General features: G+C 41.1%; 187 protein-coding genes, 1 tRNA gene, 1 other RNA gene and 1 pseudogene (2 of these 190 running past the window's edge). 77 read left to right on the forward strand and 113 right to left on the reverse strand.

Annotation, left to right across the window (positions count from 1 at the left end; translation table 11 throughout):
- Nucleotides 1-2,838 carry the 5' portion of a formate dehydrogenase-N subunit alpha gene (gene fdnG, locus A4G13_RS02880; protein WP_090653550.1) on the reverse strand. It extends 219 nt beyond the left edge of the window, so only the first 2,838 of its 3,057 coding nucleotides appear in the window; the start codon lies at nt 2,836-2,838; its stop codon lies beyond the left edge, outside the window.
- Between the two features lie 465 nt (nt 2,839-3,303).
- On the opposite strand from fdnG, the gene A4G13_RS02885 reads away from it, so the two are divergent.
- From A4G13_RS02885 to tpiA, 11 genes are all read left to right on the forward strand, one after another.
- On the forward strand, nt 3,304-4,320 hold the full coding sequence (locus tag A4G13_RS02885; protein ID WP_090653552.1) for a 4-hydroxythreonine-4-phosphate dehydrogenase PdxA: 1,017 nt from the start codon (nt 3,304-3,306) through the stop codon (nt 4,318-4,320).
- A 31-nt stretch (nt 4,321-4,351) separates the two neighbouring features.
- Nucleotides 4,352-5,356 carry a dihydroxyacetone kinase subunit DhaK gene (locus A4G13_RS02890; protein WP_090653554.1) on the forward strand — a complete coding sequence of 335 codons (1,005 nt, stop codon included), beginning with the start codon at nt 4,352-4,354 and terminating at the stop codon, nt 5,354-5,356.
- A gap of 1 nt (nt 5,357) precedes the next feature.
- Entirely contained in the window at nt 5,358-5,984 is a 627-nt protein-coding gene (dhaL, locus tag A4G13_RS02895) for a dihydroxyacetone kinase subunit DhaL (protein ID WP_012073316.1), read from the forward strand.
- 54 nt (nt 5,985-6,038) lie between these two features.
- Nucleotides 6,039-6,926 (forward strand): sugar phosphate isomerase/epimerase family protein, encoded by an 888-nt coding sequence (locus A4G13_RS02900; protein WP_243739739.1) that lies wholly within the window; start codon nt 6,039-6,041, stop codon nt 6,924-6,926.
- On the forward strand, nt 6,926-7,882 hold the full coding sequence (locus tag A4G13_RS02905) for a sugar-binding transcriptional regulator (protein WP_012073312.1): 957 nt from the start codon (nt 6,926-6,928) through the stop codon (nt 7,880-7,882). The genes A4G13_RS02900 and A4G13_RS02905 overlap by 1 nt, the downstream gene beginning before the upstream one ends.
- A gap of 19 nt (nt 7,883-7,901) precedes the next feature.
- Nucleotides 7,902-8,354 (forward strand): ribose 5-phosphate isomerase B, encoded by a 453-nt coding sequence (gene rpiB, locus A4G13_RS02910; RefSeq protein WP_090653558.1) that lies wholly within the window; start codon nt 7,902-7,904, stop codon nt 8,352-8,354.
- A 63-nt stretch (nt 8,355-8,417) separates the two neighbouring features.
- On the forward strand, nt 8,418-9,395 hold the full coding sequence (locus A4G13_RS02915; RefSeq protein ID WP_090653560.1) for a TRAP transporter substrate-binding protein: 978 nt from the start codon (nt 8,418-8,420) through the stop codon (nt 9,393-9,395).
- Nucleotides 9,396-9,578: 183 nt separating this feature from the next.
- On the forward strand, nt 9,579-9,977 hold the full coding sequence (locus A4G13_RS02920; protein ID WP_243739753.1) for a TRAP transporter small permease: 399 nt from the start codon (nt 9,579-9,581) through the stop codon (nt 9,975-9,977).
- Complete coding sequence (locus A4G13_RS02925) at nt 9,977-11,272, forward strand: TRAP transporter large permease (protein ID WP_090653562.1); 1,296 nt, start codon at nt 9,977-9,979, stop codon at nt 11,270-11,272. Before A4G13_RS02920 ends, A4G13_RS02925 begins: the two co-directional genes overlap by 1 nt.
- A 13-nt stretch (nt 11,273-11,285) precedes the next feature.
- Nucleotides 11,286-11,960, forward strand: coding sequence for a cyclase family protein (locus A4G13_RS02930; RefSeq protein WP_090653565.1), 675 nt, complete (start codon nt 11,286-11,288; stop codon nt 11,958-11,960).
- 10 nt (nt 11,961-11,970) lie between these two features.
- Complete coding sequence (tpiA, locus tag A4G13_RS02935; RefSeq protein ID WP_090653567.1) at nt 11,971-13,038, forward strand: triose-phosphate isomerase; 1,068 nt, start codon at nt 11,971-11,973, stop codon at nt 13,036-13,038.
- A 125-nt stretch (nt 13,039-13,163) separates the two neighbouring features.
- Here the strand turns inward: tpiA and A4G13_RS02940 are convergent, their stop codons facing one another.
- The 3 genes from A4G13_RS02940 to purE form a co-directional block, all read right to left on the reverse strand.
- Complete coding sequence (locus A4G13_RS02940; protein WP_090653569.1) at nt 13,164-14,354, reverse strand: amino acid aminotransferase; 1,191 nt, start codon at nt 14,352-14,354, stop codon at nt 13,164-13,166.
- 145 nt (nt 14,355-14,499) lie between these two features.
- On the reverse strand, nt 14,500-15,588 hold the full coding sequence (gene purK, locus A4G13_RS02945; RefSeq protein ID WP_090653571.1) for a 5-(carboxyamino)imidazole ribonucleotide synthase: 1,089 nt from the start codon (nt 15,586-15,588) through the stop codon (nt 14,500-14,502).
- Nucleotides 15,589-15,650: 62 nt separating this feature from the next.
- Entirely contained in the window at nt 15,651-16,148 is a 498-nt protein-coding gene (gene purE, locus A4G13_RS02950) for a 5-(carboxyamino)imidazole ribonucleotide mutase (protein WP_090653573.1), read from the reverse strand.
- 303 nt (nt 16,149-16,451) lie between these two features.
- On the opposite strand from purE, the gene pepN reads away from it, so the two are divergent.
- The 7 genes and pseudogenes from pepN (at nt 16,452) to A4G13_RS02985 (ending at nt 24,694) form a co-directional block, all read left to right on the forward strand.
- Entirely contained in the window at nt 16,452-19,061 is a 2,610-nt protein-coding gene (gene pepN / locus A4G13_RS02955) for an aminopeptidase N (RefSeq protein WP_090653575.1), read from the forward strand.
- Between the two features lie 96 nt (nt 19,062-19,157).
- The gene (gene pyrD, locus A4G13_RS02960; protein WP_090653577.1) at nt 19,158-20,180 is read left to right on the forward strand and encodes a quinone-dependent dihydroorotate dehydrogenase; all 1,023 of its coding nucleotides are present in this window, start codon (nt 19,158-19,160) and stop codon (nt 20,178-20,180) included.
- 113 nt (nt 20,181-20,293) lie between these two features.
- A complete protein-coding gene (gene rnm, locus A4G13_RS02965) occupies nt 20,294-21,160 on the forward strand; it encodes an RNase RNM (protein WP_090653579.1) in 867 nt (288 codons plus the stop codon).
- 111 nt (nt 21,161-21,271) lie between these two features.
- Nucleotides 21,272-21,895 carry an L-threonylcarbamoyladenylate synthase gene (locus A4G13_RS02970; protein WP_011200213.1) on the forward strand — a complete coding sequence of 208 codons (624 nt, stop codon included), beginning with the start codon at nt 21,272-21,274 and terminating at the stop codon, nt 21,893-21,895.
- Between the two features lie 412 nt (nt 21,896-22,307).
- Nucleotides 22,308-23,171: pseudogene (gene rluB, locus A4G13_RS02975) on the forward strand (23S rRNA pseudouridine(2605) synthase RluB); the annotation flags it as partial.
- 52 nt (nt 23,172-23,223) lie between these two features.
- Nucleotides 23,224-24,195 (forward strand): HTH-type transcriptional regulator CysB, encoded by a 972-nt coding sequence (gene cysB / locus A4G13_RS02980; protein WP_011200215.1) that lies wholly within the window; start codon nt 23,224-23,226, stop codon nt 24,193-24,195.
- An 82-nt stretch (nt 24,196-24,277) separates the two neighbouring features.
- Nucleotides 24,278-24,694 carry a hypothetical protein gene (locus tag A4G13_RS02985; RefSeq protein WP_243739740.1) on the forward strand — a complete coding sequence of 139 codons (417 nt, stop codon included), beginning with the start codon at nt 24,278-24,280 and terminating at the stop codon, nt 24,692-24,694.
- Nucleotides 24,695-24,706: 12 nt separating this feature from the next.
- On the opposite strand, the gene A4G13_RS02990 is transcribed toward A4G13_RS02985, so the two are convergent.
- Together A4G13_RS02990 and asnS are read right to left on the reverse strand one after the other, a co-directional pair.
- Nucleotides 24,707-24,934, reverse strand: coding sequence for a hypothetical protein (locus tag A4G13_RS02990; RefSeq protein ID WP_090653585.1), 228 nt, complete (start codon nt 24,932-24,934; stop codon nt 24,707-24,709).
- Nucleotides 24,935-25,174: 240 nt separating this feature from the next.
- Nucleotides 25,175-26,578 carry an asparagine--tRNA ligase gene (asnS, locus tag A4G13_RS02995; RefSeq protein ID WP_090653587.1) on the reverse strand — a complete coding sequence of 468 codons (1,404 nt, stop codon included), beginning with the start codon at nt 26,576-26,578 and terminating at the stop codon, nt 25,175-25,177.
- A 205-nt stretch (nt 26,579-26,783) separates the two neighbouring features.
- On the opposite strand from asnS, the gene folE reads away from it, so the two are divergent.
- The 6 genes from folE to A4G13_RS03025 all read left to right on the forward strand — a co-directional run bounded on the left by folE (nt 26,784) and on the right by A4G13_RS03025 (nt 30,637).
- Entirely contained in the window at nt 26,784-27,440 is a 657-nt protein-coding gene (folE, locus tag A4G13_RS03000) for a GTP cyclohydrolase I FolE (RefSeq protein WP_011200219.1), read from the forward strand.
- 40 nt (nt 27,441-27,480) lie between these two features.
- Nucleotides 27,481-27,933, forward strand: a complete 453-nt coding sequence (locus tag A4G13_RS03005; protein WP_090653589.1) for an ATP-binding protein — start codon at nt 27,481-27,483, stop codon at nt 27,931-27,933.
- A 169-nt stretch (nt 27,934-28,102) separates the two neighbouring features.
- Nucleotides 28,103-28,477, forward strand: coding sequence for a hypothetical protein (locus A4G13_RS03010; RefSeq protein ID WP_041639706.1), 375 nt, complete (start codon nt 28,103-28,105; stop codon nt 28,475-28,477).
- A gap of 202 nt (nt 28,478-28,679) precedes the next feature.
- Nucleotides 28,680-28,976, forward strand: a complete 297-nt coding sequence (locus A4G13_RS03015) for a YcgL domain-containing protein (protein ID WP_090653590.1) — start codon at nt 28,680-28,682, stop codon at nt 28,974-28,976.
- 68 nt (nt 28,977-29,044) lie between these two features.
- Nucleotides 29,045-29,848 (forward strand): exodeoxyribonuclease III, encoded by an 804-nt coding sequence (gene xthA / locus A4G13_RS03020; protein ID WP_011200224.1) that lies wholly within the window; start codon nt 29,045-29,047, stop codon nt 29,846-29,848.
- A 15-nt stretch (nt 29,849-29,863) separates the two neighbouring features.
- Complete coding sequence (locus A4G13_RS03025) at nt 29,864-30,637, forward strand: TIGR01619 family protein (protein WP_090653592.1); 774 nt, start codon at nt 29,864-29,866, stop codon at nt 30,635-30,637.
- A gap of 88 nt (nt 30,638-30,725) precedes the next feature.
- On the opposite strand, the gene hxpB is transcribed toward A4G13_RS03025, so the two are convergent.
- Both hxpB and A4G13_RS03035 read right to left on the reverse strand, forming a co-directional pair.
- Complete coding sequence (gene hxpB / locus A4G13_RS03030; RefSeq protein WP_090653594.1) at nt 30,726-31,391, reverse strand: hexitol phosphatase HxpB; 666 nt, start codon at nt 31,389-31,391, stop codon at nt 30,726-30,728.
- A complete protein-coding gene (locus A4G13_RS03035) occupies nt 31,391-32,260 on the reverse strand; it encodes a fructosamine kinase family protein (RefSeq protein ID WP_090653596.1) in 870 nt (289 codons plus the stop codon). The genes hxpB and A4G13_RS03035 overlap by 1 nt, the downstream gene beginning before the upstream one ends.
- A gap of 158 nt (nt 32,261-32,418) precedes the next feature.
- Between A4G13_RS03035 and grxB the strand changes: the two genes are divergently transcribed.
- The 11 genes from grxB (at nt 32,419) to rplT (ending at nt 45,399) form a co-directional block, all read left to right on the forward strand.
- A complete protein-coding gene (gene grxB / locus A4G13_RS03040; protein ID WP_090653598.1) occupies nt 32,419-33,069 on the forward strand; it encodes a glutaredoxin 2 in 651 nt (216 codons plus the stop codon).
- Nucleotides 33,070-33,251: 182 nt separating this feature from the next.
- Entirely contained in the window at nt 33,252-35,183 is a 1,932-nt protein-coding gene (thrS, locus tag A4G13_RS03045; protein WP_090653600.1) for a threonine--tRNA ligase, read from the forward strand.
- A 181-nt stretch (nt 35,184-35,364) separates the two neighbouring features.
- The gene (locus A4G13_RS03050) at nt 35,365-36,882 is read left to right on the forward strand and encodes a type I restriction-modification system subunit M (RefSeq protein ID WP_090653602.1); all 1,518 of its coding nucleotides are present in this window, start codon (nt 35,365-35,367) and stop codon (nt 36,880-36,882) included.
- Between the two features lie 204 nt (nt 36,883-37,086).
- Nucleotides 37,087-38,211 carry a restriction endonuclease subunit S gene (locus tag A4G13_RS03055; RefSeq protein ID WP_090653604.1) on the forward strand — a complete coding sequence of 375 codons (1,125 nt, stop codon included), beginning with the start codon at nt 37,087-37,089 and terminating at the stop codon, nt 38,209-38,211.
- A gap of 37 nt (nt 38,212-38,248) precedes the next feature.
- Nucleotides 38,249-39,277, forward strand: a complete 1,029-nt coding sequence (locus tag A4G13_RS03060; RefSeq protein ID WP_090653606.1) for a hypothetical protein — start codon at nt 38,249-38,251, stop codon at nt 39,275-39,277.
- Nucleotides 39,274-39,792 (forward strand): hypothetical protein, encoded by a 519-nt coding sequence (locus A4G13_RS03065; protein WP_090653608.1) that lies wholly within the window; start codon nt 39,274-39,276, stop codon nt 39,790-39,792. Before A4G13_RS03060 ends, A4G13_RS03065 begins: the two co-directional genes overlap by 4 nt.
- A gap of 17 nt (nt 39,793-39,809) precedes the next feature.
- On the forward strand, nt 39,810-43,079 hold the full coding sequence (locus A4G13_RS03070; protein WP_090653609.1) for a type I restriction endonuclease subunit R: 3,270 nt from the start codon (nt 39,810-39,812) through the stop codon (nt 43,077-43,079).
- 3 nt (nt 43,080-43,082) lie between these two features.
- The gene (locus tag A4G13_RS03075) at nt 43,083-43,808 is read left to right on the forward strand and encodes a M48 family metallopeptidase (protein WP_090653611.1); all 726 of its coding nucleotides are present in this window, start codon (nt 43,083-43,085) and stop codon (nt 43,806-43,808) included.
- A 210-nt stretch (nt 43,809-44,018) separates the two neighbouring features.
- The gene (gene infC / locus A4G13_RS03080) at nt 44,019-44,507 is read left to right on the forward strand and encodes a translation initiation factor IF-3 (RefSeq protein ID WP_041639711.1); all 489 of its coding nucleotides are present in this window, start codon (nt 44,019-44,021) and stop codon (nt 44,505-44,507) included.
- A gap of 247 nt (nt 44,508-44,754) precedes the next feature.
- Nucleotides 44,755-44,952: a 50S ribosomal protein L35 gene (rpmI, locus tag A4G13_RS03085; RefSeq protein ID WP_011200231.1), complete on the forward strand. Its 198-nt coding sequence runs from the start codon at nt 44,755-44,757 to the stop codon at nt 44,950-44,952.
- A gap of 93 nt (nt 44,953-45,045) precedes the next feature.
- Entirely contained in the window at nt 45,046-45,399 is a 354-nt protein-coding gene (rplT, locus tag A4G13_RS03090; protein ID WP_005596075.1) for a 50S ribosomal protein L20, read from the forward strand.
- A 47-nt stretch (nt 45,400-45,446) separates the two neighbouring features.
- Here rplT and A4G13_RS03095 read toward each other — a convergent pair whose 3' ends face one another.
- The 5 genes from A4G13_RS03095 to xseB all read right to left on the reverse strand — a co-directional run bounded on the left by A4G13_RS03095 (nt 45,447) and on the right by xseB (nt 50,351).
- Nucleotides 45,447-46,052 (reverse strand): hypothetical protein, encoded by a 606-nt coding sequence (locus A4G13_RS03095; RefSeq protein ID WP_090653613.1) that lies wholly within the window; start codon nt 46,050-46,052, stop codon nt 45,447-45,449.
- Between the two features lie 29 nt (nt 46,053-46,081).
- Nucleotides 46,082-47,104: a lipoate--protein ligase gene (gene lplA / locus A4G13_RS03100; protein WP_090653615.1), complete on the reverse strand. Its 1,023-nt coding sequence runs from the start codon at nt 47,102-47,104 to the stop codon at nt 46,082-46,084.
- 217 nt (nt 47,105-47,321) lie between these two features.
- Nucleotides 47,322-49,175: a 1-deoxy-D-xylulose-5-phosphate synthase gene (dxs, locus tag A4G13_RS03105; protein ID WP_090653617.1), complete on the reverse strand. Its 1,854-nt coding sequence runs from the start codon at nt 49,173-49,175 to the stop codon at nt 47,322-47,324.
- A gap of 24 nt (nt 49,176-49,199) precedes the next feature.
- Nucleotides 49,200-50,090, reverse strand: a complete 891-nt coding sequence (ispA, locus tag A4G13_RS03110; RefSeq protein ID WP_090653618.1) for a (2E,6E)-farnesyl diphosphate synthase — start codon at nt 50,088-50,090, stop codon at nt 49,200-49,202.
- 12 nt (nt 50,091-50,102) lie between these two features.
- Nucleotides 50,103-50,351 carry an exodeoxyribonuclease VII small subunit gene (gene xseB / locus A4G13_RS03115; protein WP_090653620.1) on the reverse strand — a complete coding sequence of 83 codons (249 nt, stop codon included), beginning with the start codon at nt 50,349-50,351 and terminating at the stop codon, nt 50,103-50,105.
- A gap of 271 nt (nt 50,352-50,622) precedes the next feature.
- Between xseB and thiI the strand changes: the two genes are divergently transcribed.
- Nucleotides 50,623-52,083, forward strand: a complete 1,461-nt coding sequence (gene thiI, locus A4G13_RS03120; RefSeq protein ID WP_090653622.1) for a tRNA uracil 4-sulfurtransferase ThiI — start codon at nt 50,623-50,625, stop codon at nt 52,081-52,083.
- Nucleotides 52,084-52,168: 85 nt separating this feature from the next.
- Here the strand turns inward: thiI and purR are convergent, their stop codons facing one another.
- Nucleotides 52,169-53,173 carry an HTH-type transcriptional repressor PurR gene (gene purR / locus A4G13_RS03125; protein WP_090653625.1) on the reverse strand — a complete coding sequence of 335 codons (1,005 nt, stop codon included), beginning with the start codon at nt 53,171-53,173 and terminating at the stop codon, nt 52,169-52,171.
- 337 nt (nt 53,174-53,510) lie between these two features.
- A complete protein-coding gene (gene can / locus A4G13_RS03130) occupies nt 53,511-54,215 on the reverse strand; it encodes a carbonate dehydratase (RefSeq protein WP_090653627.1) in 705 nt (234 codons plus the stop codon).
- 96 nt (nt 54,216-54,311) lie between these two features.
- On the opposite strand from can, the gene A4G13_RS03135 reads away from it, so the two are divergent.
- Nucleotides 54,312-55,238 (forward strand): ABC transporter ATP-binding protein, encoded by a 927-nt coding sequence (locus A4G13_RS03135; protein WP_090653629.1) that lies wholly within the window; start codon nt 54,312-54,314, stop codon nt 55,236-55,238.
- A 1-nt stretch (nt 55,239) separates the two neighbouring features.
- Complete coding sequence (locus A4G13_RS03140) at nt 55,240-56,007, forward strand: ABC transporter permease (protein ID WP_090653630.1); 768 nt, start codon at nt 55,240-55,242, stop codon at nt 56,005-56,007.
- A gap of 85 nt (nt 56,008-56,092) precedes the next feature.
- Here A4G13_RS03140 and ppnN read toward each other — a convergent pair whose 3' ends face one another.
- From ppnN to A4G13_RS03155, 3 genes are read right to left on the reverse strand one after another with little or no spacing between them, the layout of a single operon-like run.
- On the reverse strand, nt 56,093-57,457 hold the full coding sequence (gene ppnN, locus A4G13_RS03145; protein WP_090653632.1) for a nucleotide 5'-monophosphate nucleosidase PpnN: 1,365 nt from the start codon (nt 57,455-57,457) through the stop codon (nt 56,093-56,095).
- Between the two features lie 16 nt (nt 57,458-57,473).
- Nucleotides 57,474-58,319 (reverse strand): NADPH-dependent 7-cyano-7-deazaguanine reductase QueF, encoded by an 846-nt coding sequence (gene queF / locus A4G13_RS03150; RefSeq protein WP_090653634.1) that lies wholly within the window; start codon nt 58,317-58,319, stop codon nt 57,474-57,476.
- Nucleotides 58,320-58,345: 26 nt separating this feature from the next.
- Nucleotides 58,346-59,128: a Zn-ribbon-containing protein gene (locus tag A4G13_RS03155; protein WP_090653636.1), complete on the reverse strand. Its 783-nt coding sequence runs from the start codon at nt 59,126-59,128 to the stop codon at nt 58,346-58,348.
- Between the two features lie 79 nt (nt 59,129-59,207).
- On the opposite strand from A4G13_RS03155, the gene A4G13_RS03160 reads away from it, so the two are divergent.
- Both A4G13_RS03160 and truC read left to right on the forward strand, forming a co-directional pair.
- Nucleotides 59,208-59,522 (forward strand): YqcC family protein, encoded by a 315-nt coding sequence (locus tag A4G13_RS03160; RefSeq protein WP_041640184.1) that lies wholly within the window; start codon nt 59,208-59,210, stop codon nt 59,520-59,522.
- A 3-nt stretch (nt 59,523-59,525) separates the two neighbouring features.
- Nucleotides 59,526-60,236, forward strand: a complete 711-nt coding sequence (truC, locus tag A4G13_RS03165; RefSeq protein WP_090653637.1) for a tRNA pseudouridine(65) synthase TruC — start codon at nt 59,526-59,528, stop codon at nt 60,234-60,236.
- 169 nt (nt 60,237-60,405) lie between these two features.
- Here the strand turns inward: truC and A4G13_RS03170 are convergent, their stop codons facing one another.
- A complete protein-coding gene (locus A4G13_RS03170; RefSeq protein WP_011200248.1) occupies nt 60,406-61,410 on the reverse strand; it encodes an ornithine carbamoyltransferase in 1,005 nt (334 codons plus the stop codon).
- Between the two features lie 88 nt (nt 61,411-61,498).
- Here A4G13_RS03170 and A4G13_RS03175 point away from each other — a divergent pair, with 88 nt between their 5' ends.
- Nucleotides 61,499-61,684, forward strand: a complete 186-nt coding sequence (locus A4G13_RS03175) for a YoaH family protein (protein WP_090653638.1) — start codon at nt 61,499-61,501, stop codon at nt 61,682-61,684.
- 34 nt (nt 61,685-61,718) lie between these two features.
- On the opposite strand, the gene uspE is transcribed toward A4G13_RS03175, so the two are convergent.
- From uspE to mukF, 10 genes are all read right to left on the reverse strand, one after another.
- Nucleotides 61,719-62,654, reverse strand: coding sequence for a universal stress protein UspE (uspE, locus tag A4G13_RS03180; RefSeq protein ID WP_011200251.1), 936 nt, complete (start codon nt 62,652-62,654; stop codon nt 61,719-61,721).
- Nucleotides 62,655-62,811: 157 nt separating this feature from the next.
- Entirely contained in the window at nt 62,812-63,588 is a 777-nt protein-coding gene (locus A4G13_RS03185; RefSeq protein WP_041640185.1) for an FNR family transcription factor, read from the reverse strand.
- 297 nt (nt 63,589-63,885) lie between these two features.
- Nucleotides 63,886-64,383, reverse strand: coding sequence for a non-heme ferritin (gene ftnA, locus A4G13_RS03190; RefSeq protein ID WP_090653641.1), 498 nt, complete (start codon nt 64,381-64,383; stop codon nt 63,886-63,888).
- A 14-nt stretch (nt 64,384-64,397) separates the two neighbouring features.
- On the reverse strand, nt 64,398-64,892 hold the full coding sequence (gene ftnA, locus A4G13_RS03195) for a non-heme ferritin (protein ID WP_011200255.1): 495 nt from the start codon (nt 64,890-64,892) through the stop codon (nt 64,398-64,400).
- Between the two features lie 825 nt (nt 64,893-65,717).
- Entirely contained in the window at nt 65,718-67,136 is a 1,419-nt protein-coding gene (gene sbcB, locus A4G13_RS03200; protein WP_090653642.1) for an exodeoxyribonuclease I, read from the reverse strand.
- Between the two features lie 22 nt (nt 67,137-67,158).
- Complete coding sequence (locus A4G13_RS03205) at nt 67,159-68,013, reverse strand: EamA family transporter (RefSeq protein WP_090653644.1); 855 nt, start codon at nt 68,011-68,013, stop codon at nt 67,159-67,161.
- Between the two features lie 19 nt (nt 68,014-68,032).
- Nucleotides 68,033-68,437 (reverse strand): group I intron-associated PD-(D/E)XK endonuclease, encoded by a 405-nt coding sequence (locus A4G13_RS03210; RefSeq protein ID WP_090653646.1) that lies wholly within the window; start codon nt 68,435-68,437, stop codon nt 68,033-68,035.
- Nucleotides 68,438-68,522: 85 nt separating this feature from the next.
- On the reverse strand, nt 68,523-73,022 hold the full coding sequence (gene mukB / locus A4G13_RS03215; protein ID WP_011200259.1) for a chromosome partition protein MukB: 4,500 nt from the start codon (nt 73,020-73,022) through the stop codon (nt 68,523-68,525).
- On the reverse strand, nt 73,022-73,747 hold the full coding sequence (gene mukE / locus A4G13_RS03220) for a chromosome partition protein MukE (protein WP_090653648.1): 726 nt from the start codon (nt 73,745-73,747) through the stop codon (nt 73,022-73,024). The genes mukB and mukE overlap by 1 nt, the downstream gene beginning before the upstream one ends.
- 101 nt (nt 73,748-73,848) lie before the next feature.
- Entirely contained in the window at nt 73,849-75,186 is a 1,338-nt protein-coding gene (gene mukF / locus A4G13_RS03225; RefSeq protein ID WP_090653652.1) for a chromosome partition protein MukF, read from the reverse strand.
- Nucleotides 75,187-75,395: 209 nt separating this feature from the next.
- On the opposite strand from mukF, the gene ttcA reads away from it, so the two are divergent.
- Nucleotides 75,396-76,334: a tRNA 2-thiocytidine(32) synthetase TtcA gene (ttcA, locus tag A4G13_RS03230; RefSeq protein ID WP_011200262.1), complete on the forward strand. Its 939-nt coding sequence runs from the start codon at nt 75,396-75,398 to the stop codon at nt 76,332-76,334.
- A 45-nt stretch (nt 76,335-76,379) separates the two neighbouring features.
- Here ttcA and A4G13_RS03235 read toward each other — a convergent pair whose 3' ends face one another.
- The 5 genes from A4G13_RS03235 to A4G13_RS03255 form a co-directional block, all read right to left on the reverse strand.
- Nucleotides 76,380-76,859, reverse strand: a complete 480-nt coding sequence (locus A4G13_RS03235; protein ID WP_011200263.1) for a C40 family peptidase — start codon at nt 76,857-76,859, stop codon at nt 76,380-76,382.
- An 81-nt stretch (nt 76,860-76,940) separates the two neighbouring features.
- Entirely contained in the window at nt 76,941-77,237 is a 297-nt protein-coding gene (locus A4G13_RS03240) for an integration host factor subunit alpha (protein ID WP_011200264.1), read from the reverse strand.
- A 4-nt stretch (nt 77,238-77,241) separates the two neighbouring features.
- Nucleotides 77,242-79,629, reverse strand: a complete 2,388-nt coding sequence (pheT, locus tag A4G13_RS03245) for a phenylalanine--tRNA ligase subunit beta (protein ID WP_090653654.1) — start codon at nt 79,627-79,629, stop codon at nt 77,242-77,244.
- Nucleotides 79,630-79,648: 19 nt separating this feature from the next.
- Nucleotides 79,649-80,638 (reverse strand): phenylalanine--tRNA ligase subunit alpha, encoded by a 990-nt coding sequence (gene pheS / locus A4G13_RS03250; protein WP_090653656.1) that lies wholly within the window; start codon nt 80,636-80,638, stop codon nt 79,649-79,651.
- 271 nt (nt 80,639-80,909) lie between these two features.
- Nucleotides 80,910-81,251 (reverse strand): YegP family protein, encoded by a 342-nt coding sequence (locus A4G13_RS03255; protein WP_011200267.1) that lies wholly within the window; start codon nt 81,249-81,251, stop codon nt 80,910-80,912.
- 282 nt (nt 81,252-81,533) lie between these two features.
- On the opposite strand from A4G13_RS03255, the gene A4G13_RS03260 reads away from it, so the two are divergent.
- Both A4G13_RS03260 and A4G13_RS03265 read left to right on the forward strand, forming a co-directional pair.
- A complete protein-coding gene (locus A4G13_RS03260; protein WP_226977693.1) occupies nt 81,534-81,812 on the forward strand; it encodes a type II toxin-antitoxin system RelE/ParE family toxin in 279 nt (92 codons plus the stop codon).
- A 1-nt stretch (nt 81,813) separates the two neighbouring features.
- A complete protein-coding gene (locus A4G13_RS03265) occupies nt 81,814-82,137 on the forward strand; it encodes a HigA family addiction module antitoxin (RefSeq protein ID WP_090653658.1) in 324 nt (107 codons plus the stop codon).
- 97 nt (nt 82,138-82,234) lie between these two features.
- Here A4G13_RS03265 and cspD read toward each other — a convergent pair whose 3' ends face one another.
- Both cspD and topA read right to left on the reverse strand, forming a co-directional pair.
- Nucleotides 82,235-82,444: a cold shock domain-containing protein CspD gene (gene cspD / locus A4G13_RS03270; RefSeq protein WP_011200270.1), complete on the reverse strand. Its 210-nt coding sequence runs from the start codon at nt 82,442-82,444 to the stop codon at nt 82,235-82,237.
- Nucleotides 82,445-82,702: 258 nt separating this feature from the next.
- The gene (topA, locus tag A4G13_RS03275) at nt 82,703-85,309 is read right to left on the reverse strand and encodes a type I DNA topoisomerase (protein ID WP_090653660.1); all 2,607 of its coding nucleotides are present in this window, start codon (nt 85,307-85,309) and stop codon (nt 82,703-82,705) included.
- A gap of 287 nt (nt 85,310-85,596) precedes the next feature.
- Here topA and A4G13_RS03280 point away from each other — a divergent pair, with 287 nt between their 5' ends.
- A complete protein-coding gene (locus A4G13_RS03280; RefSeq protein WP_011200272.1) occupies nt 85,597-86,490 on the forward strand; it encodes a LysR family transcriptional regulator in 894 nt (297 codons plus the stop codon).
- A 35-nt stretch (nt 86,491-86,525) separates the two neighbouring features.
- Here A4G13_RS03280 and recD read toward each other — a convergent pair whose 3' ends face one another.
- From recD to A4G13_RS03305, 5 genes are all read right to left on the reverse strand, one after another.
- On the reverse strand, nt 86,526-88,457 hold the full coding sequence (gene recD / locus A4G13_RS03285) for an exodeoxyribonuclease V subunit alpha (protein WP_090653662.1): 1,932 nt from the start codon (nt 88,455-88,457) through the stop codon (nt 86,526-86,528).
- A gap of 11 nt (nt 88,458-88,468) precedes the next feature.
- The gene (gene recB / locus A4G13_RS03290) at nt 88,469-92,125 is read right to left on the reverse strand and encodes an exodeoxyribonuclease V subunit beta (protein ID WP_090653664.1); all 3,657 of its coding nucleotides are present in this window, start codon (nt 92,123-92,125) and stop codon (nt 88,469-88,471) included.
- 300 nt (nt 92,126-92,425) lie between these two features.
- Nucleotides 92,426-93,397, reverse strand: coding sequence for an oxidoreductase (locus tag A4G13_RS03295; RefSeq protein WP_090653665.1), 972 nt, complete (start codon nt 93,395-93,397; stop codon nt 92,426-92,428).
- Nucleotides 93,398-93,535: 138 nt separating this feature from the next.
- The gene (gene tyrA / locus A4G13_RS03300) at nt 93,536-94,666 is read right to left on the reverse strand and encodes a bifunctional chorismate mutase/prephenate dehydrogenase (protein WP_011200277.1); all 1,131 of its coding nucleotides are present in this window, start codon (nt 94,664-94,666) and stop codon (nt 93,536-93,538) included.
- Between the two features lie 124 nt (nt 94,667-94,790).
- Nucleotides 94,791-95,846 (reverse strand): 3-deoxy-7-phosphoheptulonate synthase, encoded by a 1,056-nt coding sequence (locus A4G13_RS03305; protein ID WP_090653667.1) that lies wholly within the window; start codon nt 95,844-95,846, stop codon nt 94,791-94,793.
- A 220-nt stretch (nt 95,847-96,066) separates the two neighbouring features.
- Here A4G13_RS03305 and A4G13_RS03310 point away from each other — a divergent pair, with 220 nt between their 5' ends.
- Nucleotides 96,067-97,137 (forward strand): tartrate dehydrogenase, encoded by a 1,071-nt coding sequence (locus tag A4G13_RS03310; protein ID WP_207945323.1) that lies wholly within the window; start codon nt 96,067-96,069, stop codon nt 97,135-97,137.
- 71 nt (nt 97,138-97,208) lie between these two features.
- On the opposite strand, the gene sppA is transcribed toward A4G13_RS03310, so the two are convergent.
- Complete coding sequence (sppA, locus tag A4G13_RS03315) at nt 97,209-99,101, reverse strand: signal peptide peptidase SppA (protein ID WP_090653669.1); 1,893 nt, start codon at nt 99,099-99,101, stop codon at nt 97,209-97,211.
- Between the two features lie 176 nt (nt 99,102-99,277).
- Here sppA and A4G13_RS03320 point away from each other — a divergent pair, with 176 nt between their 5' ends.
- Both A4G13_RS03320 and A4G13_RS03325 read left to right on the forward strand, forming a co-directional pair.
- Nucleotides 99,278-99,832 (forward strand): NAD(P)H nitroreductase, encoded by a 555-nt coding sequence (locus tag A4G13_RS03320; RefSeq protein WP_090653671.1) that lies wholly within the window; start codon nt 99,278-99,280, stop codon nt 99,830-99,832.
- A 250-nt stretch (nt 99,833-100,082) separates the two neighbouring features.
- Nucleotides 100,083-101,588, forward strand: a complete 1,506-nt coding sequence (locus A4G13_RS03325) for a family 20 glycosylhydrolase (protein ID WP_279535761.1) — start codon at nt 100,083-100,085, stop codon at nt 101,586-101,588.
- A 181-nt stretch (nt 101,589-101,769) separates the two neighbouring features.
- Here A4G13_RS03325 and A4G13_RS03330 read toward each other — a convergent pair whose 3' ends face one another.
- The 5 genes from A4G13_RS03330 to rplY form a co-directional block, all read right to left on the reverse strand.
- Nucleotides 101,770-102,057, reverse strand: coding sequence for a hypothetical protein (locus A4G13_RS03330; RefSeq protein ID WP_050738256.1), 288 nt, complete (start codon nt 102,055-102,057; stop codon nt 101,770-101,772).
- 1 nt (nt 102,058) lies between these two features.
- Nucleotides 102,059-103,288 carry a poly-beta-1,6-N-acetyl-D-glucosamine synthase gene (gene pgaC, locus A4G13_RS03335; RefSeq protein WP_090653675.1) on the reverse strand — a complete coding sequence of 410 codons (1,230 nt, stop codon included), beginning with the start codon at nt 103,286-103,288 and terminating at the stop codon, nt 102,059-102,061.
- Nucleotides 103,289-103,298: 10 nt separating this feature from the next.
- The gene (gene pgaB, locus A4G13_RS03340) at nt 103,299-105,086 is read right to left on the reverse strand and encodes a poly-beta-1,6-N-acetyl-D-glucosamine N-deacetylase PgaB (protein ID WP_243739741.1); all 1,788 of its coding nucleotides are present in this window, start codon (nt 105,084-105,086) and stop codon (nt 103,299-103,301) included.
- Nucleotides 105,087-105,109: 23 nt separating this feature from the next.
- Nucleotides 105,110-107,515, reverse strand: a complete 2,406-nt coding sequence (pgaA, locus tag A4G13_RS03345; RefSeq protein ID WP_090653679.1) for a poly-beta-1,6 N-acetyl-D-glucosamine export porin PgaA — start codon at nt 107,513-107,515, stop codon at nt 105,110-105,112.
- A gap of 515 nt (nt 107,516-108,030) precedes the next feature.
- Entirely contained in the window at nt 108,031-108,318 is a 288-nt protein-coding gene (gene rplY / locus A4G13_RS03350; protein WP_011200291.1) for a 50S ribosomal protein L25, read from the reverse strand.
- A gap of 245 nt (nt 108,319-108,563) precedes the next feature.
- Between rplY and A4G13_RS03355 the strand changes: the two genes are divergently transcribed.
- Nucleotides 108,564-109,175, forward strand: coding sequence for a DedA family protein (locus A4G13_RS03355; RefSeq protein WP_090653681.1), 612 nt, complete (start codon nt 108,564-108,566; stop codon nt 109,173-109,175).
- Nucleotides 109,176-109,398: 223 nt separating this feature from the next.
- On the opposite strand, the gene A4G13_RS03360 is transcribed toward A4G13_RS03355, so the two are convergent.
- The 9 genes from A4G13_RS03360 to glnS form a co-directional block, all read right to left on the reverse strand.
- Nucleotides 109,399-111,855, reverse strand: a complete 2,457-nt coding sequence (locus tag A4G13_RS03360) for a glycogen/starch/alpha-glucan phosphorylase (RefSeq protein ID WP_090653683.1) — start codon at nt 111,853-111,855, stop codon at nt 109,399-109,401.
- Between the two features lie 82 nt (nt 111,856-111,937).
- Nucleotides 111,938-113,371, reverse strand: coding sequence for a glycogen synthase GlgA (gene glgA / locus A4G13_RS03365; protein WP_090653685.1), 1,434 nt, complete (start codon nt 113,369-113,371; stop codon nt 111,938-111,940).
- A gap of 95 nt (nt 113,372-113,466) precedes the next feature.
- Nucleotides 113,467-114,771 carry a glucose-1-phosphate adenylyltransferase gene (gene glgC / locus A4G13_RS03370; RefSeq protein WP_011200296.1) on the reverse strand — a complete coding sequence of 435 codons (1,305 nt, stop codon included), beginning with the start codon at nt 114,769-114,771 and terminating at the stop codon, nt 113,467-113,469.
- A gap of 40 nt (nt 114,772-114,811) precedes the next feature.
- Complete coding sequence (gene glgX, locus A4G13_RS03375; RefSeq protein ID WP_011200297.1) at nt 114,812-116,797, reverse strand: glycogen debranching protein GlgX; 1,986 nt, start codon at nt 116,795-116,797, stop codon at nt 114,812-114,814.
- Between the two features lie 59 nt (nt 116,798-116,856).
- Nucleotides 116,857-119,046 (reverse strand): 1,4-alpha-glucan branching protein GlgB, encoded by a 2,190-nt coding sequence (gene glgB, locus A4G13_RS03380; RefSeq protein WP_090653687.1) that lies wholly within the window; start codon nt 119,044-119,046, stop codon nt 116,857-116,859.
- Between the two features lie 8 nt (nt 119,047-119,054).
- Nucleotides 119,055-121,145, reverse strand: coding sequence for a 4-alpha-glucanotransferase (gene malQ, locus A4G13_RS03385; RefSeq protein ID WP_090653689.1), 2,091 nt, complete (start codon nt 121,143-121,145; stop codon nt 119,055-119,057).
- Between the two features lie 166 nt (nt 121,146-121,311).
- Nucleotides 121,312-121,752 (reverse strand): YcgN family cysteine cluster protein, encoded by a 441-nt coding sequence (locus A4G13_RS03390; protein ID WP_090653959.1) that lies wholly within the window; start codon nt 121,750-121,752, stop codon nt 121,312-121,314.
- A gap of 98 nt (nt 121,753-121,850) precedes the next feature.
- Nucleotides 121,851-121,994 (reverse strand): hypothetical protein, encoded by a 144-nt coding sequence (locus A4G13_RS03395; RefSeq protein ID WP_011200301.1) that lies wholly within the window; start codon nt 121,992-121,994, stop codon nt 121,851-121,853.
- Nucleotides 121,994-123,658, reverse strand: coding sequence for a glutamine--tRNA ligase (glnS, locus tag A4G13_RS03400; RefSeq protein WP_090653691.1), 1,665 nt, complete (start codon nt 123,656-123,658; stop codon nt 121,994-121,996). Before glnS ends, A4G13_RS03395 begins: the two co-directional genes overlap by 1 nt.
- A gap of 264 nt (nt 123,659-123,922) precedes the next feature.
- Here glnS and A4G13_RS03405 point away from each other — a divergent pair, with 264 nt between their 5' ends.
- The 3 genes from A4G13_RS03405 (at nt 123,923) to tdeA (ending at nt 128,571) form a co-directional block, all read left to right on the forward strand.
- Complete coding sequence (locus A4G13_RS03405; RefSeq protein ID WP_090653693.1) at nt 123,923-125,107, forward strand: efflux RND transporter periplasmic adaptor subunit; 1,185 nt, start codon at nt 123,923-123,925, stop codon at nt 125,105-125,107.
- Nucleotides 125,108-125,129: 22 nt separating this feature from the next.
- Complete coding sequence (locus A4G13_RS03410) at nt 125,130-127,061, forward strand: MacB family efflux pump subunit (protein ID WP_090653695.1); 1,932 nt, start codon at nt 125,130-125,132, stop codon at nt 127,059-127,061.
- Between the two features lie 136 nt (nt 127,062-127,197).
- On the forward strand, nt 127,198-128,571 hold the full coding sequence (tdeA, locus tag A4G13_RS03415) for a toxin/drug exporter TdeA (RefSeq protein ID WP_090653697.1): 1,374 nt from the start codon (nt 127,198-127,200) through the stop codon (nt 128,569-128,571).
- Between the two features lie 97 nt (nt 128,572-128,668).
- Here the strand turns inward: tdeA and A4G13_RS03420 are convergent, their stop codons facing one another.
- From A4G13_RS03420 to A4G13_RS03435, 4 genes are all read right to left on the reverse strand, one after another.
- Nucleotides 128,669-129,229, reverse strand: coding sequence for an elongation factor P hydroxylase (locus tag A4G13_RS03420; protein ID WP_090653699.1), 561 nt, complete (start codon nt 129,227-129,229; stop codon nt 128,669-128,671).
- Nucleotides 129,230-129,428: 199 nt separating this feature from the next.
- Nucleotides 129,429-130,283 (reverse strand): protease HtpX, encoded by an 855-nt coding sequence (htpX, locus tag A4G13_RS03425; RefSeq protein ID WP_011200309.1) that lies wholly within the window; start codon nt 130,281-130,283, stop codon nt 129,429-129,431.
- Between the two features lie 151 nt (nt 130,284-130,434).
- Nucleotides 130,435-131,502 carry a DNA polymerase IV gene (dinB, locus tag A4G13_RS03430; RefSeq protein WP_090653701.1) on the reverse strand — a complete coding sequence of 356 codons (1,068 nt, stop codon included), beginning with the start codon at nt 131,500-131,502 and terminating at the stop codon, nt 130,435-130,437.
- 133 nt (nt 131,503-131,635) lie between these two features.
- Nucleotides 131,636-133,198, reverse strand: a complete 1,563-nt coding sequence (locus A4G13_RS03435; RefSeq protein ID WP_090653703.1) for a DUF2813 domain-containing protein — start codon at nt 133,196-133,198, stop codon at nt 131,636-131,638.
- Between the two features lie 91 nt (nt 133,199-133,289).
- Here A4G13_RS03435 and A4G13_RS03440 point away from each other — a divergent pair, with 91 nt between their 5' ends.
- Both A4G13_RS03440 and ssrA read left to right on the forward strand, forming a co-directional pair.
- Nucleotides 133,290-134,195: a LysO family transporter gene (locus A4G13_RS03440; RefSeq protein ID WP_090653705.1), complete on the forward strand. Its 906-nt coding sequence runs from the start codon at nt 133,290-133,292 to the stop codon at nt 134,193-134,195.
- Nucleotides 134,196-134,294: 99 nt separating this feature from the next.
- Nucleotides 134,295-134,661, forward strand: a transfer-messenger RNA (tmRNA) gene (ssrA, locus tag A4G13_RS03445).
- 211 nt (nt 134,662-134,872) lie between these two features.
- On the opposite strand, the gene A4G13_RS03450 is transcribed toward ssrA, so the two are convergent.
- The 6 genes from A4G13_RS03450 to sohB form a co-directional block, all read right to left on the reverse strand.
- Nucleotides 134,873-136,222, reverse strand: a complete 1,350-nt coding sequence (locus A4G13_RS03450; RefSeq protein ID WP_176752344.1) for a rhodanese-like domain-containing protein — start codon at nt 136,220-136,222, stop codon at nt 134,873-134,875.
- A 67-nt stretch (nt 136,223-136,289) separates the two neighbouring features.
- The gene (locus A4G13_RS03455; RefSeq protein ID WP_090653707.1) at nt 136,290-137,660 is read right to left on the reverse strand and encodes a rhodanese-like domain-containing protein; all 1,371 of its coding nucleotides are present in this window, start codon (nt 137,658-137,660) and stop codon (nt 136,290-136,292) included.
- A gap of 8 nt (nt 137,661-137,668) precedes the next feature.
- Nucleotides 137,669-138,685: a YeeE/YedE family protein gene (locus tag A4G13_RS03460; RefSeq protein ID WP_090653710.1), complete on the reverse strand. Its 1,017-nt coding sequence runs from the start codon at nt 138,683-138,685 to the stop codon at nt 137,669-137,671.
- A gap of 318 nt (nt 138,686-139,003) precedes the next feature.
- Nucleotides 139,004-139,216, reverse strand: a complete 213-nt coding sequence (gene cspE / locus A4G13_RS03465; protein WP_011200318.1) for a transcription antiterminator/RNA stability regulator CspE — start codon at nt 139,214-139,216, stop codon at nt 139,004-139,006.
- Nucleotides 139,217-139,602: 386 nt separating this feature from the next.
- Entirely contained in the window at nt 139,603-140,421 is an 819-nt protein-coding gene (locus A4G13_RS03470) for an OmpA family protein (RefSeq protein WP_090653712.1), read from the reverse strand.
- A gap of 166 nt (nt 140,422-140,587) precedes the next feature.
- Nucleotides 140,588-141,649 (reverse strand): protease SohB, encoded by a 1,062-nt coding sequence (gene sohB, locus A4G13_RS03475; protein WP_011200320.1) that lies wholly within the window; start codon nt 141,647-141,649, stop codon nt 140,588-140,590.
- Between the two features lie 441 nt (nt 141,650-142,090).
- Here sohB and trpE point away from each other — a divergent pair, with 441 nt between their 5' ends.
- The 6 genes from trpE to trpA all read left to right on the forward strand — a co-directional run bounded on the left by trpE (nt 142,091) and on the right by trpA (nt 148,834).
- Nucleotides 142,091-143,629, forward strand: coding sequence for an anthranilate synthase component I (gene trpE, locus A4G13_RS03480; protein WP_090653714.1), 1,539 nt, complete (start codon nt 142,091-142,093; stop codon nt 143,627-143,629).
- Between the two features lie 14 nt (nt 143,630-143,643).
- On the forward strand, nt 143,644-144,222 hold the full coding sequence (locus A4G13_RS03485; protein WP_011200324.1) for an aminodeoxychorismate/anthranilate synthase component II: 579 nt from the start codon (nt 143,644-143,646) through the stop codon (nt 144,220-144,222).
- Between the two features lie 43 nt (nt 144,223-144,265).
- Nucleotides 144,266-145,267, forward strand: a complete 1,002-nt coding sequence (gene trpD, locus A4G13_RS03490; protein WP_090653716.1) for an anthranilate phosphoribosyltransferase — start codon at nt 144,266-144,268, stop codon at nt 145,265-145,267.
- A gap of 12 nt (nt 145,268-145,279) precedes the next feature.
- Complete coding sequence (gene trpCF / locus A4G13_RS03495; RefSeq protein ID WP_090653718.1) at nt 145,280-146,686, forward strand: bifunctional indole-3-glycerol-phosphate synthase TrpC/phosphoribosylanthranilate isomerase TrpF; 1,407 nt, start codon at nt 145,280-145,282, stop codon at nt 146,684-146,686.
- Nucleotides 146,687-146,831: 145 nt separating this feature from the next.
- Nucleotides 146,832-148,028 carry a tryptophan synthase subunit beta gene (trpB, locus tag A4G13_RS03500; RefSeq protein ID WP_011200327.1) on the forward strand — a complete coding sequence of 399 codons (1,197 nt, stop codon included), beginning with the start codon at nt 146,832-146,834 and terminating at the stop codon, nt 148,026-148,028.
- Nucleotides 148,028-148,834, forward strand: coding sequence for a tryptophan synthase subunit alpha (gene trpA, locus A4G13_RS03505; protein ID WP_090653720.1), 807 nt, complete (start codon nt 148,028-148,030; stop codon nt 148,832-148,834). Before trpB ends, trpA begins: the two co-directional genes overlap by 1 nt.
- A 239-nt stretch (nt 148,835-149,073) precedes the next feature.
- On the opposite strand, the gene A4G13_RS03510 is transcribed toward trpA, so the two are convergent.
- From A4G13_RS03510 to A4G13_RS03520, 3 genes are all read right to left on the reverse strand, one after another.
- Entirely contained in the window at nt 149,074-149,217 is a 144-nt protein-coding gene (locus tag A4G13_RS03510) for a FeoB-associated Cys-rich membrane protein (protein WP_011200330.1), read from the reverse strand.
- Between the two features lies 1 nt (nt 149,218).
- Nucleotides 149,219-151,090 carry a ferrous iron transporter B gene (feoB, locus tag A4G13_RS03515; protein WP_090653722.1) on the reverse strand — a complete coding sequence of 624 codons (1,872 nt, stop codon included), beginning with the start codon at nt 151,088-151,090 and terminating at the stop codon, nt 149,219-149,221.
- Nucleotides 151,091-151,158: 68 nt separating this feature from the next.
- Entirely contained in the window at nt 151,159-151,419 is a 261-nt protein-coding gene (locus tag A4G13_RS03520) for a FeoA family protein (RefSeq protein WP_207945324.1), read from the reverse strand.
- 322 nt (nt 151,420-151,741) lie between these two features.
- Here A4G13_RS03520 and A4G13_RS03525 point away from each other — a divergent pair, with 322 nt between their 5' ends.
- Nucleotides 151,742-152,332, forward strand: coding sequence for an opacity family porin (locus A4G13_RS03525; RefSeq protein ID WP_041639738.1), 591 nt, complete (start codon nt 151,742-151,744; stop codon nt 152,330-152,332).
- Between the two features lie 527 nt (nt 152,333-152,859).
- Here A4G13_RS03525 and A4G13_RS03530 read toward each other — a convergent pair.
- The 9 genes from A4G13_RS03530 to A4G13_RS03570 form a co-directional block, all read right to left on the reverse strand.
- Nucleotides 152,860-153,441, reverse strand: coding sequence for a hypothetical protein (locus A4G13_RS03530; protein WP_090653726.1), 582 nt, complete (start codon nt 153,439-153,441; stop codon nt 152,860-152,862).
- Nucleotides 153,442-153,853: 412 nt separating this feature from the next.
- Nucleotides 153,854-154,021: a heme transporter CcmA gene (locus A4G13_RS03535; RefSeq protein WP_142999785.1), complete on the reverse strand. Its 168-nt coding sequence runs from the start codon at nt 154,019-154,021 to the stop codon at nt 153,854-153,856.
- 166 nt (nt 154,022-154,187) lie between these two features.
- The gene (locus tag A4G13_RS03540) at nt 154,188-154,538 is read right to left on the reverse strand and encodes a hypothetical protein (RefSeq protein WP_090653730.1); all 351 of its coding nucleotides are present in this window, start codon (nt 154,536-154,538) and stop codon (nt 154,188-154,190) included.
- Between the two features lie 3 nt (nt 154,539-154,541).
- A complete protein-coding gene (locus A4G13_RS03545; protein ID WP_142999786.1) occupies nt 154,542-155,249 on the reverse strand; it encodes a hypothetical protein in 708 nt (235 codons plus the stop codon).
- 111 nt (nt 155,250-155,360) lie between these two features.
- Nucleotides 155,361-155,753 (reverse strand): hypothetical protein, encoded by a 393-nt coding sequence (locus A4G13_RS03550; protein ID WP_142999787.1) that lies wholly within the window; start codon nt 155,751-155,753, stop codon nt 155,361-155,363.
- Between the two features lie 1,005 nt (nt 155,754-156,758).
- Nucleotides 156,759-166,553, reverse strand: coding sequence for a two-partner secretion domain-containing protein (locus A4G13_RS03555; RefSeq protein ID WP_090653736.1), 9,795 nt, complete (start codon nt 166,551-166,553; stop codon nt 156,759-156,761).
- Nucleotides 166,554-166,600: 47 nt separating this feature from the next.
- A complete protein-coding gene (locus tag A4G13_RS03560; RefSeq protein WP_090653738.1) occupies nt 166,601-167,107 on the reverse strand; it encodes a toxin-activating lysine-acyltransferase in 507 nt (168 codons plus the stop codon).
- 2 nt (nt 167,108-167,109) lie between these two features.
- Entirely contained in the window at nt 167,110-168,876 is a 1,767-nt protein-coding gene (locus tag A4G13_RS03565) for a ShlB/FhaC/HecB family hemolysin secretion/activation protein (protein WP_090653739.1), read from the reverse strand.
- A 440-nt stretch (nt 168,877-169,316) separates the two neighbouring features.
- Nucleotides 169,317-169,970, reverse strand: a complete 654-nt coding sequence (locus tag A4G13_RS03570) for a TIGR01621 family pseudouridine synthase (protein WP_090653741.1) — start codon at nt 169,968-169,970, stop codon at nt 169,317-169,319.
- 31 nt (nt 169,971-170,001) lie between these two features.
- Between A4G13_RS03570 and cls the strand changes: the two genes are divergently transcribed.
- Nucleotides 170,002-171,459 carry a cardiolipin synthase gene (gene cls / locus A4G13_RS03575; RefSeq protein WP_090653963.1) on the forward strand — a complete coding sequence of 486 codons (1,458 nt, stop codon included), beginning with the start codon at nt 170,002-170,004 and terminating at the stop codon, nt 171,457-171,459.
- 33 nt (nt 171,460-171,492) lie between these two features.
- On the forward strand, nt 171,493-172,137 hold the full coding sequence (locus A4G13_RS03580; RefSeq protein ID WP_011200346.1) for a histidine phosphatase family protein: 645 nt from the start codon (nt 171,493-171,495) through the stop codon (nt 172,135-172,137).
- An 87-nt stretch (nt 172,138-172,224) separates the two neighbouring features.
- Here A4G13_RS03580 and folC read toward each other — a convergent pair whose 3' ends face one another.
- The 4 genes from folC to dapD form a co-directional block, all read right to left on the reverse strand.
- Complete coding sequence (gene folC, locus A4G13_RS03585) at nt 172,225-173,550, reverse strand: bifunctional tetrahydrofolate synthase/dihydrofolate synthase (RefSeq protein WP_090653743.1); 1,326 nt, start codon at nt 173,548-173,550, stop codon at nt 172,225-172,227.
- Nucleotides 173,550-174,437 (reverse strand): acetyl-CoA carboxylase, carboxyltransferase subunit beta, encoded by an 888-nt coding sequence (accD, locus tag A4G13_RS03590; RefSeq protein ID WP_011200348.1) that lies wholly within the window; start codon nt 174,435-174,437, stop codon nt 173,550-173,552. The genes folC and accD overlap by 1 nt, the downstream gene beginning before the upstream one ends.
- A 106-nt stretch (nt 174,438-174,543) precedes the next feature.
- Nucleotides 174,544-175,335: a tRNA pseudouridine(38-40) synthase TruA gene (gene truA / locus A4G13_RS03595; RefSeq protein ID WP_090653745.1), complete on the reverse strand. Its 792-nt coding sequence runs from the start codon at nt 175,333-175,335 to the stop codon at nt 174,544-174,546.
- A 354-nt stretch (nt 175,336-175,689) separates the two neighbouring features.
- Nucleotides 175,690-176,517 (reverse strand): 2,3,4,5-tetrahydropyridine-2,6-dicarboxylate N-succinyltransferase, encoded by an 828-nt coding sequence (dapD, locus tag A4G13_RS03600; protein WP_090653747.1) that lies wholly within the window; start codon nt 176,515-176,517, stop codon nt 175,690-175,692.
- Between the two features lie 193 nt (nt 176,518-176,710).
- On the opposite strand from dapD, the gene A4G13_RS03605 reads away from it, so the two are divergent.
- Together A4G13_RS03605 and A4G13_RS03610 are read left to right on the forward strand one after the other, a co-directional pair.
- Nucleotides 176,711-177,916 (forward strand): MFS transporter, encoded by a 1,206-nt coding sequence (locus A4G13_RS03605; RefSeq protein WP_090653749.1) that lies wholly within the window; start codon nt 176,711-176,713, stop codon nt 177,914-177,916.
- Between the two features lie 176 nt (nt 177,917-178,092).
- Nucleotides 178,093-178,740 (forward strand): YchE family NAAT transporter, encoded by a 648-nt coding sequence (locus tag A4G13_RS03610; RefSeq protein WP_090653751.1) that lies wholly within the window; start codon nt 178,093-178,095, stop codon nt 178,738-178,740.
- A 122-nt stretch (nt 178,741-178,862) separates the two neighbouring features.
- Here the strand turns inward: A4G13_RS03610 and pgi are convergent, their stop codons facing one another.
- The 15 genes from pgi to A4G13_RS03685 form a co-directional block, all read right to left on the reverse strand.
- Nucleotides 178,863-180,512 carry a glucose-6-phosphate isomerase gene (gene pgi, locus A4G13_RS03615; RefSeq protein ID WP_090653753.1) on the reverse strand — a complete coding sequence of 550 codons (1,650 nt, stop codon included), beginning with the start codon at nt 180,510-180,512 and terminating at the stop codon, nt 178,863-178,865.
- A 102-nt stretch (nt 180,513-180,614) separates the two neighbouring features.
- Nucleotides 180,615-181,688: an alanine racemase gene (gene alr, locus A4G13_RS03620; RefSeq protein ID WP_011200356.1), complete on the reverse strand. Its 1,074-nt coding sequence runs from the start codon at nt 181,686-181,688 to the stop codon at nt 180,615-180,617.
- 34 nt (nt 181,689-181,722) lie between these two features.
- On the reverse strand, nt 181,723-183,132 hold the full coding sequence (locus A4G13_RS03625; protein WP_090653756.1) for a replicative DNA helicase: 1,410 nt from the start codon (nt 183,130-183,132) through the stop codon (nt 181,723-181,725).
- A 223-nt stretch (nt 183,133-183,355) separates the two neighbouring features.
- Entirely contained in the window at nt 183,356-184,447 is a 1,092-nt protein-coding gene (gene aroG / locus A4G13_RS03630) for a 3-deoxy-7-phosphoheptulonate synthase AroG (protein ID WP_090653758.1), read from the reverse strand.
- Nucleotides 184,448-184,612: 165 nt separating this feature from the next.
- Entirely contained in the window at nt 184,613-185,854 is a 1,242-nt protein-coding gene (lolE, locus tag A4G13_RS03635) for a lipoprotein-releasing ABC transporter permease subunit LolE (RefSeq protein WP_090653760.1), read from the reverse strand.
- A 12-nt stretch (nt 185,855-185,866) separates the two neighbouring features.
- Nucleotides 185,867-186,553 (reverse strand): lipoprotein-releasing ABC transporter ATP-binding protein LolD, encoded by a 687-nt coding sequence (lolD, locus tag A4G13_RS03640; protein WP_090653763.1) that lies wholly within the window; start codon nt 186,551-186,553, stop codon nt 185,867-185,869.
- A gap of 59 nt (nt 186,554-186,612) precedes the next feature.
- On the reverse strand, nt 186,613-187,806 hold the full coding sequence (locus A4G13_RS03645) for a lipoprotein-releasing ABC transporter permease subunit (RefSeq protein WP_090653765.1): 1,194 nt from the start codon (nt 187,804-187,806) through the stop codon (nt 186,613-186,615).
- A gap of 118 nt (nt 187,807-187,924) precedes the next feature.
- Entirely contained in the window at nt 187,925-188,866 is a 942-nt protein-coding gene (locus A4G13_RS03650) for a 2-hydroxyacid dehydrogenase (protein ID WP_090653965.1), read from the reverse strand.
- A 102-nt stretch (nt 188,867-188,968) separates the two neighbouring features.
- Nucleotides 188,969-189,823, reverse strand: coding sequence for a 3-deoxy-8-phosphooctulonate synthase (kdsA, locus tag A4G13_RS03655; protein WP_011200363.1), 855 nt, complete (start codon nt 189,821-189,823; stop codon nt 188,969-188,971).
- Nucleotides 189,824-189,847: 24 nt separating this feature from the next.
- Nucleotides 189,848-190,642, reverse strand: a complete 795-nt coding sequence (locus A4G13_RS03660; RefSeq protein WP_090653766.1) for a SirB1 family protein — start codon at nt 190,640-190,642, stop codon at nt 189,848-189,850.
- Nucleotides 190,639-191,592, reverse strand: coding sequence for a peptide chain release factor N(5)-glutamine methyltransferase (prmC, locus tag A4G13_RS03665; protein ID WP_165898017.1), 954 nt, complete (start codon nt 191,590-191,592; stop codon nt 190,639-190,641). Before prmC ends, A4G13_RS03660 begins: the two co-directional genes overlap by 4 nt.
- 166 nt (nt 191,593-191,758) lie before the next feature.
- Nucleotides 191,759-192,841 carry a peptide chain release factor 1 gene (prfA, locus tag A4G13_RS03670; protein WP_011200366.1) on the reverse strand — a complete coding sequence of 361 codons (1,083 nt, stop codon included), beginning with the start codon at nt 192,839-192,841 and terminating at the stop codon, nt 191,759-191,761.
- Between the two features lie 86 nt (nt 192,842-192,927).
- The gene (locus A4G13_RS03675; protein ID WP_090653770.1) at nt 192,928-193,392 is read right to left on the reverse strand and encodes a hypothetical protein; all 465 of its coding nucleotides are present in this window, start codon (nt 193,390-193,392) and stop codon (nt 192,928-192,930) included.
- Between the two features lie 192 nt (nt 193,393-193,584).
- Nucleotides 193,585-194,118: a 3-hydroxyacyl-[acyl-carrier-protein] dehydratase FabA gene (gene fabA / locus A4G13_RS03680; protein WP_090653772.1), complete on the reverse strand. Its 534-nt coding sequence runs from the start codon at nt 194,116-194,118 to the stop codon at nt 193,585-193,587.
- A gap of 155 nt (nt 194,119-194,273) precedes the next feature.
- The gene (locus A4G13_RS03685; RefSeq protein WP_090653774.1) at nt 194,274-196,046 is read right to left on the reverse strand and encodes an AAA family ATPase; all 1,773 of its coding nucleotides are present in this window, start codon (nt 196,044-196,046) and stop codon (nt 194,274-194,276) included.
- Nucleotides 196,047-196,206: 160 nt separating this feature from the next.
- Here A4G13_RS03685 and matP point away from each other — a divergent pair, with 160 nt between their 5' ends.
- Nucleotides 196,207-196,656 carry a macrodomain Ter protein MatP gene (matP, locus tag A4G13_RS03690; protein ID WP_041639752.1) on the forward strand — a complete coding sequence of 150 codons (450 nt, stop codon included), beginning with the start codon at nt 196,207-196,209 and terminating at the stop codon, nt 196,654-196,656.
- 94 nt (nt 196,657-196,750) lie between these two features.
- Here the strand turns inward: matP and pyk are convergent, their stop codons facing one another.
- Nucleotides 196,751-198,190 (reverse strand): pyruvate kinase, encoded by a 1,440-nt coding sequence (gene pyk / locus A4G13_RS03695; protein ID WP_090653967.1) that lies wholly within the window; start codon nt 198,188-198,190, stop codon nt 196,751-196,753.
- A gap of 207 nt (nt 198,191-198,397) precedes the next feature.
- On the opposite strand from pyk, the gene sixA reads away from it, so the two are divergent.
- Both sixA and A4G13_RS03705 read left to right on the forward strand, forming a co-directional pair.
- Entirely contained in the window at nt 198,398-198,865 is a 468-nt protein-coding gene (sixA, locus tag A4G13_RS03700; protein ID WP_090653777.1) for a phosphohistidine phosphatase SixA, read from the forward strand.
- Nucleotides 198,866-198,955: 90 nt separating this feature from the next.
- Nucleotides 198,956-199,032: transfer RNA gene (locus A4G13_RS03705), tRNA-Val, on the forward strand.
- Between the two features lie 99 nt (nt 199,033-199,131).
- Here A4G13_RS03705 and prlC read toward each other — a convergent pair.
- Nucleotides 199,132-201,171, reverse strand: coding sequence for an oligopeptidase A (gene prlC / locus A4G13_RS03710; RefSeq protein ID WP_090653779.1), 2,040 nt, complete (start codon nt 201,169-201,171; stop codon nt 199,132-199,134).
- 207 nt (nt 201,172-201,378) lie between these two features.
- Here prlC and A4G13_RS03715 point away from each other — a divergent pair, with 207 nt between their 5' ends.
- From A4G13_RS03715 to A4G13_RS03735, 5 genes are read left to right on the forward strand one after another with little or no spacing between them, the layout of a single operon-like run.
- Nucleotides 201,379-202,143: an ABC transporter ATP-binding protein gene (locus tag A4G13_RS03715; protein ID WP_090653780.1), complete on the forward strand. Its 765-nt coding sequence runs from the start codon at nt 201,379-201,381 to the stop codon at nt 202,141-202,143.
- A 9-nt stretch (nt 202,144-202,152) separates the two neighbouring features.
- Entirely contained in the window at nt 202,153-203,001 is an 849-nt protein-coding gene (locus tag A4G13_RS03720) for an iron-siderophore ABC transporter substrate-binding protein (RefSeq protein WP_090653782.1), read from the forward strand.
- Nucleotides 202,995-204,905 carry a Fe(3+)-hydroxamate ABC transporter permease FhuB gene (fhuB, locus tag A4G13_RS03725; protein ID WP_090653784.1) on the forward strand — a complete coding sequence of 637 codons (1,911 nt, stop codon included), beginning with the start codon at nt 202,995-202,997 and terminating at the stop codon, nt 204,903-204,905. Before A4G13_RS03720 ends, fhuB begins: the two co-directional genes overlap by 7 nt.
- Before the next feature lie 15 nt (nt 204,906-204,920).
- On the forward strand, nt 204,921-206,600 hold the full coding sequence (locus A4G13_RS03730; protein ID WP_090653786.1) for a multidrug ABC transporter permease/ATP-binding protein: 1,680 nt from the start codon (nt 204,921-204,923) through the stop codon (nt 206,598-206,600).
- Nucleotides 206,597-208,693, forward strand: coding sequence for a TonB-dependent siderophore receptor (locus A4G13_RS03735; protein WP_090653788.1), 2,097 nt, complete (start codon nt 206,597-206,599; stop codon nt 208,691-208,693). The genes A4G13_RS03730 and A4G13_RS03735 overlap by 4 nt, the downstream gene beginning before the upstream one ends.
- Before the next feature lie 149 nt (nt 208,694-208,842).
- Here the strand turns inward: A4G13_RS03735 and A4G13_RS03740 are convergent, their stop codons facing one another.
- The 3 genes from A4G13_RS03740 to A4G13_RS03750 all read right to left on the reverse strand — a co-directional run bounded on the left by A4G13_RS03740 (nt 208,843) and on the right by A4G13_RS03750 (nt 211,130).
- The gene (locus A4G13_RS03740) at nt 208,843-209,523 is read right to left on the reverse strand and encodes a DUF4405 domain-containing protein (RefSeq protein ID WP_090653790.1); all 681 of its coding nucleotides are present in this window, start codon (nt 209,521-209,523) and stop codon (nt 208,843-208,845) included.
- A gap of 3 nt (nt 209,524-209,526) precedes the next feature.
- Nucleotides 209,527-210,150, reverse strand: coding sequence for a flavodoxin (locus tag A4G13_RS03745; protein ID WP_090653792.1), 624 nt, complete (start codon nt 210,148-210,150; stop codon nt 209,527-209,529).
- 131 nt (nt 210,151-210,281) lie between these two features.
- Nucleotides 210,282-211,130: an aldo/keto reductase gene (locus A4G13_RS03750; RefSeq protein ID WP_090653794.1), complete on the reverse strand. Its 849-nt coding sequence runs from the start codon at nt 211,128-211,130 to the stop codon at nt 210,282-210,284.
- A gap of 276 nt (nt 211,131-211,406) precedes the next feature.
- Between A4G13_RS03750 and A4G13_RS03755 the strand changes: the two genes are divergently transcribed.
- Together A4G13_RS03755 and A4G13_RS03760 are read left to right on the forward strand one after the other, a co-directional pair.
- Nucleotides 211,407-212,303 (forward strand): LysR family transcriptional regulator, encoded by an 897-nt coding sequence (locus A4G13_RS03755; protein ID WP_090653969.1) that lies wholly within the window; start codon nt 211,407-211,409, stop codon nt 212,301-212,303.
- Between the two features lie 52 nt (nt 212,304-212,355).
- A complete protein-coding gene (locus A4G13_RS03760) occupies nt 212,356-213,729 on the forward strand; it encodes an NAD(P)H-hydrate epimerase (RefSeq protein ID WP_090653796.1) in 1,374 nt (457 codons plus the stop codon).
- Nucleotides 213,730-213,844: 115 nt separating this feature from the next.
- On the opposite strand, the gene grxD is transcribed toward A4G13_RS03760, so the two are convergent.
- The 6 genes from grxD to ompA (A4G13_RS03790) all read right to left on the reverse strand — a co-directional run bounded on the left by grxD (nt 213,845) and on the right by ompA (A4G13_RS03790) (nt 219,035).
- Entirely contained in the window at nt 213,845-214,168 is a 324-nt protein-coding gene (gene grxD / locus A4G13_RS03765; protein ID WP_090653798.1) for a Grx4 family monothiol glutaredoxin, read from the reverse strand.
- 93 nt (nt 214,169-214,261) lie between these two features.
- Nucleotides 214,262-215,071, reverse strand: coding sequence for a TPM domain-containing protein (locus A4G13_RS03770; RefSeq protein ID WP_424945108.1), 810 nt, complete (start codon nt 215,069-215,071; stop codon nt 214,262-214,264).
- Entirely contained in the window at nt 215,064-215,510 is a 447-nt protein-coding gene (locus tag A4G13_RS03775) for a TPM domain-containing protein (protein WP_090653799.1), read from the reverse strand. The genes A4G13_RS03770 and A4G13_RS03775 overlap by 8 nt, the downstream gene beginning before the upstream one ends.
- 83 nt (nt 215,511-215,593) lie before the next feature.
- Nucleotides 215,594-216,178, reverse strand: coding sequence for a LemA family protein (locus tag A4G13_RS03780; protein WP_011200391.1), 585 nt, complete (start codon nt 216,176-216,178; stop codon nt 215,594-215,596).
- A gap of 128 nt (nt 216,179-216,306) precedes the next feature.
- On the reverse strand, nt 216,307-217,383 hold the full coding sequence (gene ompA / locus A4G13_RS03785) for a porin OmpA (RefSeq protein ID WP_090653801.1): 1,077 nt from the start codon (nt 217,381-217,383) through the stop codon (nt 216,307-216,309).
- A 599-nt stretch (nt 217,384-217,982) separates the two neighbouring features.
- Nucleotides 217,983-219,035: a porin OmpA gene (gene ompA, locus A4G13_RS03790; protein ID WP_090653803.1), complete on the reverse strand. Its 1,053-nt coding sequence runs from the start codon at nt 219,033-219,035 to the stop codon at nt 217,983-217,985.
- Nucleotides 219,036-219,416: 381 nt separating this feature from the next.
- Here ompA (A4G13_RS03790) and ydiJ point away from each other — a divergent pair, with 381 nt between their 5' ends.
- Nucleotides 219,417-222,509, forward strand: a complete 3,093-nt coding sequence (ydiJ, locus tag A4G13_RS03795; RefSeq protein ID WP_090653805.1) for a D-2-hydroxyglutarate dehydrogenase YdiJ — start codon at nt 219,417-219,419, stop codon at nt 222,507-222,509.
- 90 nt (nt 222,510-222,599) lie between these two features.
- Here the strand turns inward: ydiJ and A4G13_RS03800 are convergent, their stop codons facing one another.
- The 5 genes from A4G13_RS03800 to melB all read right to left on the reverse strand — a co-directional run bounded on the left by A4G13_RS03800 (nt 222,600) and on the right by melB (nt 230,206).
- Nucleotides 222,600-223,196, reverse strand: a complete 597-nt coding sequence (locus tag A4G13_RS03800) for a DNA glycosylase (protein ID WP_011200396.1) — start codon at nt 223,194-223,196, stop codon at nt 222,600-222,602.
- A gap of 119 nt (nt 223,197-223,315) precedes the next feature.
- Nucleotides 223,316-224,743 (reverse strand): Re/Si-specific NAD(P)(+) transhydrogenase subunit beta, encoded by a 1,428-nt coding sequence (gene pntB, locus A4G13_RS03805; protein WP_090653807.1) that lies wholly within the window; start codon nt 224,741-224,743, stop codon nt 223,316-223,318.
- 10 nt (nt 224,744-224,753) lie between these two features.
- Entirely contained in the window at nt 224,754-226,286 is a 1,533-nt protein-coding gene (pntA, locus tag A4G13_RS03810) for a Re/Si-specific NAD(P)(+) transhydrogenase subunit alpha (protein WP_090653809.1), read from the reverse strand.
- A 401-nt stretch (nt 226,287-226,687) separates the two neighbouring features.
- A complete protein-coding gene (locus A4G13_RS03815; RefSeq protein WP_090653811.1) occupies nt 226,688-228,826 on the reverse strand; it encodes an alpha-galactosidase in 2,139 nt (712 codons plus the stop codon).
- A 3-nt stretch (nt 228,827-228,829) separates the two neighbouring features.
- Complete coding sequence (gene melB, locus A4G13_RS03820) at nt 228,830-230,206, reverse strand: melibiose:sodium transporter MelB (protein ID WP_090653813.1); 1,377 nt, start codon at nt 230,204-230,206, stop codon at nt 228,830-228,832.
- Between the two features lie 205 nt (nt 230,207-230,411).
- Between melB and melR the strand changes: the two genes are divergently transcribed.
- On the forward strand, nt 230,412-230,686 hold the 5' portion of the coding sequence (gene melR / locus A4G13_RS03825) for a transcriptional regulator MelR (protein WP_243739742.1). 751 nt of this gene lie beyond the right edge of the window; only the first 275 of its 1,026 coding nucleotides appear in the window; its start codon is at nt 230,412-230,414; the stop codon falls past the right edge of the window.

The raw sequence follows: 230,686 nt of genomic DNA on the forward strand, positions 1-230,686 counted from the left end.
GATGTAACCGCGTTTAGAATGCACTTTCACCACATCACCCTGTTTAATGCCTTTCTCTTGCGCCAGTTCTTCGCTGATTTCGGCAAATGCCTCGGGTTGGGTAATCATGCTTAGTTGCACTTGTGCCGTCCAGGCATGGAAATGTTCCGTCAAACTATAAGTAGTACCTACATAAGGGAATTCGTTTGATGTACCGAAATTAGGTTTATCATTTTCCATTACACGCGCCACCGGGCTGGAAATCACATTCGGGTGCAACGGATTGGTGCCGATTGGTGTTTCTATCGGCTCATAGTGTTCCGGGAACGGGCCGTCGGCCAGGCGATTTAAACAGAATAAACCGCCTAATCCGTCATTTTGCATAATAAACGGCATTATCTCGGAATTTGGCGGTGCCGTGCCGAAGTCGGCTATATCAATATAATTCCAGTTTTTGCCGTTCCATTTCACCAATTGGCGTTTCGGATCCCATGGTTTACCGGCTAAATCCGCAGAGGCGCGGTTATAAACAATGCGGCGATTCGCCGGCCATGCAAACGCCCAACCCAAGGTATTACCTAAGCCGGACGGATCGCTGTTATCGCGGTTATCCATTTGGTTGCCTTTTTCCGTCCATTGCCCCGCATAAATCCAGGCGGAACAAGCGGTTGTGCCGTCATCACGTAATTGTCCGAAGTTAGACAATAATTCGCCTTTTTTCGCAATTAAATTACCTGCGGTGTCATATAAATCGGCTAACGCATAACCGTTGTTTTGTTTGGCTAATTCCTCTGCTTTCGGCTCCAGCGGATTAACATAATCCCATGCGGTTGCTTTGAGCGGCTCTAAACCGCGTCCGCCTTCTTTTTCATACATTTCAAGTATGGCTTCGCGGATTTCCGCCAAAATATCTACGTCCGGTTTCGCTTCCGCCGGCGGTTCGGCTGCTTTATAGTGCCATTGCAACCAACGGCCGGAGTTGGCGATAGAACCGTCTTCTTCCGCGAAACAGACCGTCGGCAAGCGGAATACTTCGGTTTGAATCTCGGCAGGGTTTACATCATTGTATTCGCCGTGATTTTGCCAGAAGTTACTGGTAGTGGTTTCGGTAGGGTCGAATACTACACAGTATTTCAGCTTGCTTAACGCACTGACCACTTTGTTTTTATTCGGCAACGAAGAAACCGGATTGAAGCCCTGGCACAGAAAACCGTTAATTTGCCCTTCGTTCATCATTTCGATCATTTTTAATTGATCATAAACCTGATCATATTTAGGCAAATAGTGGAAACCCCATTCGTTTTCGGCGGTCGCGTTATCGCCATAGAAAGATTTCAGCAAGCTCACCACGAATTTAGGCGTGTTTTGCAGGAAGTTAGTTTGACCTTGTACTAAGGTTTTTGGCGTAACACGTTCCAAATATTTTTCAAGACTAACATCTTTTTCATTTGGTAGCTGCAAATAACCGGGTAAACCCACCGGGGTTAAGCCCATGTCACTGGCACCCTGCACGTTTGAGTGTCCGCGCAAGGCATTTACGCCGCCGCCCGCCATACCGATGTTACCTAAAAGTAACTGGATCATCGCCATAGCACGGATATTTTGCGCACCTACGGTATGTTGTGTCCAACCTAGGGCATATAGGAAGGTGGCAGTTTTATTAGGTGAGGCGGTTTCGGCGAGGGTTTCGCAGAATTGATTAAACGCCGCCTGTTTTACGCCGGTGATATTTTCAACGGTTTCCGCCGTATAGCGTTCGACGTGTTTTTTTAACAAATTCAGCACGCAATGCGAATGTTGCATAGTTAAATCACGCAACGGCTGGCCGCTTTCATCCGTTGCATATGCCCAGGAAGTGCGGTCGTATTGTGCGGTATTTTCATCAAATCCGGAAAATAATCCGTCGTTAAACTCGAAATCATCAGCTACGATCAACGCCGCGTTGGTGTAATGTTTTACATATTCGTGTTGAATAGCGTCATGTTCGAGTAAATAACGGATAACCCCCAGCAGGAAGGCAATATCCGAGCCGGCACGAATTTGGGCAAAGAAGTCCGAAACCGCGGCGGTACGATTAAAGCGCGGATCGACAACCATCAGTTTCGCTCCGTTTTTCTTGGCCTCAATTACCCATTTAAAGCCGACCGGATGCGCTTCCGCAGTGTTGGCGCCCATCACGATTACCAGATTGGCGTTTTTTATATCGACCCAATGATTAGTCATCGCACCGCGACCAAACGTCGCCGCCAGCGCAGGAACGGTAGGGCCGTGACAAGTCGCCGCCTGGTTATTAATTGTGACCATACCGAGCGAACGAGCCCAACGGTGGGTTAGAATACCGGTTTCGTTACTGGTGGCGGAAGAGCAGAACATCGTCGTGGTTAGCCAACGGTTAACCGTTGTATCCTGTGCATTTTTTTCTTCAAAATGCGCATCACGATCTTCTTTCATTAATTTGGCAATGCGATGAATCGCATCCTCCCAGGATAAACGCACCCATTTGTCGGAACCCGGTGCGCGATATTCGGGATATTTGAGACGGTTCGGACTATTCACGAAATCGAGAACCCCCGCACCTTTAGGACAGAGTGAACCGCGGCTGACCGGATGGTCCGGATCACCCTCCACATGAAATAATTTACCTCGTGCATTTTTTGCACCATCACCAAGGCTGTACATCAACATACCACAGCCTACAGCACAATATGTGCAGTTGTTACGGGCTACTTTTGCATGAATAAGTTTATATTCACGCGGAGCTGCTAACGCTTGGGTCGGCATAAAGCCGAGCATTGCAGCAGACGAACTCGCCATACCACCTGCACAGATCTTAAAGAACTTACGTCTAGAGACCTGCATAATCACTCCTAATAAATGTGTAGCAAACACACACATGTATCCAAATTGTAAACTTTATGTTAATCGCCATAAAGTAATGCTATTATTCGTCTTTAAAGAGAAGAAAACATCCCTAATTTACGTTAAATAAAAATTATCTTGTATTTTATTGATCTAGATTAAAAAATTTATTGCTATTTAGGAATACCTCTCATTTAGAGGTTATAAAAATGTAGTGCTCTAAGAATTATATCTAATGAGCTTTAGTTTAAGTGCAGATGTATTAGTTCGTAAATTTGTGATTATTATCACGTTTCCAATATTCATTTTTATCCCTTTTTCAATATTGAGATTTAGGTCACATTTTTTCTCTATAACTTTGATTTAGAATGTAACAAAAGAACGATACTTGTTCTTTTGTTCATGGCTTTTTAGTATTTTTATCTTTAGAAAGTGAAAAAAATTGAAATTTGGTGAGGTATTTTTATGCAAAAACCTACAGTTGCAATGGTTCTGGGGGATCCTGCCGGCGTCGGTCCCGAGCTGGTGGCTAAATTATTGGCACAAACTGAACAGAGAACAAAAGCGAATGTGTTGCTGATAGCGGATAGAGAAGAGTTACGCAAAGGGTTGAAAATTGCTCAGGCTACATTTGAATATGATGAAATATCACCGGAAAATTTACCGGATTATGCTTTCAAAAGCGGTGTTCCGGCATTAATTCATCACAAATGTTCACATCCTGTTCCATTTGAATATGGCAAGGCGACCGAGCAAAGCGGGGTGTATATTTTAGAGACATTAAAGAAAGCCGTTGACTTTGCTCAAGCAGGATATGTGCAATCTATTTGTTTTGCGCCGTTGAATAAACAGGCTATGCATAAAGGAGGATTGAAGTATCGTGATGAGTTACATTGGTTCGCAGACCAAACAAATTTTCACGAATTTGTGTGTGAACTGAATGTGGTAGACGGTATTTGGGCAGGCCGCGTTACTTCACATATTCCGTTTAAGGATATTGTGCCGAATTTATCGATAAAAAACGTCGTCGATTGTATTTGTTTATTACATAAATCCTTAACGCAAGCCGGCGTGAAACATCCGAAAATTGCAGTGCAGGCGTTGAATCCGCACGGAGGTGAAGGCGGTGTATTCGGTGACGAAGAAATTAAAATTATTACACCGGCTATCGAACTGGCGCGGAAGGAGTATGGATTTGAGCTCTACGGTCCGTTCCCGAGTGATACGACAATGCGTGAGGTTAATCGGTTAAAAATTGACGGTGTGGTTTCTATGTATCACGACCAGTTCTCCACCGCTTTAAAATTATTAGGATTTGAGCGCGGCGTCACGGTACAGGGCGGTATTCCGATTCCGATTACTACGGCAAATCACGGCACGGCATACGATTTATATGGCCAAAATGTTGCCATTCCAACCGCGTTTGAGGAAGCCTTTAATATTGCCGTACGTATGGGTAACGGGGTTCTTGAATCCAAATAAAATTTTAGAATTAAACATCAGGAGACGAGTTATGAGCAGAAAACCGAAAAAATTACTGAATAATCCGAATGATGTTCCGGCAGAACAGCTGGAAGGATTGATTTATGCCTGTGGCGATAAACTTATCAAAGTTGAAGGCTACAGCGGAGTGTACCGTAATGATATTAAAGCGGATCAGGTTGTCGTGGTGACGGGGGGCGGCAGCGGTCACGAACCGATGTTTGCCGGCTATGTCGGCAAAGGGCTGGCCGATGCGGCGGCGCTGGGGGAAATATTTGCTTCGCCGTCTCCGGACATTATTATTGAAACGACGAAAGCGGCGCAAAAAGGTCAGGGCGTACTATTCGTTTACGGTAATTATGCTGGCGATAATATGAATTTTGATATTGCCGCCGAGTTATTGGAAGAAGAAGGTATTCAGGTTAAAACCGTACGGGTTACCGATGATATTTCGGCCGCCCCCTTATCTAGAATGAGTGACCGACGTGGTGTGGCCGGTGATATGTATGTGCTTAAAATTGCCGGTGCGGCGGTAGAAGCCGGTTACGATCTTGATAAAGTACATGAAGTGACCGCTAAAGCAAATTTCAATACGCGCACAATGGGGGTGGCGTTGGGGGCTTGTTCTATTCCGCAAACGGGTAAATTTAATTTCGAATTAGCGGATGATGAGCTGGAACTTGGAATGGGTATTCATGGTGAACCCGGTGTCAGACGTCAGAAAATGGCAAGTGCGGATGAAATTAACGGAGAAATGATCGAACGTTTATGTGCCGATATTGAACTAAAAGCCGGTGATAAAGTTTGCGTTACCATTAATAACTTAGGGGCTTCGACTTATACGGAACTGCTGATTGCCAACCGGAAAGTTCATCAGGTGTTAAGCGAATGTAGTATTCAGATTCACGATACGTTAATCGGCGGTTATTGCACCTCACAGGAAATGGCGGGTTATTCCATTACCATTTTCCGTTTAGATGACGAATTACAAAAACTTTACGATATGCCTTGTGATAGTTTTGCCTGGAGAAAATGATATGAACGTAGCAGAAACAAGAGAATTATTACTCTACACCGCAGAAAAAATGGTGGATAGCGAACCGACTTTAACCGAACTGGATTTAAAAATCGGTGACGGAGACCACGGATTGGGTATGCAACGGGGCTTTGCGGCCGTCCGGGATTTGCTTAAAACCGATGCTTTCCAACCTAAAGACATCGGTGAGTTGTTTTTAACCGCCGGTACCAAAATGATGTCCAGTATGGGCGGTGCTTCCGGTGCGATTTTCGGTACCTTATTCAGAGCGGGCGGTAAAGCTATCGCCGGTCAAAATACTTTCAATGCGACTGTATTATCTCAGTTTTTAACTGCCGGTTCCGCCGGGGTATTTGCCCGCGGCGGTGCGAAACCGGGCGATAAAACGATGATGGATGCTTTGGTCGCGGCGGAAAAACAAGCCGAGCAAGAAAAAAATGCGGATTTGAAAGATGCGTTGGCCCGCGTTGCCAAAGCGGCGGAAGACGGAGCAGAAAGTACCCGTGATCAGGTTGCCGTATTCGGGCGGGCTAAAAGTCTGGGAGAACGTTCTTTGGGTTATGTTGATCCGGGCGCCGTTTCAATGTCGTTAATTTTGAAATATATGTCCGAATTTGTGAATAAATAATCGTCTCAGAAGATAGGGCGTAAATTTTTACGCCTTTCAACGGAGGAAAGTGTTATGACACAACAAAAGGCTACAAGAATGGATAAGGGTTTTAGATTAGCGGTAAATACATCGATTTTTGACGGCTATGATTTAGAAACAGCGTTAGCTTCAATAAAAAAATGTGGTTTTAATTTTTTTGAATTGGCATACAACCAAGGTTATGTAGGTAATTTAAATCAGGATTTATTTGGTGTTGAAAATGGAAATAATATTAATAAATTAAAAGAAAAATACCAATTATCCGTTTTAGCGCTTGGTTGTACCATGGATTTATCCTCGGATAATTTTCTGGAAATTTTTTCGCCAAGACTGCGTTTTGCTCAATTAATCGGAGCTAAATACATTAATGTATGTACCGCTAAGCGCGAGAATAAAGACAAAATGATATGCAATCTAAAATCATTAAGACCAATATTAGAAGAAACGGGGTGTATTCTCTGCTTAGAGAATGGTGGTGATTATAATTTTAATGCCTTTATTACGCTTGAAGAAGGTATTGAGTTATTGAATGAATTAGGAGATGACGTTTATTCCATTAATTTTGATCCGGGTAATATGGTGACCTACGATAAAAATCTGGATGTCGTCGCACAGTCAATAAAATCATTGGATTATGTACGTTATTTTCATATTAAGGATGTTTGTATTACAGGTGAAAAATTCAGATTTATTCCGGTGGAAGGCAGAGGACTGATTAATTATCAGGAAATTATTTATGGGTTAAAACAGCGGGGTATTCCTTGTAGCTTTGAAATCCCACTCAGAATATACCGTGAGCTGGATTCTACGCCGCGTAGATTTGAAAAAGCGGCGGAACTTGCCGTAATTGAAAACACATTAATTAAATCGCGAGAGTATGTTGAAACTATACCTGGAAATATCAATTTTGAGAGGGAGTAATGGTTGAATATAAAGAAGGGAGTCTACTGACGGAAATTGCCATTGCCTATTATGAGCACGAGCTTACTCAAGAAGAAATAGCCAATAAATTTAATATTTCACGTATTAAAGTCGGGCGTTTATTAAAAAAGGCAAGGCAAGAAGGCATTGTTGAGATCAACGTAAAATATCATCCTGTTTTTACCTCTCAACTGGAAGACAGATTGATTGAGCAATTCGGTATTCAACGGGCATTGATTGCAATTGATGAACAAAATGAGAGCGAACAACGTGAACAGGTCGCCACATTAGTGAGCTCTTATTTATCCAATACATTAAAAGACGGTATGACAGTTGCTGTCGGACAAGGGCGAAATGTTGCCGCTGTGGGCGAACATATCGGAATCTTCCCAGAAAAAAACTGTAAATTTATTTGCGGAATAGGCGGGGTTCAACGGTTAGGCGATCCTGTTGATGCCGATCATATTTGTCGTAATTTAGCCCGTAAATTTAACGGGGCGAACGAAACTTTATACGCTCCGGCGTATTTGGAAGATAAAGCGTTTCGCGATGTATTTATGAAAAACGGGGTAATTAAAGAGACCCTGGATCGGGCCCGTAAGGCGGATATCGCGCTGGTCGGTATCGGCGATATGAGTGAAGAAAGCTATATGGTTCAGTTAGGTTGGTTTACACCGAAAGAAATTACCGAGGCAAGAATGAACCTGGGGGTCATTGGTGATATTGCGGGATACGGTTTTTTCAATTTGCAGGGAGAACCTGTCGATACGGTAATGAATAACCGGGTGATCGGATTAAGCTTAGAAGATCTTAGAGCCATTCCCTGCGTTATCGGCATTGCTTCCGAAAGTAGTAAGGCAATGGCAATATTGGGTGCGCTAAGAACGGGGATTATTGACATTATTGCCACCAGTGCAAGCAATATAAATTCAATTTTAAATTTAATAAAGGGTTAATAGCATAGGAGAAATAATTATGAAAATTGCTATCGGATGTGATGATGCCGCATATAACTTAAAGATTGAGTTAATCAAATATCTGGAAACATTAGGTATTGAATGCGATGACTTTGGCGCCGGTGCGGGCGATTTGACATTGTATCCGGATGTCGCCGAGAAAGTAGCTTTGGCGGTTTCCGAAGGCAAATATGATCGTGGAATTCTTACCTGCGGAACCGGTATCGGCATGTGCATTACGGCAAATAAAGTTCCGGGGGTAAGAGCGGCGGTTTGTCATGACGTTTTTTCTGCCGAACGTTCAAGAAAAAGTAATGATGCGCAAATTATCTGTTTCGGTGAGCGTGTGATTGGCGTGGAATTAGCAAAATCACTACTTAAAGTGTGGTTGGAATGTGATTTTGCAGGCGGTGGCTCAACACCAAAATTAGCAAAAATTAAAGAAATTGATGCTAAATATAATAAACGTTAGTAGTGAATAAACTAAAAGTATTATTCCTATTTATCCACAATGAAAATGAGTGAAGGTGTAATTATGAAAAAATTAACTGTTATTTCAGCAACCGTATTACTTGCTATGTTCTCTGCGTCTACCTTTGCCGCGGGAGAACATACGTTGGCGCTTAGTCACTATGGTTCGCCGAGCGATACCGTGACAAAAGCAACTGCGTTGATGGCTAAAAGAGCCAATGAACTGTCTAATGGACGTATCACGATTAAATTACATCCCAATAGTGAATTGGGCGCTTCCGATACTCAAATCGACGGTACCAGAATAGGGACGATTGATATTGTTGTAGTAGGAAACCCGTATTACACCACCTTTAATGAAGAACTCAATTTATTGGATTTACCATTCCTATTTAAAGACGAAGCTCATGTTGAAAAAGTATTAAATGGGGAAGTCGGGGAACATCTGTTGAAATCATTGGAAAGTGCAAACTTGAAAGGGTTGGCATTCTATGAGATTGGATTTAGAGATATCACTAACAGCAAAAAACAAATTAAAACCGTTGCGAATTTATCCGGTCTGAAGTTAAGAACCACTCCTAATCCCGCACATATCGCGGCTTTTAAAGAATGGGGTGCAAATCCGACGCCAATGCCGTTTAACGAAGTTTATTTTTCTCTGAAAACCGGCGTTATTGATGGACAGGAAAATCCGGTTCATCATATTTACAACAATAACTTACAGGAAGTTCAGAAATATCTGTCTTTAACTCATCATGCTTATACCGCGGCACCAATGTCAATGAATTTGGATCGCTTTAATTCTTTAGATAAAGAAGATCAGGATATTTTGTTGCAAGCGGCAAAAGAGGGCGCCGAGTTAGAGAAACAACTGAATGTGGAAGAAAATAAGGTTTATTTGGAGAAACTAAAACAGCAAGGTATGGACGTTGAGGAAGATCCGGATACAGCCTCTTTCCAAGCCGGTGCTAAAAAAGCCTGGGATGATTATGCCAAGAAATTTGGTGATCAAATGATTAATAAAGTGACTGCCACTAAATAAGCAAATATAAAAAAGTTGGGATTATGTCCGTATCAAGTGTTATGTACGCATAATCCCAACACATATGGAAATACACTTATTTAGTCTGATTAGGAGGCTGATATCATGCTGGAACAATATGAGAAATTTATCAATAAAACCTTTTTATCATTAGGATGTCTTTTTTTTCTTGTGTTAGTTGCGATGACGTTTGTACAGGTTATTACGAGATATGTGATTAACATTTCGTTTCCTTGGGCGGAAGAGTTTTTGAGATTTTGCTATACCTGTATGATTTTATTCGGAATTTTGACGACAACCCAGATTCAGGTTCCTATGGTTAGAATCATGATTTTTGAGCGATTTAAATACGGCTGGTTATTATCCTCCGCTCTATACATTGTGATGTTAATTTGTTTATTTTTATTAGTTAAAGGCGGTTTAAAAGTTTATTCCATGAATTTGAATAGCTATTATTCGGCGTTTAAGATCTCAAAGTCTTGGGTATATATACCGTTTCTTATTTGTTTATCATTAGAGATGGTGCGAATTGTCATTGCGTTCGTTTCTTTAGCTAAAACTAGAAAAGTGAGGGAATTATAATGTCATTCATCGTATTGCTTGGAGTAATGTTTATCCTTACGGTGCTCGGTTTACCATTGTTTTATAGTATTATCTTCGCATCTATTGTGACATTATTCACTTTCTTACCTAATATCCCCGTGACGATCGTAGCACAGCAAGTAATGCAAGGACTTGATACTAACGCTTTGCAGGCGCTCGCATTTTTCTTTTTAGCTGGAGAATTGATGAGTGTCGGCGGGATCACCTCACGTATTATCCGTTTCGTCACCTCATTAATCGGTCGCTGGAAAGGTTCGCTGGCCTATATCAATATCTTTTCCAGTTTATTTTTTGGTTCTATCAGCGGATCCGCAGTTGCCTCTACGGCGGCTATTGGCAGTTCTTTGATTCCCGCAATGAAGAAGACCGGTTATCCGGCGGATTTCTCTGCCGCACTGACACAATCCGCTTCCATTATCGGACCGATTATTCCGCCAAGCGTACCTATGATTGTTTTCGCGGCTTTAGCCGGTGCGGGCGTATCCGTAGGAAAAATGTTCATGTCCGGCATTATTCCGGGTATCATGATTGCGCTTGTACTGATCCTGGTTACTTTTATATTAAGTAAAATTTATAAATACGGTAATCAGGCAACCGCATTCAGCTGGAAAGAAGTGAAAGATAGCGGAAAAGATGCCGTATGGGCAATATTTTGTCCGGTTATTATTTTATACGGTATTATTTCGGGCGTTTTCACTGCAACGGAAGCGGGGGCGGTTTCTGTTGTTTATGCCTATCTGGTCGGTACATTCGTATATAAAGAATTAAGTATTGAACTATTGAAAAAAGCGTTGATTTCTTCACTCAAAGGAACCATTACGGTTATGCTGATTGTCGGAGCATCTTCAATCTTTGCTTGGTTAATTGCTCGTTTACAAATCAGCCATCAGGTAGCCCATTGGGTGTCTTCCGTTTGCGATAGCCCTCTTCAGGCTCTGATATTGATTAATGCCATTGTGTTGTTCATCGGAATGATTATGGATCCGACGGCGGCATTGACAATTTTAGTACCGGTATTTATGCCGATCGTTAATCAGTTTGGTATCGCACCGATTCACTTCGGTTTGGTAATCATCCTGAATCTGATGATAGGCTTGGTTACACCGCCGGTGGGCTATTTGATTTTCCTCTCGGCCAACATTGCGGAATGTGAACCGATGAAAGTGCTTAAATCAAGTTTACCGTACCTATTCTCTTTATTCGCATTATTATTACTGCTAATTCTCGTACCTGAGTTTAGTACGTATTTACCGAATTTATTGTTTCCACAATAAGGAGATCTGAATTATGAATAAATGGATTGATTTATCCATGCCGATTTCCACCGACCATGTACGCTGGAAAAGTGCGGTCGAAAAAAAGGGTAATTTTGATGAAGGTGATTTATTCGAAGCCACTCAGCTTCAGGTATCCTGCCACGCGTTTACACATATGGATGCGCTTAGCCATATTAAAAAAGACGCCTACAATATTCTGGATATTCCAATTGAAACCTATATCGGCGAGTTTCATGTGTTGGATTTGGCGGAGGTTATTACCGACAATTTCGCTATTACGCCGGAAGTGTTGGAACATTGTTGGCCGCAAGCGGAAAATGTGAAAAAAGTGATTTTTAAAACCTGTTGGGATACCCATTACAGCTATAATTCGAGAGAATTCTGGGGAAACTCGCCTTATATTACCTTTGAAGGCGCCGCTTATTTAGCGGATAAAAATCTGGAAATCATTGCCTTTGATTTCCCGCAGGATTATCCGATTCGCGGTTGGCTTACCGGTACAATGGAGAAACCGTTAACCAAACATGTGACTCATCATCATCTGTTAATGAAAGGAGTAACGCTGGTGGAATATATTTGCAATACAAAAAGTATTACCTCAGCGGTAATTGATGCTTTGATGATTCCGATTGCAATAAAAAATACCGATGGCGCACCTTGCCGTGTGTTAATTAAAAATAAATAAGGATTTGATAATGACAGCAAAGAAAATTTATTTCGGTACCAATCTGAAAATGTATAAGGGGAATGCCGAGGTCGTGCAGTATCTCTCCGAATTATCTGATTTTGCCACTACCTTTAAATCGGAATATGACATTCAATTGTTTGTAATTCCGTCTTATACCACATTAAAAGATGCCGTGGAATTAGTGAAATCAAAAACGGGTCGGCCTAAAATTAAAATCGGCGCCCAGAATATGAATCCGAATGACAACGGGCAGTTTACCGGTGAGATTTCACCGTTAATGCTTAAAGAATTGGGAATCGAACTGGTGATGATTGGGCATTCTGAACGTCGTCATGTGATGAAGGAAACCGATCAGGAAGAAAATGAGAAAGTGCTTGCGTCTTTGAAGCATAATTTCATTACGCTATTATGTATCGGTGAAACGCTGGAGCAAAAAAATTACAACATCTCTGATGAAGTATTGCGAACTCAGCTAAAAATAGGATTACAGGGTGTTACCGCCGAACAATTATCTAAGCTGTGGATTGCTTATGAGCCGGTGTGGGCGATTGGTACGGAAGGAATTCCAGCAAGTGCCGAATACGCCGATGAAAAACATGCCGTTATTAAACAATGTCTGTTTGAACTTTTTGCTGAAGAAAGTAAAAAAATACCGGTACTGTATGGCGGTAGCGTCAATCCTGAAAACGCCAACGGTTTGATTGTTAAACCGCATATTGACGGCTTGTTTGTCGGGCGCAGTGCGTGGAATGCGCCGAATTTCCATGCATTAATTACCGATGCGTTGAATACGCTTTCTGGTGATAAAACGGAAGTTCCGCTAACCAATGAATTTACGGAAACCGCAGTACAACTTATTGAACAACTGGGCGGAAAAGCTAATATTAGCGCCTTAACTCATTGCGCCACCCGTATTCGCGTAGTGTTAAAAAATGACGGTAAAATGAACAAATCGGCCATTGAAAAGATTGATGGCGTTAAAGGTTTATTTTCCATTACTAATCAGTACCAAATTATTCTTGGAGCAGAAATTGTCAAACAAGTTCATGATGAAATGAAAAAACTGTTAATATAGGACAATATAAATTGTAGTAGTAACGATGATTAAACATTTTAAATAAACAAAAAATCAACAGCATAAAAAGTGCGGTCAAAAATTTCAAAATTTTGACCGCACTTTGAAAAATAAAATTTATAGAATTAAAGTACTTTTACAATGCTTTCGGCAAGGTAACGGATATTGGCTTCAGTGATTCCCGCCACATTGATTCTGCCGGAACGAACGGCGTAAATAGCGAATTCTTCTTTCAAACGGTCAACCTGTTCGGCGGTTAATCCGCTGAATGAGAACATTCCTTTTTGATCAATGATGTAGCTGAAATCTTCCTGTGCGCCGAATTCTTTAAGTAATTCAACCAGTTGCTTACGCATTTGTTTGATGCGATCACGCATACCCGTTAATTCGTCTTCCCATTCTTTGCGCAGTTCCGGATTTGCCAATACGGTTGCAACTGTACGGGCGCCATGAGCGGACGGGTTAGAATACAGCGTACGGATAATTGATTTTATCTGTGTTAAAGCTACCGCCGCCACATCCGCATTATCCGCAACTAATGTAAAGGCACCGACACGTTCGCTGTATAAACCGAAATTTTTAGAGAACGAGCTGGCAACTAATAATTCTCGATGGGTTTCTGCGAAAGTACGTAAACCGACGGCATCTTCTTCCAAACCGTTTGCCAGACCTTGGTAAGCAAAGTCGAATAGCGGTAACCAGCCGTTTTTCGCTGACATCTCGGCTAATGCTTTCCATTGTTCCGGTGTCGGGTCAATACCGGTCGGGTTGTGACAGCAGCCGTGCAATAACACCACATCACCCGGGTTGGCATTGTTTAAATCAGCCAGTAAATTATCCCAGTCTAAGGCTTTAGTTTCAGGGTTGTACCAACGATATTCGCGAATAGTTACGCCGACGGCATTAAAAATCGCATTATGATTCGGCCAGGTCGGTTTGCTGATCCATACGTTTTGTGCTTTAGTTTGGCGACGCACAAATTCTGCGGCAATACGCAATGCGCCGGTTCCGCCTAAGGTTTGCACCGTGCAGGCGCGGTTTGATGCGATAATTTCCGAATCTTTACCGAATAACAATTCTTTTGCATAAGCGTTATATTCCGCAACACCGTCTATAGGCAGGTAGTTTTTATCTTTTTCGTTTTCAAATAACTGACCTTCCGCTTTTTTTACTGCGGTCATAATAGGCGTTACACCGTCCGCATCTTTATAAACGCCAATACCTAAATTGATTTTATTTTTTCTGGTTTCCGCTTTGAAGGCTTCACCTAAACCTAAAATCGGGTCGGCAGGTGCCGGAGTGATATTTTTAAACATAGGGCTTTCCTTAGAAATGTTGTGCTGTGATATGAGTTTTTCTTTTATACTCACAAGGATTGTAATTTGCAACCCTTGTTTTAAAAAATTTTATGTTTAAGGTAATTTTTTAGACAATATATTAAAAAATTGTTCAAAAATTGAATTATTTTAATTTATTTATTGCCCAATTTAAACCGGATTGATAATCGTCCGGCAGTTCGCCGGCTAATTTTTCAAGCTGTGTGATAATCACGTTTTTATCCGGATGAGAAATATTGATATGACCGACTTTCCGTCCTGCGCGAACTTCCTTGCCGTACCAGTGGAGCTGGCTGAACGGCGTATCAAGCCATAATTTATTATGATCCGTACCGATTAAATTAACCATTACACTTGGGGCAAAGGTGGTTAATTTGGGCGTAGGCAAATCTAACAGTGCGCGTAAATGTAATTCAAACTGGCTTACGGAGCAACCCAGTTGGGTCCAGTGACCGCTGTTATGAACACGGGGCGCCAGTTCATTAATCAACAGTTTGTCGCCCACCACAAAACATTCCATAGCCATAACGCCTACATAATCCAGTTTTGCCATTATTTTGCTTAACATGGCTTCCGCCTGAACCTGTTGCCGAGCTTGTTGAGGGAATGTTTCATCAGTTACACTGTAACGCAAGATGCCGTCTTGTTGAAGATTATGGGTTACGGGATAAAAACGGGTGTCGCCGTTTCTGAAACGGGCGCCGACCAGAGAAATTTCATAATCGAAGGGAATGAATTTTTCGGCAATAACCTCATTGAGCAACTCATCAGTGATTAGCGTTTTATTTTCTTCCGTAATAATCCATTGACCGCGCCCGTCATAACCGCCCATACGGCGTTTAACCACCACTTTTTTACCTACGTTTGTGAAAATATCCGCCCATTGTTGGTGGTTTTCGACCAAACACCATGGTGAGGTCGGTAATGCCAGTTCATCCAGTAAAGATTTTTGGGTTAAACGATCCGCAGTTTTAACAAATACGTTTTTATTCACAAATTTATGATGATTGCCCAGCATGGTTGTAAGCGGGGTTTCTTCCCAGCGCTCAATTTCAGCGGTGATAATGCTGTCTTTCGGTAAATCGAAAACGGACGCATTAAACGCAAGCGGTTGAACGTTAATATCTAAAGGAGCGCCGGCATAGCGAAGCATACGTCCTAATTGACCGTTTCCAAGTACGTAAACGGTCGGATATAAAGCACTTTTTTGCATGATAAAAAACCTAAAAAAATGACCGCACTTTTCCGTCTTTGAAAAGTGCGGTCAAAAAAGCATTAATTTCGTGGATCCGGATTGTTTAACACCGCATTGGTTTGCTGTTCGCGGAATTTTTGCAGACGAGCGGCCAATTCACTGTCCCATGCGGCTAAAATCTGCGCCGCAAGTAAGCCTGCATTGGCAGCGCCGGCAGGACCGATAGCTAATGTCCCTACGGGAATCCCTTTCGGCATTTGCACGATAGAATAGAGACTGTCAACACCGCTTAACATTGAGCTTTTAACCGGCACGCCTAAAACAGGTACTAAGGTTTTAGCCGCAATCATGCCCGGTAAATGGGCGGCGCCGCCTGCACCGGCAATAATCACTTTATATCCTTTAGCTTGCGCATTTTCGGCAAAGCTGAAAAGTTTATCCGGCGTGCGATGTGCGGAAACAATTTCAACATGATAAGGCACATTGAGTTGATCAAGCATACCGGTCGCTTCCTGCATGGTCGACCAATCGCTTTTCGAACCCATAACAATTGCAATTTGAGCATGTGTATTTGACATAAATCAGGATTTCCATATAAAAAACAGAGAATAATAACGGCGCTAGAATAGCATATCGCACTCATTTCAGGCAAACGTTTGCGATAGGTTTTTGCTGAAAATAATTAACAGATTGAACTGCTGAACTTCAGCACAAAAAATCGAAAAAACCTTTGCAAGTTCGGTCGGAAAATTATACCCTAACTAGCGCTTGTGAACCTTTCAAAAATATTTGCGTTGTCACTACAAATCACCTCGTCCGTAAATATTTTTGAAACGTCCATAAGCCCTACATTTTAGCTCAAAATAAATGGATATAATTTTATGCACGCTAAAGCAAAATATAGAAAAGATTACAAAAAACCTGACTTTACGGTCACAGATATTCATCTGGACTTTCAATTAGATCCTCAAAAAACCGTCGTTACCGCCCATAGCCAATATCAACGCTTAAATCCGGCTGCGACGGTATTACGTCTGGACGGACATAGTTTCCAATTTGCTTCGATTAAGGTTAACGGTAAAGATTTTACCGCCTATCAGCAGGACGGCGAGAGCTTAACCCTTGATTTGAGCGGCATTGATGCCGAACGCTTTGAACTTGAAGTAATCACTCGTTTAGTGCCGGCAAAAAATACTTCATTGCAAGGTCTGTATCAATCCGGTGAAGGAATTTGCACTCAATGTGAAGCGGAGGGGTTCCGACAAATTACTTATATGCTGGATCGTCCCGACGTATTGGCGCGCTACACCACAAAAATTACGGCGGATAAAAGCAAGTATCCTTATCTTTTATCAAACGGTAATCGCATTGCAGGCGGGGATTTGGAAGACGGTCGTCATTGGGTTGAATGGAATGACCCGTTCCCGAAACCAAGTTATCTGTTTGCGTTGGTTGCAGGGGATTTTGATTTATTGGAAGACAGTTTTACAACCAAAAGCGGTAGAGAAGTAAAACTGGAACTTTTTGTTGACCGCGGTAATCTTAACCGGGCATCCTGGGCTATGGAAAGCCTGAAAAAAGCCATGAAATGGGATGAAGAACGCTTTGATTTAGAATACGATCTTGATATTTACATGATTGTCGCCGTTGATTTCTTCAATATGGGCGCAATGGAAAATAAAGGTCTGAACGTTTTCAATAGCAAATATGTGTTAGCCAACCCGGAAACCGCGACGGATGAAGATTATCTGAATATCGAATCGGTGATCGGACATGAATATTTTCATAACTGGACCGGTAACAGAGTGACTTGTCGGGATTGGTTTCAGTTAAGTTTGAAAGAAGGTTTGACCGTTTTCCGTGATCAGGAATTTTCATCGGATGTGGGATCGCGGGCAGTCAACCGGATTAAAAACGTGAAATTTTTGCGTACCGCTCAATTTGCCGAAGATGCAAGCCCGATGTCGCACCCGATTCGTCCTGAAAAAGTATTGGAAATGAATAATTTCTATACGATGACCGTATATGAAAAAGGTGCGGAAGTGATCCGAATGATGCACACGCTGCTGGGCGAAAAAAAATTCCAGCAGGGGATGAAGCTTTACATTGCGGAAAATGACGGCAAAGCGGCGACTTGTGAGGATTTTGTTGCGGCGATGGAACAGGCTTCTGGTGTCGATTTAACTCAATTCCGCCGTTGGTACAGCCAATCGGGTACACCGGAATTGACGGTAACCGACAGCTATGACGAGAAAAAACGCAGCTATAAACTTTATGTCTCGCAAATGACGGCGCCGACTGCGGATCAAATGGATAAAGTTAATTTACATATTCCGCTAAAAATTGCTTTATATGATATGAACGGCATGCCTTTTAGTCTTATTAAAGACGATGAAGCGGTTAACGATGTACTAGATATTCTGCTGGAAGATCAAGTCTTCGAATTCCATAATATTACAACCAAGCCAGTACCTGCATTATTATGTGATTTTTCCGCTCCGGTAAAACTGGATTATGATTACAGTACTGCGCAGTTGATCGCTTTATTAAAATTCGCCCATAACGAATTTGTCCGTTGGGATGCGATGCAAATGCTATTCGCACAAGAGTTACGTCGTAACTTATCTGCTTATCAACAAGGCGAACAATTAACTTTTTCTGCGGAAATTTTAAGCGCGTTACAACAGGTTTTAGAAAATTATCAAAGCAATGTGGAATTAACCACCTTAATTCTGACTTTACCGAAAGAAACCGAATTTGCGGAATTATTTAAAACCATTGACCCTGAAGGTATTGCCGTCGTATGTGATTTTATGCAGCACGCCATTGCGGAGGGATTACAGGATTTATGGTTGAAAACCTATCATCAGATTAACTTGGAAGAATATTGCATCGATATGCGAGATATTGCATTGCGCGGCTTGCGAAATCTTTGTTTACAATATTTAGCTTTTACGGATTACGGTAACGCATTGGTCAATAAACATTATCTTTATGCCGATAACATGACGGATAAGCTGGCGGCATTAGCGGCGGCGACCAAAGCGCAATTAACCTGTCGCGATAAAGTGATGAAAGATTTCGAAGAAAAATGGCAACATGACGGATTAGTGATGGATAAATGGTTTAATCTGCAAGCCACACGTCCGGACGGTAACGTATTAACGTTGGTTAAGCAATTAATGGATCATCCGAGTTTCAATTTCAATAATCCGAATCGTTTACGTGCTTTAGTCGGTAGTTTTGAAAGCCAAAATCCGCGGGCATTTCATGCGGTGGACGGTTCCGGTTATCGTTTCTTAACGGATGTATTACTGCGCTTAAATGAAAGCAATCCGCAGGTTGCAGCCCGTTTGGTTGAACCGCTTGTTCGTTTTTCTCGTTACGACAGCCAGCGCCAGACATTAATGAAGCGCGCCTTAGAGCGTTTACGTGAAGTGGAAAATCTGTCTAACGACTTATTTGAAAAGATCGAAAAAGCGCTTCAATAATCCGGCAAAAGTGCGGTAGAATCTACCGCACTTTTTGTTTAATTAACAATTCCATAAACCTTTACATTTATTAAATCAATCCGGCGAGATGAAAATATGTTATATCCCTTAATCCGTAAAGGCATTTTTGCTTTAGAACCTGAAAACGCCCATGATCTTGCTATTAAAATGCTGCATTTGGCGGGCAACCCAATCCTCAATAAATTGTTGAAAGCGCTGCTTGCCTGTCCGCCTGGCAATGAAAAAACGGTAATGGGAATCAAATTTAAAAATCCTATCGGGTTAGCCGCCGGGGCTGATAAAAACGGTGATGCCATTGACGGTTTCGGTGCCATGGGATTTGGTTTTATCGAAGTGGGAACGGTAACGCCGCTTGCTCAGGACGGCAATGCGAAGCCGCGTCAATTTCGTATCGTAGAAGCGGAGGGCATTGTTAACCGTAACGGCTTTAATAACTACGGCGTGGATTATTTAGTTGAAAACGTTAAAAAAGCAAAATTTGACGGCGTAATCGGCATTAATATAGGTAAAAATAAAGTTACCCCTGTGGAACGCGGCAAAGACGATTATATTTTTTGCCTGAATAAAGCTTACAATTATGCCGGTTATATTACCGTAAATATTTCTTCGCCGAATACGCCGGGTTTGCGCCAATTGCAGTACGGCGATGCGTTGGATGATCTGCTGAAATCCATAAAAGAACGTCAGGCTTATTTAGCGCAGGTTTATAATAAATATGTGCCTATTGCGGTGAAAATTGCACCGGATCAAACGGAAGAAGAATTGGTGCAAATCGCAGATACGTTACGTCGTCACAAGATGGACGGTGTGATAGCGACTAATACCACTATTTCCCGCGATACGGTGGCGGGCATGAAGAACGCCGATCAAACCGGCGGTTTAAGCGGCAAACCGTTGCAGCATAAAAGCACGGAAATTATCCGCCGATTACAGCAAGAATTAAAAGGTGAGATTCCGATTATTGGTAGCGGCGGTATTGACGGCGTACAAAACGCACAGGAAAAAATTGTCGCCGGCGCGGAATTATTACAGGTTTATTCGGGGTTGATTTATCATGGACCCGGATTAGTAAAAGCCTTGGTTGAGGCGATTCGATAATATGTTTTTTAAAGCAAAAGTGCGGTAAAAAATACCGCACTTTTGTATTCCGGTGAAGTATTTTTTATCTGCCGCTTTTCGGCGGATTAAGTATAACCGTTTAGGAAAGTAAAATGACTGATAAGATTTATGATTTACATTGCCATAGCACGGCGTCGGACGGCATTTTATCGCCGAGCGAGATTGTTCAACGAGCGCACGAACAGGGCGTACAGTCGCTGGCACTAACGGATCATGACACAATTTCCGGCTTAACCGAAGCCCGTCGGCAGGCTGAGCTGTTAGGTATGGAATTTATTAACGGCGTTGAAATTTCAACCTCCTGGGAAAATAAAGTTATTCATATTGTCGGGCTGAATTTTGATGAAAATTCCCCGGAAATGACCGCACTTTTAGCAAGGCAGGCGCAACTGCGGTTAAATCGCGCTTTGACTATCGGCGAGAAACTGGCAAAAGCAGGTGTCGCCAATGCTTTTGAAGGCGCAAGTGCGTTAGCAAAAGGGGAAGTAACCCGCGCCCATTATGCGCGTTATCTGGTTCAAATCGGTAAAGTGGCGAATGAAAATCAAGCCTTTAAACGTTATCTTTCGCAAGGAAAATCCTGCTATGTGAAAGCCGAATGGTGCGATATTCCCGCTGCAATCAGTATTATCAAACAAGCGGGCGGTATTCCGATTATCGCCCATCCGTTGCGCTATACTATGACGGCGCGCTGGATAAAGCGCTTAATTGCCGATTTTAAGAACTGGGGCGGTGAAGGTATTGAGGTTTCGGGTTGCGGACAAACGGCAGATCAGCGTCAATTAATTGCCCGTTGGGCAAATGAATTTGAATTATTGGCTTCCGTCGGCTCGGATTTTCATTTCCCATGTGGCTGGGTTGAACTGGGAAAATCCTTGTGGTTACCGGAAAATGTCACACCGGTTTGGTCGCAATTTGGCGATAATCCGAAGTATTTGCAAAACACCTGCAAGTCATAGTACAAATCGTTATAACATATCTAAAAACTGCGGTATAATCTGCGAGTTTTATAGGAGATAAAAAGGTCTTCTGTTATTTCCCGCATTTCATTTATTGAAGGGCAGCGTATTATGAGCCAATTTTTTTATATTCATCCGGAAAATCCACAAGTCCGATTAATTAATCAGGCCGTTGATATTTTACGCAACGGCGGCGTTATTGTTTATCCTACCGATTCGGGTTACGCTTTAGGCTGCATGATTGGTGATAAACGCGCTATGGATCGAATCGTGCAAATTCGTCATTTGCCGGAAGGGCATAATTTTACGTTGGTATGCAGCGATTTGTCGGAACTTTCAACTTATTCGTTAGTGACAAACACCGCTTACCGCCTGATAAAAAATAATACGCCGGGGCGTTATACTTTTATTTTAACGGCGACAAAAGAATTACCCCGCCGTTTAATGACCTCAAAACGCAAAACTATCGGTATCCGTGTGCCCGACAATCAAATTGCGTTAGATTTGTTACGCACCTTAGGCGAGCCGATTTTATCCTGTTCATTAATGTTACCGAACGAGGAGCATATTACCCAATCGGATCCGGAAGAAATCCGCGACCGTTTGGAACACCAAGTGGATCTGATTATTCACGGCGGTTATTTAGGTCAGGAACCGACAACCGTGGTTGATTTAACCGAAGAAACGCCGGTTATTTTACGTGAAGGCAGTGGACCCTTAGATCCGTTTATTTAAGGTTTGTTTATAAAAAATAAACAGACCTAAACTTTGTCGGTGATATTAAACCGGCTATTAGACGCTTGTGAAAGCGACAAGGAAACTTATGAAATTTCAAACAGAAAAATTGCAAAATAGAAACTTCCGCCAAAAACCATCGGAAAACCGACCGCAGTTTGAACGTGGTGGTCGTCCGGAACGTAAAGAAAGAGGCACTCCCGAATCCCGTTTCCGTGCTGATGACAGCCGTCAGGCTTCATCATTTAAGAATGATCGCCGGGACGAACGTCGCAATGCGCGTGGCGATGAACGCCGTTCTTCTTTTTCCGGCGACGAATCGTCAAACCACCGTAACGAACGCAAACCGTCGGAACGTAAGCCTTTACCAATGCGTAAACCGAAACCCGCTCATCCGGTAGAAAAGAAAGCGACGGTTGAAGGAGAAAAACTGCAGAAAGTTTTAGCCCGTGCGGGGCAGGGTTCCCGCCGTGAAATCGAAAGTATTATTGAACAAGGGCGGGTTAGTGTGGACGGCAAAATTGCCACATTAGGCGATCGCGTAACCGTGCACGACGGGTTAAAAATCCGTATTGACGGTCATCTTGTGAATTTGACCGCCGCACAACGGGAAGTTTGCCGCGTATTAATGTATTACAAACCCGAAGGCGAATTATGTACCCGCCATGATCCGGAAGGACGCGCTACCGTATTTGACCGTTTGCCCCGTTTAACCGGTTCCCGCTGGATTGCGGTGGGCAGATTGGATATTAATACCTCCGGACTTTTATTGTTTACAACAGACGGTGAATTAGCAAATCGCTTAATGCACCCAAGCCAAGAAGTCGAACGCGAATATTCCGTACGGGTATTCGGTCAGGTGGATGATGCCATGATTCATCGTCTGCGTAAAGGCGTGCAGCTGGAAGACGGTCCGGCAAATTTCAAAGCGATTAAAGCGGTCGGCGGTACGGGTTTAAACCAATGGTTTGACGTGACATTGATGGAAGGACGTAATCGAGAAGTCCGCCGTTTATGGGAAAGCCAGGGTATTCAGGTCAGTCGTTTGATTCGAATACGTTACGGTAATATTCAGCTGATGAAAACTTTACCTCGTGGCGGTTGGGAAGAAATGGACTTAGCTAAGGTGAATTATCTTCGTGAATTAGTGGGTTTACCGCCGGAAACGGAAACTAAATTAGATGTGACTAACCCTAGACGTCGTGCAAAAACCGGACAAATTCGTAAAGCGGTAAAACGTTATTCGGAAATGAATAAACGTTATAAAAAATCGTAAAAACCGACCGCACTTTTAACTGTAAAAGTGCCGCATAAAAAGGGAATGGTTTATGAAAATTCAACAACTTCGTTATATTGTCGAAATCGTTAATCAGAATTTAAATGTGACCGAAGCTGCAAATGCGCTTTATACTTCACAGCCGGGGATCAGTAAACAAGTGCGTTTGCTGGAAGATGAGTTAGGACTAGAAATTTTTGAGCGAAATGGTAAACATATCAAAACCGTTACGCCGGCGGGTAAAAAAATTGTTGCGATTGCTCGCGAGTTATTGGTAAAAACACAGGCCATTAAAGCGGTTGCCAACGAATTTACTCAACCTAATCACGGTGTTTTACGCATAGCGACCAGTAATACGCAAGCACGTTATATGCTGCCTGCCGTTATTGAGCGCTTTTCTAAACAATATCCTAATGTAAGTTTGCATGTGCACCAGGGTTCGCCGAATCAGTTATATGATGCGCTGCTGTCCAGCGAAGTGGATTTGGCTATTACCACGGAAGCGCAATATCTATTTGACGATGTGGTGTTATTACCTTGCTATATGTGGAACCGTTCTATCATTGTGAAAGCGGATCATCCTTTAGCGAAGTTGAGTCATGTCACCATTGAGGATTTGGGTAAATATCCTTTGATTACTTACACTTTCGGTTTTACCGGAGTATCCGATTTGGATCAGGCGTTTAACAGTGCGGGTATTTTGCCGAATATCGTATTTACCGCTACAGATGCGGATGTAATTAAAACCTATGTGCGTCTCGGTTTGGGCGTGGGGATTATTGCTTCCATGGCGCATACCGATGCGGACACGGATTTGATTCGAATTGACGCAAGCCATCTGTTTAAATCCAGTATGACTCAAATTGCGTTTAAACACAGCACCTTCTTACGCAATTATATGTATGATTTTATTAATTATTTTTCACCTCACCTAACAAGAGCAAAAGTGGAAAAAGCAGAGCGGGCACGTGATAATACTGCCGTGCAGAAATTATTTGAAGGCATTGATTTGGAAGTCAGATAAGTAAAAACTCGCTTTATTTAAACCGCACTTTTAAAAACCGATAAAAGTGCGGTTGTTTTTTATGAATTTTCAGGAAGGTAAAATGAATAAAATTATAAAATTTTCAGTTGTGCTGATTATTCTTTTATTCCTAGGATTTTGGTTTTATACCATTTATATGACCAAACTGACCGGCTGTTCCATGAAATCGGGCGACGGCTTTTTCCAGGACAGATTAATTTGTGATAATCAGGAAATCGTCCCCACCGGCTATTTAAGTTCCACCTTGCTGGAACCTAAATTAATCGCCCGTGGCGTTACCATTTATCAGGAAAACGGCAAAGCCTGTTATACCGATGAGCAGAAATTTTATATTTATAATATTGAAGATAAAACGACACAGGTACTTAATTTAGAAGAATTTATAAAAATTAATGCGGTAAGTTTTAAACTACCGGCGGAATTCTATACCTTACCGGCAGATTATTTAAAAGACTATGCCAATAATTGTGCTAAATAACCTGATTTGGCACTAAAATTCTTTAAATCTGCATTGATGGGATTGTTGGGTATTTATTTGCAGCATTTTAACGGTAATAAAAACACCCCAGAGACAAATGGTGCCGATTAATGAAATGCAAACTAGTTGAAAACCGGTAACTTCGTTAATAAATAGTAAAATACCTAAAATAATCGGTGTACAGAAAAAGCCGATTAATAATTTTTCCCAGGTATTTGAAAACGGATATGACGATTTCATAAACAACCCTCAATTTCTATAAATGTAAGGTTATTTTGATTCAATGAAAAAATATTTGCCGTGAAAAAGATCACATTTTCTTATTTTGATAGGAAAAATTCTTAATTTATTCGCGTGAATTGCTTGGGATTGTGCGGGTGATTAAGGAGGGCTGGTAAACCAATCGACATAACAATATAAGAAAGAAGTAAGAGAAAGGCGAACCTAACAGTCCGCCTTTATTTTTCTATTTATTTTAACTTAGAAGTTTGCGTTGCGCGGTGTGCGAGGGAACGGGATTACTTCACGAATATTTTGTAAACCGGTTACGTAGACAATCAAACGTTCAAAACCTAAACCAAAACCTGAATGCGGCACGGTACCATATTTGCGCAAATCGCGATACCACCAGTAATCTTCCGGGTTTAATCCCATTTCCGCCATACGGGCGTCTAATACGTCCAAACGTTCTTCACGTTGTGAACCACCGATGATTTCACCGATTCCCGGTGCCAATACGTCCATTGCCGCAACGGTTTTGCCGTCTTCGTTTAACCGCATATAGAAGGCTTTAATATCTTTCGGATAGTTTTTAACCACAACCGGTGATTTGAAATGTTCTTCCGCTAAATAGCGTTCGTGTTCCGATGAAAGGTCGATTCCCCAAGAAACCGGGAATTCGAATTTTTTGCCGGATTTTAACAGCACATCGATAGCATCGGTATAGTCAATTTGTGCAAAATCAGAAGCAACAAAACGTTCCAGACGATTAATCACATCTTTATCAATATGTTTTTCAAAGAATTTTAAATCGTCCATGCGTTCTTTTAATACGGCATTGAACACATATTTCAACATATCTTCGGCAAGTTTTGCGTTATCCGCCAAGGTTGCGAATGCCACTTCGGGTTCGACCATCCAGAATTCCGCAAGGTGGCGGGTTGTGTTTGAGTTTTCCGCACGGAAAGTCGGACCGAAAGTATAAACTTTGCTTAATGCACAGGCATAAGTTTCACCGTTTAATTGACCGGATACCGTTAAGAAGGATTCTTTACCGAAAAAATCTTGTGAAAAATCCACCGCACCTTTGTCATCGCGTGGCAGGTTTTCAAGATCTAAAGTAGAAACACGGAACATTTCGCCCGCCCCCTCGGTGTCTGAAGCGGTAATCAGCGGGGTGGCAACCCAGTAGAAACCCTGTTCATTGAAGAAACGGTGAATAGCCTGAGCTAAACAATGGCGAACGCGAGCCACCGCACCGATAATATTTGTACGAGGTCGCAGATGAGCCACTTCACGTAAATATTCGATACTGTGACGTTTTGCCGCCATCGGATAAGTATCCGGATCTTCTACCCAACCTACAACTTCAACTGTTTCCGCCTGCAATTCAACCGCCTGGCCTTCCGCCGGCGATTTACTTACCGTACCGGTTACAATAACCGAGCAACCGGTCGTTAAACGCAATACTTCGGATTCATAATTGACTATGTCGTTATTGATAATGGCTTGGATTGGATCGAAACATGAGCCGTCGTAAACGGCTAAGAAAGAAAGACCTGCTTTAGAGTCACGACGTGTACGCACCCAACCGCGGACAGTCACTTTTTCACCGATAGCTGTTTTTCCTTGCAGCACCTCGGCAACAGATACAATTTTTGTCATTTTTACCTCAAAATTTATTTGAATTTATTCTTAAACGGAAATGCCGGTTAGTTTACCTTAAGTTGAATAAATTACCAAAAAGTAAATTGTGCCTGATTTATCTTTTATTTATTTGCGCAAACGTTTCGGGACTGTGCGCGGATACTGTTTTTTATTGTTTCAGACTTTGATAGAATAGCGCACATTATTTTATCAGGAGTAATAAATGAGTAGGATTTCAGCAGAGGCGGAAAAAGTCCGCCATGCATTAATAGAAAAAGGGATTGAAACCCCGATGATTGCATTGACGAAAAGTAAAAACGAACGTCGTATCGGTATTGAGAACCGTATGCGAGAAGTTATGCAATTAATCGGCTTGGATTTGACGGACGACAGCCTGGAAGAAACGCCGGTTCGGTTGGCTAAAATGTTTATTGATGAGATTTTCAGCGGGCTGGATTATACAAATTTTCCGAAAATTACTAATATCGAAAATCGCATGAAGGTCAGCGAAATGGTGTTGGTAAATGATGTTACTTTAACCAGCACCTGCGAGCATCATTTCGTAACTATTGACGGTTTGGTTTCAGTAGCTTATTACCCGAAAAAATGGGTTATCGGGTTATCGAAAATTAATCGGGTAGTGCAGTTTTTCGCCCAGCGTCCGCAGGTTCAGGAACGTTTGACCGAGCAAATTTTATTGGCTTTTCAAACTATTTTAGAAACGGAAGATGTTGCCGTTTATATGAAAGCAACGCATTTTTGTGTGAAATGCCGTGGCATTAAAGATACCAATAGCTACACGGTTACTTCTGCTTTTGGCGGTGTATTTCTTGAAGATCGCGAAACCCGCAAAGAATTTTTAAGCTTAATCAATAAATAATCTTCAGGCGCAGAATTAAGTATTCTGCGTTTCTCTTTTTATGCACAAACTCATTATTATCCGCGGTCATTCGGGTTCAGGCAAAACCACATTTGCCCTAAAGAAGATTGCCGAATTCAAACGACAATACCCGGTAGGGCATGTTTTTCATATTGAAAATGATCACTATTTAATTGAAAACGATAAATATATTTGGACTGAACAACGTTTCCGGCAAGCCAGGCTGCAAGCGCAAAGAACGATTTATCGGGCATTTAGGTTTTGTCGAAAACACAATGCGCCGGATTGCTTGATAGTGATTAGTAATGTTGGGGTGAATAAACAGGAAATTCAATGTTTTGTTCATCAGGCAGAGAAACAGAATATGCAGGTGGAAATTTATCGATTGCGGCATTTTTACCCTAATACTCACCATGTTCCGGAAGATACGGTGATGAGCATGTACCGTCATTTATGCGCCAACCCGATTGAAGGCGAGATTATCATTGATTGAAAGTGCGGTCGGTTTTTTATGATTTTTTAGATTGAGATAAATTTATCGCAAAGATTTGTAAAGAAATGTAAGTTGTATTTACTTCTGCAATCGGTTTGCTCTACACTTTTTTCTCGAAAGTGAGAGGCAAGAGGTTCTCTTGCTATTATTTGTTTATCTAGGAGCAAAAATGAAAAAATTAGCATTAGCCGCATTAATTTTAGGTTCAAGTTTAGCGTTAACCGCTTGTGATCAAGCTAAAGAACAAGCTTCACAAACAACAGAAACCGTGACTGAAACGGCTAAAGATGTGAAAGACAACGCTGTTGAAAAAGCCGGCGAAGTAAAAGACAATGCGGTAGAAAAAGCAAATGAAGTTAAAGATGCGGCTGCCGAAAAAATGGATGCCGCAGTAGATGCAACTAAAGAAAAAGTTGCAGCTGCTAAAGAAGCGGTCGCGGATAAAGCGGAAGAAGTAAAAAATGCCGTATCCGATAAAGCAGCTGAAATGAAAGAAGCCGTATCTGATAAAGCAAACGAAGTAAAAGACGCGGCAGAGAAATAAGCATACCGCCAATTAAGTCTCAATTTATTTTATAAAATCCTGATTGAATTCATTCCAGTCAGGATTTTTCTTTATATAGATAATTCAACAAAATCCGATTTAATTTAGAAGTTTTACCCCAACTAACGCAATTAACTGTTAAACTATGCATTCCGTTTTATTTAGCTATCATATAAATTCAAAATATCACAAGGGAAACATTATGCTATGCGCCATTTATAAAAGTAAAAAGAAAGAAGGAATGTACTTATATGTAGCCAAACGTGATTATTTTGATGAAGTGCCGGAAACTTTAAAAATGGCGTTCGGTACGCCGAATTTTGTTATGCTGTTTAATTTATTGGGCGAAAAAAAATTGGTGCGGGCGGAAAATCAAGAAGTGCTGAAACATATTCAGCAGCAAGGTTTTTATTTGCAAATGCCGCCTAAACAAGAAAGTTTATTTGAACAATTTAAGGCGGAACAAAAGGCAAAACAAACAAAAATAAAACGGCATTAAAAGTGCGGTAGAATTTTGTCAATTTTTTATCAACTCCGGTTGGAATGTATTTTATAAATAGGAATAATATGAAAATAATTTCTTTTAATATTAATGGATTAAGAGCCCGCCCTCATCAATTGGATAAAATTGTCGAGCAGTATCAACCGGATATTATCGGTTTGCAGGAAATTAAAGTCGCCGATGAAATGTTCCCTCATGAGCTGGTGGATCATCTCGGTTATCATGTTTATCATCACGGACAAAAAGGGCATTATGGTGTAGCATTATTGTGTAAACAAGCACCGAAAGCGGTACACAAAGGATTTTCTACCGATACGGAAGATGCGCAAAAGCGTTTGATTATGGCGGATTTTGAGACTGCTTTTGGCGCGTTAACTGTGGTAAACGGTTATTTCCCGCAAGGCGAGAGCCGCGATCATGAAACGAAATTTCCGGCTAAAGAAAAATTTTATGCGGATTTATTGAATTACGTTAAAAACGAGCATAATCCGGAAAGTAATATTATTATCATGGGCGATATGAACATCAGTCCGACGGATTTAGATATCGGTATCGGCGAAGACAGCCGCAAACGTTGGTTAAGAACCGGCAAATGCTCATTTTTACCGGAAGAGAGAGAGTGGTACCAGCGTTTATATGAATGCGGATTAGAAGATACCTTTCGTAAATTGAATCCTTGGACGAATGACAAATTCTCCTGGTTCGATTATCGCTCCAAAGGATTTGCTGAAAACCGCGGATTGCGTATCGACCATATTTTAGCCAATTCAAAATTAGCGGAACGCTGCGTAGATACGGGAATTGCGTTGGATATTCGGGCGATGGAAAAACCTTCCGATCACGCACCTATTTGGGCAACATTTAAATAGTCATAAGGATAACCCATGGATCAAAACTGGCAAACTTATCGGACTTTAGTGAACGATCATATTGCGATTTTTTCTGCGAATTTAGCGATTTTTGAACAATTTTCATCAGAAGCGGCAAAATTATCTAAAGTCGTTCAATTTTCTATCGGCTATTGTGCCGATGAAAACGGTTTGCCTCAGGCGGAAGAACATCAATTATTGTTTAGAAATATTTTGCGTGCTTTAACAAATTTATCCGCTCTTTCCGATACTCTTTATGCCGGACATATCGTGAGTAATGGAAAAGCAAAATTATATTTTTATACTAATGATACCGATGCATTTATCCAAGTTCTGAATGGTCTTGGCTATACGGATGATTTGGATATTCAGGATGATCCGAATTGGGATATTTATTTCGATTTTTTATTGCCGTCGCCGTTGGAAAGTAAAATGAATGCCACGGAAGAAATTCTTGATCTGCTGGTGCGAAACGGACGGGATCTAGAGGATATTTTCTTAGTGGAGCATACCTTTTATTTTGAAGATAAAGAGAATTTGCTTGAATTTATTGAAAGTGCCGAGTTAGATGATGTGTCTTTTAATGCTTTAAAATACACGGATGAGCCGGTTCCGGTAAATGATGAAGAAATGCTGTATATGGCAAAAATTGAGCAGGAACTTACCTTGAACAACAATGAAATCTTTATGCTGGTTGAAAAGTTTGAACATTTAGCCCATCAGTATTTCGGTGAGTATGTCGGCTGGGAATGTGATGAGCTGGAGCCAAACAGAGGTCAGTTGAATTAAGGACTAAAAGTGCGGAGAAAAAAACGGGAATTTTACTAAAGTTCAACGAATTAAGGGAAGATAATGATCTTCCCTTAATTTTTCAGTATTAGATAGAATCCAGCTTGCCGATTACGGTTTCATCAATTTCCCGTAGAGTAGCTAATTTTATATCGGCAAGTGCCCAACGAGGGTCATCCGAACCAAGCACGCCGGGAACAACAATGCATTTCATCGATGCGGCTTTGACAGAAACCATGCCGACTACCGAATCTTCAATGCCGATACATTCTGTCGCTTCGACACCCAGCATTTCCGCCGCATGCAACCAAACGGCGGGATGCGGTTTGTTGTGGCTTAATTCTGTTGCGGAAGACAGATAGCTAAAATATTGATCGATGCCGCAACTTTGTGTGATTTCTTCCAATAATATTCTTGGCGAAGCGGAAGCGACGGCGAGCTTATAACCAAGTGCGGTCAATTTTTGTAAAGTTTCCTGCACTCCGTCAATAAGCGGTTTTTGCGCTAAAATCAAACTGATTGCATGCTCATTTAAGCGTTGCGCCATTTCCGCTACCGGCACCGGCGAACTCTGATATTTTTCATAAACGGCTTTGACGATACCTAATGAAGGAATTCCCGTTAAAGCAAGCATATCATCATAGGTGACGGGAATGCCTTCGGCGTTAAATACATCAATTCCCGCTTGTTTCCATACAGGCTCGGAGTCAATTAACACTCCGTCCATATCAAAAATGATCGCTTTAATGGTCATTATTCTTCCTCAGACATCAAATAATTTAATAATTTTTGCGTTAATGTAATGTAATGCCCTTTAAATCTATGGCTGAAATTAATCAGATAATAGAGTTGATAGAGCGGTTTACGTTGCTGATAACCCTTATCTAACGGATAAGTACGGTTATAATTATCGTAAAATTCTTGAGGGAACGGCTCAAACAGTTCGGTAAAGGCAAGATCGCATTCACGGTCTCCCCAATAGCAGGCAGGGTCGTAGGTGGTAACTTTACCTTTTACCAAACCACAGTTTTCAATCCATAAGTTACCATGTAACAAAGACGGTTTCGGTTTATGTTTCACCAATTTGCCGGCGGCCATGTCAATAATGGACTGAATATCGCCTAACTCAATACCTTTTTCTTTACAAATCTGTAGTTGCCAGCCGATACGCTGTTCGGCAAAAAAGGTTGCCCAATTGAGTTTCCATTCGTTAGGTTGATAAACCGGACCTAGCCAAGTATCGAAATCCAAACCGAATTTTTCAGAACTGTGTTGAGCGTGAAGTTGGGCAAGTTTGACACCAAATTCCCCCATAGTTTCAGCGGTAATCGGCTCCAGCGGCAAGGCTTCCAGAAGCAGAAAACTGTGGTTTTGCGAACAACCTACGCCGTAGACTTGTGGTACGGGAATGGTATTCGTACGTGCAAGCAATTGGAGTTGATCCGCTTCTGCTCGAAACATTGAACGATAAGATTTTTCATCCAATTTAACGAAAACAGGCTGAATGCCGTCATTAATCAACCAAGCTTCATGCACTTCACCGCTATGAATTTTTTCTTTATCTTTGATGTTGTAATAGGCACCAAATTGGTCTGCTAAGACTTGAGAAACTGATTTCCACATACTTGCCCCCTAAATTTAACGACATTTAAGATTATCTTCATAATAGAGATAAACAGGCAAAGAATCTGTGATATAGGTCAAAGAATTTAAAGTTGTTGAAATAAAAAACAAAAATGATATAACTCTATAACAATCAAATTATCAGTCAGGAGAACGTTATGAAGCTATATGTATATGAACATTGCCCGTTTTGTGTGCGTGCGAGAATGATATTCGGGCTTAAGAATTTACCTTTTGAGCCGGAAGTTTTATCAAATGATGACGAAGCAACGCCAACCTCGTTAGTCGGTAAAAAAGTGGTTCCTATTTTAGTGAAAGATGACGGCACGGCGATGCCGGAAAGTCTGGATATCGTAAAATATGTAGATGAAAATTTTGGCGATAAATTGCTGACGGAACAAATCCGCCCCGAATTGGAAGTGCAATTGAAACAAATCGGTAGCTACTATAATCATTTGTTATTGCCGCGCTTTGTTAAACTGGGTTTGGCGGAATATAACACGCAAAGCGCATTGAATTATTTTATTCAAAAAAAGACTAAAAGTATCGGTGATTTTGCAGAAAATCTGGCAAATACCCCGCAATATCTTGACAAATTAAACCGGGATTTAACTTTATTGGACAATTTGATTCTGGCGCAGGATAAAGTAAACGGTGAGCAGCTTTCTGTTGAAGATATTATCTTATTCCCGATGCTGCGTAATTTAACTTGTGTGAAAGGCGTGATTTTTCCAACCCGCGTTAAAAATTATGTGGATTGTATGGCGAAAATGAGCAAGATTGATCTTTTTTACGGGAATGCAGTTTAATTAGTTGCCGGTTAGCAACGGACTCTCACATTACAACTTTCAAAAAATCGTGCTAAAATAACCGCACTTTTACTGTACATGGTAGGTACAAAGCAAAAGTGCGGTGCATTTTCGCACCTTTTTTATTTATTCATAAGCACAAGTCATCTTTCGTATGGATGACCACTGTATAAGGATTTAACATGCCAATTATTACTTTACCCGACGGTTCACAACGTCAATTCGATAATCCCGTATCCGTTCTGGAAGTCGCTCAATCAATCGGTGCAGGCCTGGCCAAAGCCACTATTGCCGGCCGTGTCAACGGCGAACGCCGTGATGCCTGCGATATGATTACTGAAGACAGCACACTTGAAATCATCACTGCAAAAGACGAAGACGGTCTGGAAATTATCCGCCATTCCTGCGCGCACTTGCTTGGTCACGCGATTAAACAACTTTTCCCCGATGTAAAAATGGCTATCGGTCCGACTATCGATAACGGTTTTTATTATGACGTGGATTTAGAGCACTCATTAAGCCAGGAAGATTTGGATGCCTTGGAAAAACGCATGCTGGAACTGGCGAAAACGAATTACGACGTAGTGAAACGACGTGTAAGCTGGCAGGAAGCTCGCGATACTTTTGAAAAACGCGGCGAGCCGTACAAAATGGCGATTTTAGACGAAAATATTGCGAAAGACGATCACCCGGCGTTGTATCATCATGAAGAATATATCGATATGTGTCGCGGTCCGCACGTACCAAATATGCGTTTCTGCCATCATTTCAAACTGCAAAAAGTGGCAGGCGCATACTGGCGCGGCGACAGCAAAAATAAAATGTTGCAACGCGTTTACGGTACCGCTTGGGCGGATAAAAAACAATTAAACGAATATTTAACCCGTTTGGAAGAAGCGGCAAAACGCGACCACCGCAAAATCGGTAAGGCTCTAGATCTTTACCACATGCAGGAAGAAGCGCCGGGTATGGTATTCTGGCACAATGACGGCTGGACGATTTTCCGTGAATTGGAAACCTTTGTGCGCACCAAATTAAAAGAATACGATTATCAGGAAGTTAAAGGTCCGTTTATGATGGACCGCGTGCTTTGGGAAAAAACCGGTCACTGGCAAAATTACGGCGATTTGATGTTCACCACGCAATCTGAAAACCGCGAATACGCCATTAAACCGATGAACTGTCCGGGCCACGTACAAATTTTCAATCAAGGCTTAAAATCATACCGTGATTTACCGATTCGTATGGCGGAATTCGGTTCCTGCCACCGTAACGAACCGTCCGGTTCTCTGCACGGTTTAATGCGCGTACGCGGTTTTACTCAGGATGACGCCCATATTTTCTGTACCGAAGACCAAATCGAAAGTGAAGTGACTTCATGTATCCGCATGGTTTACGATATTTACAGTACTTTCGGCTTCACTAATATTGCGGTGAAACTTTCTACCCGTCCGGAAAACCGTATCGGTGACGATGCGATGTGGGACCGTGCGGAACAGGGCTTAGCCAACGCATTGGCCCACAACGGTTTGCAATATGAAATACAGGAAGGTGAAGGTGCGTTCTACGGTCCGAAAATCGAGTTTGCATTGCGCGACTGTTTAGACCGTGAATGGCAATGCGGTACGGTACAGTTAGACTTCGCCTTACCGGGTCGCTTAAACGCCTCTTACGTAGCGGAAGATAACGACCGCCGTACACCGGTAATGATTCACCGCGCAATTTTAGGTTCGATTGAACGTTTCATCGGTATCATCACCGAAGAATACGCCGGTTTCTTCCCAAGCTGGCTGGCGCCGGTGCAGGCAGTAGTGATGAATATCACCGACAGCCAGGCGGAATACGTACAAAAAGTTACAAAAACCTTATCCGATGCCGGTTTACGCGTGAAATCGGATTTACGTAACGAAAAAGTAGGCTTCAAAGTCCGCGAACATACTTTACGCCGCGTACCTTATATGCTGGTTTGCGGTGACAAAGAAATCAGTGAGGGTAAAGTTTCGGTACGTACCCGCAGAGGTGCGGATTTAGGCACTTACAGAGTAGAGGAATTTGTAGAAATTCTGAAAAATCAAGTAAGATCAAGAGAATTGAAATTGCTTGGTGAAGAGTAGTTAATCGCTTTGAAATAAATTGAATTTATATATACGCTCAAATTTCGGTTTGAGCGTATTTTTTTATATAATCACCTTTATTTCAACCATTTTACTGATGTCAGTAAAACAGTTCATACTAAATATTCAAACCATATCGAGCATATTCTCGATATGGTCGAAATATATACAAGGATAACCAATGACCACTCAAATTAACCAAGACGATATTAATAAAGCCCTTTGGTCTGCTTGCGATACATTCCGCGGCACAATCAGTGCCGATACCTACAAAGATTTCATCTTAACGATGCTGTTTTTAAAGTACATTTCTGATGTATGGCAGGATCACTACAACGCTTATCAAACCGAATATGGCAATGAGCCCGAGTTAATTGCAGAGATGATGAAGCAAGAGCGTTTTGTATTACCCCCGCAAGCGAATTTCTATCACCTATATGAAAGACGTTTTGAAGCGGGTAATGGCGAGCGAATCGATCAGGCATTACACGCCATCGAAGAAGCGAACGGTACCAAGCTGAAAGACGCGGGTAAAAGCGTGTTCCAAGACATTTCTTTTAACACCGATAAATTGGGTGAAGAAAAGCAAAAAAATACTATTTTGCGTGAGCTATTAGAAGATTTTGCCAAACCTGAACTTGACCTAAAACCAAGCCGAGTAGGAACGTTGGATATTATCGGTAATGCCTACGAATTTCTGATTAAAAACTTTGCCGCAAGTGGCGGGCAAAAAGCCGGCGAATTTTATACCCCGCCCGAAGTATCGGATTTAATCGCCGAACTGTTAGAACCCAAAGCGGGCGATAGTATTTGCGACCCTGCTTGCGGTTCCGCTTCATTATTGATGAAGTGCGGTCGCAAAGTGGTGCAAAATTATCAAAGTAAAAATTATGCCCTATACGGACAGGAGGCGATTGGTTCTACTTGGTCATTGGCGAAAATGAATATGTTTTTGCACGGCGAAGATAATCATAAAATCGAATGGGGTGATACGATCCGCAATCCGAAATTATTGGATAACAACGGACAACTGATTAAGTTTGATGTTGTCACCGCCAACCCGCCGTTTTCATTGGATAAATGGGGCTATGATGATGTGAAGCAAGATCGCTTCCAACGCTTTGCACGCGGATTACCGCCGAAAACCAAAGGGGACTATGCTTTTATCTCGCATATGATCGAAACCCTAAAAGAGCACACCGGGCGAATGGGCGTGGTGGTTCCGCACGGGGTATTATTCCGTGGCGCGGCGGAAGGCAAAATCCGTCAAAAATTGATTGAAGAAAATCTGCTAGATGCAGTAATCGGCTTACCTGAAAAACTGTTCTACGGCACAGGTATCCCCGCAGCCATTTTAGTCTTCCGCAAAGATAAAAGCGATGATTCGGTATTATTTATCGACGCAAGCCGAGAGTTTAAAGCAGGCAAAAACCAAAATACCCTAACCCCTGAAAATATTGACAAAATCGCCCAAACCTACCGCACCCGACAAGCGGTCGAAAAATATGCGTATCTTGCAAATTTAGCTGAAATTCAGGAAAACGACTTCAACCTAAATATCCCACGCTATGTAGATACCTTTGAAGCCGAGCAACCCATCGACTTAAATGCCGTGCGTGCCGAACGAGTGCAACTACAGCAACAACTGGCGGAATTAGAAACCAAAATGGCAGGTTATTTGAAAGAGTTAGGGTATTGATAACTGTATAAACACACAACAAGTTCCCGACGTCGGGAACTTGTTTAATGACGAATATCCTATATAAATATACAACATATGTCTGGCGTCGAGCATATGTTCATAAAATAATCTAAACGTAGGGCGGGATTTATCCCGCCGACCAAGCAATAAATAACAAGCGGTTAAATTAACCAAAAATTTTGCAAATTAGGAAATAAGAATATGAGTAAGTTGCTGAGTGGGTGGAAATTTGAACTATTGGATAATTTAGCTATTAGAGGAAGTGGGCATACACCTAGCAAAAGCGTAAAAGAGTATTGGAATGGAGGTATAAAATGGATATCTTTGGCTGACAGTTCAAAATTAGATAAAGGTCTCATTTTTGAAACTGATAAAAAAATTTCAGAGCTAGGTATAAAAAATTCATCTGCCGTTTTACATAGCGAAGGAACTGTTGTTTTATCAAGAGACGCCGGAGTTGGTAAAAGTGCAATAATGGCTGAAAGTATGGCTGTTAGCCAACATTTTATAACTTGGACTTGTGATGATATTAAGTTAAATAATTGGTTTTTATATTACACCTTACAAAATCGTAAGAGAGAGTTTGAAACACAAGCAGTTGGTTCAACAATCAAAACGATTGGGTTACCTTATTTCAAGAAATTAAAGATAAAATGTCCCCCGATAAATGAGCAACGAAAAATCGCTGAAACACTTTCAACGTGGGATAACGCAATTCAAGCTACAGAATCTCTAATTACCAATAGCCAACAACAGAAAAAAGCATTAATGCAGATGTTGTTAAGTGGTGAGAAAAGAGTTGGGGGATTTAGTGAGGAGTGGATACAAGCCAAATTACAGGAATTAGCCAAGATTTCAAAAGGGGCTCAATTAAATAAAGATACTCTTGCAGAAATTGGAATGTATCCAGTTATCAATGGAGGTATTGATCCGTCAGGATACACTGATAAATTTAATAGTGTTAAAGATACAATAACCATAAGTGAAGGTGGAAATTCTTGTGGCTATATCGCTTTTCAAAAGCAAGATTTTTGGTGTGGCGGGCATTGCTATACCTTGAATGATGTAAAAATTGATGTTTCTTTTTTATACCAGTTATTAAAAGCTAATGAAGAAAGTATAATGCGATTAAGAGTTGGTAGTGGATTACCAAATATACAGAAGAAATCATTAGAGAATTTTGTTTTACGTTACCCGCAAAATAAAGAAGAACAACAAAAAATCGCCGAAATTCTAACAGCAGCAGATCAAGAGATCGAAACATTGCAACAAAAATTAGAATGTTTGAAGTTGGAAAAACAGGCGTTGATGCAGAGATTGTTGTAAAATCATCCGAATAACTATTCGTATAATAAGGAAAACTATGAAAGCGACGATTACATTTTATAAAATTGATAAATGTGGGATGTATGATAGATCTAATACTAAATTAGTATTTTTAGGTGTTAAAGATATGCTTCAAGATCTATCTAATTGGGCTATAGGTAAAGAATTAGCTGAGACTGATGTTTTTAAAAAGGATAGTAGTTTTGAAGAAAATACCTATCTAGCTGATATCCAGAGCAGTGTTGATTCAACGATTCTTGTTACTTGGAACCAACTACCTTATACAGCAGCTGGAGTATTATCTTTACCAAATAAGGCTAAAGTTGGAGAAATTCGGAATGCTTATGAAAACCCTTTAGAAAAAGACTCTATTCCTGGATATCCGACATATTTTGGGTTTATTCCGTCATTGAATGTGTTTGCTACTATTTGCTTTAATACCACTGTAAATGGAAGGGCTGCAATGGAAAATTACATAAAGCATTTTATGAAATATTTTTCAAGTTATATTGTAGCTACATTTGATGATAGTACGAATACTAAAAATATAGAAGGATATAAGAATATAAGTGATGATGAAGGAAAAATATATCAATATCCACCATCATTTCAATCTAGATTGTATCCTAAAGAACAAGAAATAAAATTATTAAAAAGTAGGGCTTTTGAAGTTAAAAAAATAACTAAAAAAGCGTCGCTAACTTACAATAATGAATTATCTAAATCTTGGTATCAAAATATAATGAGTTTTATAGGTATGTCTCAATCAAAACCTGCTCATAGTGAAAAGTTTTCTGTAAAAACAGAAATATCTATAAATAATGGAATGACAGAAAATGAAGTCCAAGAGCTTTATAATAATTGGTGCCAAGATGATCAAAAGGATCTGGTTGATTATGGTTTGTCAATAGGTGATAAATTATTTTGGTTTAGTAAGTCCATTGCCAAAGATGATTTTGAGTTAGAACTATCATTCAATGCTCAAAATTCATTTGAGAATATATCCAAATTATTATCGGAGCTTGACAAAAATAGAAAACATATTTTGTCAATAATGAACGAATGATTATATATGATAAAGTTATTTTAATAGTATCATTGGTACTTGGAGTAATTTTAGGTTACTTTTTTGGAGATAATATTAGATTTTCAGAACAGTGGCCTTTATATGAGGCGCTACGCACAACCGCATCAATTATTTTTGCAGTGGTTGGAGCGTGGTTAGCTATTATTTACCCAGAAAAACTTAAAGCACCATTTAGAGATAAATATCAGAGTATTATGAGTTCTGATACTAGATTTAGTAGCTTGTTTTCCCCTATTGCCAATTCAACAATCATTTTATCTTGTGTTCTAGTTATTGGAATTATCAGTCCCATTGCTAAGCAAATAAGTATATTTATTGAATATAAAGGTATTATGCGTTCTATTAGCTTTGGATTATTATGTTGCTTGACTATTTGGCAAGTTTGTACTGTCTTTATTACATTAATTCCAGCAGATCTTTTAAAAAACAAATCTGATATTGAAATTGCAAGGCAGAACAATATAGAGCATTTAATGGGTAAACGAAAAGAATAATTAAATTAAGGAAACCTATGCACCCAACCCCAAAATTCCAAGAAAAATACAGTTCAAAAATTCCTGCATTATTGCTGTTAAATAATTTGGGGTGGGGATGTTTGTCGCCTAAAACCGCATTAGCAATGCGTAATCACAGCAAAGCTAATGTGGTGTTGGAAATGGTATTGCGTGAAGTGTTGGCGGCAAAAACTTTTCTGTATGCGGGAAAAGAAAGGCATTTATCCGCAAAGGCGGTAGATTACTTAGTTGCCGAGCTGATGAATCCTAATCTGAATGAAAGTTTAGTGAATGCCAATGAGAAAATCTATAATCATCTGCTTTATGGCATTACCGTTATCGAATTTGTCGAAGGCAAGAAAATCAGTTGCACTATTCCGATTATCGACTGGGAAAATATTGAAAATAACCGTTTCCATTTTACTGAAGAATTTGATGTCGCTAATGTCAATGGCAGTTCGGTGCGAACGCCTGATATTGTCTGCTTTGTGAATGGTTTACCTTTAGCGGTGATAGAAGGGAAACGCCCTGACGGTAAGCAAAAAAGCACTATCGAAGAGGGTATTTCCCAAACCATTCGTAACCAACGCCCGAATGAAATTCCACATCTGTTTGCCTACGCCCAGTTGGTGCTGTCGATTAACGGCACGGCAGGGCGTTATGCCACTTGTGGCACCCCTGCTAAATTCTGGTCTGCGTGGCGTGAAGAAGAGTTTTCAGAACTGGAAATGGCAAACATTAAAAATTCAGCCATTTCGCCCCAAGATCTCACCGCTATCCTACCTAATTCAGCCGATCAACAATGGTATCAGCAGCTTATTGCGCAAGGGCGTTTAGCTGTAACAGGGCAAGATCAACTGTTAATCAGTTTGCTTAGTCCTGCTCGTCTATTGGAAATGATCCGCTATTTCACGCTGTTTGATCACAAAGAGCATATTCGTGTTGTAGCTCGCTATCCGCAAGTTTTTGGGGTGAAACGCCTATTAAACCGTGTGAGCACTCAAAATGAACAAGGGGGACGCAATGGCGGGGTGATTTGGCATACCACAGGCTCGGGCAAATCTTTTACGATGGTCTTTTTCAGCAAAGCGTTGTTGTTACACCCTGCGCTAAAACAGTGCCGAATAGTGGTGGTAACGGATCGTGTCGATTTAGAAAATCAGCTAAGTCGCACTTTCTATAACAGCGGAGAACTTGCCACAAAGCGTGATCGCAAAAATGCAATGGCGACTACAGGCAAACGCCTTGCCGAGCAAATTGGTCAGGGCAATGAGCGGATTATTTTCTCGTTAATTCAGAAGTTTAATACCGCAATCGAGCAACCGAACTGTTTTAACCCAAGTGAAAATATTATCGTGCTGATTGACGAAGGGCACCGTACCCAAGGGGGTGAAAATCATATTGCAATGCGCCGAGCATTGCCGAATGCCTCTTTTGTGGCATTTACCGGTACGCCGTTGTTGAAAGATGATGAAACTACGCAAAAATTCGGCAAGATTATTCACGCCTATACAATGCAACGGGCGGTGGAAGATAAATCCGTTACGCCGCTTTTGTATGAAGAGCGTATCCCTGAATTAGAGGTAAATAAGCAGGCGATTGATAACTGGTTTGAGCGCATTACTAAATCGTTAAGCGAGCAACAAAAAGCGGATTTAAAACGCAAATTTGCTCGCAAAAGGCAGATTTATCAAGCCGATGAACGTATTCATTTAATCGCTCTGGATATTGCCTATCACCTGAATGAAAAAATCGAGCAGGGATTAAAAGGGCAGTTAGCGTGTGAAAGTAAAGTGAGCGCTATTCGTTATAAACAGTATCTTGACGAAGTCGGGTTGTTTGAAAGTGCAATAGTGATTAGCCCGCCCGATAGCCGAGAAGGCAATAGCGATATTGATGAACAGGCGAGCGATGAGGTGGTGCGTTGGTGGAATCAAAACGTGCAAGGCAATGAAGAGGTTTATACTCAACAGGTGTTAAATCGTTTTGCCGATCCGGATAGCCCGTTACGTTTATTGATTGTGGTGGATAAATTGCTGACCGGCTTTGATGAACCGAGCAATGCGGTGCTCTATATTGATAAGCCGTTAAAACAGCACAATCTGATTCAAGCTATCGCCCGTGTTAATCGCCTACATAAGCAGAAAGAATATGGACTGTTGATTGATTATCGGGGTATTTTAAAAGAGCTGGATACTACCATTGCCAAATATCAAGATTTAGCCAGCCGAACCCAAGGCGGTTACGATATCGATGATATTGAAGGCTTATATCGCCCGATGAGAAATGAATATCTGCGCTTGCTAAGTTTGTATCAACAGCTTTGGGCGGTTTTTGCGACGGTCGAAAATAAAGCGGATATTGAGCAGCTGCGCCGAGTGCTAATGCCGAATTTGGTTGCCGATTCGGAAACAAGCGGTCTGTTATTCGATAAAAATAGCAAAATTCGAGACGATTTTTATCGTGCCTTAACGGACTTTAACCGCTGTTTACAAGTAGCGTTGCAGTCGGAAGAGTTTTATCAAGATCAAAACTTCACCGATTCCGACCGCACTTTATATAAAGAAACCGCTAAACAGTTCAGCTATTTACGCCGTTTAGTGAAACAAGATTCGGGCGAACAGATTGATTACAGCGAATATGCCGACCAAGTGGAAAAATTGATTGATAAACACGTTGTTGGGCTAGGCGTAAAAGAGCCTGAAGGCATTTGCATTTATGCGGTCAATAAAATGGGTAAAGCGGAAATCAAACAGTGGGACGATACCAAAACCCGTAACGAAGCGGATAAAATCCGTTCACGCATTGCCCGCAGTATCGAACTGGATTTGAATGATGATCCTTATGCTAAAGCCCGTTTTTCCGAATTGTTGCAACAGGCGATTGAAGAGGCGGAAGCGTTATTTGATAATCCGATGAAGCAATACTTACTATTTCAAGAGTTTGAAGAACAAGTCGCGGAGCGAAAATTAGCGGAAATTCCCGATCGTTTTGCCGATAACCATTCGGCGCAAGCCTACTTTGGTGTATTTAAAACTGTGTTGCCGGAAACCTTAGCCCAACCAAGTGAGCAAGAGCGTTGGGTAGAATTAGCTTTTGAAGTGGATCGTATTGTGCTACAAGCGGTAGCAGAACATTCATTAAGTTTAGAGCAGGTAGAAAAAGAGATCAGTAAGCAATTACTGCCAATGTTGTTCAAACTTTGCCAATCTATCGGTAGCGGTATGTTGCAAGCAAAAGAGATTGTGAAACGGATTATCCAAATTGTGCGTATTGGGCATAAATAAGCAATGAACAAAACAATTTTATCTATCCCCTATGGCGAACAGCGGCTACAAGTTCGGCTTATCGAATGCCCGCAATCGAAACGCTTACGCTTAACCGTGCAGCCAAATGGCGAAATTATTGCCTATGCGCCGCAACAAGCGGTCAGAAACGAACTGGTTTTTGCAATTTCGCAACAAACGGGTTGGATTTCCCAACAATTAGCCGAACTTAGCCAATTACCGAAATTGCCTAGCCGAAAATATGTGAGTGGGGAAAGTTATCGTTATTTGGGCAGGCAATATGTGCTCAAAGTTTATAATGAACCTAATCAAGCAAATCATATTCGTCTTTGGCGTGGGCAAATTGAAGTTCAACTTAAAGATAAATCGCCTGAAAAGGTGCAGAAATCTTTAAACCAATGGTACTGCCAAAAAGCAAAACAGATTTTTCAACAACGTTTGGAATCTTTACTTGAGAAGACATTGTGGGTAACTGATAAGCCGAATATTCGTCTACGCACAATGAAAACTCGTTGGGGTAGTTGTTCGGTAAAAGGGGCATTATGGCTAAACCCAATGTTAGTTAAAGCCCCGAAAGAGTGTATCGATTATGTGATTTTGCACGAGCTGTGCCATTTAGCCGAACATAACCATAGCGAGCGTTTTTATCGTTTAATGGGGCAGGTAATGCCAAATTGGCGGGAGATGAAAATAAAACTCGACATGCAAACGGTTTTATTGCTTTCCTAAAGCGGTAATGAATTTGGTAATGTGGCTATTGCATAATTTTTGAATATCTTTTAGAATTCTTACGTTTAACTTCCTAAGTTTTTAGGGAGAAAGAGAATTTTAATCCATTGCATTGCAGTGGATGTTAATTAACAAAAAACAAGAAGGAATAAGACTATTAAACCTGTAAAACGCGTTCAAACAAATCGTGCACATCGTCTTAATGATGAAATCCGTGGCGTAAAAGAAGTTCGCTTAACTGATGAAAACGGCGAGCAAGTTGGTATCGTATCAATTCAAGAGGCATTGAGCCGTGCTGAAGAAGTTGAGTTAGACTTAGTGGAAATCAGTCCGAATGCCGAACCGCCGGTTTGTCGTATTATGAACTACGGTAAGTTTATTTACGAAAAAGAGAAAGCGGCAAAAGAACAAAAGAAAAAACAAAAAGTCGTACAAGTGAAGGAAATTAAATTCCGTCCGGGGACTGATGAGGGCGACTATCAAGTTAAGCTTCGTAACATTGTACGTTTCTTGGAAGACGGTGATAAGGTTAAAATTACAGTTCGTTTCCGTGGACGCGAAATGGCACACCAAGATATCGGGTTAGACGTATTAGATCGTGTAAAACAAGATACGGCTGAAATTGCAATGGTTGAGTCTGCACCGGGTAAGTTGGAAGGTCGTCAGGCGGTAATGGTTATTGCACCGAAGAAAAAATAATTTTATTCTTGCATAAAACGGGCGGATCCTATAGAATCCGTCCGTTTTCTCTTTTATTAAAGAGAAACAAAAGCAATCTACAGGCACATTTCGCAGCCTGATTTGCTTTTTGCCGTAAAAGGCTTATGGGCGGTAACGCTCAATCAGAGATAATTAGTGCTTTCCAAGTAAAAGTGCGGTCAGAAATGGCGGTATTTTTCGCCTGATTATTGTGTATCAAACAAAACAATGCGGAGTTTTTTTAACAATGCCTAAAATTAAAACAGTACGTGGTGCTGCGAAGCGTTTCAAAAAAACGGCTTCCGGCGGTTTCAAACGTAAACAATCTCACTTACGTCATATTTTGACTAAGAAAACAACTAAACGTAAACGTCACTTACGTCACAAATCAATGGTAGCGAAAGCAGACCAAGTATTAGTAGTAGCGTGCTTACCATACGTATAAGCCGTTAAGTAAGTTAAACGTACTTTAGTGAATTTTTAGTAGGGATGCAGTATATTGCGTCCGAAATCAAATAGACAATTAGGAGATTAAATAATGGCTCGTGTAAAACGTGGTGTTATTGCAAGAGCACGCCATAAGAAAGTTCTTAAGGCTGCTAAAGGTTATTATGGTGCTCGTTCACGTGTTTATCGTGTTGCGTTCCAAGCTGTAATTAAAGCAGGTCAATATGCTTACCGTGACCGTCGTCAACGTAAACGTCAATTCCGTCAATTATGGATTGCTCGTATCAACGCTGCGGCACGTCAAAACGGCTTATCTTACAGCAAATTCATCAACGGCTTGAAAAAAGCTTCTGTTGAAATCGATCGTAAGATTCTTGCTGACATCGCAGTATTCGACAAAGTTGCATTTGCCGCTTTAGTTGAAAAAGCAAAATCTGCGCTTTAATTTTTAAAGCATAGAGATTAGGGCACCGTTTGGTGTCCTTTTTTGTTTTACGGTGATTTAAATTGCTCTTGAAGTGCAGAAAAATCATATTCGATAATGTTTTCCTGTGAATAAGAAATATTATAAATAGAATGATATTTAACTGATAATGTAAGCTTACCTGCTTTAATTAAATCAATAAATGGCGTAATACACGGCTCTTTTCCATTTAGTACTTCATCCATTGGATAAAGCAATCTGAGGAAGTTATCCTCTTCGTCACCCGCTTTTAGAACGGCATTTTTAATTAACCATCCTTCGGAAAGCGGACAGCTATGAGAAATCTGATTGTGAGATAAAATTTCTCGCCATTTAGACGAATAATTCGATTGATATGTTTGTCCGTTTATTTGAACTTTAAATTCATCAATAATTGCCGAACCTTCGCCGTAATTTCCAACGACAATTTTCGCTTCTATCATCTGAGGATTATTTGGCAATACTATAATTTTGGGCGTGAAAGCCAGGAAAGGGCGTTTACTTTCTTTCATCAGATAATTTTGCTGATAAACAAGATAAGCGGAAAAAGCCGTGATTATAACGACTAATGAAGGCGAAATATAATGCTTTATCCAATTAAAGTGATATTTCCATTTATTTATTTGTTGACGCATAAAAATTTTTCCAAAAATTGACCGCACTTTTATTCTTCATATATGCCGTTAACCAGTAATTCCGTTAAGGCTTCAGGTTCGATGTTGCCGAAATATTGCTTAATATTAAAATGATTGAAAATTTGCGAAATAGCCTGTTTTTCATATTTTATGCCTATAAGCGCCTTTTCTAATTCAGCAATTTCGGCCAACCCGAAAAAATCACCGAAAATGCGGATATTTTGAATTTTTCCTTGCTCAACATTGAGTTTGTATTCCACTAATCCTGCGGGAAATTTATGGTAATACTCAAGAGTGAATTGCAGGGAACGTCCGTAATTCCAGTCCCAGTTGGCAAAACGCTGCTCGCGAAGTGCGTAAACCTTTTGCCAGTCTTCTTCGGTGAGACGATATTCGGGCACCTGTTCCCGAGAGGTTACATTGAATATTTTCAGCAGTAAAATATCCCGAAATTGCCGAGTAGTTAAATGTTGATATTCTGGTGAAAGATAAGGTTTGATATTCGTCACCCGTTTGCGAATAGATCGAATGCCTTTTGATTCAATTTTTTCCTTGCGGGATTTTAAGGCTTTGCTAACTTCTTCTAAATCCGAGTCGAACAAAATAGTACCGTGGGCGGTCATTCGTCCTCCTTTAGCATACATTGCGTTGCCGGAGAATTTCTTGCCGTCAATCAGTAAATCGTTTCGTCCTTCTAATTTTGCGTTTTTGGCGCCTAGCTGATGGAGCGCTTCAATTACCGGCCGAGTAAAACCGGCGAAATCACCTATAGAACCGTCATCATCTTTGATAAAACAAAAACTAAGATTGCCCAAATCATGATAAACCGCACCGCCGCCGGACATGCGACGCACTACGCGGATGTTTTTTTCATCTAAATAAGGTTGGTTAACTTCTGCGATGGTATTTTGGTTGCGACCAATAATGATTGAGGGAGAATTGATATAAAAGAGCAAAATAGGCTCATTCACCAAACGATTTTCAACTAAATAGGTTTCCAGCGCAATATTAATACCGGCATCCGTAATCTCTTTATTATCAATGAAATACATAATGATTTTTCTCATGAAATTATTTTTTGATTAATATAGTCGGAAATAATGATTAGAACAAGCATTAACGAAAAGAGCATAAAAAAACCGCTATCCAAATAGATAGCGGCGGATTCTTAAAAAATATAAGAAAGATTAAAAAAGACGACTGCAATGCAGCGCACTAGCACTTACTATGACTGGTCTAATTGACAAAAGTTCAAAAATTTATCAAAAATTAAGCAATTCTTAAAAAATTTTTGATTTGTTCTTCGATACCCGTCGCATCTAATTTTAATTCTTTCAATACTTCTTGTTGCGTACCTTGCGCAACGAATTCGTCTGGCAAGCCCAAATGCAATATATTTACATGATGTTGCTGAATATTAACCACTTCCGATACCGCGCTACCTGCGCCGCCTTGGATGGTATTTTCTTCCAAAGTTACTAAAGTACGATGCGTTTTCGCCAGTTCATTGATACGCTCATAATCCAATGGTTTAACAAAACGCATATCGACCACAGTGGCATTTAATTTTTCGGCAACATCCAATGCGTTTGGAAGCAGAGTACCGAAGTTGAGAATGGCAATGTCTTGCCCTTGGCGCACTAAGTTCGATTTACCGATTTCCAATTCTCGTAACGGTTCTAATTCTACACCGATAGCATTACCGCGAGGATAACGTACTGCCGCAGGTTTTCCGCAACAATAACCTGTGTGCAGCATGAGGCGGCATTCGTTCTCATTGCTCGGCGCCATAATAATCAGATTTGGAATGCAACGTAAGAAGCTTAAATCAAAGGCACCTTGGTGGGTCGGACCATCGGCTCCTACAATACCTGCGCGGTCGATAGCAAATAAAACCGGCAAGTTTTGAATTGCCACATCATGAATTACTTGGTCATAGGCGCGTTGCAGAAAAGTGGAATAAATCGCCACAACAGGTTTATAACCGCCAATAGCTAAACCGGCTGCTAAAGTTACCGCATGCTGTTCGGCGATTGCCACATCAAAATACTGATCCGGGAAACGATTGGAAAACTCAACCATGCCGGAACCTTCACGCATTGCCGGCGTTATACCGATAAGTTTTTCGTCTTGCTCGGCAGTCTCACATAACCATTCGCCGAAAATTTGCGAATAAGTGGGCGTAGCGGTAGATTTCGGTAACTGCCCGGTATGATAGTCAAACTTAGGTACACCGTGGAAACCGATAGGATCTTGTTCCGCCGGTGTGTAGCCTTTGCCTTTTTTGGTGCGGATATGAAGAAATTGCGGACCTTTTAAGGTTTTCATATTGCTTAAAGTAGCGATTAATTCTTCGATATTATGTCCGTCAATAGGTCCGATATAGTTAAAACCCAGCTCTTCAAAAAGCGTGCTGATCGGCGAAATTACGCCTTTCATGTGTTCCTCGGTTTTCTTCATAAAATTCTTAATCGGCGGCATGGTATCAAGAATTTTTTTACTGCTGTCGCGTAAAGAAGAATAAATGGAACCGGAAAAAATTCGGGCAAGGTGATTATTCAAACCGCCTACATTTTCGGAAATAGACATTTCATTATCGTTTAAGATAACGAGCATATCGGTATGTAATGCACCCGCATGATTCATAGCTTCAAATGCCATTCCGGCTGTGATCGCACCGTCCCCGATTACACAAACGGTTTTACGCCCGGCGTTTTCCTTTTCTGCGGCGATAGCGATGCCTAGTCCTGCGCTGATTGAGGTGGAGGAGTGTCCGACACTTAATACGTCGAATTCGCTTTCTTCACGCCAAGGGAAAGGGTGAATGCCGTCTTTTTGACGGATTGTGGTCATGCGTTCGCGACGACCGGTTAAAATTTTATGCGGATAGGCCTGGTGACCGACATCCCAAATTAATTGGTCAAAAGGCGTTTTAAAAATATAATGCAGCGCAACGGTCAATTCTACGGTGCCTAAGCCCGAAGCTAAATGCCCGCTTGTTCGACTAACGCTTTCTAATAAATATTCACGTAATTCATTGCATACTTGAGGAAGTTGATCTTTGTTTAAAAGGCGTAAATCCTCAGGCGAATTAATTAGGGAGAGAAGTGGATAGTTTTGCATGGTTGTTAGTCAGTCCCACAATAATTAATTTTTTCGATTAATAATAAATTCGGCTAAAGCACGAAGTGCCGTTGTATCAAAAGGTAAATGTTCTAATTCACCGACCGCCGCAACATAAAGTTCCCGTGCTTTTTGTTTTGCACCGGCTAAACCCAGTAATTTAGGATAAGTGCTTTTATCCGACTCTAAATCCGAGCCGACATTCTTACCGATTGCCGCCAGATCGCCCTCGATGTCTAAAATATCATCCTGAACCTGAAATGCCAGACCGATAGCGGCGGCATAGCGATCCAGTTTGGCTTCCAATGCGTTGTCGGCAAAATGCGACGAACAAATAAAGCCCATTTTTAACGCAGCGGAAAGTAAAGCGCCTGTTTTGTTGCGATGAATTTGTTCCAGTTCGCTCAGTGAAATCTGTTTATGTTCAGAAATAAGATCAAGGCTTTGCCCCAGGCACATACCGAAGACACCGGAATTATGACTTAAAACCTGAACTAAACGGAGTTTTTGTTCGGCGGAAAGTGCGGTGGATTTTGTCAGAATTTCGAAAGCAAAAGCCTGTAGCGCGTCACCGGCTAAAATAGCGGTAGCATGATCAAAGGCAATATGGCAGGTCGGCTGTCCGCGGCGTAAACTGTCATTATCCATCGCCGGTAAATCGTCATGAATTAAGGAATAAGCATGAATAGCTTCGATAGCGGCGGCGGCATAATCCAGTTGTGCCGTATCCGCGCCCAACATACGGCCGGTGGCATAAACCAAAAACGGACGAATGCGTTTTCCGCCTAATAATAATCCGTATTTCATTGCATCGGCCAGTGGCGAGGGCCGGGTATTTATTTCATCGAATTGAGCTTCTAGAAATCGGTTAATGCGTTGTTGCGCTTGTTGTAAATCATTTGAGAATTGATACATAAGTCTCATCACTTATTCATCAGTAGGTTGATAATCCGTTAATTCTGCGGTATCGCTTTTTTGCAATAAAATCTGAATCCGTTGTTCCGCTTGTTGCAGGCGTTCTTGCCCTAATTTAGCTAATTTTATTCCGTTTTCAAATTCTTTTAGCGCTTCTTCAAGAGGTAAATCGCCGGCTTCCAAGCGAGTAACGATGGTTTCCAGCTGATTTAATGTAGTTTCAAAATCTACCGTTGAATTTTCTTTTGGCTTGCGAGCCATATTCCTCTCCTTCTGATGAAACGTCGAATGCCGTATTGTACTGTATTTTTAAGGCGATGTTAAAAAATAAAATCCTTAAAATCAATTCTTTAGAATTTTATATGAAGCAAGATGAACAGACCCTAATCATAACCGACGGATTTTTATAAAAATCATCGATTTATTCGCCAGAAATCAACGGGAATAGCTCTGCTTACTTAGAGATTTACGGAAAAGTCTGCTACAATAACGCACTTTTTTTAAATAAACCGATTAAACGACAAAGATAACTATGAAATTTGTAATTAAACTTTTCCCTGAAATCATGATTAAAAGCGAAAGCGTGCGTAAACGTTTCGTGAAAATTTTAACGGGTAATATTCGTAACGTATTAAATAAATATGATGACGGCGTCGCTGTGGTTAAGCATTGGGATTATATCGAAGTGCGGTCAAAAAATGAGGAAAATCGGGCGATTCTGATTGATGTATTAGGACGTATTCCGGGCATTCATCATTTTTTGGAAGTGGACGAAAAGCCGTTTACCGATATGCACGATATTTTCGAACAAACCCTTGCAGACGTGGGCGCATCGCTTGAAAACAAGACTTTCTGCGTTCGGGTGAAACGTAAAGGTAAACACGAATTCAGTTCGTTAGACGTGGAACGATATGTGGGGGGAGGCTTGAATCAAGCCATAGAAACCGCCAAGGTAAAACTGAGTAATCCCGATGTAACGGTACGTATTGATATTGAAAACGATCACATGATGTTGATTAAAGCTCGCCACGAAGGGATTGGTGGTTATCCGATCGGTACTCAGGAAGACGTGTTATCGCTTATTTCCGGCGGTTTTGATTCGGGCGTATCAAGCTATATGTTTATCCGTCGCGGTTCGCGAGTACATTATTGCTTTTTTAATCTTGGCGGTGCCGCTCATGAAATCGGCGTGAAACAAATGGCCTATCACATTTGGAACCGTTATAGCGGTTCCCATAAAGTACGTTTCGTGGCGATTAATTTTGAAAATGTGGTCGGTGAGATTTTAGAAAAAATTGATAACGGGCAAATGGGGGTGGTGCTGAAACGTATGATGGTTCGTGCGGCCAGTAAAGTGGCGGAACGTTTCGGTATTCAGGCGATTGTAACCGGAGAAGCGTTAGGGCAGGTTTCAAGCCAAACCTTAACAAACTTACGTTTAATTGACGAAGCGGCAAGCGCGTTGGTGTTGCGCCCGTTAATTACCCATGACAAAGAGGCCATTATTGCCAAGGCAAAACAGATTGGCACCGATGATATTGCAAAATCAATGCCGGAATTCTGCGGGGTAATTTCGAAAAATCCGACCGTTAAAGCGATCAAAGAAAAAATTGAAAAAGAAGAGCTGAATTTTAATTTTGATGTACTAGAAAGTGCGGTACAAAATGCGCAATATTTAGATATTCGTCAAATTGCAGAACAAACGGAAAAGGATGTGGTTAAAGTGGATACCGTTTCCGTGCTGTCGGCCAATGACGTAATTTTAGATATTCGTAGTCCCGAAGAACATGATGAGCGCCCTTTTGAATTAGCCGGTCATGAAGTGAAGCATTTGCCTTTCTATAAATTGTCTTCGCAATTTGGCGATTTAGATCAAAGCAAGAATTATGTACTTTATTGTGAGCGAGGCGTAATGAGCAAATTGCAAGCCCTTTACTTAAAAGAAAACGGGTTTGCAAACGTGCGGGTTTTTGCGCATGGTAACATAAATTAAATAACGAAAAGGCATAGATTAAAATTCTATGCCTTTGTTTTAAAGTGCGGTTAAAAAATTGAAAGTTTTATATAAAATAAACTTTTTAAGCGATTTTTTTCACCGATTTACGAATCACCAATTCCGGATGGATTTCAATGGTTTCACGTTTGGCGTCTTTGTGTGCGATACGCTCAAACAGTAGCCTTAACGCTCTTTCTCCCAAACGCGCTTTTGATTGGTGAATGGTAGTCAGCGGCGGCGCGAAAAAGCGGGATGAATGTACATTATCATACCCGATCACCGAAAAATCGTCGGGAACCCGATAACCTTTTTCCGTAATGGCGGAAATTGCACCTAACGCCATGATGTCGTTACAGCAAAAAACGGCGGTAGGGCGGTCTTCCAAGGCTAACAGACGGTTCATACATTCATAGCCGTCTTCCGGTTCAAACGAGCCTTCAAATAACCATTCGGATTTCATTTCCACGTTGGCTTCGCTTAATGCTTTAATAAAACCTTGGTAGCGTTGTTTCGCCGTTACTTTAGTGAGTTCGGCACTTAAATAACCGATTTTTTTATGCCCGTTATCGACAAGATGCCTGCCTGCTAAATAGCCGCCTTCAAAACTGTTATCTAAGATTAAATCCGTATCCGGGTTTACCGGGCCCCAGTCCATAATTACGATAGGCAAATAGCTGAAGCTTTTTAATAAATCGCGGCTGTCATCTTTATATTCGGAGCACATTACCAGCACGCCGTCCACCCGTTTTTTGGCCAGCATTTCAAGATGGTTTTTTAATTTATCCGGATCATTTTGCGTATTGCACAAAAAGAGCGAATAGCCTTGGCGATAGCATTGTTCTTCAACCGCATGAATAATTTCGGCAAAATAGGGCGTTTCACTGGTGGTAACCACCATGCCTATAGATTTTGTCGTATTGACTTTTAAACTACGCGCAACGGCACTCGGCGAATAATTTAATGCTTTGATGGCATCTAATACGGTTTGTTTGGTTTCATCGGCAACATGGCGGGTTTTGTTAATTACGTGTGATACGGTGGTGGTTGATACGCCTGCCATTTTTGCGACGTCTTTAATTGTTGCCATAATCTTTTATCTCCTAAATGTTGCGCTTATTATAAGGATTGAAGAGCGTTTGTTAAACTTTTATCGAAAATAATTATAAAACTTTGCAGTAAGTCACAAATTTACAATGATAAAAAGGTAAAAATAGATTTATATCAATTTTCCTGCTAATATTGCGGACCAGTTTTTTTGATTAGGAGAGTAGCAATGAGTGATTTTGGTTATGCAATGATGATGGTTGTGCTTTCATTAGTAATCGTAGTCGGTTTAGCGGTGGCGATTTTTTAAATCTCATTTGATAAAATAACCGCACGGTAAAAAGTGCGGTTATTTTTTATGTAATTTTTGTTGCTCGTAGTTAGCCGATTATTTCGTCGTTATTTTCTTTATTACCTTTACGGAAAATATCTTCTTCATCCAACGTTTTTAAACGGGCAATGGAATTTCTATACGAAATCTCTAAACTTTCGCGACTTGTGGCTAATACGCCCTGGTCAATTAAAAAACCGTCGCTTACATCATATACCCAACCGTGTAGTGATAATTTTTTACCGCGTTTCCAGGCATCCTGTACGATAGATGCACGACCTAAATTATACACCTGTTCCGCAACATTGATTTTGGTCAGCATATCCGCCCGTTTTTCCGGGGAAAGATTACCTAATAAGTGGCTGTGTTTATACCAGATATCGCGGATATGCAGCAGCCAGTTATTAATTAGCCCGAGATCTTGATTGGCCATCGCTGCTTTGATACCACCGCAATTGGTATGTCCGCAGATAATAATATGTTCGATGTCGAGTACGTCAATGGCATATTGCACCACGGACAGACAGTTTAAATCCGTATGAATGACTTGGTTGGCAACGTTACGATGAACGAATAATTCGCCCGGCTCCAGATTGGTTAATTTTTCTGCGGGAACACGGCTGTCGGAACAACCAATCCATAAATAATGCGGTGTTTGGTGATCCGCCAGTTCCTTAAAATAAGAGGAGTTTTCTTCTTTCATGCGCAATGCCCAACTATGATTGTTGGCAAATAACTGCTCGATTTTTTTCATTCTGTGGATACTCCTAAAGTTCTGCTATAATTTCCTAAACAAGGGATGCAGTATAGCCGAATAGGTTATATCTTTAAACTTTTTATGAGAATTTATATGTACGCGTTAGAAATTAAAGGCTTAACAAAGCAATATAAAAATGGTTTTAAAGCCTTACATGGTATTGATTTATGTGTGAAAGAAGGGGATTTTTACGCACTTTTAGGGCACAACGGCGCCGGAAAATCAACCACCATCGGTATTATCAGTTCGTTAATCAACAAAACCTCCGGGCAGGTTAAGGTATTTGGTTATGATCTTGATAGTCAATTAGGCTTATTAAAACAACAAATCGGTTTGGTTCCTCAGGAGTTTAATTTCAATCAATTTGAAAAAGTGCTGGATATTCTGGCAAATCAGGCGGGCTATTATGGTATTGAGCGCTCAGAGGCGGAAAAACGTGCGGAAGTTTGGTTAAAAAAACTGGATTTATGGGACAAGCGAAACCAACAGGCAATGCGATTATCCGGTGGGATGAAACGTCGTTTAATGATAGCCCGCGCTTTAATGCATAAACCCCGTTTATTAATTTTGGACGAACCTACGGCGGGTGTCGATATTGAATTGCGCCGTACTATGTGGACATTTTTACGTGAGTTAAACGAGCGGGGTACCACGATTATTCTGACTACCCATTACTTGGAAGAAGCGGAAATGTTGTGCCGCCACATCGGTATTATTCAACAAGGACGGTTAGTGGTGGATATGCCGATGAAAGACCTGTTGGCAAAATTGGAAACGGAGACCTTTATTTTTGATTTTGCCCCTAATAGCCCAAAACCGATAATCCGGGATTATCGCCTAAAGCAAATTGATGTGGACAGCATTGAGGTGGAAATGCCCCGGGAAAAGGGATTAAACCATTTATTTGAGCAATTATCGAATCAGGGCATTCAGGTATTAAGTATGCGTAATAAGGCGAACCGCCTGGAAGAATTGTTCGTGAGCATGTCGCTAAACAAACCGACGGATGAGGTGAAGTAAAATGAGATTAGCTTGGGTTGCATTTAATACGATTTTGCACAAAGAAATCCGCCGTTTTACCCGGATTTGGGTACAAACACTGGTTCCGCCGGTGATTACCATGACCTTATATTTCGTTATTTTCGGGCAATTAATCGGCGGACGTATCGGTGAAATGAACGGTTTCAGTTATATGCAGTTTATCGTACCGGGATTAATTATGATGTCGTGCATTACTAATTCTTTCGGTAATGTGGCATCGTCATTTTATAGCACGAAATTTGCCCGCAATGTGGAAGAACTGCTTATTTCGCCGACTTCGACTCATGTAATTATTTTAGGCTATATGGCAGGTGGTATGGCGCGCGGTTTGTTTGTCGGTACATTGGTGACTGTTGTGTCATTATTTTTTGTCGAATTCAATATTCATTCGTGGACGATTATTTTCATCACCGTGTTATTGACAACGGCAACTTTTTCTCTTGGCGGACTGATTAACGCGGTATTTGCTCGTTCATTTGACGATATCAGTATTATTCCGACTTTTGTACTGACGCCGTTAACCTATTTAGGCGGGGTTTTTTATTCTATTTCTTTATTACCTGCATTCTGGCAAGGCGTATCGAAATTAAATCCGATTGTTTATATGATTAACGGTTTCCGCTATGGCTTTTTAGGTATCAGTGATGTGGGATTAGGTTATACTTTCGCTGTCCTTATCACTTTTATCACTGCGTTATACGGTTTTGTGTATTATCTGATTAGCCATGGAGTAGGATTGCGCAGTTAGGTTTTTGAAAACATAAAATTAAGGACGCTAAAAAAGCGTCCTTATCATTTTACGGATAAAAAATATTATTTTTTTGACCGCACTTTTATTTACAGATTTCATAGCAAGGCTCATAGGCCTCATCCGTCGGCAATTTCATTCTATGTTGAACAATAAAATCCTGTAACAGATTATCTACTTTTTCCATTAAACGCGGTTCGCCGTAGAGTTGGAATTTCCCTTTTTCGGCAATTTGATCCTGTGTCGCCGGTTTGATGTTACCCGCTACAATGCCCGAAAATACACAACGTAAATTTGCCGCCAAATCTACCGTAGACTGATTTAAATGCAGATTTAAATTCGCCATGTTTTCGTGGGTCGGTAAAAACGGTTGTTGAAACTGATGTTCGATTTTTAATGACCAGTTAAAACTAAAACTGTCGGAAATTTTACAACGGAAGTCTTTAATTTCAACCATCTCTGCTTTCATATGGCGAGCAACGGCAACCGCATCATCAATAATAATGGTATAAAGCGATTGTGCTTCTTCGCCTAAAGTATCCAATACAAAACGATCGATCGTGGCAAAATAATCGGCGCTTTCTTTTGGCCCCGTTAAAATCAAAGGTAATTTTTGCGCCCGATTTTCAGGGTTTAATTTAATTCCTAAAATAAACATGAATTCTTCAAATGTGCCGGGGCCGCCCGGGAAAATTACGATGCCGTGTCCCATTCGTACAAAAGCTTCAAGACGTTTTTCAATATCCGGCATAATGATTAATTCATTTACAATCGGGTTTGGCGGCTCCGATGCGATAATCGAGGGTTCGGTGATACCGATAAAACGGCTTTGTTTATACCGCTGATTAGCATGACCGATTGCCGCTCCTTTCATCGGTGCTTCCATAACGCCGGGGCCGCAACCCGTCACAATGTTTAATTCACGTAAACCTAATTCCAAGCCAACAGCACGACAATAAGCATATTCCGTTTGATTAATGGAATGTCCGCCCCAGCAAACTACCAGGTTTGGATCTTCATTTAAACTGAGTGCTTTGGCATTACGTAAAATAGAAAACACTTGATTTGTAATAAAGCTATTGCCTCGTTCCGCATCTAAGCCGAACCGTTGCATCAATGCGTTCACAAATAAAATATCGCGCAACACGGCAAATAGGTTGTATTGAATGTTGCGGATAATTTTGTCATCAACAAACGCGCTTTCCGGCGAATTATCCAGCTTTAAGGTCACTCCCCGCTCTTTGCAAATTATGCTGATTTCAAAATTCGGGTATTTATTTAGTAACGCCCGGCTATCATCGTTAATTGCGCCTGAATTTAATACGGCAAGAGAACTGTTGCGAAACAGCTTATACAAATCGCTTTGCGCTCTTTTTGTAAGGAGATCAATTTCCATATGGGAAAGTTGATCCATGCTGCCTTTCGGGCTGACATAATGGCTGGTTGACATAATATCTCCTATATTTTTATTGTCTTGCCAGGCGTAAATTTTGCGGAATCGCCTCAAAATTAGAACGGAAAGGATTAATATCCAATCCGCCACGACGAGTATAACGAGCATAAACCGTTAATTTTTCAGGGCGTGCGTATTTCATAATGTCGCAATAAATCCGTTCCACGCATTGTTCATGAAATTCATTATGCTGACGGAAGGAAACCAGATAGCGCAATAATTTTTCATGATCAATCCGTTTACCCAGATAATGAATTTGCACGGAACCCCAGTCGGGTTGGCTGGTGATTAAACAATTTGACTTCAGTAAATGGCTCACTAAGGTTTCTTCGACAATCTCTGTTGAAAGTACGGTACAATTTTGCAGAATTTCCGCATTAAAACCGTAATCGCTAATTTCAATATCCAGCTCATCAAGGCATTCTCCTGCAAAATCAGCAATGCGCTCATGGCTATAATTACTTAGCGAATGCAATTGAACGCGAACATTTCCTTTGGCGCAAATGCTTAAATCTTCGGATATCGTACGCTGAACTTCGTTCATATCGCTAAATTTTGTTTGATTAAAGCTGTTTAAGTAAAGCTTAAAACTTTTGGATTCAATTAAATTGGTTGAGCGGTAATCAATTTCCACATCGGCAATAGCAACCTGCGGTAATCCTTTGATATTTAACCATGAAATTTCATAAGCGGTCCAAATATCCGCTCCGACGGAAAAAGGTTGTTGCTTCGTAATACCTAAACCGTCACGATTCAATGCGCGGGGAACGGGTTGTAGCAAAGTGCGGTCATAATTAGCGATATAATCGGTTTTTTGCCCAAGTTTTAATGTTTTTAAACTGTTATCTTTATAATCCATTGTTTTTCCTTAACTTTATAAAATATTTATAAAAAATTCCATGAGATATTCGATACTAAGCGGCAGTGATCGCATTTAAAATGAAACTGGTCAAAAAGCGGTTGGGCTAATTTCCAATCGCCATGGCAAATAGGGCAGTGGCGCGCACTTTCTGAGGCTAAATTTTTGCCGCCTACACGATAAAGATAATAGTAGGTCGGCACGCCCGTATGTTCTTCAATTTCCTTAGTCAGATAATAACCGTGCTTAAAAACCCGGCTGTTAATATCGGAAATTTCCCGTAGAGCCTGCGATTCCAAAGCAACTGCATTCATTTGCAACTGATCACAGGCTTGCCAGTTTTCCTGCCATTTAATCACATCCATACTTAAATGCGGCACATCTTTTAATTGCTTATAAAGTGGAATAGGGGCGAGCCGGTCTCCGCTGTGTAACGGCGAACAAACTTGTAAATAGGTGGTGTAAAGAATTTGCCAGTCAGGTTTTTTATCTTCGTAGGTAATATCGGAATTTAAATCTTCACCGACAATCTGAAAACTATGCAAAATCAGACCGCAGTTTTCGATATTTGCCAAACAGCGATTGACTTCCGCATTATTGTATTCAGGCAATAAACTTTGCTGTTCGGGACAAATTACACGAGTTGCAAGCCCCCGTTCGTTTTCCTGATTGGCAACAAAAACGGGAATTTCCCTACCGATAATTTGCCCGTTATAACGCCATTGATCAATGAGTTGATTTATTAAAGGAATTTGTTGAGGAAGATTGTCTTCATTAATATTTTTGAAAAAAACTTCAACTAAATACATTTTTCTTCGTGTTTATGCCAAGATTTGTTTAAAATAATCGCCATCATAACCTATAACCAACTAGAGGTCTATTTTGACAATTCATCTTCAAACGAAAAAACATCTGCAACAACTTCAATTTGCGATGCAATCCTTGGATTTATGGCAAACCGTACCGCCTGCGGAGGAGGCGTTTCTTAGCACGGAACCCTTTGCTATTGACAGAATGACCGCTACGGAATGGTTACAGTGGATTTTTATTCCGAGAATGTATGCATTGTTGGAAAGCGGCACAGAATTGCCCGCTCAGATTGCTATTTCCCCTTATATTGAAGAAGCTTTAAAGGAAACGGACAATCTGAGTTTGTTATTAAGCCCGATCATTGAAATTGAGCAGTTATTGCAAAAGAGCTGATTCATGTTAGAGATTTTGTATCAGGATGAACATATCGTAGCGGTTAATAAACCGGCGGGTATGCTGGTTCATCGAAGTTGGTTAGACCGCCATGAAACGCAGTTCGTTATGCAAACGTTGCGGGATCAGATAGGACGGTTGGTTTATCCTATTCACCGTTTGGATCGTCCTACATCAGGCGTACTGTTATTCGCTTTAAGTAGTGAAACGGCTAATCTTTTATGTCAGCAATTTGAAACCAAGCAGGTTGAAAAAAGCTATTTAGCCGTTGTTCGGGGTTATTTGACGGGTAGCGAACGTATCGATTATCCGTTAAAAATCCAATTAGACAAGATTGCGGATAAATTTGCTCAGGAAGATAAAGCTCCGCAACCTGCCGTGACGGATTATGAAGGTTTAAAAACCGTTGAAAAACCTTATGCAACACCACGTTATGCCACATCCCGTTATGCTTTGGTGCGGCTTGTACCGCATACTGGGCGTAAACATCAGTTACGTCGTCACATGAAACATATTTTTCATCCTATTTTAGGTGATACTCAATATGGCGATTTGCACCAGAACAGAACGTTGACGGAACACACGGAAGTAAGCCGGTTAATGCTGCACGCTGAAAAACTGAGTTTTATTCATCCGATAAAACGGCAACGAATTGAAATAACCGCCGGACTTGACGAACAATGGAAAAAATTGATGGCATTGTTTGAATGGTAAGAAAGATAAAAGTGCGGTTAAAAAATTGAAAATTTTGATGTAAGCGGATAAATTCGCTTTTCTTTCCGCAGCAAGCCGGGAAGAGCCTGAAAGGCGAAGGGACTTAATAAAGATTAAATTCTATAAGTTTCAAAAAATAGGGTGCCATATTGGCACCCGTAAATTTATATTAAGCCAGTGAAGCAACCATCACGGCTTTGATAGTATGCATACGGTTTTCCGCCTGTTCAAAGGCAATATTCATTGGCGATTCAAACACATCTTCGGTAACTTCAATGCCGTTTGCCAGATTAGGGTAGGCGGCTGCAATTTCACGCCCCACTTTGGTTTCACAGTTATGAAATGCCGGCAAGCAGTGCATAAATTTCACATTCGGATTTCCCGTGCGTTTCATTAAATCCGTGTTCACTTGATACGGCATTAATAAATTGATTCGCTCGCCCCAGGCTTCAATAGGTTCGCCCATCGAAACCCAAACGTCCGTATGTACGAAATCCGCATCTTTAACAGCAAGATCAATATCATCCGTTACAGTTAAACGGGCACCAGTTTCTTTTGAGATTTCTTCACATATCGAAACGAAATTCTCTTCAGGCAATAATGATTTCGGCCCGCAAATACGCACGTCCATACCTAATTTAGCACCGATTAGTAGCAGGGAATTACCCATGTTATTACGGGCATCACCGATATAGACATATTTAATTTCATTTAGCGGCTTGGTTGAATGTTCAATCATCGTTAAAACGTCGGCCAGCATTTGTGTCGGGTGAAACTCATCGGTTAAACCGTTAAACACAGGTACGCCGGAAAATTTTGCCAACTCTTCGACGGTTTCCTGTTTATAACCGCGGTATTCAATAGCATCGTACAAGCGCCCTAAAACACGTGCCGTATCTTTCATACTTTCTTTATGACCGATTTGGGAAGAAGTCGGGTCGATATAAGTGACATTAGCCCCTTGATCATAAGCGGCAATTTCAAAGGAACAGCGCGTACGTGTTGAGGTTTTCTCAAAAATTAAAGCGATATTTTTACCTTTTAAACGGGGTTGTTCAGTACCGGCATATTTAGCTCGCTTTAAGTCACGGGCAAGATCAAGCAAATATTTAATTTCACGGGGACTATGATTAACCAGACTCAATAAATGACGATTTTTTAAATTAAAAGGCATTGTGTCGCTCCTGTTATAATTATGTTTAAGAATTTCAAATTTGTTGGTAATATTACCCGTTTCTGATCATTTATTAAAGGTAAAATCTATGTTTGATAACGCATTATTAAGCTTAAGCCATGAGCAACAGCAGCAGGCGGTAGAAAAAATTCAAGTCCTAATGCAGCAGGGGATGAGCAGCGGAGAGGCGATTGCGTTGGTCGCGAAAGAATTACGTGAAGCTCACGACAATGAAAAAATAAATAGCGAAAAAACAAAAAGTGCGGAAAAATAGACCGCACTTTTGCTTTTATCGCTTAGAGAGACGATTAATCTTCTATTTTATTCGGCTTAATCGCCAGCAAATTACATTTTAATTTACTGATAACATGTTCCGCCGTATTACCTAATAATGCTGCGGACAAGCCGGTTCGGCCGACAGTACCTAACACCACTAATTCCGCGCCGATTTTATCGGCAACTTCAGGAATCACTTCTTCAGGGAAACCTTCTAATACATGGGTATGGTCTTCATCAATTCCAAAACGTTGGCGCAACGCTTTCATATTGATAAGATGTTGTCCTCGCACACCGCTTGTATATTCACTTGTATGAAATTCCGGCAGATCAATGGCCATATTAATCGGGGTTGGAGGGTAGGCTCCGACCAAATGGACATTACCGCGTTCCAGGTTATCCGCTAAATCCATACTTAATTCAACAAGTTGTTGGTTGAATGCTTCATGATAATCGGCATCACCGGAAACATTCACTGCAACAAGAATGCGTCGCTGATGTTTCCAATCACCGTCACGCACCATTAGTATAGGTGCCGGGCATTTACGTAGCAATTGCCAGTCAATCGGCGTGAAGAGGATAGAAGTTAAGCTTTCTTCTTCTTTTGTGTACTTCACCACAAGATCGTAGGTATTTTCATCTAATTCGGCAACTAAAGCTTCCGCTTCGTTGCTATTCCATACCACTTTAGAAGAAAACTCAATCATTGTCGCATCCTGATATTTTTCAATATAAGGAAGAACGTCTTGTTGATAACGTTGTTCAATAACGCCTTTATGCATTTCTTCCCGTTCCTCAGATGAAAGCAATGCAGACATTTCATAAGATAAATCATAAACAGGAAGGAAAAGCGTTACTTTTACAGGTTTATCACTTTTTTGTTCTTTCACTAAACGTATTGCCCGCGCCAGTGCATACTGTTTATCATTCTCAGGATTCAGGATAACAAGTATATTATTAAACTTCATAACTACCTCCATTTTTTCCAAAAATTATTAATAAGCATAGAACGGATTATTATTAATAACAAGGAGCAATCTTTAAAAGTGTGATTTAGGACAACTTTTATTTAGGGTCATATAGAGACAAAAAATCCGGTTTAGTTGGACTAAACCGGATTCATTATTAATCGACAAGTTTTATTTTAGTTCGATTTGTACCTGATAATTCAACAAGTTGAACCATATCATTGATAGTAATGTATTTTCCTTGCACGGAAAGAATACCGAGCTTTTGAAAACGCCCCAATAAGCGGCTGATAGTTTCCACCGTTAAGCCTAAATAATTGCCAATATCACCGCGGGTCATAGTCAAACGAAATTCGCGAGCGGAAAAACCTCTGGCAGCATAACGTTTTGATAAATTATAAATGAAGGCGGCTAAACGTTCTTCAGCATTCATTTTAGAAAGCAAAAGAATCATTTCCTGATCAGATTTTATTTCACTGCTCATTAAACGTAGCATTTGCTGGCGCAGTTTAGGCATTTTACCCGTTAAATCATCAAGAATATCAAATGGAATTTCACATACCATTGCCGTTTCTAATGCTTGGGCAAAACTCGGATGGCTCATGTTTGTAATGGCGTCAAAACCGACTAAATCACCGGGAAGATGGAATGAGGTAATTTGTTCTTCACCGGTTTCGCTGATGGTATAAGATTTGATTGTACCTGAACGAATTGCATAAAGTGAGGTTAATTCATCACCGGCTTTGAAGAGAATCTGAGATTTTTGAATAGGTTTTTTACGCTCAATAATATTGTCGAGTTGATCTAATTCATGCTCGTTAAGCGTAAATGGAATACAAAGTTGACTAATACTGCAATCTTGACAATGAATGGCACATCCGCCAGATTGAATACGACGACCTGTTTTTGCTGCATCAGGAGTTAACACTTTCATTTGTTTCTCAATAAATTTCGGCATACTACATAAAAATCATGTAAAATTGATCTAACTCAATAATCATACCATTATTTATTCAAATTAAGAAGAACTAAATATAGAAATAGGAGAGTGAAATGCCGGCAGAAAAACTCACTAAAAAGCGCCTGATTCAAATCGTCATTATGCTGTGCATATTAATTGCGGCGTTTAGTTATAAGACTTGTAGCTATAAAAATATGGATTCGAGTAATCAAATACAAGAACAAAAAAGCCGATGATTTTTGCATCGGCTTTGATTTGATTACGCATTTATTAATGATCCGCAGCTAATTTTGCTAATTCCTGATCAATAAAGAATAAAGATTTGCCTTCATTGCCGACAAGATTAAATTTATCAAGAATACCGTTGAATAATTTTTCTTCTTCATGTTGTTCGGCAACATACCATTGCAGGAAATTAAAGGCTGAATAATCTTTTTCTTCAAATGTTTTACCCACTAATTCATTAATTTTACTAGTGATGTGTAGCTCGTGCTGATAAGTTAATTCCATCACTTCTTTTAATGATTTAAATTCGTGTGTCGGTGCTTCAATCTCTTCAATTACGGCTGTAGAACCGGTTTCATTTAAATAAGTAAAGAGTTTGCGCATATGTGCCATTTCTTCAGCCGCATGAGCGGACAAAAATGCTGCTGCGCCGGTGTAACCTTTTTGATCGCACCAGGCACTCATTTGTAGATAAAGATTAGAAGAGTAGAACTCTAAATTCATTTGTTCGTTTAATAGTTTAACTACGTTTGCTGATAACATTTCCGACTCCTAAATTATGCTAAATCTAAAGTTGCTAATTCTTTATCGATAAAATAAAGCGAACGACCGTCTTCACCCAGAAGATTGAATTTATCAATAATGCTGTTGAATAATTTTTCTTCTTCATGTTGTTCGGCAACATACCATTGTAAGAAGTTAAATGTAGAGTAGTCTTTATTGGCAAAAGTAACTTCAACCAATTCGTTGATTTTTGCGGTAACTAAGTTCTCGTGTTTTAGCGTTATTTCAAATACGTCACGTAATGACTTAAATTCATTTTGTGGCGCGTCAATTTTACCTAAAAGCGGTAATCCGCCTGTTTCGCTCACATAAGTAAATAATTTATGCATATGTTCCATTTCTTCATCCGCATGACGAAGCAGGAATGCAGCGGCGCCTTCATAACCGTGGTTTGAGCACCATGCGCTCATTTGTAGATAAATATTTGATGAATAGAACTCTAAATTAATCTGTTCATTTAATTTATCAATGATAGCTTTCTTCAACATAAAAATTCCTCTTTAATAAAATATCAAAAGTGATCAAAAAATCAGTAAGTATTCTAAACACATTTAGTGGTTATGCAAGCGATATTTACCTAAGTTATTAATTTTATTAATTATTTTAATAATAACCATTCTTATTCTGATTATCTAATATTTATTAAATTACTGCTGAATATCTTGAGAAATAAAAGTCCTAAATAAAATAGGTTGATAAAATTTGTGACAACATCACAGTAGCAATACATATCTAATAATAAATATTTAAATAAATTCTAACCAATCAAATAAGGTAAATTTGACTAAAGAAACAACAAATAACGCTGGATAAAATCTACATAGGGATTATTCACATCACATAATAATTTTTACGTAGCGTTACCAAACTAATTTACCAATATTTATTGGAACTCAAACCGGTTTTTAATTTAGAAATAAAAATATTCTTATCGGTTATTTCCTAATAAAAATCTCAAAACTAAACCTCATTTTTACAAATCGTCTATAGACTAAAGAAGAGTATTGAAATGTGACTTACATTAACTCTTTATTTAACATAATATACATTATGCGAAATTAGTTATCTGGTTAGGAAATACTACGGATTAAGTAAATCACAGACTTATACACAATGTATGAATACTAATTAAGCAAGACAAATCAAGGGGTTTTGAACGGTTTGTTTGAATAAAAAAGATGATTTATTAAATTTTAAAATGATTTGTAAAGAGATTTTCAAGATGTTCATTTAAGAAATTTAGGTAAAAAATAAAGCTATTGGATTTAACTTTCCAATAGCTTTACTTATTAAATAATGTGAAAGGAATAATATTATGCTAACAATTTAATTCCGTAATCATAAATTTGTTGCAGCAGTTTTAATTTGTCCGGATGATTACTATTTTCTTCACCAAGACGCTGTAAACTTTCCATAAATTGCACCGCACTTTTTTCTAATTTTTGCCGACGGTATTTTTGCCATTTTATTTGTTCGCCGCGATTTAATGTTTTATAAAAGTGTCTGGCTCTATAATGAAATAATAAGTCTGGAATTCGTTTATCTTCGAACTGTAAGCCGGAATCCGCCAATTTTTCCGGTTCTAATGTTCTCAGGATTGCCATGTTATTTTTATCGGCTTTGCTGAAAAATCCGCTATAAAGTTCGGTTTCTACATTATCCGAATCGTCAAATTTTCTTTCTTCATTGAATACTTCTATTACTTTGTCGCGAATATCCAGGGATTTTTGCAGCTTTTTCAGGTTATCCAGGCAAAACTGTCGGTCTATTCCCAATCGCTGCGCATTTTCCGGTAATAAGGTTTTTGCCGGCGCAATAATCGGACATTTATTTATATGGACAAGCTTTAAAGGAACCGGTAGCACACCGTCATTTTCTAGCTCTGTTTTTTTGGTGTATAAATTTTCCCGTAATTCCACCGCACTTTTATTGAGTAAATCATCAATATTTTGTGCTAAATCACATGCAATAACCGCATTTTGATTGATTGGATGCCAGGCTAATGGCGCTATCCAGGTACAGTTCCCTCGGTAATTGCCCAGCATTCCCGAAACATGTACCAACGGGGTCATTTCAGCCGTATCAATCCACTTCTCTATTTCTTTTTTTCCTCGATTTTCAAAGAAGAACTGAAATAATTTAGGTTGTTTTTCTTTAATTAACTTTGCCATTGCGATTGTTGCATAAACATCCGCCATAGCGTCATGAGCGTTTTCATGTTCAATGCCGTTTGCCTTGGTTAATTTTTCAAGGCGGAAACTCGGCATTCCCTCTTCATCTAAGGGCCAGTTAATGCCTTCGGGGCGTAGTGCATAGCAGGCACGCACCAAATCCAACAAGTCCCAGCGGGAATTGCCGTTTTTCCAGCTGTATTCATAAGGATCAATAAAGTTTCGATAAAAGGTATAACGGGTCATTTCATCATCGTAACGGATGTTGTTAAATCCCATTATACAGGTATTAGGTTGGCTGAATTCCGCTAAAATCCGAGCGGCAAATTCAGGTTCGCTAATCCCCTTTTCATTACATTCTTGCGGCGTAATCCCCGTCACCATGACCGCTTCCGGTGCAGGTAAATAATCATTGGTTTGTTTGCAATAAAACATGACAGGGTCACTAATAATATTGAAATCCTTATCCGTACGAATACCGGCAAATTGTGCCGGGCGATCATCGGCGGGATTTACCCCGAAACTTTCAAAATCATAAATAAAAAAGCTAAAATCCGTCATTACAATTTCTCAACTTATTAAGTTATACCCGTAATAATAAAATTGCGGTGATTCCCAGCACAATACCTAACATATTAATTTTGCTGATTTTTTCTTTAAAAACCAATGCGCCGACAATCATACCGAGGCAAATAACGCCAATATCCATAGTTGCAAAAACAATCGTTGGATTTTCTTTAAAATATTGATGCGCATAGATATAAAATAAAATATTACCAAAATTCAGACAACCTAAAATAATACCGCCGACTAAACTCGAGGCGTTCCAAAATGTGCGTTTGATAAGCAAATAAGTGAACATCAGTACTGCGGCAATGCTGAATGTAACAAATAATGTGGTTGGGAATGCGCCGCCCATTAAGGCGATTTTCTTGAACAAAATACCGGTTACCCCCCAAATCAACCAGACAGCGGCTAAAGCGAACGCCGCTTTTAGTGCATTTTCTATTGATTTTGTCGGTTTAGTCAATAAACAGAACAAGGCAAAAAAGGCAACAATTACCCCGCCGACTCGCATATTATTCAGGGTTTCGCCAAAAAGAATAACCGCTGCAATAATTTGCAGGAATAACGCCAGCCGTTGTGCTGCGTCGGTTCTGACAATTCCGCCGTATTCCACTGCTTTCGACATAACGATAAAGCCGATTGGCAGCAGTAACCCCAAGGTAAGGAAAATAGGTTTGGCTTCGCTCTGGATAAAATATTCCGTAAAACTCAATCCTTTAAAATCCGGTGCTAATAAAAAATAGCTTAAACTTAATGCGGTGATGTAACCGAACGCGATCATTTGTTCGGTTACAACATTAAATTTTTTACTTAGTTTGAATAAAACTGAAACGGAAACACTGCAAAAAATTGCAAAAATGAGAAAATGCATAATATAATTTCCTTATAGACTAAGCGATGGTATGGAAAGCTGTTAAAAATTCTTTTCTTTTTAATTCGAAAAATTTGTGTTCATCATGTTTTAGAAGACGTTTTTCTTCAGAAAATGCTGGTGCAATGTAACCCCATTCACCTTCCCTAGCGAAATAGATTACATAATCAATATGAATATCTTTCCAGTGATTTTCAATTTCTATATTTTTCTTTCCTTTAGTTGCAGTAATTGTTTTAACTTGTATGCGATAGTACTTTTGCCCATCAGAAATTAAAATATCTGTTTTATGCCAATTATCTAAAACAGGTGTAAAGACTTGCCATCCATCATGAAGTAACCATGTTACGACTTGACTTTCGAAGGCTATATTTTTCATTGTTGCATGTGTTTTTTCAGGAGTCTGAGTTAATCTTCTAGGCATAAAATTTCCTTTTTCTTGTATATATAAACAAAGTGCGGTAAAAAACTTTGAAATTTTTGACCGCACTTTTCCATTAATTTACTATTTATTCTTTTGCACCGAAGCCCCGTAATCCGACTACATGAACATGTTCCTGGTTTCCGGAGATTTTACGTACTAGTTTATAGGTGGTGCCTTTTTCCGGGCTGATATTTTCCGGTGCCGCGATAAGCAACTGCATATCCAAACGTTCGCAAAGTTCGAACAAGGTGGAAATCGATTTGCCGTCTAGACGCGCCGCTTCATCAAGGAATAATAAACGGCAAGGAATAATATCTTTACCGCGGATTCGGCGGCTTTCCTCTTCCCAGCTTTGGACAACCATAAGCAGAATTGACATACCCGTACCAATAGCTTCACCGGTTGAAAGCGCACCGCTTTCCGCCTGCAACCAACCGTCCGCGCCACGATATACCTCCACTTGAAGGTCTAAGTAATTGCGGTAATCCAATAATTCTTCACCAATGGTTTGCGCAGTACGTTGTCCCATATCGATATGCGGATTTAAGCGTTGATACAGTTTTGCGATAGCTTCCGAGAACGTCATTCTGTTGTCGTTGAATAAGTCCTGGTATTCTTCCTGATTACCGGATAAGGCATCAAGCAGCATTGCATGGGTATCCCGGATATTTACCACTAAACGAACGGATTTTACCTGACCGAAGGAAATATTCTGCAATCCCTGATTCAACATACGGATACGGTTTTGTTCCCGTTGAATGGTTTTACGCATAATATTGGCAACGGATTCCGAACTGATGGCTAATTTTTGCTCACGACCGGTTAATTCGTCGGTTAAGCGGGAAAGTTCGATTTCCATTTGTTCGATAGCGTCAATCGGATCATCGGTTTTGATAATATCCTGACGAATACGCTCGCGTAAATGTTGATATACCGCAATAAAGAAACGGACCTTATTTTCAGGTTTACGGCTATCTTCCGAAATACGTAAAGCATCGCGTAAATATTCGTTATCCGCCACCGCCGTTCTTAAGGAACCTAAGGCCTTATCGGACATTGAACGTAACTCATCCGCACTTAAATAAGCAAATTCGCGGCGGGTTAAACGTTTTTCCACATCGGAATTACGGGATAAACGCAATACGACACACCAGCTTACTTTTGCCGCAACCACCAGTTCCCGCTGTTGCTTATAATCGCGTTCTGCTTTACGAATGCGACGGGTTAAATTTTCCGCTTCGCTTTCAATTAAAGTCAATTGTTTTTCCACAAACGAACGGCGTTGGCGGCTGGTTGAAAGTTGATGATGTAATTCGTCTTTACGAACGCGGGCACGCTGTTCGGAATTTTCGTCAACCGTTAATCCCAACTCGCCCACTTCATCCATTAATTCTTTTAACATTTGATTTTTAGTTTCAAATGAACTTTGCAATTGGATGTAAACCTGATTGTATTGGGCGAATTGCTGTTGTTTTTGACGGACTTGATCCCGTTGTTGCTCGCGTTTCGCCTGAACCTGTTCTAAACGAACGCGCAATTTTTCGTTTAAATCATTGGTTTCGGTTTTCACTGTATCTTCATAACTGAAATGCGCTTGTCGATGAATGACATCCGCTAATGCAAAGGCTTTTTGTTGCGCTTGTTTTTGCATATCGATAGCCTGATATAAATCATCTTTCAGACGTTCATAATTTTCAGGATCGCTTTGCAGCGTATTCGCAATAGGTTCTAATTGTGACAGTGTCATGCCGTGTTGACGGATAAAGATTTCGTCTTGCTCCGCAATATCCAATTGCTCGCGGCACTCTTCCACTTTATCCGATAAACTTTCGTCGGCAATCACATTTAATTGCGGAATCAGCTTATTAAGCAATTGCATTTGCTCTTTGGCATTGTCCAATTTAATCCGCAGTTGCTGTTCATCCGTTGAAAGTGCGGTCAATTCCCGATTAATTTCATTGCGTTGTTGGTTAATTTCGCGCATTTGCTGTTCGGGGTCTGGCTGAAACGCCAGTGCTAAATGCAAACCGACGAACTGGCTGAATTGTTGGTGCAAACGTTGACACTTTTGCACGTCAAAGGCTCGTTGCGCATATTGCTCGACGATTTTGTCCCGTTCCGCTTCCAGTTCCGTTAAATATTTTTCACGGGCGGCACGGCCGAATAACGGGATTTCAGGGAATTTAGAATAACGTAATTCACGCTCTGAAACTTGAACTACAACGCCTTGCGCGAGTTCTTGTGCGGAATGTACGCTATCGTCAAAGGCGGCCGGGTCACCTTCGATTAAATATAGATCATCGGGGCAATCATCCAAATGGGCTAATTGCTCTTTCACCGCATTCAGATCCCGTACCACGATGGCATGACGTGCCGGGCCGTAAAGCGCCGAAAAATACGGTGCGTCTTCAATCGCCACATCATCATATAATTCGGAAAGCAATACGCCGCCAAAACGTTCGGCCAGCACATTTAAACGGGCATCTTCCGAGCCGTCCGGCTGGCTTAAACGTGAAATCTGTTCGTCCAGCTGCTGACGTTTATGCTCCAGTTGATCCCGCTGCATGGTGAATTCACGCTCTTTCTCCAATTGAGCCTGCATGAAATTCATTACATCCTGATTGTCTTCAAATTGTTCGCCGCTTTGTTCCGTTAAACGTTCCAATGCGGATTTCGCCGTAATCCAGGCGGGCGCCGAACGTGCTTTTTCTTCAAAAAGTGCGGTTAATTGTTCCAGTTTTTGGCGTAAGGTCGAACGGGTTTCCACCTGTTCCGAGAATTCGGCCGTTAGGTTTTCAATTAACGCCTCTTGTTCCGCATGATAATCTTCTAATTCATCAGCAGTTTCTAATGATAACCCGGCACGTTGATTGAAATCTTTTAAAATTTTGACCGCACTTTGCTGTTGTTGATAACGCTGTTCAAGTTCATGTAACTTTGCTCTTAATTGCGGTGTTTGTTGTGCCTGTAATTTTTGTGTCGGATACTCGCGTAATAATTCTTTTGCACTGTCCCATGCCGCAGAGCGGGGAATTTCACCGGCAATTTTGCAAACCAATTGATAAGCTTTGTCAAACTGCGTTTTTGCCGCTTCGGAAATAGACATTTTTTGCTCTAATTGCAACACGCGATCCGTTAAGGTTTCAACCTGAGCTTCAAATTCTTCATGATAGACTTCGGCATTTTTAACGGATAAATCCGCCAGCCCGCAAAGCGCTTTTGCCTTCTCTAAAGCCTGAATCGCCTGTTGGTATTGCAATGCGCGGGTTTGCTGTGCATCTAAAGCTTGTTGATAGTCCGCCAACTGTCCTCGGATTTGGTCAACTTCCGTTTCTAAAGTTTCAAATTGTAGTTGGCTTTCTTCTAACTGTTCGTTAGCGTTTTCAACCACAATTTTTTGTTCTTCCAGTTTTTCCGTTAATTCGTTTACATCTTCTTGATAGCGTTCAATACGTTCCTGGTGACGTAATGCATTCAATACCAGATTTAAATGATCGGAAGCGCTTTGATGATCTATCTCTAAGGCTTTCTCATTTTCGGTTAATTCGGCGGCTTCACGGCTTAAATCAATTAGACGGTGTTGAGATAAATCCTGCTCCGACTTCGCCGCATACCATTCTTTGCGGAAACTAAGTGCGGTTTCGATATTTCCCTGACGTTCATTGGCATTGCGCATATAATCGGAGGCCACATAATTAGTGGTTTCGGTGATTAAATGCTTGAATAAATCACGATCGGATTGAGTCATTTTAATGGCTTCAAGGGTCATGCGGTTCTCGCGCAACGCCGATTCCATATCCTGGAATGCTTTACGAACGCCTAGGTTTTCAGGCAATAAATAATCACGCAACGATTTGGTAATAGCACTTGAAATACCGCCGTAAAGGGATGCCTCGATTAATTTATAGAATTTGCTGCGATCGGAAGACGAACGCAGACGGCGCGGAATCATACCCAGTTCAAACATCATGGCGTGATAATCGGCAACGGAATGATATTGCTTGAATTGCGCGCCCTGTTCTTCAATGCGGTCTTTTAATTCCGTCAGGCTTAATACGCGCGCCTGACGTTGGGAGACGGTTTCCGTTAAAACTGCGGTCGGATTTTGAGAAATTTCCAAACCTTGAATTGAAAAAGTTTTAATATCGACTTTTTTGTCCCGACCGGCAACCTGCTGCAAACGCACACCGGCTAAGATCCGCTGTTGACGGGAATTTACCGCATCCAACACGGCATAACATACGCCCGGGCGTAATTTGCCGTGCAGACCTTTATCACGGGAACCGCCGCTTGCGCCGGCTTCCGTGGTATTGCGAAAATGCAAAAGAGTGAGATCCGGAATTAATGCCGTCACAAAGCCCGCCATGGTTGTGGATTTACCCGCACCGTTACCGCCCGAAAGGGTTGTGACCAATTCGTCCAAATCGAAAGTACGGGCAAAAAAACCGTTCCAGTTAATCAGAGTTAAAGAACGGAATTTACCGCGTTCAATGCCGGCGGATTGTGTAAGAACCGTTGCCGGAACAATGGTTTCGCTCTTTTCTTCCGGCAGGAATTCACTTTCTAGTTCTAATTCTTCTGACATTATTCTTCTTCTCCTAACCCTTCGTCTAATTCATCTTCAATTTCTTCATCATTTTTGACCGCACTTTTTTCCTGTGATAAAGAATCCGGCGTTGCCGCTTCCCCATCGCGAATCAGACGTAATTGCGCTTCGCGAGGATCATCGCCGCTGCGTACTTCCGCCCCGAAACGGAATACCGATTCGGAAATGGTAAATTTACCACTGTTTTGTTCGCCGACGGTATGAATCATACCAAGACGGCGTAAACGGTTCACCGCAGCCCGCACTTTTTCCGCCAGTTTCTGTTTATCCAGGTCGGAACCTGAAGAACGTTGGTTAACCGTTTTAAGCAATTTACTTTCATCCGCCAGATTGAGCAATTCGTCATACACTTCCTGTACGCTGAAGATACCTTGTTGCGCTAACCGTTCCGGACTTAAGTATAAATAACAAAGCACTTTACCAACCAGCATTTCCAACTCGCTCAGCACGGAGCGGGCGATTAATGTGGTTGCTTTTGGTCTTAAATAGAAGAAACCTTCGGGGGCACGAATAAGTTCTACGTTATAACGACGATAAAACATATCTAATTCGTTTTGAAAATCAGCTAAAAAAGCAAAATTATCTAAATATTCTTGCCCGATATGTCTGCCTGAACGTAATTGGCTGTCCACTGCCGGAAACAACGGGTTTGCAATTGCCGCTGCAAGTTTAGTCGGAATAAGTTCTTGAAGGTTTTCGTTCATATTATTGTTCTCTTTGTCGGGCGGAAGTTATTTTCCGCCTTTCACATTATGTTTTCGGTGAAATATTCGATTTTTACAAAAGTGCGGTCGTTTTTTTCAAATTATTTATACTCATCAATCATATGAGCCTGAACTTCGGCTCCCCGATTGTTTATTTCCTGCCACTGCGGATAAGTACCGGATAAATCCGCGCTTGCCATACCGAGGCGTACCGCCTGATCCACAATAATTCTCGCCACGTCAAAATGACGGGCCAACGGATACCCTTCCAGCTGTTCTTTTAATACGAGGCTTAAGTTGATAGGTTGATTACGTTCACGCTGTGCAATTAGCAGATTTTGCATATAATCGACAATTTGATTATGTAAATCGGAGAGTTGTTCGTATTCTAATTCTTCCGGTAATTCGCCGAGAGCATCTTCATCACGCAAGGCTAATTCTTCATCCCGCAGGTCAATCAAGCGATCCGCCTGCGCAGTCCACAGATACCAAGGCATATCGAAATAATTATGGATAGATTGGCGCAAACGTTGCGAAAATACCCGGTTTTTATCCATATCAATAGCGGTACGGATAAATTTATGTACATGACGATCGTAGCCAATCCATAAGTCGATGGCTTGTTGCCCCCAACTGATAATCCGGTCTAATTTTGCCTGCAGGTCGGTAATCAATTGATCGATAAAATACAGGTCATCACGCCCGATAACACAATCCTGAATACGTAATAATTGTTCCTGCAATTTATCGCCGACGGCATTTAAGGTATCTTGTAATTCCCGCAAATTGCCCGAGGTTTCGTCTAACAGACGCTCACAACTTGCAATCGCGGCCTGCCAATCTTTGGTTAAAAGTTCGGCAATTTCCTCTTTAATGCTCTGCTGATTTTCATCCATAATACGTTGCGATAAATCAATGCTGTCAAAGATTTCCGCTACGGAATATTTCAACGGCGCAAATACGTTGCGGCGCCAATAATATTCGTCTTCCTGTTTGGCGGTACCTTCTTCCGCAAGCTCTGAGGCGCGTTGGATTTCATTGGCGACAATGGCTAACTGCACGGAAAGACGTAAGGCGGAAAATTCCCGTTGACGAATATAATAGTCCGAAACGCCTACGCCTAAAGGCGTTAAGCGGTAAATGGATAAACTCTCCGTGAATTCACTGCTAAAACGGTTTAAAAAGCGCTGTTTAACCAATTCGTTAATCGCATTGTTGGCCCGGGTTGCAATGGTTTCTTTGGATTGTTCAAACTCATTAGACACATGACGGAAAATATCCACAAGATCAGATTCGACCATTTCACCGTCAAAACGTTCGGCGTTGTAAATGGCGATAGCAAGTAAAAAGGCAAGACGTTCTGTCGGTAAGTTCAGGGAAAATTCGCGTTCTTTTGCCCAAGATACCAATTCGGGAATGGTTTGTGATGTTTCAAGCATTAAAGATTTCTCACAATCTATTTTTGAAATATAAAAAATTGTTCAAGATTATAGCCTATTTTGAAGGATCTTTCAGCTTGAAATTGCAACAAAAATTAAGCAACTTAACGGGCTTGCGGCTGTTTTAAATAATTTTTATTGGAAATTTCAAAAGAAAGCCGTACTATACGCGGGCTTTTATGTTTAACCTAAAAAATTAAGATAAATAAATGACCGAATTAGAAACAAAAGAAAATAAAAAACAGATTTATAATTTTAATAAATTACAAAAAAGGTTACGTCGTAACGTAGGTAATGCCATTGCCGATTTCAATATGATTGAAGACGGTGATAAAGTGATGGTTTGTCTTTCCGGCGGTAAAGACAGCTATACGCTGCTGGATATTCTGTTAAATCTTCGTCACAACGCACCGGTTCATTTCGATATTGTGGCGGTAAATCTGGACCAGAAACAACCTGGCTTTCCCGAACATATTTTGCCTGAGTATTTAAGTTCCATCGGTGTGGAATATAAAATTGTCGAAGAAAATACCTATGGCATCGTAAAAGAAAAAATCCCTGAAGGAAAAACAACCTGTTCGCTCTGCTCTCGTTTACGTCGCGGTATTTTATATCGTACGGCAACAGAATTAGGCGCAACTAAAATCGCGCTGGGTCATCATCGTGACGATATGCTTGAAACCTTATTTTTAAATATGTTTTATGGCGGAAAATTAAAATCCATGCCGCCTAAATTAGTCAGTGACGACGGCAAACAGATTGTTATTCGTCCGTTGGCTTACTGTAAAGAAAAAGATATTGAGAAATATGCCGTCGCGAAACAATTCCCGATTATTCCTTGCAATTTATGCGGTTCTCAACCTAATTTACAGCGCCAGGTTATTAAGGAAATGCTGCAAACTTGGGATCGCCGCTATCCGGGACGAATTGAAACCATGTTCAGTGCGATTCAAAATATCACGCCGTCTCATTTATGCGACCCGAATTTATTTGATTTCAAAAATATAAAACGGGGACAGCTACCGAAAGGCGTTGAAGGCGATATTGCTTTTGATAAGGAAGAATTGCCGCAAACACCAATCATTGATGAAGATACGGAAGATTTTGTAAATAACGGGCAATTGATTCGATTTAAAGAAGTGAATTAAGACAAAAAGTGCGGTAAATTTTACCGCACTTTTTTGTATAAAGGATTAAATTCGTCTTGTTTGCCAGTAGGCATTTTTCCAATAAGGGCTATTCATTGAAGAATAAATCACGCCGCCTTTTGTAGATGCATGCAGGAATTTATCATTTTTCACATAAATGCCCACATGATAGCCGTTAGGACCACGCCCGGTTTTAAAGAAAACAAGATCACCGGTTTGAATATCGGACAGACTGATTTTCTGACCATAGCCCGATTGCGCGGCGGTTGTTCTTGGTAGCGCGATATTAAATCTGTCCATAAATGTGGTTTGCACAAATCCCGAACAATCTACTCCGCTTCTACTGACACCACCCAATACATAAGGTGCTCCGGCCCATTCCCGCTGTTGTTCGCTTAGCAGAACTATTGCCATAATCGGGTCGTCGATTCGCCCTTTATAGGTAATTGAGGATATATTAGAGGAACAAGCAGACAAAATAGCCACTGATATTGTTAAACAAAATGTTTTTATCTTAGTTCTCATGGCATTCCCTCAAACAAGACAGGCTATCTACAAAAGTTTGCAGATAGCCGAATATTAAATAACTAATGTAAAAACAACTAATTAGCTTTTAGGTTTAGTTTTTTCAACGCGAGCCCGTAATTTTTGACCCGGTTTGAAAACAACCACCCTGCGGGCCGAAACAGGAACGCTTTCACCTGTTTTTGGATTACGTCCGGGTCTGGATGCTTTCTCGCGTAATTCAAAATTGCCGAAACCTGATAATTTAACATCATTACCTTTTTCTAAAGCAACTCGAATTTCTTCGAAAAAATCCTCTACTAAAGCCTTCGCTTCAGATTTATTTAAACCGTGTTTTTCAATCAGGTTGTCCGCAAGTTCTACTTTAGTTAAAGTCATAAATTTAATCTCTTAAGTAAGCATTAAAACGATCTTTTAACTCAGATAATACAACAGAAATTACCGCATTGATATCGTCTTCTTCAAGAGTTTTTTCAGTATCTTGAATAGTCAGGCTAATAGCCAGGCTTTTATGACCTTCAGGCACGCCTTGACCTTGATAAACATCAAATAAATTCACTTGAGTTAATTTATTTCCAGCCACTTCACGACAAGCGTCAAGAATATCACTTGCCGCAATATTTTCTGCAACCACAAGCGCTAAATCACGCTTGTTAGCCGGGAATTTAGAAATTTCTTTAGCATTTGCTACATTGCGTTCGGCAACTTTATCAACAATTAGTTCACAAGCAAAGGCTTTACCGTTAATTCCGAGTTTTTGTGCCGCCATCGGATGGAGTTGACCAATATAACCGATTTCTTCACCGTCTAAAACAATAGCTGCAAATTGCCCCGGATGGAATGCCGGGAATTCTTTGGCGACAAATTTAATATAAGGACCGGCCTTTGTTAATGATAAAAGATTTTCAATATAACCTTTTAAATCAAAGAAATCGGCGGGTTCGGCTTTGCTCGCCCAATGTTCGCTTAGGCGGGAACCGGTCATAACGGCGGCAAATACCAATTCCTGACGAATACCGAATTCGGCGCTTTCATCCGGGATAAAACGTAAGCCCGTTTCAAACAAACGAACACGGTTTTGTTGACGGTTTTGGTTATAAACTACCGCGCCTAACAAGCCCGTTAATAATGAAACGCGCATTGCCGACATTTCGCTGGAAATCGGGTTAGGCAGAATCCAGGCGGCTTGCTCAGGATGCAAAATCGATTGAAGTTTAGGATCAACAAAACTATAAGTAATAGCCTCGTGGAAATCATTACCGACCAGCGCTAGCTTGATTCTTGATAATTCAAGGTCGGATTCATGGTGTTCGCGCATACTTAAATGCGCTAACGGCGCATTATTCGGAATGCTGTTATAACCATAAATACGAGCGATTTCTTCAATCAAATCTTCTTCGATTTCAATATCGAAACGCCAGCTTGCCGATGTTACCGTCCATACCTCATTTTCATAACTTACCGGCAAACCTAAGCGGTGGAAAATTTCCGTTACGGTTTCCGTTTCAATATGATGACCTAAAAGCGCGTCTAATTTGCTACGGCGTAACTGAACTTTATTCAGTTTAGGCAAATGGGTTTCGCTGACAACTTCACAGATCTCACCGACTTCACCGCCGCAGATTTCCACTAAAAGTGAGGTGGCTCTTTCCATTGCTTTATGTTGCAATTCAAAATCCACTCCCCGTTCAAAACGATGAGAGGAATCCGTATGTAAACCGTATTGACGGGCACGACCTGTAATAGCTAAAGGTGCGAAAAACGCCGCTTCAAGAATTACATCTTTGGTTTGTGCGTTTACACTGCTTGCCTGGCCGCCAAAAATCCCTGCCATAGCGAGCGGACCTGTTTGGTCTGCAATCACCAGCGTGTTCGATTGTAATTTTGCGGTGGTACCGTCTAATAAAACCAGTTCTTCACCGTCCGCAGCAAAACGTACTTGAACCGGTTGCGCTAATTTTGCCGCATCGAAAGCATGCATTGGTTGACCTAATTCAAGTAATACGAAATTAGTAATATCCACAATCGGATCAATTGAACGAATACCGCAGCGCCGCAATTTTTCTTTCATCCAGACCGGCGTTTCGGCATTTACGTTCACATTTTTAACCGAACGTAATAAATAACGCGGGCAAGCTTCAGGCGCCAATACGTTAATTGCCACTTTTTCGTCAGAAGTAACAGGAACCGGATTAATCGCAGGTTCAGTTACCGCTAATTGATTAACGACACCGATTTCACGAGCAACACCGGCAATACTTAAACAATCGGCGCGGTTCGGAGTTAAACTGATTTCAATTTCTTTATCGTCTAATATTAAATATTCGCGGAAATCTTTACCTACAGGCGCATCAGCCGGTAATTCTATAATACCGCTGTGATCTTCCGACATGCCTAGTTCGCGATAAGAACAAAGCATACCTTCGGAAGGTTGACCGCGTAATTTGGTCTTTTTAATTTTAAAATCGCCCGGTAATACGGCGCCTTCAATCGCACAGGCAACTTTTAAACCTTGACGGCAGTTTGGCGCACCGCACACGATATCTAATAAACGTTCGCCGCCTACATTGACTTTGGTCACGCGTAATTTATCCGCATCGGGATGCTGCGCGCATTCGACTACTTCGCCGACTACAACACCATTGAACTCGCCGGCAACAGCTTCAACGCCGTCGACTTCCAAACCAAGCATGGTGATTTGATCGCATAATTGTTCCGTATTAACGGCAGGATTGACCCACTCGCGTACCCATTGTTCACTGAATTTCATTATTATCTCTCACTCTAAATTATTTGAATTGTTTTAAGAAACGTAGGTCGTTTTCGAAGAACGAACGTAAATCCGTGACGTTGTAGCGTAACATGGTTAAACGTTCAACCCCCATACCGGCGGCAAAACCGGAATATTCATTAGGATCGATACCTACGCTACGCAATACGTTAGGGTGCACCATACCGCAACCCAGTACTTCCAGCCATTTTCCGTTTTTGCCCATAATATCCACTTCGGCGGAAGGCTCTGTGAACGGAAAATAAGAAGGACGGAAACGTACTTGCAAATCTTCTTCAAAAAACGCGCGTAAGAAATCGTAAAGTACACCTTTTAACTCGGTAAAGTTTACTTTTTTATCTACATACAGTAATTCGATTTGGTGGAACATCGGCGTATGCGTTTGGTCGTAATCGTTACGATAAACTTTACCAGGAACCATAATACGGATAGGCGGCTGTTTTTTCTCCATGGTGCGGATTTGCACGCCGGAGGTTTGGGTACGAAGTAATAATTCCGGATTGAACCAGAACGTATCGTGATCGGCACGAGCCGGGTGATGTTTCGGAATATTTAACGCATCGAAATTGTAATAATCGCTTTCGATTTCAGGACCGCTCTCTACGCTAAACCCTAATTCAGAGAAAAATTTTGTTACCCGTTCGATAGTTAACGAAACCGGATGCAAACCGCCAAGCTCTACTTTACGCCCCGGTAAGCTCACATCAATACGTTCTTTTTCTAACTGTGCATTTAATGCCGCTTTTTCAAACGCTTCTTTTTTAGCGTTTAAAATATCTAAAACCGCTTGTTTCGCTTCGTTAATTTTAGCACCTACGGCAGGACGTTCTTCCGCCGCAACATTACGTAAACCTTGCATTAATTGGGTAAAATGACCTTTTTTACCAAAGTATTCAACACGAAACGCTTCTAATGCGTCTAACCCTTTATCATGCAATTCGTCCAGAGCTGCACGGGCTTGTTCCGTAATTTCTTTTAGGTTTTGCATACCTGTCCTCTATGTATTTGTCTTATTTGATAAAATGTTTGTTATAATAATACTAACTCATTAAAAAATCACGTTTTATTATGTTTTTGAGCGAAATTTGCAAAAAATTATCACAATCTATTATATAAATTGTTATTGCTTTTAAAGTATTGTTCTAACTAATTTAAAAAATTAATATTTTTGACTGCACTTTTTGTAGATAGAAAATTTTTTAAGGATTAAAAAAAGGTGAGCACAAACTGGCTCACCCATTCTTTTTTTAGTTAACTTTCTATGATTTGGTTATGTCTTTTATCACTGTAGTTGCCGCATTGTTCATCACTGAGTTTACCCCGTTTTGCGCCGCCGCTTTTGATGAATAATATTCGCTACGCCCGATTTCCTGATGATTTTGCGCTTTTAAGATGAAATAAGGTTCGCCATTTTTATTTTCTCTGAATTCAAAATTTTTTTCATCACCACCATTTTTTTGTACGGAGGCAATACCGTTTTCCGCCGCCGCACGGGAGCGATAAAGTTCGCTTGTCAAGATAACTTGGCTATTAGCAGCTTTTAAATTGAACATAAATTGTCCGTCTTTCGCTAATTTGAGTTCATACCAACCTAATGCCATTTTCTATCTCCTTTAATAAATAGATTGACCATAATTATTTGAATTGAGAATAAATTCTCATTATCAAGCATAGTAATATTCATGAATAAACACAATCTATTTTTTAACCAATTTGTTTAAATAATATCTACGCAAACGTTAATTTTGTGATATAGATCACAAAATTAACACGGGGATGATGTTTTTAAAAATTATTTAATTTATAAAGACTTCCCCTTAGGTTTCTATATTTAAAAGTTATTTAGATAATTAATTTTTATTGAGGTTATAGACTTTATGATAATGCATTTTGCCTGCCCGGATACAAAAAGATTTTTTAACGGAGAAAGATTCGTTCGCTTTATTTCTTGCGAAAGATTAGCCATTCGGAAATTACAGCAGCTTAATGCTGCAACTTCTTTGGAGTTTCTAACCAAATTGCCTAATAACAAGCTGGAAACCACTCTGTACAATCATGTTTCCTATTACAATCTGAAAATCAATGAACAATGGAGTTTATTATTTTTATGGGATCATAATAGCCCGACAGATGTGAAATTAGTGGATATGAAAGAGGTTTAGTATGAGTAATAGCAATTGTACCTGTTTTCATTTAGTTCATCCCGGTGAAATTCTTTACGAAGAATGGCTGAAACCATTAGGCATTACACAATTTGAATTAGCCCAGGGAATTTTGCTTTCTCCTCGCAAAATCAGTGAAATTGCAACGGGCAAACGTCCGATTACTGCGGATGTCGCTGTGCGATTAGCGCTATTTTTCGGTACGGATGCGGAAAGCTGGCTGAATTTGCAAAGCCATTATGATATTAAGAAAAGCGAAGAAGAAATTAAAACCGACATCGAATCCATTTTGGATTCGTCCATAGACGGCTATTTAAATATATAAAAGATTTTTTCAATGTTTAAAATAACGAAAGGCAGGTTCACATCCCGCCTTTAATTATTTTTAAATAAGATGACAAATAAAAAGAGTGTTTAGCGAATTATTCTAAAATAGGAATAATTTTAGTTGCGTGTGAGCCTTTTTCACCATGTACAACTTCAAAATTCACTTTTTGTCCGGCTTTTAATGAACGGTAACCATCCATTTCGATGACTGAATAGTGTGCAAAAATATCCGCATCACTTCCTTCCGCATTAATGAATCCAAATCCCTTAGCATTATTGAACCATTTTACAACACCAACTTCCATAGAATTACCCCTATCGGCTAGTCCTTACAGACAACTTACTACATATAATAAGACTTGTGCCTTATTTCCTAAACGCTCTTTATGTTAATAAATCCCGCTTATTTATCAATAAGCAATATTTGAAAATTTAACGGAGATCACAAAAATTTTGTAAAGAAGATAAATTTTTATTTTAGTTAAGTAAAAAAGTTCATTTATACATAAAAAAGTGCGGTAGAAATTTTGAGAAATTCTACCGCACTTTTACACCATTACTGATTATTTTTTACGTTCAATCCAATTGCCGTCAATATAGTCAACAATCCATTTGGTTTTCTTACCGTTTTTTTCAGAAGTGACGTATTGATGTTTTTCTTTACGACTAAAACTGATAATCGCCGGGTTGCCTTCAGGATCCTGCTGCGGCGCATCCGCCAAATATTGTAATTTTTCCGGCAAACGTTCGCGATATTGAGCCAGCTCGGCCACTTTTGCCGGGCGGCTTTCGCGAACCCGTGGGAAATTATGCGCCGACATAAAGACTCCAACGGCGCTGTTTCTTAATACAAAATAAGCATCGGCTTTTTCACATTTTAATTCAGGGAACGCAATCGGCTCTTCTTTTGGCGGCGCTACCTCGCCGTTAGCCAGAATTCGGCGCGTATTATCGCAAGCGGTACAAGCCATATATTTGCCGAAACGACCTAATTTTAAGTGCATATCCGAGCCGCACTTATCACATTCCACAATCGGTCCGTCGTAGCCTTTGATTTTGAAAGTACCTTGTTCAATGAGATAACCCTCACAGTTCGGGTTATTCCCGCAAATATGAATTTTACGATGCGGATCAATAATATAACTGTCCATTGCGGTATCGCATTTCGGACAGCGTTTGCGTTCCATCAAGGCTTTAGTTTCTGAAGCATCATCCAATACGTTTAATAATTCCGCTTCGGGAATCAAATTAATGGTCGTCTTACAACGATCTTTCGGCGCTAAAGCGTAACCGGAACAACCGAGGAACACACCGGTACTTGCTGTGCGGATTGCCATAGGGCGACCACAGGTCGGACATTGAATATCCGTTAGTACTAAGCTGTTCGGCTTCATGCCGCCTTCCAATTCATCTAGTTCCGCGGTGGTTAATTGACCGGAAAAATCTTTAAAAAATTGGTTTAATTCCGTTTTCCAGTCTTTTTTACCAGTGGCAATTTGATCCAGCATATCTTCCATGCTTGCGGTAAAATCATAGCTCATAAGATGGGCAAAAGACTGATTTAAACGATCTGTAACAATTTCACCCATTTTTTCCGCATAGAAACGGCGGTTTTCCGTTCTCACATAACCGCGTTCCTGAATGGTTGAAATAATTGCCGCATAGGTTGAAGGGCGCCCGATTCCACGTTTTTCCAGTTCTTTTACTAATGCCGCTTCGGTAAAACGTGCAGGCGGTTTGGTAAAATGCTGGCTTGGCTGAATTTCATCTAATGCCAATTTATTATGTACATTCAATGCCGGCAATTCTTGATCTTCCGCAGATTTGCCAAGCTGCGGCAATACTTTTGTCCAACCGTCGAAACGTAGGATTCTGCCTTTAGTTTTTAGCTCGTAATCCCCCGCTTTTACCGTCAATGTGGTGCTGTCGTATTGTGCCGCCGGCATTTGACAAGCGACAAACTGGCGCCAAATTAAATCATATAAACGGACAGCGTCTTTTTCCATGCCCTGCAAATCATTCATGGAAATATTGACATCCGACGGGCGGATAGCTTCGTGGGCTTCCTGGGCATTTTCTTTGCTTGAGTAAAAATTCGGTTTTTCAGGTAAATATTTTTCGCCGAAATTGCGTTCAATATAACTTCGAGCCATATTTAACGCATCCCGGCTCAGGTTTGTCGAATCGGTACGCATGTAGGTAATGTAGCCGGCTTCATACAAACGCTGTGCCAACATCATGGTTTTTTTTACGCTGAAATTTAATCTCGTGCTGGCGGTTTGTTGCAAAGTTGAGGTAATAAAAGGCGCTCGCGGTCTTGAAGTTGTCGGTTTTGTTTCAAGCGCAGAGACGAAGTAATCGGATTTTGCTAAAAAATCTACCGCACTTTGCGCCTCGGTTTCATTTTTAGGATCAAATCTTTTCCCTTTATATTCCGCTACATCAAGAGTAATTTTTTGATTGTCCGCAGTTTTTGTGACAACGGCGACTTCCCAATATTCCTGTGGTTGAAAAGCTTTAATTTCGCGTTCACGTTCTACCACTAATTTTACCGCAACAGACTGAACGCGGCCGGCGGATAACCCACGGGCGACTTTTTTCCATAATAGCGGCGACACCATAAAGCCCACAACGCGGTCTAAAAAACGGCGTGTCTGCTGGGCGTTTACGCGGTCTAAATTCAAATGTTCCGGCTTTTCAAATGCCTGTTTAATGGCATTTTTAGTGATTTCGTTAAAAACCACCCGGCTGAAACGATTGTCATCACCGCCAATTACTTCTCGCAAATGCCACGCGATCGCTTCCCCTTCTCTATCCAAGTCGGTTGCGAGATAAATATGGTCGGCTTTTTTGGCTAGAGATTTGAGCTCGGCAACCACTTTTTCTTTGCCCGGCAAAATCTGATAATTTGCTTTCCAGCCGTGATAAGGGTCGATGCCCATCCGTTTAACAAGCGCATTTTTTTCTTTTTCCGTTTTTAGCGCCTGTTTTTCTTCTGCAGTTAATCCTTTGGTAGAGACCGGCTTGGCTTTTTCTCCTGTTGATGCGCCCGCAGTCGGTAAATCGCGTATATGTCCCACACTTGATTTCACTACATAATCACTACCTAAATATTTATTAATGGTTTTCGCTTTAGCCGGCGACTCCACAATAACCAAGGATTTGCTCATTTTTTATTACCTGAATTGTTGTTTTTATATAAAATTCTATTGGAACTTGTGCACATTTTAAATTGTACGAATTGTACGGCATGTTACCGAAATGCGCATAAGCTTTAAATTAACACTTATATTTGAAATAATCACAACTTTTAGAAAAAATTATCAAGAAAGGTTGTTTGTGAACGGTTTATACTATCATAAACTAATGACTTTGTTGCGGGCATTTCAAATCTCGCCGCTATATTGCCCAACGAACTATTAATTGGTCAACAACTTTTTTAAAAAAGGTGAAATAAATGGATAAACTCAATGCAATTTCGGTTTTTTGTCGTATTATCGAAAGCCAAAGCTTTACTCAAGCCGCTGCGCTGGAAAATATTTCCGTGGCGATGGCAAGTAAATTAGTTGCCCAATTAGAAGAACATCTGAAAACTCGTTTGTTGCAACGTACCACCCGTAAAATCGTGCCTACGGAGGCCGGATTGGTTTATTATCAGCGTTGCCAGCCTATTTTATTAGAGCTTAAAGAAGCGGATTCAAGTATTAGTGATCTTTCTACCTCATTACAAGGCAATTTGGTGGTATCCGTCCCGATGGATTTCGGCTTGAAATTTATTACGCCTACCCTCCCCGCCTTTATTAGTGCAAATCCTAATTTACACGTCGAAATGGAATTTAGCGATCGTCGCGTGGATTTAATGGCGGAAGGCTATGATTTAGCACTACGTATCGGTTCCCTGCAAGACAGTACCTTAGTTGCAAAAAAACTTGCCACTACCAGTATGCACTTTGCGGCATCCGCGGAATATTTACGTCGCTACGGTACCCCAAGAAAACCTGAGGACTTGCAATATCATCAGTGCCTGCTTTATAAAGCTATCGGTAATCAGATTTATTGGGAATTTGCCAACAAAGGGAAAATCCAACGGGTGAAAATGCGTTCAAAAATGGTGTGCAATAACGGATTGACCTTAGTACAGTTAGCCAAAGCGGATTTAGGCATTATTAATTCGCCCCGTTTTTTAGTGGAAGAAGAATTGGCTTCCGGTGAATTGATCGAAGTGTTGCCCGAATTCAAACAACAATTGCTCGATATTCATGCGGTTTATCCGCATCGCCGTCATCTGGCGGCCAAGGTGAAAGCTTTTGTAGAATTTTTAAGCGGGCTGAATTTAGGTAGCGAAACTTAATGCGTCAAATTTTTTTGATGTTAACACATTGATTGTTAAATATTTTCAATCAATAAGCGGCCTAAACCGCTTTGTCTTTTTACCTGTTTTCTGACCGCACTTTTCCAGATATTATCCGTAGCAAACAAAGTGAATCGCTGTTTTGCGCGAGTCACCGCGGTATAAACAAGCTCTCTGGATAAGACCGGTACGTTTTCCGTCGGCAATACTAAAAATGCGTGATTGAATTCCGACCCCTGAGATTTATGCACCGTCATTACAAATGCGGTTTCATGGCTCGGTATCCGGCTTGGCGAAATGCGACGATAATGATTTTCGCCTAATTCAAACCAAACTTTCCCCTGAATAAACAACCCGATATCGCCATTGCAAAGCCCTACGTTGGCATCATTTTGAATGATCATCACCGGTTTCCCCTGATACCAATCCCTACTGTTTTTAAATTGAATTAAATTTTGTCGGCGCAAACCTTCCGCAATAGACAGATTCAGCTTTTCAACGCCTAATTCACCAAGCCGAAGTGCGGATAAAAAACGCACTTTTTTGAAACCGGCAAAGATTTTTTCGATATCCTGCTCCGTTAATTCGCTTTTTGCTGATCGGGTTTCAATTTCCAGTAGATAATCCCGATATTCCCGTACCGCACGTTCAACGACTAGGTTAACGCAATAAGCTAAATACTCGGCGGAGGATTCGGGCTGAATGCCGTTAGCAAAATAACGGTTAAAATCAACATATTCAATATCTTCTAATTGGGAAAACAACTGCAAACTGCGGTCAATTTCTGCGGAATTCATTGCTTTTGCCAAATGTCCGATTGCAGATTTTTCATCAAAACGCCGACTTTCCGTCAAGTGAGATAAATAATCCCGGATTTCATCGCCTTGAACCGAGTTGAACGCCAAATGCGAATCCGTTACCCGGTTTAAATAATCGATAAAGGAAGCACTGTAACCCTGTTCTAAAAACTGCCCTAACTCGCCTAAAATCGCTCCGGCCTCCACTGACGCCAGTTGGTCTTTATCACCTAATAAAATCAGTCGCGCATGACTTGGCAAGGCTTGCAGTAAGTTTGACATCAATGCTAAATCTATCATTGAGGCCTCGTCTATTACCAGTACATCTAACGGCAAAGGATTTTGAGCATTGAATTTAAAGCTCCGTCCGCCAAGTAAACGATGAATTGTCATTGCCTCAGTTGGAATGCAATGCTTTAATTTTGCAGACAACGTCATTTGCTGTAGGGCGTTTTCAATACTTTCCGTTAAACGTGCGGCGGCTTTTCCGGTGGGTGCGGCTAATTTTATCTGTAATTTGCCTTGATGTAGTTGTTGCAGAGCAACCAATAATCTCGCCACCGTATAGGTTTTTCCGGTTCCCGGTCCGCCCGAAATCAGGCAAAATTGTTGACGGAGTGCGGTTGCAATAGCAATCTTTTGCCCTTGGTTTAAGCCGGTATTTTCACCGATTAGGTGATGGATTATTTTCGTATCCGGTTGTTCTGCCAAAACTTTACTATTTTTGACCGCACTTTTCAGGTAACTAGCTACCAAATATTCATCCTGCCAAACACGATAAAAATATAACGCATTGAATTGAAAAACGAAGGGTGCAATTTTCGTTTTCGGTTCTGTTGTAAAGGCGATATGGGATTTTAATATTTGCTGCCATTGAGCTACAGGTAAATATCCGATTTTTTCATCAATTTGTTGTAAATAATCCTGCTCTAAAGCGCGATAAGCCAGCCCGAATAAATTCGATTTAATCTGTTCTTCAAGGAATAAACAAGTATTTCCTTGCTGATGACTGTAATTACAAAGTGCGGCAAGTAAAGCCGTTAAATTATTTTTTGTCCTTGAACTTTTATCCGTTCCTTCTTCGCATTTTTCCGCAATCATTTTGGCAAAATGATAATCCCCTGCGGTGATCACATTTTCCTGTTGTAATTTTGCTAAAATTTCTAACATAACATTACCGACTAAAATAAATTATCCAACCCTTCGATTAGTTCCTGCGCAGGTTTTGCGGAATAAATGCCGTAATCCGGATTACGCCCGTTCATACCCCGTAAAAAACAATAAATTACGCCGCCGAAATGGCTGTCATAATCGTAATCCGCCACACGTTGTTTTAAATAGCGGTGAATTGCTAAGGTGTAAAGCAAATATTGCAAATCATAATGATGATTTTTCATTACGTCGGTTAATTGCGACCGCGCATAAAACGCCATGTCTTTTCCTAAGAAATTTGATTTGTAATCCAGCACATAATATTTGCTTTCATGACGAAAAACCAAATCGATAAATCCTCTCAACATGCCTTGGATTTCATCAAATAAATAAGGCTCTCGTTTGATTGTATGGTATTTTTGCAGCAACCGATTGAAAGAATGCAACTTAAACCGTCCTTCCAGTTTTAAATAGAATTGCATTTCTTTTATGCAGTCTTTTTTATCTAATTGAGCCAGATTTAAAGGCTCCCCATTAAATAGCGGCGTGGTAAGAATTGCTTCAATCCATTGAATTAAAGGCTGTTTCCATTCTTCGCTTAATTGTATGGTTTGGCATAAATTTTTTACATATTCGTCACTAATTGGTTGATTAAATTCATTTTTTTCAAAAAAACGGTGCAATGCCGTCCCCACATTAATACCATGGGGAAAATCAAAAGGCGAATAACCTTGCCGATATCCCGTTACAATGTCACTAAAATTATTTTCGTCCTCGTTTATTTTAGGTAAAAAAGTTAAATCAATATCTTTGGCTTCATCTAAAATTAGAGAAAAATTGACCGCACTTTCTGTCGTTACAATAGGATTAAAGGCTTCATGTCTGCCTTTTTGACTGTTCCATTCGTGCATTTGAGTTAAAGAGGTAAAACTGCTTATAGTCCAGTCCCGCTCAATTTTTCCGTGGAATTCTTGGGCTACATATTGGGCATGATTATCTTTTTGCTGATAACCCCCTCCTTGGATTTCATCCGTTTGATAATAATGTATATTTGCCGGCGAAATACGTTGTGCAAAGTCGTCTAAAAGGGGCTTGGTTTGGTATTCGTCGGTTAATTTAGCTTGTATGCCGATTTTTCCGCGAGTCAGAGCATAAAGCAAAGCGTTCCAGTTTTTAGTAAAGTTATCAGGCAACGCCATCGCTAAATGATATTTTGCTCTAGTCAGCGCCACATAAAGTAAGCGCATTTCTTCCGCCAAACGTTCTTTTATCACTTCGTCATTATGGCAGGCATCCATATCCCATTGCACAGCCTGCGCTTGCGCATTGTAATAAGTGGAGATATGTTGCGGGTTCACTTTAGCTTTAGCACTGATAAACGGTAGCCAAACCAGGTTATATTCCAACCCTTTGGATTTATGAATAGTGACGATTTTGACTAATTGCTGTTCGCTCTCCAAACGAATGATATTTTCGTCTTGAGTATTTTCGCCGCGAATTTGACGTTCAAACCAACGCAACAGCGCCGCATCACTTTCATTAAGCGTTGTAGCTTCCTGCAATAATTCCGCTAAATGGAATAAATCAGTCACCCGGCGTTCGCCGTTTGGCATATTAATCAGTTTTTGCGGAATCTGTTCGGCTAAAAAAAGTTGATGCAGCATAGCAAGTACACCTTGTTGCCGCCAGCTGCGTTGATAGCCGACAAAGCGATCAATCCACTTTTCCCAATCCGTTTCATGTTGTTTAATATGTTGAATGTCCGCGCCGGTTAGGCAAAAAATAGCGGTAGCTATGGCATTTACTATATTACGTTCGCTAAAAGGGTTTAAACAGGCTTGCAAGATCAGCAATAATTCTTTTGCTTCATTACAATCAAACACATTGCTTTTATCCGATAAATAAACGGATGAAATCTGCCGTGCCTGCAATGCATTTTTAATTAATTCGGCTTCTTTTGCGTTACGTACCAGAACGGCGATATCTTTCGGTTCTAGCGGTAAAAATTTTTCCGCGGTTTGAATACCGGCACATTCCCGCAGGGCAAGTTGTAACCATTGAGAAATGCAATTAGCGCAAGTTTCCGCCAGTTGTTCATCGCTCGGTTCTTCACCTAGATAAACGCCAAGCGGTGCTTCTTGTTGCTCGTTTAATATAAAACGCCCTTGAGCTTTTCCTGGTTCGACGGAAGAAAACTCAATATTTTCGTATAAAAAAGGTTGTGCTGAAGAAAAATTAAAAAGTTGATTCACCGCATGAATTAAATTACCTTCAGAACGATAATTTTTACCCAAGGTAAAATGGTATTTTGCCTGTTGTGCAGCTTTTAAATAAGTAAAAATATCCGCGCCGCGAAATTGATAAATAGCCTGTTTCGGGTCACCAATCATAATAAAGCCGGTTTCGGCTTGCGCTGATTCGATATAAATTTTAGAAAAAATTTGGTATTGCTGTGCATCCGTATCCTGAAACTCATCAATCATGGCAAAAGGATATTGATAACGAATCAGCTTAACCAATTCATTTCCATGTTCCGGAGAAACGACGGCTTCTTTCAGTAAACGCAATAAATCGTCAAAACTTTTCTCTTGGTGCGAAGCCTTATACCGATCTAATTTATCACGCATCCACTGAATATAGTGATACAAAATGACTTTGACGTATAATTCCGTGGATTGTGCCCGTTCTACCGCACTATCCGCCTGTTTAAAAACGGCGTGATTGACAGGTTCGTTTTTAGTGAGATAAGAATCAACGGCGGATTGAGAAAAATACTTGCTTAAAGGTTCGGGGATAGAAAAATCCGTTTCATCCTGTGCCCATTGGCGGATTTTTTCATACCTGCCGGGCAAATGATTCGCTTTGTAAGAAGCGCCTTTAATTAATTTTTGCGTTTTCGCTTTTTCGATTAACCGCTGAATTTCATTTTCGGACTCTATCCATGCTGTTTTCAATTGATTGATTTCATTGATGTTTTTTTCAATATATTGAGAGAGAAAGCGGTTAAACTCAAGCTGTAATAAGTGAGGTTCGTTGAGTTCGACGTTTAAATTTTCACTGGTGACGAATTTTCTGATTTTTTGCAGCACATCCGTTGGTGATTTCAGATTCCGGTGAATAAAATTTGTGAGACTAAAGGATAAGTTGTAAAAATGTTCCCTCCATAATTCATTGCTGAAACGGGTTAATAATTCGGTTTCATCTTTTACTAACTGCAAATTAAAATGAATGCCCGAATTAAAGGCATATTGTACTAACATTCGGCGGCAAAAACCGTGAATGGTGTAAATTGCGGCGAGATCCATATTTTGCTCGGCAATTTTCAGTCGTTGAATGGCAACGGGTAATTCTAAGCTATCAACTAAATCCGCTAAAATCTCATTTTCCGTCCCGTAAAAAACCTGCTTATTTTTATTTTCAGCATATTGCGTTAATTGTTTTTTTGCTAAATGAATGCGGTGACGAATTCGTTCCCGTAGCTCTTGAGTTGCGGCTTCCGTAAAGGTGACCACTAAGATTTGTTCCACTTCTAAAGGCTTAAAAAAGCAGTTTTCACCGGCTTGCAGTAATAAACGCAAATACAAGGAAGCCATGGTAAAGGTTTTCCCCGTACCTGCGGAAGCTTCAATTAACAGGGTTGAATTCAAGGGCGTTGAAATCGGATCAAGTGCGGTAAGTTTTTGCATTTTTTCAAGTCATTAAAAATCGGAAAAATAAGCTCGTCCCTTCGGGTTGCGCCTAAAATAGCCAAATAGCCATATGCGTCGTTGTAAATTTTGTTAATAGGGTTTGTGCTATTCACAGTATTTTACGGCTGGCCGGCGGCTATTTTAGGCGACAACGCAACCGGTTATAAAAGATAAACCGACTCTAATATCATTCTAATATTTTTATCAAGACATCCACAAGCCCTAAAGTGCGGTCTATTTTAGCGAAAAAAACGTGAGAAAAACAAAAGGTGAGCCGTTAAACTCACCTCAATATGGTTAATAACCTTGCCGGTAAATGGATTCCAGTAATTTAACGGCTAAAAACGCCTGGGAAAAACGCTGATTATCCGCAACCAGCCAGTATTGAATACCGCCTTCAACGGATTCTAACGCGCTGATTTGTAAATGTACTTCATCTTCGTGATTTTCCGCTTCACCGTTTAGTACCGGCGTCATCACTTTATCCTGATGATAACGAATAAAATCATTCGTACTCCATTCGGCTAAGATCGAGTCTTGTTCCGGTTCAAATTCAGCTTTTACCGTAACCATTTGGGCGAGCCCGTAAAATACAGGTACATGGATTTGGTGGAACACCACATTCTCTAATTGCGGAAAGACGCGCTGTAATTGAGCGTTTAAATTCAACGATTTGGCAGGAAATACGTCGAATGCAAAACGCATTTCTTCTTCATCCGGCGGAATGCCGTTTAATAATTTAGCCGTTTGTCCTACTAATTTATGTACGCCGTCGGCATCATAATAAGATGCGGGCAATAACGAGCTGACCACGATTTGCGCATTGGATGCGTTATTCAATAAGGAACGAACGGACAAAGCAAACTGAGTAACCTGAGCATCGGGTAAGGATACAATATTACGTTGGCGTAAATCTCTTAATTGCTCTTCGTTCACACCGGGGATGACCACCGGTACATCCGCCAATGCCGAACAAACGCCGTTCATTTCAATAGTCAGGCAACCGGCTTCCGATGCTTTTGCCAATAACGGAATATGCGCTAAATCACCCGCAAAGAACAAGTAGTTAAAATCGGACCATTCCACTTCATCAACGGGTAATTGAGCTACGGCTTTACCGTTAAAACGAATTCCCTGTTCTTCTGAAAAAGGATAAATTTCTACAATCGAAAGTTTTTCCACTTCCAATAAACTTTCTTCTAAATAGCTTGCAATTTTTTCACATAAATCGAAATTTGCCGCTATTGCAATATTTAAGCTTGTACTCATTATTCTCTCCGCTATAAAAAGGCGTTCTATTCTACAGATTTTTAGCTGTAAAAGAAAATATGGCGGTAGAAAATCGTGAAAAAGTAAAAATAAAATTGCCAAAAACTCAACCGCACTTTTATTGAAAAACGATAAAAATCAGAGACTATTATGACGATAATCGTTAGCTTGTTGCAGCAGTTGACGGCTTTCTTTCATAAATTGTTCCGAATAATCGCCGAACCATTCTCTCACTTTGTTAAAGGTTTTAATAAAGCCTTCTCTATCACCGTTTTCAAAGAATTTTAAGCTGTCTTCATAGCTTTGTTTTAAACTTTCGATTACTTCCAGGTTTTCCGGCTTATCCATAATAATATCGGCATATAAACTACCGTCTTGCGCAAATAAACGCCCGATCATCGCAAGTTCCAGACGATAAATCGGTGAAGATAAGGCTAATAAATTAGCTAATTTCACCGGTTGTCTTGAAAGATGTAAACCGTTGGCAAAGGTGGCAAAATGACGTAATGCTTGAATATAGGTCATGCTGTGATCATGCTCGGCGGCATCCGCCTGATAAATTCGCGCGCCCCACATTTGAATTTGTTCCAACAGCCATTGATAACGCTCCGGATAACGCCCGTCGCAACGTACAACCACCTGTTTTGCCATGCTCGCGATATCGGGCCCAAACATCGGATGCAAGCCTACGACCGCGCCTTGATGAATTTCCAGCATTTTTTCCAACGGGCGGCGTTTTACGGAGGTTAGATCCGTTAATAACATATCTTCCGTTAAATAAGGTTTTAAGCGTTCAATGGTTTCCAAGGTTTTTACGATAGGCACACAAACGATTACCGCATTTGCACCGGCCAAAATAGCCTTTGCGTTGTCCCAATCTTTGCTTCCCAACGCTTCCACAAAGTAGCCTGAAGCCGTCAGAAAACGCCCGAATAAGCCGCCTAATTTGCCTTTACCGCCTACAATAACAATTTTTTTAATCGCCGGATTAACGGTTTTAAAACCGTGTTCATGTTCGTTAGCGTAAGACTCCCGCATAACACGACGTAACACATCTTCAATTAAATCCGCAGGTATGCCCATTTTTTCCGCTTCTGAACGCCGAGCCGCCAGCATATCCGCTTCGCGTTCCGGTACATAAATCGGCAAACCTTGTTGATGTTTAATTTCTCCGACCTTTTTGACTAACGCTAAACGTTTGGCAAAAACTTCTAACAACTCTCGATCCAATTGATCGATTTCGGCTCTGATTTCTTTGAGTGCTTCCACGGAAATATCCTTTAATGTCGGCGGTAATTAAGCAAAATTTTCAAAAAATTAACCGCACTTTTTATAAAAAGAAATCCCGGGCTTAACGCCCAGGCTGTAGCAATATTATAGAGGAATTTAAGCATTACTCCGCTCTATTTTTCAATGCGGCGGCAATTTTACGTAATAAATTATCCGTTGTTTCCCAATCAATACAGGCATCGGTAATGGAAACACCGTATTTCATCTCGGAAACCTTTTGTTCCGAGCTTTGGTTACCCGCATTGATGTTGCTTTCAATCATTAAACCGATAATGGATTTATTCCCCGCCACAATTTGATTTACCGCATCTTTCGCAACTGAAGGCTGGCGTTTATAATCTTTATTTGAATTACCGTGGCTGCAATCGATCATAATCGCCGTTTCCAGACCTGCTTTGGCTAATTCTTCTTCGCATTGGTTGACAAATTCCTGTTGGTAATTCGGTTTTTTGCCGCCGCGCAGGATAACATGACCGTCAGGATTGCCCTCCGTATGTAATAAATTGACCTGTCCTTGCTGGTTAATACCGATAAAACTGTGCCCCATTGAGGCGGCTTTCATGGCATTAATGGCGGTAGCCAGACTACCGTCGGTGCCGTTTTTAAAGCCGACTGCCATAGATAATCCGGAAGCCAGTTCACGGTGAGTTTGCGATTCGGTAGTACGCGCGCCGATAGCCGACCAACTGAATAAATCGGCGAGATATTGCGGCGTCATCGGATCCAACGCTTCCGTTGCCAACGGCAAGCCCATTTCAGCTAAATCCAGCAATAATTTACGACCGATATGCAGCCCTTCTTCCACATTAAATGTGCCGTCGATACGCGGGTCATTAATGAGCCCTTTCCAGCCTACCGTGGTACGCGGTTTTTCAAAATAAACCCGCATAACGATATAGAGCTGATCCTTTAATTCATCTGAAAGCGCTTTCAGACGTTTGGCATAATCGATTGCCGCTTTGGTGTCATGTACGGAACAAGGCCCAATGACCACCAGTAAGCGATTGTCTTTTTTGTGTACTATATCGGCAATTTCACGGCGATGTGTTTCAATTTGTGTACGCAGTGCGATTGGGAGCGGGAGCTTTTGTTTTAATTCGGCAGGTGTAATTAATACTTTTTCATCAATGATATGAACATTATGGATACTATCTTTCATTTTGCTTTCCTGATTGGTAATTAAATTATGTAAATTTATATGTACATTAAGTGTAATAAATACATTACATTATAAAAAATAATAATTCAACCATAAGATGTAAATTTTAATATTTTTCCGTTAAAAACTGTGATAAATCATATTTTTACTAAATGCCGCTTTTGTTTTACACATTTTAGGTTAGTATGAAAACTCTATAAATAAACCAAAGGTGGTAATTATGACACATAAAATTGCGGTAATTCCCGGCGACGGGATCGGTATTGAAGTAATCAATGAAGGAGTTAAAGTTTTAAATTGCGTTTCTCAATTAGATCCTAAAATTCAATTTGAATTTACCCATTTCCCTTGGGGTTGTGAATTTTACAGCAAAACAGGGAAGATGATGGATGACGACGGAATCGAACGGTTAAGTAAGTTTGACGGCATTTTTCTTGGCGCGGTAGGTTACCCCGGCGTACCCGACCATATATCGTTGTGGGGATTATTACTGCGCATTCGTAAAAGCTTTGATCAATATGTGAATGTGCGACCGGTGAAATTACTAAAAGGTGCGCCTTGTCCGTTGAAAGAAAAATCGCCCAAAGATATTAATATGATTTTTATTCGGGAAAACAGCGAGGGCGAATACGCGGGATCAGGCAGCTGGCTTTATAGAGACAAACCTAATGAGGTAGTAATTCAGGACGGCGTATTTTCCCGTGTTGGTTGCGAGCGCATCATTCGCTATGCTTTCGAACTTGCCCGAACGGAGAAAAAATCTTTAACCAGTATCAGCAAAGGCAATGCGCTTAATTATTCCATGGTTTTTTGGGATCAGATTTTCCAACAACTTAGCCAAGAATATCCGGATGTTGAAACCCACAGCTATTTGGTGGATGCCGCGGCAATGCTGATGATAACCAAACCAGAGCGTTTTGAAATTGTAGTTACCAGCAATTTATTCGGTGACATTTTAACCGACTTGGGAGCGGCAATTGCCGGCGGTATGGGGCTTGCCGCCGGGGCGAATTTGAACCCGGAAGGAAATTTTCCTTCTATGTTTGAACCTATTCACGGCTCCGCACCGGATATAGCCGGTAAACAACTTGCCAACCCGTTGGCGACAGTTTGGTCTGCCAGTCAATTATTAGAATTTTTCGGTTATAAAGAATGGGCGGCACGTTTAATCGACGCTATTGAATATTTGCTGGTTGAGCAAAAAACCTTAACGCCGGATTTAGGCGGTACGGCAAAAACCGCCGATGTGGGCGATGCGGTAGTTGCGTATCTGCAAAAACATTTCGCTTAGACAAAAGACATCGCAAAAAAGTGCGGTGAAATTTCAGGAATTTTCACCGCACTTTTATCAGACTCAGAAAATTATTTCACTTCACTGCAATTTAAACAATATAAATATTGCCCTTTCGGATCATTAAACTGTGTCAGAATGCCTAATTGTTTTTGTAGTTGTTTCACCTCTTTTGGCAAACCCATTGTTTTCAGCACCGCATTTTGGATGACATTTTGGCTGCTTTGTGTAATATTTTTCATCAAACCGCCTAATAATCCGGTATTTTCATCGGTAATCCATTCAACGCTAAAGGTATCGGTTTTTTCACTCTCAGCTAATTTGCCGTTTGCCAATTCCTGCGCTTTTCTGACCGCCGTATCAAAATCACCCAATTCGTCAACCAATTTCATTTTATAGGCATCTTCACCTAACCATACACGACCTTGCGCCACGTTATCCACTTGCTGTTTGGTCAGACTGCGCCCCTTGCTCACTACCGATAAAAACCGCTCATAACCATGTTCGATTTGCAGTTGAAGGGAATCTTTTAATTCCGCTGTTAACGGGCTAAATCCGGAAGGCGACACTAACGCCGAAGTGGTAACGCCGTCCGCCGAAATCCCCGCTTTTTTAATGGTATTTTCTAAAGTCGGTAATACGGCAAAAATACCGATAGAACCCGTTAAGGTGTTTTTATCCGCTACAATATAATCCGCCGTACTGGAAATCCAATAACCGCCCGATGCCGCCATAGCCCCCATAGACACCACAACCGGCTTACCTGCAGTTTGCAAATTTTCCGCTTCCTGACGAATCACTTCCGAGGCAAAAGCACTACCGCCCGGGCTGTTCACCCGCAACACGACGGCTTTTACATTTTTGTCCTTATAGGCTTCACGTAATAATTGTGCGATTGAATCACCGCCCACACCTTGTTCATTGGTCTCACCGTCAACAATGGTTCCTTCTATATTTATTACGGCAATTTTATTTTTTGCCTGTACAAAATCCGAACTATCACCTTTCAAGCGATCCGGTAAAGCGGCAAGATAAGTATCAAAATCTACCATTTTAGGCTCATTTTGTTCATTTTCACCAAAAAGTGCGGTCAGATTTTGCGATAATTTTAATCGGCTTGCCACTTGAGTCACAAATTTATGTTTTTGCGCATAAGCGGTGATGTCCCCGTTTAAGGCTTTTAACTCATCCACATAAACGCCTGCCTCCGGCAATACACTGTTTTTGGCAATATTTCTGTTTTCGGCAATACGTTCCTGATAATTCGACCACATGGTTCCTAACCATTGCTCTGTATTAGCTTTTGCTTCCGGTGACATATCGTCGCGCAGTAAAGGTTCCACCGCCGATTTATATGTGCCGACACGAAAAACATGAGGAGTTATCTCTAATTTTTCCAACATAGATTTAAAATAAAGATTTTGTGCCGATAAACCTTCAATTCCTACTTCACCGATAGGATTAAGATAAATTTCATCGGCATAACTGGCCAGAAAATATTGCGATTGGCTGTAATTGTCTGCATAGGCAATGACTTTTTTACCTGATTTCTGAAAATCCCGGATCGCCTTACCCACATAGTCTAAAGCGGGCAAATCGCCGCCGTCTAAATAATTTAAATCCAGAACCAAGCCTTTAATACGTTCGTCATTGGCGGCATTTTCGATAGCGTAAACCACATCAAAGGTAGAATACTGGCTTGCCACCTGTTCATCATTGAGTTTTTTTAATGCGTTACGCCAATTTAAACCGTCTTCACGTTCATCGGCGAGATAACCGTTTAAATTAACTAATAATGCGCCCTGATCACCGGTTAAATTAGGTTTCTCTTTAACCATTGTCGTTAAACTGACAATTGCTGCTAATAAAAGAACAAAAAAGAGAAAAACGATATTCATGACGACATCACGAATAAAGTTAAGCCCTTTCCAGCAACACTTTAAAAATTTCACTATCATTTGCATAACAGCCTTCTTCCGTTAAGAATTTCGATTCATAAAAAACATTGAAAGTGGTTAGTTTACCTTTCAATGCTTTTTCTATAAAGATTTAATTTAAATTCCTTGTCTTTCGTTTATTCATTGACAAATTATTGTAAAATACCGTCTATATAAAATGTACGATAATGAAAGGATAAATTATGGATGCGCTTACCCTGCTTACCACCCGTCGTTCGGAGAAAAAACTTTCGGCTCCCGTTCCGAATAACGAACAATTAGAACTTATTTTTCAAGCGGCAACTCATGTGCCGGATCATGGAAAATTACAGCCTTACCATTTTATTGTGATTGAAAACGACGGACTAAAAAAATTAGAAACCTTATTAAAATCCGCCGTTACCGAACTAAAGCTGGATGAAAAACGCTTGCAAAAAGCAGAAAAAATCGCTTCTACCGCACCGATGATGATCGCAGTGGTGGCAAAAATCAATACGGATATTGCAAAAGTGCCGGCCTGGGAACAAATGTTAAGCGCAGGTTGTTCCGCTTATGCCATGCAGCTCGCCGCCAATGCACAAGGTTTTGATAACGTTTGGGTAACCGGCCCTTGGGTTGACGGTTCGGATTTACGTGAAGCGTTAGGTTGCGCGCCGAAAGATAAAGTTATCGGCTTTATTATTCTCGGTGCCTCACAGGAAAAAATAACCCGTGAACCAAAAACCGTGAAAACGGAAAATTTTGTTTCTTATTTATAGAAACAGTTTAAACCGTAACCGCGGCTTTCCGTCGTTACCGGATAAAATTTGCGCAAAATCGACCGCACTTTTGCCCGCCCCGTAATCTAATCTAATGCCTGATTTTTCAGGATATTGATTAGTTTAAGGTATTAAAAGTGCGGTTGTTTTTTTAACATTTTTTACTCATTATTATTAATATAAATTGAACTATTTTGAGGAAAAACTTTCAATTATCAATAACAAGTAAAAAAATCAAGGAGAATTATTGATGATTTTTTCTTCATGTAAAACCCCTAATCATTTTCTTTGCGCAATTTTTATCGGATTTGGATTGAATATTCCGCAAACGTACGCCGAAACGGTCACTCAACAATTTCAAAAAGCGTTCTCCTCTGCCGAGGTGTCGGAAAAAAAAGAATCAGGACTGGCACTGGATATTGCTCGTCATTTTTATTCTGCTGAAACAATTAAAAATTTTATTGATACCATTCATAAAAACGGCGGTACTTTTTTACATTTACATTTTTCCGATCATGAAAATTATGCGATCGAAAGTACTATTCTAGGCCAACGCGCTGAAAATGCACGTCGTGATGAACGCGGCTTTTACGTCAATCCTAAAACCGGCAAACCCTTTTTAACCTATGAGCAGTTAAAGGATATTATGAATTATGCCAAGCAGAAAAATGTAGAACTAATTCCCGAATTAGATAGTCCGAATCACATGACGGCAATTTTTGATTTGTTAGCGGAAAAAAACGGTAAGGATTATGTACAAAAATTACGTTCAAAATGGACAAATGAAGAAATTGATATCACCAATCCCGATTCAATAGCTTTTATGACATCTTTAATTGAAGAAGTCGTCTGGATTTTCGGCAATTCCACCAAACATTTTCATATAGGTGGCGATGAATTTGGCTATAGTGAGGAGAATAATCATGAATTTATTAACTATGCCAATAAATTATCAGCTTTTTTAAAAGAAAAAGGTTTGAAAACCCGCATTTGGAATGACGGTTTAATTAAAAGCACCATTGACCAATTGGATCCGAATATTCAGGTAACTTATTGGAGTTATGACGGCAATACGCAAAATAAACAGGCTGCTCAGCAACGGCGGACAATGCGTATCAGTATGCCGGAATTAATTGAACGCGGGTTCTCCGTACTAAACTATAATTCTTATTACTTGTATTTTAATCCCAAAGAAAGTCCGAATATATCAAAAGATAGCGATTTTGCGATGCGGGATGTGATTAAAAATTGGGATTTAAGCATTTGGGATGAAAAAAATACCCAAAATAAAGTGGCTGAACCCAATAAAATTTCAGGTTCCGCTTTAGCTATTTGGGGTGAACATGCCGGCTCACTAAAAGGCGATTCCATTCATAAAGCCACCGAAAATTTACTCAAGGCTATTATTTATAAAACCAACGCAGCCGGCGACAGTACCGGAATAATAAACAGAAAATTACAACAACTGGATTTTGCTCAAATAAATGCAAACTCTTATATTGACCTGATGCAGATAAAAAATAATGAATCCGTCACATTGGAAAATTATCCGCAAACTGTTCATTTACTACAAACCAACGCACTTTCAGGTAAAAAACGTGTCCTCTGGGTCAGTGGCTCACATGTACATAAAATGCGCCTTGAACCTCAGTGGCAGAAAACGGGTTTGAATGAGAAACGTAACGGCAAGTCTTATACGGCTTATAAATATCAAGACAACATTCTTTGGCTTGACGACAATATCACCGAGCAATAAAGACAAAGTGCGATCGGTTTTGATGAAATTTTGTAAGGTGGGGCTTGTCCCACCAATCATAAAAATTAATGGGTAATAAAAGATAGGATAAATTCCACCTTACATTTACTTGGCAATCATGTCACTTTCCGCCACAAAAAAAAAGCACAATTTCTTGTGCTTTTCATTAATTGATTAGTTCTTAATGGCTCAAAATTAATCGCTTCGACGGTTTTGCAATAAATGACCAGATAATTGCAATCACAACCAATGCCACTGAAACAGCGAACATAAAGATCATAATATCTGAGAAGAAATACTGTTCATAAACGGGATTTACGAAAATCTTCGTAGAATAACTGGCTACCACATAGCATGTATATCCCCACAAAGACCAGGTAATCAAGCTTAAAAACATACTTTTAAGAACTAACTTTAAGGGTAATTCTCTCATACTTTTTTTAATAATCATCAATTTCTGAAGATCCAACTTACACTCCTCTATCCGGACTCGTCCATACCGCTAACTTGGACTTATTTCTAAAAATCGCTTTCGGAATACCGAAAACGAGCGTTACCATATTCAGTAACCAATACACATAAGGGTACCAAATACAATATAAGGAATATCTGAGTAGCCCTTTTTCATAGCGACTATCCAGAAATAAACTGAACATATACTGCAGAAAGAATGTCAGGAATAACACCGTCATCAACGGTCTGAAAATATCTATTTTAAATGAACCCTCTGTGATCTGGAGATATGTGTTTATACATAAGACGATAATAAGGGAATATGCCCAAAAGGCGGTTAAAAAATATTCAATGTACATCGGCCATAAACGGCGATTTTTCAAGCGCCAAACCTGAGGAAAATATTTTATGACGGTTTCCGCGCCGCCTTGCGCCCAGCGCAAACGCTGTTTAAACAAGCCCTTTATGGTTTCCGGCATTAATGTCCAACATAAGGCACGCGGCTCATACACGATGTTGTATCCCGACGTTTGCAGCTTCCAGCTGACATCAATATCTTCGGTGATCATGTTAGTGCTCCAACCGCCGATTTTTTGCATGGCTTCCACTTTAAATAAACAGCAGACGCCCGATACGGTAAAAATTGTCCCCATCACGCTTTGCGCGCGTTTGATCAGCCCGATAATTGAACTGAATTCCGAGGTTTGCAGGCAGCCAAGAATCGTACTTCGATTACGCACGCGCGGGTTGCCGGTTACCGCACCGAATTGCGGATTTGACTCTAAAGCCTGAACCATATAATCCACCGCTTTATAATCCAGCACCGCATCGCCGTCGATACAGCCGACATATTTACCTTTCGCTACGGTTAAGCCATGGTTTAAAGCACTGGCTTTACCTGCGTTTTCTTGATGTAAGGCAACAATGCGACTATCTTTTTGTGCCCATCGGTCGATAATTTTACCCGTATCGTCTTTGCTGCCGTCATTAATGAAAATAAGCTCGAATTTGGGATATTTTAATTTCAGCAAATAAGGAATCGCATCGTCTAAATTATCCGCTTCGTTGTAGCAAGGAACCATAATTGAGACTAACGGCACATCTTCCAATTTCATTTTCGAATATTTGGGTTTCTTGAGCTTTCCTTCAATAAAAAAGTAGTAATAAGACGCCGAGATAATGCAGTACACCGCCATTAAAGCCGGATACATAAATAACATTGCATTAAAAATATAATACCAAGACATCATGTACCCCTTATTTCAATCCAAGATTAGTATTTATTGAAAAGTGCGGTCTGATTTCATTTAATTTCGGCTGATTTTCTTGGAAATTATCCGGATAGTAACCGAAGTTATAAAAGTGATATTTTGTCTGAATATCCCGCATCCAATCAATTAACTCATCATCGGTAATAGCTTGCTGAGTACGCCAATCCACTGTTTGTAATTCAAAAGCTAAGCGGTCTTTTGCTACTTGCGGTACTGTTTTTTTAATGAGATTACCCAACCAATTACGCGCGCCGCTTTGAGTCAGTTCCGAACCTTTCACATAAGGTGTAGCTGAAACAATAACGGCATCATAATGCCGATTCAATTCAGCCAGATTTTGGTTAAATTGTTTTTCGGATTCGTCCGACATATTTACCGGTGCGGAAATCATTCGCATTGTAGCGAAATCTTCTCTACCGCCTAATGCATAAGGATAAACAATATCTTTTAATTCATCCGTTAATCGAAGCGATGCCGCATCAAGCGGTTTTAAATCCGTAAATTTGTTATCACTTGATAAATTGTCATCAAATAAAATGCCGTTAATTTTACTATAAAGTGCTAAATCACGATAAATAGACTTAATTTGTTGCGTATTGTTTTTACCCTTAAAGGCGGAAATCGGCATCCAGGCGTAAACGGCCTTACCCAGTCTTGTTTTGATAATCCATACGACTCGGCTGAATAAATCCGCACGAACCGGTAATTGCTGATTATAAAAATACAACGCATCCGCAACACCATCATTATCGGTATCGGAAAATGCCTGAATATAAACGCGCTCAATACCTTGGCGGTAAATACGTTCAATTAACGCATCCAGATTTTTACTTTGTTGAGCCGGATTCGGATCATACACATCATCTAATTTGATACGTAAAGAACGCTGGACTAAAACATCTTTATTTTTATTTTTTAAATAATTTTCAATAGTATTAATTGATGTTTCGTTATCGAGTAACAGACGCCCCAAATGAAATTGATCCGGTGTATTATTTATTGTATCAACAAGTGACATATGCACTTTAAAACCGGCTTCTTCTGCAATAGCAGCGGCTTTTTCATTAAATCGACCGTAGGGCCAAATCATTGCGGCAGGTGCAGCGCCCAAATGCTGTTTAAGCAAAGAAAAAGAACGTTGGAAATCTTTACGTAATCTTGCTTCATATTGGCTTTCCGTCTCATATTTACCATTTATGTATGCCGGAGTAATAACTGCCGGCACATTACTCCCTGCCGGATTTGCTTTAACACCGTGATGCAAGTCATGCGTATGTGAGGCAATTTCGACTAAACCGCTGTCTTTCATTTCGCGTAATTGTTGCCAAGTAACAAATTCTTTACGATCTAATTTTTCATCACCGTAAGTCACTTTTTTATTTGCCGGCGTCTCAATCCAATCCGTTACAATCGCATATACCGCGGGGTAATTATAAGCTCTCAGCAATGGGTAAATAACAGTATAAAAACTTTGGTAACCGTCATCAAAAGTCAATAAAACTGATTTTTCCGGTAAGGCCTTGCCACCATTTCTTGCATCAAGTATTTGCTGCATGCTCACCGGAATATAACCGTTAGTGCGCAACCAATTAAATTGAGAAATTAATTTTTGCGCGGATATGGTTTGAGGGTAATATTTCTCGCTCTGCACACTTTCATCAATAATATTGTGATAACACAAAACGCCAAAATGATTATTTGCGGCCAATGCCTGCACGGCAAATAATAACGAGGTACTTAAATACGTAACCAATCTCATACAATGTTTAAACATAAATAATCCCATAAAATAAATAATTAAAAAGAAACCGATAACGTTAAATTAATAAAATTATTAAACTCCGGCGAACCGTCATAAATTGAACGTTTTCGCCCGACATCGTAAGAGATATTTAGTTTCTTACCTAAACGCCATTCCTGACCATAAGCAACAGACCAGGTTTTACTGCTTGCGAAACTGTCTTGCCAATAATAACCGCCGCCTGCTTTAAAATGATGAGTGAGGGTAATACTGTGATCAAAAGGCTGATAATAAGACAGATCGAAGTTATCCTCTAAAGAACGGCTCTTTAACGGATTGTAATAATAGGCACCGGGTATTGCTTTATTTCGTTCATAGGAACCATATAAACTGCCGTTTAAATTCCAGCGATTATGTTTAAACAGATTGAAATTTGACCAGAACGAAAGATTTTTACGTAAGTTTTCATCATCAAATTTCATTGCCGTAATACCCGCACCGGCTTCAAATCGATCCGAATATTTATAATTCACCGAAAAACCGAGATCTTTTGCATAGGTATCCTGATAAATAGCTTTAATAGGCGTATTAGCGCTATTTAAACCGCCATTTAAACTAAATTGCCAATGCTGATTTAACTGATATTGAATAGTTGCCGCAAAATAAGCTTTATCATTTAATTTGATCCCTTTGCCCGCTTCCGCATTCACCATGAACGGGTAAAAGTTTGCTTCAACCCCCGCCCCAACACGCTGTTGCTCAAAAGGTAAACCGTCATCGGGGGATTTTGTCGTCAAATAATGAATATAAACATCATGACCATCATCTGTTTTCGGCGAATAAAGATAATATTCTTGATTACTTTCATTCTCACCGGCCGGCGATGTACGATGAGAAATTCCACTGCTTGCAACCAAACGGGCAGATTTGGCTTGATCATATTGCTCCATAAACCAATTCGCGTTGTCTTTTTCTTCTGTTGTCCACGTATTGACAAGCCGGCTTGCGGTACGCCAATCATTCACAGATAAAGCCAAATTTGCTTGCGCGACTTCCGCCCAAGCCGTATCTTCAGGTAAAAATGCCTGTGCTTTATGAACCCAATCCGCCGCATCATCTGTTCTGGCTCTTGCGGCTTCCAGTTCCGCTTTAGTAAGCATAATCCAACCGTCCCCCGGAGTTACGGATAATCGCTCATCGATTAACTGCATTGCGGAAGATAAATCACCCTGTGCAACCAATGAACTGACTTTTGTCGAAAAGTAATTGCCGTAATCCGGATTTTCAATTTTTCTTGAACGGGTAAAATCAAGAACCATTAAACCGGGTTCACCGATATTATTCTCTAAATAATCCCGAGCTTCCGGATATTTAGCCGCATCATTTAGTGCCTGAACAATTTTAATTCCTAATGTAAAAGGTACTTCTCCGCCTTCTGCAAGATGTGATTGCTCAACTTCTTTATATAGAGACAACGCGGCAAACGGCGAGCCCGAAGCAACTAAATAATCCGCATAAGCTTCTTTTACATAATTAGGAATCGGCTGATTGCTTTCCGTTAATAGTTCATAAGAGTTTTTGGCTCGGTTGCTATCGTCATTTTTTAATTTTGAGCCCACAACAACCATATCCTGCAACGATTGTTGTTTGAGTGAATTATCTTCAGGTACTTTGATGTAGACCTTATCCAACATAGAATAAGCAGTATTTAACTGTTGTTTATTCGGTGAATTTTTTGATATACGAACAGCTTGGTCATGTAATAACCACGATTTATCGTTATCAGTGAATACTTCGGGGTATTTTGCGATAAGTTGTTCTTGAACGGGAGAAATATTCAATTGAGCGGCTAAACGGTATAATTTTTTTACTAACTCAATATCATTTGGATTTGTATCTAATTCGGAATTCCAGCGATGAAAACGGGTAATTAAAGGTTCGCTGCTATCAAGAAAATAGGCATTGGCTTGATTATATTGTTCATCCGTTCCGAATCGATGCTTATATCGGGATAAATATAATTTTGACTGCTCGAATTTAGCCATATCGGTACTGACCAAAGCTAATCCGAGCAAGCCGTTAGGATTTTTAGTATCAAGGTTATTTAATTGATTATAAAAAGCCAAGGATTTGCTGAATTGGCGTTCGTTTCTTGCCGCTCTTGCCAAATATTCCAATTCATTTGATGAAAAATCAGTTAATTTATAAGTTTCACTAATAGATAAAGCTTCAGCATCACGGTTTTGTCGGACCAACAATGTAATTAGATCGTCTCTAACTTTTTTATCTTTGGTTTTATTGTATAAATCAATAAGTTGTTTAGTTCCTTCAACTAACTGACCATCACCCAATCGGGAATATTTAATAATATTTTCCCGCCGCTCATCAATAGGAGAACCGTTCGCATATTGAACGGCTAAAGCGCCTCCAATAAGAAGTGTCAGTAAACTAACCTTATTCATTAATAAACCTCAATTTAAATTATAAATTGGTGAATATTAACATTTCTTAGACAATTAATTTAAAAAAACAGCTTAAATATTAATAATATTTTATATTTAAAACTAAATTAATTTAGATAAATTATTTTATTTCTATAGGTGAGAATATAATTGAAAATTAATATATATTTATGTAAATAAATGTATGTTATTAATTTAAATTAATGCTTTATTTATAAAATTAGGAATATTTCCATTATTATAAATATGATTGATGATATTTAAATTTTATTGAATCGGAACGACTCGTTGTTTTGTTTCGAAAATACGGCTTTATCTTTAAGTTTACTAACCGTTTTAAGCAATACGTAAAAGTGCGGTCAAAATTTTTGAAATTTCTAGAATTTACCGAAAATCAACCGCACTTTTAATAAAAACTATTGTTTGTTTTCGGTATTATCAGGTAGGACTCTACCGCCATAAAAAAACACCAATAACCTTAGGCTATTGGTGTTCTTAATTAAACAAACTAGAAATTAAGCACGTTTGAAGTCAATATGAACTAGTTTTGGTTTGAACGGGTGACGTTGCATAGCCTGTACTTTAACCGCAACTTCTTTGCCGTTAATAACCAAAGTGATCACTTCCGAATAGAAAGAATCATGTGCTTGTGCGTTGTTTAACTCATCGTGGTTTAATACGATTGAAACCGCATCTTCATTACCACCGTAAACGATAGCGGGAATTTGACCATTGTGACGAAGGCGGCGGCTCGCACCCTTACCTTGCGCAGAACGAACTTCAGCGTTAAATTTAAATGCCATTTTAATGTTCTCTTAAATTAATAATTAATATTCAAAAACTGCAGGCGACCCAGCAATTTCCATAATCTGACCCAAAGGCTTTCTTTGAGCCCGAGGATTATACGTAATCGACAGAGAAAAATCAAATTAAATCACCATAATATAGACAATTATTTACATAAAATGAGCTGGCTATTTTGCCCTAAAAAAGGCAAAATATAATCTATTTTATAGATGAATTTACGGAAAAAAGAGAATAACTCCAAATGGACATTTTAATTGATTTTTTCATTAATTACGGCTATTTAGCCGTATTGCTCGTATTAATTATTTGCGGTTTTGGTGTGCCGATTCCGGAAGATATTACTTTGGTTTCAGGCGGTATTATCGCCGGCTTAGGTTATGCAAATCCGCATATCATGGTCTTCGTAAGTATGTTTGGGGTATTAGCCGGTGACAGTGTAATGTATTGGTTGGGGCGTATTTACGGCGTAAGAATTTTGCGTTTCCGCCCAATCCGTAAAATTATGACCTTACAGCGATTAAGAATGGTCAGAGATAAATTTGAACAATACGGCAACCGGGTTTTATTCGTTGCGCGCTTTTTACCGGGGTTGCGGGCGCCGATTTATACGGTATCCGGCATTACCCGCCGGGTCAGCTACCCTCGTTTTATTTTTCTTGATTTCTTAGCGGCAATTATTTCCGTACCGATTTGGGTTTATCTCGGTTATCACGGTGGTAATAATCATGAGTGGATTGAAGCGCAAATCCGTAAAGGGCAAATGGGTATTTATGCCGTTTTAGCGGTTGTTGTTATTTTTGTCGGCTGGAAAGTATATAAATCGAAAAAAGTAAAAGCAGATAAAACTAACTAATCAGGTTATTGACGAAAGTCTTTCGTAGGGGCGGAATTTATTTCCGCCCTTTATATAATAACACTGATAATTCAATATGTTATGGACAGACATAAAGTGTGCCCTATAAATTTTTAATAAATCTTTAGGTTTGTCAGCAGTCTGTAATATTCGTCTATGTTGTAATGAAAAAGTGCGGTAAAATTTACCGCACTTTTTTGTTAATAGTTTGATTAAACTAATTTTAGTTTTCCAGTTTTAAAGGTTTGATCTTCCAGATACGTTCCGCATATTCAAGAATAGTTCGATCTGATGAGAAGAATCCCATATTGGCAATATTTTCCAACGTGCTATTAAACCATGCCGCTTGATCTTGATATTTTTCATCCACTTTTGCCTGCATATCCGCATAACTGCGGAAATCAGCAAAGGATTGATAATAGTCATAATTGCGTAATGAATCAATAAGACCTTGATAACGGGTCGGTTCTTTTGGAGAGAAATGGCCTAACGCAATTTGATCAACAGCTTGACGCAACTCTTCATCCTGTTGATAGAAAGTTACCGGGCTGTATCCGTTACGTCGTAACTCTTCTACTTGTTCCACCGTATTACCAAAGATAAAGATATTGTCTTCGCCGACATTTTCTAAAATCTCTACGTTCGCGCCGTCTAACGTACCTAACGTTAACGCTCCGTTTAAGGCAAATTTCATGTTACTTGTACCGGAGGCTTCCGTACCTGCAAGCGAGATTTGTTCCGATATATCGGCGGCCGGAATAATGATTTCCGCAATACTTACGCTATAATTCGGAATGAATACAACTTTTAAACGACCTTTTAAACGTTCGTCGTTATTAATAACTTCGGCAATATCGTTAATCAAACGAATTGTCTGTTTTGCCGTATAATAAGCGGAAGCCGCTTTACCCGCCAAAATAAAGACACGAGATTGCCAATTTTTTTCCGGATTTGCGATCATTTGGTTATAGCGAGTAATAATCTGTAATACGTTTAAAATTTGGCGTTTATATTCGTGAATACGTTTTACCTGCACATCGAATATTGCATTCGGGTTGATTTCAATATCCAAAGTATTTTTCACATATCTTGCCAAACGTTTTTTATTGGCAAATTTGATTTTCGCTAATTCGCCGATTATTTCAGGTTTGCCGATATAAGGTTTTAACAGGCTTAATTGAGACAAATCCTTACGCCATTCCGTACCGATATATTTATCAAATAAAGCGGCAAGTTTCGGGTTGGCGACGCCAATCCAACGTCGAGGCGTTACCCCGTTTGTTACATTGGTAAAGCGTTCCGGATAAATTTTAGCAAAATCAGCAAAAGTAGAACTCACCATTAAGTCCGAATGGATTTCGGCAACGCCGTTTACTTTATGGGAACCGACTACCGACAACCAACCCATGCGGACTTTACGTTGATTTCCTTCTTCAATTAAGGAAACACGGCGAATAAAATCAACGTCCGCCGATACATAAGTTCTGACATATTCTAAAAATTCCGCATTAATTTCATAAATCATTTGCAAATGACGTGGTAACACTTTCGCCATTAATTCAATCGGCCAGGTTTCTAAAGCTTCCGACATCAATGTATGGCAAGTATAAGAAAAAATACGGCGGGTCATATCCCAGGCTTTTTTCCAGCTGATTCCTTCTTGATCTACTAAAATGTGCATTAATTCGGGAATTGCCAGCGCAGGGTGGGTATCATTTAAATGAATGGCAACTTTATCCGCAAGATTGGCGATTTTTCCGCCATGGAATTTTTTATGACGTTTGATGATATCCTGCAATGAAGCGGAAACCAGGAAATATTCCTGACGCAGGCGTAATTCTCGTCCGGCCCAAGTGGAATCGTCAGGGTAAAGTACGCGGGATACGTTTTCAATGGATGATCGTTCTTCAATAGCGCCGAAATAATCCCCTTTATTAAAGTTAGCTAAATTGAAAATATCGCCGGCGTTTGCCGTCCATAAACGCAATGTGGCCGCGGATTTAGTTTCATATCCCGGTACAATGTTATCATAAGCTAATGCGGTGATTTCTTCACTTGGTGTCCAAATGCATTTTTCACCTTCAAAATGAAGGTTACCGCCAAAACGTACGCGATAACGTTTAGAAGCTCGGGTAAATTCCCAAGGCGCGCCTTTGGCAATCCATGCATCCGGTTTTTCCACTTGCGAGCCGTCTTCAATAGTTTGCTTGAACATACCGTATTCGTAACGGATACCGTAACCCATACCCGGTAAATTACAAGTAGCGATAGAATCCATAAAGCAGGCGGCTAAACGGCCTAAACCGCCGTTACCTAAGCCTGGATCCGCTTCTTTTTCTAAAATATCTTCCAATACCAAACCCAATTCCGACAAAGCTTGTTTTGTAGTGTCGTAAACGCCTTCGGAAAGCATGGCATTGGAAAGCACGCGGCCCATTAAAAATTCCATTGAAAGATAATATACGCGGCGCGTTTTCTCTTCACGGAATTGATTAACAGTTTGAATCCAGCCCTCCGCAACAAAATCGCGAACGGCATAAACCGTGGCATTTAACCAGTCGCGGGTGGTGGCTTCTTGAGCCGAACGACCGATATCAAACACAAGCTTACTAACAATGGCTTGTTTTAATGCCTCAACCGTCAGCTTAGGACTTTCATAGATAAAATCTTTATCTAACATTTTGCTTTACTCCTAATATAAAAAATTCAAAAAAAGTAACCGCACTTTTTCTTTTACATATTTCAGAAAAAGTGCGAATTACCTAAATACGTCGATATAGTTCTTCGTAACGACGGGCGGAAATTTGCCAGCTGAAATCCTGCTCCATGGCAACCGTCCGCACGGTAAACCAGGTGCGTTGTTTTTGCCAAAGGGAAAATGCGCGGGAAATAGCATGGCTTAGCGCTTGTGAGTTTGCCTCGTTAAACACAAAGCCCGTTGCGCGACGTTCTTTAATATTTTCCGCCGTACTGTCCACTACGGTGTCGGCTAAACCGCCGGTTTGGCGAACCAACGGCAGAGTGCCGTATTTCAAGCCGTAAAGTTGGGTTAATCCGCAAGGTTCAAAACGGCTAGGCACCAGAATCACATCGCCGCCGGCAACCATTAAATGAGATAAAGGCTCGTCATAACCGATTTTTACCGCAATATTTTTCGGATGTTTGTGGGCAAGACCCAATAAAGCGGATTCAAGAGAAGGCGCACCGGAACCCAATAAGGCAAGTTGTCCGCCTTGTTTGATAATATTTTCGGCACTTTGAATAAGCAAATCCACGCCTTTTTGTTCGGTTAAACGCGTAATCATCACAAACAACAGCGCATCCGGTTTTTCCGGCAAATTGAAATGCGCTTGCAACGCGGCTTTGTTTTTCTTTTTGCCGGTCATGGATTTTAATTTGTAATGCTCCTGAATATAACCGTCCGTATTCGGATTCCAAATGTTGTCATCCACGCCGTTTAAAATTCCCACTAATTTGCCTTGACTGTGCAAGGTTGACAATAAACCTTCAAAACCGTAAGCAAATTCGGGAGTGGTAATTTCTCTGGCGTAAGTCGGACTGACGGCTGTGACCGCATCAGAATAATAAAGCCCCGCTTTTAAATAAGAAATCTGACCGTAAAACTCCAAGCCGTTCACGTTGAACATGGATGTAGGCAAGCCGATTTCAAATAAATGATGATAAGCAAACAAGCCCTGATAAGCCAGATTATGAATGGTAAATACCGATTTTGCCGGGCGGCCTTTATACGCCAAATAAGCGCTGGTTAAGCCGGCGTGCCAGTCATGAGCATGCACTACTTCCGCCATCCACCAAGGGTCTAAACCGGTGGCAAGCTCCGCTCCAACCCAACCTAATAAGGCAAAACGTTTATAGTTGTCGGCATAATCGTTATACCATTGGTCATGATAAGGATTACCTTCGCGGGCATATAAGTTTGGCGCATCAATTAAATATACGCCGACACCGTTAAATTCACCGTAGCGCAACACTACATGACCGGCAGCGGAATTATGAAATTCCGCCACTACGCCGGTATCGGGAATGCCGGCTGAAATCGCGGGATATGCAGGAATTAAAATTCGAGCGTCAAGACCTATTTCTTTTTGTGCCGCAGGTAATGCGCCCAGCACATCTGCAAGCCCGCCGGTTTTTAACAAAGGATAAAGTTCGGAACAAACATGTAATACTTTCATTTATATCTCTCACTAAAAGTGCGGTATTTTTTTGGAAAGTTTTGTATGCAATTGCTATATAAAATTTCCGGATTTTTTACCGCACTTTATCATTATTAGTCTAAATGCGCTTCGGAAGCCACCGATTTGCCGTTAAGTTTATGCAACATGGATTCGGTTACCAGCACAATACCATTTTTACTGATACGGAAACGTTTGCTGTCTAATTCAAGATCAACACCGATCTGCATACCGTCCGGAATTTGAACGTGGCGGTCAATAATACAACGTCTTAGCATACAGTTCTTACCGATCTTCACTTGAGGCAAAATAACGGATTGTTCAATAGACGAACCCGCATTTACGCTCACGTTATCAAACAGTACCGAATAGCTGATTGAGGCGTTTTTTACCATACAACCGCCGGCTATCAGCGAATTATCCACTTGCTTGCAGTTTGGCTCATCATAGAAGAATTTTGACGGATACGCCTGAACGGGGTTACCGCGAATCGGCCAGGTTTGGTCGTAAATATCCAGTTGCGGCTCTTCTGATACCAAGTCGATGTTAGCTTGCCAGAAGCTATCTAAAGTACCGACATCTTTCCAGTAAATCGCCCCTTCGGTATTTCTGCCTTTACACGAACGATCAAACGGATGGGCATAAAGTACGCCGTCATTTAACGCCAGCGGCATGACGTCTTTACCAAAGTCATGAGATGTGTTCGGCGTTTTAATGCGGTCTAACGCTTCGTACAGATAATCCGCGTTAAATACGTAGATCCCCATTGAAGCTAAAGATGAATTCGGTTTACCTATCATTGCCGGCGGATCTTGCGGTTTTTCCACGAAAGCTTTTACTTTCAAGGTTTCATTCACCGCCATTACGCCGAATTCTTTCGCTTCCTCGCGCGGTACTTCAATACAGCCTACCGTACATTTTGCACCGCTGCTGACATGATCCAATAACATTTGGCTGTAATCCATTTTATAGATATGGTCACCGGCTAAAATCAACACATATTTCGGTTTATAATGCCCGCGGATAATCGCCAGGTTTTGATATACGGAATCCGCAGTACCGCGATACCAAGTATTATCATCAATTTGTTGACGCGCCGGTAGCATATCGACAAATTCACCGCGTTCTTGCGGTAAGAAAGACCAACCGGTTTGTAAATGACGGAGCAATGAATGCGCGGCATATTGGGTAATAACACCGATTCGGTTCAAACCGGAATTAATACAGTTTGATAATGCAAAATCAATAATTCGACGATTGCCGCCAAAATATAGTGCAGGTTTTGCTCTTTTATCGGTTAACTCATGTAAACGGGAACCTCGTCCGCCCGCAAGGATAAGCACTAGTGTATCTTTAACAAGATCATATTTATTTGGTTGGTTTAGAACAGCATTATTCATAATTTGCTCCTGGTAAGTCCGATATCAATGACATAAATGTCTATAAAATTCTACGTAATAAACAAAATGACAAATTATCTACAATTAACTGATTATTTTGATTCTTACAGCCTGTCATGGAGATTTCCATGTTCCAATCGCCTTCAGGTAAAGAAAAAACCTGAAGTTCCGTTTTAGCATTAACCACGCACAGCCATTGCTCGTCCAATAAGACCTGCAAGGCTTTAGCCCCCCGTTCTTGCCAATCGGATACATTCATTAAAGAACCAAACTCGTTAAACCAACGAACGTTCCCCTCCGTCCACCACTTGTCATTTACCAGGCTTTGGATTCCTTTACGAACAATAATTAATTTCTTTACAATCTCAAATAAATCTAAATTAAAATTACTCCATTTAAGCCAGGTTAATCCGCTATCCTGGCAATAACCGTTGTTATTACCGAATTGCGTATTACCGAACTCGTCCCCGGCTAACAACATCGGGGTACCATTGGAAAGTAATAAGCTACAAAGCAGACTTTGACTACTCAAAATTCGGGCATTTTCTACCGCAGTTTTTTGAGGTTCATCAAGCCCGTCCGTAGAGCCTTCTATGCCATGATTATGGCTATAGTTTTCATTACGCCCGTCACGATTGTCTTCTCCGTTTGCATTATTGTGCTTATGGTTATAACTGACTAAATCACGTAATGTGAAACCGTCATGGGCAGTAATAAAATTCACTGAATTATGAGGATATTTTCCCTCTTGTTTAAAAATATCGGCGGAACCGGCAAATCGTTCGGCAAAAGCACCCAGCTCACCGCTTTGCCATAACCAGAAACGGTTTATGTCGTCACGAAAACGATCATTCCATTCCGCAAAAAACGGAGGGAAATTCCCCATTTGATAACCGTCTTCGCCCATATCCCAAGGTTCGGCAATAAATTTCGTATTTTTAAAGCCGGAAATTAATCTCATGGCTTTAAACAATTCCGAATGAGCCTTATATGCCGGCGTTTCGCGTCCCAAATTAGTGGCGAGATCAAAACGAAATCCGTCAATATGGTATTCTTCAACCCAATAGCGCAGGCAATCGATTGCCCAACGTCGCATATAAGGGTGCGCTAAATGCAATAAATTTCCGCAACCGCTCCAGTTTAAATAATTACCCTGTGCATCGGACCAATAATAGGTTTGTTCATCGATTCCCCGGTATGAAAAAGTCGGAAAGTCACGCTCCGATTCCGCGCTATGGTTGAAAACCATATCAAGAATCACTTCTATACCCGCTTGATGCAAAGTTTTAACCATAGTTTTGAATTCATGCACCGGATCTTCCGTTGCTGCATATTGAGGTTCAACGGCAAACATCGCCATCGGATTATAACCCCAATAATTGCTAATTCCCCGCTCTTGCAAATGCGATTCACTGATTGAAAAATTAATCGGCAGCAATTCAACCGCCGTAATCCCTAATTCCTTCAAGTAAGCGATAACGGAAGGATGAGCCAAGGCACTGTAAGTACCGCGAATTTCTTCCGGTAAATCCGCACGTAATTTGCTGAAACCTTTCACATGCAATTCATAAATGATTGTCTCCGTCCAAGGAATATTGAGAGGTTTATCCTGTTCCCAATCAAATTCGCCGTCGATAATAATAGATTTAGGTGCAATTTTGCTGTTATCCCGCTCATCGGATAATAAATACCATGCCTGATTTTCTTTGCTGGTTAAATCCGGTTTACCCACGACCATTTTGGCATAAGGGTCCAGCATTAACTTTTTCGGGTTATGTCGTTCGTCGCCATGAATGCGGAAACCATATTTAGTGCCTAAAGGCACATTAGGTACCCAAATATGAAAAATATCGTCTGTTTTATCTAAAATAGGGAAACGTACTTCTCTGCCGGAATTATCAAACAAACATAATTCTATAGCTCTCGCACTGGCAGAAAAAATTGAAAAATTTACGCCCTTTGTTCCATTTACTTCAACTAAAGTCGCCCCTAAGGGATAAGGCTTTCCTGTTTGATTTTTCAACATTTTAACACCTCAAGACAGGTCTGCTTATACGCATAAACAGACCCTTCATCTAAGTTAAATTATTTTTTCAAACGTAGATACACCGTTGCCAACGGTGGGACCATAACGGAAATAGATTGTGCTTTGCCATGATTTTCTATCTCTTCCGCTATCACTTCGCCGTAATTGCCTAAATTTGATCCTTTATAATAGGCCGAATCCGTATTGAGAATTTCTTCATATTTACCTGGTTCGTTGACACCGATACGGTAATTATCCCGCGGAACCGGCGTGAAATTACTGACCACAATAATCACTTCACCGGACTTGCTACGGCGCTCAAAGGCAAACACCGAATTTTGGTTATCGTCAACCACAAGCCATTCAAACCCTTGCGGATCGGTATCCAATTCAAAAAGTGCGGTCTGATTTTGGTAAGTTTTGTTCAAATCTTTCACTAAGCGTTGAACGCCGCTATGCCAGCCGCCGCCCTGACCGTCGTCTAACAAGAACCAATCTAAACTTTCCTGATAATTCCATTCGCGACCTTGAGCGAATTCATTACCCATAAATAATAATTTTTTGCCCGGAAAAGCCCACATGTAACCGTAATAAGCGCGCAAATTAGCGAATTTTTGCCAAGTGTCACCGGACATTTTAGTAATTAACGAACCTTTGCCGTGCACCACTTCATCATGGGATAACGGCAACACAAAGTTTTCCGAATATTGATACAACATAGCAAAGGTCATTTTACCGTGATGATATTGACGATACACCGGATCCAGTTTCATGTATTCTAATGTGTCATTCATCCAGCCCATATTCCATTTATAATGGAAACCTAAGCCGCCGTGTTCAGGCGGTAAGGTCACGCCCGGAAACGAAGTGGATTCCTCGGCAATCGCCGCCACACCCGGTAATTCCGTGCCGAGTACGTAATTGGTATGTTTTAAGAATTCAATAGCTTCAAGATTTTCACGCCCGCCATATTGGTTTGGTACCCATTCTCCGTCCCGGCGACTGTAATCGCGATAAATCATAGATGCCACCGCATCAACCCGTAAACCGTCTAAACCGAAACGTTCTACCCAATATAATGCGTTGCCGGATAAATAATTTTTTACTTCATGGCGGCCATAATTATAAATTAAGGTATTCCAGTCTTGATGATAACCTTCTTTCGGATCGGCGTATTCATACAACGAAGTGCCGTCAAATGCCGCTAAACCGTGGGTATCGCTTGGGAAATGACCTGGTACCCAGTCTAAAATCACATTAATACCGGATTCGTGAGCTTTTTCAATTAAGCGTTTGAAACCGTCCGGCGTACCGAAACGGCTTGTCGGCGCATATAACCCCAAAGGCTGATAACCCCAGGAACCGTCAAAAGGATATTCGGAAATCGGTAATAATTCGATATGAGTAAATCCCATTTCTTTCACATAAGGAATTAATTCGTCCGCAATTTCATCATAATCCAACCAGAAATTATTCTCTAAATTACGTCGCCACGAACCTAAATGCACTTCATAAATGGAAATAGGTTTGTCGGATTGGTTCGCCGCACGGCGTTTTTCCGTCATTTCAACGATTTCCGGAAGCGCACTGACCTGTGATGCAGTATCCGGACGTAATTGGGCGGCAAAGGCATAAGGGTCGGCTTTTAATCTAAGCTGATTATTGCTGTCGATAAGCTCGAATTTATACAGTTGACCTAAGGCGACTTTCGGTAAAAATAATTCCCAGATTCCGCTCGCCGGGTGAAAACGCATCGGATGTCTTCTACCGTCCCAATAGTTAAAATCACCTACTACGGAAACCCGTTTTGCATTAGGCGCCCACACTCTAAAATTTACCCCTGCCACATTATCATATTCAACAAAATGAGCGCCGAGTACTTCATAAGGACGCAAATGCGAACCTTCCGCCAATAACCAATTGTCTAATTCATTAATCATAGGATGGAAACGATAAGGATCTTCCAGAATTTGCGACTCTTTGCCCCAATAAACTTGTAGTTCGTAAGCAAAAAATTGATTCGCTTTCGGCACAATAGCATTGAAGAACCCCCGTTCATCAACTAATTCCAATTCAACAACAGCTTTATGCGTTTCCTTATCAATCACAATTACCCGATGCGCTTCAGGTAATAATACTCTGATTTCAATCCCGTTATGGGTTTCATGCATACCTAAAACAGCAAAAGGATCTGAATGCGTGCCGTCAAAAAAGGCGTCAATCACAGATTGTGCAACTAATTTTTTCATATTATCTCCTATGATTTTGGTTGCGAACGAGCATAATTAATTGTTTTAAGTAAAGCTATAATTCGTTCATCATTAAAAATATCGTCTAAATTTACCGTTAATTTTTTACGCCAGTTGGGATATTCCGTAGACGTACCCGGCAAATTAAAAGAAACTTCTTGGTTTAATAAGTTCTCTAGCTGGACACCGACCAATTGGCTCGCGCTTTCCGCCAAATAACGGTGAATCACTAAATTTAAATTATCGTGCATTGCCATGTTTAGTGCGTCGCCTTGATAATCCGCCGGCAAATACCCATCTAAACGTAAACGGTCTAACAAGGCTTGCTTATCGGTGAGGCGCTGATCATATTTTGCTTTTAATAAATCATCTTTCAACACATCTAACTGTGCAAAAAGGGCTAAATCCCGACAATGCCAAAAACCGGCTAAAGACGGTACATCATGAGTGCCGATAGTAGCAAACGCGTTAACCGGAAAATCTTTACCTTGCGGGAATTCGCCGTTTTGATTGGAAAAATAAACAACAAAATAAGATAAAATTTGAAATTCTTTCAATTTCGACCGCACTTCGTCAGGCACGGTACCCAAATCTTCACCGATAATAAGGCATTGATTGCGTTGGCTTTCAATAGCAAGAATTGCCATTAATTCATTGAACGGATAATGTACATAAACACCGTCTGCGGCAGTTTTGCCTTCCGGGATCAACCATAAGCGAAATAAACCCATCACATGATCAATGCGCAAAACGCCGAAATGTCGCATATTGGCGCGCAACATATCAATAACGGGTTGGAAACCACGACGTTTTAACTGATTCGGATTATAAGGCGGCAAATTCCAGTTTTGTCCTACCGGGCCTAGTGGATCCGGCGGAGCCCCGACGGAAGCGTTAATGCAATATAATTTTTGATCAGACCACACATCGGAACTGCCTCTTGAACTATTGACCGCTAAATCGCCGTATATGCCTAACTGCATACCTTCGGTTAAACAAAGAGATTCCGTTTCGGCAAGCTGTTGTTCTGCCAACCATTGTTGCCAGGCATAAAAATAAACTTGTTTTTGGTGTTCTTTTAGCAAGGCTTTGCGTTTTTTCGACGTTAAATGCTGCCATTCCTTTCGCCAACCTAACCAACCGATTTGATTTTCATTTTCCGGTAAATCAACGTGTTCAATACTATCCAGCACATTGAATAAACCTTGATATAACAAGGCTTCGCCTTGATTTTCTACAAAAACGTTAAATTCAGTGCGCCGTGCCGCAATTTGTGCGGATTTACTGCGATTAAAGAAATCAAATAGTAACGCAAGCGCGCTTTGTTTTAATTGATTGACTGTCGCATAGTCCACTAATTCGGCTTTGCGCAATTGTTCTATTTGCTCATTATGTTCAACTCGCCACTTTTTAGCTAATTTAGATAAGGTATATTCCGGTAAGCTTTCAATATCAAGATAAATACAGTTTAACCAGCGACGGGAAGATGAACTGTAAGGGCTAGCCCATTCGGGTACCGCAGGGTAAACCAAATGTAGCGGGTTAATACCGATAAAATCCGCACCGAATTTGACCGCACTTTTAATTAAATTACGCAAATCGGCAAAATCGCCTATCCCCCAATTGCGGGTTGAGCGCAAACTATATAATTGAACGTTTAGCCCCCATGCTTTTTTACGTTCTAACAAGGGTGGTTGATACGCCGTTGAGGGTTGAACTAAAAGTCGAATACGATATTCGGCATCATTACATTTTAGTTTTAACAGATAATAGCCGGCTTCAAGGGGCGGCAAAGAAAGGGATTTTGGGTCAGAGAGAGTTTGTTCGCCACAAAGTTTATTTTGTTCATCGAATAGTTGATATTCGCAGACAGGGGGAGATAAAGCAAGACGTTGGAATTCATAGATTGCGCGCTCTTGCGCATTCATCACAAAAACATCATGAAACTGCTTAGTACTTTTGTTCTTGCCGTCGGGCGGAGGTTGAAAAAGTGCGGTAAAATACTGCAATGTTTCTTCTTTTGCCTGAATCAGGCGCCCTTCTATATCGTAATAAGATAAGGCAATGCCTAATTGCGCCGCTTGTTGTAATTCGCTCATAATACCACCTCATTGCCGCTTACTCACTCGACAATATAGTTATATCTTATACAAGCAAACGATAAACTCAATCTATTTTAGTTGGTTATGTGATCTAACTCAAATTACATTTTAATAAAGGCAGTTAAATATCGCTAATTTATCAAATTCAATTAAATACAATGCGTTATTCTTCATCAATGACAAATTCAAACCAATCAATAACCTCTTTTTCATGAATACCGTTTTTAATTAAAATATCCGCTTCAATTACGGATTCCGCTCTACCTGAAATTAGCGGATGCCAGTCAAATAAAGGTTTATTTTCATATAATAAACGATAAGCGCAGGTTTTTGGTAACCAACCGAAATCGGGCAGGTTTTTCTTCGTTAATTTCGTACAATCCCGCTCCAGTTTAAAGCGGTTGGCATAATCCCGGCACTTTCCGGTTTCACAATCTAATAAATTGCAGGCAACACGAGTAAAATACAAACGTTCCCGTCTGCCTCTGCCCTCAATAAATTTACGATAACAGCATTTACCACAGCCGTCGCATAGGGCTTCCCACTCTTTTTCGTTCATTTCAAGGAGCGATTTATGTTTCCAAAATTCCCGATCTAATTGCATAATTTTTACTAAATGAAAAATAAAAAACGACAAAAGTGCGGTCAAAATTTTTAAAATTTCCACCGCACTTTATATTAGAACCGATTATTCGTTATTTATTATTTGTTGATAGATAACGAATCGGTATTGTGATCGTATTTCAAACCGGAATTAGAACCTTCCGAACCGTTGAAATAGATGTCTTTATTTGCACAAGCCGTTACAAAAGTTGCGGCGAGCATGACGAGAAACAATTTTTTCATTAAAAACCTTCTTTTAAACTTACGGTTAAATTAAATACTAAATTGCCTGCTTTACTATCTTTGTTATCCGCACAATAATAGCCTTCGCGTTCAAACTGATACGCTTTTTCCGGCTCGGCGTTAGCCAGACTCATTTCAACTACGCCATGTTTCACAACTAAAGATTCAGGATTCATAGCGGCTAAAATATCTTCTTCCGCCCCCGGATTCGGCACATTGAACAAACGGCCGTAGACACGGAATTCTGCAGGTAAATTTTCCGTTGCGGACACCCAATGGATCACGCCTTTCACTTTGCGGCCGTCCGCCGGGTTTTTGCCTAAAGTTTCAGGATCATAAGTACAATAAACAGTTGTAATATTGCCTTGTTCGTCTTTTTCCACGCGTTCCGCTTTAATGACATAAGCATGACGTAAACGCACTTCTTTGCCTAATACTAAGCGTTTATATTGTTTGTTGGCCTCTTCACGAAAATCCGCCTGATCAATATAAATTTCTTTCGTAAACGGCATTTCATGGGTGCCTAATTCCGGATAATTAGGATGATTCGGCGCAGTTAATACTTCTTTTTCAGTGATGTTTTCAATCACGATACGCAGCGGATTCAACACCGCCATGGCTCGTGGCGCATTCGTATTTAAGTCGTCTCGAATGCAGCTTTCTAATGCGCTGAACTCCACTACGTTATCCTGCTTGGTCACCCCGATACGGCGACAGAATTCACGTAATGCGGCCGGTGTATAACCGCGACGTCGCAAACCGGAAATAGTCGGCATACGCGGATCGTTCCAACCGTCCACCGCACCTTCCGCCACCAATTTTAATAATTTGCGCTTAGAAGTTAATGTGCCTTCTAAATTTAAACGTGAAAATTCATATTGATGCGGCAGCGGACGCTCAATTGAAATATGCTCCAACACCCAGTCGTATAAACGGCGGTTATCCTGGAACTCCAGTGTACATAACGAATGTGTAATGCGTTCAATAGCATCGGAAATGCAATGAGTGAAATCGTACATCGGATAAATACACCATTTGTCGCCGGTTTGGTGATGGCTGGCAAATTTCACACGATAAAGCACGGGATCGCGCATTACCATAAACGGAGACGCCATATCGATTTTTGCACGTAAACAAGCCGCACCTTCTGCAAATTCGCCGTTTTTCATTTTTTCAAACAAATTCAGATTTTCTTCAATACTGCGGTCACGATACGGGCTGTTTTTGCCCGGTTCGGTTAACGTGCCGCGGTATTCGCGCATTTGTTCCGGCGACAGTTCATCCACATAAGCCAAGCCTTTCTCTATTAATTCGATGGCATAGCCGTAAAGCTGGTCAAAATAATCCGACGCATAATGAGGCTCGCCTTCCCATTTGAACCCTAACCATTCCACATCCTGTTTGATTGAATCTACATATTCCACATCTTCTTTCACCGGATTGGTATCGTCAAAACGCAAATTACATTTGCCCTGATAATCCTGCGCAATACCAAAGTTTAAACAAATGGATTTCGCATGACCGATATGCAAATAGCCGTTCGGTTCCGGCGGAAAACGCGTGTAAACGTTATTATGTTTACCTGAAGCCAAATCTTCATCAATAATTTGACGGATAAAGTTTGTCGGGCGGGTTTCTTCGATAAGAATTTCGTTATTATTCATCTATCTCTCACTAATCGTCTTTTGATTAAAAGTTCCGTTCATTCTACACTGTTTGGGCGCAGAACAAAAGCGGCGACAAACGTATTCAAAATGAAGAGTTCCGTCGTTTATCCTTTCATACATTAAGATTAGAGTTATTTTTACTTTGGTGATAAAATCTTCCGCTGTTTACCAGACAATCTGTATTCTTAGTTCTTAAGAAATACTTAATAATCGTTTACTACACTTTCCAGACGAACCAACTAATAGAAATTATAGGAAATTATGAAGAAAAAAGTTTTAGCCATTGCTGTACTTGCGGCGTTAATTGCCGGCGGTGCCTATTATTTTATGAACGGAAGCAAAAAAGCGCCGACCTATTTAACTGAAGACGTGCAACGTTCCAATGTTGAAAAAACCGTCGTAGCATCCGGCTCTATCGAAAGCTCAAATGAAGTTGACGTCGGTGCGCAGGTTTCGGGAAAAGTCGTCAAACTTTATGTAACTTTAGGTCAGGAGGTGAAAAAAGGCGATAAAATTGCCGATATTGACTCCACAACCCAGATTAACAGCTTAAATACTGCTAAAGCGGCGCTTGCCAGCTATCAGGCTCAGTTAAAAGCCAAACAAACGAGCTACAACGTTGCGCTTTCCAGTTATAATCGATTATCCAAATTATATACGCAACAATCCACTTCTTTAGATAATTTAAACAGTGCCAAAAATACCTTAGATGCGGCAAAAGCGGAAGTGGACGCCTTAAAAGAATCCATCAAACAAGCGGAAATTCAGGTTAATACGGCGGAAACCAATGTGGATTACACCAAAATCACCTCGCCTATCGACGGCACGGTGATTTCTACGCCGGTTTCCGAAGGTCAAACAGTTAACGCAAATCAAACCACCCCGACTATCGTCACCGTTGCCAATCTTGATAAAATGCTGATTAAACCTGAAATTTCCGAAGGTGATATCACCAAGGTTAAAGCCGGTCAGCAGGTAACTTTTACTATTTTATCCGACAGCACAACAACCTATGATGCCGTCATCGACAGTGTTGATCCCGCCACCACAACCACAACGGACGCAAGTGCGACTTCAAGCGCTAGTAGCAGTTCGTCTTCTTCATCTTCTACTTCGGCGGTATATTATTATGCCAATATGGCGGTAGATAACCCTAACCGCGTATTACGGATCGGCATGACCACCGAAAACACCATTAAAATTGCCCGTGCGGAAAACGTCTTAACCGTCTCTAATATGGCGTTAAAAAAGCAAGATAACAAATATTATGTGAATGTCCTTAATGCTCAAAATCAGCCGGAACGCCGCGAAGTGCAAGTTGGTGTACAGGACGATTTTCATACTGAAATTAAATCCGGTTTAACGGAAAGTGATAAAGTTATCCTGTCACAAATAGAAGACGGCGAAAAAGTCGGTAATTTAGGCCGCGGACCTCGAATGTTTTAGCTAAAAGTGCGGTGAAATTTTAATGAATATTATTGAAATTAAAGAACTTAATCGTTATTTCGGTGAAGGTGAAAACACCGTTCACGTATTAAAAAATATTTCCGTGAACATTGAAAAAGGCGATTTTGTTGCAATTATCGGCCAATCCGGTTCGGGCAAATCCACTCTGATGAATATCATCGGTTGTTTGGATACCGCAACCAGCGGTTCTTATAAAATCGACGGTAAGGAAACCAATGAATTAACCTCCGATCAACTTTCTGATTTGCGCAGCCAAAAATTCGGTTTTATTTTTCAACGTTATAACCTGCTATCCGCCTTAACCGCGGCTGAAAATGTAGCGCTACCCGCCATTTATGCGGGAAAATCGCAAAGTGAGCGTCTTGCTCGAGCAGAAGAATTATTAAAAAAATTAGGTTTGGACGGCAAAGAAAAAAATAAACCCAGCGAACTTTCCGGCGGTCAGCAGCAACGGGTCAGTATCGCCCGCGCATTAATGAACGGTGGAGAAATCATCCTTGCCGATGAACCGACCGGTGCGCTGGATTCTCACAGCGGTGAAAACGTATTGGAAATCCTCCGCCAACTGCACAGCGAAGGACACACCATCATTATGGTAACCCATGATAAAAACATTGCCGCCAGTGCAAACCGTATTATTGAAATTAAAGACGGTGAAATTATTAATGATACACAAAAGCATCCGGTGCAAAATACCGTCAATAATCAGTCTAAAGCGAAATCCCGTTTTGGTTTCAGCAAAGATCAGTTGATGGAAGCCTTTCAAATGTCGGTCAGTGCCATTATCGCCCACAAAATGCGTTCCTTGCTGACCATGCTTGGAATCATCATAGGTATTACCTCTGTAGTTTCCGTAGTGGCGCTGGGAAACGGTTCGCAACAAAAAATTCTGTCCAATATTAGCGGGCTTGGTACCAATACCATGACCATTTTTAACGGTACCGGCTTTGGTGACCGACGTGCGGAACAAATGCAGAACCTCACCGTAAACGATGCGAATGCGCTGGCGAAACAAAGTTATGTGCAAAACGTGACGCCAAACAGCTCCTCCAGCGGGTTGTTAATTTACGGCAATCAGTCGTTCACCTCCACTAATTTAAAAGGTATCGGCGAACAGTATTTTGACGTGGAAGGAATGGCATTAAAACAAGGGCGTTCCATTACCGCGCAAGAAGTAAGAGACAACGCGCAAGTGGCGTTATTAGACGAAAGTTCGAAAAAATCAATTTTTCCGAACGACAACCCTATCGACAAAATCGTGATGTTTGCAAAACGCCCGTTCCGCATTATAGGCGTGGTTGCCGATCGCCAAATGGGCGCCGCCAGTAGCTCATTGAATATTTACGCCCCTTATACAACAGTAATGAACAAAGTCACCGGCGGCACCAAAATCGATTCGATTACAGTGAAAATTGCCGATAACGTCAATACGGCGGTGGCTGAAAAAAGTCTAACGGAATATTTAACCGTACGTCATGGTAAAAAAGATTTCTTTATTATGAATAGCGATACCATTAAGCAAACCATTGAAAGCACCACGGGCACCATGAAACTGCTGATTTCCTCTATCGCTTTCATTTCCCTTATTGTCGGCGGTATCGGGGTGATGAATATTATGTTGGTATCGGTAACCGAACGGACAAAAGAAATCGGCGTACGTATGGCAATCGGTGCGCGCAAAAGCAATATTCTGCAGCAATTTTTAATCGAAGCCATATTAATTTGTATGATTGGCGGGATTTCAGGAATTATGCTTTCCCTGATTATTGGCGGTATATTTAATGTCTTTATGACTGATTTTACCATGGTATTTTCCACCTTCTCCATTGTGGCGGCGGTGCTTTGCTCAACCTTAATCGGAGTAATTTTCGGTTATATGCCGGCAAAAAATGCCGCTCAATTAGATCCGATTACCGCTTTAGCACGCGAATAGTAGCAAAAAATAAAAATTCTGTTACAATATCGCACAAACTGAACGATCGTTCATTTATAAAAATTTAAGTATCAAAGTGCGGTCAAAATTTTTGAATTTTTTTGACCGTACTTTTCCACTAAAAAGGAAATAATTAATGTTAAAAATCAATAAATTAGCCCTTGCCGTGATTCTTTCCACCGCACTTGCGGGCTGTGCCAATCTCGACGATTCATATCAAGCCGCTCAAGACGATTTCAAACAATATGAAGAAGTAACCAAGCAGTTTAATGTGAAAGATAATTGGTGGTCTTTATATAATGACGCTCAGTTAAACCGTGTTGTCGAGCAAGCTTTAGTCAACAATAAAGATCTTGCCAAAGCGGCAATTTCCGTGAACTCGGCGCTTTATCAGGCTAATTTGTTGGGTGCGGATTTAGTACCTAGTTTTAACGGTTCAACCAGCTCATCTGCAAGCCGCCCCATTGACCGTCACGATAATTCCACTATCAGCCACGGCGGCTCATTGAGCGTAAGTTATACTTTAGATTTATGGCGCCGTTTGGCGGATGCCGCTTCCGCCGGCGAGTGGAGTTATCAGGCAACGCAACAGGATATGGAAGCAACCCGCCTGTCATTAATTAATTCGGTTGTCGTGACTTATTATCAGATCGCTTATTTAAATGATGCCATTAATGCCACCAACGACACCATTAACTATTATTCGCAAATTAACGGCATTATGCAAAACCGCCTAGCTCAGGGCGTGGAAGACCGCGCAAGCACCGATCAGGCGCAACAAGCGGTTCTCACCGCCCGCAACAACCTGATTTCATATCAAACTGCGAAAAAAACGGCCGAGCAGACTTTGCGCAATTTATTGAACTTAAAACCAAGCGAACCGTTAAATATCAATTTTCCTAATATTCTTAACGTTCAAACTGCCGGCGTAAACCTGAACGTACCTGTTTCTACAATCGGTAACCGCCCTGACGTACGCGGCTATTTATACCGTTTAAACAGCGCGTTTAAAGATGCCAAAGCGACACAAAAAAGCTGGTTTCCGGAAATTACCTTGGGTGCAGGATTGTCTTCAAGCGGTACCAGAGTGAATAACGCCTTTAACAACCCGGTTGCAGCCGGTACGATTGGTATCAGCCTGCCGTTCTTAGACTGGAACCATGTAAAATGGAATGTGAAAATTTCGGAAGCCGCCTATGACACAGCGCGTACAAACTACGAACAAAGTATTACCACGGCGTTGAATGAAATCGATACTAATTACTTTGCCTACACCCAAGCGCAGCAAAACTTTACTAACCTGAAACAAAAATACGATTATGATAAACGTATCGCTCAGTACTACAAAAACCGCTATGACGCCGGTGTTTCCGACTTAAAAGACTGGCTTTCCGCAATCAACACCGAACGTGCATCGCAAGTGTCTATTTTGAATGCAAAATACAGTGTTATTCAAAACGAAAACGCCATTTATAGCTCAATGGCGGGTTATTACAGCCCTAAATTCTAATTTTTAATTGAATTAGCGCTATAAAAAAGTGCGGTGAAAATTTCAAAATTTTCGAAATTTTCACCGCACTTTTATTTTTGTAATTTATGCAATAAACCTAAATTTTACCGACATCAAATTTAGCTAAATCAATGCTGTCTTCCGTTCCATAAAATTCAACTAACGCCTTACGTAATATTTCCGCCCGTTTCGGCAAGTAACCGCGATCCGCATACTCTTTTACCTGATTATAAACCGCTTTTTTGAAAGGTGCGGTGTCGCCCGGATTGCCGTTTAAATTATCGGCGCTGGCAAAATAACGAAAATCCGCTGCGGTGGCAAGCACCCATTCGATAGCCTGCGGTTTTACTTCAACCCGTTCAAACTCCCGTTGGCGTTGTGTAGAACGCCCGTCCGGCTCATACCAATAACCGAAATCCTCTAATTTTCGGCGCTCCTTACCCGCCACCAACCAATGGGAAATTTCATGCAATGCGCTGCTGTAAAAGCCTCTGGCAAAATAAATTACATTGTAAGGGCGTTCGCTTTTTACTCCGTTTTCATCTAAAAATGCAGGTAAATAAATAGGATATTCGCCGCCTTTTTCTAATTTTGTGTTGTATTCCGATTCAAAACATTGATTAAAAATATTGATAATATCCGTTAAATTATGTTCCATTAATTTATTCCAATTGATCACATGATAAAAATCGCTCAAGGGTAAAACTTTTCGGAAAAAAAATAAACCCTAATTATCAGCTAAATGGCGTTAATTCATTTTAGATCAATAAATTTCCCTAACGATGCCGTTTTCCCATAAAAAGACATAAAAAAAGCACGTAATGTAATAACGTGCTTTCCTTTGAAATTTCAATTAATTATTTGCTTGTTTCCAGCGCTTCAATACGTTTTTCCAGCGGCGGATGGCTCAAAAATAATGACGTGAAACCACCGCGTTTGCCGTTAATGGCAAATGCCGCTAATTTACCGTCCATTTCCTGTGGCTCATGAATAGCCTGCAAACGTTTTAAGGCGGCAATCATTTTTTGTTTACCCGCTAACTCTGCGGAACCCGCATCGGCACGGAACTCCCGGAAACGTGAAAACCACATGGCAATCATACTTGCCAGGAAACCGAAAACCACTTCAAGTACCATAGCCACGAGAAAATAAATACCGGAATTGCTTTCTTCGCTGCTGCGATTATTAGCGACCATTCGCGCAATCATGCGTGCGGCAAAAATAACAAAGGTATTTAGCACGCCTTGCAGTAAAGTCATTGTGACCATGTCACCATTTTTGATATGACTGATTTCATGAGCCAATACGCCCTCCGCTTCATCGCGAGTCATATTATTTAACAGCGCAGTACTGACGGCAACAAGCGAATTGTTTTTGCTGGCACCGGTGGCAAAAGCATTCACATCATTAGAATGATAAATTGCTACGTCAGGTTTCGGTAAACCGGCTTTTTCCGCTTGGGAATGTACGGTCTGCAGTAACCAGCGCTCCGTATCGTTACGGGGCTGTTCGATTACTTCCGCACCGGTTGCCGCCAAAGCAGAACGTTTAGACATCAGCAAGGAAATAATAGAACCGGTGAAACCAAATAATGCCGCCATAATTAACAGCCCCATGGCATCCTGACCGCGAATTCCCGTTAAACTCAGAATAATGTTAAATACAATTAATACGGCGGCGTTAGTAGCTAAAAATAAAAGAATTCTCATCATAGGGAATTTTCCTTCATAAAGTTAATAAATAAATGTTAAAGCTTGAAAAGCGTTTACCAAAATAAACGATATTTAGTATAAATACTTTTCTAAAATTTAGTAGTAAATAGTTATTATTTTGTTAAATTCAAGAGTGTCGAGTAACTATTTTTTACCATAAACTCATTTGCTGTTCCGCTTTTTGTTCCGGAATTGTAACCTGCAGTCCAACCAACCTGATTGCCCTCCCCTGCCTGCGTTGCCAGATTTGTCGCAATAAAACGATAAAATTTTCCCGCTTAAATTCCACCGCACTTTTTTCCAGAGTAGTGACCTGAAAGTCTTCAAATTTTAATTTAACACCGAGTTTGCGGAACCGTTCAAAAGGAATATCCGGGCAAGCCCGTTTGATTCGCTGTTCCAAAATAGGATACAGACGTTCTAATTCAACAATCCCTTGCTCAATATCGGTAATATTCCGCAACAAGGTATCTTCCACTCCAACGGATTTACGCTGCCAATGAGGCTGCACCTCTCTTTCATCAATACCGTGGCTGTATTGCCAAATGCGCTGACCGAATTTGCCGAACCGATTCAATAAAACCGTTAAATCCAGCTTTTGCACATCCCCGCAGGTTTTTAACCCCATTTGTAATAACTTCTGACCGGTGACTTTACCGACGCCGGGAATTTTACTTAGTGGCAATGTTTTCACAAAATTATCCACTTCACCGGGCGTAATCACGAAAATTCCGTTCGGTTTATTTTGATCCGAGGCGATTTTAGCTAAAAATTTAAGAGGAGCCACTCCGGCTGAAGCGGTTAAGTGTAATTCGTTAAAAATCGCCCGACGGATTTCCTCTGCAATCCAGGTCGCCGATCCCGAACATTGTACGCAATCCGTTACGTCTAAATAAGCTTCGTCTAAAGATAAAGGTTCGATATTATCCGTATAACGATGAAAAATTTGTTTGATTTGATGAGAAATCTGCTTATACAACGCCATATTGACGGGTAACAAAATAAGATCCGGGCAAAGCTTTAATGCCTGCCCCGTCGGCATTGCGCTGTGCAGACCGAATTTACGTGCCGGATAATTGCAAGTGGTCAATACACCCCGCTGTTGAACGCTACCCCCTACCGCAATAGGTTTATCCCTCAGTGCCGGATTCTCCCGCATTTCAACTGCGGCATAAAAGCAATCCATATCAATGTGAATAATTTTACGTAGCTTGTGCATAATTCAATAAAAAAAGTGCGGTCTGTTTTTCAAAAGTTTTATTTAACTTCCCGCCATAGCGCTGATAGTAAAACTTCCGGAAATTTGACCGCACTTTATCACAATAAACTGTATAAATAAACAGTTTTAATTATCAGGATTCCTGCGTTCGGGTTAAACTCACCACTTTTGAAAATAATCGTTTAAATAACAACGGAATAGAATCCCGTCCGCGATTTGCCATTTCGTTGGATAAGGTGATGGCCAAATCCGGTTTTGAGGTACGCTGAATAGCTTTTTGAATAATTTTGTGAATAGGATAATGTCCGCCTTGCGGCTCCCAACGCGCTAAACGGATAAACACGTTTTCAAAGCCCGATGAATAGAAGAAATGTTCGATATCCTGTCTTGGTAAGGTAGTCACCCGGTTTGATAGCAACTCATGCTCTAATAACATGGTTTTTACCGTTTCGGTGTATTTTTTGCCCGCTTCATCGCCGTCAGTTAACGCATACCATTCGATGCCCATTGCCCGGGCATATTTAATTAACGGACGAATGCCGGATTGCGCGAATTCGACGATACGAATTCCTTCAATATCCAGATCAATACCTAATAATTCCGCCAATTCGGATAAAATCCACACTTCCGTTTCCCCCTCAACTAAGATCCATGTACGAGCAAACAAAGCGCGACTACGGTTATGGTGAACGTGAAAAGACAAACGGCGTAAATCTTCTTTGCCCAAATCCCGACGATTCAGCTGATAGGCGCGGGTGCGATCATCATAACGGACTAATCGGCAAATAGAGCGCAAATTCACTTGTGAAATCAGCTCCACGGAATTGGTAGTAGTGATTCGTTGAATGGGCAAATAATTGGCAAGTTTCCACACAATGGCAACCATTCTCGGATGCAAACGGGTGGCGACATCTTCTAACAACAAAATCGGGCGCATAAAGCGATGAGAACCAGGGGTTAACTTGCCGTTGTGTTCGAATAAAGAGGTAATTGCATTCACTAAACGCTGCTGCAATTCCGGATTTTTCCGCTGCTCCAACCGATAACACAAAGACTGCGCCAAATCCCACAATACGCCCGGGTCGGAAGACATTTGGGCATATTCCTGAGTTTCAACAAAATAATATTTGACCAATTCGGTCACTGCATACAATTCTCTGCTGACCGCATCAATATTTTCGGCATATTTTAACGGCTGGGAATTGGCTTTATGCCGGTTTAAACGCGCATCGCGAAAGCGGTAGACGGGATGATCATGGGTTAATTCTTTCACTAAAAAATCCACATTTTCGACGTCTATCGGCTGCCCTTGTTGATCAAGAAAAGAATAATAGGTCTGTACCTGATTCTGTTCATTTATATCGCCCGATACGCGTAAATAAATTCGTTCAAAACCGTCTTCATGGGGGACGAAAATATGTCGATAAACGGGGTTAAATTTCTCATGTTCTTCATTAATACTACTTTCGCTAAAGGTGAAAAGTAACGTAATATCCTTCATATTATCCGCCCGATGAAAATCCGTCGGCACAAAATGATAAAGCCCGTTATCCACATTTAAAATCAGGCTCAATGCAGACAACAAACTGGATTTACCCCAGGAATTTTCCCCGATTAATACCATATCCGGACGTAAATGAATGGATAACCGCTTAATACCGCGAAAACCCGAAATATCTAACTGGCGTAAATACATATAAAAATCCTCTACAGTTTTCTTATAGCCTACCTTAATTTGTCAACAGTTGATATACTAACGCGCTAATTTAATCGAGAAGACGAATTTTATGGAAGGATTACTCATTGTTCTTGTGCCTATGCTGTTGGGCTATTTAATTAAAACAAAAAATACCGGTTTATTGCAATCCATCAACAAAACGGTGATGGTACTGCTTTTTATTATCCTGTTTGTAATGGGGGTTTCCCTCGGACAATTAGATGATCTGGCGACAAAATTACCCGTTATCGGCATCTCCGCACTGGTTTTTATCGTTTGCATTTTAACCTGTAATATTATCGGACTGCTCGCCTATGATAAATTATCGCCCCGCCCTTTAAAACACCTCGGCACAGACATTCCGCCGCGGGGAAAATTGTTATTGGACAGCCTAAAACTCTGCTCAATGGTTATTTTCGGATTTCTCTTCGGTTTATGCACAAAAGGCGACTTCGATCTGCCGTTACATGCCAGCACTTACGTATTGGTTGCGTTAATCTTTTTTGTCGGCATTCAGCTACGCAATAACGGTATATCATTGCGAGAGGTATTGTTTAATAAACGGGGAATTTATACCGCAATCATCATGATTATTACCGCCTTAATCGGTGGCATCGTCGCCAGCTTATGGTTGGGACTGCCCGTCACTCAAGGGCTTGCCATTGCGTCCGGATTAGGCTGGTATTCGCTTTCCAGTGTTGTGATTAACGATGCCTGGGGGCCGGTTTTCGGCAGTATCGCTTTTTTTAACGATTTATCCCGGGAAGTGTTCAGCCTGTTTATTATTCCGTTTTTTATGTTTAACTACCGCTCCACCGCGGTCGGTTTGGCCGGCGCAACCGCATTGGACTGTACATTACCGGTAATTCAACGTTCAGGCGGCATGGAAGTAGTTCCTCTTGCCATCAGCTTCGGTTTTGTCACCAACATTGTACCGCCCGTTTTATTGGTATTTTTTTCTTCTATTCCGTTGTAAAACTTTACAAAAACCGACCGCACTTTATGCAATCTCCGTCAAGTGCGGTCATTTTTCTTTAACTTTTATAAAATTCTTGTTAAACTAACCGCAATTTTTGGGGCTGATTCTGGATTCGACGGGATTGGCGAAGCCCAAGGTGCACGTCGAGGTGCGGTAGGCCTCGTAAATAAACCGCAAAAAAATAGTCGCAAACGACGAACAATACGCTTTAGCAGCTTAATAACCTGCATTTAGCCTTCGCTCCCTAGCTTCCGCTCGTAAGACGGGGATCAAGCGGAGTCAAACCTAAACGAGATCGTGTGGATGCTTCGGCTTGGAGATCGAAACACTAAATTGAATCAAGCTAGTTTATTCTTCGCGTGTCTGTCCGCAGGGGGTAAATGAAATTAAAGACCAGACTAAACGTGTAGTGCTGAAGGTAGAGTAATTTCGGACGCGGGTTCAACTCCCGCCAGCTCCACCAAATATACCTAAACAGAGATATAATAAAATCAATTAGTTATTTATTATATCTCTTTTTCATATAACTATTAGCCAACCAAAAACGATCCGTATTTAATCCGTAAATGAGAGCAAATTCCTAGAAAATATCCAGAAGCTTGCCGATCGCCCAGAAAGGTTCCTTTACGAAAATCTTTTTAAGATTAGCGATAAGCTAAGAGGCTATTTGGTCATTATTTCTGTCCGAAATCATTTTTGGAGTCAGGTTTCGCCATATTATTCGGCGCACCTTTTTGTACCGGGAATACCGAATCCATCTGCCACGCATTCCAGCTGCCGTCATAGACATAGGCATTGTCCCAGCCGGCAAGTTGTGTCATAAACCAAGAAACGCCGGCACGCCAGCCGGTACCGCAATAAAATGCGATTTGGTCACCTTGATTGATATTTTGTTCTTTCCACAAGGCAAAAATTTCTTTCGGATTCCGCAAAGTACCGTCAACATCATAGTAATCCGCCATATTGGAGGCGTCTGTTCCTGCAAAGCCCCAGATTGCGCCTTGCGGTTCGCCTTTACCCGGGATATAGCTATAACCGCTGATTTTACCGGTGTATTCGTCCCATGCTCGGTTGCTGATTAGTTTTAATCCCTGCTTTTGGAGGGCAATCGCTTCTTGTGGCATTGAAATATTGATTTGCGGGTTAAGCGGGATTTCCGCGCCGAATTGACTGACAGGTGTCGGCGTATTTACTGCTGTTTCCGTCGCAAAACCGGCTTTTGTCCAAGTGGTTAAATTGCCGTTTAACACTCGTATGTCTTTGACTCCAGCCCATTTCAACGCCCAGAAAATACGATAAGCGGCAAGCTGGTTATCGGAATACAGGATAATCGTTTTATCTTTGTTGATACCGGCGTTAAGTAAATTTTGCTCAATTATTTTCGGATCGGAAAGATTCCAAACCGGATCATTTTCCACCCAGTCGGTGTTAAAGTGGAAAGCACCCGGGATATGTTGTTTATACTCTTCCGATTTTTCAACCGGCCCCCAACCTACGTGGAAAACTATAAAATCATCGTTTTGGTAGCTTTCTGGTTTTTCACCTTTGATAACCGCATTTACCCATTCGGGTGAAACGCTGTATTCAAAATTCAGAAACGCTTCAAGCGGGTTATCACTGTTTGCGTAACTCAAATAATCTTTAAATACGCGAACCTTATAGCCTTTTTCAGCAAACTTATGGCTTAAACAGTTAAGCTGTTCACTATTGCTATCATAGAAAACCAAGGTTTTATCTTTAGTTAATCCCTTGTCTTGGGCGAATTTTTCAAATTTATCATCGGCAATATGCGCTAACCAGTTACAGCTGAATTGTACCGCACCTTTGATATGTCCGCCGCGTTTAGCATTGCCGTCTTTAAAGCCGTTATACAAGCTGTCGGATCGCCCGTCGATAATCACAAATTCGGGGTTGTCCAGATTTTTCAATAGCTCGTCCGTTTTAATCTCTTTCACGGATTTATCATCACAGGCGCTAAGTGTTAAAGCAACCGCCGTTGCGATCAAGGTTAGTTTGATGTTCATAGTCTTTCCTTTTTTGAAAAAGTATGAGGTGTGTCATCACAACACACCTTTTTTGAAAAATCAGGGTTTATCCTCGGCAAGAATTAATCTTCTTCAACATTCTACCGGAATCATTTTTTGCATCGGGCTTCAATAAACCCGTCGGAGCGCCTTTTTGCACCGGTAATTCCGTCATCTGCCATGCATTCCAGCCGCCGTCATAAACTGCGGTATTCCGCCAACCGAGTAGTTGAGTCATAAACCACGGCACAGAGGCTCGCCAGCCCGTTCCGCAGTAAAAAGCCAACTGATCGCCTTGTACGATACCTAATTCCTGCCATAACGCTTCAATCTCTTTTGGATTACGTAAGGTATCGTCCGGATCGTAAAAATCCGCTACATTAGAAGGTGCGGAACCGGAAAAGCCCCAAATCGCCCCTTGCGGTTCTCCGGTTGCCTGAATGGCATCATCACCGCTGACCTCACCGATATATTCTTCCCAAGCGCGGCTACTGATTAGCTTTAATCCTTGCTGTTGGTGGGCGTAAGCTTGTTGCGGTTGTGCAATGGATAGTTGCGGATTTGTCGGAATATGCCCGCCGAAATTGTTGGCGGGCTGAGGAATATTGACTTTGGTTTCTGTCGGAAAACCCGAATCCATCCAGGTTGAAAGGTTACCATTTAACACTCGCACATCTTCAACTCCAGCCCATTTCAATGCCCAGAAAATACGGTATGCCGCCAACGGGTTATCGGAATAGAGGATGATGGTTTTATCTTTGGTAATGCCGTTTTTCAGTAGATTCAGTTCAATAGTTGCCGGGTCAAGTAAATTATGTACCGGCGCTTCGCCTTCCACCCAGTCGGTATCAAAATGATATGCACCGACAATATGTTGGGTATAGGCTTTTGCATTTTCTAACGCTCCCCAAGACACTTCAAACAGCATAAAGTCGTCATTGGTATAGCGTTCCGGTTTTTCTCCTTGGAGTACGGAATAAACCCATTCCGGCGATACGCTGTATTGGAAATTCGGCAATGATTCAAGCGGATAGCCCGCATTGACGTAACTAATGAAGTCGCTAAAAGTGCGTACTTTGTAACCTTTTGCTGCGAACTCTGCCGAAATACAGGCTAAATTGTCCGGGTTCGAATCATAAATAACCAAAGTCTTGTTTTTAGTTATTCCTTTTGATTCGGCAAAACTATCGAATTTACCGGCTTCAATCGAATCAAACCAGCTGCAGGTAAATTGGATTGAGCCTTGAATATGTCCGCCGCGGCTGGCATGTTTGTCTTTAAAACCGTTGTACAGGCTGTCGTTACGGGAATCGATAATCACATACTGCGGGTTATCCAAATTCTGCAACAGTTCGGCAGTATCTATCGGTTGCACTTTATTATCGTTACAAGCGGTCAGAAACAGCGAAAAAATTGCAAAAAGAGCGGTGTATTTCATAAATATCCTTAAATGCGGCATTGTGTCGGTTTCACTAAGACTGATGTTAGCCAACAACCGATCATAATCATCAAGGTCGCCAACCATCCCTGCCATGAGAAATAAGCGGTCGAAACCAACGCATTAGTGATAGTACAACCGCCGGCAAGCGAAGCGCCGATTCCCATTATTACCCCGCCGAGCATACGTTGTAAAATCGCCTTCGGTTCCGGTAAGCGGATTTCAAATTCACCGCTTAATTTGGCGGCGATAAAGGAGCCGAGTAAAATGCCAAGCACAAAATAACTGCCCCAATTTAAGTAACGCTGTTGTCCGATAACGATATATTGCACTACGTTTGCTGTTGGAACGGCGACACCATAACCATAACTTCTGCCGTATTGTTCACTCACCAGCCAAGCCAAAACGCCAAGCAAGCCAATCCATACCGCTGCGGTAAACGGATGCCAATGTTTGGTAAAAATACGATGAGGAATCAGAGCGGTAGTCGGTTCTTGCGGGAATTGATAACGGGGATTTTTTATGTGATAAACAATCATTACAACGGTGATTAATACCAGCACGGTAACTAAAATCCATGGGGAAAGATTGAACGTATTATAAATATTATCAAGGGTTGTAGTTTCAAGTAGTAACGGATTGATCCACTGTTTCAGCGCACCGGTTTGTGTAGCCGCCATCGTTAAAGCAAAGCAGATAAGAGCAATCCAACTACCTACAGCTCCTTCTCCGGTTCGAAACCAGCCACCGCTGGCACAGCAATTTGCCAATACCATTCCGATGCCAAAAAGCAACCCGCCGATTAAAGTGGCTAACAATGGCATGGGAGTATTTGGAATAGTAATTAAGTCCAGACCGCTTAAACTAAAAAAACCGATGGATTGAATAGAAACGACAATCAGTAATGCCGTTAAAAAACGGAAATTTCGCTGAGTATAAATAATGCGGAAGCCGGACACGAAGCAAAATTGCCCGCGCTGTAAGAAAAAACCGAATAGTAGCCCAATAAAAAGACCGATTAACATTGATTAAACCTTAATACGAACGTCATCAAAATTGAAATAATATTAGAACATAAATACATAGGAAAAGGAAAGCACAAGCGGTAGGATTTCTATCAAAGTTTGTAAAATCCGGTGGACTATTATTTAAATAAACGGACAAGAAAAAATAAGTTGTTCAAAATTAATTTATCAGAAGTCCATATCGAGGGAAACGATTATTTTTTAGGCATAATCTATCCTCTGCTTGATAAGCTCGAAATAAATCTCTAAATAAATTCCAGAGATTTCTCATATAATTAAGCCCCTTCAAAAAGGGGCTTAAAGCTATTCAATAAAATATTATTTAATAACCGCAACTTCAACTGCTGCCGGGCCGCGTTGTGTATTTTCTACATTATATTCTACGCGGTCACCTTCATTTAGGCTTCTGTAATTATTGCCCAAAATACTGGAGAAATGAACAAACAGGTCTTTGCTGCCGTCTGCGGGGGTGATAAAACCAAAACCTTTGTCCGAATTGAACCATTTTACTAAGCCGTTTAGTTTAGACATATGTCTTCCTTATTTTAAATTGTAAATTTGTATGCTTGAATCAAGCGGTAGTGCTAATAACGTGAACTTAAATTGAGATGGATATTAAGAAACTTCAAGGAACAAATTTAGAACTTGTAAAGAGGAGATACTATAATAACTTGACTACTATTAAACTTTCGTTTAGCTGAGGCGCATTAGAACATGATTATTTACCTAATGCAAGAAACATTTATTCTTTTTTACTCTGATAAACTTCACTGAAGGATAAAATTCGCCTAAAAATGACCGCACTTTTATGTTATTGGTAGTTTTTCTATTATCACAAAAATAAGCGTTTCTTTTTTCAACGGGAAACGCTTATTTTTATAATGAATGACCGGATTGACTCTGATACTTAGATAAAATTATTTTTGGTAAAATACTGCAGGCCCGACAGATTTTTTTGAGTTCTCTTCAAATTTTTTCAATACTGTACCCGAAGAACTAATTTCAACCCGGCGATTAGGTCGCAGACAGTCTCTCAAAGCTTTACCCGCCTTAAGACCGGTACAAGGTTTAATCTGTTGCGCGGAACCATAACCAATAGCGTCAATATCGGCTTTAACATCACGTGCGATTAACCATTCTTTTACTTGATTTGCACGACGTTGCGATAATTCCAGATTATAAGCCTCAGAGCCTAAACGATCGGTAAAACCTGCAACTTTCACAGTTTTCGCCTTGCTTGCTTTTAATTGCTCTGCAACGCTATCCACCACTTTTTTACCCCGCTCGGTTAAACTGTCTTTATCAAAATCAAACAAAAAATCGGCGCTTAAACTGAATGAAGAATTGGCGTTACAACCGTTCGGATGCCAGAAAAAACTCTGCGCGTTCATATTTTTATCAAATAGGATTTTATATTGACATATTTTATGCACACCGTTTTCGCGATAGTTAAATGCATAATCAAATTCACGAACTCCGTATAATCCCTCGGAAAAATGCGGACTGCCGATTAAATTACGGATTTGATCTTTATTCATTCCCCGTTCGATCATACGAACGCTATCCCAGTTCGGCCAGGAACCGAATTGACTGCCGTCATGATTGAAACGAGATTCGTCAATTTTTGGCCAAACTAAGTTCTCTGACGTGCCTTCATCCGTTACATCGCTTAAATTACCGCAAGCGATTAGTGAAGTTGCTGCCACAGCAGATAACAAAAGGTGGGTCAATTTCATTTATTTTATCCTTAATTATTATTAGTTTTTATAAAAACCGGAGCTAAACTTTATCTAATATTATTGTAACGATTGAATTTTTTATAAAAAACAAACGCACACGTAAATTCGTTTATATGTTAATTCCAATTACATCGAAAGTAAAACTTAAAGTCGTAAAAATACATTACATCAGTGTCTTATTACCCTGTTTTAACCATTTTAATAAAAGTTTATCCGAACTTTCTTCCGCCTGTTTTCCCAATTTTTGGATTAAAGATTTTTTCACCGCGTATTTCACCCCGATAACGGATTTATCTTGCATCGCATCTAAAATCAAGTCATCACTGGTCGCAATTTCATCAACCAAATTTAATGCTAAGGCTTGCTGACCAAACCAATGCTCGCCGGTAGCAATTTTATCAATATCCACCAAAGGACGATTGGCAGTGACAAACTGTTTAAATAAGTCATGGGTTTCTTCTAATTCCTGCTGGAATTTCTGTTTACCTTTTTCGGTATTTTCTCCCACGAAAGTCACCGTCCGTTTATATTCGCCCGCCGTCATCACATCCACATCGACATCATGTTTTTTTAACAAACGGTGAATATTCGGAACCTGCGCCACAACGCCAATAGAACCGATAACGGCAAATGGTGCGGCAACAATCTTATCGGCGACACAAGCCATCATATAACCGCCGCTTGCCGCAACTTTATCCACCGCAACCGTTAATTTAATTCCTTTTTGTTTCAGGCGGGCTAATTGCGAAGCGGCTAAACCGTAACCATGCACTACACCGCCCGGGCTTTCTAAACGCAGTAAAACTTCATCCGTTGCCGGATTGGCAACATTGAGAATAGCACTGATTTCTTCCCGCAATGCGGCGGTTTCCGAAGCGCGAATATCTCCTTTAAAATCCATCACATAAACACAAGGTTTGAGGCTTTCTTCCGTTTTCTCACCTTTTTTGTTTTTGGCTTTATTTTCTTTGGCTTTCTGCTTATCCGCTTTTTTCCGTGCTTTTTCCGCTTGTTTTAATTCCTCATCAGTTAAGCGGAAATCTTTTAATTTTTTCACGTTATCCTGATATTGTTCGGACAAATCCGTTAATTTTAATTCGCCGGTTTGCGGATTTTTCTGCTGTTTTAACGTCATAATTGCTGCCACGATACCGGCAATAACAAGTAAAATCGTCAAAATTTCCAAAATAAAAATGCCGTAACCAACCAAAATTTCAGACCACATTAGTGTTATTCTCCCTTATTAAATATGGAGGTCTATTCTACTACAAGTTTTACAAAAATCTGGCAAAATTCACCGCACTTTTATGCTTAATAAATACCGCTTAAACAGACATCTTCAGTTTTTCAATTAGAGGCTGTTTATCTTTTAAGTATAAATTTTAATCATTTTGAACCCTAGCACGGCAACGCCGTACTAGGTTACGCATAGTTCCGCCCCTTTGGGGCTGTGAAATTAGGTGCAGAAAAGCTGCTTAACTATGCGTAACCCAGTACGCTTACGCGCTGGGTATAAATAATAAATCGTTTAATTTTGTTTATTTTATATACTTAAAACATCAACAAGCCCTAATTTCGACTAAATAAAATTGAATTTTTTATTGACAAAAAATCTCTGTACTAGTTTAATAGTGCATAAATATTTTAAAGCAAAAGGAAGCGCACTATGCCAAACGCTTATATTCAAACTCTAAGCAATCCGGTTCAATATCAACAAGATCTCACCGCCGTATTTGCCACAGTCGGGAAAACAAACAGCTTATTATTGGAATCCGCCGAAATCAGTAGCAAAAACAGTTTACAAAGTTTATTAATTATTAATGCGGCGTTAAAAGTATCCTGCTTGGGTCAAATTGTCACATTTACTGCATTAACAGCAAACGGAAGTCATGTTTTACCATTAATTAAAGAAAAGTTACAGGGTAAAACAAAATCCCTTTCCGTTCAGCAAAATAAACTGATTGCGGAATTTTTTCCAATTGATCAAAATCTGGATGAGGACAGTAAATTACAATCCTTAACTGTTTTCGACGGTTTACGCGTAATCAATCAGCTTTATCAGCATAGCAAGCAGCCTGTTTTTCTCGGCGGTTTATTTGCTTACGATTTAGTCGCTAACTTTATTCCGATGAATAACATTACTTTGCAGGACGACGGTTTAAGCTGCCCGGATTATGTGTTCTATCTTGCGGAACAATTGCTTCGTTTGGATCATCCAAGCCAACAAGCCACTTTACAAACCTTCTGTTTTAATGATTCGGAACTGCAGAATTTGCAGCAAAGTGCGGTCGAAATTGACAAAGATTTACGGAATTTAAAACCTCTTCCCGCTATTCAACAAGGTTCTACGGATATTTCGACCAATCACGAAGACGAAAAATTTAAGCAAATTATTACCGCACTTAAACATCATATTTACATCGGTGATGTTTTCCAGATTGTGCCGTCCCGTCGCTTTATCCTGCAATGCCCGAATACTTTAGCCACTTATCGTCAGCTGAAGGAAAATAATCCGAGCCCTTATATGTTCTTTATGCAAGATGAGGAATTCACTTTGTTCGGCGCCTCGCCTGAAAGCGCATTGAAATATTCCGCCGATAACCGTCAGTTGGAAATCTACCCTATCGCCGGTTCCCGTCCGCGCGGATTTGATGCCAAAGGTAAAATTGATCCCGAATTGGACGCACGCCTGGAACTTGAAATGCGTTTAGATCATAAAGAACAAGCGGAACATTTAATGTTGGTTGACTTAGCCCGTAATGATGTGGCGCGCGTATGCGAAAGCGGAACCCGTCATGTTAAAGAGCTAATGCAGGTGGATCGCTATTCGCATATTATGCACTTGGTTTCCCGCGTAGTCGGCAAACTACGCCCCGAACTGGATGCGCTGCATGCTTATCAGGCTTGTATGAATATGGGGACGCTCACGGGCGCACCTAAAATTAAAGCTATGCAATTAATTTATCAGTTTGAAAAACAAAAACGTCATAGTTACGGCGGTGCGGTGGGTTATCTGTCTTCCGACGGCAATTTAGACACTTGCATCGTTATCCGTTCCGCATTTGTGCAAAACGGCATTGCTTATGTGCAAGCCGGTTGCGGCGAAGTACTGGATTCCGATCCGCAAATGGAAGCGGATGAAACCCGCCATAAAGCGCAGGCGGTCATTAAAGCTATTCTGCAAACAAACGCCCAAGCGAATTAAAAGGAAAAGAACTTATGGCAACTATTTTATTTTTGGATAACTTCGACTCTTTCACTTATAACCTTGTAGACCAATTTCGAGGGCTGGGGCATCAAGTAAAAATTTACCGTAATGACTGTGATTTGGCGTTGCTGGAAAGCATTGCCCTGCAACCCGATACTATTCTTGCCCTTTCGCCGGGTCCGGGTACGCCTGCGGAAGCGGGCAATATGCTTGCATTAATTCAACGGGTAAAAAGTGCGGTGCCGATTATCGGAATTTGTTTAGGTCATCAGGCGCTGATAGAAGCTTTCGGCGGCAAGGTAGTTCATGCGGGTGAAGTTTTGCACGGCAAAGTATCAAAAATTAATCATGACGAACAGGCGATGTTTCTGAATTTGCAAAATCCGATGCCAGTCGCCCGCTATCATTCTTTGAAGGGAAGCAATCTGCCGGAAGAATTAGTCGTCAATGCGACCTATAACGATATTATTATGGCGTTTCGCCACAAAAATTTGCCGATTTGCGGTTTTCAATTCCATCCGGAAAGCATTTTAACCGTTCAAGGAGCAAAATTACTGGAAAATTCCGTTAACTGGTTGCTCAATAAATAAAAAATACATACTTTTAATGCGAATAAAAACAAGGAATTTCATTATGCAAACACAACAAATTCTTACCCAACTTTTTGATAACCAACCTCTTAGTCAAGAGCAAGCAGCTTTTATTTTTGGCAATATCGTTAAAGGCGAATTATCTAACGAACAGCTTGCCGGCGCCTTAATCGCCCTTAAAATACGTGGTGAAACCATTGATGAAATCACCGGCGCGGTAACCGCTCTGTTAGCGGCGGCAGAACCCTTCCCCGCCCCGGACTATCCGTTTGCCGATATAGTGGGAACCGGCGGCGATAACGCCGACACTATCAATATCTCGACCGCTTCCGCCATTGTTGCGGCAAGCATGGGATTAAAAATTGCCAAGCACGGCAATCGCAGCGTTTCCAGCAAAACCGGCGCAAGCGACGTATTAACCGCCTTGGGGGTAAATATTCGTATGTCAACGGAGCAAGCCCGCAAAGCACTGGATGAAATCGGTATTGCCTTCATTTTTGCCCAACAATATCATTTAGGCTTTAAATATGCAGGTCCCGTTCGCCAAGCGTTAAAAACCCGTACTATTTTTAATATTTTGGGGCCGTTAATCAACCCCGCAAATCCGAAACGTCAGTTATTAGGCGTTTATTCGCCCGAGTTACTCAAACCTTATGCGGAAACCAATTTACGTTTAAATCATGAACATAGTATCATTGTTCACGGTTGCGGATTAGATGAAGTGGCAATCCACGGTCTCACCCAAGTTGCGGAATTACGTGACGGCAAAATTGAATATTATAATTTATCACCGAAAGATTTCGGTTTTGAGCCTCAACCGTTGGAAAGCCTGCGCGGCGGTGCACCTGAAGAAAATGCGAAAATTTTGACCGCACTTTTACAAGGCAAAGGCAGCGCGCAGCAGGCCCAAGCGGTCGCAATGAACACTGCCCTGTTAATGAAATTATTCGGACATGAAGACATTAAGCAAAACGCCCAACAGGTGCTGGAACAATTAACAACCGGTAAAGCTTTTGAAACCTTAACAAAATTAACCACTTATTAAAATTTAAAGCTTATGAACTTAAACGATAAACCCACTATTCTACAAAAAATCGTGGCGGATAAAATCCAATGGATAAAAGCGAAAGAACAGGTTTTCCCATTGGCTTCATTCAAAGAAAAAATCACAAAATCCGACCGCAGTTTTTATCAGTCGCTCGGCAAAGGTACTCATCAGAATCCGGTTTTTATTTTGGAATGTAAAAAAGCCTCGCCGTCAAAAGGCTTGATTCGTAACGAATTTAACCCTGCTGACATTGCGCAGGTTTACAAAAATTACGCCTCTGCGGTATCGGTATTGACCGATGAAAAATATTTCCAAGGTGATTTTTCCTATATCAAGCAAGTTCGTGACATTGTCACCTGCCCGGTACTTTGCAAAGATTTTATGATAAGCGAATATCAGGTTTATCTGGCACGTTATTATCAGGCGGATGCCATTTTGCTTATGCTTTCCGTGCTTGACGATGAAACCTATAAAAAGCTTGCCGCACTTGCTCACGAACTTGGCATGGGCGTATTGACCGAAACATCTAATCAGCAAGAACTGGAACGGGGCATTGCCCTAGGTGCAAAAGTGATGGGCATTAATAACCGCAATCTCCATGACTTAACGGTAGATTTAGCGCGTACGCCGCCGCTTGCCCAACAAATTCCGGCGGATCGTATTATCGTAAGCGAATCGGGAATTTATTCTCATCAGCAGGTACAACAATTAAAACCTTATGTAAATGCGTTTCTCATCGGTAGCAGCTTAATGGGCAGTGATGATTTAAACAATGCGGTTCGTTCCGTTATTTTCGGTGAAAATAAAGTATGCGGTTTAACTCGTCCGCAGGATGTGCAGGAAGTCTATCGGCAAGGTGCGCTTTACGGCGGATTAATTTTTGCGGAAAATTCAAAACGTTGCGTTTCTCTTCGCCAGGCACAGGAATTAGTAACGGCCGCACCGCTACGTTTTGTGGGTGTATTTCAGAATCAACAAATTGATTTTATTGTAAAAATTGCGACCCAATTAAACCTTTATGCGGTGCAATTGCATGGTGCGGAAAATGAAGAGTTTATCGCCGCACTTCGAATTCAGCTACCTCATCAAATTCAAATCTGGCAAGCCGTTTCTATTGATGTGGCACAGCAAAGTGCGGTCAAAATCGACCGAATTTCTGCTGTAGACCGATATGTTCTGGACAGTAAAACCGCTAACCGACAAGGCGGTACCGGCGTTGCCTTTGATTGGTCAAAAATCCCCGCCGAAATAAAAAATAAAAGCCTGCTTGCAGGCGGGATAACCCCGGAAAACATTGAGCTTGCGCTGGCTCAGCATTGCCTCGGCATAGATTTAAATTCCGGCGTTGAAAGTGCGGCCGGAATAAAAAATCCCGAGAAACTTACCGCAGTTTTTAATAAAATCCATCGGTTTTAAAAAATATCGGGGCCTTAAAAGCCCCGATATTTATTCTATCCAGATAACTTCCCTCCTCAATTAAAAAATTATCAAAAAATCGCTTTACATTTATGTACTAGTTTAATAGTATATTTTCCAGCAAAACAAATATTGAGGAAACAATATGACAGACACAATTTTAGATCCCTACTTTGGAGAATTCGGCGGCATGTATGTTCCCGAAATTCTTATTCCGGTTTTAAAACAATTGGAAAAAGCCTTCGTTGAAGCGCAACAAGATCCCGCTTTCCAGACCGAATTTTTAGATTTATTAAAAAATTATGCCGGTCGCCCCACAGCATTAACCCTTTGTCGCAATTTGACCAAAGGTACAAAAACCAAACTCTATTTAAAACGTGAAGATTTGCTGCACGGCGGCGCGCATAAAACCAATCAAGTATTAGGGCAGATTTTGCTGGCTAAACGCATGGGGAAAACCCGCATTATTGCGGAAACCGGCGCCGGTCAGCACGGAGTTGCTACCGCTCTTGCCTGTGCGATGTTAGGTATGCCTTGCCGCATTTATATGGGTGCGAAAGATGTTGAGCGTCAATCGCCTAATGTGTTCCGTATGCGTTTAATGGGTGCGGAAGTGTTCCCGGTTACAAAAGGTTCCAGCACCTTAAAAGACGCCTGTTGTGAAGCTATGCGCGACTGGGCGGCTAATTATGAAAACACCCATTATTTAATCGGTACCGCTGCCGGCCCTCACCCGTTCCCGACCATTGTCCGCGAATTTCAAAAAATGATCGGTGAAGAAACAAAAGCGCAGATTTTACAACGTGAAGGTCGTCTGCCTGACGCGGTAATTGCTTGCGTAGGCGGCGGTTCAAACGCTATCGGTATGTTTACCGATTTTATTAACGAAACATCCGTACGATTAATCGGTGTGGAACCTGCCGGCAAAGGCATTGAAACCGGCGAACACGGCGCACCTTTAGGCCATGGCAAGCCCGGTATTTACTTCGGCATGAAATCACCGATTATGCAAACGGAAGACGGCCAGATCGAAGAATCTTACAGTATTTCCGCAGGCCTGGACTTCCCTTCCGTCGGCCCGCAACATGCCTATTTAAATTCTATCGGTCGTGCCGAATATCCGAGCATTACCGATGACGAAGCGCTTGAGGCATTTAAAGAATTAGCCCAACACGAAGGCATTATTCCGGCGTTGGAAAGCTCTCACGCTTTAGCCTATGCGTTAAAAATGGCGCGCCAAAATCCGATGCGGGAACAATTATTAGTAGTGAATTTATCCGGTCGAGGCGACAAGGATATTTTTACCGTGGACAAAATTTTTAGTGAAAGAGGTATGCTTTAATGGCTCGTTTTGAAACTCTATTTGCGCAACTTAATGCAAAAAAACAAGGCGGATTCGTGCCATTCGTGACATTATGCGATCCTGATCTCGAACGTTCTTTTGATATTATCTGCACCCTTGTAGATAACGGTGCGGATGCCCTGGAACTCGGTTTCCCGTTTTCCGATCCGTTATTGGACGGCCCCGTTATTCAGGCGGCGAATAATCGCGCATTAAACGCCGGTTGCAGTACCGCAGAAAGCTTTAAATTACTGGAAAAAGTGCGGTCAAAATATCCGGAAATTCCAATCGGTTTACTGCTTTGCGCCAATCTGATTTATGCGCAGACTTTAGACGGCTTTTATCGGCGCTGCGCCGAAATCGGTATTGATGCGGTTTTAGTAGCGGATATTCCGCTATTAGCCGCCGAACCTTACATTCATGCGGCCAAAAAACACGGTATTCAGCCCGTATTCATTTGCCCGCCGAATGCCGATGAAAATACGGTAAAAGGCGTTGCCGAACATTCCGAGGGTTACACATATTTAGTTTCTCGAGCCGGCGTTACCAGTGCGGAAAATCAAAGCCATGCGGCAAATTTAGACAGTCTTGTAGAACAACTTAAAGCCCACAATGCGCCGCCGATTCTGCAAGGCTTCGGTATCGCAAAACCACAACAAGTGAAAGAGGCGCTGAATATGGGCGTTGCCGGTGCTATTTCAGGCTCCGCGACAGTAAAAATTATTGAGGCGAATTTAGATAATCATGAGAAATGTTTGGCGGATTTAGCTGAATTTGTCAAGAATATGAAAGCGGCAACCTTATAGAATAAAACCTGAAAAAATAAATCCGCACCTTAAAAGCGGGGCAACATGCCACGATTAAGGTGCGGATTTTTCTATGGTTAGTTACAGAGACTATTTATGTTTTCGCATTCATATTTCAGCAAGAAAATCTTTTTTTATTCATAATTCTCGAAAGAATTACGCTCCCTTTAGTGAGGTCGGTAAATAACATTCAAAAAATATCGTTTTTTTGACCGCACTTTTAGCTTAAGCCGGATTTATTAATGACAACCTTTTTTACCGCCGCAACGGTCACAACCGCCGCATAGGCTGTTTTTAGCCGTTTTGGACTTAAATACAAACTTACGTAATACATACAGTATGCACGCACCAACAATTAAGCCGACAATGATATGTTGTTCCATACTAGAAGATCCTTATAGAAATTTGATATACCACAAACGAGAAGATATAAGCTAATACAAATAAATAACCGGCAATCATCAAAGTTTTTTTCATCGAATTGACTTCTCGTTTAATCACCGCCAGCGTTGCCATACACATCGGCGCATAAACGTACCAGGCTAAAAAAGCCAGCGCTGTCGGGATCCCCCATTGTTCGTGCACAATCGGCACCAACGCATTTTGAATTGCTTCTTCCGAGCCGCTAGCACCGACCGCATAAACCGTCCCCAAGGCGGCAACCACCACTTCACGGGCGGCGATGCCCGGAATCATGGCGATACACATTTGCCAGGTAAAGCCTAAAGGTGCAAAAATCGGTTGGATAAGACTACCTAACATGCCGGCAAAACTATAATCAATAGCGGCACCCGCTGCTCCCTCCGGCGCCCCCGGAAAAGTGACTAACGCCCATAAAATAACGCTTAAGGCAAAAATAACCGTACCCGCCCGTTTCAGGAAAGCTTTCACTTTATCCCACAGGCTTGAAAAAATATGTCTAAAGTTCGGTAAACGGAAAGTCGGCAACTCCATTAATAACGGAAATTGACGGATACTGCCTTTACGACGGGCAAGACGCTTCATAATATAAGCCACTAATCCGGCAGAGAACACTCCGATAAAATATAAGCCGAATAAAACTAACCCTTGCAGATTAAAAATACCCCAAACCGTTTGATCCGGAATTACCGCCCCAATAATCAGTGCATAAACAGGCAGTCTTGCGGAACAGGTCAATATTGGCGCAATGGCAATAGTCACCAGCCGCTCGCGAGGGTCCTGAATGGTTCTGGCGGACATCACCGAAGGCACTGCGCAAGCAAAGCTGGATAACAGCGGTATGAACGCCCGCCCGGATAATCCGCTGGTTGATAATAAATTATCTAACAGAAAAGCCGCCCGCGGTAAGTAACCCGAGTCTTCCAGTAGCAGAATAAAAGCAAACAAAATCGTGATTTGCGGAACAAACACCAAGACACTGCCTACCCCTGCAATTATGCCGTTGAGGATTAAATCCTGTAATATCCCTTCCGGCATCAGAGTGGCAACCCATTCCCCCAGGTTTGCAAAGAAATCTTCAATAAAATCCATCACAGGCTCAGACCAGGAATAAACCGCCTGGAACACGAGCAATAAAACCAGCAACAGCAATACGAATCCCCACACCGGATGTAAGGTGAGGCGATCTAATCGTTGGTGCCACTTCGGCATCACCATTTCTGTTTTGACCGTCTGTGCCAGAATGTCTTCAACTTGTGCATATAACGCATTACTATCGAGGGATTCCAACAATTGCGCCGCTTGATTACTGTCAATACCTGCACTATTTTGAGGTAAATTGGCAATAGCATTTTTTACGCCGCGGATACCCTCTTTTCGAGTGGCCACGGTTTCCAACACGGGAACGCCCAACAACTCGCTGAGTTTTTTCTCATCAATAGTTAAACCGCGGGAACGCGCCACATCAATCAGGTTTAAGGAAACCACCATCGGTAGCCCCAGCATTTTTAATTCCAGTACCATACGCAATGTCATGCGTAGATTAGTGGCGTCGGCTACGGCAATAATGCCGTCAATTTTTCTGCCGTATTTTCCTAAAATTTCATCACGGGCGACGGCTTCATCAAGGGTTGTGGTACGCAAACTGTAAGTACCGGGTAAATCGATAATGCTTACTGAAGGATCATCAACAAATAATCCCTCGCGTCGTTCAACCGTTACGCCGGGATAGTTAGCTACTTTTGCATTAGAACCCGTTAATCCGTTAAAAAGTACGGTTTTCCCGCAATTCGGGGCGCCGACTAAAGCAAAACAAGTCAGTTTATCTTTATTCATACATTAACTTATATTTATAGTGATTATGAGAAAATAATCGGGGTACTTTCGCCAAATACCCCAATCAATTATTTGTTGATATGACAAAGGATTTTACTTGCTTCCGCAGCACGTAAAGAAAATTGGGATAAGTTACTTAATCTCACCGCAAACGGGCCTTTTCCAAAAACGCCGGCGGCCACAACTTCTACAGGCACGCCCTTAGAAAAGCCTAAATCCGCCAAACGACGACCGACCAACGTATCCAGCTCACCGAATGCTTGATTAGCAACAATAGAATCAATATAAGCAACATTTCCTTTGGTTAGTTTAGATAGAGGGACAACCATTATGAATATCTCCGTTTTAAATTGATTTTAATTTAACGTCGAATTATACACTTACCTTATGGGTTGTAAATGATAATTATTCCTAATTTTGATTTTGATCAGTTTTTTGAACTTTGTTTATTTTATTAAACGTCTTAAATTTCCGATGATACAAGCTTCAAACTTATCCGGATTAAAAAAGTGCGGTCGAATTTCGCCGTTTTTTTATGATTTAGATTGATATCGCCCGCAATTGCGCTTTGTGTGGTGCAGTATTCATCTTCGTGATACAATAAGCCTGCTTTTATTAAGCGTATTATTAATTAACAGGAATTTATTTATTATGAAAAAGACAACATTAGCCGTTGCAATCGGCATACTTGCAATTTCTTCAACCGCTAGTGCGAATTGGTATGTTCAGGGTGATGTGGGTTATTCTAAAATTAAAGCATCCGGCATGGACGACTTAGATTTTAAAGATAATGTATTTGATCAACGAATCAGTGCCGGTTACGATTTCGGCGACATTCGTCTGGCGGTGGATTACAGCCATATCGGTAAAGCCAAAGACCACTATACTCTGTTTAGAGGTGAGCAGTGGGAAACAAGCGGTTCCACTTCTGTAGAAACCAACTCCTTCGGGATTTCCGCAATCTATGACTTTAATCTTAATACCTCGTTAATGCCGTATGTCGGCGTACGCTTGTCTGAAAACAGTCTTAAATTTGAAGATCATTGGCGTGATAATTCCGCTTCGGAAAGTTACAGCGAAACCAAAACCAAATTCGGTTACGGCGCGCTGGCAGGCGTTCAATATCATTTGACCGACAATCTGTTATTAAATGTCGGAGTCGAATATAACCGTTTAGGTAAAGTTGAAGAGGTAAAAATTCATCAATATAGCGCAAAAGCCGGTCTTCGTTATAACTTCTAAGATTGTAGAAGATCAAACTCAATCTGGCAGTCTCCCATTTAATAGTATGGTGAGGCTGTCAGATTGAAGATACCGTGCATATATTCTGAAGAAACTTATATTTTAAATAATAAAGTGCGGTCGATTTTCAGTTTATTTTTAATTAAAACTCTCGAAAAATTAACCGCACTTTTTTATAAATACATACAAGCCCATAGCCATCAAGAAGATATTCTATTTTATCTAGTTTCTGTATTTATAATATTCCTCACATATACTTTTAAACTTATAACAATACATATAACTAGCATTAAATACAAAACCATGTTTTCTTAAACAAGATGCATATACTTCGCCTAATTTATCCTCTTCTTTGCTATTTTCAATTGACTCTCTACACTTAATGTGTAATTCCTTTGATAAAGGTACTCTTGTTTCTTTATGAACCCATGTATTCTCTCTAAATTTGCTAGAATATGATGGTGTTAAAGAAATCAAAAAGCATCCCGACAGTAAAAATATAAATACCAATAAAAATAATTTCTTAATCACAATCCATCTCCATCTTTTTTAATTGTATTAAATTCTCGAATAGAATCTTTCGGATAAGTTAACTTAAGTAATTTCTTTGTTCTTTCCATTACCTTACTTTGTTCACTATTATTTTCATCATAAATATACTTCAAATTATTAATATTCTGATTAGCCTCCGAATGCGCCTCTAAACCGCTAATACCATTATTCGGCATCGCATTTTTATTATTCCCAATCAAATAACCACCCAATATGCCCGAGTAAACCCTGTCTCCATCCACGCCGATATAGCGGGTAGTCACTCCGGCAAATATGCTTTTTGCCTGACGGTCAATCTCTTCCGACGGGTAAGAGCCTGCAGCATGTAAGTAATCTAATTCGGTATTTTTATAGTCCTGATTCAGATAGTTAGACCAGTTCAACATATTTTTATTTTCCGATACGCCCAGACTATGCGCCGTATCCTGCAATTTATATTGCGGTTTACCGTTTGCTGCGGCATAAGCATTGTATTCATCTAGTTTTTTGGCTATTTGAATATAGTCTATGATTAATTTTCCTTGTTCTGATATATACCTACTATATCCAAATAACATAACAAAGTGCAGTCAATTTTTAGTTTGTTTTTAATTAAAACTCTCAAAAAATTAACCGCACTTTTTATAAATACATACAAGCCCATAGCCATCAAGAAGATATTCTCTTTTATCTACTTTCTGTATTTATCATAGACCTCACATTTTTCTTTTCGGTGGTAACAATAGAGTAGACTATTAGTCTTAAATCTATATCCTTGTTCATATAAACATTTCGCATACCTATCTTGTGTAAACCCATTGTTTTTATTTATTTTATCAAAGCAATCGTTTCTAACTTTCAGTGAAGCTATTTCTTTCGAAGAAACATGCTCCCAATAAGCCATACTATCAATAGTATAACTATCTCTATAAGTCAATAAATCAATACAGCCTGATAAAAACAAAAATAATAGGAAAAAAATTACTCTCATTATTTTTCTCCTACAATATTATATTTTCTAATTCCGTTATTATGTATTTTATTTAAAATATTTGATTTATATTCAATCATCTCTTTATCATTAACATATTTTAAATTATTAATATTCTGATTAGCTTCCGTATGAGCCTCTAAACCGCTAATACCATTATTCGGCATCGCATTTTTATTATTCCCAATAAAATAAACTCCTAATCCCAGATAGGCGAAAACTCTTTTTTCGTGATATTAGATTATTATCCCCCACCAAACAAACATTTCGATTTATTTATCTATTTCTAACGATAGATAGAACCAAATCAAATGCAAGAAATTAAAACAATAATTAAAACCATTTAATATAGTTTTTATATGCCTGACACTCTTCTTGTCTATTATAGCAATATACAATACTTTTAACTTGAAAAACATACCCTCTCTCATACAAACATTTTCCTAATATTGGATAAGTTTTATAAAATTCATCTAAACTTATATTTTCATAACTATCTCTTCCCGTTATCTGCCTGATTGCCTTTTTATTGCAGTAGCTAAAGTCTTCATTAGATACCTCTTGCTTAGTTTTCGCATTAATCCAGCCAGCATATCTATTAAGAGTATAAGACTCCCGAAATAAAAACAATGAACAACCAGATAAAAATAACGTTATAAAAAGAATAATATATATTTTTCTCATGCATTACTCCTTATCTTCAAAACTTTTTAGAACTTTATTAAAACGTCTATTCCCATCTGTATCAGGATATATAGTTCTCAAAATAATTTTCGTCTCCTTTTCTTTTTTAATACTTTCTTCTTTATTTAAATCAAAAACGAATCCCAAATTATTTATATTATAATTTGCCTCAGAATGGACCTTACTAAAACTAAGCCCCTTAACTTGAGTGGCATTTCTATTATTCCCAATCAAATAACCACCCAATATGCCCGAGTAAACCCTGTCTCCATCCACGCCGATATAGCGGGTAGTCACTCCGGCAAATATGTCTTTTGCCTGACGGTCAATCTCTTCCGACGGGTAAGAGCCTGCCGCATGTAAGTAATCTAATTCGGTATTTTTGTAGTCCTGATTCAGATAGTTAGACCAGTTCAACATATTTTTATTTTCCGATACGCCCAGACTATGCGCCGTATCCTGCAATTTATATTGCGGTTTACCGTTTGCTGCGGCATAAGCATTGTATTCATCTAGTTTCTTCGCTATTTGTGCATGGTCTTTCGTGGCATTGGATGCGCCAAAAACTGTCGGCATATTTACCCATGCTCTGAACCGCTCAAAACCGGCATACAGAAATTCATTCCAATACCCCGCACTGCCTCTGTTCAGAATAACTCCTAAATCATCTAAAGAAGCTAAGTCATCACCATATAAAATAGCACTTGCCACTTTCTCTTCTCGCGTAAAATTAAGCATGCCGGCTATGGAAATCTTACTCAGCAGCTTAGCCTGTTCTTCCGTTAATATGTTATCACTGTAAATTAACGCTTTTAATTGCTGTTAATTGTCGTTTTCCATATCCAAACAGGAAATATGTTCGCAATCCGGTGTCTTTTTACTCACCGTAAAACTGGAATCTTCATTTTTTTCCGCATTGTAATAAAGCTCGTCACCGGAATCCGAGATGTTTTTCACTAATCCAGTTGCTACATCCAAATCCCGTTCTAAATCCGATTTGACCTTTTCCACATCAGTTTTATTTACAGTTTGATGAAGGTTTTCCCGATTGAGTTTGCGAACGGTTTCTTCCACATTTTCACCGAATAACCGCTGTTGGTTTTCACCATCTCTAATTAAAATGTTTTTGGTATTAACCGAACTTGTTGTGATACCGGAGTCCCGTCCTTTATCACTGACTTGTCCTAATACGGCGGTAGAAAGTGCTTTAGCCACCCCCCAATTACCTTGAGAAAAAGCACCTGCTATTCCTTGATATTCAACTTTTGAACTACCAGCTTGAAAAAACATCTTTAATTAAAACACAAGCGGTATGATTTTCAGAAAAATTTGCAAAATTCTTGATAAATCATACCGCTTGAGATGCCTATTTATTTTTTTCTCTATACATTAGATATTACATACATGCCAAGAATATGTATGGTAATACACTTTCTTTTAAAATCTTTCAAATAGAAGTCTATAATGTATATATTTTTTATTGAATAAAACAATATCTATATCTATAAAAATAAAAATTCCCCATGCTAAGCTCCATAAATTATTTCTCTTTATTTTCGAGTAATTTACTTTTCCTTTCTCTTGGGATTTGAATAAAAATGACATACAGAGATACAGAAAAGAATACAGCTAAAGCCGCCTTTAATGATATAGAAAAAACATCACTATAATTTATGTGTAATTTAAATAATCCATATTTTATTCTAGAGTAAAATAAAGAGTACCCGCCTAAGAATAGGCATATAGTAAGAAAGAAGCTGATAAAAGATACTATAGTATATGAGAAAACCAATAAAATCCTTTTCATTTTATTTATTCCCCGATGGCGCAAGCGTCTTCGCTTGTGCCAATAACAACTAAAACCAACATAGCTTGAAAAAACATCTTTAATTAAAACACAAGCGGTATGATTTTCAGAAAAATTTGCAAATTTCTTGGTAAATCGTACCGCTTGACAAGTACACTGGTGTTTCAATTTGTGTGCTGATGATAAAATATTCTTTATCCTTTACTTTATGGAAAACTTATAAGCTATAAATTTCTTTAAAGCTAATCCTATATATAGGGGAATTGTAAATGAAAGGATATCTCTTAAGGCATCATCAGCCCAATAAAAGTCATTGTAATTCCAATATATGTATATAAATATACCAATGTGCTTTAGTGAGGCAACAAAAAAAATAGCTAAAAACAAAGTCACCCAATAAATTACTTTCTTTATCATTTTGAGTATTCCCCATCGCTAAGGATTTTTTTTACTTCTTTATAATCTTTCACTCTATTATCAAGATCTCCCCCATATTCACCCAAAGAACCACCAACGATGTTTCCTAAAGTAGAATCTTTTGTGCTAAATGGTTTATTAATGATTGGTGCAACAATTGCCCCAAAATAATCATTCCCCAAACTATTTCCACTAGGATCTTTTGATAAGCTACTTACTGTGGCAACACCAATATTTATCCTTATTTGATTTCCCAAAGTATGATTTCTTGTTAGGGCTCCTCCTGCAAAGGCACCTAACACTTCGTACTCATTCACGTCTTGTCCTGTTGATAATTTATAACCAACATGAACGCCACTTGAAATCATACCATCCGAAATTGCTCCTGAGATATTTGGATATTTAGCCGCAAAAGCTCCAATGGCTGAACTTGCTTTATTTATACCATTACTTGTAAATTTTCCAACTGTAGAAGCTACTGATGCGACCGTTCCTGCTGACATCATTGTACTTGCATACCCTAAAGCTTCAGCTGTAGATTGAGCAACGCGTCCATCAAATGATTCCTGATAAGTTTTTCTATTCTGATATTTGCTATAAATATCGGTATAAAATTGCTCATCAGCAGATTTATTTGTGCCAAATAAACTCCATCTACTTGGTAATTCATTTCTATATTTTTCTGCGGTGGCATAAGGGTATGAATAACCTTTTATATACTGGTTTGATAAAATGTTATCTAAATCAGCTATAACATTCTCAGGTTTTTCAGTCCTGATACTTTCAAAATAATAGCGAGTTGCATAATTTTGATATAATTCCCAGTCTGATTGGGTCATGGACTCTGGATTATATTTTGCTTTTGCAACCAGAATATCACTCGTGTGATTATCTTGTTCTAATTGAATAAATTCTTGCTCATATTTTTCTCTTTGAACTGAAGATAAATCATCCCTATTAAGCTGTTCACGTAACCAGATTCGTCTATTGTCAGAGAGTTGGCTTAAATAATTATTCTCCGCCGCCCGTTTCCCAATATCCCCGGATACTACCGCACTTTGAGTGCTATCACCTATTACACCGCCGGTAATACCTGCCGCCACTTGACTTAATACAAGCAGGCTGTCTTTTTCGTATTCCGTTAGGTCGTTGACGGTTCTGATTCTGCCGCCGCTATCCGCTTTGCCTACATCATATAAGCTTTTTGCCAACAAGGTTGCCGTGGCTTCCGCCGTTACCGCACCCGCTGCGCCGGCAATCGCATTATTGCCGGTTATTTGCGCTTCAATAGCGCCTAATACCGCATGTGCCATTAAATTGGCGACTAAGTTAACTTCGCCGGTAAGGCTATCCGTTGTCGCTTCTTTTACCGCCAGATTTGCATAAGGTGATAAGCCGTTTACGATAGCCGCATTGACATCCCCGCCGGCAATACCTTGCAGTACGCCGGTTACCGCGCGAATTGCCATTTGGATATCTCCGCCTTTACCATATTGGTTCAGGGTTGTCTGTGCCTGATTAAATTGGATTTGCGCTTCTCGTCTTTCACCGGCTGTCGAATTCGGGTTTTTGAGTATCGCTTCCGCTTCGTCTTTCTCCTGTTGTGCCTTATCCAGTTTTGGTTGTAAAACAATAGTTATGCCGTTATGTCCGATTTCGCCGATAACCTGTGCCAGCTCCGCTTTTTCTTTGTATTCCTCTATATCATAGCGATTAACTTGCTTATTTGCATTCATCGTATCCTGTGAAAGTGCGGTCGGTTTTTCGCCATTTTTTATGTTAAGGTCGATATTGCCCGAAACGGCACTTTGCGTAGTACTGTGATCATCCTTATTCGCCGTGCCCAGCACGCTTATTGCCGCTCGCATGGCGTTTACCGCATTTGCCATCATATTGGTGGATAGACCGCCGCTTACGCTTTGTACGCTTACTTCACTGTGGTTTTCAATATCTTCCGTTGTCAATGTGTTAGTGCTAAAACGGTTTTTATTCGCGGCAGCTTCGCTTTCGATTAACCCGCCTTTTAAATGCGTGTTGCCCCTCACATTGATATCCATGCCATCACGTCCTACCTTGAAGCCGGATTGTTCTTCTACTTGAGCATAATTCAGTTTTGCTTTATCCATTGAGGCGTTTACGTTTACATTTGTTCCCGTACCGTAAACCGCTACCGCAAAATTTGCGCCGGACTGGCTCTGTTCACTATTGTAAACGTTGCTGTCCTGACGGCTTTCAATAAGGAGATTGCCACCGATATCCGCCGTTAAACGCTCCGCATTGATAACCGCCCCCTTAAGATTCGTGTCACGCCCACTGCGAATAACCGCCTGCCGAACGTTTATGTAACTGTTTTTCTGAGTGACGGTATCCGTATTTTCTCTGCCTTTACCCGATTGTGCCGAGCCTTCAATACCTATGCCAAAACTGTTACCGTTCATACCGACAAAGACCCCGGCATTCCAGCCACTGTTTTCATTATCGCTACGATTTCGATAACTATCCTGTAAAGAAAGCAGATTGATATTATTCGCGCTGTCCAGCACTGCTTTCGTCGCATTTATCGTCGAACCGAACAGATTAATATCACCCGCCGAGCTTTTCAGGTTGATATTACCCGCACTTAGCTCACTACCGCTGTAACTGATTTGTTGACTATGACTGGTTTGTTTTGATTGGCTGGAACCGACACCGATAGATATTTTAAAACTTGGATTAGAAACATCGCCTTCTACCATTTGATCGTCACCAATCAGTGCATTTATTGAATCTATCGTACTACCTGCCGCCTGTGCTGCCATCACGGCTTCCTGAGCCGCTTTCACCTGATACAGGTTAGACAGCCGCTCATTTTTCACTTCTTTACTGCGGCGCAGACTGTTCCGCGCATTTAATGCCATATCCGTTACCGGCGTACTCAAAGATACGGTTAAACCCGATTTTTTATACTCATGCGTTTCCGTGCTGTCAATCACATCACGTCCTGCTTCCACTGTTAGCGATTTACCGATGATATCAATGGATTTATCCGTCTGTGCAATAACATCCGAGCCTTGAATATTAACATGATTCTCCGCAGTCATGCTCACATTGCCGTTCACACTGCCTACCGTCGAACGGGCGTCGCTTTGCGTTATCGTATTTTCACCGTATACGTGTTTCTGAGAGCGAGAACCAATCGTAAATCCGATACCGCCACTGCCCATTAAACCGCTTTTTTTCACTTGCTTAAGGTTTTCGCTGTAAACTTGATTGGTGGCGGCGGCAATATTGATGTTTTTCGCCGCAACATTCAGTTCGTTTTCCGCCACTACATCGCTGCCGATAATATTTACATCGCCCTGTTGAGTGAAAATATCCACATTGTTACCGTCCAGCTGGCTGCCAATGGCGAATGTCTGTTCGCTAATATCCCGTGTTTTTGTTGTCGTTTTATTTAAGAAACCCCGTCCCGTATCTTTGAATGCGGAATCCACATAATGATATTCTTCCCCGCTTGATAATGTGACATTATTGCCGGCATTAAGCAGTACATCTCCGCCGGCGCTGACGGCTGCCGCTTTCGCCTCAATATTACGTCCTGCTTGCAATGCGGTCTTTCCGCTGCCTTGGCTGCTAATCGTCGTGCCTATGTCCCGGCGATTTGCCGTTTTCAGATAGTTTTCCGCATCACGAATATTTTCATAACGGTCGGACTGTTGCTCTACGTTCAATAAAATATCCCGTCCCGCCTGAATCGCGGTTAATGCATTTTGTGCGTTATTAATAATCTCGCCTGCCGTTAAGTTTATATCCCGTCCCGCATTTACCCACATTTGTCTGCCGTCTTTGCCGGTTAAGTAAAAACCGCCCCGGGTGCCGAGAGTTACGGTTTCACCGCTGGCATTCTGAGTGCGGTGAGCGGTTGTATTCACAACAATATCTCGCCCCGCATTTACATTTAGTATTTGTGCCGCCTCAATCGTGCCGCCGATATTTACCAGGTCTTGTTCGGCTGATACAAGGGTATTGTCCGCCGTCATTTTACCGAATCGATTTGTGATATTTTCTGCCGAAATCGCCAGTAAATTTTTACCGGCAAGGGTACCGCTATTAGTCATCTCGGAAGATTGAATTGCTGTGATATCACCGGATAACAATGCACCGTAACCGTTTATATCGCCTTTTTGTACAACCACATAAACCTGCGGATATAACACGGTGGCGGTGCTGCCGTCAGCTAAAGTAACGGTTTTGTTCACAAGCCATACAATATCGCTGGTTAAGCGGGCGATTTGTTCGCCGGTTAATGCCATTCCCGGTGTTAATTGGAATTGAGAAGCCGCGGTGATACCGTTAATCATCAGTGCTTTATACTGTTCTTCCTGATTTGAGTAACCGGATAAATAAACTCGACCGGTTAATTCGGCAATCTGCTCTTGTACCAGACGTTGTTCATAGAAACCGTCGCCAATACGTTTATGCATGCTGGCCGAATCTAAATTCAGCGCATTCATCATATAGGCGGAACTGAGCCAGTTACGATATTGGGTAAATGCCGGATCGGTTTCTACCAAATAGCCCGAACCAGATTGCGGATTCACCATGAATAAACTGCTACGCGGCAATGCGATAGCGCGATTTTGTGTTCTGACTACCGCATTGTCTTTAACAATCGAGCCTGTCGTTTGATTATTTACTGTAACATCTTGTTCAGTAATGGCTATATCCGATGAAAGTGAAGACGGTTTAAATTCTTTCTCATTTTGTACCGCACTTTTAACTTGAACATCAATGGATTGAGGTACATTGATCGCGGAAATATTCGCTTTGCCGAAACTTGGCAGGCTGTATTCTTTATACGCCGCGACCTCTAAAGGGATCCCCTCCTTGATTTCTTGCGGCGGTGTATAGTCTTGACGACTATGTCCCGTACTATCTCTGCCTTTTTCATGATGGCGCCAGTAACTATGTAAGCCGTAAGGGCTGTTATTGTTATGTTTACGCAATGATACATCGTCACCGTATCCTCTCAGTTCGGCAGGCAGGTTACGGCAGGCTTCACTTCTTGATCCTTCTGCACAACCTGCTTTAGTAACAATTTCAACACCGGTTTCTTCTTTATTGTTCAAAATATTTGCCGGAATATCCAATTTCCCGCCGGCGATTATACGACTGTTAATATTGTCAACTCTATCGCCTCTGATGGTGATATTTTTGCCGCTGTAGATACGTCCGGGCTCATATTCTGCCGGTAATACTTCGGTACGCTGAACGCTTTTCAAATAATGATATTTATACCATGATTCATAATAAGCGCCGGTCGGTACATGTAAGTGATCGGATTCATGATTAAATACATAAAGACCGGGGGTACCCTCTTCATAGATGGTCGGATCGCCGCTGCCCTGATATTCGGTTACCGTTTCTTGAGAAATCAATTTCAATGCCGTACGGAAGTAATTATGCGTATTACTGACAAGCCCGCTGTTGATATAAATATTATCCTGCGCTTCGATCAATCCGTTCGGGTTATACACAGCCGTGGCTTTGCCTGTCGCATAGCCACGGGAATCCAAAGTTCCGCCGATATGGATTTCTCCTAAGCTAATTAATGAGCTGTCGTTTCTATTTGTCAACGTGCCGACACCTAAATCAAGCCGCTTGCGGGCAGCAATGGTTGCCGATTTGCCATTAAGTTCAAAGTTATTTAACTCACGCGCCTGAATAGACAATTGATCACCATAAATTCGTCCGGTACCGAGATTGTTAAGATCGGTTGTTTTCAATGACGTATTACTACCGTTAATTAACCCGTAATTCGTTATTGAATTGACATTAAGTAAAGTGGTACCGGAACTAAGAATTGCCTTTTCATTATTAATCAACTTACCCGTTTGAATGTGTAGTCCTTTACCGGTTAATAATGAACCGTCATTAGTGAGATTGTTGGTTTTTAGCTTCAGACTGCCTTCTACTTCAATGCCGCCGTTCAAAGTAAGATCCTGTTTTAAAGCAATATCGGCATCATTTTTACTCTGTATTTTACCGATGTCCGAAATTTGCGCGGCATCAATCGCCAATTTACCGACAGAGGCAATCACACCTTCACTGTTTTGGATTTTTAATGCGGAACCGACGGCATTTAATGTACCGCCCGATAGTATTTCGCCTTTTTGGTTATTAATTAGATTTTTGATATTTGCCGATAATATTTGAGCTGCGTAAATACCGCCTTGTCTGTTATTTACCGCATCAGACGATAATACTACAGCCTGTCCGACAAGCCCTTGCGTAGGAACGGTCTCGGCAGTTTTGGTATTTTGGTTATCAATATTTAACGCAGAAACGGTAAGCGCACGCCCCGCCTGAATTAATGAGCCGGATTTATTCTTTTCAACACTGTTATTAACCGTTGAAAACCGATCAAATGTCACATTACCTAAGGCTTGAACCGTACCTTGACGATTATCTAAGGATTTTGCCTTCAAACTTAAATCGGTGTTACTGTAAAGTAATCCGTTTCCAGTATTATTAATAGTATCGGCATTGACAGAGAAATCCTGTTGAGCCTGAATTTGCCCCCGGCTGTTATTCAGCTGACCAATATTTTGTAAAATGATGTCGCTTAAGCTGAGAATACCTTTTGTTCCGCTGTTTCGGTTATCAAGATTTTGATTATGCGTATCAACGAAGAGTGATTTTTGTGCATAAATCAATCCCTGTCGGTTATCCAAATAACCGCTTTGAATCGTCAGTTCTCCGGCCGAAGAGAGCGTTCCCTGTTGGTTATTAATTTGCTGGTTACCCGTATTAACGGTTAATTTAGCAAGACTTTTTATCGTACTCGATTGATTATTTTGTAAGTCACCGCCCGTAAGCCGTAGATCCCCTTGAGAAATAATTTGACCTCGCTGATTAGTCAGTCGGGTTGCGGCGGTAAGATTAAGTTTACCTTGTTCAATACCGATTAAACCGTTTTGATTATCCAATGTAGCGACTTGTATTACTGAATTTTCCTTTGCCGCAATAATACCCTGAGTATTATCAAGCGCGCCTTTAACCGTAATATCAAGTGCTGAAGCGGCAGTAATATTACCTTTCCGGTTAATAAGCAAATTGCTGTCTAATGTTAATTGGCCGCTGTAAAGATTGCCGTCCTGATTTTGTAAAGTCCCGGTTACCTTTAAAGATTGCGTATTATTTGTTGCGAGCGTACCCCTTGTATTATTAAGCTTTTCGGTTTGAATACGTTGAGCCTGTGTCGAAACGATATAACCTTGCTCATTATTTAACTGATTAATGTTGCTTAGATTTAGCTCACCGGATGTAACAATACCTTTATTCCCATTGCTCGAAAGAGTATTTGAATTATCCAAATTATATCCATGGGTATTGATTGTCACATTTCCGCCGCTTTGGATTAATCCGTCATTATTACTCAGCGCATGGGTTGATAATAAAATATTCTTTCCGCTTCGGATTGTACCTTGGTTGTTATTTAATTCGGCAGCATGTAACGATAATATGTTAAGCGCACTAATCAAGCCCAATTGATTATTGATATTTTTATTACTTTCCCAAGTAAATTCAGATAAATTTAAGGTGCCTGAATCGTTAGAAAGTTTTCCCTCACCCCGAAGTACGGTTTGACTGCCGGATAAAATATATCCGTCCGTATTATTAAGTTTTTCAGTAACATTAACATTGCTTACGATATTAATAATTTTGTCGCTTACATCAATGGCATCGGTACCCGAATGAATCGGTTTTTCTGATGTTGATGTATTTGCCGTAATATTCTCTGCGGTATTTGTCGATACATTGTCGGAATGTACGGGACTTTCCATACTATTATTGGCGGTATTCAGGTTTTGCATTTGATAACCGATAACGCCTTTATCGTTTGTTAAAGTACCGCTTACGGTTAAATTGAACGGATTTACACCTTGCTGAATTAACTTACCTTTTGCATTGCCAAAAGTAGCTGCGGAAATTTGATAAGAATCGGCGCTAATTAGCCCCGCTTGGTTATCAATTTGTTCACCGTTAAACAACAATTGTCCGTTTGTTGCAATTTGTCCGCGAGTGTTGGTTAAACCGCGCTGCAAATTCAGATTAAGATCCTGCTCGTCTCGATTGATCCAGGTTCCTTGAGTATTATCCGCTTGGGTTGCATTTATCGAAATATGACCGGCATTAAGTTGCGCGTTTTGAGTAACTAATGAGACGGGCGTACTGAATACCGCCGATTTTTCGGTATAAATATTGCTATCGGATGCGATAATGCTACCGACACTTGCCGTTGCCGAAAGATGGTTTGAGTGAAGTTGGCTATTAGTCAGGTTAATATCAGCCGCTTTAATTTCAGTGCGATTAGAAGATAAAATTTTGCCATTAATGACCGCACTTTTCTCAGCATTAAAACGAGCATTTTTCCCCGCTTCGCTTTTATCAGCGAGCGTATTTTGGGTAAAATCCAGTCCGGCTACAATAGTGGCGTTATTTGTTACCTTAATATTCTTTGCCTGATAATCAATATAATTTTCAGCTAATGTATCTCCGCTTTGTTGAATATCTCGGTTTGCCGTAATCTGAACGCGACCTTTTTTCTGTGCGGCACCTTTGGCGATAATATTACCTTGTTGAGAAATATCCCGCCCCTTTAGTTTTATATCGCCTTGTTGAGTGTAAATTGAACCTTTATTTTCAATATTATTGTTAGCTGTAACAGCAATATCCTGCTGAGCGTCCAAATATCCGCTGTTGGTAATTTTCCCGTTACTGTCGATATGAACATTTCCGGCCGAAGCACCTATTTTACCGGCATTATTTACGCCGACGCCTTGCTCTGTTGCTACTAAGTGAATCTGATTAGCATACATACCGCCTAATTCACTCACATCCACCGCATAAGCAATAGGTTGCTTATCCATATTCTCCGATGAAGACGGGGCGGTAGAATCATTACCGACATACACAACTTTACTATTGGTACGATCAACTTTATTTTTACCTGTTGTAACTTTCAGTTCTTTTGCCCAAATTCCGCCGTCAACTTTGACTTTACCGGCGACAATATCGGTATAATCCACTCGTGAAGTATCCATCCCCTTACCAGCGACTTCTACTTTACCGCCGCGTACATTAAAGCCTTTTACATTACCGTTTTCTAATTCGACCTGCCCTGTCGTTAACGTGGTTCTGCCTGCATTGATCACACCGCAACCATCACAGTGCAAGCCGCTCGGGTTAGCAATAATGACGTCGGCCTTTTTCCCGGCAACTTCCACATACCCTTTTAACTGACTTGGATCTTTAGAGTTTACTTCATTTAAAATGACCTTAGCCTCACCCCGGACTAAGTTAGGATTGGCAGTTACCCAGCCGGCTAGTTGCGAATTTGTCGATTTACGTGCGTTGTTTAATACGGTGCCTTTTTCAGCGACATCAAATTGTGAATAAACATTGCGTGAGACACCGCCGGCACTTGGTGTTTGAATATCCACTTGTGGAATGCCATTTGCTGTACGTAATACCGTCGGTTGATTGCCGGATGGTGCCGAACGATCCGCATGAATTTCCAACGGCTTAGCCATTGCTTGCGGCACATAGATGATTCCAAGTCCGATAAAACAGATAAATGCCGCAAAGTGCAGGCTAAAATCAGGTGTTTTTTGTCGGAAGAACCGCATTGGCAACAATTTATTGGAAAATTCTGCAACGGCTTTGCCGGCAGTTTTCGCCAACTCGGATACAACAACCAAACAATTCAATGTTTTGCTAAAAATAATACGATAACAACGCTTGTTCATCTTTTTATCTCTAAATTTTAATTCAATAAAACAACACTAAATTCATATCAGGAATGATTTCTGATGAAATCCCGAAATCGTTCCCGACTGACCGCACAACCTTTAAAGTAGCGTTTTTGTACATGATTAACGGCGCTTTTGTGATAAAGTGCGGTTAAAATTTCATTTGGAAAAAGATGTCGCTCAATAAGCGGCTTAATCTCTTTTGTTAAATTGGCGGGTGCAAACCAGTCAATGATCCATAAATTGTTTCCGGCGCACCAATTTCCCGCCTCAAGTAATACATCATCATTATGCAAATAAGCTTCTTCCGCCTCTTGGGTAAAATAAGCCCAAGAAAAATAAGCGACAGGCTCATTATCTTTTATAAATAACGCAAACTGCTTATTCCTCAACACAGGTAAAATCCGTTCTGCGAATCGATATAACGGCGCTTTGCTGTGATACTCCGAACGCAACCAAATGGTTGCAAAGGCGCCGAATAGTTGAGATTCGTCTAGCGGCTCATAACTAAAAATACTTGGTGCAATGACATCAAAAGTTTCAATTTTCATAATCAGAAACGGTAATTTAAGTTAAATCCGGTTGTAACATGACTGGTTTTAAATCCTGCCGGCTTATCTATCGGAACACCAACAAAATAGTCATAATTCAATCCCCATATTTTTCCACGCAATCCGATTGCACCGCCGACGAGCGAATTACCGGGTAAATCATCGAATCGGCTGTAAACATTTCCTTTATCAATGCCCAGATAAAGTTCCTGTCCTTTGTTAAATACATTCCATGCAAGCTCATTACACCATAACCAACCCCGTTCACCAGAAAGATATAATTCACCGTCAAAACCACGAACGGTATAACGCCCTCCGATACTGAATTTATCCTGTTGAATCAGAGGTGTCTGATTCCATTGCGCATTCCAGGAGGTATTGAATTTCCAAGGTTGTTCGCCAATATTGAACGGATAATTCAGATCAATACCCACAGTAATTATTTGCGGTCTCGACGTACCCTCATCAAAGTATTCTTCCGGCGCAGGAAGTGCTTTATACGCACCGGTTCCGCGTTTGTAATTGGCGGAAATTTGCAATGTAGCATCACCCAAGTATTCGATATGTTTTAATCCGATATCCCAACCTGCCATACGACGACGCTGTACCTCAACTTCAACATCATTAATATAGTTAAATGATTTTCTAGCCCATCCGCCAAATGAGATATAACTTTTTCGGCTACTGTTGCGGTAAAGCAAGTAACTTAAATTCATACGCAGTTGAGTACTCTTCCCCGAATACTGATAGTTCTCAAATGCACCGGCAATAGACTGATGATAGCGATATTGATATCCTGATAATGTCAGTAACCAATTTTTCCAAGGTACGGAATAATATAAACTGACATTCTTACTTCCGTGAGGCTCATCAACATTATCGCTATGGCGTTTAATGCTTTTGGTAAAGCTGGCATAAAATAAATCGTTTAATGAAAACATGTTATCCCAGGATAGCGTAGCCGTCCCCTGCAAACGCCCGGTTGCTTTAGTACCGGAATCATCCAGCCCTAATGTCAAATGGATAGGAAACCCCTGCTTATAGCGAATGATTACATCGCTTGCACCGACTTCATCCTCAACCGCCGATAACTGCATATTAGCATCGGCACTAGTATTTCGTTTTAAATTTTCCAAACCTTGTTCAAGATGTCGTAAATTCAAAATTTCCCCATTATTTGTAGGCATTGCAAACCATAATGTTGCTGAAGTTGCATAAGGAAAACTACTTTCATCTTGCAATTGAATTTGACCTATTTTCCCGGGAATAACAGTAATGACGAGTATTCCGTTTTGTAAATTCTGAGGCTGAACAACAACACGTGTTGTGATATATCCTTGTTCAATCAAGCTATTTTGAATACGTTTTAATAGAATATTGATGCCTTCACTGCCCAAGCAGTGAGGTAGTGAAAAATCACGAGTAGAATAAATCGCATTCAGCGCCCAATAAAACCGGCTACTGGGAATTGAAGATGGTGGTATTACTGAAAAATCAGAAATTTCAGGCGAGAAATCAGTAAGAATAATATGACTAATCTGATAACAGGGATTCTCTTTTTCGGGAAAACCCTCGGAGGGTTCAAGCCGGTTTTCTAACCGGATATTGGGATCTGCGACCTGTTGTCGTTGTAACGCTTTGTTTTGTTCCTCTTGCCTTTGTTGCAATGCTGCATCCGATTGTACATTCAATTGGTTTAAATTTGGTGAATCAACCGCTAAAACACAGGCACTGCATAATGACAAGATAACGCCCGTAAAAACTCTCATAACCTAATCCTGATAAATATTTTAAAAGGCTAATAATAACTCTATTTCAAATGGCCGGTAGTTTATTAGAGATTTCTGTAGAAAAGTAGTCATTTGGTTCAAAAAACAAGCGATAATAGAATAAATTTTGTCATGTTTTGTAAATTATTTACTAGTAACTTAAAGAACAAAATCGTAATGTTTTATTATTAAACTGCATATATGACATGCTTATTAGCTTTTCAATTTTATGAGTGATTAATTTTATCCCCTCCGCCTTGCAGGCACCTCCCCCGACTTCGCGGGGGAGGGAATGGGATTGAAATAGCGTTGTCGTTATCAAAATACGCAACAATATCGCTCCCCCACGAAGCTGGGGGAGCTGTCACGAAGTGACTGAGGGGGGCAAAACAAATGATTACTTATAACCCGACCTAATATTGACTGTATCTTTAAAGAATTTAGACAGAATCAATTTTCTCCCGCACGGATTCCCGTAAAAAATATTCGCCGGTTTGCGGTAAAGATTGCACGCGGAAAGGTTCGCCTTGATAAGTAAATTCCAATCGGAAAGCGTGCAGATAAGCGCGGTCGTTTTTTTCGGAATTTCCGCCGTAAAGTTCATCGCCTAAAATCGGGCTGCCTAAACTTTTCATTGCGACGCGTAGCTGATGGGTTTTACCGGTTTGCGGTTTTAGAATAAATAAACGTAAATTAGGCTCGCAACTTACCGATTCAAAGCGGGTAACGGCAGGGTTTTGCTTTGTCTGGCAAAGTTTCCAGGCTCCTCGGCGGGCTTTTTCCATATCACCGATAATCAATCCCTGCTTTTTTTTCGGTTTTTGTTTGGATAAGGCAAGATAAGTCTTGCTGATTTCATGTCGGGCGAATAATAACGAAAATTCCGCCGCCGCTCGTTCGTTTAAAGCAAGAATCAGCAGGCCTGAGGTCACTTTATCTAACCGGTGAACTAACCAGACTTGCGCGACACTCAACTGTTTTGCCAACAAACCGGTTAAGCCGATTTCCGCTTCGTCTCTATGCACGCTTACGCCATTTGGTTTATCAATGATGATAAAATCCCTATGTTTATGTATAATTTTGAATTCTTGCATAAAGTTCTCAAAAAGTGCGGTTAGAATGAATATTAATTTAGACTCAATTATAGCATATATTGTGCCGGTGATTATGTGGACATTGATTGTTACTATCACGTTGCGCCAAATTATCAAACGGCAATCCTCCTCGGCAATGCTCTCCTGGTTGATGATTATTTATATTGTGCCGGTAGTCGGCATCCTGGCTTATTTGGTACTGGGCGAAATTAATTTAGGCAAACGGCGGGCAAATGCCTCTAAACAATTATTACCCAAATATATGAAATGGTTCGCCGGCCTTAAAAACCAACAACATTTGCTGATTAACGATCAACAACCGTCGCTTGCCAGCCCTTTATTTGCTCTTGCCCAACGCCGTTTAAGCATTCCCTGTATTAACGGCAACGAATTACATATTCTGGACACTCCGGAAAGCATTATTCAAAATATTATTGATGACATTCACCAGGCTCAATATTCTATCAATATGGTATTCTATATTTGGTCAAACGGTGGTCTGGTGGATCAGGTACAGCAAGCGTTGATTCAAGCCAAGCAACGCGGCGTGAAAATTCATATTCTGCTGGACTCCGTAGGAAGCCGGGCGTTTTTCAAAAGCGAAAATTACCAAAAAATGACCGCACTTGGTATTGAAATTGAAGAAGCCCTGCACGTAAATTTGCTGCGGGTTTTCCTGCGCCGTATTGATTTACGTCAACATCGCAAAATTATTGTGATCGATAATCAAATCTCTTATACCGGTAGCATGAATATGGTTGATCCGAATTTCTTTAAACAAGACAGCCATGTAGGAAAATGGATCGACATTATGGTACGTATCGACGGTCCTGTTTCCGCCGTGCTGAACGGTTTGCATTCCTGGGATTGGGAAATGGAACGCGGGCAAGAACTTTATGTACCGTTGCCAAACCCTCAACATCCGATGGATAATTACAATATTCATGCGGTACAAATTCTCGCTACAGGTCCCGGATTACCGGCGGATTTAATGGAACAATCTCTTGCCACGGCGATTTTTGCCGCCAAGGAAAGTATTACAATCACTACGCCTTATTTTGTGCCGAGTCAGAATATTGTAGATGCGTTGCAAATTGCCGCGCTGCGAGGCGTGAATGTGTCGCTGATTTTGCCGGTACATAACGATTCCCTTATGGTGCGCTGGGCAAGCCGTACTTATTTTGACGATCTACTCACCGCCGGTGTAAAAATTTATAACTTTACGGAAGGACTGTTGCATACAAAAAGTATCCTGGTTGATAACAAAATGGCACTGGTCGGTACGGTAAACATGGATATTCGCAGTTTTTCGCTGAATTTCGAAGTGACCATGGTAGTTGAAGACCAAACTTTCGCCAATGAAATCAGTTTGCTCCATGAAAACTATATGAATGGTGCCGCGTTGCTGGACGAACAACGCTGGTTAAACCGCCCGGTGTTTACACGAATTATTGAAAAACTGTTTTTCTTATTCAGCCCATTATTATAGAAACGGCATTTTTAGTTTATACAAGGAATCCACATGAAAAAAGATTTACGACTTTACCTTATCCGCCACGGCAGAACGGTTTGGAATGAGCAAGGTTTAATGCAAGGCTGGGGAAATTCCGCATTGACGGAACAAGGTGTAAAAGGCGCGCAATTAACGGGACAGGCACTGGCGGAAGTGCCTTTTATTGCCGCCTATTCAAGTTGTTTACAGCGTACAATCGATACCGCAAATTATATTTTAGGCGAGCGTTCCGTGCCGTTATTTCAGCATATCGGGCTGAACGAACAATTTTTCGGTTCATGGGAAGGCACAAACGTCGAAACTATTCGTCAAACCGCAGAATTTCAGCAAATGGTGAATGATCCGAAAAATTATCAGGCGAGCTCCAACGGCGGCGAAACCTGGCAGCAAGTGGCTGAACGCGCCATGAAAGCGATGCAGGATATTATCGACGTTCATCACCGCGGCGATATCCTTATCGTTTCCCACGGACATACTCTGCGCTTATTGCTGGCGCTATTTGCCGGCGCAACCTGGCAAAATCACCGCGAACAAGGCAAAAGTGTCGCCATGCTGAATACCGCCATTAACATGGTTCGTTATGTGCAGCATGATGAAGATCAGGCAGGAAAATTTATTATTGAACGCCTAAATGATGCGGCGCATTTAGGTTAAAAGTGCGGTAGAAAATTCCGGATTTTTATCCTTAACCGCAATGAAAAAAACGCCCGCAATAAAAGCGGGCGTAATTATTCAAACAAATCAGAGAAGCTCTAAAAACCCTGTCACTGTATGGAATGAACCGAACACAAGCAGAATTTCATTGTTATCCATTTGTGAAATAGCGCTTATTATGCCGGACTCTACTGAGTTCTCACTTTCGCCGTGAAACGGAATTTGTTGCTTATTCGCAAGATTTTTCAATGTCACAAATAAATTCGAACCAGATTGTCCGCGCGCGCCTTCAAGGGTTACGCAATGCCACTTATCAATTATTGGCAGCAGCGGCGAAAGTACGCCTTCTGAGTCTTTATCCTTTAAAATTCCGCAAACTGCGGTGATTTTTTGTGAAGTTTTTTGCTTCAGCTCGATTAATTTACCGGCTAAATATCTTGCCGCATGGGGATTGTGCCCTACATCAATGATAATTTGCGGTAAGCTTTCCACCGAGCGCCGAACAAGTGTCGCTAAAGGTACTAACCGCTCCGCATTAATACGCTGAAAACGCCCCGCTAATTCAACTTCCTGCAACGATTGGCGAATAATTTCTTCGCTGATTTGCACAGGCAGAAATTGTACCGCAGCCAATGCCGTTGCCGCATTTTGCAACGGAATCCGGCAAATCGGCAGATTTTTCAACCGCACTTTTTGGTTCTGCCAGGTCCAGCTATCCGCTTTTTGAGCGAAAGACCAATCTTTATCACGGCAAGCCAATTCACAACCTAATAAGCCGGCATGAGCCAACATTGTTGCCGGCACATCGGGTTCTCCGATCACTACAGGTTTACCCGCGCGAAAAATCCCCGCTTTTTCAAAAGCGATTTGTTCCCGGCTTGAACCTAAAAAATCCACATGATCAATATCAATACTGGTAATCACCGCCAGATTGTTATCCACAATATTGGTAGCGTCCAAACGCCCGCCCAAGCCCACTTCTAAAATCACCACATCCAATTTTGCCTGCTTAAACAGATATAAAGCCGACAAGGTGGTAAATTCAAAATAGGTCAGTGATTGGGTTTTACGGCCTTCAATATAGGCGAATGATTGGGTATGTGCTTCGTCCGGCAGCTCCTGATTTTGAATGCGTACGCGTTCGTTATAACGTAATAAATGCGGAGATGAATACACGCCTACCCGCAACCCGGCTTTCAACAGCATGGTTTCTAACAAACGACAAGTTGTGCCTTTGCCGTTTGTACCGCCGACCGTAATCACAAAAGGCGCCGGATTTAACACATCAAGCTCATCGGCGACGGCTTTAATTCGCTCTAAACCTAAATCAATGGCTTTAAAATGGCTGTTTTCTAAATAAGAAAGCCACTCCGAAAGTGATGAAGTGGCTTGTAAATTATGTTTTTCTTGCATTATTCGGTATCTGACAATTCTTCCGCATTAAAAGGAGAAGGTTTGTTCATTAATTTTGTTAATAAACTTGCTAGGGTATCTCGCATGTCGGAACGTTTAACAATCATATCGATGGCGCCGTGCTCCAATAAAAACTCCGCACGTTGGAACCCTTCCGGTAATTTTTCACGCACGGTTTGCTCGATAACGCGAGGGCCGGCAAAACCGATTAGCGCTTTAGGTTCGGCAATATTGATATCGCCAAGCATGGCAAAACTTGCTGATACGCCGCCCAAAGTCGGATCCGTTAAAACGGAAATAAACGGCACGCCTTTTTCTTTCATTTTAGCCAAAACGGCACTGGTTTTTGCCATTTGCATTAATGAGAACAGCGCTTCCTGCATACGCGCGCCACCGCTTGCGGAAAAACAAACGAACGGGCAGTTTTTTTCCATTGCCTCTTCCGCCGCCGCGACAAATTTTGCACCGACCACAGAACCCATTGAACCGCCCATAAAGCCGAAGTTGGAAGCGGCGGCCACAATAGGTAAACCGTATAATGTGCCGGATAATACCACTAAGGCGTCTTTTTCGCCGGTATCTTTCTGCGCCGCTGTCAAGCGATCTTTATATTTTTTCAAATCACGGAATTTTAAAATGTCTTTCGGTTCTAAATCCGCCGCAAGTTCCGTCACGCCGTCTTTATCCAATAACGCCAATAAACGTTCACGAGCGTCGATTCGCATATGATGACCGCATTTAGGACAAACTTCCAAATGGCGTTTTAGTTCATCACGATATAAAACCTGTTCACAAGACGTACATTTTGTCCAAACCCCTTCAGGCACGTTCGCTTTGCGAGAACTTGAAATCGGACTCTTACTAAAAATTTTATCAATCCAGCTCATTTTTAACCTTTTTATTAAATCGTAAAAATTCTGCTTATTTAACCACAAATTAAAGCGTTTTTATACTTTTTTATGTAAATGATTTACAAGTCGGAGCTTAGGGTACCTATAATTCATCCGCCAGAAATAATGGCCCCAAAGGCATTTGCGGCAACTCAAAATGTTCGGGATATGTCACCTGAACCAAATATAGCCCCTCGGCTTTTGCCGTCGGCGCGGCTAATTTACGATTTTTTTGCGCTAAAAGCCATTCAATCCACTCAGGCGGTTGGTTTCCGCACCCTACTTCCATCAGACTACCCACAATATTACGCACCATGTGATGCACAAAAGCATTGGCTTTAATATCCACAATCACAAAATTGCCGCGGCGAATCACATTTAAATGATGAATATTGCGCCAAGGCGTATTCGACTGACATTGTGCCGCTCGGAAAGAAGAAAAATCATTCTCGCCTAACAAAAAGCGCCCCGCTTCCTGCATTTTGTGTTCGTCAAGCTCCAAATGAGTATGTGTGATCCCGTAGGGCAAAATAGCCGAACGTAGTTTATTGCAATACAGTACATAACGATAACGGCGCGCCGTCGCACTAAAACGCGCATGAAAATCATCAGGCACTTCTTTAGCCCATCTCACCGCAATATCATCGGGTAGATTTGCATTGGTACCGAACGCCCAGGCTTTTTCGGGACGAATCGCATTAGTTTCGAAATGCACTACTTGTCCCGTTCCGTGTACGCCCGAGTCCGTACGCCCGGCGCAAAACACCTCAATTTTTTCATTCGCCACAAAGGAAAGAGCCTTTTCTAATTCAGCCTGTACCGAATGCACTTTTTCCTGACGTTGCCAACCAAAATAATTTTTACCGTTATACTCAATGCCTAAAGCAATTTTCATGATTTTGTAATCCGTTCTCATTGAAAAATTTCGCTAATTCTATCATTTATTATGACTAAAAATGAATGACATCATCAAATTCCGCAAGAAAACCGAATTCGGTTTAGGATCTTTGACGAACAATGTTGTATTGCATAGAACGGGATTACCAGCCTGCATAAATTTAAAATAAATAGGCTTATTAATATGGTTATTGGTAGGTTGATGAATATCCTATCGTTTGCATTTTATTTAGCTAAAAGTGCGGTCGGATTTTTGAGAATTTTGAAAAATATAAAGATGAGGCAAAAAAATTCATAAAAAGGCCAAATCCTGCGATTTGGCCTTTCTCAATGATTTATATTATGGCTTACATTATTCTTCAATAGTACGAAGTAATTCGTTCAGTCCGACTTTACCTAGTGTTTTTGCATCAACTTTTTTCACAATGACCGCGCAGTATAGGCTGTGTGAGCCGTCTTTTGACGGAAGGCTGCCTGATACCACAACAGAACCTGCCGGTACGCGACCGTAATGTACTTCGCCTGTTTCACGATCATAAATTTTAGTTGATTGACCGATAAATACGCCCATTGAAATTACGCAACCGTCTTCTACGATAACACCTTCAACGATTTCGGAACGTGCGCCGATAAAGCAGTTGTCACCGATAATTGTCGGGTTGGCTTGTAACGGTTCTAATACGCCGCCGATGCCCACACCGCCGGATAAGTGAACGTTTTTACCGATTTGCGCGCATGACCCAACGGTTACCCAAGTATCAACCATAGTACCTTCGTCAACAAATGCTCCGATATTTACGTAAGACGGCATTAATACGGTATTTTTCGCAATATACGCACCTTTGCGCACGGTAGCTGAAGGCACGACGCGGAAACCTTCCTGTTGGAAACGTTCTTCGGTGTAATCGGCAAATTTTAATGCCACTTTGTCGTAATATTTTGTTTCCGCACCGTCAATTAATTGGTTGTCATTGATACGGAATGATAATAACACGGCTTTTTTCAACCACTGGTGAGTTACCCAGTCACCGTCAATTTTTTCAGCTACGCGATATTTACCGCAGTCTAAACCGGCGATAACTTCTTCGATTGCAGCTTTAATTTGCGCATCAACGGTTTTAGGGGTAATTTCGGCACGGCGTTCGAATGCCGCTTCAATGATCGATTGTAAGTTTGACATATATTTTCCTATATAAATGTAATAGTGAATAGACCTGCTATTTTTATCATATTTTCCCTAAAAACTCACCACCTTTTAGCTAAATTAGCCTAAAATATAGCTGATTCTATAAATATTTTTCTTTTCGCCGAATAAAGCGGAAACCTCTCCCGCCAAATTGCGCTTAAAAGCATTTCTAAAACGGATAAAAATTATGAATACCACGGAAAATAGCAAACAAAAGCCGGTGAATGTCGTAGCATTTGCCTTTTTACTGACGGCTTTTTTAACCGGCATCGCCTCTTCTTTTCAAACACCGACCCTGAGTTTGTTTCTTGCCCAGGAAATTCAGGTTTCACCTTTTATGGTGGGAATGTTTTATACCTCGAATGCCGTTTTAGGCATTGTATTAAGTCAGATTCTGGCTAAATATTCGGACAGCCAGGATGATCGGCGCAAGATCATTATTTTTTGCAGTTTGCTTGCTATCGGCGGCTGCATTACTTTCGCCTACAACCGAAATTATTATGTACTCATGTTTTTTGCCACATTTTTATTGTCATTAGGCTCGTCTGCAAATCCGCAGGCTTTTGCGCTCGCCCGGGAATATGCGGATTATACGAAACGTGAAGCGATAATGTTCACCACCATTATGCGGACACAAATTTCCCTCGCCTGGATTGTAGGGCCGCCGCTTTCCTTCTCCATTGCATTAGGTTGGGGATTCGAATATATGTATATGGTTGCCGCTTCCGCATTTTTATTATGTGCGATTATTGCCAAAGCGCTGCTTCCTTATGTGCCGCGTAAAGCCGTTGTATCTGCAACAAAACCGGATGAGGTTGCCGGTTTGCCGGCAAAAAATAAAAAGCAAAGTGATAAACAAAGCATTAGGTTGCTTTTTATCACTTGTTTTCTGATGTGGAGCTGTAACGGGATGTATTTAATCAGTATGCCGTTACATGTGATCAACGAGCTGCATTTATCCGAACGGTTAGCCGGTATTTTAATGGGAACGGCGGCAGGATTGGAAATTCCGGTGATGCTGATTGCCGGTTATCTAACGAAATACTTAACAAAAAAATCCTTAATTCTGACCGCACTTTTCATGGGATTATTTTTTTATATCGGTATGCTGTTTGCAGAACAAACCTGGCAACTTGTAGCGTTACAGGCATTCAATGCTATATTTATCGGTATTATTGCCACTCTTGGCATGGTTTATTTTCAGGATCTTATGCCCGGTAAAATGGGTTCTGCCACTACTCTATTCAGCAATGCGGCAAAAAGCAGCTGGATTGTTGCCGGTCCTTTTGTAGGAATAATCGCTCAAATTTGGAATTATAGTTCGGTATTTTATATTTCGATTGTGCTTGTGGCGGTGTCCTTATTTAGCATGAGTAAAGTAAAATCCGTTTAGATGTCGTTCAACTCTTTCCGCCCCTCTTACCTTGAGGAGCGGACTCATCGAAAATTCCTCAAAATTCTACCGCACTTTAAGTGCTTTGAAAAATAATCCGAATACCGATTGAATATCTCATTGTTTTCCAACATAATGCATCGCGTTTTATTTGAAATTTCATCGCAGGGGGTAACATGGAATTTATTCAAAACTCACCAATCTATGCAAAATTCTTTTTAGGTTTGGTGGCGGTGATTAATCCGTTTGGTGTTTTGCCTGTTTTTGTCAATATGACAAATCATCAAACCAAGGCTGAACGTAATCATACTAATTTAATCACTTCATTTTCTGTAGGGGTGATTTTGCTGGTAAGTTTATTTTTTGGCAAAATTATTCTGAGCCTGTTCAGTATTTCAATTAACTCATTCCGCATTGCCGGCGGGATTTTGATCATTAGCATTGCGATGACCATGATTAGCGGTAAACTCGGCGAAGATAAACAGAATAAAGATGAAAAAAACGCCGACTTCGCTAATATGAACAGTATCGCCGTCGTGCCTTTGGCAATGCCTATTTTAGCCGGCCCCGGTGCGATTAGTTCCACTATCGTATGGGCTTCTCAATATTCAAGCTGGTTCGACTGGATTGGTTTTAGCTTTGCGATTATCCTGTTTTCCCTGTTATGTTACGGATTATTCCGTTCGGGCCCGACAATCGTCAATGCGCTGGGTAAAACGGGCAGTAATGTAGTGACCCGTATTATGGGGTTGATTTTGATGTCGTTAGGTATTGAAAGTATTGTGGTCGGCATTACCAAGCTGTTCCCGGGATTAATTCATTAGAGTCTGTTTATCTTTACTAAAGAAGAAACTGAAATCAACGGTTTCTTCCATAAACAAAAAAGTGCGGTTGAAATTTTGAAAATTTTCACCGCACTTTTTTATTTTATAAGCAATCGGAAAGCTTAACGCCAGGCTTTAAATTGGTTAATTAAACCGTTGGTTGAGCTGTCGTGGCCGGTTACCTGCTCATCGCCGCTTAACTCCGGCAGAATACGGTTTGCCAGCTGTTTGCCCAATTCCACTCCCCATTGATCGAAGCTGAAGATGTTGAAAATCACACCTTGAACGAAAATTTTGTGTTCGTACATGGCAATTAATGCGCCTAAACTGAACGGTGTGATTTCTTGCAATAAAATTGAGTTGGTCGGTTTGTTGCCGGTGAAGACTTTAAACGGCACCACATCTTTTACTTCGTCTAAGCTTTTACCCGCTTTCAAAAATTCTGCTTCCACCGTTTCTTTGGTTTTACCGAAAGCAAGCGCTTCCGTTTGCGCGAAGAAATTAGACAACAATTTGTTATGGTGATCCGCCAGCGGATTATGGGTTTTCGCCGGTGCGATGAAATCGCAAGGAATCAAGGTGGTTCCCTGGTGAATTAATTGATAAAACGCATGTTGACCGTTGGTGCCCGGTTCGCCCCAAATAATCGGACCGGTTTGATAATTGCTGATAACTTTGCCGTCGCGACCTACATATTTACCGTTGGATTCCATGTTGCCTTGTTGGAAATAAGCGGCAAAACGATGCATATATTGGTCATAAGGTAAAATAGCTTCGGTTTGTGCGCCTTGGAAATTGGTGTTCCATAACCCCACTAATGCAAGGGTTGCGGGAATATTTTGCTCAATCGGAGTATTGCGGAAATGTTTATCCATTTCGTGCGCACCGCTTAATAAGGCTTCGAAGTTTTCAAAACCCACGGAAAGAATAATGGAAAGACCGATAGCCGACCATAATGAATAACGTCCGCCGACCCAGTCCCAGAAACCGAACATATTGTCGGTATCGATACCGAATTTTTCCACTTCCGCCGCATTAGTCGAAAGCGCGGCAAAATGTTTTGCCACATGTTTTTCATCTTTTGCCGTAGCCAGGAACCAATCGCGGGCGGATTTGGCGTTAGTCATGGTTTCTTGGGTGGTAAAGGTTTTTGACGCCACTAAAAATAACGTGGTTTCAGGATTGGTTTTCTTGAACACTTCCGCAATATGCGTACCGTCAACATTGGAGACAAAATGCATATTCAAGTGATTTTTATAAGGGCGCAGAGCCTCGGTAACCATGTAAGGACCTAAATCCGAACCGCCGATACCGATATTCACCACATCGGTAATAGCCTTGCCGGTATAACCTTTCCATTCACCGGAAATCACGCGTTCGCTGAACGCTTTCATTTTTGCCAGAACTTCGTTAACTTCCGGCATCACATCTTTACCGTCAACCAATACCGCCGTATTTGAACGGTTACGCAATGCGGTATGCAGCACGGCGCGATTTTCCGTACAATTGATTTTTTCGCCGCTGAACATGGCTTCTTTAGCTTCGTCCAGCGCGCACTCTTTTGCTAACCGGCGTAATAAATTTAAGGTTTCCTGAGTAATTTTGTTTTTAGAAAAATCCACCAGAATTTCATTATTGAATGTTAATGAATAATCCGCAAAACGATTTTTTTCCTGTTGGAAAAGATCGTTAATCGTCGTATTTTCTAACGTCCCTTTATGCGCTTCTAACGCTTTCCATGCAGCTGTGCTAGTAGGATTAATATTTTGCATAGTATTTTCCTTATTTAAGATTGAATTGAAAACTGATGTTTGAAAATAGTATCAGGTTATAACTAAAACTCATCGTTTGTTTTAATTATACATTTGATAGTTTTAATCAACATATTCCGTAAGAACCCGCGGCGTTAATTTGGTCATTAATTCATAACTTAGCAGACCGGTAATTTCCGCCACTTCCTCGATTGGCAATTCTTTCCCCCAAAGAACCGCTTCATCGCCTACTTTGTCTTTACAATCGGGACCGAGATCCACCGTAACCATGTCCATAGATACGCGGCCGACAATCGGCACCCGGCGTCCATTAATATAAATCGGTGTACCCGCCGGCACATTGCGGGGATAACCGTCACCGTAGCCAATCGCCACCACGCCGATTTTCGTATCCCGCTCGCTCACCCAAATACCGCCGTAACCCACAGGCTCGCCTTTTTTATGATCACGCACGGCAATTAGTGAAGAGGTCAAGGTCATCACCGGGATCAAACCGTATTCACTGCTCGGAATATTAATCGGCGATACGCCATACATAATGATCCCCGGACGAATATATTCCAAATGGGAATCTTCCCAAAATAAAATGCCGCCGGAAGCCGCAATAGTGCGGTTGCCTTTTTTGTTTTTTGTGGCATCCAAAAAGCGATTTAACTGAATATTGGTATAATCGCTGTCGGTTTCGTCAGCGCGGCTGAAATGGCTTACAAACCCCACTTCATCCACATTCGGACAATTCATCAATTCGTTATAGTAATAATCCACCTCTTCCAGACTAACACCTAAACGGTGCATGCCCGTATCAATTTTCAGCCAGACTTTTATCGGATTTTCAAGATTCGCCCGTTTAATTGCATCCAATTGATCCTGGTTATGTACGACGGTTTGAATATTATTGACGGAAAGAATGGGTAAATCTTTAGGAGAGAAAAAACCTTCCAACAAAAGGATCGGTTTGGTTACGCCGTTAGAACGGACGCTAAGGGCTTCGGCTAAACGCGCCACACCAAAACCATCAACTAAATTCTCTAAAGTAGAAGAGACAAATTCAACGCCGTGTCCGTAAGCATTTGCTTTCACCACAGCGATGATTTTACTGTGCGGTGCTTTCTGTTTAATTATTTGAATATTATGTTTCAGTGCAACTGAACTGATTTTTACTGTTGCTGGTTTCATATCGACTCTTTGCTATAAAAATAGCGTTTTACTGCTAATAATCGTCATCATTAAATTGATGGCCGCCTGCATAATTATCAAAACGGGAATATTGCCCTTGAAAGGTCAAACGCACTCGTCCTATAGGCCCGTTACGCTGTTTACCGATGATAATTTCTGCTACATTGTGATTTTCTTCCGTTGTCTCATGGTACACTTCGTCACGATAAATAAACATGATCAGGTCCGCATCCTGCTCGATAGATCCGGATTCCCTTAAATCCGAGTTCACAGGGCGTTTATCCGTACGGTTTTCCAAAGTCCGGTTTAGCTGTGACAACGCCACCACCGGTACTTCCAGTTCTTTTGCCAAGGCTTTCAGAGAGCGGGAAATTTCAGCGATTTCAAGAGTACGGTTATCAAAGCCCGGCGCCCGCATTAATTGCAAGTAATCGATCATAATCAGGCTCAGACCGCCGTTTTCACGATAAACCCGTCTAGCTCGGGAACGTAATTCCGTCGGCGTTAAACCCGCCGAATCGTCAATGTACATATTGGGTTTATTGGTCAACATCCCCATGGTGCTTGAAATACGCGCCCATTCGTCATCTTCGGTAATTTGACCGGTGCGGATTTTAGTTTGATCCACACGGGAAAGCGAAGCCAACGAACGCATCATAATTTGATCCGCCGGCATTTCCAGACTAAAAATCAACACGGGTTTTTCACTGGAAAGCGCAGCGTTCTCACAGAGATTCATGGCAAAAGTAGTTTTACCCATAGACGGACGCGCCGCCACAATAATCAGATCCGAAGGCTGTAAACCCGCGGTTTTCTTATCTAAATCTTTAAAGCCCGTAGTAACCCCCGTTACCCCGCCGTTTGCATGTTGGTTTTTGGATAAGAATTCGATTTTATCAATAGTGCGTTCTAAAATATTTAAAATATTCTCGGGGCCTTCATTTTCAGCGCTGCGCTTTTCCGCAATTTTGAACACTTCCCGCTCGGCTTCATCCAGTATCTCTTTGACGTCTCGCCCTTTCGGGGAATAAGCGCTTTGTGCGATGGTATTACCGACGCCGATTAATTCGCGCAGTACCGCCTTTTCACGCACAATATCCGCATAGGCAATGATATTCGCCGCACTCGGCGTATTTTTGGATAATTCCGCCAGATAAGCAAAACCGCCCACATCCTCCACCACGCCTTTGTTTTTCAGCGCCTGATCGAGCGTAATTAAATCAATCGGATGATTTTGCCGCGCCAACTCCTCCATTTCTCTAAAAATCAAACGGTGAGCGGCGGTATAAAAATCTTCGGTAATCACATGTTCAACAACATTTTCCCAATGGGAATTATTCAGCATAATTCCGCCGAGCACCGCTTGTTCCGCTTCAATGGAATGAGGCGGAATATTGATTTGCGCAGTCTGTTTATCGGGTGATTGGGAAGGTTGTCTTGCCATGAAAAAGCTCTCAATTAAAACTGAAAAAACCGCTATATCATATACCAATTTGCGCTAACATTTAAGGGAAAAAAAGAAAAGTGCGGTCTAAAAACGCTAAGTTTTATAGAAAATAGACATATATCAAAGATCGAATTAAAAGCCCGTCGGATTACCGCTTAAACAAATAATAAAAACCGCACTTAAGTTGCCTAAAGTGCGGTCAAAATTTTAAAAGTTTTGGTTATTTGCCGTTGACTTTGCGACGAGCGGCTACCGCATCGGACAGTTCTTGTAACACGATTTCCGTGTCATCCCAGCCGATACAGGCATCGGTGATACTTTGACCGTAAGTTTCCGCTTTTCCGTTTACTAAATCCTGACGACCTTCAACCAAGTGGCTTTCAACCATCACGCCGAAAATTTGATTTGACCCCTGTGCGATTTGTTTTGCGACATCATGACAAACTTCCACTTGTTTTTTGAACTGTTTACTGCTGTTAGCATGGCTGAAGTCGATCATTACATGACCGATACGGCCGCTTTTCTCGATATTAGCACAAACTTTTGCGATATTTTCCGCATCATAATTCGTACCTTTATCACCGCCGCGTAAAATAATATGGCAATCCAGATTACCTTTTGTTGAAACAATCGCCGAATGCCCGAATTTAGTGACCGATAAGAAATGGTGGGAAGCTTCCGCCGCACCAATAGCGTCTAAAGCGATTTTCACACCGCCGTTCGTGCCGTTTTTAAAGCCCACCGCACAAGACAAACCGGAAGCCAGTTCACGATGAACCTGCGATTCCGTGGTACGGGCGCCAATTGCGCCCCAGCTCATGAAATCAGCCACATATTGCGGGGTGATCATGTCTAAAAATTCACCCGCCGTCGGCAAACCGAGATCATTGATGTCTGATAATAGTTTGCGCGCAATACGTAAACCGTCGTTTAATGCATAGGTATCGTTTAAATACGGATCGTTAATTAACCCTTTCCAACCCACGGTAGTACGCGGTTTTTCAAAATAAACGCGCATGATGATTTCTAAGGCATCTTTATATTTTTCGCGCATTTTCGCCATGCGGTTGGCATATTCAAGCGCCGCTTTAGGATCATGAATCGAACAAGGACCGATAATCACCAACAGGCGATCATCTTCACCGTGAATAATTTGATGGGCTTTATTGCGGGCGTTTCTGACCGTTTTAACGGCGACATTGCTTGCCGGATATTTTTCCAATAAAGCGACCGGCGGAAGCAACTGTTCGATATTGGCAATTCTGGTATCGTCGTTTGCGACACGAATATTATTTTTGTTTTTTGTAGGCATAATCAACTCTCTGTATATCATCCGAAAAATAGAAAAATTTAACCGCACTTTAAAGCTTATCAAGTGCTTAGGGTCTATTTATCTTTTATAAACAGACCCTAATGTTAAGTGAGATTACTCTACCACTTAATTTTGCATTGGTAAACTAGTACATTGTTATTTTTATTAATGGCCGCTCAAAACCTGCGCCGGTTGCAATTTTGCCGCCCTGTTAGCCGGGTATAAACTTGCCAATAAACTTAACATTAAAGCAGCAACCAGTACTAATAAAACGTCTTGCCAGTGTAGTTCGCTGGGTAAAAAGTCCACAAAATAAATACCGTCCGACAATAATTTATGCCCTAGCAGGCTTTCGACGGCTTTAATAATTGAGGTGAGATTTAACGATAAAATAACGCCGAGAATTATTCCTATTAAACAGCCTTTCATGCCGGCTTGCAGCCCGTACCAGATAAAAATACGTTTAATAAAACCGTTGTTTGCGCCGAGGGTGCGCATAATGGCGATATCGCCCGCTTTGTCTTTTACCGCCATAATCAGGGTGGAAACAATATTAAAACAGGCAACGCCGATAACTAATACCATGGCAATATACATAACTGTCCGAATCAGCTGAATATCACGGTACATATAACCGAATTTGTTGATCCAGGTCTGTAAATTCAGCATTTGCGGATAATCGTTAAGATTAGCAAAATTAAGTTGCTGAACCTTAAACGGATCCGCTACTTTCATTTCAATACCGCTTATTTCATTTTTGGCAAAACCCAAAAATTCCTGCGCGGTGGCGAGAGGAATTAATGCATAACTATGGTCAAGCTGCCCGTCCAAGCGCAAAATACCGGTCACCTGAACACGTTCGCGGGCGGGCTGAGAAAGCTGAGCACCGTTCGTATTTTGCGAAATGAGCAATGTAACCCAATCGCCCTCCGACACATTTAAATCTCTGGCGATGCCCGAACCCAGCACTAATCCGCCCCGTTCGGTAAATTGTTGCCAGCCGTTATTCAACACGAATTTGCCTAACGAACTCACGTTGTCCAGCATTTTGTGATCAACGCCGTGAACCTGAACCACTTTCAATTTTGCTCCGTTTTCCACTAATGCGGTGAAACTTACGTAAGGCGAAACCGCTTTAATATCGGAATTTGCCATCAGGCGTCGTTCCAGATCTTGCCGATCGTTAATCCGCCCGTCTTGATAAGCGGTGATATCACTGTGCGGCACAACGGCTAAAATACGGTTATTTAGCTCTCGCTCGAAACCGTTCATGGCGCTTAACCCGAGGATTAACACCGCAACGCCTAACGCAATACCGATACTGGAAAATAACGCAATGAGGGAAACCAAACGATTTTTCTGTTTTGCCCGTTGATAACGCCAGCTAATAAAAAATGGAGTATTCATTGAAATCCACCGTTACATTTCCGGCCGCAATACGCCGTCTTGCATAATTAAACGACGATTCAGCTTTTCGGCTAAATTTAAATCATGGGTGACCAGTAAAAATGCGATGCCTTGTTCCTCATTCAGTTGTTGAATCAGTTCAAAAATACTTTCCGTGGTTTTATGGTCGAGGTTTCCCGTCGGTTCGTCCGCTAATACCAACGCGGGATTATTAACCAACGCGCGGGCAATCGCAACCCGTTGCCGTTCGCCGCCGGAAAGTGCGGACGGTTTATGAGTAATTCTGTGAGACAACCCCACCGCATTGAGCATTTTTTCCGCACGATCTTTAGCTTCGGTTTTATTCTGATTACCGATTAACATCGGCATTAACACGTTTTCCAGCGCGGTAAAATCCGCCATTAAATGGTGGAACTGATAAACAAACCCCAAATAAGTATTGCGCAATTTCGCCAATTCGTCTTGCGAGGCTTTTTGCAGAGATTTGCCTTTAATAAAGACTTCGCCCGAAGTAGGTTGATCCAACCCGCCTAAAGTATGTAATAAAGTACTTTTGCCGGACCCTGAACTGCCTACAATCGCCACCAGTTCCTTATCGTTCATAGAAAAAGTGACGTCTTTTAAAACTCGGGTTGTTACCGACCCTTCAATGTAATCTTTAGTCAGATTCTGACAATTTAATAAAATTCCGTTGTTCATAATTGCTGTTCTATTTTTATCCGGAGGTAAAATTCTTTAAATTTTGACCGCACTTTTACTTATTCATATCTCAATGCTTCCGCCGGTTCCACTTTTGCCGCCCGATAAGCGGGATAAATAGTGGATAACAGCGACAATAATAATGAGAACGCCACAATAACGATAATTTGCCCCAATTCCAAAGAAGTAGGTAAAAAGATGCCGCGTTGACCGAATAACTCAATAATATCGGCTAAATTCAGCGTAATGAGCACGCCTAATATAGTACCGATTATTGTACCGACCAGCCCCACTAAAAAACCTTGCAAAATAAAAATACGGCGAACCTGTCGCTTGTTTAATCCTTGAGTTTGCAAAATGGCAATTTCTCCTTGTTTGTCTACTACCATCAAACTCAATGAAGTAATGATATTGGAAATCGCCACAATAATAATCAGGCTGATTAATAACCCCATCATATTTTTTTCCATGCGTACCGCCTGGAAAAATTCACCTTTTTGGCTGCGCCAATCCTCTAATTTCCATTTATCCGCAGAAAAAAATTGCGGCAATGCGGTAATTTGAAAAGGATCGTCTAAAAATAACCGATAACCTTGCACCTGCTCCGGTCGAATGCGCATTAAACGCCCGATATCCGACAAATTAGCAAAAATTTCATAGTCGGAAACTTCGGAATTATCGGAAAAATAAATATCGCTGACAGTAAACAAGCGCTGTGTCGGTACTCGTCCGAAAGGCGTATATTGGCTGTTTTCGGTGATCATTAAGCGTACTTTATCGCCGATATTCAGACGGAGCTTATCCGCCAACCTGTTGCCTATCAGAATTTTAAATTCGCCGGCAGGCAGTAATTCGCTAAGTTGCTGTTGGGTTAAATAATCCAGAATTAAATCATCGCTTGGTTTTTGCACGCCGATAATATGCCCTGCGCTCACACCTTGCGCGGTTTGTAAAATAACATTCGTGCTATTAATCGGTACCGCCTGGCGCACAAAATCCGGCATGGCCGGTTGGGCGGCTTGTAAATCCAAATAACCTTCCTGCGGCATTAATACGGCATGAGGAATGCCGGATAACACCTGTTGTTTTTGATGTTTTTCCAGACCGTTCATGACAGACAACACAATAATCAGCGCCATCACACCAAGCACAATGCCCGAGCTGGCCAAATTAGTCACTAATCGGGCGAAACGATCCGCACTTTTAGCCCGCCAGTAACGCAGCGCGATATAAAGGGAAACTGGGAAATTCATATTACCTTTAGGTATCTAACCTGTTTGAATCACATTTAAATAAGATGAAAATGACAGATGGAAACATCCGAGAGGAAACCCCATCCACTCTCATCGAGCAAATGGGGTGATTATACGTTTATTTTCCGGTGGCGACAAACTCTTCAATATTATCGCGTACTTTATTGACTAAAGTGGTAACCGCACTATCCGACGCCCAAGCGATATGCGGAGTAATGAGCAGATTCGGCATGGTTTTCGCCGCAACAATTAGCGGATTATCTTTTTCCGGCGGTTCTTTAATCATTACATCAATCGCCGCACCGGCCAAATGCCCGGATTTTAACGCATCCAACAATGCCTGTTCGTCCACTAAAGGACCTCTGCCGGTATTGATTAAAAACGCACCTTTTTTGAAAAGCGACAAAGTTTCTTTGTTAATCAGGTTTGTTGTGTGTTCCGTTAGCGGGCAGTGCAACGTGACGATATCCGCCTGTTTCAGTACCTCATCAAAAGGCGTATAACCTTCACGGCAGGACTGCGCGTTCCGATGTTCCGCATAAAGTACTTTCATACCAAGTGCGCTTGCCAAACGTCCGACTTCAGTCCCTAAACAACCCTTTCCTACCACACCCAACACCGAGCCGCGAATATCCGTGATCGGGTAATCAAAATAACAGAACTGTTTAGACTCGCCCCATTTCCCATCCAACTGATCCCGATACCAACCGGCAAGGCTGTGTTTTAATGAAAATATTAACCCTAACACATGTTCCGGTACGGTTACCGATGAATAGCCGGCAACATTTTTAACCCTAATGCCCAATTCTTTTGCAGCGATAAGATCAATGTTATTTGTGCCCGTTGCCGTTAATGCGATTAATTTTAACTTAGGCAATTGTTCCATCACTTCGCGGGAAAAAATAACTTTGCTGGTAACCACAATATCCGCATCCTTTGCCCGTTCCACTGTTTGTTCCGCACCGGTATAAGGATAATCAATCCATTCGTGATCAAAATCAGGACGTGGAATCGGCAAATGAGGAGGAAGCGCCGTGCTGTCTAAGAAAACAATTTTCATAAAAGCTCCTTGTTTAGGTAAATAAAGTTCGTCTTTAATATGAGAAATAGCATACAAAAAAAGTGCGGTAAAAACTACCGCACTTTTCATCATTCAATGAAATTATTTCGAGGTATCTAATTGTGGAAATGATTTAACCAAATCGTCTAACGCTTTCATTTGACTGACAAAACCTTCCAATACGGATAACGGCAATGCGGAAGGACCGTCGCATTTAGCATTATTCGGATCCGGATGAGCCTCTAAAAACAAGCCGGCAATTCCCACCGCTAAGCCCGCACGGGCAAGTTCGGTTACTTGATCGCGACGACCGCCGGAAGCCGCCCCAAAAGGATCGCGGCATTGTAACGAATGGGTGACGTCAAAAATAACCGGCGCTCCTTTCGATACTTTTTTCATCACACCGAAACCGAGCATATCCACTACTAAATTGTCATAGCCAAAGTTTGAACCGCGATCGCACAAAATCACTTTATCGTTACCGCACTCTTCAATTTTTTCTACGATATTGCCCATTTGACCCGGACTTAAAAATTGCGGTTTTTTTACATTAATAACCGCACCGGTGCGAGCCATAGCTTCCACTAAATCCGTTTGACGGGCTAAAAAAGCCGGCAATTGAATCACATCCGCCACTTCCGCCACCGGTTTACATTGGTAAATTTCATGCACATCGGTGATGATTTTCACACCAAAAGTTTGTTTTAACTCCTGGAAAATTTTTAACCCTTCTTCCATGCCCGGACCGCGATAGGAATGGATAGACGAGCGGTTCGCTTTGTCGAAAGAAGCTTTAAAAACATAAGGTACGCCGAGTTTATTTGTTACCTCAACGTATTTTTCACAGACCTGCATCGCCATATCGCGGCTCTCAAGCACGTTCATACCGCCGAATAATACAAAGGGGTTGTCATTTGCGACGTTAATATCGCCTATACGGACAATTTTATTTTGCATAGTTAATTCCTATAGTTAATTTCTTTAGTGGAGTTCAGAAAAATGATCTTTTAATTCGGCAAGTTGCGCCGTTAATAAAAATGAGGTGGGGTCCTGCGGACATTGATCCACAAAATACTGCAAATCCTCCGCCGCCGCCTGATAGCAACCCATTTGCGCCAATACTAGCCCACGGTCACGGATTTCATAAGGGTCTTCCGGGTGATAACGCAGCAACGAGGCAATATATCGGTATGCCGCATCATTACGGTTTTCCCGAATCAAGGCGTTTTTAGCCAGCTGTCTAAAGCGGTTAAGCAATGTATTTACATCCGCTCGCTCAAGTTCTTCACTACTGATTTCCGCCCCGAAACCGAACGCGCCTTCATATAATTTCTGCAAATGAGCTTGCGATAGGTAATGACCGTTCCAAGGGTCGATAAACGCCACTTCATTATCAACTTCAGCCCGTAAAATCAACTGGGTCGGAAAATTTACCGGATAAAGCGGTAGCTTTAAGCTGTCTGCCAGATACAACAGCAATGCGCCCAAACTAACGGGCATACCGGAATGAGTTTCCAGTACATAGGCGAGATATAGATTCTCCGCTTCAAAATAATGTTCCGGATCGCAATGAAATCCCCAGTCGCCATAGAAAAGCTGTAATAATTGATGGATTCGGACTTTATCGTCACCCTCTTGCCCGATAACCTGACGGGCTTTTCGAACCAAACCGCCTATTAACGAACGGATACGCCTCAATTCATCCCCTTCATCATCACAGGTGATGAGATAAAAAGAGGTCATTTCGTCATATAAGGCTTTTTGATAATACTTCATTCTTTATTCCAACAACCAAGAGTAATGCGTTCATTGTCGCCATAATCTTTCATTGTTGCAACCTGTTGCCAGTAATTTTGTGAAAATTCATTAAAAATCGACCGCACTTTTTGCCCTTGCTGCCAACCGTGCTCTAATATTAACCAGCCCTGGTGTTTTAAATGAAACGGCGCCCGCTCGATAATATGCCGCAAATCCGCATATCCCGAGTCTTCCGCCACCAATGCCGTTAAGGGCTCAAAACGCACGTCTCCCAAAGCTAAATGCTCGTCCTGACGGTCAATATAAGGCGGGTTACCGACTATAATGTCAAATTGCCGGTTTTCCAGTTGTTCAAACCAATTGCTTTGTAAAAATTCAACTTGCGGCAATTGATTTCTCAGGGCGTTCCGCTTAGCAAGTTCGATGGCACCGTTCGTCAGGTCCACACCTAAAATCCGCAATTTTGCACCGCACTTTTGGCTAATCGGCGCTAATTCCGCCGCTAAGGCTAAAGCGATGGCGCCGGTTCCCGTACCAAGATCAAGAATGGCTAATTCACCTGAAAAGTGCGGTGAATTTAAGCGAAATTTTGCAAATTCTAAGGCTTTTTCCACTAAAATTTCCGTATCAGGACGGGGAATCAAAGTATCCGGCGAGACCTCTAAATTCAACGACCAAAAATCCTGTTCGCCGAGAATGTAGGCTATAGGTTCGCCTTCACAACGGCGTACTAAGTATTGCGATAAAAGCGCCGATTCATTTTCCGTTAATAAAGTATCCGAAAAAGCGATAATCGTACTTTTGCTTTTTTGGGTAACAAATTGCAGCAACCGATTTGCATCAACCTTCGGATTGGCATAAGGATCTTGCTTCGTCATATCCTGTAAGCTGTCTTCAGCAAACGCCAGCCATTGTTGATATGTTTGGGGGTAAATTTTTGTTATTGTGATTTCTTCACCGATTACCATAAAATCCTCAGTTAGTTGTTTAAACCTAATCCCTGATTTCATCGTTCTTTTCTCTTGAATTTTCGACAAGTATTAGGGTCCGTTTATCTTTTATAAACAGACCCTAAAAGAATGTGCGGGATAAACAGGAAAAAGGCAAGCCTGCAAGCCCACCCTTTGAAGAACCTTATGGTTGATCCGATAACGCCGCCAGTTGATCCGCCTGGTATTCGGTGATGATTGGTTGAATCAATTCATCGATTTTACCGTTCATCACTTCATCCAGGCGATATACAGTTAAATTAATACGGTGATCCGTCACACGGCCCTGCGGATAGTTATAAGTACGGATTTTATCCGAACGGTCGCCCGAACCTAATAAATTACGACGGGTCGTAGCCTGTTCGGCAGCTAATTTATCCTGCTCCGCCTGTACCAAACGCGAAGCTAATACTGCCAAGGCTTTCGCTTTGTTTTTGTGTTGCGAACGTTCATCCTGACATTCCACCACCATCCCTGTCGGAATATGGGTGATACGCACGGCAGAGTCGGTTTTATTGATATGCTGGCCACCGGCACCGGATGCCCGGTAAGTATCAATACGTAAATCCGCCGGATTAATTTCCGGCATTTCGCTTTCAGGTAGTTCCGGCATCACCGCAACGGTACAGGCAGACGTATGAATACGGCCTTGCGATTCGGTTTTGGGTACGCGTTGCACACGGTGACCGCCCGATTCGAATTTAAGCTGCCCGTAAACGTTATCACCGCTCACTAAAGCGATAATCTCTTTATATCCGCCTTGTTCGCTTTCATTTTCACTAAGCACTTCAACACGCCATCTTTTCATTTCGGCATAACGACTGTACATACGGAATAAATCGCCGGCGAAAATACCCGCTTCATCACCGCCTGTTCCGGCACGGATTTCTAAATAGGCGTTATATTCATCGTTCGGATCGCGTGGCAATAATAAAATCTGTAAATGCTGTTCGACTTCTTCAAGTTCGTTTTTTGACTCTTCAATTTCCATTTGAGCCATTTCTTTCATTTCCGGGTCATCAAGCAACAGTTCCGCTTCTTCGATATTAGAATTTAATTGTTTCCAGCGTGAAAATGTTTTGACCACTTCTTCTAATTGTGAATATTCTTTTGAGTAAGCGCGAAATTTATCCTGATCGCTAATTACCGAAGCATCACCTAGCAATGCTTCCAGCTCTTCATAACGTTCGTTTAAGCTATCTAGTTTACTAATAATACTGGGTTTCATTGGTTTCCCTTTAAAATGAATAAGCCATAAAAAAATCGTGCTATTCTAGCACGATTTTTCATAATTTTGACAAGATTGAAAAATTTTTAGCGCAACGCCGTGAACTTATTCGGCATGTCCCGAATAACGGATTCAATAGGATAAGTTTTTAAATTTACCGAATTAACGGCGCTCAAACAAGCGAGAATCGGCTCTAGGATCTCATTTTCTTTTTGTTGAGGAAAATAAAAGAAATTCATCACCGTTTGCTGGATTTTAGAACAGTTTACCGATAATAAATATGAATAACCTTTTTGAGAAATAATGGAATATTTGTCCGTTTTGCCGTTTTTTATTTGGTAACTTTTCTTTTTATGGGAACGTAGGTTCTCATTGTTCGCCAATTTAGAATCAATGCAGGAAATAAATTCCCGGCTATCCTTACTTGTTGTTCCGACAATCAGTTTTGGTTTATTGCTTTTTTCTACATCTAACGATTGAGACGGTTTTGCCGAACAACCGCTTAACACCACCATAAGTGCTATCAAAATTCCTTTTTGCCACTTAAACATGGAAATTCCCCAATAAATTCAATTTAAAATTCCGTATGATTTTACTGAAAAATTTAGTTTATACAGCAAGAAATTTTTTATTTTGCGAAACGGATCACAGCTTTTTTAAGGACAGTTTATCACTATTGAATGAAAACAAAAAAATCGCTTACGGGAACCCATAAGCGATTTTTTATCAATAAGTTAAACGGATTAGAATGTTGACGTATCCTGAAATAAACCGACTTTTAAATCCGTTGCGGTATAAATAACTCTGCCGTCAACTTCCACTTCACCGTCAGCCAAACCCATCACCAATTTGCGGTTAATAACACGTTTTAAATGAATGCGATAAATAACTTTTTTCGCCGTCGGCAGAATTTGCCCGGTAAATTTCACTTCGCCCACACCCAATGCACGGCCTTTACCTTCACCGCCAATCCAGCCTAAATAAAAACCGACCAATTGCCACATTGCATCTAAACCTAAACAGCCCGGCATCACCGGATCACCGATAAAATGGCAACCGAAAAAGAATAAATCCGGTTTGATATCCAGTTCGGCTTCCACATAACCTTTGCCGTAATTACCGCCAGTTTCGTTCATCTCAATAACCCGATCCATCATTAGCATGGTCGGCGCCGGGAGTTGCGGCCCTTTCGGACCAAATAATTCGCCGCGACCGGAGGCTAATAAATCCTCATAAGTATATGAGCTTTTTTTATTTAGTGTACAACTGTCAGTCATTTTTAACTTTCCTTAATATATTAGAATTAGCAGATATTAGCTATACAGCTAACCATTCGAAGCATTCTAGCAAAGTTAATTTTTATTTTAAATAGCTAACAAGTGTTCGCTCAATCTGTTCAGACCAGTTAAGCAACAAAGGTCAAATATTTTTATTATTTCCGTCCGAATAGTAAACCCCAGAATCCGCGAGATAAATGATCCGTGCGCTGTTCGATACGCCGCGCGATTAACCGGGAAATAGGTTCGTTATCGCCGTTATAGCTTTTATCTTCTTCCGTTAAATCCCGTTGGAATAAAATTTTGCTGGCTTGATAAACATCTTCTACCGCCCAAACAAAAAATCGGCGATTTTTGACCGCAGTTATCACCTCTATCGAAAGACTTAACTGATGAATGACTGACGCAGGAATAATCACTCCTTGTTCGCCGGTCAATCCTCTACGTTCGCAAATAGCAAAAAATCCTTCGATTTTTTCATTCACTCCGCCCACAGAATGTACCAAGCCGAACTGATCGATTGCACCGGTAATTGCAACGGATTGTGAAACAGGCAAATCCGCTAAGGCGCTGGTTAATGCGCAAAATGCAGCTAATGAAGCGCTATCTCCGTCAATTTCCGCATAAGATTGTTCAAATACTAAGGAGGCGGAAAACGGCAGTTGTGAAGGTAGCTCCAAAATATTCGCCAAGCAATTTTGTGCAATGATCATGCCTTTGCTGTGTATATTACCTGCCAATTCACTTTTACGATCCACATCGGTAATTTCACCTTCACCGAATTGCACAATACAGCTTAACCTTGACGGCTCACCAAAAGATGTCGGCGTACCTTGATATTCAATTACCGAAAGTCCGTTAATTTGACCGATTGCCTCCCCTTCCGTCGGAATGAAAACCTGCTCATGCAAAATATCATCGTAAGTTCTGTCCCGTAAAAAGCTATGCTGCATAGCGGTGATTTGAAAAACTTTCTCAAAATCCACCGCACTTAGTTCAGTTCCCGTACAGACTAATACTGCTTTGCTCAGTAAATTTTTAAGCATTAACGGTGAAATATTAATCACTGCGCGATCTTCGCTTTCCCGTACATATAATTGATATAAACGCTCTACTCCCTTATCGCTTATTGACGGGAAATCATATTGTTTTGCCAATGTCCGCACATATTGCACCCATTTGACTTTTTGCGCCGGCTCTTCAAGAGAGAAATAGCTTTCTAATTCGGAATAATCACCCAACCCGAAAAGCTCTGTTTCCAATTCCGAAAATGCGGCTAATTCTTCTCGCGAACCCAATAACACGACTTTAAGCTCAAGAGGATAACTCGGAATATGGCAAGGCAGAGGTTTAAACGGATGCATTGAGTACCAATCAAAAGTCTGCGTAGTTAAAATATGTTTTAACCGACACCAAATATCAAAACGAGCCAATAATCCTGCGACGGAAAGAATTAAAACGCCGCCGTTCAGTTGATGCACAAGCCCGGCATTCAATTGAATATCCTTAGATATAGGATGCACCAACAAGGAACCGAACAGTTGGTTTTCATCAAAATAAAGCGCGATACCTACTTGTTTTATGGCGGCAAAATTATCTTCCTTTGATTGCGCCGGTTCTACGGAAATTCTTGCAAAGGAAAAACTGTCCGCCTGTTCAATAAAGTAATTTACCCCTTTAACCAGGGAATTCTGCGGTAACAAAGATTGAATATAATCGGCTAATAACGGCGCATATTCCGCCTGATCATCGGCTTTTAACACCAATAAACTGCGGTGAGAATTTTGCAAAAATTGTTGAATTGCCGAATTTGCCCGAGGTTGTAAATCAAAAAATGAAATTGACTGTTCCGGAATATCGGCAAGTTCCAAAGTCGGCATGAGATGCTGCCAACTTAAAAGTTGTTCGGATGATAAAGATAAATTCACAAGTATGCTCTTTTGTCTTACTTAAAAATTAGAATTTTGCATTATCGCATAAATCCTGTCGCTTCGCCCGATCAAGATGAAAAATTTACTAGAAAAAGTGAGTCAAAAATCGTAATATGATGTTCAGTTACCTTGTCACTTAGCAATGGAGAACCTATCCATGAAGTATCAAAAATTAGAAAATCAAGAAGCGCATTGGAAATGGTTGTATTTAATTAAAAAAAATCGTGAAGGCGAGAATATTACCCGTTATGAAGAACGCAGTTTGCAGCAAAGCAAAGTGCATGATTTATTAGAAAGCCAGAATTATCCTGAAAAAATTGAAGAATGGATAGCCAATCATATGGCTGAATCGTTGATTATCAAATTAGATCAGGCGATTCGCGCCAGACGTAAACGTTTCTTTAACGCGGAAAAATTATCCACGAAGAAAAAATCTATTGATTTAGAATATGGGGTTTGGTTACGCCTTTCCAAATATTCAAAAAAGATGAAAATGACACTTTCCGAAACCATCACCTATATGATCGACGAGCGGGAAAGCAAAGCGTTGTATGAAAGCCAGATGTCGGCAATGAAGGCAGGATTAAAAGATCTGTTAAACAAATAGTGCGGTGCATTTTTCCAAATTTTTATATAAAAAAGCAAAAAAAAAAAAACGATGACTTAAATCATCGTTTTTTTATCATCATTGGATAGGAATATTATTCAACGATCAATGTACGGCAAAGGTTAGTGCCGCTAGAACTGCTTGCGTCGCCCTGAGTTAATAACACTAAATCGCCTGACACTAAGAAACCTTCGTCTTTTAATAATTGAACCGCCGCTGTCGCACCTTCTGAGGTACGGCTGTCTTTATCAAAATGAACCGGTGTCACACCACGATATAATGCGCATAAGTTTAATGTAGATTCGTTACGTGACAATGCAAAGATTGGTAAACCGGAACTAATGCGAGACATTAAACGAGCAGTACGACCGCTACTTGTTAATGTGATAATCGCCGCTACGCCTCTCATGTGGTTTGCCGCATACATTGCAGACATCGCAACAGATTCTTCAATAGACTCGAATTGAACGTTCATACGATGTTTAGACACATTAATGCTTGGCATTTTCTCCGCACCTAACGCAACTTTCGCCATCGCCGCAACAGTTTCCGCCGGATATTGACCAGCCGCGGTTTCAGCAGAAAGCATTACCGCATCGGTACCGTCCAATACTGCGTTAGCTACGTCCATTACTTCCGCACGAGTCGGCATAGGATTGCTAATCATTGATTCCATCATTTGAGTTGCGGTAATAACAACACGATTTAACTGACGTGAACGACGGATTAATTTTTTCTGAACACCGACTAATTCCGGATCACCGATTTCAACACCTAAGTCACCGCGCGCAACCATGATTACGTCCGCCGCATTGATGATATCGTCCATTGCTTCATCCGTTTCAACTGTTTCGGCACGTTCTACTTTCGCAACGATTTTCGCATCCAAGCCCGCATCTTTTGCTAATTGACGGGCGTAGTTTAAATCCGCGCTTGAACGCGGGAAAGATACGGCAAGGTAATCCACACCGATACGCGCCGCAGTAATGATATCCGCTTTATCTTTTTCGGTTAATGCATCGGCAGATAAACCGCCGCCTAATTTGTTAATGCCTTTATTATTTGATAGTGGGCCACCGACCGTTACTTCGGTGAATACTTTTGCACCTTCGGTTGCCAATACTTTCAATTGAACTCGACCGTCATCTAATAATAAGATATCGCCCGGAACCACATCTTGCGGTAATGTTTTATAGTCTAAACCAACCGCTTCCTGGTTACCTTCACCTTTAGGCATCTCTGCGTCTAAAATGAATTTATCACCGATATTTAAGAAAATTTTGCCTTCTTTAAAAGTAGAAACACGGATTTTAGGGCCTTGTAAGTCACCTAAGATTGCTACGTGTTTACCTAATTTATGAGCGATTTCACGTACTTTTTCAGCACGACCGATATGATCTTCGGGCGTACCGTGGGAGAAGTTCATACGTACAACGTTTGCACCGGCAGCAATGATTTTTTCTAAATTATTGCCTTTGTCTGTTGCAGGCCCCATTGTACATACGATTTTCGTTCTTCTTAATCTTCTGGACATTAAATACTCCGTAAATATTTTATTTGTTTGATTTAAATAACCTTTTTTCATGTTACTGCTAAATACTAAAAAACAGCCATGAAGAAAAAACTGCGCTGTATTATACGCTGAAATTGTGAGTAAAGCGATAGAAATAATCAAATTTCCCTTTGACTTTTATATAAAAATCTTATTAGATCCATCCATATGTATTTGTTAGGAGTCAGAATGAAAATTTTTATTATGCGCCATGGTGAAGCCGAGATGTTGGCAAAATCTGATAAAGCCCGTCATCTTACCGAAAATGGTAAAAATCAAGCCTTGCAGCAAGGTTTGTGGCTGAAATCTAACAACATAAATTTAGACCTCGTTATTGTAAGCCCCTATGCCAGAGCGATCGAAACATTGGATCAAATTAATCAGGCTTATGACAACAATTTAACCGATAAAACGGAAATTTGGGACGGCTTAACCCCTTATGGCGATGCCGAAATGATTTCCGATTATTTAGCCACGATCGCAGAAGAACAACCGGAAATGTCCATTTTGTTGGTTTCACACTTGCCGTTAGTCGGTGAAATTGTTGCCGAACTATGCGGGAAAAATCCGATAAGTTATCATGCCGCTACAATCGCTCAAATCGAATGGGACACGGAAAAAGGCGTTATCGAACAAATTAAATATTACGGACGATAAAATTTTGTTTAAAAAATTAGCAAACTGTTCGTAATTGTAAAAAAACTCTTGAGATAATCACCAAAAATAGCTTATTATTAACCGCACTTTGCGACTATAGCTCAGTTGGTTAGAGCACCACCTTGACATGGTGGGGGTCACTGGTTCGAGTCCAGCTAGTCGCACCATCAAATTCACGATTCCCCGGTTTCAAAGCCGGGGATTTTTTATATAAGCAGGAATACAAAAAATGCCACTTTTGTGGCATTTTTTATTTAAGACTTACCTTAGTTAGCAATACCCTTGTGGCGTAATAAAGCGTCTAGTGTCGGTTTGCGTCCGCGGAAACGTTCGAAGAGAACCATCGGTTCTTCCGATCCGCCTTTGGTCAGAATTTCGTCTAAATAAGATTTGCCGGTAACGGCATTAAAAATTCCCTCCTCTTCAAAACGGGAGAAAGCATCGGCTGAAAGTACTTCCGCCCATAAGTAGCTGTAATAGCCCGCTGCGTAACCGCCGGAGAAAATATGCCCGAAACTATGAGGCGTTCTCGCCCAGTCAACGGCCTTTACCACGGAAACCTGATCTTTTACCGCATTTAATGTATCTAAAATTTGGTTTGCTTTGCCCGGTTTGTAATTGTCATGCAAACGGAAATCAAAAATACCGAATTCTAACTGACGAAGTACAAACATAGCCGCATGGAAATTTTTTGCTTTTAATAATTGAGTTAGTTTTTCTTTCGGCAAAGGTTCGCCCGTTTGGTAATGACCGGAAATAAAGGCTAATGCCTCTTCTTCCCAACACCAATTTTCCATAAACTGACTCGGCAGCTCTACCGCATCCCAGGGTACACCGTTGATACCGGAAACATCACCGATATCGACTTTGGTTAACATATGATGAATACCATGCCCGAATTCATGGAATAACGTAGTGACTTCATCATGAGTGAATAATGCCGGTTTATCGCCTACCGGCGCATTGAAATTACAGGTCAGATATGCCACCGGTTTTTGAAGCGACCCGTCCGCTTTAATTTTACGCCCGATACAATCATCCATCCAGGCGCCGCCGCGTTTATGCTCGCGTGCATAAAGATCTAAATAAAAGCTACCGCGAATTTCATCGGTTTCATCAATTAAATCAAAGAAACGGACATCTTTATGCCAGCAATCAACCCCTTGGCGTTCTACCGCCCGAATATTGAAAATACGCTTAATCAGCTCAAATAAACCTGAAATAACGCGTTGTTCCGGAAAATAAGGGCGCAGTTCTTCATCATTAATAGCATAAAGCGCTTGCTTTTCTTTTTCGCTGTAATAAGAAATATCCCATGGTTCCAATTCGGTGATAGCGAATTCTTTTTCACAGAAAGCATAAAGATCCGCTAATTCTTTTTCTCCCTGAGGTTTGGAACGCATTGCCAAATCGTCTAAAAAGCTTAATACCTGCGCCGGTGTTTCCGCCATTTTGGTAGCTAAAGAAAGCTCGGTATAACTATTGAAGCCCAGCAATTTCGCCAGTTCGACACGCAACGTAAGAATCTCTTCCATAATTGCGCTATTATCCCATTTACCCGCATTCGGGCCTTGATCCGAAGCTCGGGTAACAAAAGCGCGATACATTTCTTCACGCAATTCACGGTTTTCGCAGTAAGTCAGAACCGGAATATAGCTTGGGAATTCTAAGGTAAAACGGTAACCTTCCACACCTTTGTTTTGTGCCGACTGTTTTGCCGCTTGCAATGCGCTTTCCGGCAAGCCTTTGAGTTGTTCTTCGTCGGTAATGACTTTATCCCAGCCCATTGTCGCATCTAATACGTTATTGCTGAATTGCGAACTCAACTCCGATAAACGGCTGACAATTTCACCGTAGCGTTTTTGTTGTTCCGGCGGTAAAGAAATCCCGGATAATTTAAAATCGCGTAAGCTGTTTTCAACGGCTTTCTTTTGAGCCGGGCTGTAACCGGCAAATTCCGGGCTGTTTTTTAATTGTACATAAGCGTTGTACAAACCCTGATGTTGTCCGACCCAGGTACCGTATTCAGACAGCATAGGCAAACAGGCCTGATAAGCATCACGTAATTCATTGCTGTTTTTTACCGAATTCAAATGACTTACCGGCGACCAGGCTTTGCTTAAACGATCATTCACTTCCGAAAGGGGTTGGCAGAAATTATCCCAACTCAACTGCGGTTGTTTTAACAGATTTTCTGTAGTTATGCGGCAATCTTGAATGAGTTGTTCGATAGCCGGTTGAATATGCTCCGGTTTAATTTTCGAAAATTGCGGTAACGGGGTGTTTTCCAGTAACGGGTTTGACATAAACTCTCCTTGAATTTATTACATCTGAGTTTTCATTAAGTATTTAGCTTAAATTGGGATTTATTCTATAAAATCAAGCTAGAAAACCCAATTCATCAATTTTTAATAAATTCTGCTTAAATTTCCACCGCACTTTTTTCTGACGGATTGAATCCCATCGGCTTTTAAGCTAAAATTTTCCTCCCTTATTAATAATGAGAATAAATTTTGTTTCAATTAGAACAGGCATCATTCGCTATTCCTAACCGTGCATTACTTGCACCGACTACGCTTACTTTCCGCCGAGGTAAAGTATATGGACTTATCGGGCATAACGGCTCGGGGAAATCCACCTTAATCAAACTGATGGCAAAGCAAAATCCGCTGTCATCAGGAGAAATTTTTGTGCGAGGGAAAGCATTGCGGCATTGGGGAAGCCGTGAATTTGCCCGTGAAGTCGCCTATCTTCCGCAACATCTCCCCACAGCTACCCAGCTGACGGCGCGGGAATTGATTCAAATGGGACGTTATGCCTGGAACGGGTTGCTGAAAAGTAATAAGGAAAAAGATAAAAGTGCGGTGGAAAATGCATTAATTTTAACCCATACGGAAAAATTCGCCGAACAGCAAATCGATGTACTTTCGGGCGGCGAACGCCAACGAATCTGGCTTGCCATGCTGCTTGCGCAACAAAGTAATTTTTTATTATTAGACGAGCCCCTTGCAGCCCTTGATATTGCTCACCAAGTAGAGGTGATGAAATTAATTAAAAAATTAAGCCTAGAACTTAATTTAGGCGTGGTAATTGTTATTCATGATGTCAATCTTGCCGCCGCATTTTGTGATGAACTGGTAGCGTTACATAGCGGTAAATTATTGGTAAAAGGTACGCCCGGACAAATCATGACGACAGAAACCTTACAACGTATTTACGGTTTGGAATTAAATGTGATACCTCATCCTCAAACTCAGGTACCGGTTGTATTTTATTAAGATATATTTATGCGAATTTTGACCGCACTTTTACTGTTTTTCAGTTTATCCGTTAACGCACAAATAAAAATCGCCACCCTTGACTGGACGGTGGCGGAAACGCTCATCGCTCTAAATAATGCGCCCGTTGCCGTCGGCGATAAAGCAAGTTATAAAATTTGGGTGGGTAAGCCGGCTTTAGCGGAAAACACGCAGGATTTAGGGCTTCGTCTGCAACCTAATAAAGAAAGTCTGGCACGTTTATCCGTTGATCGCTTTATTAACAGCGACTTTTTTGCTTCTATCGAACCCTCACTCACCGCAAAGGCACCCGTAAGCACGGTAAATTTTTATCAACCGGGCGATACCTGGCAAAATATCGAAAATGCTACCCGCCAAATCGGCGAACTTATCGAAAAATCTGAACAAGCGGAACAATTAATCACGCAAATCAATACTCAGCTTGCTAAAATCGGTCAAACCCTCACTCATTTTCGCGATCGTCCGGTTGCAATCGTCCAGTTTATTGATACCCGTCATTTGCGTTTTTATGGTAGCCACAGTTTGTTCGGTACCATTTTAAATAAACTTGGGCTCACCAATGCCTGGAATCACAGCGGCGGTGTATGGGGATCGGAAAATCTATCGATTACGGCGCTGGCAACTCTGCCGAAAAACACCCGTCTTGTAGTAGTTAAGCCTCATCCGGCTAATGTGGCTAACGCATTAAAATACAACTCACTATGGAGAAATCTTGCTTTAGCCGAAGATCCGTTGTTATTGCCGGCGATTTGGAGCTTCGGTGCCTTACCAAGTGCGGTCAATTTTGCGCAAAATTTACAATCCGCCTTACTTAATCAACGGAGCGAAACATGGTAAAAAAACTCAATATTGCCTTATTTGCGCTGGCGGTTTTATTCTTTACCTGGCTTTCCGTTGTTCAATTGAACAATAATGATGCCCTCGCTTATTTACTGTTCGCCAACTATACTCTGCCCCGTGTTTTTATGGCGATTTTAGCGGGTTGCGCCTTAGGTATCGCAAGTAGTTTACTGCAACAGGTTATCAATAATCCGTTAGCTTCCGATAATACGCTTGCGGTCAGTTCCGGCGCCCAATTTTCCTTATTCCTCGTAGCTATTTTCGTACCGAATTGGTTAGGGGCAGGCTCAATGTTTATTGCTTTAATCGGTGCTTTAGTAGCCTTAGCATTAGTTTTTCTCTTGGCATGGCGGCGTACTATTTCACCTTTACTAATGATTTTAGCAGGTTTAGTCGTCAATCTTTATTTAGCCTCATTTTCAGCGGTTTTAATGTTGTTCTACCCGGAAGAAAGCCGTGGCTTATTGCTATGGGGCGCGGGTTCTTTAGTACAAGAAAGTTGGTACGACAGCCTGCAATTATTATGGCAATTTACTATCGCGCTTATCCTTATTTTTATTTTTGCCAAACCCTTGCAAATTTTGACATTAAACGATAACAATGCAAAAAGCCTCGGTGTGCCGGTTAATTTAATCCGTTTCTTAGGTTTGGTTATTTCCGCCTTTTTGGTGGCAATCGTAGTCAGCCGCGTCGGCATGCTGGGTTTTGTCGGATTAGCCGCCTCAAGTATCGTGCGCCAATTTTCCACTACCAATCTGTTAAAACGCTTGATCCTTTCCGCTTATATGGCGGCAATGCTTCTCTTGCTGACGGATCTTGCACTCCAGCTCTTTGCCTATTATCGGCAAATTGAACTGCCTACCGGCGCAGTCACCGCATTATTAGGTACGCCTTTATTACTTTGGCTAATGTTTAATATCAGCAATAACGGGCGTCTGGTTTCACAGGATGAAAGCCTGAGTTTGAGCAAACAACCCGTTAAAGCGGCGGGGGTGATTATCAGTCTGCTTCTTTTGCTTAGTATTTTATGCGCTTTATTTATCGGTAAAAATGCTTCCGGCTGGTACTGGGATTCAGTGATGCTTACACTGCGTTACCCGCGTTTGTTGGTAGCAATGGCGGCAGGCATCATGCTTGCCGTCGCCGGCACTTTATTGCAACGTTTAAGCCACAACCCGATGGCAAGCCCGGAATTATTAGGCATTACTTCCGGAACTGCATTCGGCATTTTGACAGTGATTTTTTTCGTCGCTACTCCTACCCGAGGTCAATTTTGGTTTGCCGGTATTTTAGGCGGATTTTTAGTTTTACTTTTTATTATGCTGATCAATCAGCGAAACCAATTATTACCGGAAAAAATATTACTTACCGGAATCAGCATCGCTGCACTTTTTGACGCGTTGCAACGCATCGTATTAGCCGGTGGCGATTACAAATGGCAACAATTGCTGGCATGGACCTCTGGTTCCACTTACCACGCCACGCCACAACTTGCTACCGGCTTTCTGTCTATTGCCGTTTTGTTATTCTTACTAGCTTTACCCCTTGACCGTTGGTTAGCCTTATTAGCGTTACAAACGCCGGTTGCGCAAGCGCTCGGCTTGGATATAACAAAAGTGCGGTGGATTTTAATCATTTTTTCGGCATTTTTGACCGCACTTTCAACGCTGTTGGTCGGCCCGTTAAGCTTTATCGGCTTGTTGGCGCCGCATTTAGCTCATTTTTGCGGTTGGCACAAGCCCAAAGCGCAGCTTATCGGCGCCGTTCTACTCGGTACATTAGTGATGACAATTGCGGATTGGCTGGGCAGACAGCTTTTATTTCCTTACGAAATTCCCGCCGGATTGGTTGCAACCTTAATCGGCGGCGCTTATTTTTTATTTATGATGCGTAAAATTTAACTTTAATCGGAATTTATGAACATTTTTATCTCAACAATAAAAGGTTATCGCTGGCATTTAGTCGCCGTGCTGATTCTCACTTTTATTTTCAGCGGATTCGGTATCGGAGTTTTAGCTTTTATTAATAATAAATTAATGAAAGCAACAGAACAAAAAGAACTGCTGATCTGGACTTTCATCGGCTTGCTGATTCTGTTCCTTATCACATCCGTTATTGCGCAAATCAGCCTTACCGCCCTTGGGCATAAATTTGTGTATCTCATGCGCAAACAATTGGTAAAACAGTTATTGGATACGGGAACCGAACAGCTTAACCAAATTGGTAAAGCAAGACTGTTAGCCAGCCTGTCCGGCGATATTCGCAATATCACCTTTGCCTTCGTACGCCTGCCGGAATTGGTGCAAGGTTCCATACTTGTGCTATGCGCGGGTGCCTATATGTTTTATTTGTCCGAATCTTTGTTTTTTGTAACCGCACTTTGGCTAAGCGTAACGGTCTGGGTAAGCAATATTGCCGTCAGACGCGTGTATCACCATTTGCGAATCGTGCGGGAAACGGAAGACAAACTGTATAAAAACTATCAATCCGCTATTGAAGGACATAAAGAATTAAGCCTGAATCGTGAACGGGCAAAATTTTATTTCGAACGGGAATTAGAAGAGAGCGCAAGCACACAACGCGATAATTCCGTTCGCGCCGACAGCTATCACACCTTTGCCAATAACTGGACAAACGTAATGGTACTCGGTGCGGTCGGTTTGATTTTTTATCTTTCTTTAGCCGAAGGTTGGTCGAATCTGGAAACCGCAACCACTATCGCATTAACCATTTTATTCCTGCGCACGCCGTTAATCTCTGCGGTCGGTGCGTTGCCCATGCTGCTGAATGCCAAAGTGGCGCTGGATAAGTTATCTAAGCTGAATTTAGCTCCTTATACGGAAGACTTTGCCATTTCAAACCCATTACCTCGAGATTGGAAAGAAATCCGTTTTGAAAATGTGACGTACAGCTATCCTACGGCGGAAGGTACAATGAGTTTTGCGTTAAAACCGGTCAATCTCACCATTAAACGGGGCGAGCTGATCTTTTTAATCGGCAAAAACGGCAGCGGTAAGTCCACCTTTTCGATGCTGCTGGCGGGGTTGAACCATGCGACCGACGGTAAAATCTTTGTCGATAATATTGAAATCACCGCCGCCAATCAACGTGCGTTCCGGGCCCAGATCAGCGCCGTTTTCAGTGATTTTTATCTGTTTACCCAACTTTTAGGGCAAGCGGGCTTTGCATCTCTCAAAGAAGCGGAACAATGGCTGGAAACCTTGCAATTGGAAAACAAAGTGACGGTAGAAAACCACCGCTTATCTACCACCAATCTTTCGCAGGGACAGCGCAAACGCCTTGGTTTGTTAATCGCCCTGCTAGAACATCGTCCCTTATTAATTTTAGACGAATGGGCAGCGGATCAGGACCCGACATTCCGCCGCACATTCTATCAGGTTTTATTGCCTTTACTCCGCGAGAAAGGACATACCGTTTTCGCTATCAGTCATGACGATAACTATTTCCACTTGGCGGATCGCTTATTGCTGATCAGCCAGGGCGAGCTTCGCGAATTATTCGGCGAAGAACGGGAAACGGCAAGCCATGATGCGGTAGAAAAATTAAATAATATCATCAAGGAAACTAAAATATGAAAAAAACCTTTATTTATTCAACCGTAGCACAAACAGTACTGCTTACTATTGCCGGTACGGCAATAGCGGCGGAAGACGGCACCGAGCAATTAGATACCATTGACGTGGTAACCGAAGGCTCCATGTTCCGTATGGGCGAAGTACCTTTTCATCAGGCAAAATCGGCCGTCGCCATTACCAGAGAGCAACTTGATTCACAAAATGTAGATAAGCTTGACGAAGTGGCAAAATATCAGGCGGGTTTTGCCAACCAAGTATTCGGTAACGATACCAATACTAACTGGTTCCGTGTGCGTGGTGCGGAAGTATCACAAGCTGTGAACGGTTTACCGACATTTAGCTACGGCTTTTTCACCCCTTATGTGGACAGTTTCGGTTTAGAAGCCATTGAAGTGACCAAAGGTGCGGATGCTATGACCTTTGGTGCGGCTAAATCGGGCGGTCTGATCAACTATGTCACCAAACGGGCGCACAAAGATCAAATCGGTCACGGCGAATTCAAAACCACTTTCGGCAGCCATAATCAATACGGTTTCGCGGCGGATTACACCGGAACCCTTACCGATGACGAAAGACTGCGCTACCGCGTGGTAGCCAGTTATCTTGGTCGTGACGGCGATTGGGAAGGCACGGATAATCAAACCCTTTACATCGCACCGACCTTAACCTGGGATATCAGCGATAAAACGCGTTTTACCCTATTAACCGGTTATCAGCGCGACCACGGAACGCCGAGTTCAAATTTCTTACCACAGGAGGGAACATTGGTTCCGTCACCAAGGGGTTATATCCACCGCCATACGAACTTAGGGGATCCGGTTAAGGATACGGAAACTAACCGCCAATATAATATCGGTTATGAATTCAGTCATGATTTTAATAACAGCTTAAGTTTTAATTCAAGTTATTCTTACAGTCATATTGATAACTATCACCGCGGTGCTTATGCCTATCCGTCCGCTTATAATGCCGATTGGTCACCATTAGCGCCGAGTGCGGCGGGCTATTCACTATCCCGCGCGGTTGTATTTAATGACGGTAAAGCGATTTCTCATACAACGAATAACTATTTAACCTGGAATTATGATAACGCTTGGTTAAAAAATACCTTGGTAGTCGGAACGGATTACCGCCATAATAAGGTCGATGCCCTTTATAGCTTATACGGAACCACATCCAATACTAATTTATTCACGCCATCAGTCGGTTGGAATCAAGCACAGGATGTCAGTGCGGCGCCTCACGTACAAATTAAATCTCGTCAATTGGGTTTCTATTTACAAAACAACGCCCGTTTTGCCGATAAATATGTTTTAGGTTTAGGTATCCGCCACGATCGTGCCGAACAACGCGAATACACCAGCACACAAGAAGTGAAAGATAACCATACTTCCTACAGCGCCTCATTGATGTATGAAGCGCCGTTCGGTTTAAATCCGTATTTCAGTTACAGTGAATCTTTCAACTTGCCGACCGGGTTGAGTGGCGATGAAACGCTTTATGATCCTAATATCACCCGTCAATATGAGTTGGGCTTAAAATACATACCGACTTGGTTAGACGGAACAATCTCCGTCGCCGGTTTCCGCGCGAAAGATACGGGCGCATTAGTGGGTAATGGACTAGGTGCAACAATATCAAGTGCGGACCCTATTTACCGTAAAGGTTTTGAAGTCCAGGCGGATGTTAATTTCACCTCAAACTGGACGGGTACTTTAGCCTATACTTACACCAAATCCGAGTCTAAAGACAGCGCCGGTGAAAAAACGCGTCAACCACTCATTCCAACCAATATGGTAGCGGCCAAAACCGCCTACAGCTTTACCGAAGGCTTGCTGAAAGACTTAACGGTCGGCGTAGGATTACGCTATTTGGGTCATAGTGTCACCTCAAAAGGTTCGCTCTATTCCCACGCTCGCCTCCCGTCTGCCACTGTAGTTGACTTAATGGCCCGTTATGCCATTACGCCGAACTGGATTGCACAGGTAAATATCGATAACGTAGGCAACCGTCGTTACGTATCGGGCTGCGACTACTACTGCTACTACGGAGCGGAACGTCGGACAACGGCGAATTTAAGTTATAAATTCTAAAAAAAAAACGACCGCACTTTGGGTTATTTTCAGGTTCCCAAAGTGCGGTCGAAAATTTTCAAATTTTTTACCGCACTTTTATCAAGTTTGCATTACGCCACTCAAATACTCAAATATAAGTATCTGAAAAACATCTTTGTGCAAAAAGATTATTTCTTTTCATTCTTAAAAAATATCAACCAAACCAATACTCTTGTACTGTATGCGAATAAAATTAACATCGCGAAATAATCAAAATAAAAGATCGCTTTGCTTTCCGCTTTATCAAAAAAAGCAAAATCCACCTGATTCATCAGATAAGGGAATAAGTCCCGTCCGATAAATGCCCATAAGCCATAAACGGATAGCATAGTCCAAATGGTTGGTAAAATCCATTTTGTTAACGGTTTATTTAAATCCCAACGCAGTATTTGGGCCAAAAAATCAGCTAAGGTTTTCCAATGCAAACCAAGATGGATAGCAATAATAGTCTGAATCCAATGAGTGCTGAGCATATGAATTTTACGGGTGAAATCATCGGTTAAATGAAACGGAAATTCAGCAAAAATATGTTTAGAAAGTAGAATGCCGGAAATACAAGCGGTCAAAAAAACAAAAAATAAGACAAAATTCAAACCGGTTTTTACCATTCGATAGACATCAAATTCGCCTTGATTGAGCTTTTTTATCCACCAGAAATTTAAACCGATATGCAACAATACCAGGGCGAAAAAGCCTAACCCAACCCACTCGTGGGTGACTTCTTCAAATAAATGATATCCCGTCAAAGAAAGCAAGAGTATGGTCAACACCACATCCTGCCCTATTTGAAAATAATATTTTTTCGGCATTATTTATTTAGCATATCCTTGTCGAACGAGCCAATCCGCCAGTTTTTGTTCCATTGTACTGTCCGCTCCGGTGGTTTTATAAAGATAATATTCAAAACCGTCTTTAACCGTCGCTTTCGGCTGAAGCTGCGCAATATCGCGATCTGTACCGCTTAAACGGCTACCTCCGTGGGTAACCAACGGCACGATATTTTTTCCTGAAAAATCCACTTGCTCAAATAAGCTGTAAAGCGGCATAGGTAGTTTATACCACCAAATCGGATAGGCCACAAAAATCGTCTCATAACCGTTTAAATTCGGTTTTGCTTTCAGCGCCGGTCTGATATTTTTACGTTGTTCTTCCTGGGCAAAATCCAACAACTGCTGGTGAACGGTCGGATAAGCTTGCACCGTTTCCAAACGGAACAAATCTCCGCCGGCCGTTTTTTGTACTTCTTTTGCTAAGTATTCGGCTGAACCTAAACGCTCATTATCTTTAATAATCACGCTCGCACCGCTTACGCCGTCCAGTTTTTCAGTCGCAACGCTTTCAGGCACAGTAAAATAAACAATCAGATTCTTCGATTGCGCCGCTTGTAAAGCGAATAACCCTAAAGCCGCTACGGATAATTGTCGTAATAATTTCATCCTGACTCCTTGAGTAATTTGATAAAGAATATTGCAGATGGCCGAATAGTACGGATAAATAAAAAATAATTAACGTAATGCACTTTATGCATAAGCGTCATAGGTTGGTTTGTAAAAAACGACCAGTTTTTTCAAACGTTGAACACCCATTCTTTAAATTGACGAACCATCGCTAAGTCCGTATGGCTGATAATTTGACTTTTACCCACATCTAAAGCGGCAATTTGCGCAAAATCATCAGCATCCAATTCGAAATCAAATACATTCAGATTCTCCGCCATGCGTTCCGGCTTTGTTGATTTAGCCAATACCACTACGCCGCGTTGTACCAACCAGCGGGTAACCACTTGAGCGATTGATTTGCCGTACTTCTTACCGATCTTCGCTAATACCGGATTTTCAAAAATACCGAATTTACCTTCTGCAAACGGTCCCCAGGCTTCAGGCACGATACCTTCCGAAAGCAGACCCTCCACTTGGGCTTGCTGCTGGTGAAACGGATTGATTTCAATTTGGTTTACGGCAGGCATTACTTTGTTATACAAACCGACGTCAAGCACACGGTCGGCAGTAAAATTGCTTAACCCGATAGCGCGAATTTTACCGGCCGCCAGATATTCTTCCAATGCCCTCCATGCGCCATACACATCATTAAAGGGTTGGTGTAATAACATTAAATCAATATAGCCAATATCTAAACGCGCTAACGTACGATCTAAGGATGCTTTCGCGGCTTCATAGCCGTAATTTTCTATCCAAACTTTACTGGTTACAAAAATTTCTTCACGCACTACACCGCTGTTGCGAATACCTGCGCCGGTTTCAGTTTCATTCATATAAGCCTGAGCCGTATCAATATGGCGATAGCCAGCATGAATGGCTCTGATTACCGCTTGCTCAGTTTCTTCCGGCGGGATTTGGAACACACCAAAACCCAAAACCGGAATTTCTACACCGTTATTTAATTTAAAAGTTTGCATTTTATTGCCTCCTAATGAATATTTGCATCGATGTTTACATTTTAACCATTGCATAATTTAAGATAAACATGGTTTTGCTTTATATACTGTTTAGATATGCTTAATAATGAAACCGCTATACAAATACCATTGTCAAAAAATACCTGTTTTTGACCGCACTTTTAAATTAAAACTATAAACGCTCTCCTTTATTCCGCTTAATTAAACAATATGGCTTTATTTTATCCGGCGAAAAAATTAAGATAAATTATCTTTTACTTGATGAACTATGCAGCCATGCTTCACAATCTTCCCAATCTCAACGAACTCTATTTCTTTGTACAAATTGCCAATGCGGGCAGTTTTACCAAAGCGGCCGAACGACTGGGCGTTACTACATCGGCGCTCAGTCAGAATATGCGCAGTCTTGAAAAACATCTTGATGTACGCCTGTTCAACCGTACTACCCGTAGCATTTCCACCACGGAAGCCGGCGAAAAATTATTAGCGGAAATTGCACCGCACTTTCTGGCGATTGCCGATGCCGTTCGGCATTTAGATGAAATCCGTGATGAACCGCAAGGTACAATTCGCATAAATACCAGTGAAATTGCCGCTAATCTGATTATTTATCCTAAATTACAGCCTTTTTTATTAGCGAATCCTCATATTAAAGTGGAACTAGTGATAGATAATCGTTGGGTGGATATTGTGGCGCAAGGATTCGATATGGGCGTGCGTTTAGGTTATGCGGTATTTAATGATATGATTGCGGTGCAGATTTCCGAACCGATGAAAATGGTATTGGTGGCAAGCCCTGGTTATCTGAAAGATAAACCCCTACCAAAGAAAATTAATGACTTAACCAACTATCATTTAATCGGTTCAAGATTTTCATCTGAGCATTCACAACTTGAATGGGAATTCATGGACAAAGGACAAAAAGTGGGATTTCAACCTACGCCTCAATTTTCCATCAACAACGATCTCCGTACACAAGCCGCCTTAGATGGTTTTGGTATTGCATGGTTGCCGGAAATCCGCGTACATGAAGAATTAAAAAACGGTAATTTAGTGGAAATCTTACCGCAATATGCCTATACCTATGATCCGTTTTATATCTATTATCCAAACCGAAAAGGTAATTCAAAAGCGTTTCAAATGGTAGTGGAATTGTTGAAATTCAAAAAATAATCGGATTTTCGGTAATATAAAGAAAAATAAAATTATATTAAGGTATCGCATTATGAAAACACTCTGTAAAAGCTCGACAAAATTTGATGAACAGGCTCTATCTCTCGGTTTTAGTGAATTAATCTTGCAGGAAAATGCCGCTCGCGGCGTAGCCGAGTTAGTTCGTCAAAAACTTAAAAGCGGTGAAAAAATCCTGTTTTTATGTGGCGGCGGCAATAATGGCAGTGATGCCATTGCCTGTGCGCGAATGCTCTCGGGCGATTATGAATGCGAGCTTTATTTTATTACGGGAAACCTGAATGCAAATGCCCAAGCGCAACTCAATATAGCTTTAAAGGTCGGCGTTAACCGAGTATCTCAACCCGATTTAGAAAATATCGGCTGTGTGATTGACGGGATGTTCGGCAGCGGGTTAAGCCGTGATTTAGACGCGGAAATTATCCTTCTGCTCGATCGGATTAATACCCATAACGCCTTAAAAATTGCCATTGATTTTCCAAGTGGTTTAGATGGGAACGGTAATATACGCGGCGCCTGTTTTAAAGCGGATTTCACGCTGTCCATGGGGGCATTGAAAATAGGACTGTTTTCTGATGTCGCCAAAGATATGACCGGTGAAGTTTCACTGGTTAATTTGGGGTTGAGTGACAATCGCTTTATTACTCATCAGGAAGATTTTCTGTTAGAAAGAACCGATTTAAATCTGCCTTCCAGAACGCTGCAAAATGTCCATAAAGGAAGTTTCGGTCATGCCTTTGTGGCACTCGGGCAGATGCCGGGCGCAGGCATAATGGCTGCGACCGCCGCACTGATAATGGGCGCGGGAAAAGTCAGCGTGGTCGGCAAAGCAGAAAATCTGACACCGCAAATTATGCAAAAAAATAACTTTGACGGTGCCGACGCAGTGGCCATAGGCATCGGGTTAGGCAATGCCGATATAGATATTTCCGCCATCAAACACTTGCCTTGCGTGCTTGATGCCGATCTTTGCTATCGTGCCGAAATTCGTGAGTTTTTACCTAATCCATCCGCCGTATTCACACCGCATCCGAAAGAATTCAGCGGACTTTTGAGAAATCTGGGATTAGCCGATATTTCCATAGAGGAAGCCATTAAAAACCGGTTTGAGTTGGCTCGGGAATTCAGCAGACAAACAAAAGGCGTGCTATTGCTTAAAGGCGCGAATCCGATTATTGCCTATAACGGAACGCTTTATCTGTGTAACCTCGGTTCCAATAAGCTCAGTGTCGGCGGAAGCGGCGATGTGCTGGCGGGAATTATTCTGGGTTATTTGGCTCAGGGTTTTAGCGCGCTGGAAGCCGCCAAAAATGCCGTGCTGGCTCATGCTAAAAGCGCGGAAAACTATCAGGGTAATGATTATTCGATGACACCCTTGGACTTGATTGATGGATTAAAATATTTATAAACGCCGTACCGGCAATTAAGTATTGTATAAATTGGTTTTAGCAAAGTTATAAGTAAATACGACCAACAAAAAAAACGCCGTTCCCGGCGGTTTTCATTATCTAAAATTAAACTTATTATTTATGGCGCTCGGCAACTTCTTTTAATAAAGTTTGTAATTCGCCGGCTTGATACATTTCCAATAGAATATCACAGCCACCGATTAACTCGCCTTCAACCCATAATTGCGGGAAAGTCGGCCAGTTTGCATATTTCGGTAATTCCGCACGAACATCCGCGTGCTGCAAAATATCTACATAACCAAAAGGCACCTGACAGTTAATCAAGGCTTCAACCGCACGTGCTGAAAAACCGCATGCCGGCAGCTTAGGTGAGCCCTTCATATAAATCAAAATCGGATTTTCTGCAATTTGCTTTTTGATTTTGTCTAACGTTTCCATATTTTTCCTTTAAAATAATGTGTGTCATAAAAGTGCGGTCATTTTAGCACAAGTTTTTTGATTTGTGTCAAAACTGACTAAACTTATCAACTTTTACCAACTTCCACCGGCGCCGCCTCCACCGAAGCCACCGCCACCAAAACCGCCACCGGAAGATCCGCCTCCGCCGAAACCGCCAAAACCTCCGGAACCAAAACCGCCTGAATTACCGCGACGACGTCTGGCAGATTGTAAAATAGCTTGTTCCAATTGATGGTTTGTTGTCGGGCTGATATAGGGTTTACGTCGCCCATTAAGTTCACCGAATAAAACAAACAGGACAAACACTAGCACCATTAGGAATGGAATATATTGTTCGAATCCTTCATCATTCTGTTCAGCCGCAGCATCGTATTCACCCTTGCTTGCTGCGATAATATAATCTAATGCACCGTTAATACCTGATGCATATTGTTCCTGCCGAAAATTAGGCAGAATAACCCGGCGAATAATTTGCGACAAAAATGCATCGGGTAATGCCCCCTCTAATCCTTGTCCGGTAGCAATAAAGACTTTTCTGTCCTCTTTTGCAACTAATAACAACACACCGTTATTTAACTGCTTTCGACCGATTCCCCAATTATCACCTAATGTAAAGGCGTAATCTGATATGACATATTCGCCGGTTGTTTTCACCATAACTACGGCAATTTGAGAACTGGTTTCCCGGCTGAAATTAATTAATTTATTTTCTAAATAATTTTTATCATTTTCCGATAAGGTGTTCGTGTAATCATTCACATAACGAAACGGATTCGGTGAGCCGGGAAAATCTGCCGCCCATACATTGACAGTGACAAAAATCAGCAAAAAACAGACCGCACTTTTTTGTAATTTTCGCCACATTCGGCTAAATCTATCCATTAATAATCACCTCATTTGGCAATTCGTTTTTATCATCCGGTTTAACCGGGAAATGAATCGCAAGTTCTTTACCTATACTCTCTATTGCCGCAATCACAGCCTGAGTATATTCATCATCTTTAAAATAGCTGATCATTAGCTGACATTGTTGCTGCCAAAAATTATCGCCGACAAATTGGTGAATACCTAAATCACCAATTACGGCACATTTATGGGACTTATGGGCGATATAAATTAATACGCCGTTATGGGCTTGGGTTTTATCCATTTCGAGCTGCATAAAAATTTGCAAGGCGCGATCCACACTGGATAAATTTTCCGATTCGGGCAAATTTCTTTCAATATAAACACGTAATTCTGCTGAACTCTCTTGTTCAAAGCGAGCAATTGCCGATTCAATCAAATTTTTATCAAAAGGAATTCTTGAGAATAATGACATAACAATCCACTTAAGAAAAAAAGAATGGTAAACGACATACCATAAATGAAGGCACGAACGCGTTGTTCGTGCCATTTTTGACATTATTTATCAAAACTTACTGTTGGTGCATTTTCTGCACCGGCAGTTGATTTAAAATAAGGTTTTTCTTTGAATCCCAAAATCATCGCCGCTAATTTAGTTGGGAATTGGCGAACTTTCTGATTATATACGCGAGCCGCTTCATTGAATTTATTGCGAGCCACATTAATTCGGTTTTCAGTACCTTCCAATTGTGCCTGTAAATTCATAAACCCTTCATGCGCTTTTAATTCCGGATATCTTTCTACCGAAACTAACAAACGGGATAATGCCGAACCTACAGAATCCTGATTTTGTTGGAATTGCGCTAATTGTTCCTCAGTCATATTTGCCGGATCAATTTTTGTTTGTGTTGCTTTAGCGCGCGCTTCAATAACACCGGTTAAGGTTTCTTGCTCAAAGTTAGCCTGACCTTTTACGGTATTAACAAGATTTGGAATTAAATCAGAACGGCGCTGATATTGAGACTCAACATTAGCCCATACAGAATCAATTTCCTCTTCCGCTTTTACCAGCCCGTTGTAACTGGACATTAATGTGAAACCGGCAATTACCGCAACAATGATAATAAGGAGCCACTTTTTCATTTTTTATTCATTCCTAAATTTATATAGATAAACAAAAGACCTAAACAACGTTTAGGTCTTCTTCAAGTTATTTTAGAAAATCACTAATTTGCATTACTAACTTTCTCATAATCATCTATAAACGATAATTATTTAGTACCTTGTACAGAAACTTCTACACGACGGTCTGGTGCTAAGCAAGCGATAAGCGCTTTACGACCTTTAACCGCGTCACATGTGTTACCTGTAACAGGATTTGCTTCACCGTAACCGGTTGCCGTGATTGCATTTTGTGCAACACCTTTAGAAACTAAGTAGTTTGCTACTGTTTCAGCACGTCTTTGTGAAAGTTTTAAGTTTGCAGCTTCTTTACCGATACGGTCTGCATAACCAGCTACAGATACTGCAGGGCTTTGAACTTGAGCAATTTCACCATAGATGTTGTCTAATGATGCTGAAGCTTCAGGTTTTAATGTTGCTTTACCGAATGCGAAAGTTACGTCGCTGTTTAAAGTGAAAGTTTTGCTCACAACTTCTTCAGCTACCGGCGCAGCTACACCTTGACCAAAACGGTAAGAAACACCAGCTGTTACGCTGTGGATTTCCGGAGTATAGTCGAAACGTGTGCCATTAGCATTTTCCAATTTACCCACTTTGTTTAACCATTGGTATTCAAGACGGAATGCTAATTCAGGTAATGAAGGTAATGCATATTCAAGACCTGCGCCTAATAACAATGAAGTTTTTAAGCTGTGATCTGCAAAGTCTGATTTATTAAAGCCATATGAATAACCGTCGTTAACTTTATAGTCAGAACGAACTAATGCTGCACCAACTTTACCGTATACATCTAAGCCTGATAATACTGGAGCTAAAGCACCTAAATCATAGCTTGGTTTTAAGCTTAGGTGTGCACCGTGGTTAGTGTGTTTCGCAGAAGTTGCACCGTTTGTACGAAGTGCTGCACGACCGAAATCATCATAACCTAATTCTACCGCTAAACCTAAGTTGTCACGATTAAAAATTTGGTAACCACCGAATACACCGTAAGTTACTGAGTTAGTGTGGCTACCAACGCCATCTTCAGCATATTGGGTATAACCGTCGTGGAATGATGCCCAACCAGCTTTTGCACCAGCATAGAAAGTGTTTTCTTGTGGAGCCGCTTGTGCTGCTGTTGCTGCTGCTAAACCAGCGATAGCTAATGCGATTGCAGTTTTTTTCATTTTGATGATCCTCTTAAATATTTTAGTCATCTTATTTAAAATAATTTCTCAGCAATATTGCTGAATGAACACGACCGTGTTCGACTCTCTTAAAACATTTTAAAAAATGTGAACTTTTTCAAAAACCGCTGTTCTAAGATTATACTTGCCAGGTTCACGAATTTGCCTAACATTTACCTTTTGACAAATTCATTTCTTTAACTATGAAAGTATAAAGAATGCTTCAAAAGTATGTATATTATCCATTTATAAAAATGGAAAATCAATTATTTTTTTATTCATGCCTATTTTTTGAGCTAAAAAACATCTCTTTCGCCTGTTTTTTAACCATTTCGATTATTATCTAGTTTGTTAATAACCCTATAAAAAAATAAGAATTTTCCTTATTTTTAAATAATATCCGTTGTTAACTAATCATAGTCAAATCTACATAAAACAGGCTAAAATTCTTAACTGTTTTAGTAATAAAATTTATTAGTTTTGAATAACCTCATCGCTTTATCTTTATATAGAAAAGACTACATTAATTATCCATAAAAAAAAAGACCTAAAATAATTTAGGCCTTTTTATATAAAATTGCTAAACAATTAACTATTTATTACATAGTTGCTTGTTTTTCGCCTTTAACGGCAACTTCTACACGACGATCCGGTGCTAAGCAAGCGATAAGCGCTTTACGACCTTTAACCGCGTCGCAAGTGTTACCTGTAACCGGATTTGCTTCACCGTAGCCGGTTGCAGTGATTGCATTTTGTGCAACACCTTTAGAAACCAAGTAGTTTGCTACTGTTTCAGCACGTCTTTGTGAAAGTTTTAAGTTTGCAGCTTCTTTACCGATGCGGTCCGCATAACCGTTTACATTAACGGATACATTATTAACTTGAGCGATTTCGCCGTAAATGCCATCTAAAGTTGAAGTCGCTTCAGGTTTTAATGTTGCTTTAGCAAACGGGAAAGTTACATCACTGTTTAAAGTAAATGTTTTGTTTACCACTTCAGGCGCCGCTACAGGTGCCGCACCTTGACCGAAGCGGTAAGATAAACCGAATGTTACGGCACCGATATCAGGTGTGAAGTCCGCATCATTATAGCCGGACCATTTTTGATCACGACCAACATTTTCGATCCATTGGTATTCTAAACGCATAGCCAATTCAGGTAGGATTGGAAGCGCATATTCAAGACCTGCTGCAAATGTCGGAGAAACTTTTAAAGAATGTCCGGCAGCGTCTATACTATAATCTTTATAATCAGTACGAATTAATGCTGCGCCAACACGAGCATAAACATCTAAACCGTCTAATACTTCATAGCTCGGTTTAATGCTTAAATTCACGCCGTGATTAGTAAATTTACCGCGTTTTGCATCAGTCTCTATCAGACGAATACGACCGTAATCATCGTAACCTAATTCTACTGCTAAACCGAAATTATTTTGGTTAAGAATTTGGTAACCACCAAACACGCCATAAGTCACAGAATTTTTCTTAGCAGAAAGTCCGTCAGAATTATGGAATGCATCTACGCCATCATGAAAAGATGCCCAACCTGCACGAGCACCCGCATAGAAAGTATTTTCTTGTGGAGCCGCTTGCGCAACTGTTGCTGCAGCTAAGCCTGCGATAGCTAATGCGATTGCTGTTTTTTTCATTGCTTTATCCTCTTTAAAATGTCATTAAATAAAATAATGATATTGTATAGATACTAAACTTATTGGTTACAATTTTAACTAATTTACGGCAAGATAAAATTGTAGTTAGATGAACCGGTTTCCCAATTCAAATACTTATTACTCTTTTTATCAGAGCTTTCTAAGCAATTAAATTATCCTAACTAAACGGAATAAAATCAAATTTTATGCCTTTGATTGGTTATTTATTAATCTAATTGCTTATAAATTATACATTATGATTATTTTTTAATCAAACTTTAGTCCGTTAACTTTGTGATTTTTCCATTTAAATTAATAATCAATATGCTACAATTCTGCCATCCGACTATATTAATTTATCACCGATAAGAGCTGTAATTTATGCTACCACGTTTAAAAGAAGTTCCCCAGCTTACACCGCTTGTTTCCGATTTTTTAGATGATCTCAAAGCGCAATATTTTGAGGGCGATATTGCCTCCAATTATGCCGATCGCTTAAGTCTGGCTACGGATAATAGCGTTTATCAATTATTACCTCAGGCTATTTTATTTCCTAAATCCGTATCTGATGTTGTTCGAATTACAAAACTCGCTCAACAACACAAGTATCTTTCCTTAACCTTTACGCCGCGCGGCGGTGGTACAGGAACAAACGGTCAGGCGATTAACAATAATATTATAGTTGATCTTTCCCGCCACATGACAGGTATTTTGGAACTCAATGTTGAAGAGCGCTGGGTTCGCGTTCAGGCCGGCGTGGTTAAAGATCAGCTCAATCAATTTTTAAAACCTCACGGACTTTTCTTTGCACCGGAATTATCCACCAGTAATCGTGCCACGCTGGGCGGTATGATTAATACCGATGCTTCAGGGCAAGGTTCTTTGCAATACGGTAAAACCTCGGATCATGTGCTCGGTTTGCGTGCGGTTTTGGTAAACGGCGACATTATTGATACAAGTGCGGTCAAAACGGAGCGATTTTTGGACAATCTCGCCGCTAAAAAAGTTACCTTTACAAGCAAACGATTACATGAAGAAGTTTTTCACCGCTGCAAAGAAAAACGTGAACAAATTGTTCGGGATTTGCCGCAATTGAACCGATTTTTAACAGGTTATGACCTGAAAAACGTATTAAATGAAGATGAAAGCGAATTTAACTTAACCCGTCTGCTAACCGGTTCGGAAGGCACATTAGCCTTTATTTGCGAAGCCACGTTAGATCTCACGCCGATTCCGCAAATCCGAACCTTGATTAATGTGAAATACAGTTCTTTTGACGCCGCATTACGTAGTGCGCCCTTTATGGTACAGGCAAACGCGCTTTCTGTGGAAACAGTTGATTCCAAAGTACTTAATCTCGCGAAAGAAGATATCATTTGGCATTCCGTTAAAGAACTACTAACGGAAGAGGCAAACAGCCCGATTCTCGGCTTAAATATTGTTGAGTTTGCGGGCAATAATAAAAATTTGATTGAACGTCAAGTCGCCGCTTTATGTGCTCAGTTGGATGAAAAAATTGCCAACCGGGAAGGCAATATTATCGGTTATCAAGTATGTTCGGATCTGCCTTCTATTGAACGCATTTATGCCATGCGCAAAAAAGCGGTGGGGCTGTTGGGTAATGCGAAAGGTGCGGCGAAACCGATTCCTTTTGTGGAAGACACCTGCGTTCCGCCTGAAAATTTAGCCGATTATATTACCGAATTCCGGGCATTATTGGACGGTTATCATCTGCAATACGGTATGTTCGGGCATGTAGACGCCGGTGTGCTTCATGTGCGCCCGGCATTGGATCTGTGCGATAAAGAACAGGTTCAACTGTTTAAGCACATTTCCGATAGCGTTGCGGAACTCACACGCAAATACGGCGGTTTGATTTGGGGTGAGCACGGTAAAGGAATCCGTTCTTACTATGGCGAAAAATTCTTTACGCCGGAACTTTGGCAAGAACTGCGCTATATCAAATTCCTGTTTGATCCGCATAATCGCCTGAATCCCGGCAAAATTTGCAGTGCACTGAATAGCGAACAACAGCTCTACCCTATTCTCTCGCCGATGCGGGCCGATAACGATCGCCAAATTCCGATAAAAATGCGTGAAGAATATGCCGGCGCTATGAATTGCAACGGCAACGGATTATGTTTTAATTTTGATGTCCACAGCACTATGTGTCCGTCAATGAAAGTGAGCGGAAACCGCCTGTTTTCACCGAAAGGGCGTGCGGGAATGGTACGCGAATGGCTGCGTTTGATGGCAAATGAGAATGTAACGCCCGAACAGCTAAATTTCCATCATTCGCAGGTAAAATTGTCCGAATTGGTTGAAAAAGTAAAAAATTCAGTGAAGAAATGGCGGGGCGAATATGACTTTTCCCATGAAGTGAAGGCGGCAATGGATACCTGTCTTGCCTGTAAAGCCTGCGCAAGCCAGTGCCCGATTAAAATTGATGTAGCGAGCTTCCGCTCCAAATTTTTCTATTTTTATCATCAGCGTTATGTTCGTCCGAGTAAAGACTATATTGTGGCAAATTTGGAAACGGTTGCGCCTTATATGGCAAAACAGCCTAAACTTTTCAACTTTGTTATGAAATCGAAATTTATGAAAATTGCAGCGGAAAAAGCGCTGGGCATGACGGATATTCCGTTGTTATCGGAGCCTAATTTGCGTCATCAATTAGTTGAAATCGGTTACCAAGGGAAAACCTTAGAACAGTTGGAACGTCTTTCTCCCACAGAAAAGTCTAATATGTTATTGATTGTGCAAGATCCTTATACCTCTTATTATGATGCAACCGTTGTAGCGGATTTTGTGGAACTTTGCTGGAAATTAGGCTTCAAGCCGGTGCTTTTGCCTTTTAAACCGAACGGTAAAGCACAGCATATTAAAGGCTTTTTAGGGCAATTTGCGCGCACGGCAAAAAACCAGGCGGATTTTTTAAACCGCATGACAAAGCTGGGTCTGCCGCTTGTCGGCGTTGATCCCGCCATTGTGCTTTCCTATCGTGACGAATATAACGAAATCCTGCAACAAAACCGAGGTGATTTTCATGTCATTACTGCGCACGAATGGCTAAAAAACCAATTGGATTCAAACCTGTTAAAAACTGCGGTGAAAAATTTGCAAAAAAATCACCGCACTTTGAACACGCACGAATGGTATTTATTCCCTCATTGTACCGAACAAACCTTTATGCCTAACAGCCCGCAGGAATGGCAGCAAATTTTTACCGCATTCGGGCAGCATTTGGAAGTGGAAAAAGTGGGATGTTGCGGCATGGCGGGCGTGTTCGGGCATGATATGAAAAACCAAGAGATGTCAAAAGCGATTTATGCTGGTTCCTGGGCGACGAAGCTTACCGGTAAAAATATTGAATATTGCCTGGCAACCGGTTATTCATGTCGAAGCCAAGTGGCGCGTTTGGAAAACGAAGAATTAAAGCACCCGGTGCAAGCTCTTCTCTCTCTTTTCCATTAAACTAAATACTAAAGGTGAGCCTAAAGGTGAGCCGCACATAATTAGGCTCACCTTTTTATTAGGGGCTGTTTATCTTTTATAAACAAATCCCTACTTTAAAATGCCCGACAGCTCGAAAAATTTTCGATAAGCTTCAGCTTTCTTTTCTAAACTTAATGGATAAGCTCTTGATGTCGAAGGAACCCGATACAGCTTGAGTTCATGTCCCTGAAAAGGAAAATCAATATATTCATTGGTTTTCGGTTCCTTCAGTTTTAATTCCGGCACCAAACTGAATAAAGCTTCCGTGGCTTTACCTCCGGTAGTGAACAACCAACGCACATTCGGTACTTTCTGCAAAACCTGCGTTAAATTTACCGGTTCCACAATTTTAAGAAACTTATCTGAAGCATTACCCTGCTCGCGAACGGCTTTTATCACCGTAGGACAGGAAGCAATGCCGCGTTCATGCAAAAAAGCCTTTATCCGTTCGGCATCAAAACGCTTTTCTCCCGGTACCTGAAAATATTCTTTATCTTCAAAAAAGATTAAGCCGTAAATCCGCCACATATCATTTTGAAAATTAGGATAATGGAATTCCATACAACGTTTTTCAGACTTAGGAGGGAAAGTCCCCATCATCATGACGGTTGCCCGAGCCGGCAACACCGGCGGAAACGGGTGGGTTTCAATAATTTGTACTGACATTACGAATCCTTACGACAATGACTAAGCATAATAGAGTCTGTTTATTTTTTACAAAACTTTTAAAAAATAACCGCACTTTGATTGCTCATAAGTGCGGTTTTAGGCATTTAATCCGTTATTTAGTTCAATGCGCTGATAATATCGTTTACACGATCTTTAGCATCACCAAATAACATTTGGGTATTTTCTTTGAAGAATAATGGATTTTGCACACCGGCGTAACCTACCGCCATTGAACGTTTAAACACGATAACGTTTTGCGCTTTCCATACTTCAAGCACCGGCATGCCGGCAATCGGACTGTTCGGGTCTTCCATAGCCGCCGGGTTCACCGTATCGTTCGCACCGATGACTAATACAACATCCGTATCTTCGAAATCATCATTGATTTCATCCATTTCCAATACCACATCATAAGGTACTTTCGCTTCCGCCAACAGCACATTCATATGTCCAGGTAAACGACCCGCAACCGGGTGAATACCGAATCTGACATTCACGCCGCGATCGCGTAATTTTTGCGTTAATTCCGCAACCGGATATTGCGCTTGAGCAACAGCCATACCGTATCCCGGAGTAATGATAACCGAACTTGCGTTTTTCAATAGTTCCGCCGTTTCTTCCGCTGTTGTTTCACGGTGTTCACCTTGTTCTTCATCGGAACTGACAACCGGGTCATTACCAAAACCGCCCGCAATCACGCTGACAAATGAACGGTTCATGGCTTTACACATGATGTAAGACAGGATCGCACCTGAAGAACCGACCAACGCACCCGTTACAATTAACAGGTCGTTATTCAGCATAAAACCTGCCGCAGCCGCAGCCCAACCGGAATAAGAATTCAGCATGGAAACCACAACCGGCATATCGGCACCGCCGATTGACGCCACTAAATGCCAACCGAAAGCAAGAGCAATGGCTGTCATCAGTAACACAGGGAAAATATTTTCCGGACTATTTAAGAATGAAATCATTAATAATGCGGAAACAACTAACGCCGCTAAATTTAATTTATGGCGGTGAGGTAACATTAACGCTTTAGAATTAATCTTACCGCTCAATTTCCCAAAAGCTACCACAGAACCGGTGAAAGTTACCGCACCGATGAAAATGCCCAGGAACACTTCAACGTTGTGGATATTGTCTAATGCCTCCTGTTCCGCTAAAAACGCCGCTTGCGCCGCTTCATCCAGATTCACGGGCATAGCAACCGCGGAATGTAAACCGAAGCTGTTAAAACCGACCAATACGGCGGCCAAACCGACGAAGCTGTGCAGAATAGCCACCAGTTCCGGCATTTCCGTCATTTCAACTTTCAGCGCTTTGCGGATACCAAGTACGGCACCAATCGCCATAGCAACTAAAATCCATAATTGCCCTTCCGTTGCCGGACCAAAAATAGTTGCGATTAATGCGATGGTCATCCCTACGATGCCGTACCAACAACCCGCTTTTGCCGTTTCATGTTTAGAAAGACCGGCCAGGCTCATAATAAAGAGTATTGCCGCTACAATATATGCAGCTTGTACAAAACCTACTGACATTTTTCTCTCCTTAACCTTTTCTAAACATGGCTAGCATACGTTGGGTAACTTTAAAGCCACCGAAAATATTAATACTTGCCACTAAAATTGCGATAAACGCAAGTACGCTGATAAAGAAACTGCCTTGGGCAATTTGCAGCACCGCACCCACAATAATAATACCCGAAATAGCATTAGTTACCGCCATTAACGGTGTATGCAGAGCATGGCTGACATTCCAAACCACATAATACCCCACCACACAAGCCAGTACGAATACGGTAAAGTGAGATAAAAATGCACTCGGCGCCACAGAGGCAAGCCATAGGAATAAAATAGCGGCTAACGCCATCACGCCGTATTTAATACGGAGATCTTTCGGTTTTTCTTCTTTTTTCTCAACTTTTTGCGCCGCCGCTTTTTGCTGCGGTTGTGCCGATACTTTAATCGGCGGTGCAGGCCAGGTGACTTCGCCGTTACGAATTACCGTCACCCCGCGAATAACCACGTCTTCAAAATTAAGATCAATCTGACCGTCTTTATTCGGCGCTAACAGTTTTAATAAATTAACTAAGTTAGTACCGTAAAGTTGGGAAGACTGAGTCGGTAAACGACTTGGGAAATCCGTATAACCAATGACTTTAACCTGATTATCCGTCACAAAAATTTCACCGGCTTTAGTATATTCGCAGTTACCGCCCGTTAATGCGGCTAAATCCACAATTACGGAACCCGGTTTCATGGAATCAACCATTTCTTTGGTGATTAAACGAGGCGCAGGTTTGCCCGGAATTGCCGCCGTAGTGATAATAATATCCACATCTTTAGCCTGCTCGGCATAAAGTTCCATCGCACGGCGATTGAATTCTTCGGACATCACTTTGGCATAACCGTCGCCGGAACCGCCCTCTTCTTTGAAATCGATTTCAAGGAAGCTTGCTCCCATACTTTGCACTTGTTCTTTTACTTCGGGACGGGAGTCAAAGGCACGTACGATAGCGCCAAGACTGTTTGCCGCACCGATAGCGGCCAAACCCGCAACACCGGCGCCGATTACCAGCACTTTCGCCGGCGGCACTTTACCTGCCGCAGTAATTTGTCCCGTAAAGAAACTGCCGAAAGCATTGGCCGCTTCAATAACGGCGCGGTAACCCGAAATATTCGCCATCGAAGACAAGGCGTCAAGCGCTTGCGCACGGGAAATACGAGGTACGGCGTCCATCGCTAAAACGTTAACATTTTTCGTCGATAACTTTTCCATTAAATCGGGACGTTGCGCAGGCCAGATGAAACTCACCAAGGTCGAACCTTCTTTCATTAATGCGATTTCATCATCCGTAGGCGGATTTACTTTAAAAATAACGTCCGCATTCCAAACGGCTTGCTGATCTCCGATTTTTGCCCCGGCTTGTTCAAACGCGTTATCTTCAAAACTCGCTTTAAAACCGGCATCATGTTCGATGATAACGTCAAAGCCGAGTTTGAGGATTTGCTGAACGGTCTTTGGCGTCGCCGCCACACGGCTTTCATTATCAAGCAGTTCTCTAGGTACACCAATTAACATAATGTTTCCTTCAAATCAGTTGAAAAAATAATTGAGTGAACCAATGACACACTCAATCCCAAATCGTTACCCGCAAAATACGCAAACGTTCACGTACTGCAAATAACACGGAATGACAAAAAGTCAAATCTTCTTAAATGTAACACTAATTCAATAAAAAAAGAAAAAGATTTTTCAATCAATTCAACCGAAAAAATCAATTGATAAACAAGAACAAAAATTTCTGAAATTTTGACCGCACTTTTTAGATTTTTTCTAATAAAATAAAGAGGATATATTGTAAACACCGAGGCATATCTAAAAATACGGCAAATAAACGCGTTCCGTGTAACATTGAAATATAAAAAATTAAGGACAGGTATAAACCCGTCCCTATAAAATTTAAATAATGTTGATGTTTATTACAGCCGCTTAAATTCAACCAGCATTGCGCTTTGCGGATCCAGTACCGGAATTGTTAAGCCCGCCTTGGCAAGCCATTCACCGCGGATGCTAACAGGTTTTCCGGCAAAATTATCTAATACCCATTGCGGGAAGACTTTCATTAAATGTCCGCCTTTCCCCTGCTTGATATAATCGGGAATTGACAGCAGTTTTACCTGATAAGTAGCATTTGCCTCCAAATAAGGCACGCGCAATTTACCCATTTGTTTATAATCCGGCATATCAAGCTGGCTGATTAACACCACCGCCTGTTTTTTATCCTGTGCGACAACGCCGTTAATCAGCGTGGTATCGTCATGATGATCCAAACGGAAACTTTCTCCCGAATGCAGTAACGGGCGAAGCTGTTTGTGCAAGGCAATATATTTGGCAAACCCCTGCCGTTCTTCCGCCGATTCTTTCACCGGGTCAAGCTCAACCCCCATATGTCCGAATAAGGCGGTTAATCCTCTGAAATCAAAGGAAAAATTTCGCATAGTTGTCTGACAAGGCGCGCCGCCGATATGAGCGCCGATAACTTCCGGCGGATAGAAATAACTCATACCCCGTTGAATTTTCTGGCGGGTTAAAGCATCGTTATTATCGGAAGTCCAAAAACGTTGCGAGCGTTTCAGAATTTCAAAATCAATACGTGCGCCACCTGATGAACAGCTTTCAATTTCTACGTGCGGATAACGTTTTTGCAAAATATCGAATAAGCGATAAGCGGCTTGAGTTTGCGCAGTGACCGCGGCTTTGCCCAAATGTCCCGGTTGTACCAAACGGCGATTGTGATCCCATTTGATGTAATCCACTTGATTTTCGCCCAACAGCCAATCCATGCGTTCTAAAATGTAATTAAAAGCGTCCGGATTAACTAAATCCAGTACATATTGGTGACGTTCTTCCGGTTGATCATACCCATCCAACCGCAGCATCCAATCGGGATGTTGTTGGTATAGTTTCGAGCGTTTGCTGATCATTTCCAGCTCAACCCAAATCCCGAACTGCATACCTAATTTCTTTACCGCATCAATCACCGGCTTTAGACCGTTCGGGTATTTTTTCTCATCCAAGAACCAATCCCCCAAACCGCCAAAGTCGTCATTCCGACCGATAAACCAGCCGTCGTCAATAATAAAACGTTCAACCCCCATTTCCGCCGCTTTTTCCGCCATCGCAATAATATGAGCTGGATCATGATCAAACATCACCCCTTCCCAAATATTAAGATGAACCGGGCGAATCGGTTGCGCAAAATACAAAATACGGCTTCGGATATGTCGGTGGAATTGCTGTGACATACCGTTTAAACCACAATCGGAATAGGCGGTATAAACCCAAGGAGTAGAAAGCGACTCACCTTGTTCCAAAACGATTTCACCCGGTAAATAAAGATTTTCCAGCTGTGCAAAGCGGCGCCCGTCAATCAGCACATCAGCACGAATGCGGTGGTTACCCGACCAAGCCAAATGAAAGCCCCAGACTTCGCCCTGTTGTTGGCTAAAATGCGGTTGCCCGAGCACAAGATTCGGTGCGTATTCATGGGAGGTGCGGCCGTGTCGGTTTTCCTGCATGAATGCGCCATGTTTTAAACAGGTGCGGTTTTCCTGTAATTCCCGACACCAGCGGCCGTAAAAGCTTAGCACTTCGTCGGCATATTCCGGCACGGGTAACGTCACGGCGAGACGATTAACGGTAAACTTGCCTTCACCGAGATTAGTTAAACTGTTGCGGAATTTAAATACGCCGTTACCATCCGCTTCAATTTCGGTTTTAAAGACTAATTGTGCGATTTCATCTACCGCTTCAATCAACAAAACTTCGCCGTTTTTGACCGCACTTTTTGTTTTAAATACGGGTGCCCAGTCATAGCCGTCACGGTGGCCGTCCACACCGGACGAACCCCAATAACCGCGTCCGTTTTCGGCAGCTAAGGTAACCGGTGTATCCACATCCAGACCACCGTTAGACACGCCGCGTTCAAGGCTTAAAAGATCCGCTTCGGTGATTTCGTCAATCTCTAAGCGTTTTCCCCAATAAAGGATTTCCGCAGGTTCCGGACGGATAATTAAATCCGTATTACCGCCGGTTAAGCGAATAAAATTATTCTTCATGATTTAGTCCTCTTTCACGTTACGGTATTTATCTAATAAAGCGATATTCACTTTCGCCAATAAATCGCCGTGAAGTTTGTAATAACGGAAGTAAACGAATAATTTAATGCTATAGAATAAAATCGGCAAACCAATCATGATGACTTTCATCCAGAAAATGGTATTTTCGTTTTGTACTTCGTTCGGCACGTAATTAATGGCGGTTAATAACACACCGATTAGGAAGGCTGAAATTGCCGAACCCGCTTTTACCACCATGGTTTGCACGGAATAAGCGATACTTTCCGAACGAATGCCTAATTTGTATTCGCCGTAATCTACGGTGTCCGCCACCATAATGACCTGCAACGTCCAGAACAGGGCGCTACCGATTTGCATGAAAATCCCCGCTAAAATAATTAAAAATACGCTCGGCGTTTCCGCCATTCCCGTATAGGCAAGAATCAAACAGCTTAAAATGGAGCTGACGGAAATTGTGATCCATAGCGTACGACGTGAAAACAAACGTACCAAACGGGCAAAGAAGATAATAATGATAAGGTTCGCAATACCCGCATAAGACATGTAATAAGGGAACATTTCTTTATCACCCACTACGTAAGTGAAGTAATAAATCGCAAAGCCGGAAATAATATTGCTGGCGATGTTATAAGATAACGCCATCACCAAAAGGCTGGAAAGCTGATCATTGCGAGGAATCAACGAAACCAGAGTCTTAAGCGGAATACGTTGTTGCGCTTCGCCTGTTTCCAAATTATCCGATGAATATTTTTCTTTTAAATTCATCAAAGTAATAACGGTTGAAATAAGGAAGCAAACAATGATGACAAGGGTAAACATCCGAAAACCGAATCCTTTATCATCGCCGCCTACATAATCCACAAAAGCAATACAAGTTCCTGCGGTAATAAAGTTGGCAAGGCTTGAAAAGAAACGAGGATACGGCACTAATTCTTCACGTTCTCGCTGATCGAGAGTTAAAGTCGGTGTGAGAGACCAGAACGGAATATCCATCAGAGTATAAGTCATACCCCATAAAATATAGGTAACGGCGATATAAATAATTAATGCCGTGCCGCTGAAATAATCGGCGCAAAATAATGAAAAGAGAACAATTGAGTTCAAAACCGTACCGATTAAAATCCAAGGCTTAAATTTACCCCAGCGCGAACGCGTGTTATTTACCACCCAGCCCATTATCGGGTCGTTCACCGCATCCCAAACCCGCGCGATCATAAAAATAGTTCCCACGATCGCACCGGATACGCCCAACACATCGGTGTAATAATACATCAAGTACATATACACAATATGAATAGCAAAGTCTTTACCATAAGCCCCTAAACCGAAGCTTAATTTTGTTTTCATTGATAAACTCATTTTTCCACCTCATTGGATAAAACTGCCACTTCATGTTGCATAATAATCAAATGAATTTCTATCTGATATTTAGTCTAAAATTCCTGAAAGTTCAGATAAAATGATCACAAAAGTAAAATATGAGTTTCCAGGAAATTTTTAATAAAAAATGAGATTTTGTTGGTATACTAGCGATAACAATAAATCAGTTGTAAATCAGATCAACATGAAAACGTCTCATCTTGCAAAACAAACCTCAACCGAATTAGCGGATAAATCCGGCAGCGAAATAATCAGCCCGCTGTCGCTTTCTCTGGACGCGCGTCCGTTTAATGTGGAAATACAGCAGCCGCCGGGTAATATGCCCGCTTATCATTGGCACGGTCATATTGAAATCAATATCCCTTTTGATGATGATGTGGAGTATAGCTTTAACGAACACAGTACCTTGATTAACGCGGGGCATATCGGTATTTTCTGGGCGTCAATTCCTCATCGCCT

Origin of the sequence: Basfia succiniciproducens, from assembly GCF_011455875.1 — a bacterium.
GTDB lineage: Bacteria > Pseudomonadota > Gammaproteobacteria > Enterobacterales > Pasteurellaceae > Basfia > Basfia succiniciproducens.

Coding starts and splice junctions, on each gene's coding strand:
- A4G13_RS02885 (WP_090653552.1), top strand. CDS start 3,304: ATGCAAAAACCTACAGTTGCAATGGTTCTGGGGGATCCTGCCGGCGTC.
- A4G13_RS02890 (WP_090653554.1), top strand. CDS start 4,352: ATGAGCAGAAAACCGAAAAAATTACTGAATAATCCGAATGATGTTCCG.
- dhaL (WP_012073316.1), top strand. CDS start 5,358: ATGAACGTAGCAGAAACAAGAGAATTATTACTCTACACCGCAGAAAAA.
- A4G13_RS02900 (WP_243739739.1), top strand. CDS start 6,039: ATGACACAACAAAAGGCTACAAGAATGGATAAGGGTTTTAGATTAGCG.
- A4G13_RS02905 (WP_012073312.1), top strand. CDS start 6,926: ATGGTTGAATATAAAGAAGGGAGTCTACTGACGGAAATTGCCATTGCC.
- rpiB (WP_090653558.1), top strand. CDS start 7,902: ATGAAAATTGCTATCGGATGTGATGATGCCGCATATAACTTAAAGATT.
- A4G13_RS02915 (WP_090653560.1), top strand. CDS start 8,418: ATGAAAAAATTAACTGTTATTTCAGCAACCGTATTACTTGCTATGTTC.
- A4G13_RS02920 (WP_243739753.1), top strand. CDS start 9,579: ATGACGTTTGTACAGGTTATTACGAGATATGTGATTAACATTTCGTTT.
- A4G13_RS02925 (WP_090653562.1), top strand. CDS start 9,977: ATGTCATTCATCGTATTGCTTGGAGTAATGTTTATCCTTACGGTGCTC.
- A4G13_RS02930 (WP_090653565.1), top strand. CDS start 11,286: ATGAATAAATGGATTGATTTATCCATGCCGATTTCCACCGACCATGTA.
- tpiA (WP_090653567.1), top strand. CDS start 11,971: ATGACAGCAAAGAAAATTTATTTCGGTACCAATCTGAAAATGTATAAG.
- A4G13_RS02940 (WP_090653569.1), bottom strand. CDS start 14,354: ATGTTTAAAAATATCACTCCGGCACCTGCCGACCCGATTTTAGGTTTA.
- purK (WP_090653571.1), bottom strand. CDS start 15,588: ATGCAAAAAAGTGCTTTATATCCGACCGTTTACGTACTTGGAAACGGT.
- purE (WP_090653573.1), bottom strand. CDS start 16,148: ATGTCAAATACACATGCTCAAATTGCAATTGTTATGGGTTCGAAAAGC.
- pepN (WP_090653575.1), top strand. CDS start 16,452: ATGCACGCTAAAGCAAAATATAGAAAAGATTACAAAAAACCTGACTTT.
- pyrD (WP_090653577.1), top strand. CDS start 19,158: ATGTTATATCCCTTAATCCGTAAAGGCATTTTTGCTTTAGAACCTGAA.
- rnm (WP_090653579.1), top strand. CDS start 20,294: ATGACTGATAAGATTTATGATTTACATTGCCATAGCACGGCGTCGGAC.
- A4G13_RS02970 (WP_011200213.1), top strand. CDS start 21,272: ATGAGCCAATTTTTTTATATTCATCCGGAAAATCCACAAGTCCGATTA.
- cysB (WP_011200215.1), top strand. CDS start 23,224: ATGAAAATTCAACAACTTCGTTATATTGTCGAAATCGTTAATCAGAAT.
- A4G13_RS02985 (WP_243739740.1), top strand. CDS start 24,278: ATGAATAAAATTATAAAATTTTCAGTTGTGCTGATTATTCTTTTATTC.
- A4G13_RS02990 (WP_090653585.1), bottom strand. CDS start 24,934: ATGAAATCGTCATATCCGTTTTCAAATACCTGGGAAAAATTATTAATC.
- asnS (WP_090653587.1), bottom strand. CDS start 26,578: ATGACAAAAATTGTATCTGTTGCCGAGGTGCTGCAAGGAAAAACAGCT.
- folE (WP_011200219.1), top strand. CDS start 26,784: ATGAGTAGGATTTCAGCAGAGGCGGAAAAAGTCCGCCATGCATTAATA.
- A4G13_RS03005 (WP_090653589.1), top strand. CDS start 27,481: ATGCACAAACTCATTATTATCCGCGGTCATTCGGGTTCAGGCAAAACC.
- A4G13_RS03010 (WP_041639706.1), top strand. CDS start 28,103: ATGAAAAAATTAGCATTAGCCGCATTAATTTTAGGTTCAAGTTTAGCG.
- A4G13_RS03015 (WP_090653590.1), top strand. CDS start 28,680: ATGCTATGCGCCATTTATAAAAGTAAAAAGAAAGAAGGAATGTACTTA.
- xthA (WP_011200224.1), top strand. CDS start 29,045: ATGAAAATAATTTCTTTTAATATTAATGGATTAAGAGCCCGCCCTCAT.
- A4G13_RS03025 (WP_090653592.1), top strand. CDS start 29,864: ATGGATCAAAACTGGCAAACTTATCGGACTTTAGTGAACGATCATATT.
- hxpB (WP_090653594.1), bottom strand. CDS start 31,391: ATGACCATTAAAGCGATCATTTTTGATATGGACGGAGTGTTAATTGAC.
- A4G13_RS03035 (WP_090653596.1), bottom strand. CDS start 32,260: ATGTGGAAATCAGTTTCTCAAGTCTTAGCAGACCAATTTGGTGCCTAT.
- grxB (WP_090653598.1), top strand. CDS start 32,419: ATGAAGCTATATGTATATGAACATTGCCCGTTTTGTGTGCGTGCGAGA.
- thrS (WP_090653600.1), top strand. CDS start 33,252: ATGCCAATTATTACTTTACCCGACGGTTCACAACGTCAATTCGATAAT.
- A4G13_RS03050 (WP_090653602.1), top strand. CDS start 35,365: ATGACCACTCAAATTAACCAAGACGATATTAATAAAGCCCTTTGGTCT.
- A4G13_RS03055 (WP_090653604.1), top strand. CDS start 37,087: ATGAGTAAGTTGCTGAGTGGGTGGAAATTTGAACTATTGGATAATTTA.
- A4G13_RS03060 (WP_090653606.1), top strand. CDS start 38,249: ATGAAAGCGACGATTACATTTTATAAAATTGATAAATGTGGGATGTAT.
- A4G13_RS03065 (WP_090653608.1), top strand. CDS start 39,274: ATGATTATATATGATAAAGTTATTTTAATAGTATCATTGGTACTTGGA.
- A4G13_RS03070 (WP_090653609.1), top strand. CDS start 39,810: ATGCACCCAACCCCAAAATTCCAAGAAAAATACAGTTCAAAAATTCCT.
- A4G13_RS03075 (WP_090653611.1), top strand. CDS start 43,083: ATGAACAAAACAATTTTATCTATCCCCTATGGCGAACAGCGGCTACAA.
- rpmI (WP_011200231.1), top strand. CDS start 44,755: ATGCCTAAAATTAAAACAGTACGTGGTGCTGCGAAGCGTTTCAAAAAA.
- rplT (WP_005596075.1), top strand. CDS start 45,046: ATGGCTCGTGTAAAACGTGGTGTTATTGCAAGAGCACGCCATAAGAAA.
- A4G13_RS03095 (WP_090653613.1), bottom strand. CDS start 46,052: ATGCGTCAACAAATAAATAAATGGAAATATCACTTTAATTGGATAAAG.
- lplA (WP_090653615.1), bottom strand. CDS start 47,104: ATGTATTTCATTGATAATAAAGAGATTACGGATGCCGGTATTAATATT.
- dxs (WP_090653617.1), bottom strand. CDS start 49,175: ATGCAAAACTATCCACTTCTCTCCCTAATTAATTCGCCTGAGGATTTA.
- ispA (WP_090653618.1), bottom strand. CDS start 50,090: ATGTATCAATTCTCAAATGATTTACAACAAGCGCAACAACGCATTAAC.
- xseB (WP_090653620.1), bottom strand. CDS start 50,351: ATGGCTCGCAAGCCAAAAGAAAATTCAACGGTAGATTTTGAAACTACA.
- thiI (WP_090653622.1), top strand. CDS start 50,623: ATGAAATTTGTAATTAAACTTTTCCCTGAAATCATGATTAAAAGCGAA.
- purR (WP_090653625.1), bottom strand. CDS start 53,173: ATGGCAACAATTAAAGACGTCGCAAAAATGGCAGGCGTATCAACCACC.
- can (WP_090653627.1), bottom strand. CDS start 54,215: ATGAAAAAAATCGAGCAGTTATTTGCCAACAATCATAGTTGGGCATTG.
- A4G13_RS03135 (WP_090653629.1), top strand. CDS start 54,312: ATGTACGCGTTAGAAATTAAAGGCTTAACAAAGCAATATAAAAATGGT.
- A4G13_RS03140 (WP_090653630.1), top strand. CDS start 55,240: ATGAGATTAGCTTGGGTTGCATTTAATACGATTTTGCACAAAGAAATC.
- ppnN (WP_090653632.1), bottom strand. CDS start 57,457: ATGTCAACCAGCCATTATGTCAGCCCGAAAGGCAGCATGGATCAACTT.
- queF (WP_090653634.1), bottom strand. CDS start 58,319: ATGGATTATAAAGATAACAGTTTAAAAACATTAAAACTTGGGCAAAAA.
- A4G13_RS03155 (WP_090653636.1), bottom strand. CDS start 59,128: ATGTATTTAGTTGAAGTTTTTTTCAAAAATATTAATGAAGACAATCTT.
- truC (WP_090653637.1), top strand. CDS start 59,526: ATGTTAGAGATTTTGTATCAGGATGAACATATCGTAGCGGTTAATAAA.
- A4G13_RS03170 (WP_011200248.1), bottom strand. CDS start 61,410: ATGCCTTTTAATTTAAAAAATCGTCATTTATTGAGTCTGGTTAATCAT.
- A4G13_RS03175 (WP_090653638.1), top strand. CDS start 61,499: ATGTTTGATAACGCATTATTAAGCTTAAGCCATGAGCAACAGCAGCAG.
- uspE (WP_011200251.1), bottom strand. CDS start 62,654: ATGAAGTTTAATAATATACTTGTTATCCTGAATCCTGAGAATGATAAA.
- A4G13_RS03185 (WP_041640185.1), bottom strand. CDS start 63,588: ATGAAAGTGTTAACTCCTGATGCAGCAAAAACAGGTCGTCGTATTCAA.
- ftnA (WP_090653641.1), bottom strand. CDS start 64,383: ATGTTATCAGCAAACGTAGTTAAACTATTAAACGAACAAATGAATTTA.
- ftnA (WP_011200255.1), bottom strand. CDS start 64,892: ATGTTGAAGAAAGCTATCATTGATAAATTAAATGAACAGATTAATTTA.
- sbcB (WP_090653642.1), bottom strand. CDS start 67,136: ATGACGGATTTTAGCTTTTTTATTTATGATTTTGAAAGTTTCGGGGTA.
- A4G13_RS03205 (WP_090653644.1), bottom strand. CDS start 68,013: ATGCATTTTCTCATTTTTGCAATTTTTTGCAGTGTTTCCGTTTCAGTT.
- A4G13_RS03210 (WP_090653646.1), bottom strand. CDS start 68,437: ATGCCTAGAAGATTAACTCAGACTCCTGAAAAAACACATGCAACAATG.
- mukB (WP_011200259.1), bottom strand. CDS start 73,022: ATGTCAGAAGAATTAGAACTAGAAAGTGAATTCCTGCCGGAAGAAAAG.
- mukE (WP_090653648.1), bottom strand. CDS start 73,747: ATGAACGAAAACCTTCAAGAACTTATTCCGACTAAACTTGCAGCGGCA.
- mukF (WP_090653652.1), bottom strand. CDS start 75,186: ATGCTTGAAACATCACAAACCATTCCCGAATTGGTATCTTGGGCAAAA.
- ttcA (WP_011200262.1), top strand. CDS start 75,396: ATGACCGAATTAGAAACAAAAGAAAATAAAAAACAGATTTATAATTTT.
- A4G13_RS03235 (WP_011200263.1), bottom strand. CDS start 76,859: ATGAGAACTAAGATAAAAACATTTTGTTTAACAATATCAGTGGCTATT.
- A4G13_RS03240 (WP_011200264.1), bottom strand. CDS start 77,237: ATGACTTTAACTAAAGTAGAACTTGCGGACAACCTGATTGAAAAACAC.
- pheT (WP_090653654.1), bottom strand. CDS start 79,629: ATGAAATTCAGTGAACAATGGGTACGCGAGTGGGTCAATCCTGCCGTT.
- pheS (WP_090653656.1), bottom strand. CDS start 80,638: ATGCAAAACCTAAAAGAAATTACGGAACAAGCCCGTGCAGCTCTGGAC.
- A4G13_RS03255 (WP_011200267.1), bottom strand. CDS start 81,251: ATGGCATTAGGTTGGTATGAACTCAAATTAGCGAAAGACGGACAATTT.
- A4G13_RS03260 (WP_226977693.1), top strand. CDS start 81,534: ATGCATTTTGCCTGCCCGGATACAAAAAGATTTTTTAACGGAGAAAGA.
- A4G13_RS03265 (WP_090653658.1), top strand. CDS start 81,814: ATGAGTAATAGCAATTGTACCTGTTTTCATTTAGTTCATCCCGGTGAA.
- cspD (WP_011200270.1), bottom strand. CDS start 82,444: ATGGAAGTTGGTGTTGTAAAATGGTTCAATAATGCTAAGGGATTTGGA.
- topA (WP_090653660.1), bottom strand. CDS start 85,309: ATGAGCAAATCCTTGGTTATTGTGGAGTCGCCGGCTAAAGCGAAAACC.
- A4G13_RS03280 (WP_011200272.1), top strand. CDS start 85,597: ATGGATAAACTCAATGCAATTTCGGTTTTTTGTCGTATTATCGAAAGC.
- recD (WP_090653662.1), bottom strand. CDS start 88,457: ATGTTAGAAATTTTAGCAAAATTACAACAGGAAAATGTGATCACCGCA.
- recB (WP_090653664.1), bottom strand. CDS start 92,125: ATGCAAAAACTTACCGCACTTGATCCGATTTCAACGCCCTTGAATTCA.
- A4G13_RS03295 (WP_090653665.1), bottom strand. CDS start 93,397: ATGAGTACAAGCTTAAATATTGCAATAGCGGCAAATTTCGATTTATGT.
- A4G13_RS03305 (WP_090653667.1), bottom strand. CDS start 95,846: ATGAAAGATAGTATCCATAATGTTCATATCATTGATGAAAAAGTATTA.
- A4G13_RS03310 (WP_207945323.1), top strand. CDS start 96,067: ATGACACATAAAATTGCGGTAATTCCCGGCGACGGGATCGGTATTGAA.
- sppA (WP_090653669.1), bottom strand. CDS start 99,101: ATGCAAATGATAGTGAAATTTTTAAAGTGTTGCTGGAAAGGGCTTAAC.
- A4G13_RS03320 (WP_090653671.1), top strand. CDS start 99,278: ATGGATGCGCTTACCCTGCTTACCACCCGTCGTTCGGAGAAAAAACTT.
- A4G13_RS03325 (WP_279535761.1), top strand. CDS start 100,083: ATGATTTTTTCTTCATGTAAAACCCCTAATCATTTTCTTTGCGCAATT.
- pgaC (WP_090653675.1), bottom strand. CDS start 103,288: ATGTCTTGGTATTATATTTTTAATGCAATGTTATTTATGTATCCGGCT.
- pgaB (WP_243739741.1), bottom strand. CDS start 105,086: ATGTTTAAACATTGTATGAGATTGGTTACGTATTTAAGTACCTCGTTA.
- pgaA (WP_090653679.1), bottom strand. CDS start 107,515: ATGAATAAGGTTAGTTTACTGACACTTCTTATTGGAGGCGCTTTAGCC.
- rplY (WP_011200291.1), bottom strand. CDS start 108,318: ATGGCATTTAAATTTAACGCTGAAGTTCGTTCTGCGCAAGGTAAGGGT.
- A4G13_RS03355 (WP_090653681.1), top strand. CDS start 108,564: ATGGACATTTTAATTGATTTTTTCATTAATTACGGCTATTTAGCCGTA.
- A4G13_RS03360 (WP_090653683.1), bottom strand. CDS start 111,855: ATGTTAGATAAAGATTTTATCTATGAAAGTCCTAAGCTGACGGTTGAG.
- glgA (WP_090653685.1), bottom strand. CDS start 113,371: ATGAAAGTATTACATGTTTGTTCCGAACTTTATCCTTTGTTAAAAACC.
- glgC (WP_011200296.1), bottom strand. CDS start 114,771: ATGAATAATGCTGTTCTAAACCAACCAAATAAATATGATCTTGTTAAA.
- glgX (WP_011200297.1), bottom strand. CDS start 116,797: ATGTTGAAAAATCAAACAGGAAAGCCTTATCCCTTAGGGGCGACTTTA.
- glgB (WP_090653687.1), bottom strand. CDS start 119,046: ATGAAAAAATTAGTTGCACAATCTGTGATTGACGCCTTTTTTGACGGC.
- malQ (WP_090653689.1), bottom strand. CDS start 121,145: ATGAGCGAATTACAACAAGCGGCGCAATTAGGCATTGCCTTATCTTAT.
- A4G13_RS03390 (WP_090653959.1), bottom strand. CDS start 121,752: ATGCAATTAGATCGGGAATTTTGGAAACATAAATCGCTCCTTGAAATG.
- A4G13_RS03395 (WP_011200301.1), bottom strand. CDS start 121,994: ATGAAAAAATTGTTTCTCGTCATGCTCGCCGCAACTTTTGTAACGGCT.
- glnS (WP_090653691.1), bottom strand. CDS start 123,658: ATGAATAATAACGAAATTCTTATCGAAGAAACCCGCCCGACAAACTTT.
- A4G13_RS03405 (WP_090653693.1), top strand. CDS start 123,923: ATGAAGAAAAAAGTTTTAGCCATTGCTGTACTTGCGGCGTTAATTGCC.
- A4G13_RS03410 (WP_090653695.1), top strand. CDS start 125,130: ATGAATATTATTGAAATTAAAGAACTTAATCGTTATTTCGGTGAAGGT.
- tdeA (WP_090653697.1), top strand. CDS start 127,198: ATGTTAAAAATCAATAAATTAGCCCTTGCCGTGATTCTTTCCACCGCA.
- A4G13_RS03420 (WP_090653699.1), bottom strand. CDS start 129,229: ATGGAACATAATTTAACGGATATTATCAATATTTTTAATCAATGTTTT.
- htpX (WP_011200309.1), bottom strand. CDS start 130,283: ATGATGAGAATTCTTTTATTTTTAGCTACTAACGCCGCCGTATTAATT.
- dinB (WP_090653701.1), bottom strand. CDS start 131,502: ATGCACAAGCTACGTAAAATTATTCACATTGATATGGATTGCTTTTAT.
- A4G13_RS03435 (WP_090653703.1), bottom strand. CDS start 133,198: ATGTATTTACGCCAGTTAGATATTTCGGGTTTTCGCGGTATTAAGCGG.
- A4G13_RS03440 (WP_090653705.1), top strand. CDS start 133,290: ATGGAAGGATTACTCATTGTTCTTGTGCCTATGCTGTTGGGCTATTTA.
- A4G13_RS03450 (WP_176752344.1), bottom strand. CDS start 136,222: ATGAACATCAAACTAACCTTGATCGCAACGGCGGTTGCTTTAACACTT.
- A4G13_RS03455 (WP_090653707.1), bottom strand. CDS start 137,660: ATGAAATACACCGCTCTTTTTGCAATTTTTTCGCTGTTTCTGACCGCT.
- A4G13_RS03460 (WP_090653710.1), bottom strand. CDS start 138,685: ATGTTAATCGGTCTTTTTATTGGGCTACTATTCGGTTTTTTCTTACAG.
- cspE (WP_011200318.1), bottom strand. CDS start 139,216: ATGTCTAAACTAAACGGCTTAGTAAAATGGTTCAATTCGGACAAAGGT.
- A4G13_RS03470 (WP_090653712.1), bottom strand. CDS start 140,421: ATGAAATTGACCCACCTTTTGTTATCTGCTGTGGCAGCAACTTCACTA.
- sohB (WP_011200320.1), bottom strand. CDS start 141,649: ATGTGGTCTGAAATTTTGGTTGGTTACGGCATTTTTATTTTGGAAATT.
- trpE (WP_090653714.1), top strand. CDS start 142,091: ATGCCAAACGCTTATATTCAAACTCTAAGCAATCCGGTTCAATATCAA.
- A4G13_RS03485 (WP_011200324.1), top strand. CDS start 143,644: ATGGCAACTATTTTATTTTTGGATAACTTCGACTCTTTCACTTATAAC.
- trpD (WP_090653716.1), top strand. CDS start 144,266: ATGCAAACACAACAAATTCTTACCCAACTTTTTGATAACCAACCTCTT.
- trpCF (WP_090653718.1), top strand. CDS start 145,280: ATGAACTTAAACGATAAACCCACTATTCTACAAAAAATCGTGGCGGAT.
- trpB (WP_011200327.1), top strand. CDS start 146,832: ATGACAGACACAATTTTAGATCCCTACTTTGGAGAATTCGGCGGCATG.
- trpA (WP_090653720.1), top strand. CDS start 148,028: ATGGCTCGTTTTGAAACTCTATTTGCGCAACTTAATGCAAAAAAACAA.
- A4G13_RS03510 (WP_011200330.1), bottom strand. CDS start 149,217: ATGGAACAACATATCATTGTCGGCTTAATTGTTGGTGCGTGCATACTG.
- feoB (WP_090653722.1), bottom strand. CDS start 151,090: ATGAATAAAGATAAACTGACTTGTTTTGCTTTAGTCGGCGCCCCGAAT.
- A4G13_RS03520 (WP_207945324.1), bottom strand. CDS start 151,419: ATGGTTGTCCCTCTATCTAAACTAACCAAAGGAAATGTTGCTTATATT.
- A4G13_RS03525 (WP_041639738.1), top strand. CDS start 151,742: ATGAAAAAGACAACATTAGCCGTTGCAATCGGCATACTTGCAATTTCT.
- A4G13_RS03530 (WP_090653726.1), bottom strand. CDS start 153,441: ATGTTATTTGGATATAGTAGGTATATATCAGAACAAGGAAAATTAATC.
- A4G13_RS03535 (WP_142999785.1), bottom strand. CDS start 154,021: ATGCCGAATAATGGTATTAGCGGTTTAGAGGCTCATACGGAAGCTAAT.
- A4G13_RS03540 (WP_090653730.1), bottom strand. CDS start 154,538: ATGAGAAAAATATATATTATTCTTTTTATAACGTTATTTTTATCTGGT.
- A4G13_RS03555 (WP_090653736.1), bottom strand. CDS start 166,553: ATGAACAAGCGTTGTTATCGTATTATTTTTAGCAAAACATTGAATTGT.
- A4G13_RS03560 (WP_090653738.1), bottom strand. CDS start 167,107: ATGAAAATTGAAACTTTTGATGTCATTGCACCAAGTATTTTTAGTTAT.
- A4G13_RS03565 (WP_090653739.1), bottom strand. CDS start 168,876: ATGAGAGTTTTTACGGGCGTTATCTTGTCATTATGCAGTGCCTGTGTT.
- A4G13_RS03570 (WP_090653741.1), bottom strand. CDS start 169,970: ATGCAAGAATTCAAAATTATACATAAACATAGGGATTTTATCATCATT.
- A4G13_RS03580 (WP_011200346.1), top strand. CDS start 171,493: ATGAAAAAAGATTTACGACTTTACCTTATCCGCCACGGCAGAACGGTT.
- folC (WP_090653743.1), bottom strand. CDS start 173,550: ATGCAAGAAAAACATAATTTACAAGCCACTTCATCACTTTCGGAGTGG.
- accD (WP_011200348.1), bottom strand. CDS start 174,437: ATGAGCTGGATTGATAAAATTTTTAGTAAGAGTCCGATTTCAAGTTCT.
- truA (WP_090653745.1), bottom strand. CDS start 175,335: ATGAAAATTGCTTTAGGCATTGAGTATAACGGTAAAAATTATTTTGGT.
- dapD (WP_090653747.1), bottom strand. CDS start 176,517: ATGTCAAACTTACAATCGATCATTGAAGCGGCATTCGAACGCCGTGCC.
- A4G13_RS03605 (WP_090653749.1), top strand. CDS start 176,711: ATGAATACCACGGAAAATAGCAAACAAAAGCCGGTGAATGTCGTAGCA.
- A4G13_RS03610 (WP_090653751.1), top strand. CDS start 178,093: ATGGAATTTATTCAAAACTCACCAATCTATGCAAAATTCTTTTTAGGT.
- pgi (WP_090653753.1), bottom strand. CDS start 180,512: ATGCAAAATATTAATCCTACTAGCACAGCTGCATGGAAAGCGTTAGAA.
- alr (WP_011200356.1), bottom strand. CDS start 181,688: ATGAAACCAGCAACAGTAAAAATCAGTTCAGTTGCACTGAAACATAAT.
- A4G13_RS03625 (WP_090653756.1), bottom strand. CDS start 183,132: ATGGCAAGACAACCTTCCCAATCACCCGATAAACAGACTGCGCAAATC.
- aroG (WP_090653758.1), bottom strand. CDS start 184,447: ATGCCTACAAAAAACAAAAATAATATTCGTGTCGCAAACGACGATACC.
- lolE (WP_090653760.1), bottom strand. CDS start 185,854: ATGAATACTCCATTTTTTATTAGCTGGCGTTATCAACGGGCAAAACAG.
- lolD (WP_090653763.1), bottom strand. CDS start 186,553: ATGAACAACGGAATTTTATTAAATTGTCAGAATCTGACTAAAGATTAC.
- A4G13_RS03645 (WP_090653765.1), bottom strand. CDS start 187,806: ATGAATTTCCCAGTTTCCCTTTATATCGCGCTGCGTTACTGGCGGGCT.
- A4G13_RS03650 (WP_090653965.1), bottom strand. CDS start 188,866: ATGAAAATTGTTTTCTTAGACAGCACGGCGCTTCCTCCTCATTTGCCG.
- kdsA (WP_011200363.1), bottom strand. CDS start 189,823: ATGCAAAATAAAATTGTCCGTATAGGCGATATTAACGTCGCAAATGAC.
- A4G13_RS03660 (WP_090653766.1), bottom strand. CDS start 190,642: ATGAAGTATTATCAAAAAGCCTTATATGACGAAATGACCTCTTTTTAT.
- prmC (WP_165898017.1), bottom strand. CDS start 191,592: ATGGTAATCGGTGAAGAAATCACAATAACAAAAATTTACCCCCAAACA.
- prfA (WP_011200366.1), bottom strand. CDS start 192,841: ATGAAACCCAGTATTATTAGTAAACTAGATAGCTTAAACGAACGTTAT.
- A4G13_RS03675 (WP_090653770.1), bottom strand. CDS start 193,392: ATGTTTAAGTGGCAAAAAGGAATTTTGATAGCACTTATGGTGGTGTTA.
- fabA (WP_090653772.1), bottom strand. CDS start 194,118: ATGACTGACAGTTGTACACTAAATAAAAAAAGCTCATATACTTATGAG.
- matP (WP_041639752.1), top strand. CDS start 196,207: ATGAAGTATCAAAAATTAGAAAATCAAGAAGCGCATTGGAAATGGTTG.
- pyk (WP_090653967.1), bottom strand. CDS start 198,190: ATGTCCAGAAGATTAAGAAGAACGAAAATCGTATGTACAATGGGGCCT.
- sixA (WP_090653777.1), top strand. CDS start 198,398: ATGAAAATTTTTATTATGCGCCATGGTGAAGCCGAGATGTTGGCAAAA.
- prlC (WP_090653779.1), bottom strand. CDS start 201,171: ATGTCAAACCCGTTACTGGAAAACACCCCGTTACCGCAATTTTCGAAA.
- A4G13_RS03720 (WP_090653782.1), top strand. CDS start 202,153: ATGCGAATTTTGACCGCACTTTTACTGTTTTTCAGTTTATCCGTTAAC.
- fhuB (WP_090653784.1), top strand. CDS start 202,995: ATGGTAAAAAAACTCAATATTGCCTTATTTGCGCTGGCGGTTTTATTC.
- A4G13_RS03730 (WP_090653786.1), top strand. CDS start 204,921: ATGAACATTTTTATCTCAACAATAAAAGGTTATCGCTGGCATTTAGTC.
- A4G13_RS03735 (WP_090653788.1), top strand. CDS start 206,597: ATGAAAAAAACCTTTATTTATTCAACCGTAGCACAAACAGTACTGCTT.
- A4G13_RS03740 (WP_090653790.1), bottom strand. CDS start 209,523: ATGCCGAAAAAATATTATTTTCAAATAGGGCAGGATGTGGTGTTGACC.
- A4G13_RS03745 (WP_090653792.1), bottom strand. CDS start 210,150: ATGAAATTATTACGACAATTATCCGTAGCGGCTTTAGGGTTATTCGCT.
- A4G13_RS03750 (WP_090653794.1), bottom strand. CDS start 211,130: ATGCAAACTTTTAAATTAAATAACGGTGTAGAAATTCCGGTTTTGGGT.
- A4G13_RS03755 (WP_090653969.1), top strand. CDS start 211,407: ATGCTTCACAATCTTCCCAATCTCAACGAACTCTATTTCTTTGTACAA.
- A4G13_RS03760 (WP_090653796.1), top strand. CDS start 212,356: ATGAAAACACTCTGTAAAAGCTCGACAAAATTTGATGAACAGGCTCTA.
- grxD (WP_090653798.1), bottom strand. CDS start 214,168: ATGGAAACGTTAGACAAAATCAAAAAGCAAATTGCAGAAAATCCGATT.
- A4G13_RS03770 (WP_424945108.1), bottom strand. CDS start 215,071: ATGGATAGATTTAGCCGAATGTGGCGAAAATTACAAAAAAGTGCGGTC.
- A4G13_RS03775 (WP_090653799.1), bottom strand. CDS start 215,510: ATGTCATTATTCTCAAGAATTCCTTTTGATAAAAATTTGATTGAATCG.
- A4G13_RS03780 (WP_011200391.1), bottom strand. CDS start 216,178: ATGAAAAAGTGGCTCCTTATTATCATTGTTGCGGTAATTGCCGGTTTC.
- ompA (WP_090653801.1), bottom strand. CDS start 217,383: ATGAAAAAAACTGCAATCGCATTAGCTATCGCTGGTTTAGCAGCAGCA.
- ompA (WP_090653803.1), bottom strand. CDS start 219,035: ATGAAAAAAACAGCAATCGCATTAGCTATCGCAGGCTTAGCTGCAGCA.
- ydiJ (WP_090653805.1), top strand. CDS start 219,417: ATGCTACCACGTTTAAAAGAAGTTCCCCAGCTTACACCGCTTGTTTCC.
- A4G13_RS03800 (WP_011200396.1), bottom strand. CDS start 223,196: ATGTCAGTACAAATTATTGAAACCCACCCGTTTCCGCCGGTGTTGCCG.
- pntB (WP_090653807.1), bottom strand. CDS start 224,743: ATGTCAGTAGGTTTTGTACAAGCTGCATATATTGTAGCGGCAATACTC.
- pntA (WP_090653809.1), bottom strand. CDS start 226,286: ATGTTAATTGGTGTACCTAGAGAACTGCTTGATAATGAAAGCCGTGTG.
- A4G13_RS03815 (WP_090653811.1), bottom strand. CDS start 228,826: ATGAAGAATAATTTTATTCGCTTAACCGGCGGTAATACGGATTTAATT.
- melB (WP_090653813.1), bottom strand. CDS start 230,206: ATGAGTTTATCAATGAAAACAAAATTAAGCTTCGGTTTAGGGGCTTAT.